The 226,985-nt window shown below is 69.6% G+C and carries 199 protein-coding genes, 8 tRNA genes and 3 pseudogenes (2 of these 210 only partly in view); 111 read left to right on the top strand and 99 right to left on the bottom strand.

Annotation, left to right across the window (positions count from 1 at the left end):
• Positions 1-399, top strand: partial view of a carboxymuconolactone decarboxylase family protein gene (locus E2169_RS09080; protein WP_132986296.1) — the 3' portion only. Its footprint begins 174 nt before the window's first position; the window shows 399 of its 573 coding nt (coding positions 175-573); its start codon lies off the left edge, out of view; it ends in the stop codon at positions 397-399.
• Between the two features lie 180 nt (positions 400-579).
• Here the strand turns inward: E2169_RS09080 and E2169_RS09070 are convergent, their stop codons facing one another.
• Complete coding sequence (locus E2169_RS09070; protein WP_132986295.1) at positions 580-1,134, bottom strand: DUF2058 domain-containing protein; 555 nt, start codon at positions 1,132-1,134, stop codon at positions 580-582.
• Positions 1,135-1,319: 185 nt separating this feature from the next.
• On the opposite strand from E2169_RS09070, the gene E2169_RS09065 reads away from it, so the two are divergent.
• Positions 1,320-1,850: an outer membrane beta-barrel protein gene (locus tag E2169_RS09065; protein ID WP_132986294.1), complete on the top strand. Its 531-nt coding sequence runs from the start codon at positions 1,320-1,322 to the stop codon at positions 1,848-1,850.
• Between the two features lie 115 nt (positions 1,851-1,965).
• Entirely contained in the window at positions 1,966-2,595 is a 630-nt protein-coding gene (locus E2169_RS09060) for a DNA-3-methyladenine glycosylase (protein WP_132986293.1), read from the top strand.
• On the opposite strand, the gene ligD is transcribed toward E2169_RS09060, so the two are convergent.
• Complete coding sequence (gene ligD, locus E2169_RS09055; protein ID WP_132986292.1) at positions 2,592-5,075, bottom strand: DNA ligase D; 2,484 nt, start codon at positions 5,073-5,075, stop codon at positions 2,592-2,594. The genes E2169_RS09060 and ligD overlap by 4 nt on opposite strands.
• An 87-nt stretch (positions 5,076-5,162) precedes the next feature.
• Here ligD and E2169_RS09050 point away from each other — a divergent pair, with 87 nt between their 5' ends.
• Positions 5,163-6,167, top strand: a complete 1,005-nt coding sequence (locus tag E2169_RS09050) for an NAD-dependent epimerase (RefSeq protein ID WP_132986291.1) — start codon at positions 5,163-5,165, stop codon at positions 6,165-6,167.
• 7 nt (positions 6,168-6,174) lie between these two features.
• On the opposite strand, the gene E2169_RS14265 is transcribed toward E2169_RS09050, so the two are convergent.
• On the bottom strand, positions 6,175-6,330 hold the full coding sequence (locus tag E2169_RS14265) for a hypothetical protein (RefSeq protein ID WP_165942380.1): 156 nt from the start codon (positions 6,328-6,330) through the stop codon (positions 6,175-6,177).
• Positions 6,331-6,677: 347 nt separating this feature from the next.
• Here E2169_RS14265 and E2169_RS09045 point away from each other — a divergent pair.
• From E2169_RS09045 to E2169_RS09035, 3 genes are all read left to right on the top strand, one after another.
• Positions 6,678-6,765, top strand: a tRNA-Leu gene (locus tag E2169_RS09045).
• A 103-nt stretch (positions 6,766-6,868) separates the two neighbouring features.
• Positions 6,869-6,956: transfer RNA gene (locus E2169_RS09040), tRNA-Leu, on the top strand.
• A gap of 136 nt (positions 6,957-7,092) precedes the next feature.
• Entirely contained in the window at positions 7,093-8,724 is a 1,632-nt protein-coding gene (locus E2169_RS09035) for an FMN-binding glutamate synthase family protein (protein ID WP_132986290.1), read from the top strand.
• 30 nt (positions 8,725-8,754) lie between these two features.
• Here the strand turns inward: E2169_RS09035 and E2169_RS09030 are convergent, their stop codons facing one another.
• The 4 genes from E2169_RS09030 to E2169_RS09015 are packed head-to-tail and all read right to left on the bottom strand — an operon-like array spanning position 8,755 to position 13,484.
• On the bottom strand, positions 8,755-10,032 hold the full coding sequence (locus tag E2169_RS09030; protein ID WP_229659137.1) for a dicarboxylate/amino acid:cation symporter: 1,278 nt from the start codon (positions 10,030-10,032) through the stop codon (positions 8,755-8,757).
• Positions 10,033-10,083: 51 nt separating this feature from the next.
• Complete coding sequence (locus E2169_RS09025; protein WP_132986289.1) at positions 10,084-10,923, bottom strand: MurR/RpiR family transcriptional regulator; 840 nt, start codon at positions 10,921-10,923, stop codon at positions 10,084-10,086.
• Between the two features lie 7 nt (positions 10,924-10,930).
• Complete coding sequence (locus E2169_RS09020) at positions 10,931-12,034, bottom strand: dipeptide epimerase (RefSeq protein ID WP_132986288.1); 1,104 nt, start codon at positions 12,032-12,034, stop codon at positions 10,931-10,933.
• 16 nt (positions 12,035-12,050) lie between these two features.
• Positions 12,051-13,484 (bottom strand): C40 family peptidase, encoded by a 1,434-nt coding sequence (locus E2169_RS09015; RefSeq protein WP_370465115.1) that lies wholly within the window; start codon positions 13,482-13,484, stop codon positions 12,051-12,053.
• 143 nt (positions 13,485-13,627) lie between these two features.
• Here E2169_RS09015 and E2169_RS09010 point away from each other — a divergent pair, with 143 nt between their 5' ends.
• The 5 genes from E2169_RS09010 (at position 13,628) to E2169_RS08990 (ending at position 21,720) form a co-directional block, all read left to right on the top strand.
• A complete protein-coding gene (locus E2169_RS09010) occupies positions 13,628-15,166 on the top strand; it encodes a transglutaminase-like domain-containing protein (protein WP_370465114.1) in 1,539 nt (512 codons plus the stop codon).
• Between the two features lie 39 nt (positions 15,167-15,205).
• Positions 15,206-18,247, top strand: a complete 3,042-nt coding sequence (locus E2169_RS09005; protein WP_132986286.1) for a TonB-dependent receptor — start codon at positions 15,206-15,208, stop codon at positions 18,245-18,247.
• 158 nt (positions 18,248-18,405) lie between these two features.
• Positions 18,406-19,962, top strand: coding sequence for a serine hydrolase (locus tag E2169_RS09000; protein WP_229659136.1), 1,557 nt, complete (start codon positions 18,406-18,408; stop codon positions 19,960-19,962).
• A 115-nt stretch (positions 19,963-20,077) separates the two neighbouring features.
• Positions 20,078-20,497 (top strand): Hpt domain-containing protein, encoded by a 420-nt coding sequence (locus E2169_RS08995; protein WP_132986284.1) that lies wholly within the window; start codon positions 20,078-20,080, stop codon positions 20,495-20,497.
• Positions 20,494-21,720 (top strand): EAL domain-containing response regulator, encoded by a 1,227-nt coding sequence (locus E2169_RS08990; protein WP_165942379.1) that lies wholly within the window; start codon positions 20,494-20,496, stop codon positions 21,718-21,720. The genes E2169_RS08995 and E2169_RS08990 overlap by 4 nt, the downstream gene beginning before the upstream one ends.
• Before the next feature lie 453 nt (positions 21,721-22,173).
• On the opposite strand, the gene E2169_RS08985 is transcribed toward E2169_RS08990, so the two are convergent.
• Positions 22,174-22,248: transfer RNA gene (locus E2169_RS08985), tRNA-Val, on the bottom strand.
• 144 nt (positions 22,249-22,392) lie between these two features.
• Here E2169_RS08985 and ku point away from each other — a divergent pair.
• From ku to E2169_RS08970, 3 genes and pseudogenes are all read left to right on the top strand, one after another.
• Positions 22,393-23,349, top strand: a complete 957-nt coding sequence (ku, locus tag E2169_RS08980; protein WP_132986282.1) for a non-homologous end joining protein Ku — start codon at positions 22,393-22,395, stop codon at positions 23,347-23,349.
• A 141-nt stretch (positions 23,350-23,490) separates the two neighbouring features.
• On the top strand, positions 23,491-24,486 hold the full coding sequence (locus E2169_RS08975) for an SDR family oxidoreductase (protein WP_132986281.1): 996 nt from the start codon (positions 23,491-23,493) through the stop codon (positions 24,484-24,486).
• A gap of 34 nt (positions 24,487-24,520) precedes the next feature.
• Positions 24,521-24,697 (top strand): annotated as a pseudogene (locus E2169_RS08970) (HupB); the annotation flags it as partial.
• Positions 24,698-24,743: 46 nt separating this feature from the next.
• Here the strand turns inward: E2169_RS08970 and E2169_RS08965 are convergent.
• Entirely contained in the window at positions 24,744-26,027 is a 1,284-nt protein-coding gene (locus E2169_RS08965; RefSeq protein ID WP_132986279.1) for a DUF445 domain-containing protein, read from the bottom strand.
• A gap of 89 nt (positions 26,028-26,116) precedes the next feature.
• Here E2169_RS08965 and E2169_RS08960 point away from each other — a divergent pair, with 89 nt between their 5' ends.
• Together E2169_RS08960 and E2169_RS08955 are read left to right on the top strand one after the other, a co-directional pair.
• Positions 26,117-26,299, top strand: coding sequence for a type II toxin-antitoxin system HicA family toxin (locus E2169_RS08960; protein ID WP_132986278.1), 183 nt, complete (start codon positions 26,117-26,119; stop codon positions 26,297-26,299).
• An 8-nt stretch (positions 26,300-26,307) separates the two neighbouring features.
• Complete coding sequence (locus tag E2169_RS08955; protein WP_132986277.1) at positions 26,308-26,694, top strand: type II toxin-antitoxin system HicB family antitoxin; 387 nt, start codon at positions 26,308-26,310, stop codon at positions 26,692-26,694.
• Between the two features lie 164 nt (positions 26,695-26,858).
• On the opposite strand, the gene E2169_RS08950 is transcribed toward E2169_RS08955, so the two are convergent.
• Positions 26,859-26,934 (bottom strand) — tRNA-Phe (locus E2169_RS08950).
• A 154-nt stretch (positions 26,935-27,088) separates the two neighbouring features.
• Here E2169_RS08950 and E2169_RS08945 point away from each other — a divergent pair.
• The gene (locus tag E2169_RS08945; RefSeq protein ID WP_132986276.1) at positions 27,089-27,541 is read left to right on the top strand and encodes a DUF6491 family protein; all 453 of its coding nucleotides are present in this window, start codon (positions 27,089-27,091) and stop codon (positions 27,539-27,541) included.
• On the opposite strand, the gene E2169_RS08940 is transcribed toward E2169_RS08945, so the two are convergent.
• From E2169_RS08940 to ftsY, 4 genes are read right to left on the bottom strand one after another with little or no spacing between them, the layout of a single operon-like run.
• A complete protein-coding gene (locus E2169_RS08940; RefSeq protein ID WP_132986275.1) occupies positions 27,517-27,792 on the bottom strand; it encodes an oxidative damage protection protein in 276 nt (91 codons plus the stop codon). The genes E2169_RS08945 and E2169_RS08940 overlap by 25 nt on opposite strands.
• Positions 27,789-28,868, bottom strand: coding sequence for an A/G-specific adenine glycosylase (gene mutY, locus E2169_RS08935; RefSeq protein ID WP_132986274.1), 1,080 nt, complete (start codon positions 28,866-28,868; stop codon positions 27,789-27,791). The genes E2169_RS08940 and mutY overlap by 4 nt, the downstream gene beginning before the upstream one ends.
• Positions 28,865-30,109, bottom strand: a complete 1,245-nt coding sequence (locus E2169_RS08930) for an AsmA family protein (RefSeq protein WP_132986273.1) — start codon at positions 30,107-30,109, stop codon at positions 28,865-28,867. Before E2169_RS08930 ends, mutY begins: the two co-directional genes overlap by 4 nt.
• Positions 30,106-31,299 carry a signal recognition particle-docking protein FtsY gene (gene ftsY, locus E2169_RS08925; protein WP_370465113.1) on the bottom strand — a complete coding sequence of 398 codons (1,194 nt, stop codon included), beginning with the start codon at positions 31,297-31,299 and terminating at the stop codon, positions 30,106-30,108. The genes E2169_RS08930 and ftsY overlap by 4 nt, the downstream gene beginning before the upstream one ends.
• A 65-nt stretch (positions 31,300-31,364) precedes the next feature.
• Here ftsY and rsmD point away from each other — a divergent pair, with 65 nt between their 5' ends.
• From rsmD to E2169_RS08895, 6 genes are all read left to right on the top strand, one after another.
• Positions 31,365-31,964 carry a 16S rRNA (guanine(966)-N(2))-methyltransferase RsmD gene (gene rsmD, locus E2169_RS08920; protein ID WP_132986272.1) on the top strand — a complete coding sequence of 200 codons (600 nt, stop codon included), beginning with the start codon at positions 31,365-31,367 and terminating at the stop codon, positions 31,962-31,964.
• 67 nt (positions 31,965-32,031) lie between these two features.
• A complete protein-coding gene (gene coaD, locus E2169_RS08915; protein WP_132986271.1) occupies positions 32,032-32,538 on the top strand; it encodes a pantetheine-phosphate adenylyltransferase in 507 nt (168 codons plus the stop codon).
• Between the two features lie 34 nt (positions 32,539-32,572).
• Entirely contained in the window at positions 32,573-33,070 is a 498-nt protein-coding gene (locus tag E2169_RS08910; RefSeq protein ID WP_132986270.1) for a hypothetical protein, read from the top strand.
• 75 nt (positions 33,071-33,145) lie between these two features.
• Positions 33,146-33,400 (top strand): YfhL family 4Fe-4S dicluster ferredoxin, encoded by a 255-nt coding sequence (locus E2169_RS08905; RefSeq protein WP_132986269.1) that lies wholly within the window; start codon positions 33,146-33,148, stop codon positions 33,398-33,400.
• Between the two features lie 2 nt (positions 33,401-33,402).
• Positions 33,403-35,187, top strand: coding sequence for a gamma-glutamyltransferase (gene ggt, locus E2169_RS08900; RefSeq protein WP_132986396.1), 1,785 nt, complete (start codon positions 33,403-33,405; stop codon positions 35,185-35,187).
• On the top strand, positions 35,184-36,074 hold the full coding sequence (locus E2169_RS08895; RefSeq protein WP_132986268.1) for an MBL fold metallo-hydrolase: 891 nt from the start codon (positions 35,184-35,186) through the stop codon (positions 36,072-36,074). Before ggt ends, E2169_RS08895 begins: the two co-directional genes overlap by 4 nt.
• Before the next feature lie 9 nt (positions 36,075-36,083).
• Here the strand turns inward: E2169_RS08895 and E2169_RS08890 are convergent, their stop codons facing one another.
• From E2169_RS08890 to E2169_RS08880, 3 genes are all read right to left on the bottom strand, one after another.
• Positions 36,084-36,707, bottom strand: coding sequence for a winged helix-turn-helix domain-containing protein (locus E2169_RS08890; protein ID WP_165942378.1), 624 nt, complete (start codon positions 36,705-36,707; stop codon positions 36,084-36,086).
• A gap of 49 nt (positions 36,708-36,756) precedes the next feature.
• Entirely contained in the window at positions 36,757-37,386 is a 630-nt protein-coding gene (upp, locus tag E2169_RS08885; RefSeq protein ID WP_132986266.1) for a uracil phosphoribosyltransferase, read from the bottom strand.
• Positions 37,387-37,815: 429 nt separating this feature from the next.
• On the bottom strand, positions 37,816-40,674 hold the full coding sequence (locus E2169_RS08880) for a TonB-dependent receptor (protein WP_165942377.1): 2,859 nt from the start codon (positions 40,672-40,674) through the stop codon (positions 37,816-37,818).
• A 269-nt stretch (positions 40,675-40,943) separates the two neighbouring features.
• Between E2169_RS08880 and E2169_RS08875 the strand changes: the two genes are divergently transcribed.
• Complete coding sequence (locus tag E2169_RS08875) at positions 40,944-42,347, top strand: purple acid phosphatase family protein (RefSeq protein WP_132986264.1); 1,404 nt, start codon at positions 40,944-40,946, stop codon at positions 42,345-42,347.
• Between the two features lie 256 nt (positions 42,348-42,603).
• Here the strand turns inward: E2169_RS08875 and E2169_RS08870 are convergent, their stop codons facing one another.
• Positions 42,604-44,097 (bottom strand): aminotransferase class III-fold pyridoxal phosphate-dependent enzyme, encoded by a 1,494-nt coding sequence (locus E2169_RS08870; protein ID WP_132986263.1) that lies wholly within the window; start codon positions 44,095-44,097, stop codon positions 42,604-42,606.
• Positions 44,098-44,207: 110 nt separating this feature from the next.
• Between E2169_RS08870 and E2169_RS08865 the strand changes: the two genes are divergently transcribed.
• From E2169_RS08865 to secF, 9 genes are all read left to right on the top strand, one after another.
• Entirely contained in the window at positions 44,208-44,639 is a 432-nt protein-coding gene (locus E2169_RS08865) for an Lrp/AsnC family transcriptional regulator (protein ID WP_132986262.1), read from the top strand.
• A gap of 9 nt (positions 44,640-44,648) precedes the next feature.
• Complete coding sequence (queA, locus tag E2169_RS08860) at positions 44,649-45,680, top strand: tRNA preQ1(34) S-adenosylmethionine ribosyltransferase-isomerase QueA (RefSeq protein ID WP_132986261.1); 1,032 nt, start codon at positions 44,649-44,651, stop codon at positions 45,678-45,680.
• A 73-nt stretch (positions 45,681-45,753) separates the two neighbouring features.
• A complete protein-coding gene (locus E2169_RS08855) occupies positions 45,754-46,842 on the top strand; it encodes a Fe(3+) ABC transporter substrate-binding protein (protein WP_207918379.1) in 1,089 nt (362 codons plus the stop codon).
• Between the two features lie 3 nt (positions 46,843-46,845).
• Positions 46,846-48,579: an ABC transporter permease gene (locus E2169_RS14540; protein ID WP_132986259.1), complete on the top strand. Its 1,734-nt coding sequence runs from the start codon at positions 46,846-46,848 to the stop codon at positions 48,577-48,579.
• Positions 48,576-49,583 (top strand): ABC transporter ATP-binding protein, encoded by a 1,008-nt coding sequence (locus tag E2169_RS08845; protein WP_132986258.1) that lies wholly within the window; start codon positions 48,576-48,578, stop codon positions 49,581-49,583. Before E2169_RS14540 ends, E2169_RS08845 begins: the two co-directional genes overlap by 4 nt.
• 268 nt (positions 49,584-49,851) lie before the next feature.
• Positions 49,852-50,976 carry a tRNA guanosine(34) transglycosylase Tgt gene (gene tgt, locus E2169_RS08840; RefSeq protein ID WP_132986257.1) on the top strand — a complete coding sequence of 375 codons (1,125 nt, stop codon included), beginning with the start codon at positions 49,852-49,854 and terminating at the stop codon, positions 50,974-50,976.
• Positions 50,977-51,105: 129 nt separating this feature from the next.
• Positions 51,106-51,441, top strand: a complete 336-nt coding sequence (gene yajC, locus E2169_RS08835) for a preprotein translocase subunit YajC (RefSeq protein ID WP_132986256.1) — start codon at positions 51,106-51,108, stop codon at positions 51,439-51,441.
• 106 nt (positions 51,442-51,547) lie between these two features.
• On the top strand, positions 51,548-53,413 hold the full coding sequence (gene secD / locus E2169_RS08830; RefSeq protein ID WP_132986255.1) for a protein translocase subunit SecD: 1,866 nt from the start codon (positions 51,548-51,550) through the stop codon (positions 53,411-53,413).
• Positions 53,414-53,429: 16 nt separating this feature from the next.
• Positions 53,430-54,395, top strand: a complete 966-nt coding sequence (gene secF, locus E2169_RS08825) for a protein translocase subunit SecF (protein ID WP_132986254.1) — start codon at positions 53,430-53,432, stop codon at positions 54,393-54,395.
• A 74-nt stretch (positions 54,396-54,469) separates the two neighbouring features.
• Here secF and E2169_RS08820 read toward each other — a convergent pair whose 3' ends face one another.
• Positions 54,470-55,294, bottom strand: coding sequence for an inositol monophosphatase family protein (locus tag E2169_RS08820; protein WP_132986253.1), 825 nt, complete (start codon positions 55,292-55,294; stop codon positions 54,470-54,472).
• Positions 55,295-55,379: 85 nt separating this feature from the next.
• Between E2169_RS08820 and E2169_RS08815 the strand changes: the two genes are divergently transcribed.
• The 3 genes from E2169_RS08815 (at position 55,380) to E2169_RS08805 (ending at position 59,271) form a co-directional block, all read left to right on the top strand.
• The gene (locus E2169_RS08815; protein ID WP_132986252.1) at positions 55,380-56,156 is read left to right on the top strand and encodes an RNA methyltransferase; all 777 of its coding nucleotides are present in this window, start codon (positions 55,380-55,382) and stop codon (positions 56,154-56,156) included.
• Between the two features lie 71 nt (positions 56,157-56,227).
• Positions 56,228-57,145, top strand: a complete 918-nt coding sequence (locus E2169_RS08810) for a phosphate/phosphite/phosphonate ABC transporter substrate-binding protein (protein ID WP_188726140.1) — start codon at positions 56,228-56,230, stop codon at positions 57,143-57,145.
• Positions 57,142-59,271: a putative bifunctional diguanylate cyclase/phosphodiesterase gene (locus tag E2169_RS08805; RefSeq protein ID WP_132986251.1), complete on the top strand. Its 2,130-nt coding sequence runs from the start codon at positions 57,142-57,144 to the stop codon at positions 59,269-59,271. Before E2169_RS08810 ends, E2169_RS08805 begins: the two co-directional genes overlap by 4 nt.
• A gap of 57 nt (positions 59,272-59,328) precedes the next feature.
• Here E2169_RS08805 and E2169_RS08800 read toward each other — a convergent pair whose 3' ends face one another.
• Both E2169_RS08800 and E2169_RS08795 read right to left on the bottom strand, forming a co-directional pair.
• Complete coding sequence (locus tag E2169_RS08800) at positions 59,329-59,961, bottom strand: exopolysaccharide biosynthesis protein (protein WP_132986250.1); 633 nt, start codon at positions 59,959-59,961, stop codon at positions 59,329-59,331.
• Positions 59,954-61,264: a hemolysin family protein gene (locus E2169_RS08795; RefSeq protein ID WP_132986249.1), complete on the bottom strand. Its 1,311-nt coding sequence runs from the start codon at positions 61,262-61,264 to the stop codon at positions 59,954-59,956. The genes E2169_RS08800 and E2169_RS08795 overlap by 8 nt, the downstream gene beginning before the upstream one ends.
• Positions 61,265-61,543: 279 nt before the next feature.
• Between E2169_RS08795 and E2169_RS08790 the strand changes: the two genes are divergently transcribed.
• The gene (locus tag E2169_RS08790; RefSeq protein ID WP_132986248.1) at positions 61,544-62,170 is read left to right on the top strand and encodes a DUF47 domain-containing protein; all 627 of its coding nucleotides are present in this window, start codon (positions 61,544-61,546) and stop codon (positions 62,168-62,170) included.
• Positions 62,171-62,180: 10 nt separating this feature from the next.
• A complete protein-coding gene (locus E2169_RS08785) occupies positions 62,181-63,308 on the top strand; it encodes an inorganic phosphate transporter (protein ID WP_132986247.1) in 1,128 nt (375 codons plus the stop codon).
• An 18-nt stretch (positions 63,309-63,326) separates the two neighbouring features.
• Here E2169_RS08785 and E2169_RS08780 read toward each other — a convergent pair whose 3' ends face one another.
• The gene (locus E2169_RS08780; RefSeq protein WP_132986246.1) at positions 63,327-63,737 is read right to left on the bottom strand and encodes a hypothetical protein; all 411 of its coding nucleotides are present in this window, start codon (positions 63,735-63,737) and stop codon (positions 63,327-63,329) included.
• A gap of 41 nt (positions 63,738-63,778) precedes the next feature.
• Between E2169_RS08780 and E2169_RS08775 the strand changes: the two genes are divergently transcribed.
• Positions 63,779-64,111 (top strand): MGMT family protein, encoded by a 333-nt coding sequence (locus E2169_RS08775; RefSeq protein WP_132986245.1) that lies wholly within the window; start codon positions 63,779-63,781, stop codon positions 64,109-64,111.
• Positions 64,112-64,178: 67 nt separating this feature from the next.
• Entirely contained in the window at positions 64,179-64,835 is a 657-nt protein-coding gene (locus E2169_RS08770; RefSeq protein WP_132986244.1) for a rhomboid family intramembrane serine protease, read from the top strand.
• Between the two features lie 57 nt (positions 64,836-64,892).
• On the opposite strand, the gene E2169_RS08765 is transcribed toward E2169_RS08770, so the two are convergent.
• From E2169_RS08765 to E2169_RS08755, 3 genes are all read right to left on the bottom strand, one after another.
• The gene (locus tag E2169_RS08765; protein WP_132986243.1) at positions 64,893-66,893 is read right to left on the bottom strand and encodes a M13 family metallopeptidase; all 2,001 of its coding nucleotides are present in this window, start codon (positions 66,891-66,893) and stop codon (positions 64,893-64,895) included.
• A 502-nt stretch (positions 66,894-67,395) separates the two neighbouring features.
• Positions 67,396-69,468, bottom strand: coding sequence for a M13 family metallopeptidase (locus tag E2169_RS08760; RefSeq protein ID WP_188726160.1), 2,073 nt, complete (start codon positions 69,466-69,468; stop codon positions 67,396-67,398).
• Positions 69,469-69,607: 139 nt separating this feature from the next.
• On the bottom strand, positions 69,608-71,452 hold the full coding sequence (locus E2169_RS08755; protein WP_132986241.1) for a monovalent cation:proton antiporter-2 (CPA2) family protein: 1,845 nt from the start codon (positions 71,450-71,452) through the stop codon (positions 69,608-69,610).
• 209 nt (positions 71,453-71,661) lie between these two features.
• On the opposite strand from E2169_RS08755, the gene E2169_RS08750 reads away from it, so the two are divergent.
• Positions 71,662-73,092, top strand: coding sequence for a DEAD/DEAH box helicase (locus tag E2169_RS08750; RefSeq protein WP_132986240.1), 1,431 nt, complete (start codon positions 71,662-71,664; stop codon positions 73,090-73,092).
• A gap of 6 nt (positions 73,093-73,098) precedes the next feature.
• On the opposite strand, the gene E2169_RS08745 is transcribed toward E2169_RS08750, so the two are convergent.
• Both E2169_RS08745 and trxA read right to left on the bottom strand, forming a co-directional pair.
• Positions 73,099-75,150, bottom strand: coding sequence for a bifunctional serine/threonine-protein kinase/formylglycine-generating enzyme family protein (locus E2169_RS08745; protein ID WP_132986239.1), 2,052 nt, complete (start codon positions 75,148-75,150; stop codon positions 73,099-73,101).
• Positions 75,151-75,292: 142 nt separating this feature from the next.
• On the bottom strand, positions 75,293-76,177 hold the full coding sequence (trxA, locus tag E2169_RS08740; RefSeq protein ID WP_132986238.1) for a thioredoxin: 885 nt from the start codon (positions 76,175-76,177) through the stop codon (positions 75,293-75,295).
• 135 nt (positions 76,178-76,312) lie between these two features.
• On the opposite strand from trxA, the gene E2169_RS08735 reads away from it, so the two are divergent.
• The 7 genes from E2169_RS08735 to rlmH all read left to right on the top strand — a co-directional run bounded on the left by E2169_RS08735 (position 76,313) and on the right by rlmH (position 82,988).
• Positions 76,313-76,888 (top strand): DUF998 domain-containing protein, encoded by a 576-nt coding sequence (locus tag E2169_RS08735; RefSeq protein WP_229659135.1) that lies wholly within the window; start codon positions 76,313-76,315, stop codon positions 76,886-76,888.
• 120 nt (positions 76,889-77,008) lie between these two features.
• Positions 77,009-79,750 (top strand): leucine--tRNA ligase, encoded by a 2,742-nt coding sequence (gene leuS, locus E2169_RS08730; RefSeq protein ID WP_370465145.1) that lies wholly within the window; start codon positions 77,009-77,011, stop codon positions 79,748-79,750.
• Between the two features lie 50 nt (positions 79,751-79,800).
• The gene (locus E2169_RS08725; protein WP_132986235.1) at positions 79,801-80,346 is read left to right on the top strand and encodes an LPS-assembly lipoprotein LptE; all 546 of its coding nucleotides are present in this window, start codon (positions 79,801-79,803) and stop codon (positions 80,344-80,346) included.
• The gene (holA, locus tag E2169_RS08720; protein ID WP_132986234.1) at positions 80,331-81,368 is read left to right on the top strand and encodes a DNA polymerase III subunit delta; all 1,038 of its coding nucleotides are present in this window, start codon (positions 80,331-80,333) and stop codon (positions 81,366-81,368) included. Before E2169_RS08725 ends, holA begins: the two co-directional genes overlap by 16 nt.
• Positions 81,365-82,042 (top strand): nicotinate-nucleotide adenylyltransferase, encoded by a 678-nt coding sequence (gene nadD / locus E2169_RS08715; protein ID WP_132986233.1) that lies wholly within the window; start codon positions 81,365-81,367, stop codon positions 82,040-82,042. The genes holA and nadD overlap by 4 nt, the downstream gene beginning before the upstream one ends.
• Before the next feature lie 30 nt (positions 82,043-82,072).
• A complete protein-coding gene (gene rsfS, locus E2169_RS08710) occupies positions 82,073-82,504 on the top strand; it encodes a ribosome silencing factor (RefSeq protein ID WP_132986232.1) in 432 nt (143 codons plus the stop codon).
• 13 nt (positions 82,505-82,517) lie between these two features.
• Positions 82,518-82,988 carry a 23S rRNA (pseudouridine(1915)-N(3))-methyltransferase RlmH gene (rlmH, locus tag E2169_RS08705; protein WP_132986231.1) on the top strand — a complete coding sequence of 157 codons (471 nt, stop codon included), beginning with the start codon at positions 82,518-82,520 and terminating at the stop codon, positions 82,986-82,988.
• A 9-nt stretch (positions 82,989-82,997) separates the two neighbouring features.
• Here the strand turns inward: rlmH and E2169_RS14445 are convergent, their stop codons facing one another.
• Entirely contained in the window at positions 82,998-83,708 is a 711-nt protein-coding gene (locus E2169_RS14445) for an energy transducer TonB (protein ID WP_229659134.1), read from the bottom strand.
• Positions 83,709-83,782: 74 nt separating this feature from the next.
• Positions 83,783-84,514, bottom strand: coding sequence for an SIMPL domain-containing protein (locus E2169_RS08695; RefSeq protein WP_132986230.1), 732 nt, complete (start codon positions 84,512-84,514; stop codon positions 83,783-83,785).
• 122 nt (positions 84,515-84,636) lie between these two features.
• Here E2169_RS08695 and E2169_RS08690 point away from each other — a divergent pair, with 122 nt between their 5' ends.
• The 4 genes from E2169_RS08690 to tldD are packed head-to-tail and all read left to right on the top strand — an operon-like array spanning position 84,637 to position 92,201.
• Complete coding sequence (locus tag E2169_RS08690) at positions 84,637-85,233, top strand: Maf family protein (protein ID WP_132986229.1); 597 nt, start codon at positions 84,637-84,639, stop codon at positions 85,231-85,233.
• A complete protein-coding gene (rng, locus tag E2169_RS08685; protein ID WP_132986228.1) occupies positions 85,230-86,729 on the top strand; it encodes a ribonuclease G in 1,500 nt (499 codons plus the stop codon). Before E2169_RS08690 ends, rng begins: the two co-directional genes overlap by 4 nt.
• A 27-nt stretch (positions 86,730-86,756) precedes the next feature.
• A complete protein-coding gene (locus E2169_RS08680) occupies positions 86,757-90,704 on the top strand; it encodes a YhdP family protein (RefSeq protein ID WP_132986227.1) in 3,948 nt (1,315 codons plus the stop codon).
• Positions 90,705-90,758: 54 nt separating this feature from the next.
• Positions 90,759-92,201, top strand: a complete 1,443-nt coding sequence (tldD, locus tag E2169_RS08675; RefSeq protein WP_132986226.1) for a metalloprotease TldD — start codon at positions 90,759-90,761, stop codon at positions 92,199-92,201.
• A gap of 61 nt (positions 92,202-92,262) precedes the next feature.
• Here tldD and yjgA read toward each other — a convergent pair whose 3' ends face one another.
• A complete protein-coding gene (yjgA, locus tag E2169_RS08670; RefSeq protein WP_132986225.1) occupies positions 92,263-92,853 on the bottom strand; it encodes a ribosome biogenesis factor YjgA in 591 nt (196 codons plus the stop codon).
• A 50-nt stretch (positions 92,854-92,903) separates the two neighbouring features.
• On the opposite strand from yjgA, the gene pmbA reads away from it, so the two are divergent.
• Both pmbA and E2169_RS08660 read left to right on the top strand, forming a co-directional pair.
• Positions 92,904-94,274, top strand: a complete 1,371-nt coding sequence (gene pmbA / locus E2169_RS08665; protein WP_132986224.1) for a metalloprotease PmbA — start codon at positions 92,904-92,906, stop codon at positions 94,272-94,274.
• Positions 94,275-94,401: 127 nt separating this feature from the next.
• Positions 94,402-94,749, top strand: coding sequence for a DUF4870 domain-containing protein (locus tag E2169_RS08660; protein ID WP_132986393.1), 348 nt, complete (start codon positions 94,402-94,404; stop codon positions 94,747-94,749).
• A 702-nt stretch (positions 94,750-95,451) separates the two neighbouring features.
• Here the strand turns inward: E2169_RS08660 and E2169_RS08650 are convergent.
• The 21 genes from E2169_RS08650 to rpsB form a co-directional block, all read right to left on the bottom strand.
• Positions 95,452-96,357 (bottom strand): farnesyl diphosphate synthase, encoded by a 906-nt coding sequence (locus E2169_RS08650; protein WP_132986222.1) that lies wholly within the window; start codon positions 96,355-96,357, stop codon positions 95,452-95,454.
• Complete coding sequence (locus E2169_RS08645) at positions 96,350-96,616, bottom strand: exodeoxyribonuclease VII small subunit (protein WP_132986221.1); 267 nt, start codon at positions 96,614-96,616, stop codon at positions 96,350-96,352. Before E2169_RS08645 ends, E2169_RS08650 begins: the two co-directional genes overlap by 8 nt.
• A gap of 10 nt (positions 96,617-96,626) precedes the next feature.
• Positions 96,627-97,976 (bottom strand): tRNA lysidine(34) synthetase TilS, encoded by a 1,350-nt coding sequence (tilS, locus tag E2169_RS08640; RefSeq protein ID WP_132986220.1) that lies wholly within the window; start codon positions 97,974-97,976, stop codon positions 96,627-96,629.
• A gap of 58 nt (positions 97,977-98,034) precedes the next feature.
• Complete coding sequence (locus E2169_RS08635) at positions 98,035-98,319, bottom strand: hypothetical protein (RefSeq protein ID WP_132986219.1); 285 nt, start codon at positions 98,317-98,319, stop codon at positions 98,035-98,037.
• A gap of 77 nt (positions 98,320-98,396) precedes the next feature.
• Positions 98,397-99,356, bottom strand: a complete 960-nt coding sequence (locus E2169_RS08630) for an acetyl-CoA carboxylase carboxyltransferase subunit alpha (protein ID WP_132986218.1) — start codon at positions 99,354-99,356, stop codon at positions 98,397-98,399.
• Between the two features lie 72 nt (positions 99,357-99,428).
• Positions 99,429-103,025, bottom strand: a complete 3,597-nt coding sequence (dnaE, locus tag E2169_RS08625) for a DNA polymerase III subunit alpha (RefSeq protein WP_132986217.1) — start codon at positions 103,023-103,025, stop codon at positions 99,429-99,431.
• A 28-nt stretch (positions 103,026-103,053) separates the two neighbouring features.
• Positions 103,054-103,653: a ribonuclease HII gene (locus E2169_RS08620; protein ID WP_229659133.1), complete on the bottom strand. Its 600-nt coding sequence runs from the start codon at positions 103,651-103,653 to the stop codon at positions 103,054-103,056.
• A 77-nt stretch (positions 103,654-103,730) separates the two neighbouring features.
• Positions 103,731-104,927 carry a lipid-A-disaccharide synthase gene (lpxB, locus tag E2169_RS08615; protein ID WP_165942376.1) on the bottom strand — a complete coding sequence of 399 codons (1,197 nt, stop codon included), beginning with the start codon at positions 104,925-104,927 and terminating at the stop codon, positions 103,731-103,733.
• Positions 104,924-105,718, bottom strand: coding sequence for an acyl-ACP--UDP-N-acetylglucosamine O-acyltransferase (lpxA, locus tag E2169_RS08610; RefSeq protein WP_132986215.1), 795 nt, complete (start codon positions 105,716-105,718; stop codon positions 104,924-104,926). Before lpxA ends, lpxB begins: the two co-directional genes overlap by 4 nt.
• Positions 105,711-106,175, bottom strand: coding sequence for a 3-hydroxyacyl-ACP dehydratase FabZ (fabZ, locus tag E2169_RS08605; protein WP_132986214.1), 465 nt, complete (start codon positions 106,173-106,175; stop codon positions 105,711-105,713). The genes lpxA and fabZ overlap by 8 nt, the downstream gene beginning before the upstream one ends.
• Positions 106,172-107,194, bottom strand: a complete 1,023-nt coding sequence (gene lpxD, locus E2169_RS08600; RefSeq protein WP_132986213.1) for a UDP-3-O-(3-hydroxymyristoyl)glucosamine N-acyltransferase — start codon at positions 107,192-107,194, stop codon at positions 106,172-106,174. The genes fabZ and lpxD overlap by 4 nt, the downstream gene beginning before the upstream one ends.
• An 18-nt stretch (positions 107,195-107,212) precedes the next feature.
• Entirely contained in the window at positions 107,213-109,699 is a 2,487-nt protein-coding gene (gene bamA / locus E2169_RS08595) for an outer membrane protein assembly factor BamA (protein ID WP_132986212.1), read from the bottom strand.
• 67 nt (positions 109,700-109,766) lie between these two features.
• Entirely contained in the window at positions 109,767-111,119 is a 1,353-nt protein-coding gene (rseP, locus tag E2169_RS08590; RefSeq protein ID WP_132986211.1) for an RIP metalloprotease RseP, read from the bottom strand.
• Between the two features lie 10 nt (positions 111,120-111,129).
• The gene (locus tag E2169_RS08585; protein ID WP_188726159.1) at positions 111,130-112,314 is read right to left on the bottom strand and encodes a 1-deoxy-D-xylulose-5-phosphate reductoisomerase; all 1,185 of its coding nucleotides are present in this window, start codon (positions 112,312-112,314) and stop codon (positions 111,130-111,132) included.
• On the bottom strand, positions 112,299-113,123 hold the full coding sequence (locus tag E2169_RS08580) for a phosphatidate cytidylyltransferase (protein ID WP_132986209.1): 825 nt from the start codon (positions 113,121-113,123) through the stop codon (positions 112,299-112,301). Before E2169_RS08580 ends, E2169_RS08585 begins: the two co-directional genes overlap by 16 nt.
• Complete coding sequence (gene uppS / locus E2169_RS08575) at positions 113,120-113,896, bottom strand: polyprenyl diphosphate synthase (protein ID WP_132986208.1); 777 nt, start codon at positions 113,894-113,896, stop codon at positions 113,120-113,122. The genes E2169_RS08580 and uppS overlap by 4 nt, the downstream gene beginning before the upstream one ends.
• 10 nt (positions 113,897-113,906) lie before the next feature.
• Complete coding sequence (frr, locus tag E2169_RS08570; protein ID WP_132986207.1) at positions 113,907-114,464, bottom strand: ribosome recycling factor; 558 nt, start codon at positions 114,462-114,464, stop codon at positions 113,907-113,909.
• 68 nt (positions 114,465-114,532) lie between these two features.
• The gene (locus tag E2169_RS08565) at positions 114,533-115,450 is read right to left on the bottom strand and encodes a cation diffusion facilitator family transporter (RefSeq protein ID WP_132986206.1); all 918 of its coding nucleotides are present in this window, start codon (positions 115,448-115,450) and stop codon (positions 114,533-114,535) included.
• Between the two features lie 109 nt (positions 115,451-115,559).
• Complete coding sequence (gene pyrH, locus E2169_RS08560) at positions 115,560-116,282, bottom strand: UMP kinase (protein ID WP_132986205.1); 723 nt, start codon at positions 116,280-116,282, stop codon at positions 115,560-115,562.
• 120 nt (positions 116,283-116,402) lie between these two features.
• Positions 116,403-117,272, bottom strand: a complete 870-nt coding sequence (gene tsf, locus E2169_RS08555) for a translation elongation factor Ts (protein WP_132986204.1) — start codon at positions 117,270-117,272, stop codon at positions 116,403-116,405.
• A 43-nt stretch (positions 117,273-117,315) separates the two neighbouring features.
• Complete coding sequence (rpsB, locus tag E2169_RS08550) at positions 117,316-118,203, bottom strand: 30S ribosomal protein S2 (RefSeq protein WP_132986203.1); 888 nt, start codon at positions 118,201-118,203, stop codon at positions 117,316-117,318.
• A 317-nt stretch (positions 118,204-118,520) separates the two neighbouring features.
• Here rpsB and map point away from each other — a divergent pair, with 317 nt between their 5' ends.
• Genes map through dapE form a run of 5 tightly spaced genes read left to right on the top strand, consistent with a single transcriptional unit; the run spans position 118,521 to position 124,526 of the window.
• Positions 118,521-119,297 (top strand): type I methionyl aminopeptidase, encoded by a 777-nt coding sequence (gene map, locus E2169_RS08545; protein WP_132986202.1) that lies wholly within the window; start codon positions 118,521-118,523, stop codon positions 119,295-119,297.
• On the top strand, positions 119,290-121,935 hold the full coding sequence (gene glnD / locus E2169_RS08540; protein WP_132986201.1) for a [protein-PII] uridylyltransferase: 2,646 nt from the start codon (positions 119,290-119,292) through the stop codon (positions 121,933-121,935). Before map ends, glnD begins: the two co-directional genes overlap by 8 nt.
• Positions 121,932-123,023 (top strand): 2,3,4,5-tetrahydropyridine-2,6-dicarboxylate N-succinyltransferase, encoded by a 1,092-nt coding sequence (dapD, locus tag E2169_RS08535; protein ID WP_132986200.1) that lies wholly within the window; start codon positions 121,932-121,934, stop codon positions 123,021-123,023. Before glnD ends, dapD begins: the two co-directional genes overlap by 4 nt.
• 16 nt (positions 123,024-123,039) lie before the next feature.
• The gene (locus tag E2169_RS08530; protein WP_132986199.1) at positions 123,040-123,399 is read left to right on the top strand and encodes a Spx/MgsR family RNA polymerase-binding regulatory protein; all 360 of its coding nucleotides are present in this window, start codon (positions 123,040-123,042) and stop codon (positions 123,397-123,399) included.
• Positions 123,396-124,526 (top strand): succinyl-diaminopimelate desuccinylase, encoded by a 1,131-nt coding sequence (dapE, locus tag E2169_RS08525; protein ID WP_132986198.1) that lies wholly within the window; start codon positions 123,396-123,398, stop codon positions 124,524-124,526. The genes E2169_RS08530 and dapE overlap by 4 nt, the downstream gene beginning before the upstream one ends.
• A 58-nt stretch (positions 124,527-124,584) precedes the next feature.
• Here the strand turns inward: dapE and E2169_RS08520 are convergent, their stop codons facing one another.
• The 6 genes and pseudogenes from E2169_RS08520 to E2169_RS08495 all read right to left on the bottom strand — a co-directional run.
• Entirely contained in the window at positions 124,585-125,223 is a 639-nt protein-coding gene (locus E2169_RS08520; protein ID WP_132986197.1) for a hypothetical protein, read from the bottom strand.
• Between the two features lie 30 nt (positions 125,224-125,253).
• Positions 125,254-127,722 (bottom strand): penicillin acylase family protein, encoded by a 2,469-nt coding sequence (locus tag E2169_RS08515; RefSeq protein WP_132986196.1) that lies wholly within the window; start codon positions 127,720-127,722, stop codon positions 125,254-125,256.
• Positions 127,723-127,808: 86 nt separating this feature from the next.
• Entirely contained in the window at positions 127,809-128,474 is a 666-nt protein-coding gene (locus tag E2169_RS08510; protein WP_132986195.1) for a thiopurine S-methyltransferase, read from the bottom strand.
• A 13-nt stretch (positions 128,475-128,487) separates the two neighbouring features.
• The gene (parC, locus tag E2169_RS08505) at positions 128,488-130,731 is read right to left on the bottom strand and encodes a DNA topoisomerase IV subunit A (RefSeq protein WP_132986194.1); all 2,244 of its coding nucleotides are present in this window, start codon (positions 130,729-130,731) and stop codon (positions 128,488-128,490) included.
• Between the two features lie 66 nt (positions 130,732-130,797).
• Positions 130,798-130,977: a hypothetical protein gene (locus E2169_RS08500; RefSeq protein ID WP_132986193.1), complete on the bottom strand. Its 180-nt coding sequence runs from the start codon at positions 130,975-130,977 to the stop codon at positions 130,798-130,800.
• A gap of 30 nt (positions 130,978-131,007) precedes the next feature.
• Positions 131,008-131,352 (bottom strand): annotated as a pseudogene (locus tag E2169_RS08495) (DNA topoisomerase IB); the annotation flags it as partial.
• Between the two features lie 212 nt (positions 131,353-131,564).
• Between E2169_RS08495 and E2169_RS08490 the strand changes: the two are divergent.
• Together E2169_RS08490 and E2169_RS08485 are read left to right on the top strand one after the other, a co-directional pair.
• Positions 131,565-131,750, top strand: coding sequence for a hypothetical protein (locus tag E2169_RS08490; RefSeq protein ID WP_132986191.1), 186 nt, complete (start codon positions 131,565-131,567; stop codon positions 131,748-131,750).
• On the top strand, positions 131,747-132,640 hold the full coding sequence (locus E2169_RS08485) for an NAD(P)/FAD-dependent oxidoreductase (RefSeq protein ID WP_132986190.1): 894 nt from the start codon (positions 131,747-131,749) through the stop codon (positions 132,638-132,640). Before E2169_RS08490 ends, E2169_RS08485 begins: the two co-directional genes overlap by 4 nt.
• Before the next feature lie 530 nt (positions 132,641-133,170).
• On the opposite strand, the gene E2169_RS08480 is transcribed toward E2169_RS08485, so the two are convergent.
• Complete coding sequence (locus E2169_RS08480; RefSeq protein ID WP_132986189.1) at positions 133,171-133,719, bottom strand: DUF4124 domain-containing protein; 549 nt, start codon at positions 133,717-133,719, stop codon at positions 133,171-133,173.
• A gap of 366 nt (positions 133,720-134,085) precedes the next feature.
• Between E2169_RS08480 and E2169_RS08475 the strand changes: the two genes are divergently transcribed.
• On the top strand, positions 134,086-135,801 hold the full coding sequence (locus tag E2169_RS08475; RefSeq protein ID WP_132986188.1) for a hypothetical protein: 1,716 nt from the start codon (positions 134,086-134,088) through the stop codon (positions 135,799-135,801).
• Positions 135,802-135,977: 176 nt separating this feature from the next.
• Here E2169_RS08475 and E2169_RS08470 read toward each other — a convergent pair whose 3' ends face one another.
• The 3 genes from E2169_RS08470 to E2169_RS08460 all read right to left on the bottom strand — a co-directional run bounded on the left by E2169_RS08470 (position 135,978) and on the right by E2169_RS08460 (position 138,685).
• Positions 135,978-136,694: a tyrosine-type recombinase/integrase gene (locus tag E2169_RS08470; protein WP_132986187.1), complete on the bottom strand. Its 717-nt coding sequence runs from the start codon at positions 136,692-136,694 to the stop codon at positions 135,978-135,980.
• A gap of 501 nt (positions 136,695-137,195) precedes the next feature.
• Positions 137,196-138,419: a tyrosine-type recombinase/integrase gene (locus E2169_RS08465; protein ID WP_132986186.1), complete on the bottom strand. Its 1,224-nt coding sequence runs from the start codon at positions 138,417-138,419 to the stop codon at positions 137,196-137,198.
• A 179-nt stretch (positions 138,420-138,598) separates the two neighbouring features.
• Positions 138,599-138,685 (bottom strand) — tRNA-Leu (locus E2169_RS08460).
• A gap of 88 nt (positions 138,686-138,773) precedes the next feature.
• Here E2169_RS08460 and rnr point away from each other — a divergent pair.
• Together rnr and rlmB are read left to right on the top strand one after the other, a co-directional pair.
• Entirely contained in the window at positions 138,774-141,344 is a 2,571-nt protein-coding gene (rnr, locus tag E2169_RS08455) for a ribonuclease R (RefSeq protein WP_132986185.1), read from the top strand.
• 13 nt (positions 141,345-141,357) lie between these two features.
• A complete protein-coding gene (gene rlmB / locus E2169_RS08450) occupies positions 141,358-142,119 on the top strand; it encodes a 23S rRNA (guanosine(2251)-2'-O)-methyltransferase RlmB (protein ID WP_132986184.1) in 762 nt (253 codons plus the stop codon).
• A gap of 12 nt (positions 142,120-142,131) precedes the next feature.
• Here rlmB and E2169_RS08445 read toward each other — a convergent pair whose 3' ends face one another.
• The 12 genes and pseudogenes from E2169_RS08445 to E2169_RS08390 form a co-directional block, all read right to left on the bottom strand.
• Complete coding sequence (locus E2169_RS08445; RefSeq protein WP_132986183.1) at positions 142,132-142,716, bottom strand: hypothetical protein; 585 nt, start codon at positions 142,714-142,716, stop codon at positions 142,132-142,134.
• A gap of 232 nt (positions 142,717-142,948) precedes the next feature.
• A pseudogene (gene rnt, locus E2169_RS08440) lies at positions 142,949-143,524 on the bottom strand (ribonuclease T); the annotation flags it as partial.
• Between the two features lie 87 nt (positions 143,525-143,611).
• The gene (locus E2169_RS08435; protein WP_165942367.1) at positions 143,612-144,463 is read right to left on the bottom strand and encodes an HvfC family RiPP maturation protein; all 852 of its coding nucleotides are present in this window, start codon (positions 144,461-144,463) and stop codon (positions 143,612-143,614) included.
• Positions 144,453-145,316, bottom strand: coding sequence for an HvfB family MNIO-type RiPP peptide maturase (locus E2169_RS08430; protein WP_132986181.1), 864 nt, complete (start codon positions 145,314-145,316; stop codon positions 144,453-144,455). The genes E2169_RS08435 and E2169_RS08430 overlap by 11 nt, the downstream gene beginning before the upstream one ends.
• A 45-nt stretch (positions 145,317-145,361) precedes the next feature.
• Complete coding sequence (locus tag E2169_RS08425) at positions 145,362-145,793, bottom strand: EF-hand domain-containing protein (protein ID WP_165942375.1); 432 nt, start codon at positions 145,791-145,793, stop codon at positions 145,362-145,364.
• Between the two features lie 99 nt (positions 145,794-145,892).
• Positions 145,893-146,597 carry a phosphate signaling complex protein PhoU gene (phoU, locus tag E2169_RS08420; RefSeq protein ID WP_132986179.1) on the bottom strand — a complete coding sequence of 235 codons (705 nt, stop codon included), beginning with the start codon at positions 146,595-146,597 and terminating at the stop codon, positions 145,893-145,895.
• A complete protein-coding gene (gene pstB / locus E2169_RS08415; RefSeq protein WP_165942374.1) occupies positions 146,594-147,466 on the bottom strand; it encodes a phosphate ABC transporter ATP-binding protein PstB in 873 nt (290 codons plus the stop codon). The genes phoU and pstB overlap by 4 nt, the downstream gene beginning before the upstream one ends.
• Positions 147,459-148,340, bottom strand: coding sequence for a phosphate ABC transporter permease PstA (gene pstA, locus E2169_RS08410; protein WP_132986177.1), 882 nt, complete (start codon positions 148,338-148,340; stop codon positions 147,459-147,461). Before pstA ends, pstB begins: the two co-directional genes overlap by 8 nt.
• Positions 148,340-149,308, bottom strand: coding sequence for a phosphate ABC transporter permease subunit PstC (gene pstC, locus E2169_RS08405; RefSeq protein ID WP_132986176.1), 969 nt, complete (start codon positions 149,306-149,308; stop codon positions 148,340-148,342). Before pstC ends, pstA begins: the two co-directional genes overlap by 1 nt.
• A gap of 54 nt (positions 149,309-149,362) precedes the next feature.
• Entirely contained in the window at positions 149,363-150,424 is a 1,062-nt protein-coding gene (pstS, locus tag E2169_RS08400) for a phosphate ABC transporter substrate-binding protein PstS (protein WP_132986175.1), read from the bottom strand.
• Between the two features lie 296 nt (positions 150,425-150,720).
• Positions 150,721-151,650, bottom strand: coding sequence for a restriction endonuclease (locus E2169_RS08395; RefSeq protein WP_165942373.1), 930 nt, complete (start codon positions 151,648-151,650; stop codon positions 150,721-150,723).
• A 72-nt stretch (positions 151,651-151,722) separates the two neighbouring features.
• Positions 151,723-151,998: a polyhydroxyalkanoic acid system family protein gene (locus E2169_RS08390; protein WP_132986173.1), complete on the bottom strand. Its 276-nt coding sequence runs from the start codon at positions 151,996-151,998 to the stop codon at positions 151,723-151,725.
• 84 nt (positions 151,999-152,082) lie between these two features.
• Here E2169_RS08390 and E2169_RS08385 point away from each other — a divergent pair, with 84 nt between their 5' ends.
• Positions 152,083-152,862 carry an FHA domain-containing protein gene (locus E2169_RS08385; protein WP_132986172.1) on the top strand — a complete coding sequence of 260 codons (780 nt, stop codon included), beginning with the start codon at positions 152,083-152,085 and terminating at the stop codon, positions 152,860-152,862.
• Here E2169_RS08385 and msrQ read toward each other — a convergent pair.
• Together msrQ and msrP are read right to left on the bottom strand one after the other, a co-directional pair.
• Complete coding sequence (gene msrQ / locus E2169_RS08380; protein ID WP_132986171.1) at positions 152,839-153,504, bottom strand: protein-methionine-sulfoxide reductase heme-binding subunit MsrQ; 666 nt, start codon at positions 153,502-153,504, stop codon at positions 152,839-152,841. The genes E2169_RS08385 and msrQ overlap by 24 nt on opposite strands.
• 15 nt (positions 153,505-153,519) lie before the next feature.
• Positions 153,520-154,497, bottom strand: coding sequence for a protein-methionine-sulfoxide reductase catalytic subunit MsrP (msrP, locus tag E2169_RS08375; RefSeq protein ID WP_132986170.1), 978 nt, complete (start codon positions 154,495-154,497; stop codon positions 153,520-153,522).
• A 112-nt stretch (positions 154,498-154,609) separates the two neighbouring features.
• Between msrP and serC the strand changes: the two genes are divergently transcribed.
• The 3 genes from serC to aroA are packed head-to-tail and all read left to right on the top strand — an operon-like array spanning position 154,610 to position 158,167.
• Positions 154,610-155,716, top strand: a complete 1,107-nt coding sequence (gene serC, locus E2169_RS08370) for a 3-phosphoserine/phosphohydroxythreonine transaminase (protein ID WP_132986169.1) — start codon at positions 154,610-154,612, stop codon at positions 155,714-155,716.
• Complete coding sequence (gene pheA, locus E2169_RS08365; protein WP_132986168.1) at positions 155,709-156,836, top strand: prephenate dehydratase; 1,128 nt, start codon at positions 155,709-155,711, stop codon at positions 156,834-156,836. Before serC ends, pheA begins: the two co-directional genes overlap by 8 nt.
• On the top strand, positions 156,833-158,167 hold the full coding sequence (aroA, locus tag E2169_RS08360; RefSeq protein ID WP_132986167.1) for a 3-phosphoshikimate 1-carboxyvinyltransferase: 1,335 nt from the start codon (positions 156,833-156,835) through the stop codon (positions 158,165-158,167). Before pheA ends, aroA begins: the two co-directional genes overlap by 4 nt.
• 9 nt (positions 158,168-158,176) lie before the next feature.
• Here the strand turns inward: aroA and E2169_RS08355 are convergent, their stop codons facing one another.
• Both E2169_RS08355 and E2169_RS08350 read right to left on the bottom strand, forming a co-directional pair.
• Positions 158,177-158,752, bottom strand: a complete 576-nt coding sequence (locus E2169_RS08355) for an energy transducer TonB (protein ID WP_132986166.1) — start codon at positions 158,750-158,752, stop codon at positions 158,177-158,179.
• A gap of 81 nt (positions 158,753-158,833) precedes the next feature.
• Complete coding sequence (locus E2169_RS08350) at positions 158,834-159,463, bottom strand: energy transducer TonB (protein ID WP_165942372.1); 630 nt, start codon at positions 159,461-159,463, stop codon at positions 158,834-158,836.
• Positions 159,464-159,567: 104 nt separating this feature from the next.
• Between E2169_RS08350 and serS the strand changes: the two genes are divergently transcribed.
• The 4 genes from serS (at position 159,568) to E2169_RS08330 (ending at position 163,043) form a co-directional block, all read left to right on the top strand.
• Complete coding sequence (gene serS, locus E2169_RS08345) at positions 159,568-160,905, top strand: serine--tRNA ligase (RefSeq protein WP_132986164.1); 1,338 nt, start codon at positions 159,568-159,570, stop codon at positions 160,903-160,905.
• 174 nt (positions 160,906-161,079) lie between these two features.
• A complete protein-coding gene (locus E2169_RS08340) occupies positions 161,080-162,048 on the top strand; it encodes a LysR family transcriptional regulator (protein WP_132986163.1) in 969 nt (322 codons plus the stop codon).
• Positions 162,049-162,153: 105 nt separating this feature from the next.
• Positions 162,154-162,241: transfer RNA gene (locus E2169_RS08335), tRNA-Ser, on the top strand.
• Positions 162,242-162,392: 151 nt separating this feature from the next.
• Complete coding sequence (locus E2169_RS08330) at positions 162,393-163,043, top strand: response regulator (protein ID WP_132986162.1); 651 nt, start codon at positions 162,393-162,395, stop codon at positions 163,041-163,043.
• Positions 163,044-163,070: 27 nt separating this feature from the next.
• Here E2169_RS08330 and E2169_RS08325 read toward each other — a convergent pair whose 3' ends face one another.
• Positions 163,071-166,241 carry an Rne/Rng family ribonuclease gene (locus E2169_RS08325; RefSeq protein ID WP_132986161.1) on the bottom strand — a complete coding sequence of 1,057 codons (3,171 nt, stop codon included), beginning with the start codon at positions 166,239-166,241 and terminating at the stop codon, positions 163,071-163,073.
• Positions 166,242-166,698: 457 nt separating this feature from the next.
• Here E2169_RS08325 and E2169_RS08320 point away from each other — a divergent pair, with 457 nt between their 5' ends.
• Positions 166,699-167,664, top strand: coding sequence for an RluA family pseudouridine synthase (locus E2169_RS08320; protein ID WP_132986160.1), 966 nt, complete (start codon positions 166,699-166,701; stop codon positions 167,662-167,664).
• A 1-nt stretch (position 167,665) separates the two neighbouring features.
• Here the strand turns inward: E2169_RS08320 and E2169_RS08315 are convergent, their stop codons facing one another.
• Positions 167,666-168,007 (bottom strand): 4a-hydroxytetrahydrobiopterin dehydratase, encoded by a 342-nt coding sequence (locus E2169_RS08315; protein ID WP_132986159.1) that lies wholly within the window; start codon positions 168,005-168,007, stop codon positions 167,666-167,668.
• Positions 168,008-168,106: 99 nt separating this feature from the next.
• On the opposite strand from E2169_RS08315, the gene E2169_RS08310 reads away from it, so the two are divergent.
• Together E2169_RS08310 and E2169_RS08305 are read left to right on the top strand one after the other, a co-directional pair.
• On the top strand, positions 168,107-168,700 hold the full coding sequence (locus tag E2169_RS08310) for an NfuA family Fe-S biogenesis protein (RefSeq protein ID WP_132986158.1): 594 nt from the start codon (positions 168,107-168,109) through the stop codon (positions 168,698-168,700).
• Positions 168,701-168,727: 27 nt separating this feature from the next.
• The gene (locus E2169_RS08305; RefSeq protein WP_132986157.1) at positions 168,728-170,485 is read left to right on the top strand and encodes a hypothetical protein; all 1,758 of its coding nucleotides are present in this window, start codon (positions 168,728-168,730) and stop codon (positions 170,483-170,485) included.
• 63 nt (positions 170,486-170,548) lie between these two features.
• Here the strand turns inward: E2169_RS08305 and E2169_RS08300 are convergent, their stop codons facing one another.
• Both E2169_RS08300 and E2169_RS08295 read right to left on the bottom strand, forming a co-directional pair.
• The gene (locus E2169_RS08300; protein WP_132986156.1) at positions 170,549-170,977 is read right to left on the bottom strand and encodes a c-type cytochrome; all 429 of its coding nucleotides are present in this window, start codon (positions 170,975-170,977) and stop codon (positions 170,549-170,551) included.
• An 8-nt stretch (positions 170,978-170,985) separates the two neighbouring features.
• Positions 170,986-171,321: a c-type cytochrome gene (locus E2169_RS08295; protein ID WP_132986390.1), complete on the bottom strand. Its 336-nt coding sequence runs from the start codon at positions 171,319-171,321 to the stop codon at positions 170,986-170,988.
• A 236-nt stretch (positions 171,322-171,557) separates the two neighbouring features.
• Between E2169_RS08295 and E2169_RS08290 the strand changes: the two genes are divergently transcribed.
• From E2169_RS08290 to E2169_RS08280, 3 genes are read left to right on the top strand one after another with little or no spacing between them, the layout of a single operon-like run.
• Positions 171,558-172,688, top strand: coding sequence for an efflux RND transporter periplasmic adaptor subunit (locus tag E2169_RS08290; RefSeq protein WP_132986155.1), 1,131 nt, complete (start codon positions 171,558-171,560; stop codon positions 172,686-172,688).
• Complete coding sequence (locus E2169_RS08285) at positions 172,688-176,164, top strand: efflux RND transporter permease subunit (RefSeq protein WP_132986154.1); 3,477 nt, start codon at positions 172,688-172,690, stop codon at positions 176,162-176,164. The genes E2169_RS08290 and E2169_RS08285 overlap by 1 nt, the downstream gene beginning before the upstream one ends.
• Positions 176,161-179,244: an efflux RND transporter permease subunit gene (locus E2169_RS08280; RefSeq protein ID WP_132986153.1), complete on the top strand. Its 3,084-nt coding sequence runs from the start codon at positions 176,161-176,163 to the stop codon at positions 179,242-179,244. The genes E2169_RS08285 and E2169_RS08280 overlap by 4 nt, the downstream gene beginning before the upstream one ends.
• A gap of 76 nt (positions 179,245-179,320) precedes the next feature.
• On the opposite strand, the gene E2169_RS08275 is transcribed toward E2169_RS08280, so the two are convergent.
• From E2169_RS08275 to ykgO, 5 genes are all read right to left on the bottom strand, one after another.
• Positions 179,321-180,577, bottom strand: a complete 1,257-nt coding sequence (locus tag E2169_RS08275; RefSeq protein ID WP_132986152.1) for a TraB/GumN family protein — start codon at positions 180,575-180,577, stop codon at positions 179,321-179,323.
• A gap of 30 nt (positions 180,578-180,607) precedes the next feature.
• Positions 180,608-181,492 carry a carbon-nitrogen hydrolase gene (locus E2169_RS08270; RefSeq protein ID WP_132986151.1) on the bottom strand — a complete coding sequence of 295 codons (885 nt, stop codon included), beginning with the start codon at positions 181,490-181,492 and terminating at the stop codon, positions 180,608-180,610.
• 61 nt (positions 181,493-181,553) lie between these two features.
• Positions 181,554-182,585 carry an agmatine deiminase family protein gene (locus E2169_RS08265; protein ID WP_132986150.1) on the bottom strand — a complete coding sequence of 344 codons (1,032 nt, stop codon included), beginning with the start codon at positions 182,583-182,585 and terminating at the stop codon, positions 181,554-181,556.
• 4 nt (positions 182,586-182,589) lie between these two features.
• Positions 182,590-182,916: a hypothetical protein gene (locus tag E2169_RS08260; RefSeq protein ID WP_132986149.1), complete on the bottom strand. Its 327-nt coding sequence runs from the start codon at positions 182,914-182,916 to the stop codon at positions 182,590-182,592.
• A 210-nt stretch (positions 182,917-183,126) separates the two neighbouring features.
• A complete protein-coding gene (gene ykgO, locus E2169_RS08255; protein WP_005409283.1) occupies positions 183,127-183,252 on the bottom strand; it encodes a type B 50S ribosomal protein L36 in 126 nt (41 codons plus the stop codon).
• Positions 183,253-183,383: 131 nt separating this feature from the next.
• Here ykgO and cmk point away from each other — a divergent pair, with 131 nt between their 5' ends.
• From cmk to galU, 8 genes are all read left to right on the top strand, one after another.
• Positions 183,384-184,067 carry a (d)CMP kinase gene (gene cmk, locus E2169_RS08250; RefSeq protein ID WP_132986148.1) on the top strand — a complete coding sequence of 228 codons (684 nt, stop codon included), beginning with the start codon at positions 183,384-183,386 and terminating at the stop codon, positions 184,065-184,067.
• Between the two features lie 162 nt (positions 184,068-184,229).
• Positions 184,230-185,918: a 30S ribosomal protein S1 gene (rpsA, locus tag E2169_RS08245; protein ID WP_132986147.1), complete on the top strand. Its 1,689-nt coding sequence runs from the start codon at positions 184,230-184,232 to the stop codon at positions 185,916-185,918.
• A 60-nt stretch (positions 185,919-185,978) separates the two neighbouring features.
• The gene (locus tag E2169_RS08240; protein WP_268236962.1) at positions 185,979-186,293 is read left to right on the top strand and encodes an integration host factor subunit beta; all 315 of its coding nucleotides are present in this window, start codon (positions 185,979-185,981) and stop codon (positions 186,291-186,293) included.
• Positions 186,294-186,339: 46 nt separating this feature from the next.
• Positions 186,340-186,594 carry a lipopolysaccharide assembly protein LapA domain-containing protein gene (locus E2169_RS08235; protein WP_132986145.1) on the top strand — a complete coding sequence of 85 codons (255 nt, stop codon included), beginning with the start codon at positions 186,340-186,342 and terminating at the stop codon, positions 186,592-186,594.
• A 1-nt stretch (position 186,595) separates the two neighbouring features.
• Positions 186,596-187,774 carry a lipopolysaccharide assembly protein LapB gene (gene lapB / locus E2169_RS08230; RefSeq protein WP_132986144.1) on the top strand — a complete coding sequence of 393 codons (1,179 nt, stop codon included), beginning with the start codon at positions 186,596-186,598 and terminating at the stop codon, positions 187,772-187,774.
• Between the two features lie 5 nt (positions 187,775-187,779).
• Positions 187,780-188,802 carry an MraY family glycosyltransferase gene (locus E2169_RS08225; protein ID WP_132986143.1) on the top strand — a complete coding sequence of 341 codons (1,023 nt, stop codon included), beginning with the start codon at positions 187,780-187,782 and terminating at the stop codon, positions 188,800-188,802.
• Positions 188,803-190,713, top strand: a complete 1,911-nt coding sequence (locus E2169_RS08220; protein WP_132986142.1) for a polysaccharide biosynthesis protein — start codon at positions 188,803-188,805, stop codon at positions 190,711-190,713. It abuts the gene before it with no gap.
• Positions 190,710-191,606, top strand: a complete 897-nt coding sequence (gene galU / locus E2169_RS08215; protein WP_132986141.1) for a UTP--glucose-1-phosphate uridylyltransferase GalU — start codon at positions 190,710-190,712, stop codon at positions 191,604-191,606. Before E2169_RS08220 ends, galU begins: the two co-directional genes overlap by 4 nt.
• Positions 191,607-191,685: 79 nt before the next feature.
• Here the strand turns inward: galU and E2169_RS08210 are convergent, their stop codons facing one another.
• Genes E2169_RS08210 through E2169_RS08200 form a run of 3 tightly spaced genes read right to left on the bottom strand, consistent with a single transcriptional unit; the run spans position 191,686 to position 195,932 of the window.
• Positions 191,686-192,891: an acetyl-CoA C-acyltransferase gene (locus E2169_RS08210; protein WP_132986140.1), complete on the bottom strand. Its 1,206-nt coding sequence runs from the start codon at positions 192,889-192,891 to the stop codon at positions 191,686-191,688.
• Positions 192,892-192,911: 20 nt separating this feature from the next.
• Positions 192,912-195,284 (bottom strand): 3-hydroxyacyl-CoA dehydrogenase/enoyl-CoA hydratase family protein, encoded by a 2,373-nt coding sequence (locus E2169_RS08205; protein WP_132986139.1) that lies wholly within the window; start codon positions 195,282-195,284, stop codon positions 192,912-192,914.
• Positions 195,285-195,314: 30 nt separating this feature from the next.
• On the bottom strand, positions 195,315-195,932 hold the full coding sequence (locus E2169_RS08200; RefSeq protein ID WP_132986138.1) for a TetR/AcrR family transcriptional regulator: 618 nt from the start codon (positions 195,930-195,932) through the stop codon (positions 195,315-195,317).
• Between the two features lie 221 nt (positions 195,933-196,153).
• Here E2169_RS08200 and ndk point away from each other — a divergent pair, with 221 nt between their 5' ends.
• The 14 genes from ndk (at position 196,154) to guaA (ending at position 210,195) form a co-directional block, all read left to right on the top strand.
• A complete protein-coding gene (gene ndk, locus E2169_RS08195; RefSeq protein ID WP_132986137.1) occupies positions 196,154-196,579 on the top strand; it encodes a nucleoside-diphosphate kinase in 426 nt (141 codons plus the stop codon).
• A 156-nt stretch (positions 196,580-196,735) separates the two neighbouring features.
• Positions 196,736-197,890 (top strand): dual-specificity RNA methyltransferase RlmN, encoded by a 1,155-nt coding sequence (gene rlmN, locus E2169_RS08190; protein WP_132986136.1) that lies wholly within the window; start codon positions 196,736-196,738, stop codon positions 197,888-197,890.
• Positions 197,877-198,701 (top strand): type IV pilus biogenesis/stability protein PilW, encoded by an 825-nt coding sequence (gene pilW, locus E2169_RS08185; protein ID WP_132986135.1) that lies wholly within the window; start codon positions 197,877-197,879, stop codon positions 198,699-198,701. The genes rlmN and pilW overlap by 14 nt, the downstream gene beginning before the upstream one ends.
• Positions 198,701-199,513, top strand: a complete 813-nt coding sequence (locus E2169_RS08180; RefSeq protein WP_229659131.1) for a helix-turn-helix domain-containing protein — start codon at positions 198,701-198,703, stop codon at positions 199,511-199,513. The genes pilW and E2169_RS08180 overlap by 1 nt, the downstream gene beginning before the upstream one ends.
• 130 nt (positions 199,514-199,643) lie before the next feature.
• Complete coding sequence (locus E2169_RS08175; RefSeq protein ID WP_132986133.1) at positions 199,644-200,288, top strand: YfgM family protein; 645 nt, start codon at positions 199,644-199,646, stop codon at positions 200,286-200,288.
• Positions 200,285-201,490 carry an outer membrane protein assembly factor BamB gene (gene bamB / locus E2169_RS08170; RefSeq protein WP_370465110.1) on the top strand — a complete coding sequence of 402 codons (1,206 nt, stop codon included), beginning with the start codon at positions 200,285-200,287 and terminating at the stop codon, positions 201,488-201,490. The genes E2169_RS08175 and bamB overlap by 4 nt, the downstream gene beginning before the upstream one ends.
• 13 nt (positions 201,491-201,503) lie before the next feature.
• Positions 201,504-202,919 carry a ribosome biogenesis GTPase Der gene (der, locus tag E2169_RS08165; protein ID WP_132986132.1) on the top strand — a complete coding sequence of 472 codons (1,416 nt, stop codon included), beginning with the start codon at positions 201,504-201,506 and terminating at the stop codon, positions 202,917-202,919.
• Positions 202,916-203,488 carry a molybdenum cofactor guanylyltransferase gene (gene mobA / locus E2169_RS08160; protein WP_132986131.1) on the top strand — a complete coding sequence of 191 codons (573 nt, stop codon included), beginning with the start codon at positions 202,916-202,918 and terminating at the stop codon, positions 203,486-203,488. Before der ends, mobA begins: the two co-directional genes overlap by 4 nt.
• 111 nt (positions 203,489-203,599) lie before the next feature.
• Entirely contained in the window at positions 203,600-204,742 is a 1,143-nt protein-coding gene (moeB, locus tag E2169_RS08155) for a molybdopterin-synthase adenylyltransferase MoeB (RefSeq protein WP_132986130.1), read from the top strand.
• A gap of 80 nt (positions 204,743-204,822) precedes the next feature.
• The gene (locus E2169_RS08150) at positions 204,823-205,872 is read left to right on the top strand and encodes a DUF2272 domain-containing protein (RefSeq protein WP_165942371.1); all 1,050 of its coding nucleotides are present in this window, start codon (positions 204,823-204,825) and stop codon (positions 205,870-205,872) included.
• A 79-nt stretch (positions 205,873-205,951) separates the two neighbouring features.
• Positions 205,952-206,842 carry a bifunctional methylenetetrahydrofolate dehydrogenase/methenyltetrahydrofolate cyclohydrolase FolD gene (folD, locus tag E2169_RS08145; RefSeq protein WP_132986128.1) on the top strand — a complete coding sequence of 297 codons (891 nt, stop codon included), beginning with the start codon at positions 205,952-205,954 and terminating at the stop codon, positions 206,840-206,842.
• An 85-nt stretch (positions 206,843-206,927) separates the two neighbouring features.
• A complete protein-coding gene (gene guaB / locus E2169_RS08140) occupies positions 206,928-208,385 on the top strand; it encodes an IMP dehydrogenase (protein ID WP_132986388.1) in 1,458 nt (485 codons plus the stop codon).
• The gene (locus tag E2169_RS08135; protein WP_132986127.1) at positions 208,385-208,615 is read left to right on the top strand and encodes a hypothetical protein; all 231 of its coding nucleotides are present in this window, start codon (positions 208,385-208,387) and stop codon (positions 208,613-208,615) included. Before guaB ends, E2169_RS08135 begins: the two co-directional genes overlap by 1 nt.
• Positions 208,612-210,195: a glutamine-hydrolyzing GMP synthase gene (gene guaA, locus E2169_RS08130; protein WP_132986126.1), complete on the top strand. Its 1,584-nt coding sequence runs from the start codon at positions 208,612-208,614 to the stop codon at positions 210,193-210,195. The genes E2169_RS08135 and guaA overlap by 4 nt, the downstream gene beginning before the upstream one ends.
• Before the next feature lie 7 nt (positions 210,196-210,202).
• On the opposite strand, the gene pdxK is transcribed toward guaA, so the two are convergent.
• Positions 210,203-211,042, bottom strand: a complete 840-nt coding sequence (gene pdxK, locus E2169_RS08125; protein ID WP_207918378.1) for a pyridoxine/pyridoxal/pyridoxamine kinase — start codon at positions 211,040-211,042, stop codon at positions 210,203-210,205.
• 91 nt (positions 211,043-211,133) lie between these two features.
• On the opposite strand from pdxK, the gene tadA reads away from it, so the two are divergent.
• Positions 211,134-211,643: a tRNA adenosine(34) deaminase TadA gene (gene tadA / locus E2169_RS08120; protein WP_132986125.1), complete on the top strand. Its 510-nt coding sequence runs from the start codon at positions 211,134-211,136 to the stop codon at positions 211,641-211,643.
• A gap of 24 nt (positions 211,644-211,667) precedes the next feature.
• Complete coding sequence (gene orn / locus E2169_RS08115) at positions 211,668-212,240, top strand: oligoribonuclease (protein WP_132986124.1); 573 nt, start codon at positions 211,668-211,670, stop codon at positions 212,238-212,240.
• Positions 212,241-212,510: 270 nt separating this feature from the next.
• On the opposite strand, the gene ppsA is transcribed toward orn, so the two are convergent.
• Positions 212,511-214,901 carry a phosphoenolpyruvate synthase gene (ppsA, locus tag E2169_RS08110; RefSeq protein WP_132986123.1) on the bottom strand — a complete coding sequence of 797 codons (2,391 nt, stop codon included), beginning with the start codon at positions 214,899-214,901 and terminating at the stop codon, positions 212,511-212,513.
• A 132-nt stretch (positions 214,902-215,033) separates the two neighbouring features.
• Here ppsA and ppsR point away from each other — a divergent pair, with 132 nt between their 5' ends.
• From ppsR to E2169_RS14260, 3 genes are all read left to right on the top strand, one after another.
• Positions 215,034-215,855, top strand: a complete 822-nt coding sequence (gene ppsR / locus E2169_RS08105) for a posphoenolpyruvate synthetase regulatory kinase/phosphorylase PpsR (RefSeq protein WP_132986122.1) — start codon at positions 215,034-215,036, stop codon at positions 215,853-215,855.
• Positions 215,856-215,938: 83 nt separating this feature from the next.
• A complete protein-coding gene (locus E2169_RS08100) occupies positions 215,939-216,466 on the top strand; it encodes a DUF1249 domain-containing protein (protein ID WP_132986121.1) in 528 nt (175 codons plus the stop codon).
• Between the two features lie 4 nt (positions 216,467-216,470).
• Entirely contained in the window at positions 216,471-216,635 is a 165-nt protein-coding gene (locus E2169_RS14260) for a hypothetical protein (RefSeq protein ID WP_165942370.1), read from the top strand.
• A gap of 71 nt (positions 216,636-216,706) precedes the next feature.
• Here E2169_RS14260 and E2169_RS08095 read toward each other — a convergent pair.
• Positions 216,707-216,782: transfer RNA gene (locus E2169_RS08095), tRNA-Glu, on the bottom strand.
• Between the two features lie 40 nt (positions 216,783-216,822).
• A tRNA-Ala gene (locus E2169_RS08090) sits at positions 216,823-216,898 on the bottom strand.
• Between the two features lie 123 nt (positions 216,899-217,021).
• On the opposite strand from E2169_RS08090, the gene phbB reads away from it, so the two are divergent.
• Complete coding sequence (gene phbB / locus E2169_RS08085) at positions 217,022-217,774, top strand: acetoacetyl-CoA reductase (protein WP_132986120.1); 753 nt, start codon at positions 217,022-217,024, stop codon at positions 217,772-217,774.
• Positions 217,775-217,787: 13 nt separating this feature from the next.
• On the opposite strand, the gene E2169_RS08080 is transcribed toward phbB, so the two are convergent.
• From E2169_RS08080 to E2169_RS08055, 6 genes are all read right to left on the bottom strand, one after another.
• Positions 217,788-218,306 (bottom strand): DUF411 domain-containing protein, encoded by a 519-nt coding sequence (locus tag E2169_RS08080; protein WP_188726139.1) that lies wholly within the window; start codon positions 218,304-218,306, stop codon positions 217,788-217,790.
• A gap of 34 nt (positions 218,307-218,340) precedes the next feature.
• Complete coding sequence (locus E2169_RS08075; RefSeq protein WP_132986119.1) at positions 218,341-219,180, bottom strand: copper resistance protein B; 840 nt, start codon at positions 219,178-219,180, stop codon at positions 218,341-218,343.
• Positions 219,177-220,985, bottom strand: coding sequence for a copper resistance system multicopper oxidase (locus E2169_RS08070; protein ID WP_132986118.1), 1,809 nt, complete (start codon positions 220,983-220,985; stop codon positions 219,177-219,179). Before E2169_RS08070 ends, E2169_RS08075 begins: the two co-directional genes overlap by 4 nt.
• 118 nt (positions 220,986-221,103) lie before the next feature.
• Entirely contained in the window at positions 221,104-221,514 is a 411-nt protein-coding gene (locus E2169_RS08065) for a CopL family metal-binding regulatory protein (RefSeq protein WP_132986117.1), read from the bottom strand.
• A 12-nt stretch (positions 221,515-221,526) separates the two neighbouring features.
• Positions 221,527-222,201 (bottom strand): trimeric intracellular cation channel family protein, encoded by a 675-nt coding sequence (locus tag E2169_RS08060; protein WP_132986116.1) that lies wholly within the window; start codon positions 222,199-222,201, stop codon positions 221,527-221,529.
• A gap of 40 nt (positions 222,202-222,241) precedes the next feature.
• Positions 222,242-223,141 carry an amidohydrolase family protein gene (locus E2169_RS08055; RefSeq protein WP_132986115.1) on the bottom strand — a complete coding sequence of 300 codons (900 nt, stop codon included), beginning with the start codon at positions 223,139-223,141 and terminating at the stop codon, positions 222,242-222,244.
• Between the two features lie 200 nt (positions 223,142-223,341).
• On the opposite strand from E2169_RS08055, the gene E2169_RS08050 reads away from it, so the two are divergent.
• The 4 genes from E2169_RS08050 to E2169_RS08035 all read left to right on the top strand — a co-directional run.
• Positions 223,342-224,988 (top strand): acetolactate synthase large subunit, encoded by a 1,647-nt coding sequence (locus E2169_RS08050; protein ID WP_132986385.1) that lies wholly within the window; start codon positions 223,342-223,344, stop codon positions 224,986-224,988.
• Between the two features lie 57 nt (positions 224,989-225,045).
• Positions 225,046-226,479, top strand: coding sequence for an aldehyde dehydrogenase family protein (locus E2169_RS08045; RefSeq protein ID WP_132986114.1), 1,434 nt, complete (start codon positions 225,046-225,048; stop codon positions 226,477-226,479).
• A gap of 34 nt (positions 226,480-226,513) precedes the next feature.
• Positions 226,514-226,741: a hypothetical protein gene (locus E2169_RS14560; RefSeq protein WP_341777417.1), complete on the top strand. Its 228-nt coding sequence runs from the start codon at positions 226,514-226,516 to the stop codon at positions 226,739-226,741.
• A 177-nt stretch (positions 226,742-226,918) separates the two neighbouring features.
• Positions 226,919-226,985: the start of an alpha/beta fold hydrolase gene (locus E2169_RS08035; RefSeq protein ID WP_132986113.1), read on the top strand. It continues 1,709 nt past the right edge of the window; the window shows 67 of its 1,776 coding nt (coding positions 1-67); it begins with the start codon at positions 226,919-226,921; the stop codon falls past the right edge of the window.

The following is a 226,985-nucleotide window of genomic DNA, read 5'->3' as shown; positions in this document are numbered from 1 at the left end:
ATCCCCGCAAAGCTCGGCGAGCAAATCGCCGTCGCCGTCGCCGATCGCAACGCCTGCAGCTATTGCCTCGCCGCGCACACCGCACTGGGCCGCAAGGCCGGCGCGAGCGGTGACGAAATGACCGAGGCACAGGCGGGCCGTTCGGGCGACCCCCGGACTGCCGCTGCACTCGTCTTCGCCCTCAAGGTGGTCGACGGCCGCGGCCAGGTTGGAGACAGCGATGTGCAGGCCCTGCGCGACGCCGGCTTCAGCGACGAGGAGCTCATGGAGATCCTGGCCCACGTGGCGCTCAACCTGTTCACCAACTACGTCAACGTGGCGTTCGCGGTGCCGCTGGACTTCCCGGCCGTGAAGTTCCAGCGGGGAGTGGAAAGGGCACAGAGCCTGCCGACCGGATGAGCAATGGCGAGGGCGACCATGAAGTCGATCTTGCTCCAGCCCGCCGGGCAGCGTGGCGGCGGGCGAAGTCGACCGCCAGTTCGGCCAGGGTGACCGACTCGAATCGCTGCATGAGCAGCGCCTCGGCGTCCGCGAAGCGTTCATGACGCGGTGTGGGGTCTACGATCTCCGCAGTCCCTGTTACCAGACGAGATCGTCGGGCACCTTGAACTGTGCGTAGTAGGCGTCGTCTTCCGAACTTGCGGCGGCGGGTTCGGTGCCCGCTTGCTGCCCGTGGTCGAGCACGATCATGTCGGCATCGCGCTCGCGTACCTTGTCGCCGGCGGCGCGCGGCAGCAGTTCGTAGCGGTCGCCCAGGCGGGCGACCACCAGCGCGCCGGAGGACAGCATCCTGCGCAGTTCGTCGTTGACCAGCAGGGTGCGGATGGCGCCGTCGGCGGTGAAGCGGTATTCGCTTTCGCCCGAGCGCGGCACTTTCTTGTCCTGGATGATCTGCCGGGCCTGGGCGCGGAGTTCGGCGGTGCGGGCCTGGGCCTTCTGCTTGGCGGCCAGCGCGCGGTCTCGCTCGGCCTTTTCGGCGCGTGCGCGCTCGGCTTCCAGGGCGGTTTCGCTCGGCGCCTTGGGCTTCTTGCCGTGCCGCGCCTTGGCCTGCTCGCGCGCGACCTCGGACAGCTTGGATTTCTTGACCAGGCCGGCCTTCAACAGTTGTTCCTGGAGCGGGTTTCCCTTGGCCATGTCACGGATTCGCAGTGGGGTCTGGCGCCATCATAGCGGCCGGGTCCGGTGGGGGTGGATGCTGTTCCGGTATCGAAACGATCTGTGCCCCTGCATGCCATTTGCTTCAAGGGCGTGACCCTCATGTTGTGGGTCAGTGACAGGCGACAAGACCTGTCCCGCACACAAAACAGGAGTCACACGCAATGAACAAGACCAACATCCTGACCAGCTCCGTCCTTGCGCTCGCCCTGGGCGCGTTCGCCTTCGGCGCGCAGGCCGCCGAGCCCATCGGGTTCTATGCCGGCGCCGGCGTGGGCCAGTCGATGGTCGACGAGGGTGCGCTGGACGACGAGGACACCGGCTACCAGGTGTTCGGCGGCTACCAGTTCCATCCGAACTGGGGCGTTGAAGTGGCCTACACCGACTTCGGCGAGGTCGATGCGGCGGGTGGCCTGGCGAGTCTGGAGGCCGATACCGTGTCCGCGGTGATGGTGGGCACGCTGCCCTTCACCGACAGGTTCTCGGGTTACGCCAAGGCCGGCTTCCACAGCTGGGACGCCGACGCCCGTGCCGGGGGCCTGCGCGCGAGCGACGACGGCACCGACCCGACCTACGGCCTGGGCCTGCAGTACCGCTTCACCGACAACGTGGCCCTGCGCGGCGAGTACAGCCGCTTCGAGATGGACGACGTCGACGTCGACCTGGCGCAGGTGCAGGTGCGCTTCGACTTCTGATCCCGAGGGATCGTTGCGATGGAACAGGCCGGGAGGTTCCCGGCCTGTTTTTTTTGTGCGCGCTGCCGGGCGCGCGGTGCTTGCGATGCATTGGCCATCGCGCTTGAATCACTCGATGAAGCTTGTGTTGCCGCCAGGCTGGACCCCTCTGCCGCGCGAGTTCTATCGCCGGCATCCGACGCAGGTCGCGCCTGAACTCTTGAACAGGATCCTGGTGCGCGCCGACGGCCGCGCCGGCCGCATCGTGGAGGTCGAGGCCTACGCCGGCAGCGAGGATCCAGCGGCGCATTCCTTCCGCGGCAAGACGGCGCGCAACGCGACGATGTTCGGCGAGCCGGGCCATCTGTACGTCTACTTCACCTACGGCATGCACTGGGGCAGCAATGCGGTCTGCGGCGAGGTGGGCGAGGGCACGGGCGTGCTGCTGCGCGCGATGGAGCCGCTGCGGGGGCTGGACGTGATGCGGCCGCTGCGGCCGGCCGCGCGGCGCGACCGCGACCTGGCCAACGGACCGGGAAAGCTGTCGCAGGCGATGGGCATCACCGGCGAGTTCGATGGCGCCGACCTGGTCACCGCCGACCGCGGCATCGCCATCGTGTCCGACGGCACGCCGCCACCTGGGGTACCTGTGGTGGGGCCGAGGATCGGCATCACGCGCGCGGTCGAGCTGCCCTGGCGCTGGCACGTGCCGGGGCATGTGCACGTGTCCGGGCCGCGCCGCCCGAAGCGGGGCGGCAGCAGCTAGGTTTCCGCCCAGCGCGCGAGGTTCTGCTTGATGCGGTCGATGCCGGCCCATGGATCCTTGCGCCGGCGCTTGAGCGTGGCGGGGACGTCGCGGATGGTGAAGGCGTCGGCGCGCTTGAGCTTGCCCAGGCTTTCCCAGGTGATGGGCATCGCCACCGGTGCGCGGTCGCGCGCGCGCAGCGAGTACGAGGCCACCGCGGTGGCGCCGCGGCCGTTGCGCAGGTAGTCGATGAAGATGCGCCTGTTGCGGCGGCTCTTGGTGGCGGTGGCCACGAAGCGGTCGGGCTCGGTGTTCGCGAGCGTGTCGGCGAAGCCGTGCGCGAAGCGCCTGGTCAGGTCCCAGTCGCAGCCCGGGTTGAGCGGCACCACGACGTGCAGGCCCTTGCCGCCGGTGACGCGCAGGAAGGACTGCAGCTCCATCTGCGTGAGCAGCTTGCGGATGTCGCGGGCGGCCTGCTTCACCTCGGCGAAGGGGACGTCGGGGCCGGGGTCGAGGTCGAACACGACGCGATCGGCGATGTCGGGCTTGGCGGCGTGCGAGCCCCAGGGGTGGAACTCGAGGCTGTTGAACTGCACGAGTTCGAGCAGGCTGGCTTCGTCTTCCACCACCAGGTACTCGCCGCTGCCGCCGCTTTCCTCCTTCAGCCGCACCGAGGACACGAGCTCCAGGCCGGCGGTGTGGTGCTTCTGGAAGAAGCAGGCCTTGGCCGTGCCCGAGGGGCAGCGGATGATCGAGAGCGGGCGGCCGATGATTTCCGGCAGCAGGTGGTCCATGACCGCGCTGCAGTAGTCGAAGACGTCCTGTTTGGTGGCGCGGATGTCGGGGAAGAGGATCTTGGTGGGGCTGGAGAGCCTGGGGGGTTCGCGCCTGCTGCGGGTGGTCTTCGCGGCGGTTTTCGCGGCGGGCTTGGGCTTCGACTTGGCAGGCATTTTGGCAGGACCGGTTGCGGGGGCGGCGTCGCTGTCGGCAAGGTCTGCAATGTCCTTGTCGCGGCGCACGCTTTTGAGGGAAGGCTGGCGCAGGAGCTGCTGCCGCCCGATGCCGCGGTAGAACACTTCCACCACGAAGCGCGGGGCGAACCAGGTGGCGCTGCGCAGGTCGGTATCCATCGCCGGTACGTGGACGGTGGGCGTCTTGCGTCCTTTCTTGCCGAGCATCGTCGTGACCTCGGCCATCAGTGCGTCGTTGAAGCCGCTGCCCACGCGCCCGGCGTAAAGCCAGCCGTGTTCGGGATCGGGCCTGGCCAGCAGCAGCGAGCCGAAGCCGGTGCGGCTGCCCTTGGGCGCGGTGTAGCCGACGACGGCGAATTCGTCGCTGGCCAGCAGCTTGGTCTTGCGCCAGTCGTCGCTGCGGCCGCCGTGGTAAGGGCGGTCCAGTCGCTTGGAGATGATGCCTTCGAAATGGGTGTCGCTGGCCAGCTTGAACGCGGCGTCTCCGTCGCTTTCGATATGGGAGCTGTAGGCGAGGTGGCCGGGCACGCCTTCCAGCAGCGCCTGCAGCAGCGCCTTGCGCTCGATCAGGGGCGCGGCGGCCACGTCGACGCCATCGATATGCAGCAGGTCGAACAGCGCCAGCGCCAGCGTGCCCTGGCGCTCGCCCGATAGCGTGGCCTGCAGCAGGTTGAAGTCCTCCTTGCTGCCGCGGCCGGCGATGAGTTCGCCGTCCAGGGCGCCTGACTCCAGGCGCAGGCCGGCGATCGCGTCGCGGATCTCGGGGATCCGGTCGGTCCACTCCAGCGCGTTGCGCGACCACAGCCGCACCCGGCCGTCGGCGATGGTGGCAAGGATCCGGTAGCCGTCCCACTTCAGTTCGTGCAGCCACTGCTCGCCCTTGGGCGGGGACTCGCCGAGTTTGGCCAGCTGCGCTTCGAAGGGGCCGGTCGGCGCCTTGCCGCGCTTCGCGCCGCTCAGGGCGAGTGCCTTCTTCGCCCAGTCCTTGCGGCGGCGCGTGGGCAGGGGCGCGGCGACGTCGGCCAGCAGGTCGTCGGCCTCGAGCGTGCCGGCGTAGGCGTCCCTGTCCTTGAACAGCAGCCACTGCGGCTGGCGCGCGGGCTTGCCGGAGCGCACCAGGTGCCAGCTGCCCCTGAGCCTGTCGCCGAAGAGTTCGAAGCGCAGGTGCCCCTTGGCCAGCTGCGCCTCGGCATCGCCATCGGTGGACCAGACGCCGTGGTCGAAGCGCGCGACGTGGCCGCCGCCGTATTCGCCCTTGGGGATCTCGCCCTCGAAGTCGGCGTAGTCGAGCGGATGGTCTTCGACTTCGATCGCCATCCGCTTCACCGAAGGGTCGTAGCTGGGGCCTTTGGGCACGGCCCAGCTCTTGAGGGCGTCGCCGATCTGGAGGCGGAAGTCGTAGTGGCGGCTGCTGGCGTGGTGCAGCTGCACCACGAAGATCGCGCGCCGGCCGCGCGGCAGCGACTTGCCGGGCTCCGGCTCGCGGGTGCGGTCGAAGCTGCGCTTGCGCCGGTAGTCGACCAGGCTCATGCGCGCCACCTTGTCGCGGCCGCCGTGGTGCGGCCGTGATCGAGGGGTACGCGCGGTATCATTTCGCTTTACCCCGGAGTCTTGCGCATGAAAGTCCTCGTCACCGGCACCGCTGGCTTCATCGGCAGCCATGTCGCACTCAAGCTGCTGGCGCGCGGGGACGAGGTGATCGGCTTCGACAGCCTCAACGACTACTACGACGTCAACCTGAAGAAGGCGCGGCTGGCGCGCTTCATGGACCATCCGCGCTACATGCACGTGCAGGGCGACCTGTCCGACCGCGCGGCGGTGGAAGAGGTCTTCGCGAAGCACCGGCCCGACCGGGTGGTGCACCTGGCGGCGCAGGCGGGCGTGCGCTACGCGGCGGAGAACCCGCACGTCTATGTGTCGAGCAACGTCACCGGCACGCTCCACATCCTGGAAGGTTGCCGCCACCACGGCGTGCAGCACCTGGTGTTCGCGTCGACGAGTTCGGTGTACGGGGCCAACCTGGCGATGCCGTTCAACGAGCACCAGGGCACCGAGCATCCGCTGACACTGTATGCGGCCACGAAAAAGGCCAACGAGATGATGGCGCACAGCTATGCGCACCTCTATGGCATCCCGTGCACGGGTCTGCGCTTCTTCACCGTGTACGGGCCCTGGGGCCGGCCGGACATGGCGCTGTTCCTGTTCACGAAGGCGATCCTGGCCGGCGAGCCGATCAAGGTCTTCAACCACGGCCACCACCGCCGCAGCTTCACCTATGTCGACGACATCGTTGAAGGCGTGGTGCGTGCGCTCGATCGCGTGCCGGCGGCGGATCCGGCGTGGAAGGGCGAGTCGCCCGATCCGGGCTTCAGCGGCGTGGCGCCGTACCGGATCTACAACATCGGCAACGAGCAGCCGGTGGAGCTGCTGCGCTACATCGAAGTGTTGGAGCAGTGCCTGGGCAAGAAGGCGGTGGTGGAGCTGCTGCCTTTGCAGGCTGGCGACGTGCCCGATACCGAGGCCGACGTGTCGGCGCTGGTGGCGGACGTGGGCTACCGGCCGACGGTGGGGGTGGAGGAGGGCGTGGCGAACTTCGTGCGCTGGTACCGGGAGTACCACTGAGCGGGGGCTACTGCTCGCTTTCGGCGGCGATGTTCTGCTTCGTGCGGTACAGGCGCAAGCTGTGCAGCAGCTCGCGTTGCTGTCGGCCAAGCTTGCGCGACTGACCTCCAGGGCCTCGATGGCGCGCTGGCTCGTTCATGCTGCGGTCGGGCATGGTGAACATGCCCTGCATCCCGGCCGCCACAAGCTTGTTGCGGTCGCCCTTGATGCGGGTATCGGTGGCAAGGGGTTATCACGAGCCTCTATGCTTGCTGCGGTGCAGCAGGTCTGTAAGAAGAGTATCTTGCCGTTGCCTTCACGCGTTCCTCTGAGTGCGGCGGATGGCATGATGGATTAGGTGCTGGAGATGGGACTGGGCCAGCGTTGCTTGCCGCGGGGGCGGCCTGGTAGCACCGTGGACAATGTTGCATCCTCTAAACCCCGCAGCGAGTCCCTGCGGACGCCGAAGAGCGCGCGCTTACGCGACGTCGCCTGAGTGTCCGAACAGGGCCTGCAGGCCCCGACACACATGCCCGGGTGGCGGAAACGGTAGACGCAGGGGACTTAAACTCCCTGGGCCATACGGCCACTGTGGGTTCGAATCCCACCCCGGGCACCACGTTTGCACCCCCGTTCGCAATCGCACTCAGCGCCGCGGCCGTTGCGGCCGGCTTCGTGCGTTTGACCGGAATGCGTGCCTGCGACCCAGGTCCGCACCACCGGCCCGGGTGGCGAAACCAGGTATACGCAGGAGACTTAAAATCTTCCGGCCGCGAGGTCATGTGGGTTCGATTCCCACCCCGGGCACCACAACGGGACAGTTGTCCGCTCTCATGCGAGAGGCGGTGCGCGCGGGCCATGGGTCGGGTGGGGCGGCCATTCCGCCGCGGCGTGTGTGTGATCATTGGCCAGGCGCCGCCGGGGCGCGCGACTTCCGCCGTGATCGATGACCTACCGCTATCTCGCCTGGTTTGCCTGCATCGTCGCCACCCTCGTCGGCATCGTGCTGGCGCTTGCGGCGTCGTCGAACTGGTGGTGGCTGGTGGCCGTCGCCGGGTCGCTGGCGCTGCTTGGGCTGGCGGACGTGATGCAGCGCAGGAGCACGCTGCGGCAGCTGTATCCGGTGCTGGCCCACTTCCGTTACGGGCTGGAGTCGGTGGGGCCGGAGATCCGCCAGTACTTCCTCGAGCGCGACACGGAGGAGGTGCCGTTCTCGCGCGAGCAGCGGGCGCTGGTCTACCAGCGGGCCAAGCGGGTGCAGGACACGGTGCCGTTCGGGACGATCCACGATGTCTACGGCAAGGACTACGAGTGGATCAACCATTCGCTGGTGCCCACGCACCTGGCCGACCATGACTTCCGGGTCCGCGTGGGCGAGGAGGGCAGTGCGCCCTACGAGGCCAGCGTGTTCAACATTTCGGCGATGAGCTTCGGGTCGCTGTCGGCCAACGCCGTCCGTGCGCTCAACCTGGGCGCGAAGCGCGGGGGTTTCTACCACGACACCGGGGAGGGTTCGATCTCCAGCTATCACCGTGAGCATGGTGGTGACCTGGTGTGGGAGATCGGTTCGGGCTACTTCGGTTGCCGGGACGCGGACGGGCGCTTCGATCCGGAGCGCTTCGCGGCCAATGCCGCCGATCCGCAGGTGAAGATGATCGAGATCAAGCTGTCGCAGGGCGCGAAGCCCGGCCACGGCGGGCTGCTGCCTGCGGCCAAGGTGACGCCGGAGATCGCGCTGGCGCGCGGGGTGCCGGTGGGCGTGGACTGCGTGTCGCCGGCGCAGCATTCGGCCTTCGGGTCGCCGATCGGGCTGCTGGAGTTCGTGGCCGGGCTGCGCGAGCTGGCCGGCGGCAAGCCGGTGGGCTTCAAGCTGGCGATCGGCCATCCGTGGGAATGGTTCGCGGTCGCCAAGGCCATGCGCGAGACCGGGATCCTGCCGGACTTCATCGTGGTCGACGGCGCCGAGGGCGGGACGGGCGCGTCGCCGATGGAGTTCATGAATCACATCGGCGTGCCGATGAACGAGGCGCTGATGCTGGTGCACAACACGCTGGTGGGCGTGGACCTGCGCGACCGCGTGCGCGTGGCCGCGGCGGGCAAGATCACCAGCGCGTTCGACATCGCGCGCACGCTGGCCATGGGCGCCGATTTCTGCAACGCCGGACGCGCCTTCATGTTCTCGCTGGGCTGCATCCAGGCGCGCAGCTGCCACAACGACCTGTGTCCGACCGGCATCGCTTCCCAGGATCCGCGGCGCTGGAAGCACCTGGACGTGGCGGACAAGGCCGACCGCGTCGCCTCCTACCACCGCAACACGATGTTGGCGCTGCGCGACCTGTTGTGCGCGGCGGGGCTGTCGTCACCGGCCGAGCTTGGCCCGGAGCACATCGTGCGCCGGGTGTCGGAAATGCACGTGTCGTCGCTGGCCAACGTCTATCAGTTCCTGCAGCCGGGCGAACTGCTGTCGAGCATCCCCGAGCGGCACGCGGTGTTCAAGAATTTCTGGGCGATCGCGCGGCCCGACACCTTCGCGCCGCCGGCGCGGGTGCTGGAAATGCGTACGTCGAAGTCGAACTGAGGCCGGTGCGGGCGCGGAGCCAGGCGCGCGTCACGTCTCCGGCACGCCGCCCACGTCAGGCACGCCGCCATCAAGCCGGTTGACGATCGCCGTCGCCGTCAGGTCCGCGCTGACATTGCCGACGGTCGAGAACATGTCGGGAATATTGTCCACCGCCAGCAGCAGCCCCAGCGGCTCCACCGGCAGCCCCATGGCCTGGGTCACCGGCAGGTTGTTGGTCATGAAGCTGACCTGGCCGGGCAGGCCCACCGAACCCATGCTGATCAGCGCCGAGAGCACGATGGCGGTCGCGATCAGCACGCCGCCGAGCTCGATGCCGTACATCCACGAGATGAAGCTGACCACGCCGATGTACTGCACGGGACTGGTGATGCGGAACAGCGACACCGCCATCGGCAGCACCAGCGCGGTGACGTGCAGCGGGTAGCCCAGGCGCGTGCGCGCGCAGTCGATCATCGCCGGCAGCGAGGCCAGCGACGACTGCGTGCTGCCGGCGATCACCTGCGCCGGGAAGATGCCGACCATGAAGCGGCGCACCGGTTCCCTCGCGGCCACGCGCGCGACGCCGTAGAGCATCACGGTCACCATGATGTAGAGCGTGCACAGCAGCAGCACGTACCAGCCCAGCGCGCCCAGCACGGCCAGGCCCACGCGCGCGCACACCGCCAGCACCAGGGCGAACACGCCCAGCGGCGCCGCCCACAGCACCCAGCGCACGACCTGGATCATGGTGTCGGCAATGGCCTGCACGAGCTCCAGCAGCCGTGCGCGACGTTCGGCATCGATGCGCGTGGCGGCGAAGCCGAAGAACAGCGAAAACACCACCAGCGGCAGCATGGCGTTCGCCGCGGCCGCGGCCAGGGCGTTGCTGGGGATGACGGTGGTGATCCATTCGCCGAACGAGGGCGCGCGGCCGATGACGGTGGCGTCGGCGCCGATGGCCAGGCGGAAGCCGTCGACCAGGGCCTGGTCGCGCGGCACCAGCGACAGCAGCCCGGGCGCCATGAAGGCAGTGAAGGTGCCCGAGGCGATCAGCAGCACGGCGAACACGGCCATCGCCCGGCGCGCGGTGCGGCCCGAGGCCGCGGCGTCGGTGGCGGCGTTGACGCCCAGCACCACCAGCGCCGCCACCAGCGGCACCACGGTCATCTGCAGGGCGTTGAGCCACAGGCGACCGATGGGCTGGACGAGGTCGGCGGTGCGGGCGCCGAGCGCCGGATCGTTGTAGGAGAGAGCGAGGCCGACGATGGCTCCGAGCGCGAGGGCGATCAGGACGCGCGCGGCGTTGGAGATGCGCGGCACCGTCATCGGCTCCGGCTTGCGCAGGCGTAACGTTGATGTCGGCTCATGCCGCCATCATCACTCGATCGGCGCTGCATTTTCCACCAGCATCCGCAGATGCGCCTCGTCTTCGCACAGCAGCAGGAACACCAGGTCGAGCAGGTGCTGCAGTGCGGCCTGGTAGAGCAACAGCTCCACCTGTGGCCGCGGGTCGTGGGCGCTCACCAGCAGGGCGATGTCGGCGTGCGCGCGCAGGGCGTTCGCGGTGTGCCGGGTGATGGTGACCACCTTGCCGCCACGCTGGCGGAACAGGCGCGCGGTGTGGCACAGGGCCGCGTCGTGGCCGTGTTCGCAGAGCACCAGCAGCACGTCGCCGGGCGCGGTGGACGAGGTGCCCACGGCCATCAGCGCCGGGTCGAAGAGGTGGATGGCGGTGCGCCCGATCAGCGCCAGCTTGATCGCGATTGCGCGCGCGTAGAGGCCGTCGTGGGCGACGCCGATGGCGTAGACCTTGCCCGCGACGCGGATCGCCTCGGCCACCGCGGCGACGTCGGCGTGTGCGTTGAGCGCGCGGGTGACGTTCACCGCTTCGCCCTTGGCCCGCCACAGCGACTCCGCGAGCAGCGCGCCCGGGTCGTCGCCGCCTTCGCCGTCCGCGGTCTCGTCGTCGTCGCCGTTGGCGGACTCGCGCCGCGCCAGCGATTCACCGATGGAGAACTTGAGGTCGGGATAGCCCTTGAAACCTAGCTTCTGGCTGAACTTGACCACGCTCGACTGGCTGATCCCGAGCGCGTTGGCCAGCTGCTGCGAAGAGTAGTCGCGCAGCAGGTGGGCGTTCTCGACCATGAAGTCGGCGATGCGGCGCTCGATCGCCGACATCCGGTCGCGCTCGCCGCGGATCTTCGCCAGCGGAGCCATGCCGCGGTCAGGCCCTTGCCAGCGGCTCGAGCCCGCGCACCGAGCGGATGCCCAGGCCCGGCGCATCGGTGATGGCGATCTCGGACTCGTTGAACTCCACGCCGCCATCCACGGGATCGAAGGTGCACAGCGAGGGACCGTCGAGGTCGACCTTGGTGATGATGCCGGCCTTGGCCACCGCCAGGTGCACGGCGGCTGCGACGCTGATCGCGGACTCGATCATGCAGCCGATCATGCAGTCCACGCCGTGCACGGCGGCGATGTCGGCGATGCGCACGGCGTTGGAGATGCCGCCGGTCTTCATCAGCTTGATGTTGATGATGTCGGCGGCCCGGCGCTGGATCAGGTCGATCACCTCGGCCGGGCCGAACACGCTTTCGTCCGCCATCACCGGCGTGTGCACGCGCTCGGTGACGTATTTGAGGCCGTCGATGTCGCGCGCGGGCACCGGCTGTTCCAGCAGTTCCAGGTGCACGCCGGCGTCTTCCAGCGCGTGGATGGCGGAGACGGCCTGCTTCGGCGTCCAGCCCTGGTTGGCGTCCAGGCGCAGCAGGGCGCGGCCGTCGACGGCCGCGTGGATCGCCTTGACGCGCTCGATGTCGAGGCCGATGTCCTTGCCGACCTTGATCTTCAGCGATTCGAAGCCGCGCTCCACCGCGGCCAGCGAGTCGGCCACCATCTTGTCGATGTAGTCGACGCTGATGGTGAGGTCGGTGGTGACCACCGGGTCGCCGCCGCCGCCGAGCATGCGGTAGAGCGGGGCGCCGTAGAGCTGCGCCCAGAGGTCGTACAGCGCGATCTCCACCGCGGCCTTGGCGCTGGTGTTGCGCTCCATGGCGGTCTGCACGAGCTGCACGTTGCGATTGAGGTCGGCGATGTCGCGGCCGATCAGGCGCGGGCCGATGACCTTGTTGATGGCCTCGATGATCGAACCGTGGGTGTCGCCGGTGATGACCGCGGTGGGCGCGGCCTCGCCGTAGCCGGTGCGGCCGTCGTCGGTGTCGATCATCACAACGATGTCCTCGACGGTGTCGACGGTGCGCAGCGCGGTCTTGAAGGGCGTCTTCAGCGGGACCCGCAGCATGCCCAGCCGGATGTCGGTGATTTTCATTGGCGTGTGGGCTCGCTCAGGGGCGGATGCGCTGGATGCTGGTGATGCGGTCGACCGTGGGCGTGGTCGCGTTCGACATCATCGGCAGGATCGGCGTCACCACCACGCCGTTGAGATGCAGGCGCACGAGCTCGTCGGCACCCTCGGGCTGCCAGCTCATGCCGCTGGTGTCGTGGATGGCGAAGATGTCGCCGTCGACGTGGCCGATCACCATCATCACGTGGCCGGGGATGTAGACCAGGTCGCCCGGGCGCGCCTCGCGCAGCGCTTCGACGCGGGCCGCGTGGCTGTCGTCGGCGCTGAAGGGCAGGCGGTTGAGCGCGGGGCTGATCGACTGCGCGCTGGTATTGCGCGGGATCAGCACGTTGAAGCTGCGGTAGATCTCGGAAGCGAAGCCGCTGCAGTCGCGGGCGTTGTACGAATGCCCCCAGCCGTAGCGTTCGCCGAGGAACTTGAAGGCCTGGCGGATGATGTTGGCTTCGGTCAGCGGCAGGTAGTCGCTGGCGACGTCGGCCGAGCGCGGCAGCAGGGCCGGCTCGAACGACAGCGTCCCGTCCTCGCCGCGCACCGGCAGCTCGATCACATGGGCCGCGGCCGGAAGCTGGCCGTTGACCTGGTCCATCGGCGGCCAGTCGGCCAGCACCGGCACGCGCACGCCCATTTCCAGCTGCACGTCGGAAACGCCGGGGTTTTCGGGCGTGTGCGCGGTGTGCGCGGTGGCACCCGTGACCACAAGGAACGGCGCGCGCCGGCCCCATTCGTGGATCGCGTCCCGGTCGCCCTCGGCGACGTACTGCTTCTCGATCCAAGCGGCATAGCGCTGGCTGACGACGAAGTACCACTGGCCGTCGCGGCTTTCGTGGACGACGACCACCGGATCGCCCGGGAACAGCGCGCTTTCCTGGAAGCGGTCGATGTCGGTGTCGCCGGCGGAGTGGAACACGCGCAGGCGGGTGGGGAAGGTGCGCAATGCGGCGCGGCGCACGACCATGCCGTGGCGCGCCGGTTGGCTGTCGGGGACGGCGTCCAGCGCCACGTTGGCCTGGATGCGCTGCAGGTCGCCCCGGGTGACCGGCTTGCCGTGCACGTCGAAGCGCTCGCGGTCGGGGAGTTCGGACAGTGCTTCGACCCAGCCGCGCACCAGGGCGCCATCGATCGTAGCCGGCAGCGCCGCGAGGTCGTGGATCGACGCGTCCCCGGTCCGCATGCGCGCGTTCTGCGTGGCGATCTGCGCGGGCGTGAGGACTACCCGGTCCGGCTCGGTGAGCGCGGCGATCCAGTGCCCGGGCGTGAGGTGGGCCTCCGCAAGGCCCGGTACGGCCAGCGGTGGTGAAGGCGGTGCTGGCTCGCGTGCGGCCACGAAGGCCGGCAGTGCAAGCAGCAGGCTGAAGAGCAGTGCTGCGAATCGCATGGGTCGTCCCCTTCCCGGCATTTTGGTGCGGGAGGCCATCATGGAATACATCATTCAAGAAAATCAATCAGAAAGAATAAATTATTGACGATCCGTGAACGCCATGTTACACAGCCTCAAGCAGTACCCCCGGGGGCCAGGAGAGAGGCTATCCAGTGACGGCTGCACCCTTTGACAATTCGATGCCACCGCGACCCTGTCTGCCGCATATGCGGCGGGCGCTGCCGGCCGCGCCGGTGTTGCTGGCGCTTGCGATGGCCTGGATGCCGACGGTGATGGCCGTGGAACCGGCAGCCATGGCCGGAGCTCCTGCCATCGACATCGGCGCGCGCCTGGCCGCGCCGGCGCCGATCGTGCAGTTGGTCGATGCCGGTGACTTCAAGGGCGCGGAGGCGGCGATCGCGGCGGCGCTGGGCGATGCATCGCTGACGCCGGACCAGCGCACGGCGCTGGAGTTCCAGCGCGAGCGCATGCGCCGCATCCTGATGGACTTCCGCCTCGACGCTGCCGGCGCCAGGGAGCGCCTGCGCCGCGACATCCCCGACATGAGCGACGCCGATTTCGCGCGCTGGGACGCGGCGGGCCTGGTCGAAGCGCGGGTGATCGACGGTGAGCGCCGCTGGTTCAGCCGCGGGCCGTCCAACCTGTACCGCCTGAGCGAAGAGGCACGCGAGCGCCGGACCACGCCGCTGAAGTTCTACGACAGCCCGCTGGAAGTGGCCGTGCATCCGCACCACGTCCAGGTGCGCGAAGCAGCACTGGCCAGCGGCGAGCGCGCGGTGGCGCCGCAGCGGGTGCGGGTCACGCAGTCGCTGACGGTGAAGCCCGATGCGGTACCGGCCGGCGAGACCGTGCGCGCCTGGCTGCCGTTCCCGCGCGCGATCCCCGGGCAGCAGGAGGACATCGGACTGCAGGCGACGGTGCCGGCGCGCCATGAGCTTGCGCCCGAGTCGGCGCTGCAGCGCACCGTCTACATGGAGGCGCCGGCGGTGGCCGGTCAACCCACGGAGTTTTCAGTCAGCTACGCGCTCACCGTCCACGCCCAGTACGTCGATATCGATGCGGAGCGTGTGGTGCCTGCGGAGATCACGCCGGAGCTGGCGCCGTACGTTGCCGAGCGCGCGCCGCACGTCATGTTCAGCGACGCGATGCGCCTGAAGTCCGCGCAGGTGGTCGGTGACGAGACCAATCCCTACCGCATCGCGCAGAAGCTGTTCGCGGCCGTGGATTCGATTCCCTGGGCCGGCGCCCGCGAATACTCGACCATCACCAACATCGGCGAGCACGCGCTCGAGCAGGGCCACGCCGACTGCGGCCAGCAGACCCTGCTGCTGATCACCCTGCTGCGCATGAACGGCATTCCCGCGCGCTGGCAGTCGGGCTGGATCTTCTCCGACGGCAGCTACAACAACATGCACGACTGGGGCTGGATGTACCTGGCTCCGTACGGCTGGGTGCCGATGGACGTCACCTTCGGCCGCCTGCCCGGTGCCGATGCCGGGATCGCAGGGTTCTACCTCGGCGGCCTGGACGCTTACCGCATCGCTTTCAACGACGACTATTCACGCGAGTTCGTGCCGGCCAAGCGGCACCCGCGCTCTGAAACCGTCGACCTCCAGCGCGGCGAGGCGGAGTGGGACGGGGGGAACCTGTATTTCGATCAATGGAGTTACGACTTCGAGTGGCAGCTGCTGCCACCGGTCACGGATGAGAACGCCTGAGCCAACCATGAGCCAACACCTGTTCCGGGGAGAATCACAATGAAGCGCAGCCATACCAAGTTCCGCCGAGCCGCACTCTGTATCGCATTGGGGGCGTGCCTGTCGGCGATGACGCCGGTGGTGATGGCGCAGAGCGCCACGGGTGCAGTGGCGGGTCGGGCCACCGCGGGCGACCAGGTCGTGGTGACCCGCGAAGCCACCGGTCTGACCCGGTCTGTCACCGTCAGCGGCGACGGCAGCTACCGCCTGGGCCAGCTTCCGGTGGGCGACTATTCCCTCGTCGTCACCCGTGACGGCCAGCCGCTGGGTGAGCCGGTGAGCCTCAACGTTGCACTGGGGGGCACCACCACGGTCAACCTCGGCAGTTCTGGCGGCATCGCCGACCTGGGTGCGGTGACTGTGCTGGGCAGCCGCATCATCAACCGCGTCGACGTGCACTCCACCGAATCGGCCACCAACATCACCCGGGAGGAATGGGCGCGCCTGCCCGTGGCGCAGAGCCTGACCTCGGTGGCGCTGCTGGCGCCGGGCGTGGTCGGTGGCAACTCGTCGTTCGGCGGTATTTCCTTCGGCGGCTCGTCGGTGGCCGAGAACTCGGTCTTCATCAACGGTCTGAACGTCACCGACTTCTATCGCCGCCAGAGCTTCTCGACCGCCCCGTTCGCGTTCTTCCGGGAGTTCCAGGTCAAGACCGGCGGTTATTCCGTCGAGTTCGGACGCGCCACCGGCGGCGTGATCAACGCTGTGTCGCGTTCGGGTGGCAACGAGCTCGAAGGCGGCATCGAGCTGACCTTCGAGCCCAGCGCATGGAAGGCGAGCGCGGACGACCACGAGTTCACGGGTCAGAACTCCAACGGCACGACGTCCACCGCCATCTACCGCGCCAGCCGCGACCGCAGCAGCTTCGGCAAGGCCAACGTCTGGGCGTCGGGTCCGCTGATCAAGGACCGCCTGTTCCTGTTCGCCATGTACGAGGCGCGCGACTTCAACTCGAAGTACAGCAGTACCGGTGGCGGCTCGTGGTTCCGGGGCGAGTCCGGCGACGGCTTCTGGGGCGCGAAGATGGACTGGCGCATCAGCGACAACCACCTGCTGGAACTGCTGGCCTTCTCGGATGATGCCGAGACCACGACCGGCACCTTCAACTATGACTGGGACACGGGTGAGGTTGGCGATGCGGTCGGCAGCAATACGGTGCAGGGCGGTGGCGAGAGCGGTTCGCTGACCTATACCGGCTACTTTGGCGAGAGCTTCGTCGCCAAGGCGATGTACGGCATCAATCAGAGCCAGTCCTTCTCGTTCTCGCCCGCCGACGGCCCCTGCGAGCAGATCTTCTTCGACGCCAGCTACCGTGACGTCTACGAATCCATGGGCGAGCCGCCCCTGGGTTGTCATCCGACGTCGGCCATGATCGTGGCGCACGAGGACGAGCGCGAAGTCGCCCGCCTGGACTTCGAGTGGACCCTGGGCAACCACCAGCTGCGCTTCGGCATCGACCACGAGCTGATGACGACCGACCGGACCAGCTTCTACCCCGGTCCGACCGGCATGCGCTACACCGCCTACAGCATGTCGCCGGGCTCGGTGCTCGACAACGGCTCGGTGGTTCCCCCCGGCGTGGACTCGATCCTGATGGGACGCCGCCGCGTGGACGGCGGCGTGTTCGAGACCGAGGCCAGCGCGTACTACATCGAAGACACCTGGAGCGTGACGCCCGACTTGCTGCTCAACATCGGCCTTCGCGTCGACAGCTTCGACAACAAGACCGCGGCCGGTGGCAGTTTCATCAAGATGGATGAGCTGGTGTCGCCGCGCCTGGGCTTCTCCTGGGACATGAAGAGCGACGGCACCAGCAAGCTGTTCGGCAACCTCGGCCGCTATTACCTGCCGGTCACCAACAACATCAACTACACCTTCGCCGGCGGCCTCACCGACGAGCGCACCTTCTATGAACTCGATGGCTGGAGGGAGGCCACCAACCCGGTGACGGGCGCCTCGTACATGGAGCCGATCATCGGGACCCAGATCGGTCCGGTCGACACCAACTACAACGTTTCGGTGGGCGACCTGCGGCAGAGCGTCGACCGCGACCTGGATGCGGTCTACCAGGACGAGGCGATCCTCGGCTACCAGGGCATGCTCAGCCAGACCTGGTCATGGGGCGTCAACGCGACCTACCGCCGCATGAAGAACGCGCTGGACGACGTGCGCATCAACCACACGCCATGCGGACCGGTGGGCTACAACCTGTGGCCGATCGCGAACCCCGGCAAGCCGCTGACCATCTGGGGTGACTCCAGCATCGGTTGCGACACCGAGGGCTGGATCACGATCGACACCTCGAAGGACGGCTACATCATGGGTGGCAGCGGCCAGGTGGTCGGCTATTCCGAGCCGGAGCGCACCTACAAGTCGATCGAACTGCAGATCGACCGCGCCTGGGACGAGAAGTGGGCGTTCAACGCTTCCTACATCTGGTCGAAGTCCGACGGCAACCACGAGGGCCCGGTCAACTCCGACACCAACTACGGTGACACCGGCATGGTCCAGTACTGGGACCACCCGTCCAACAACCAGGACTATGGTCCGCTGTTCAACGACCACCGCCACCAGGTCAAGCTGCGTGGCAGCTACGCGTTCAACGAACAGTGGTCGGTGGGCGGCATGATGACCGCGATGTCCGGAGCCCCGATCAACCAGTTCGGTGTGACCTGGCCCAACGACACCACGGGCGGCGCCAGCTTCGTGACCGAAGGCTCGGGCGGCGGTACGTTCTGGCACTGCGTGCAGAACTGCAGCGGCGGGTTGGCCGAGCGGGTGTACGAGTATGCCGGGCGTGGTTCGGGCGGCCGCCTGCCGTGGACCTACAACCTGGCCGCGAACGTGACCTGGACGCTGCCGGTCGACGGTATCGACCTCAAGGCCAGGCTGTCGGTGTTCAACCTGCTCAACGACCAGGAAGTGATCAACGTGCGCCAGCGCTACGAGCTTGGCCCCGGCGTGTCGCGCGGGCTGCACGGCACCGGCACGCGTTGGCAGTCGCCGCGCTACGCGCAGCTGGTGGTGACGTGGAACTTCTGATGCCTTCTTCCGGGCATCGATGATCGGGCGGGCTGTCGCCGGCGGGAGCCGGCGGCGGCCTGGCCGCTGCGATGGAGTGGTGGAAAGTGAATCCTAGGTCTGTCCCCTTCGCGGCCACGCTGTTGGCCGCTTTTTTTTTCCTGCAGCCGGCAGCGTCCGTGGCACGGCCTGCGTCCGCGGTCAGGGCGGCGGTGGATGATGCGGTCGAGCGTTACCGGTTGCCCGGCATCGCTGTGGGGGTCGTGGTTGACGGCCAGGTGCAGCAAGTGGAACTGCGTGGTGAAACCGCCTCCGGCAGCGGGGACGCAATAGCGCGCGACACGCTGTTCAAGATCGCCTCCAACACCAAGGCCATGACCGCCGCGCTGCTGGCGCGCCAGGTCGATGCCGGCCTGCTGGCCTGGGACGACCCGGTGGTGAAGCATCTGCCGGGCTTCCGCATGCACGAAGACTGGGTGACGCGCGAGATGCAGGTGCGCGACCTGCTGGTCCACAACAGCGGCCTGGGTCCGGGTGCCGGCGACCTGATGCTGTGGCCGGAGCCGAACGCGTTCACCCGCGACGAGGTGATCGCGGGGCTGGCGCACCTGAAGCCGCGGTGGAGTTTCCGTTCGCGCTACGCCTACGACAACACGCTGTACATCGTGGCCGGTGAGGTCGCCGCGGCCGCCGGCGGCGCGCCCTTCGACGTGCTGCTGCGGCGCGAGGTGTTCGAGCCGCTCGGGCTGGACAGCTGTCGCATCGGGGAGTGGCGCGTGGCGGAGGCCGGCAGCGTGGCCGCGCCGCACGCGCGCCGCGATGGCGGCTGGGTCGCGCGGCCCGACGGCGAGGTGGTGGCCGACATGCCGATGGCCGCGGCCGGTGGCGTGCGCTGTGGCCTGGACGACATGCTGCGCTGGGTGCAGGCCTGGCTGGATCCGGAGACGCCCGGTTCCGACGGTGCGCCGTGGCTGTCGCAGACGCAGCGCGAGGCTGCCTGGACGGCGCACATGCCGATGCCCCTTTCGCAGCGCATGCGCGACTGGAACCGGAGCCACTACTACGCCTATGGCCACGGCTGGCGGCTCACCGATGTCGACGGCACCGCCAAGGTTTCGCACACCGGCACGCTCTCGGGCATGTATTCGGCGGTGACGCTGCTGCCGGAACTCGGCGTGGGCTTCGTGATCCTCATCAACGGCAATGCCGGCGAGGCGCGCACGGTGCTGGAGCAGGCGCTGTCCAGGCACTTCACCGCCGGGGCCTCCGCAGGAGCCGGGGAGCAGGCGCCCGAAGCGCCACGGCCAAGCCTGGTGGATCACTACGCCGGTTTGCTCGCCATGGAAAGGTCCATGGCGGCTGCGGAGGCCACCACCTCCGATGCGTCCGCCGGCACGGATCCCGCCCGCCGCCCCGCGACGGCCGGCGGAATGGCCACCTGGCTGGGTCGCTACCGCGATCCCTGGTTCGGTGAGGTGACGGTCTGCGCCGTGGATGGCGGGGTGCGCTTTGCGTCTTTGAAGTCGCCGCGGCTGTCCGGCGCTGTCCTGCTTGAAGGCGAGCGCCTGCTGGTCGATTTCGACACGCTCGGTGCCGATGCAGATGCCTGGATGGAGTTCTCCCGCGGGGTGGAGGGCGGATCGGCGCGCCTGGTCATGGCCAAGGTCGATCCGGAGGCGGACTTCAGCTACGACTACGAAGACCTCGCATTCGAGCGCGTCGGCGACTGCAGCTGAGATCGCGCTCGCGGCCGCGCCCCGGTATGTGACAGGACGCACGGGGCGCCGCGCGGCGTCCCGTTACCATGCTGCGTGGCAGCATTCCCGGTTCCGCTGCTTCCACGGAGGGGGCATGACGGACATTGCGGGCACGAGCCAGCACATCGTGGTGGTCGAGAGCGCCTTCGATGTGCGCGTGCTCCGGGACATCGTCGGCGACGAACCCGCGCTGCTGCTGGAGATCGTTGCGTACTTCGACACGGTGGCCACCGGGATGCGCGCCGGGCTGCTTCGGGCAGCCGCGGACGCCGACGCGGGCGGAGCCGCCATGCTGGCGCACAGCCTGAAATCGTCCGCGCGCTCGGTCGGCGCACTGCCCCTGGGGGTGTTGTGCGCAGAGCTTGAGGAACACGGCGAAGCGGGGCGCAGCGACATGGTCGCGCCGCTGGTGGGGGACGTGGTGGACGCAATCGACGCGGCGCTGGCCGCAATGCGGTGCTGGCGCGGGGCGCAGGCTCCAGCGGCAGGGCAGATGACGGGGTACGGATCTTGAAGATACTGGTAGTCGACGACGACGATTTCACTACCCGGCTGCTGCACATCCAACTGCGGGCGATGGGCCTGCGGGACAGCGGCTATTCGACGATCGAGCTGTGTTCGCGCGGCGAGGATGCGCTCGGACGCCTGTCCGCCGACCCTGCCGGTTTCGGCCTGGTGTTCTGTGACCTGCGCATGCCGGGGATGGACGGCGTGGAGTTCGTGCGGCACCTCGCTGCGATGGGTTTCCGTGGCGCGTTGGCGCTGATCAGCGGCGCCGAGCCACGCGTGCTGCAGGCGGTCGAGCAGCTGGCGCGGGAGCAGGGGCTGGACGTGCTGGGCAGGCTGGCCAAACCCGTGCAGCCCGCCGAGCTGCGCGCGCTGTTGAAGGCGCGGGAGGCCGTTGTCGCCCCGGCGATGGAGGCAGGCGCGCCGGTGCCGCCGTTCTCCGCTCCCGACGCCGCGGCGCTCGGGTCGGCGATCACCGCCGGCGAGCTGTTCAACCTCTACCAGCCGAAGATCGACCTTCGCAGTGGCGAGGTGGTCGGCGTCGAGGCGCTTGCCCGCTGGCAGCACCGTACGCGCGGGATCGTCATGCCCGTGGAGTTCGTACCGCTGGCCGAGGGAGCCGGCCTGGTGAGCCCGCTCGCGCGCGTGGTACTGGCCAACGCGCTGCATGACGCGAGCCACTGGAGCGTGGCAGGCCGCTCCCTGGACGTCGCGGTGAACGTGTCCATGGCGAGCCTGGGCGCGCTGGACTTCCCGGACCGCGTGGCCAGGCTGGCGGGCGCGGCGGGCTTTCCGCTGGAACGGCTGGTCCTGGAGCTGGCGGAAACCCGGCTGCCGACCGAGGCGCACGCGCAGCTCGACATCATGAGCCGGCTGCGGCTCAAGGGCGTGCGCCTGGCGATCGACGAGTTCGGTACGGGCTTCTCCAACCTGGCACAGCTGCGCGACATGCCCTTCTCGGAGTTGAAGATCGATCGCGGCTTCGTCCGCGGGGCGGCGGGCGATCCTTCCCGGCGCGCCATCGTGCAGGCCGCGCTCGCGCTTGCGCGCGAGCTCGAAATGCAGGCGGTGGCGGAAGGCCTCGACACGCTCGGGGACCTCGCGTGCCTGCGCGCACTGGGCTGCCACCTGGGCCAGGGAGCGCTGGTGGCGGAGCCGATGCCGGCGTCGGACATTGCGGCGTGGCTCGCCGCCTGGCCCGCCAGGCGGGACGGGCTGCTCGCCGCCTAGCCACGAAAAAGGTTCTTCTCCCGACTGAGGGACTGGCGCGCCATTGATACAGCGCGGGCACCGGGTGCCAAGGCCCTTGAGTGCCCATGTCCCCCGGCGCTGGCCTGCGGCCGTCGCCTCCTCCTTGACTTCGCTCTCAAGGGCCTTGGCACCCGGTGCGCAGCAGTACGCGGTGGCCCGGGAGCAAAAGCCGGGCATCGCGCATCTGCAGCCGCAGCCGCGCCCCGGGGTGGGGGGGTGGGGTGGGGGGGTATGTCATGGAGGAGGCATCCGCCGCCTGGGGGAGGCGGGGGGACATGCGCCGCGACGCCCCCCCGGCCGCGGCGGGGCCCTCCAGGTCACGGCGGGGCGTAGCGAAAGAAGCAGACACCCGTTGTCGAAACCGTTCCCCCCGGAGTTGGGAGATGAACCACGAAAAAGGCCACCCGCGAAGGTGGCCTTTTTCGTTGGATCTGGTGGGCGGTGCAGGGATCGAACCTGCGACCCTTGCCGTGTGAAGGCAATGCTCTACCGCTGAGCTAACCGCCCGAATCGGCTGCGAAGTATACAGCAGCGGGTGCGGGTCCTTGCAAGTTCGGGATGTATCCCGAGGCCTGTCCGGCGCCCGTTTCACCCCCGGGTCACCGGCGCGGATTTAGCGTCCGGAGTCCATCCCTTCGACGCGAGGCCGCCATGGCGCGCCCCATTTGGACCGGCACCCTCAGCTTCGGGCTGCTCAACGTGCCTGTGTCGCTGATGCCCGGCGAACGCCGGGTGGACCTGAGCTTCCGCATGCTCGATTCACGCGACAACAAGCCCGTGCGCTACGAGCGGGTCAACGCCGAGACCGGCGAGGAAGTGCCCTGGAAGGACGTGGTCAAGGCCTTCGAGTACGACAAGGGCAGCTACGTGGTGCTCGAGCAGGACGACATCAAGTCCGCCGCGTCGGACAGCCGCGAGACGGTCGAGGTCGAGAGCTTCATAGACGCCGCGGCGATCCCGCCGCAGTACTACGAGAAACCCTACATCCTGGTGCCCGGCAAGAAGGCGGAGAAGGGGTATGTCCTGCTGCGCGAGACGCTGCGTGACATCGGGCGCGCGGGCATCGCGCGGGTGGTGGTGCGCACCCGCGAATACCTGTGCGCCGTGCTGCCGCAGGGCGATGCCCTGGTGCTGATGCTGCTGCGCTACCCGCAGGAACTGGTGGATCCCGCCGACTATCGGCTGCCCGAGGGCGACGCCGGCGATTACCGGATCAGCACCAAGGAGCGCGAGATGGCCAGGCAACTCATCGATTCGATGGCCAGTGACTGGGATCCGACGGGTTACAGGGACGAGTTTCGCGACCGTCTGGAAAAAGTCATCCGCGCGCGGATGAAGTCCCAGGGCGTGGTCGCCAAGCCCGACGACGACGACCATGACGCGCCGGCGGATGCCGCCACCAACGTGGTCGACTTCATGGCCCTGCTGCAGGAAAGCATCAGCAGCAAGCGCCGCACGCCGGCGAAGACGGGTGGCAAGGCGGCAGGGACGCCCGCGAAGAAGGCAGTGAAGAAGGTCGCGAAGAAAACGGCGAAGAAGACCGCCGCGAAGAGCGCGAAGAAGAAGACCGGAAAGGCGACGAAGGCCCCGTCTCGCAAGGCCGGCTGAGGCCGGCGGCGACCGTCGGCTGCGCCCTGGAGTGGCCCAGCCCGCGTCTGAGGTGTGATGCAGCCTGCACGCCGCGACGACGGTGCGCCAACGCCGTTCCGGGTAGCGTCCAAGCGGTGATCCATGCAGCGGAGGCGGCTGATGGCAACGAAGAAGGCGGGCAAGGGCGGCGGCGCGGGGAAGACCGCCGAGCGCCAGCAGGACATCCAGCGGAAGGCCGGCGCCGCCGCGAAGCGCGCGAAGAAGAAGGCTCCCGCGAAAAAGAAGCCTGCGCAGGCCGGAACCAGGCATCAGCCGACCATCATGCCTGCCCAGCACCTGGCCAAGCCGGGCAATGAACACGCGCTTGCATTGGAGCCGCGCTTCCAGGCACCCGATTACAGGGGCAGCGGCAAGCTGGAGGGCATGGCGGCGATCGTCACCGGCGGCGACTCGGGCATCGGCCGCGCCGTTGCCGTGCTGTTCGCCCGCGAAGGGGCGGACGTCGCTGTGCTGCACCTGGCGGAAGACGTCGACGCGGAGGAGACGCGCCGCCACGTCGAGGTCGAGGGCCGGCGCTGCCTGGTGATCGCGGGTGACGTGCGCGATCCGAAGTTCTGCAAGAAGGCGGTGGACAAGGTGGCGAAAGCCTTCGGGCGCCTGGACGTGCTGGTCAACAACGCCGCCTTCCAGCAGCACGTCGAGCGCCTGGAGGACCTCGACGACCGGCACCTGCAGGAGACGCTGCAAACCAATATCGCCGGCTGTTTCCACATGGCGCGCGCGGCGCTGGCGCACATGGAGGAGGGCGGCAGCATCATCAACACGGGGTCGGAGACCGGCATCTTCGGCAGCCCGAAGCTGCCCGACTATTCGGCGACCAAGGGTGCGATCCATGCGTTCACGAAGTCCTTGGCCAGCAACCTGCTGGGCCGCGGCATCCGCGTGAACTGCGTCGCGCCGGGCCCGGTCTGGACGCCGCTCAACCCGGCCGACAAGGCGGCACCCGACGTCGCGGAGTTCGGCAAGGACAGCGACATGGGCCGGCCGGCCCAGCCCGAGGAAATTTCACCGGCCTTCGTGTTCCTGGCGTCGCCGGTGATGTCCTCGTACGTGAACGGCGTGATCCTCCCCGTGATGGGCGGGCCGCGCGGGTAATCCAGGACATCAGGACTGACTGAAGGAGACAACCATGAGCCGCGGAGACAAATCGGCCTATACCGACAAGCAGAAGCGCCAGGCCGAACACATCGAGGAGAGCGAGCGCGAGCAGGGCCGCTCGAAGGACGACGCCGAGCGCATCGCCTGGGCGACGGTGAACAAGCAGGACGGCGGCGGGAAGAAGTCGGGATCCGGGCGCAAGTCGTCCTGAGGCGCCGGCGGCAAACCTGCCGTGGCGCCGGACGCCACGGCGCTCAGACCAGACGCTGGATCGCGTGCACCAGCCCGTACAGCACGCCGCCGATCAGCGCGCCCACCGCGGTGCCGTTGTAGCGGATGAACTGCAGGTCCGAGCCCACCGCCAGCTCCAGTTCGCGGGTGAGTTCGTCGGCGCTCCACTGGTGCACGCGTTCGACGATGAACTCGCGGATGCCCTCGCGGTAGCGCTCGACCTCGGGCAGCACCAGATCGATGATGCCGCCGTTGATCCACGCGCGGATGTCGTCGTCGGCCGCCAGCCGTGCGCCCAGTCCGGCGCCGACGCTCGAGATGCGCGCGGCGATGGCGGAGTCGTCGCGCTCGACGTCCTCGCGGATCCAGGTCGCCAGGTCGCGCCACAGGCTGCGCAGGTAGCGCGAGAGGTCCGAGTCCTCGATCAATTGGTCGCGGAAGGCGTTCACGCGCTCGCGCAGCGCCGGGTCGCCTTCGAAGCGCAGGATCAGCCGCTCGAACTCGTCGCCGATGCGCTGCCGCACCTCGTGGTCGCGGTCGGTGGCCATGTCCTTGACCATGCCGGTCATGCCCGCCACCAGCTTGTCCGCGACCCTGTCGGCGACCACGCCTTCGAGCTTCAGGTAGCGCAGCACTTTCCACAGCTCGCGCGAAGCCATCTCCGACACGCGCTCGTGGGTGCCGGGCGCGGCCAGCACCTCGCCGGCATAGGCCAGGCCGGCGTCGACCAGGGCCTGGTGGCGGCCTTCGTCGATGAGCTGGCGCAGCACCACCGCGACCGCGCCCGACAGGTCGACCTGGCGCAGGCGGGTATCGGCGAGGCGGTGCAGGAATCGATGCAGCTCCTCGCTGTCGAGCGCGTCGAGGATGCGGGGCAGGGCATTGGCCAGCGCGCGGCCCATGGTCTGCGAGAAGGCGGAGTCGGCGAGCTTGTCCGCGACCGAGCCTGCGATATCCATCGTGTGCAGCTTGTCCGCCACCTGGCGGGTGCCGAGGAAGTGGTCGCAGATGAAGTCCGCGAGGCTGGCGCCCAGCGCGTCCTTCTTCGAAGGGATGATCGCCGTATGCGGAATCCAGGCCATCCCCAGCGGGTGCCGGAACAGCGCGACCACCGCGAACCAGTCCGCCAGGCCGCCGACCAGGGCCGCCTCGAACACCGCGGCGAGGAAACCGAAGGCCCAGTGCGGATGGGTGGCCTCGAACACCGAGACCACCACCAGGCCGAGACCCGCGCCCCCCAGCAACCCGAGGGCGATCGCCTTGCGGCGGCGCAGCGCGGCTTCGCGGGGATCGGGAAAGGGCGGCATCGGCACAGGTTAACGCGGGCTGCGGCACGAGGATTGAGAATCGCGGGGCAGTTGCCGTGCCCGTCATCTGGTGTGTACCATACACACTGATGAAGAGCGCCGAACTCATCAAGGAGCTGGAAGCGAACGGCTGGACGCAGGACCGAGTCCGCGGCTCACATCATGTGTATGTCCACCCGAAGAACCCCAACATCATCTCTGTGCCACATCCCAGGAAAGATCTTGGGAAGCGGCTGGTGAGCAATCTCCGCAAGCTGGCGGGGCTGAAGTAGGAGCCAATATGCGTTATCCCATCATGATCGAAGCAGGTGACGAGAACACCGCCTGGGGCGTGGCTGTCCCCGATCTTCCCGGCTGTTTTTCTGCCGGCGACACGCTGGACGAAGCGATGATTGCCGTGGAAGAAGCGGCGGCTGCGTGGATGGATGCCGCCCTGGATGCCGGCCGCATCATTCCCCGTCCGTCCTCGATGCAGGACGCCATGGAGAAGGGCGACTTTCAGGGCTGGCTGGTTGGGACCATCACTGTAGACCCGGCCTTGCTGGATGACACCGTGGAGCGCGTGAACATCACGCTGCCGCGGCGTGTATTGAGGCGCCTGGACGCCAAGGCAAAGGAGCTTGGGGAGTCTCGGTCCAGCTACATCGCCCACATGGCTATAGGCTGATCGAAAGTCTACAAGACAAGTAAAGGAAGACCCCGCCGAGCGCGGGTTGTTCGTTTGGGGGGCAATGATGTCTGCCCTCGACATCAAGGCGGTCGCCAGTCGGACAACTGCCGGACAAAGAAAAAGGGCCCTCGGGCCCTTTTTTTGTAACCGCCTGATCTTTGTGGTGGCCGGGGAGGGAATCGAACCCCCGACACGGGGATTTTCAATCCCCTGCTCTACCAACTGAGCTACCCGGCCACTGGCGAGCACGGAATGATACGGGAGCGGCCGCGGGCGAGGCAAGGCCATATCCCGGCTGAACGCTGTCCGCGGCAAGGCCGCGGCTGGATGCAGCCTGCGCGATGATCCCCATTCGGGTATTCGATGCCGCCCTGCGCGGCGGGAGGACAGCATGAACGTCAGGATGGTCGCGGCTGCCGCCGCGCTGTGTGGGTTGCTGGTGCTGCCGGGCTGCGCAAGCACCGGGTCGATGAGCGAGGCCCAGAAGCTTGCCGTCTACGAAGACGCCGCTGGCGAGCCGGTGAGCAGCTTCAGCTACCTCGGCCGCATCAGCGGCTGGACGCCGATCGACGACACCAATATCGCCGTCTGGACCCGGCCCAGGGAGGCCTGGCTGCTCACCTTCGCCGGCCGCTGCCAGGACATCGACTTCACTCCGGTCATCAGCCTGACCAGCCAGGCCAGCCGCGTGTACGCGGGCTTCGACAAGGTGATGGTGCACAACCGCAGCTCGATCCAGATGCCGTGCAGGATCCGGGAGATCCGCGAGCTCGACACGGCCAGGATCAAGGCAGCGGAGAAGACCGCCCGCGACGAGGCTCAGGCTTCGCCGTCAGGCACGTAGCCGGCGGGCTTCTCGGCGCCGCCGCCGAACAGGAACTTCTCCATCTCGCGCTCCAGGAACGCGCGGTGCTCTGGGTCCATCGGCGACAGCCGGTTCTCGTTGATCAACATCGTCTGGTGCGCGAGCCACGCGCCCCAGGCGGTTTTTCCGATGCCGGCGAACACGCGCTTGCCGAGTTCGCCCGGCCAGGGCACGAAGTCGAGGCCTTCGGTCTCGCGCTTCTCGTATTCGCAGTGGATGATGCGGCTCACGGCTGGTTCTCCTGGGGTGGATCGAACTGCGCTTCGATGAGCGTCCGCACGGGCGCGGGGATGCCGAGGCCGGCAAGCGCGTCGCGCGGGACCCAGCGCAGGTCTTCATTGTCGCGCACCGTGGCCGCGGTAGCGACCGCCTGCCAGCGCCGCGGGTGCATGTTGAAGCGGTAGTGGCTGAAGGCGTGGGCGATGGTGTCCAGCGCTTCGCCGCGTGCGTAGTCGCCGTCGACGTGGGCCGTGAACCAGTCGCGCGCCGCTTCGCAGTCTTCGGCCTGGGGCAGCGACCAGAGCTGTGCCCATACGCCCACGGGTGGGCGACGCTGCATGAGGACGCGGCCTTCGGCGTCGCGCAGCAGCAGGAGCATCGCTTCACGGGTGGGCAGTGGCTTGCCGGGCTTCGGCGTGGGCAGTTCGTCCGTGCGTCCCTGCGCATATGCGGCGCACCCGTCCTGCAGCGGGCAGTCCGCGCAGGCCGGCGAGTGGCGCGTGCACAGGGTGGCGCCGAGGTCCATCTGCGCCTGGGTGTAATCGGCCAGGCGCGCCGGCGGCAGGTGTTCCTGTGCCCGCTGCCACAGCTGCTTCTCGACCGTCGACTGCCCGGGCCAGCCTTCGATCCCGTGGTAGCGGGCGAGCACCCGCTTGACGTTGCCGTCGAGGATCGCGAAGCGCTCGCCCCAGGCCTGGGCGAGGATGGCGCCGGCGGTGCTGCGGCCGATGCCGGGCAGGGCGAGCAGGGCCGCGAAGTCGCGCGGAAGCGCACCGCCGTGGAGTTCGACGCAGGCGCGGGCGGCAGCGTGCAGGTTGCGTGCGCGGGCGTAGTAGCCCAGCCCGGACCAGAGGCCGAGCACGTCGTCCAGCGGCGCCGCGCCGAGCGCCGCCACGTCGGGCAGGGCGGCGACGAAGCGTTCGAAGTAGGGCACGACCACGCGCACCTGGGTCTGCTGCAGCATGATTTCCGACAGCCAGACGCGGTACGGCGTGCGCGGGTGCAGCCAGGGCAGGTCGTGGCGGCCATGGACGTCGAACCAGGCCAGCAGTGGCGCCGTGAAGGCGTCGACGGTTGAAGGGTTCACGGTGCGCCGTCCGGTTCGATGCCGATCTCGACGCCTTCCAGCACGCCGCCGGGGATCTCGACGCGCGGCGCGCTGGCGCGGGCGCGCAGGGGCGGCAGCGGGGTGCCCGTGGCGGCCGCGTCCACCCAGTCGAAGAGTTCGGCAATGCGCGCCTGGGCCTCGGCGCGGGCGCTGTCGCGCTCCATGCGCAGGGTGACGGGATCGGACAGGTCGCGTGCGCCCGCGTAGGCGAGTTCGATGGCGACCGGCGAAGTGGACGCGCGCAGCGGCATCGGCAGCGCGGGCCAGCCATCCGGCCAGGCCGGCATCGCACCCGCAAGCTCCAGCAGCAGCGCGCCGCCCAGCGCTGCGCGGCCGTGCGCATCAAGTGCGGGCACGACGCCTTCGCCGCGCAGCGCCACGATTGCCGGTACCAGCGTCCAGGTGCCGTCGCGAAGCCGCAGCGGGCCGTGCGCGCCCAGGGTGAAGGGCAGGGGCTCGCCTTCGCCGCGGTATTCGGCGGACGCTCCGAAGCGCAGCGGGGCGATGCGCCAGCTGCCATCGCCCGAATGCAGCGGTCCCGAGGCGGTGACGAAAGCGGGAAGCTGCCAGCCTTCGTGTTCCACGCGCACCTGCCCGCGCGCACCGATGCCGGCGCCGTTGGCCGGGCGCGTCGCCGCGAGGTGCAGATCGAAGTGGACGAGGGTGGGCGGTGCCATCGCCAGGGTGCCGGCGACGGCGATGGCCAGCGGCGCATCGGCGGCGAAGCGGGGCAATCGCAGTTCAAGGCCGCGCAGCTCCCAGCCTTCGGCCAGCATGCGCCCGTCGCGCACCGTGATTCCTTCGGACAGGGTCGGAAGGCCTCCGGCGCCCGGCGGGCGGGAGGCCAACCAATCCTGCAGCCGCGGCAGGTCGAGCGCGGGGGAGTCGAGTTCGATGTGCTGCAGGACCAGTGGTGCGCTGCGGTCGCGCACGGTCGACCACGGCAGCGACACCAGGACGCGGGCGGCGCGGAGCAGGGGTTCATCGTCGCCCGGGCGGCGCGCCACGACATCGTGTACTTCAAGCATCGGCGTGCCGCGCAGCCGGTACCGCGCCTCGCCTTCGAAATCGATCTCCAGCCGCAGGCCGTCGCCCACGCTGCCCAGCACCAGGCGCGCGAGGCGCTGCGGCTGCATCAGCATCGCCGCCGCCAGCGCGGCCAGCAGCAGCACGATGGCGACGGCGCCCGCGGCGAGCACGAGCCCGCGGCGAAGGCTCACGCCCCTAGCGCCTCCGGCAGCAGGGCGTCGACGAAGGCCTCGGCATCGAACACGCGCAGGTCCTCGGGGCGCTCGCCGATGCCTGCGAAGCGGATCGGGATGCCGAACTCGCGTGCAAGCGCGAACACCACGCCGCCCTTGGCGGTGCCGTCGAGCTTGGTGACGACAAGGCCGGTGACGCCCGCGGCGGCATGGAAATGGCGCAGCTGGCTGAGCGCGTTCTGGCCGGTGGTGCCGTCGATCACCATCAGCACCTCGTGCGGGGCGCCGCCGTCGAGCTTGCCGAGCACGCGCTTGATCTTGGCGAGTTCGGCCATCAGGCCCTGCTGCGTATGCAGGCGCCCGGCGGTGTCGGCGATCAGCACGTCGATGCCGCGCGCACGCGCGGCCTGCAGGGCGTCGAACGCGACCGAGGCGGCATCGGCGTCCTGGCCCTGGGCGATGACGGCCACGCCATTGCGTTCGCCCCAGGCCTGGAGCTGGGCCACGGCGGCGGCGCGGAAGGTGTCGCCGGCGGCCAGCATCAGGGCGTGGCCTTCGTCCTTGTAGCGCTTGGCCAGTTTGCCGATGGTCGTGGTCTTGCCGACGCCGTTGACGCCGACGGTGAGGATCACGAAGGGCCTGGCGGCGGGATCGATCGCCAGCGGGCGCGCGACGGGTTCGAGCATCGCGACCAGGTCGGCGCGCAGTGCGTTGCGCAGCGCGGGGACGTCGGCGAACTCGCGCGCCTTCATGCGCCCGCGCAGCGATTCCACCAGCGCGGTGGTGGCGCTGATGCCGACGTCGGCGGTGAGCAGCGCGGTTTCGATCTCGTCGAGGAGGTCGTCGTCCAGCCGTGGGTTGCGGGAGAACAGGCCGCCGAGGCCACGGGCGATGCCGCTGCCCTTGAGCCGGTCGCGCCAGCCGGGCTTGCCGGGCGGAGCGGGGGGCTTTTCCTGCGTGGAAGCCGGGGCTTGTTCCGGCAGCGGGGTGGATGGAAGCGGCTCCGACATCGGGGGCGGCTTCGGCACGCCGGCATCTGCGACATCGGCGGTGCCCGGATCGTTGGCGACGGGAGCGGCCGCCTCGGCCGCGGCGCCGAGGGCCCTGGCGGCTTCGATGGCTTCGGCGGCCGAACTCGTCGTGGCGTCGTCGCTCCCTTGCCTGGCCGTGTCGGCGTCGGATTTCCAGCGGCGGAAGAAGCTCACCATCGCGAACGGACCAGGGGAAGGGGGAGGGATGCGCAGCGCTGCGCAAGCGCGGACAATGCGGCGCCATGGTACCACCGGCCCCGCGCGCTCCTTCCCGCTCCACGCTCCCCGGCAGCGTGCGCATCATCGGTGGGCGCTGGCGCGGTTCGAAGCTTCCGGTGGCCCGGGCGCCAGGCCTGCGGCCGACGTCCGACCGCGCCCGCGAGACGCTGTTCAACTGGCTGCAGCCGATGCTTGCCGGCGCGCGCGTTCTGGACCTGTTCGCAGGCAGCGGGGCGCTGGGACTGGAGGCGCTGTCGCGCGGTGCGCGCGAGGCGCTGCTGGTCGAACGCGACCCGGCGCTGGCGCAGTCGCTGCGCGCCAGCTGCGAGCGACTGGGTGCCGGCGACGTTGCCACGGTGCTGCGGGCCGACGTGCTCGAGCTGCTCCGGACCCCCTTGCACGGGCGCTTCGACCTGGTGTTCCTGGACCCGCCATTTATAGACGGGCTGTGGGACGAGGCGCTGGCGCGACTCGACCCGTGGTTGGCCGACGATGCCTGGCTCTATCTCGAATCCCCGCCCGACGGGCCGGCCGTGCCGCCCGGTCCGGGCTGGCGCCTGCACCGCGAATCCGGGACCCGCGACGCCCGTCACGTGCTGCTCCGGCGCGGGGGCGCGACTTGAAACGACGCCGCGTGTCGCTGCTACACTCGCGGCGGCTACAGCACCCAAACCACGGCGCAGCCAAGGCATGAACACAGTCCGGAACAGGGTCGCGGTGTATCCAGGCACCTTCGATCCGATCACCAACGGCCACGTCGACCTGGTCGACCGCGCCGCGCCGCTTTTCGAAAAGCTCATCGTCGGCGTCGCCGAAAGCCCGGCCAAGGGCCCGGCGCTCTCGCTCGATCTGCGGGTGGACCTGGCGCGCAAGGCGCTGGCCGCCTACGACAACGTCGAAGTCATGGGCTTCAATTCGCTGCTCGCGCACTTCGTGTCCGAGGTCGGCGGCAGGATCCTGCTGCGCGGCCTGCGCGCGGTTTCGGACTTCGAGTACGAATTCCAGCTGGCGAGCATGAACCGGCACCTCATACCCGAGGTGGAAACCCTGTTCCTGACGCCGGCGGAGCAGTACGGCTTCATTTCCTCGTCGCTGGTGCGCGAGATCTCCCGCCTCGGTGGCGATGTCTCGTCCTTCGTGCCGGACGCGGTTGATGATGCGCTGCAGGCCGAATGGCGGCGCGCGGCGATAGACTGAGCACCAACACCGAACAACCCTTGGGGAACCCGATATGAAGACCACCACCCGCCTGATCCTGATCGCATTCCTGGTGCTGCCGCTGCTGGCGGCCTGCAACAAGGAGGAGGCCGTCGTTGCCGCCGTTGCCGCGCCGCTGACCGCTCCCACCACAGCCGACGACGGCGCCTGGCGCAGCTACGTGTCCGACGTGGTGACCCGCAACATGGAAGGCATCGCCAACCAGCCCTACGTCTACTACCTGCCGGCAGCGACCGGCGACGAAGACGCGGATGCCGGTGCGTACGCGCGCCTGCAGGACAAGGCCAGGACCGACGTCGCGCGCGGCATCGTGCGCGGGAACATGCTGGCCTATGCCTCGTCGGATTCGACGAAGATGGCCGACATCGTGGTCGAGGCCTTCGCCGAGGTCGCTCCGGACACGATGAAGGACGTGCGGGTGCTGTTCATCGGCAGCGCCGCCGACCGCGACCGCGTCGCCGCGGCCGTTGCTCCGGCAGGCGTCAACTTCGTATTCGTCGACGCGGGCTGAGTCCCGGGTCCGCCCCGCCGCCGCCGGCCGCCAGGCCCGGCGGCGGGCCGCGCATGCAGGGTCTACAATGGCCCCATGGCACTGCGCATCAACGAGCTCTGCATCAACTGCGACGTTTGCGAGCCCGCCTGCCCGAACGACGCCATCTCGCAGGGCGAAGACATCTATGTGATCGACCCCGCGCGCTGTACCGAGTGCGTGGGGCATTTCGACGAGGCACAGTGCGTGGTGGTGTGCCCGGTCGAATGCATCGATCCGGATCCCGACATCCCTGAAACCCACGACCAGCTGCTGGCAAAGCTCCTGCGGCTGAAGGAGCAGGCTGCTTGAACATCCCGACCCTGTTGCGCCGCCTGGCGCTGCCGCTGCTGATCGCGTTCGTCCCTTCCGGCCTGCTCCTGGCCGCCGATGGCCAAGTGAGTGCGGCGCCTGCGCCGGTACAGCAGGCGGTGAAGCCGCCGGGCGCGGCGATCGCTTCCGCGCACGCGCTGGCGACGGACGCCGGGATGGAGGTGCTGGCCGATGGCGGCAACGCTTTCGACGCCGCGATCGCGGTCTCGGCGGTGCTGTCGGTGGTGGAGCCGGTCAGCTCCGGCCTCGGCGGCGGCGGCTTCTTCCTGCTGCATGACGCCGCCACCGGGCGCGACGTCTTCCTTGACGCCCGCGAGACTTCGCCGGCCGCGGCCACGCCCGAGCGCTACCTCGACGCCGAGGGCGGCTTCGACCGCGACCGCGCCACCAACGGCGCCTGGTCGGCGGGCATCCCCGGGCTGCCGGCCGCCTTCGTCCACATCCAGGAGAAGTACGGCAAGCTGCCGCTGTCGCGCACCCTGGCGCCGGCGATCCGCATCGCGCGCGAGGGCTTCCCGGTGTACGCACGCATGGCCCGCGGCTACGCGGCGCGCAGCGCGGTGATGGAGCGCTATCCCGGCACCCGCGAGGTCTATCTGGCCGCTGGCCGGCCGATCGAGGTCGGCGACCTGTTCCGCCAGCCCGATCTCGCCCGCACGATGGAGCTCCTGGCCGAGCAGGGCTTCGATGGCTTCTACCGTGGCGACATCGGGGCCAGGCTGGTCGCCGGCGTCAACGCCGAGGGCGGCGCCTGGACCGAAGACGAACTCGCCGCCTATCGCGTGCGCGAGCGCGAGCCGGTCCGCTTCGGATACCACGACTGGGAGATCGTGACCGCGCCGCCGCCGTCGTCTGGCGGCATCGCGCTGGCGCAGATGCTGCAGATCCTGGCGCCCTACGAATTCGACGCGCTGACCGAAGCGCAGCGCGCCCACCTCGTGGTGGAGTCGATGCGCCGCGCCTACCGCGACCGCACCTTCTACCTTGGCGACCCGGACTTCGTGCAGGTGCCGCAGCGCCTGCTGTCCAGCGCCGATTACGCCGCCGGCCTGCGCGCCACCATCCACCCGGACAGGGCCACGCCCAGCGACCTGCTCTCGGGTGCGCCGACGCCGCTGGAGGACGAAGAAACCACCCACTTTTCGATCATCGACGCCGAAGGCAACCGCGTCGGTGCCACGCAGACGGTGAACCTGCTGTATGGCTCCGGCCTGGTGGCGCCGGGCACCGGCGTGCTGCTCAACAACGAGATGGACGACTTCGCGCTCAAGCCCGGTACGCCCAATGCCTTCGGGGTGATGGGCTTCGCCGCCAACGCGCCGGAGCCGGGCAAGCGCATGCTGAGCTCGATGACGCCGACCTTCATGGTTTCGGGTGACAGAGTCGCCGTGCTCGGCACGCCGGGCGGCAGCCGCATCATCACCATGGTGCTGCTGGGCGTGCTCGGCTACGACGCCGGGCTGTCGGCGCCGGACGTTGCGGCGCTGCCGCGCTACCACCACCAGTGGATGCCGGACGTGCTCCAGGCCGAGACCGGGACTTTCGACGTGGCCACCGTGCAGGCGCTGCGCGCGATGGGGCACACGCTGCAGCTGCCCGAGGAAGAGGCCAGCCAGGGCCGCCGCTCCAGCGACGTCTGGGGCAACTTCCAGACCGTGGCCTGGGACATCGCCGGCAACAGGCTCGAGGCCGGCACCGATCCGCGCAATCCCGTGGGCAAGGGCGCCACGACCCATGGCGCGAAGGACCCGGAGCCGTCGCGGTGAAGCTCTGGTCGATCGAAGGCAATACCCAGCGGCTCGACGGCGGCTCGATGTTCGGCAATGCGCCGCGCGCGCTGTGGTCGCGCTGGATGGAGCCCGACGGACTCAACCGCATTCCGCTGGCGACGCGCGCGCTGCTGGCGACGCCGCTCAACGGCCGCACGGTGCTGTTCGAGACCGGCATCGGCGCCTTCTTCGAGCCCAAGCTGCGCGAGCGTTACGCCATCGGCGGCGACGGCCATGTGCTGCTGGACTCGCTGCGCGAGGCCGGCTTCGGGCACGAGGACATCGACGTGGTGGTGCTCAGCCACCTGCACTTCGACCACGCCGGCGGCCTGCTGACGGCCTGGGAGGAGGGCAAGGCGCCGGAGCTGCTGTTCCCGAACGCCACCTTCGTGATCGGCCGCGAGCAATGGGAGCGCGCGCAGGATCCGCATCCGCGCGACCGCGCCAGCTACATTCCGGAGCTGCCGGCGCTGCTCGAGGCCAGCGGCCGCCTGGAGCTGGTCGACGGCGACCGCACGCCGGCCCTGGGCGACGCGGTGCGCTTCCATTGGAGCCACGGCCACACGCCGGGAATGATGCTGGCCGAGGTGCTCGGCCCCGAGCTGCGCGATGACGGCCACCACGGCGGCGTGGTGTTCTGCGCCGACCTCGTGCCCGGCCTGCCCTGGGTGCACGTGCCGATCACCATGGGCTACGACCGCTGCGCCGAAACCCTGATCGACGAGAAGCAGGCTTTCCTCGACGACAAGCTGGCGCGCGGGGTGCACCTGTTCTTCACCCACGATCCCGGCTGCGCGCTGGCGCAGGTCGGGCGCGACGGGCGCGGCCGCTTCGAGGGCGTGCACCAGGTCCAGCGCCTGCAGGCCCGTGGCCTGGGCGCGTAAAGCCGTTTTTCAGGCGGTGCCCGCTGGGCGCAGCAGCAGGAGCCAGGCCAGGGCCGCGGCCGCCAGACTCGCCAGCGCCGCGATCACCCAGGGCAGCCACGACAGCCAGCCGCCGGGCGATGCCCGTGCGTACCGATGCGCTACGGCCGCGGGCGGTGCGTCGGACAGGGTCGTAACCGGCGCCGGATCCACCGGGGCCATCGCATGTGGCGACAGGCCGGCTCCGGCCCCGTTGTCGGGAGCGGGGGGCAGCAGCACCGCCGGCAGCGCCAGGCGGTAGCCCTCGCCGTACACGGTCTGCAGCAGCTGCCCCGAGTGGTCGCCAAGCGCGGTGCGCAGCCGGCGCATCACTTTCGATACCGCACTGTCGAACACCGTGTCGACGCCCGGCCAGGCCTCGGCGATCAGGGTCGCCCGCGGGACCACGTCCCCGGCGTGGTCGAGCAGGCAGAGCAGGACCGCGCAGGCGCGGGCATCGAGGTTGCGCGTCCGGTCGTCGGCATGCAGTCGTTGCTTTGCCGGCTCCAGCCGGTAGCGGCCGAACAGCCATTGCCCGTCCTGCGGCGATACGCGCGCGGACGTGCTGCGGCCGTTGGCGGCCGGCGGTGTCGGTGGGAGCGGAGCAGTGGCCACACAGTGGCCAACGGGGGTGGCGGCACCGGCAGGCCAGTCCCGCGCGGGCTCAGGCGCGGGTGCCGAAGATCTTGTCGCCCGCGTCGCCCAGCCCCGGCAGGATGTAGCCGAGCTCGTTGAGGCGTTCGTCGATGGAAGCGACGTAGACCTCGACATCGGGATGCCTGGCCTCGAGTGCGCGCAGGCCCTCGGGCGCGGCGACCAGGAACAGGCCCTTGATCCGGGTGCAGCCGGCCTTCTTCAGCATGTCGACGGTGGCGACGAGGGTGCCGCCGGTGGCCAGCATCGGGTCGAGGACCAGGGCGGTGCGGTCGGCCATGTCGCCGACCAGGTTCTCGTAGTAGGCCATGGCTTCGAGCGTGGTTTCGTCGCGCCGGATGCCCACCACGCCGACCTTGGCCGCGGGAATCAGCTCCAGCACCCCGGGGAGCATGCCCAGGCCGGCGCGCAGGATCGGCACCAGGGTGATCTTGCGGCCCTTGATCCGGCGCACGCGCACCGTTCCGGCCCAGCCCTCGACCTCCGCATCCTCGCACTCGAGATCGGCGGTGGCTTCGTAGGTCAGGAGCGCGGCGACCTCGCCGGCCAGTTCGCGAAAGGACTTGGTGCTGTTGTCGGCGCGGCGCATCAGGCCGAGCTTGTGCTGCACGAGCGGGTGGCGGACTTCGACGATCTTCATGGCGGAGGTGGCTGGAGTACGGATGCCAGTGTCGCGCAAAAGCCGGTCGGGATGGAGCCGTGCGCGGCCGATGTTTTCGCCTTGGCCGATTCCACAACAAGAAAGGTTCATCTCCCATCTCCTGGGAAGCGGTTTCGAGGAGGAGTGTCTGCTTCCTTCGCTATCCGTCGCCGTGACCTGGAGAGCCCCGCCGCGGCCGGGGGGGGGTTGCCACCGCTTTAACGGCCCCGGGCAGCCCTCCCGGCCACGACGGGGCTCGGCTTCGGCTGGAGTACGCGCGATGCCCGGCTTTTGCTCCCGGGCCACCGCGTACTGCTGCGCACCGGGTGCCCGCGCTGTATCAATGGCGCGCCAGTCCCTCAGTCGGGAGATGAACCACAAAAAAGGGCCGGATTCACCCGGCCCTTCCCGTCGTGCAGCCTGCTGCGGTCAGTAGTCGTAGCGCACGCCGACCAGCCAGGAGCGGCCGAAGCCTTCCATCTCGAGCACGCGGTTGCGCTGGCCCTGGTAACGGACCTGGCGGGTGTCGCTGATGTTGTTGACCTCGCCGAAGATGCTTACGCCGGTGTTGAAGCGGTAGCTGGTGGTGAAGTCCAGGCTCGAACGGCCGTCCCAGAAGACGTTGAGTTCCGGATTGGTGATGTTGAACTCCTGGATGAACTCGGAGCGGTGGTTGTAGGCCAGGCGTGCGTTGAAGCCCGACTTTTCGTAGGTCAGCGCCAGGTTGTAGTTGTGGCGCGAGGTGCCGGGCAGCTCGGTTTCGCCCAGGCCGAACGGCAGCTCCGCATTGGACTTGGCCCAGGTGTAGTTCGCGTAGACGCCCAGGCCGCTGAGTGCGCCGGGCAGCATGTCGAAGGTCTGCTGCCAGGCCAGCTCGAGGCCGTAGATGCTGCCCTTGTCGCCGTTCTCCGGGCGGGTGATCCGCTGGTTGACGATGTCGATCGAGCCGTCGTCGGGATTGACGACCTCCCAGGTCTCGAAGCTGTTGGCGATGAACAGCGGATCGTCGATGCGCTTGTAGAAGGCCGCCGCCGAAAGCAGGCCCAGCGGGCGCAGGTAGCGTTCGTACGACACGTCGAAGTTGTGTGCGTAGGCGGCCTCGACCTCGGGGTTGCCGACCGAGACGTTGTCCCATGCGTTCTCGCCGCGGATCCGATAGGGCGCGGTATGCATGAAGTCGGGGCGGTTGAGGCCGGTCGAGTACGAGGTGCGCAGGATCGTGTCCTGGTCGATCTCGTAGCGCAGGTGCAGGCCCGGCAGGAAGTCGCCGTAGCTACGGCTGGCGTGCTGGGGGATGGCCTCTTCGGTTTCTTCGTTGAACTCGGCGGCGCTGCCTTCCAGCCTGGTGCGCTCGTAGCGGGCGCCGGCGACCAGGGTCAGCTTGTCCCAGGTCGCGTCAATGCGGAAATAGGCGGAATGCACATCCTCGGAGGCGGTGTAGTCGGCGGTGATGGAGTCGGCCACCAGCCGGTTGTGGTTGCTGCTTCCGGTCAGCTGGCCGGCGTAGTTGCCGAAGATGTCGCGGGCGAAACGACGACCGGTCAGGAAGTGGCCGAAGTTGTTCGACCAGCTGTCAGGCAGCAGCATGTCCGAGTAGCTGATGCCCAGCGCGTCGAAGTCGTCGGACTCGCCGTTGCGATGGCGCTCCTCGTTGAACAGCTTGTCGCGCTGGCGCGAGCGCACGCCGAATTTGATGTCGCCGCTTTTGCCGAGGAAGTCCTGCGCGTGGGTCAGGTCGACCCGGAAGCTGTTTTCCTTCTCCTCGCTGTACTCGTAGCGATCGTTGAGACGACGGAATTCGTACCAGTCCTCGGGCAGGTTGACGCCGGTGGCCGGAGCGTCGTCCACGCCCAGGATCGTCCAGACCGGGAAGTCCGGGTTGCTGTAGTCGTAGGCCATCCGCGGACGCTCCTGCGAGCGGAAGACGTACTGCATGCGCGGGCTGGTGGTCTTGTCTGCCTTGCTTTGCGCAACTTGCCAGTCGAGCTTCCAGGCGTCGCCGAGCCAATGCTCGCCGCCGAGGTTGTAGGTGCGGATCGACTTGTCGTAGGTACGCTCGCGCAGTTCCTTGTCGAAGGTGGCACGGCCGGCGACGCCGGTGACGTCGTTCGAGCCGGCTTCGTGGCGCTCCAGCTCGATGGCCAGGGTGTCGCGGAACTCGCGGTCCTCGAAGTTCGAATCCGAAGCGATGAAGTAGACGAGGTTGTCCGGATCGATGCGGAAATCGAAGCGTCCGGTCAGGCCGGTGCGGGTACGGGTGCCCTCGTAATCCTTGATCTCGACCACTTCAGGCATGATCACGCCGTCGAAGTCGGCGAATGTCGCCTCGACGTTGTCGGTATAGCGTTCCTGCTTGCTGCGCGACGCGGAGATGATCACGCCGATGTTCTCGTCGGCACCGAAGCGGTTGCCGATGGTTGCGTTGTAGCGCTCGTTGTCGCCGTCGCCGAGCTCGAAGGCGCCCTGGGCCGCCGAAGCGCGCAGGGTCAGGCCATCGCGGTCGAGCGCGCTCTGGGTGCGGATGTTGATGTTGCCGGCGATGGCGTCGCCGTCCATGTCGGGCGTCAGCGCCTTGGTCACTTCAAGCGCGGCGATCACGTCCGCCGGGATGGTGTCCAGCTCGACGCCGCGGCTGAGGTTGTCTGGGTTGGCGAGCTGCACGCCGTCGATGGTGACGGTGGTGAATTCCTTGGGGGCTCCGCGCACGGTTACGTAGCGACCTTCGCCCTGGTCGCGCTCGATCGACACGCCGGGGATGCGCTGCGTGGACTCGGCGATGTTGTTGTCCGGAAACTGGCCGAGCAGGTCGGCCGAGACCACGTTGACGTAGTTGGTCGAGCTGCGCTGCTGGTTGAGGGCGAGCGCCTGCGCGTCGCGCGTGGCGCGCACTTCGACCGAGTCCAGGGTGGTGGCGTCGGCGGGGCCGACCGTGCTGTGCAGGCTCACTTCCACCTGCACGCCGGAATCGGCCGGCACCACGACCTCGGTGTCCACGCTGTGGTAGCCCAGGTAGTCCACGGTCATCTGGTAGCGACCCGGCGCAAGGCCTGTGATGCGGAATTCGCCGTTGCGCCGGGCGGTGGCAAGCTGACGGCCGTCGATCGAGATGATGGCGCCGTCGAGCGAGGCACCGACCGAGGACTCCTTCACCCGGCCGACGACGGTGCCGACGGACAGGGCCTCTCCGGCAATGGCCCCCGCCTGCGGTTCGGCACGGGCGTTTGGAGTGGCAGTCAAGGTGAGTGCGGTGGCGATGGCGGCGGCGATCAGCGAACGTTGGATGGTCATGGGATGGCCCTGGGATAAAAAAATGGCGGCCGTCTGCGGCCGCACAACGGGCACAAGCTTTATGCCGGTGAGTTGCAGCGACATGACGGAAAAGCTGCATTTGGCTTTCAGCGCGGTAATGGCGGGGCTGGCGCCGGTGCCGCTGTAACTCGGCGGACACATAGGGCCGCGACAATCGCCGGTCCATTCCCTATCCATGCCGGTCCGCCATGCTTGTTCGCGATTCCATCCGATCTGCTTCAGCGACGCCGCGCCGCGCCGCTGTCCGCATGCCCGCCGGTGCCGGCGGCAGCCTGCTGCTGGCTGCGGTGCTCGCCCTGCTGCTGACGGGCCCCGCTGGTGCACGCGACGCCTTTGGTCCCGGCATCCACGAACTCGAACCCAATACCCTGGTGCCCGCGGGCGACCCGCGCTACGCGCCGGCCGCGTATCCCGACCGCATCGTCGCCTCGCCGGCGGCGGATCCGGCGCGCGGTTTCCAGGTCTCCTGGCGCACTGCCGCGGGCGTCGAAGCGCCGATGCTGGAACTGGTGGTCGCCGGCGATTCGCCCGCCGTCGGCGAACCGCGCCGCGTGGCGGCGCGCAGCACCGCCTTCGCCACCGAGAATGGCGCGGGCAGCCAGCACCAGGTCGCGGTCGACGGACTGGAAGCCGACACGCTCTACGCTTTCCGCGTGCAAGGCGGCAAGGGCTGGTGGAGCCCGTGGCGGCAGCTGCGCACCGCGGCTGCGCAGGGCACTGCGCTGGAGTTCCTGTATTTCGGCGACACCCAGAACAAGAACGCCAGCCACGGCAGCCGCGTGCTGCTCGAGGCCCTGCGCCACGCGCCGGACGCGCGCCTGGCGCTGTTCGCCGGCGACCTGGTCAGCGGCGGCGACGGCGAGGACGACAACGAATGGGGCGAGTGGTCCGACATCGCCGCGCCGGTGGCCGCGACCATGCTGGTCGCACCGCTGACCGGCAACCACGAGTACTTCGAGGAGTTCGAGGACACGCCGCAGGAGCGCCGCGTGCTCGGCCCGCACTGGCCTCACATGTTCGCACTGCCGGGCAACGGCGCGCCGGGCGCGGAGGCCACCACCTACTGGTTCGACATGCACGACGCACGCTTCGTGGTGCTCGACGGCACCTCGGCGCTGGATCTCGGCACGGCCGCCGCGCAGGCGGAATGGCTGGACGGCGTGCTGCGCGACAGCCCGCGCGACTGGTCGATCGTCGCCATCCACCAGCCGATGTACTCGCCGCGCGAGGGCCGTGACAACCTCCTGCTGCGCGAGCACCTGATGCCGGTGCTGGCGCGCCATTCCGTGGACCTGGTGCTGCAGGGGCACGACCACACCTACGGCCGACGCGCGGGCGAGAATGGTGCGGCCACGCCCCAGTACGTCGTATCGGTGGCCGGCGCGAAGCAGTACCTGCTGTCAGAGGAGGCTCGCGACACCATGGCGCCGGTGGCCGAGGACACGCAGCTGTTCCAGGTGGTGCGCATCGATGGCGACACGCTGCGCTACGAGGCGCGCACCGTGACCGGCCGGCTGTATGACGCGTTCTCGCTGGTTGGCGATCGCGACGTGGGGCGCAGGATCATCGAGCACACCGATGGCCGCATCGAGCAGCGTGACTGTGGCCGCTCGGCGACCCTCAAGGGGCGTACGGACCGCTGTTGGGAGTAGGGCGCGGGGTGCGCAGCAGTGCGCGGTGGCCCGTGAGCACTCCCCGGATTTCGCGCATGGTTTGGGTACCTGCGGGCAACGCCGAGCCCCGTCGTGGCCGGGAGGCCTTCGCGGGGAAGTCAAGGAGGAGGCATCCGCCGCCAGGCGGATGCCGGGGGACATGAGCCGCGAAGGCCTCCCGGCCGCGACGGGGCCCTTCAGGTCACGGCATATCGGCGCCGCAGCGGACTGCTGCCGCGCACGATAGACCTGAGCTTCAGGCCGCCGCCTGCACCCGCGGCCCCTCGAGCAGCGCGCGCTTGACCATGGAAACCACCAGGTCGAGCTCGTCTTCCTCCATCTCGAAGCGCGGGGTGAAGCGCAGCGAGTTCTCGCCGCCGTGGATCACGCCCAGGCCCTGTTCGCGCAGCCACTCTTCGGTGGAGCCGGCGCCGTAGCCCTTGAAGCCCGGGGCGAGTTCGCAGGAGAACAGCAGGCCGGTGCCCTGGACCTTGGTGATCAACCCGCCCAGCTCGGCCTTCAGCGCCTCGAGCTTTTCGATGGCCTGCTCGCCGCGGGTGCGGATATTGGCGCGCACCTCCGGCGTGACCATGCCCAGCACCGCCACGCCGACGTCGGCCGCGCGCGGGTTGGCGGTCATGGTGTTGCCGTAGGTACCGCGCTTGTAGATGCCGGCGGCGCGCGCGTTCATCGCCAGCACCGAGAGCGGGTACTGGCCGGCGTTGAGCGCCTTGGAATAGGTCTCCATGTCGGGCGCTTCCTGGCCTTCGAAGCCGGGGTAGTCGACCACCGACAGGGTGCCGGTGGCGCGCAGGCCGGCCTGGATCGAGTCGACCAGCAGCAGCGATCCGTGCGCCTTCGTCAGTTCGCGGGCGGCGGCATAGTAGTCCACCGGCACGCTGCGGCCCGGGTCGCCTTCGCCCATCACCGGCTCGAGGAACATCGCTTCGATGAACCAGCCCTTGGCATCGGCGTCGGCGAAGACCTGCTGCAGCGCGTCGATGTCGTACGGGGCCACCACCAGCACGCTGTCTTCGTGGCGGTAGCTGGCCAGTGCGTTCTCGTAGGCCTTGCGGGTGGAGTTGGAGTACAGCGCAGGCGCCTCGGTGCGGCCGTGGAAGGCGCCCTTGACCACCAGGCGCTTGACGGTGCGGCCGGCGTGGCGGCCGCCGGCGTCGGTCATGGTCTTGGCATTGGTGTCGGCGATGCGTGCGGCCAGCGACACCGACTCGGAGCCGGAGTTGAGGCACATGAAGGCGGCGAACGGGCAGTCGCGGCCCTGGCCGATCTCGGCGCGCAGGGCGCGATCGAGGCGCAGCTGCGACAGGCTCGGGGTCATGATGTTGGCCATCGCCTGCGGCCTGGCCATCGCTTCGATGACCTTCGCCGGGGCGTGGCCGAAGCCGAGCATGCCGTAGCCGCCGGTGTCGTACAGCACGGCGCCCTTGAGGGTGACGATCCACGGGCCGCGGGCGGCGAGGGCGACATAGGGGTTCACGCCGTCCTGGGGATAGAAGTTGACGTAGCCGGCCTGCACGGCCTGGACCTGGGCATCTTCGTCGAGGTCGAGCAGGTCGGCGGCTTCGGCTTCGATGCTCGCGAACTCGTTCGCGGCGGCGTCGATGGCGTCGACCAGCTCCGGATGGCTGGCGGCGAAGCGCGCGATCGTGGCGTCGTCGAGGCCGGGGCTGCGGCGCTGTCCCTTGCGGGCGCGGAGCGGGGCGAGGCGTGCGGTCACGGTGGTGGTCATGGCGGTTCTCCGGGTGCGATACCCTATTATCGGCATGCGTTCGTCGCTTGGTAGGTGCGATTTGCGCTGAAATGCTGCAGTTTTCGGCGGATCGACGATAGAATTCACCAATGAAGCTGAGCCCTGCCGACGAAGCCCTGCTGTCGCTGCTGCGCGAGGACGCGCGCGCGCCGACCGCCGCCATCGCGCGCCGCCTGCAGCTGTCGCGCACGACGGTGCAAAGCCGGATCGAACGCCTGGAGCGGATGGGCGTGATTTCCGGTTACACGGTGCGCGTCAGCGACGACCACGAGCGCGAGCGCGTGCGCGCGCTGATCATGATCACGGTGTTCCCGAAACAGGCGCCGTCGGTGGTCGAGGCCTTGCGGCAGATGCCGGGCGTGCGCAGCCTGCATTCGGTCAACGGCGCCTGGGACCTGGTGGCGATGGTGGTGGTGCAGACCATCGGCGACATGGACGAGCTCACCGACCGCATCGGCGCCCTGGACGGCGTCGAACGCACCACGTCGACCCTGCTGCTGTCGACCAAGTTCCAACGCTGAGGCCCCCGCTTGAAGAAGTCCGATTTCCGCTTCGACCTGCCGCAGGAACTGATCGCGCAGGCGCCGCTGGCCGAGCGCTCGGCCAGCCGCATGCTGGTGGTGCCGCCGGGCGACGGCGGCTTCCAGGATCATCGCGTGCATGAGCTGCCGGGCTTCCTGCGTGCAGGCGACCTGCTGGTGTTCAACGACACCCGGGTGATTCCCGCGCGCCTGTTCGGCCGCAAGCAGGGCAGCGGCGGGCGCGTGGAGATCCTGATCGAGCGCCTGCTTCCCGGCGGTGAGGCGCGGGCCCAGGTCGGTGCCAGCAAGACGCCCAAGCCCGGCAACCTGATCGAACTCGACGCAGGCGGGGTGGCCGAGGTGATCTCGCGCGATGAAAGCTTCCATCGCCTGCGTTTCCACGTCGACGGCGAACTGGAGTCCTGGCTGGCGAAGGCGGGGCGCATGCCGCTGCCGCCCTATATCCAGCGCGAACCCGGGGTCGAGGACGCCGAGCGCTACCAGACCCTGTTCGCGCGCGCCTCGGGCGCGGTGGCGGCGCCGACCGCGGGCCTGCACTTCGACCAGCCGCTGCTCGATGCGCTGCGTGCGCGCGGCGTCGATTCCGCGCACGTCACCCTGCACGTCGGCGCCGGAACCTTCCAGCCGATGCGCGTGGACGACATCCGCGAGCACCGCATGCACAGCGAGTGGATCAACGTCGGCGCCGCCCTGGTCGCGCAGGTACGGCGCACGCGCGCGGCCGGTGGCCGGGTGGTGGCGGTGGGCACCACGGTGGTGCGGGCGATGGAGTCGGCGACGGTGGACGGCGAGCTGCATCCTTTCTCCGGCGAGACCTCCATCTTCATCGTGCCCGGCTACCGGATCACGTCGGCCGACGTGCTGCTGACCAACTTCCACCTGCCCGAGTCGACCCTGCTGATGCTGGTCTCGGCCTTTGCAGGGCGCGAACGGGTACTGGCGGCCTATGCGCACGCGGTGCGCGAGCGCTACCGGTTCTTCTCCTACGGGGACGCAATGTTGCTGTCCAGGAATGCCTGATCCGGACGTTGTCGAGTATCATTCTCATTTACGCCGGGACTTCCGGCGACGCCCCATGGACCAGGAGATGCCCGTGAACACCCGCTTCCGCGCCCCCCGCACCATCCTTGCCGCCGCCTGTGCGGCGCTGCTGCTTGCCGCCTGCGGCGGCGAGCGCGCCGAGACCGGCACCGCCGGCGCCGACGCCGAGGCCGCTCCGGCCGCCGCCGGCGAGGTCAACCTCTACACCACCCGCGAGCCCGGCCTGATCCAGCCGCTGCTCGATGCGTTCACCGCGCAGTCGGGCACCAGGGTCAACACCGTGCTGTTGAAGGACGGCCTGCTCGAGCGCCTGGGTGCCGAGGGCGCGCGTTCGACCGCCGACGTGTTGATGGTGGTGGACACCGGCAACATGCTCGACCTGGTCGAGGCCGGCCACACCCAGCCGCTGCAGTCCGAGGTGCTCGAGTCCGCGATCCCCGCCCACCTGCGCGGCGCTGACGACCAGTGGTTCGCGATGTCGCTGCGCGACCGCGTGCTGTACGCGCACAGGGACCTCGAGCTGGAGTCCTTCCACTACGAGGACCTCGCCGATCCGCAGTGGAAGGGCAAGGTCTGCATCCGCTCCGGCCAGCACCCGTACAACACCAGCCTGTTCGCGGCGATGATCGCGCACCACGGCGCCGAAGCCACCGAGCAGTGGCTGACCGGCGTCAAGGCCAACCTCGCACGCAAGGCCGCCGGCGGTGACCGCGATGTCGCCCGCGACATCCTTGCCGGCATCTGCGACATCGGCATCGCCAACGCCTACTACGTCGGCCGCATGAAGAACGCCGAGCCCGGCTCCGAGCAGCACCAGTGGGGTGAGGCGATCAAGGTGATCCGCCCGACCTTCGACGTCGAGGGCGGTGGCACCCACGTCAACATCAGCGGCGCTGCCCTGGCCCGCCACGCGCCCAACCGCGACAACGCGGTGGCGCTGATGGAATACCTGGTCTCAGACGAGGCGCAAAGCCTGTATGCGCGCGCCAACTACGAGTACCCGGTGAAGGCCGGCGTCGAGCTCGATCCGGTGGTCGCAAGCTTCGGCGAACTCACCGTCGACCCGCTGCCGCTCACCGAGGTGGTCGCGAACCGCCGCGAGGCCAGCGCGCTGGTCGACAAGGTCGGCTTCGACAACTGATCCATGACGGTGGTGGCGACTGGAACGACTGCGGCTGCGCTGCATCCGGCAGCCCGCGGCGTTCCGGGCCGCGGGCTGCGGCGACTGCTGCCCGAAGGCCCATGGCAGTGGGCCGCGGTGGCGATCGCGGCCGTGGTGGTGCTGCCGCTGGCTGCGCTCTTCTGGACCGCGCTGCAGGGCGGGCAGGAGGGGTTGTGGAGCCACGTCGCCCGCTACGTACTGCCCAACGCCGCGCGCAACACCCTGCTGCTGCTGCTCGGGGTGGGCACGCTGGTGGTGCTGATCGGCACCGGTGCGGCCTGGCTGGTCACCGCCTGGGAGTTCCCCGGCCGGCGCACCCTGGCCTGGGCGCTGCTGCTGCCGCTGGCGGTGCCGACCTACATCGTCGCCTTCGCCTACCTCGACCTGCTGCACCCGCTCGGGCCGGTGCAGGGCCTGGTGCGCGACCTGCTCGGCTACGACAGTCCGCGCGATTTCCGCCTGCCCGACATCCGCGGGCTGGCCGGCTGCATCGTGCTGCTGGGCTTCGTGCTCTATCCCTATGTCTACCTGACCACGCGCGCGATGTTCATGACCCAGGCGGCGGGGCTGGTGGAAGCGGCGCGCTCGCTTGGTGCCACGCCCGTGCAGGTGTTCCGGCGCGTGGCCCTGCCGCTGGCGCGGCCGGCGATCGCGATCGGCACGGCGCTGGCGCTGATGGAGGTGCTCAACGACATCGGCGCCTCGGAGTTCCTCGGCGTGCAGACGATGACGGTGGCCGTCTATACCACCTGGGTGACGCGTGCCGACCTGCCGGGCGCGGCGCAGATCGCGCTGGCCATGTTGGCGATCGTGGTCGCGCTGCTGGCGCTCGAGCGTTATGCGCGGCGGCGACAGCGTTATGCCGTGGGCGATCGTCCGCGGCCGATGCGCCCGCACCGGCTGCGCGGCGGCAAGGCCGCGTTGGCGCTGCTGCTGGGCCTGCTGCCGGTGGTGATCGGCTTTGTGCTCCCGGCCGGCTACCTGGCCTGGGAGGGCATCGCGCGCCTGGGCCACGACGGGGTGTCGCCGCAGCTGCTGGCGAGCGTCCGCAATACCGTGCTCATCGCCCTGGCCGCCACGGTGGTCACCCTGGCCGCGGGCCTGGTGCTGGGCTGGGCGCTGCGCCTGGCGCAGGGGCGGCGGCGGTCGGCGGGCGCGCTGTTCGCGCTGCGCAGCGGCAGCCTCGGCTATGCGGTGCCGGGCACGGTGCTGGCGATCGGCCTGCTGCTGCCGCTGGCCTGGTTCGACGACGGCGCCAACCTGGTGCTTGGCGCCTTCGGCATGGAACCGCGGATGGTGTTGATGGGCTCGGCGGCGGCGCTGGTGCTGGCCTACGTGGCGCGCTTCCTGGCGATCGCCTCGGGTGGCGTCGAGGCCGGGCTGGCGCGGATCCCGCCGAGCTTCGACCAGGCCGCGGCCAGCCTGGGCCACGCCCCGGGGGCTGCGCTGCGGCGCGTGCACCTGCCGCTGCTGCGGCCGGCGCTGGCGGCGGCCGCGCTGCTGGTGTTCGTCGATGCGATGAAGGAGCTGCCGGCCACGCTGCTGCTGCGGCCGCTGAATTTCGAGACCCTCGCGACCTGGCTGTATGCCGAGGCTTCGCGCGGAACCTATGAGGAAGGCGCCGTGGCGGCATTGCTGATCGTCGCCGTCGGCCTGCTGCCGGTGGTGCTGCTGGCACGCGCGGGCGTGCGCTATGGACGGGAGAGGATGTCGTGACGGATGCGCTGCTGGAGATCGCGGGCATCCGCGTGGGCTACCCGGTATCGGGCGGCGATACCCGGGTGGTGGTGGATGAGCTGTCGCTGTCGCTCGGCGCCGGCCACATCGGCTGCCTGCTGGGCGCCTCGGGCTGCGGCAAGACCACGGTGCTGCGCGCGGTGGCCGGCTTCGAGCCGGTGCTTGAGGGCAGCATCGACGTCAAGGGCCGCCGCGTGGCCGCGCCCGGGCTGACGCTGCCGCCGGAGCAGCGCAAGGTGGGCATGATGTTCCAGGACTACGCGCTGTTCCCGCACCTGGACGCGGCCACCAACGTCGCCTTCGGGTTGCGCGCGCTGTCGCGCGATGCGCGGCGCGCGCGGGTGGAGGAAATGCTCATGCTGGTCGGCCTGGCCGATCGCGGCGGGGCGTATCCGCACGAGCTGTCCGGTGGCCAGCAGCAGCGCGTGGCCCTGGCCCGCGCGCTCGCGCCCGATCCGGCCCTGCTGCTGCTCGACGAGCCGTTCTCCAACCTCGACACCGACACCCGTCAGCACCTGGCGGCGGAGCTGCGCGACCTGCTCAAGGCCTCCGGCGCGACCGTGCTGATGGTGACCCACGACCAGGCCGAGGCCTTCACCATGGCCGACCAGATCGGCGTCATGGATGGCGGCCGCATCCTGCAGTGGGACTCCGCCGAGGCGCTGTACCGGCGCCCGCTGGACCGCTTCGTGGCCGGCTTCATCGGTCGTGGCACCCTGGTGCCGGCGGCGGCGCTGGGGTTGGCCCGCGGCGGTGAGGTGCTGCTGCGTCCGCACGCGCTGCGGCCCGATCCGGACGGCGCGGTGCGGGCCGAACTGGTGGCGCTGGCCTTCCGCGGCCCGGGGCACGTGGCCAGCCTGCGCCTGTCCGGCGGCACGGTGGTCGAGGTCGACCTGGAGGATGTGTCGGGCATGTCGGGGCTGGTCGCGGGCGCTCCGGTGCGCCTGCGGCTGGCGGACGACGGGATGGTCGCCTTCGACTGAGGAGAGCAGGAGCTTTTTTTGCCACGGATTTGCGCGGATGAACGCGGATAGAGCAGAAGCGATGGAGGGCGGCTTCCTGCGAGCCGGCTGCCGTTCGCGTAGAAACACACCTCAAAGCATCTTCAAGTCTTGCCCCGGCCTGATCCGCGTTTATCCGCGCAAATCCGTGGCAAAAGCTTTTCCCGTCGCGACCCCGTCCGGTCCGCAGGCGCGCGGGCAGAGCGCGGTTCCGCGACAATGGGCGGCCCCGTTCGATGCCAGGATCACGATGTCCCGCATGAAGTTCGACCTGCTCGCCAGCGATGGCGCCGCCCGCCGCGGCCGGCTGGCGTTCCCCCGTGGCACGGTGGAAACCCCGGCCTTCATGCCGGTGGGCACCTACGGCACGGTCAAGGGCATGCTGCCCGGGCAGGTGCGCGATCTCGGCGCCGAGATCATCCTCGGCAACACCTTCCATCTTTACCTGCGGCCCGGGCTCGAGGTCATCGAGGCCCATGGCGGGCTGCATGGCTTCACCCGCTGGGACGGGCCGATCCTGACCGACTCCGGCGGCTTCCAGGTGTTCTCGCTGGCGCACCGCCGGAAGATCACCGAGGCGGGCGTCACCTTCGCCGCGCCGACCGACGGCTCGAAGGTGTTCCTCGGCCCCGAGGAGTCGATGCACATCCAGAAAGTGCTGGGCTCGGACATCGTGATGATCTTCGACGAGTGCCCGCCGGTGCAGGTGGACGGGAAGCCGGTGGACACGCGCGTGGTCGAGCGCTCGATGGAGCTCTCGCTGCGCTGGGCCGAGCGCTCGAAGCGTGCCCACGAGGGCAATGACGCGGCGCTGTTCGGCATCGTCCAGGGCGGGGTGCACCATGAGCTGCGCACGCGTTCGGCGGAGGGGCTGGCGGCGATCGGCTTCGACGGTTACGCCATCGGCGGCCTGGCCGTGGGCGAGACCGAGGCCGAACGCAACGCCATGCTCGAGCACACCTGCCCGCAGCTGCCCGTCGACCGCCCGCGCTACCTGATGGGCGTGGGCCGGCCGGAGGACCTGGTCGACGGCGTCGCCCGCGGCGTCGACATGTTCGACTGCGTGATGCCGACCCGGAACGCCCGCAACGGCCACTACTTCACCTCCACCGGCACGGTGCGCATCCGCAACGCGAAGTACGAACGCGACCTGCGGCCGATCGAGGAGGGTTGCGGTTGCGCGGCCTGCAGCGGCGGCTACAGCCGCGCCTACCTGCGCCACCTGGACCGTTGCAACGAGATGCTGGGGCCGATCCTGGGCACCCTGCACAACCTCTGGTACTACCAGAAGCTGATGGCGGACATGCGCGCCGCGATCGCCGCGGGAACCTTCGAGGCCTTCCGGCAGTCATTCCTTGCAGCGCGGATGCCCTGACGCGCCTGTGTCCACCGGTTCCACCGTTCCACCCGCGCCATATGCATCCGCGCCCATCCGGGTGCGGCGGGCTGGCCTGGCCCCCGCCGTGGCATACTATCCAGCTGATTTCCGCCTTGGACCGTCCTGATGAACCTGCTTGACTTCCTGATCGCCCCGGCATTCGCCCAGAACGCACCGTCCGCGCCCAACCCGTGGCAGTTCCCGATCATGATGGTCGTGCTGTTCGCGATCATGTATTTCCTGATGATCCGGCCGCAGATGAAGCGCCAGAAGGAACACCGCGCCATGGTCGAGAAGCTCGCCGTGGGTGACGAGGTGATCACCGCCAGCGGCATCGCCGGCGTGGTGCGCAAGCTCGGCGACAGTTTCATCACCGTCGAGATCGCCGACAACGTCGAGATCCGCGTGCAGAAGACCGCCGTGGGCAACGTGCTGCCCAAGGGCTCGCTGAAGTCCGCCTGACGCCCGCCGAAGGCATCGTCGCCGGCGCCTGCGCCGGCCGGCTGCCGGCGCCTGCTGCAAAACCCGTCACTCCCGCCCGCGGGACGACCTCGCGCAAGACCTGACCATGCTCGAATTTCCCCGCTGGAAGTACATCGTGATCCTGCTCGTGGTGTTGTTTGCAACGCTGTACGCGCTGCCCAACATCTATCCGCAGGATCCCTCGGTACAGATCACCTCCAACCGCGGTGCCGCCACCGGCGTCGAGCTCGATGCCCGCATCGAGGCTGCGTTGGCGGAGGCCGGCGTGACCGCGAAGTCCGTCGACACCGACGGCGAGGGCGAACGCATGGTCCGGCTTCACAGCCTGGACGACCAGACGCGCGCCGCCGACGCCCTGCGCCCGGCGCTGGGCGACGAGTACGTGGTCGCGCTCAACCTGGCATCCAACGTGCCCGACTGGTTGTCGTGGTTCGGCGCCAAGCCGATGCTGCTCGGCCTCGACCTGCAGGGCGGCGTGCACTTTGTGCTCCAGGTCGACCAGCAGGCGGCGCTGGACAAGCGCCTGGACGCCTACGCCGACGAAGTCCGCTCGGTGCTGCGCGACAACCGCATCCGCTACGACTCGGTGGAGCGCAACGCCGCGGGCACGACCGTCGCCCAGCTCGCCGATGCCGCCGATGCCGACCGCGCCATGAGCCTGCTTGCCGTCGCCCAGCCGACCCTGCTGCGCCAGGCCGTGGGCAGCCGCATCACCATCCGCGTGCCCGACACCGAGCTCAACCAGATCTCGGCCGACGCCATCGACCAGAACATCACCACGCTGCGCAACCGCGTCGATGAAGTCGGCGTCGGCGAGCCGGTCATCACCCGCCAGGGCAACGACCGCGTGGTCGTGCAGCTGCCGGGCGTGCAGGACACCGCCGAAGCCAAGCGCATGATCGGTGCCACCGCGACCCTGGAATACCGCGCGGTCATCGACGGCGATCCCTACGACGCCGTGGCCTCGGGCAACGTGCCGCCGGAGGCGCGGGTCTATTACGAGCGCCGCACCGGCATCGACGGCAGGCCGATCCCGGTGCTGCTGTCCAAGCGCGTGATCGCGTCCGGCGAGCAGATGGTCATGGCGCAGTCGACGCTCGACGAGAACGGCATGCCGGCGGTGAGCGTGACGCTCAACAACGTCGGCGGCCAGCGCATGTTCGATTTCACCTCGGTCAGCGTCGGCAAGCCGATGGCCGTGGTCTACATCGAGCGCGTGCCGCAGGTCACCACGAACGCGGCGGGCGAAGAGGTGCGCAGCTTCCGCGTCAGCGAAGAGGTGATCTCGGTTGCCAACATCAATGGCGTGTTCGGCAAGCAGTTCCAGACCACGGGCCTGGAGAAGGCCGAGGCCGACGGCCTCGCGCGCCTGCTGCGCTCGGGTTCGCTGGCGGCGCCGATGGACTTCATCGAGGAGCGCATCGTCGGCCCCAGCCTGGGCAAGGAGAACGTCGAGCGCGGTACCACGGCCGTGTTGTACGCGTTCGTGTTCACGCTGATGTTCTTCGGCATCTACTACCGCATGTTCGGCCTGTTCACCTGCGTCGCGCTGCTGCTCAACCTGCTGATGGTGGTGGCGATCATGAGCCTGTTCGGCGCGACCATGTCGCTGCCGGGCTTCGCCGGGCTGGCGCTCTCGATCGGCATGTCGGTGGACGCCAACGTACTGATCAACGAACGCATACGCGAGGAGCTCCGGGACGGCATGCCGGCACGGGGGGCGATCGCCAATGGCTACGACAAGGCCTCGGGCACGATCTTCGACTCCAACATGACCGCGCTGCTCGCCGGCGTCGCGCTGTTCGCCTTCGGCACCGGCCCGCTCAAGGGCTTCGCGGTGACGATGGTGATCGGCATCATGACCTCGGTGTTCACCGCGGTCACCGTCTCGCGCGGCGTCGCCACCCTGGTCTACGGCGGCAAGCGCAAGCTCAAGACCCTGGCCATCTGACGCGGGCATACGACACATGAATATCTTTCCCCTGCGCCTCATCCCGGCCACCCCGAACATCGACTTCATGCGCCTGCGCTGGGTGTCGGTGGCGGCGTTCGTGCTGCTCACCATCGCCTCCATCGCGGCGATCACCGGCAAGGGCTTCAACTACGCGCTCGATTTCACCGGTGGCACCGTGGTCGAACTGCGCTTCGAGTCGCCCGCCGACGTCGACGGCGTGCGCGAGCGCCTGGAGGATGCCGGCTACGGCAGCGCCCAGGTGCAGACCTTCGGCAGCGGCAGCGACCTGCTGGTGCGCCTGCAGCCGCGCGATGGCGAGACCAGCGTGGACGCGACCGCGCACACCGCCGATGAAGTACGCGAGGCGGCATCGATCGAGGGCAACCAGGCCCAGGTCATGGGCAGCGCCTTCGTCGGCCCGCAGGTCGGCCGCGACCTGGCCTGGAACGGCCTGTACGCGATCCTGTTCGTGGTCGTGGGCTTCCTGATCTACATCGGCTTCCGCTTCGAATGGAAGTTCGCGATTGCGGCCATCGTCACCACGCTCAACGACGTGCTGATCGTGGCCGGCTGGTTCGCGATCAGCGGCAAGGAGTTCGACCTCACCGTGCTGGCGGGCCTGCTGTCGGCGATGGGCTTCTCGATCAACGACACCATCGTGGTCTTCGACCGCGTGCGCGAGAACTTCCGCGCCATGCGCGCGCCGCCGAGGGAAGTGCTCAACGCCTCGATCAACCAGACCCTGTCGCGCACCATCATCACCTCGGTTGTGGCGTTCCTGACCGTGATGGCGCTGTTCCTGTACGGCGGCGGCTCGCTGGAAGGCATGTCGCTGGCGATGATGATAGGCATCGCGATCGGCACCCTGTCGTCGATCCTGGTGGCCTGCCCGCTGCTGACGATGGGCTTCCTCAAGGTCAGCAAGCAGGACCTGCTGCCGAAGTCGCGCGACGACGCGGAGCTTGCGCGGAGGCCCTGACGCCTCTCCGCAGGACAGCAAAAACCCCGCATCGCTGCGGGGTTTTTTTCTGTCGTGCCGGGTAGCCCCGGGTTTCAGAACGCGGCGGCGTAGCCGGAGGCGACGATGGTCTTCTGCAGCGCTTCGGCGACGCGGAGGTTGCCGGCCACGATCTGGCGGCTCTGCAGCGCAACGTGTACGGGGCCCATCGCGGCACCGCGATAATCGCAGACCTTGCCGCCGGCCTCGCGCACCAGCAGGATGCCGGCGGCGATGTCCCAGGCCTGCACGCCGGCCTCGAAATAGCCGTCGCTGCGGCCCGCGGCCACGTAGGCCAGGTCGAGCGCGGCCGAGCCGCTGCGGCGCACGTCTTCGGCCACCGACAGCACCTGGCGCAGGCAGTCGAACTGTGCGGCGGTGCGTGAGCGCTCGCGCGGGTGGAAGCCGGTGCTGATGCTGGCGCCGGCGAGGTCCTTGCGCTCGGCCACGCGGATGCGCTTGTCGTTGAGCTGGGCGCCGCCGCCGCGGGTGGCGGTGAACAGCTCGTTGCGCAGCGGGTCGAAGATGACGCCGTACAGCGGTTCGGGACCCTCGCACAGCGCGATCGAGACGCACCAGTGCGGGAAACCACGGAGGTAGTTGCTGGTGCCGTCGAGCGGGTCGATGACCCAGGTGTAGCGGCTGGCGCCCTTGCTGCCCTTCTGCTCGCCGCCTTCCTCGCCGAGCACGGCGTATTCCGGGTAGGCGCGGCGCAGCTCCTTGACCACCGCCACCTCGGCGAGCCGGTCGACTTCGCTGGCGTAGTCCATGCGGTCCTTCTCGACCACGTTGATCGCGTCGAGCTTGTTCATGTGCCGGAGCAGGATGTTGCCGCCGGCGCGGGCCGCCTTGACCATGATATTGACGGCAGGTTGTTGCATCGCAGGCGGACTCCAGCGTTGAGGGGGACGGCAGGGGGAAAGAGCAATCGGCTCGAGGCCGTCGCACAGTTTACCATTCGCGCCCATGAACACTGCGCAGCCAGCGGGCGAAGTCCGCATCGTCCTCGTCGGCACCCAGCATCCGGGCAACATCGGCTCGGCGGCCCGCGCCATCAAGACCATGGGCCTGGAGCGGCTGGTGCTGGTGGCCCCGGAGCGGTTCCCGCATGCCGACGCGGTGGCGATGGCGGCGGGCGCGGACGACGTCCTGGAGGCCGCCAGCATCGTCGGCACCCTGGCCGAGGCGGTGGCCGACTGCGCCCTGGTGCTGGGCTGCACCGCGCGCAGCCGGCGCATCGCCCTCGAGGAGCTGGCGCCGCGTGCGGGCGCGGCGCGACTGCTGGATGCCGCGGTGCCGGGGGCCTCGGTGGCGCTGGTGTTCGGCCGCGAGCGCACCGGCCTGGACAACGACGAGCTGCAGCTCTGCCACGCGGCCATCCACATCCCGGCCAATCCCGGCTACAGCTCGCTCAACCTCGCGTCCGCCGTGCAGGTGCTGGCCTACGAACTGCGGGTGGCGGTCCTCGAGCGCGCCAGCCTGCCCACCGGCGGGGGCGACGGCCATCGTGAACCGCCGGCCAGCCACGCCCAGCTCGAGGGCTTCTTCGCCCAGCTCGCCGAGACCCTGGACGCGATCGATTTCCACAAGGGCCGGGCGCCCGATTCGGCGCTGCGCAAGCTGCGCCGGATCTTCCTGCGCTGCGGCCTGGACGAGCGCGAGGTCCGCCTGCTGCGCGGCGTGCTGGCCGACGCCCAGCGCATGGCGCGACTGGCCGCGGGGCCGGGTGGAGAGCAAGCCTGACTGCGTGTCCGCCCCGGGGTTTTCAGCTACTCTGTGCCGTCATCCGCGCCCAGAGCCCAGATCGAAGCCCGATGTTCCGCCGCCTCCGCCAGCTGCTGGCCGCGATGGCCGCGTCGCTGCTCCTCTGTGGCCAGCTTGCCGCCAGCGAACCTGGCGTGCTGGTGCTCGGCCGGATCAGCGACGACCCCGCTGCGCATTACGACCAGCTCAAGTCGCTGCTGGACTACGTTGTTCCGCGGATGAGCGACGTCGGCATCCGCGAGGGCCGCGTGTTGATGGCGCGCGACGCCAAACAGATGGAAAGCTACCTGCGCCGGGGCCGCGTCGACTGGGTCACCGAGACCTCGGCCAGTGCGATGGCGCTGGAAGCCCGGGCGCGCGCGCGTCCGCTGCTGCTGACAGAACGCAGCGGGGTGGGCGCTTACCACACTGTGTTCATCGCCCGCCGTGACAGCGGCATCACCAGCCTGGCCGATCTGCGCGGGCGCAGCATCGCGTTCCAGAACCCGAGTTCCACCAGTGCGTACTTCGTGCCGGCGATGGAGCTGATCACGCTCGGCCTGCCGATGGAGATCCTGCTGTCGCCGTTCGACCGTCCGGTCGATGGCTCGGTGGGCTACCTGTTCGCGCGCTCGGAGTTCAACATCTCCACCTGGGTGCACAAGGGTCTGGTCGACGCCGGGGCCTTCAGCAACCTCGACTGGGAAAGCATGCAGCGCATGCCCGAGAGCTACCGCCGCGACCTGGTCGCCTTCCACGCCACCGACGAATACCCGCGGGCGCTGGAAATGGTGCGCGGCGATCTGTCGCCGGCGGTCGTCGAGCGCCTGCGCGAGGTCCTGGCTGGCGCCGCCAACGACCCGGCCGCCAGCGAGGCGCTGCAACGCTTCTTCGGCACCACGCGCTTCCTGCCGATCGAGGGCGATACGCGCAGGTCGCTGGACGTGCTCAGCTCGGGCGTGGCGCGGGTCGCTGCGGTGCTCGAATGAAGTCCGGCAGCGGACTGTACATCCGCTTCCTGGCGGCGCTGGCGGCGGCCGTGCTGGCGGTGCTGGCGGTGGTCGTGCTGGTGCTGCACCGGCAGGAGGTGATGCGCAACGAAGTGCTGGCCCTGGGCCAGGAGTCGATGCATGCGCTGGCCTTCGACCGCCTGGCCGAGCGCTCCGAGGCCGCCGGCATGGAGCTTGCCGCCAGCCTGGTCAATCCGCTGTACTACTTCGACCTCGAAGAGATCGGCGTGCTGCTGCGCGCGACGCTCAAGCAGCCCGACGTCGCCTACGCGGTGGTGTACGACAACGATGGCACCGTCATCCACGACGGCTCGCGCGACATCCGCAGCTATGGCCAGGTGATGGACGACGCCATGGCGTTCGAGGCGGTCACTGCGCGCGCACCGCACATCCAGGCCAGCGACGAGGCCCTTGACGTCGCCGTGCCGCTGTACATCGGCGAGGTCCGCCTGGGCGGGCTGCGGGTGGGCTATTCGCTGGCGTCGGTGATGGCCGACGAGCAGCGCGCCGCCAACAGCATGGGCCAGCGCCTGGCGATCATCGGCCAGCGCCATGCCGGCTGGATCGCGACCCTGATGGCCGGGCTGCTGCTGCTGGCGGTGGGCCTGGGCGTGCTGGTGCAGCGCACGCTGGTGCGCCCCGTGCGCCAGCTCGCCGATGCCGCGCGCGAGATCGAGGCCGGCAATTTCGTCGCCGAGCTTCCGGCCAGCGGGCGCACCGACGAAGTCGGCGACCTCATGCGCGCGTTCGGCCGCATGCGCGAGAGCATCGCCCGCCACGACCGCGACATGCGGCGGATGGCCTATACCGACGCGCTGACCGGGCTCGCCAACCGGCTCGCGTTCCGCGAGTCGCTCGACCGCAGGCTGATGGAGCTGCACGGCGCCGGCCGCCAGCTGGCGTTGCTGTTCGCCGACATCGACGATTTCAAGCGCGTCAACGACACCCTCGGCCACGATGCGGGCGACGAGGTGCTGGTGCAGTTCGCCAACCGCATCCGCGAAGCCGTGGACCGGCTGGGTGGCGCGGGTTCGGTGCTGGCGCGCTTCGGCGGCGACGAGTTCGTGATCCTGGTCGAGTCCGTCGGTAGCGACTCGGCCGACATGCGCGAACAGGCGAGCCACCTGGCAGAAACCCTGGTGGCGGAGCTGAGCAGGCCGATCGTGGTCGGCGGGCGGCAGGTGTTCCTGGGCACCTCGATCGGCGTCACCCTGTTCCCAGACGATGCCGCCGGCGCCACCATGCTGATGAAGAACGGCGACATCGCGATGTACCAGGCCAAGGTTGCGGGCAAGAACTGCCACCGCTTCTACAGCCGGGCCATGGACCAGGCCGTCGAACGCAGGGTGAGCATGGAGCAGGACCTGCGCGGGGCCTGGGAGCGCGGCGAGCTCAGCCTGGCCTACCAGCCGGTGTACCGCCTCGAGGACCGCAGCCTGGTCGGCGCCGAGGCGCTGCTGCGCTGGCACCACCCCGAGCACGGCATGATCGCGCCGTCGGTGTTCATCGACGTCGCCGAGCAGAGCGGCCTGATCGAGACCATCGGTCCGCAGGTGCTGCGTGCGGCCTGCGCGGACGCGGTGGCCTGGCGCCGCGACTTCCCCGCGAGCAACCTGTTCGTCTCGGTCAACGTCTCGCCGCGGCAGCTGCGCAACGGCGACCTGGCCGCGCTGGTCGACCACACGCTGGCGCAGACCGGCCTGCCGGCCGACGGTTTGCATATCGAGCTGACCGAGACCGCGGTGATCGGCGACGAGCTCCGGGTGAGCAGCCTGCTCGCGCGCCTGCGCGACGCCGGGGTCAAGGTCTGGCTGGACGACTTCGGCACCGGGTTCTCGGGCCTGAGCCACCTGCGCCGGGTACCGGTGGACGGGGTCAAGATCGACCGGAGCTTCGTCGCCGACGTGCTGCGCGATCCCGACGACCTGGCGCTGACCACGGCGATCATCGCCATGGCGCACTCGCTGGGCATCACCGTGGTTGCCGAAGGCGTGGAGAAGGAAGGCCAGTACGACGTGCTGCGCGAACGCGGCTGCGACCTCGCCCAGGGTTACTGGCTCGGCTATCCCATGAACGTGCACGACTTCCGCGGCCTGCTGGGCTGAGTGCGCCGAAGGGGCGTTGGCGCCGGCTTGCGCCGCGCGGCGCAGCGACTCAGCGACTCAGAACAGGCGGTCCATCCATTCCGCGGCCAGCGCGGCCAGCGTGCCGCCGGTGACCCCGAAGACCGCGATCGCGGCCAGGCCGGCACCCCAGGCAGCCAGCATCAGGGCCCCGTCGCGCTCCACCAGGGCCAGCGCGTAGGCCAGCAGCAGCAGGCCGAACACGTAGTTGGTGAACGGGATCGGCAGCGCCAGCAGGATGCCCAGGAGCACCAGCAGCAATCCGGTGACCACGGTCGCGGCGGGGTGGTCGATCAATGCCGGCAGGCGCGGGCGGACCACCCGCTCGAGCCGCTTCAGCCAGGGCGAGACGCGATGCTCGAAGCGCGCCAGCGTGCCGCGCCTGGGTCCACGGTCGGCGACCATCCGCGGCAACCACGGGCGGCGCATGCAGACCAGCAACTGCAGCCCGATCACGCTCACCAGGGGGCCGCTGAGCGCGCCCGCGACGCCCGGGATGGGCAGGAAGGCGGGCAGGGTGGCGATGAACAGCAGCATGCCGAACAGGCTGCCGCCCAGCCCTTCCATCACAGAGCGCAGGGTCACCACGTCGTCGGCCGGTCCGGCGGCGAGCGCGGCGAGCACCATCCGCGCGCTGGCCTGCGCGGGCCGGTCGTGCGTGCCTTCAGGCATCGCCCGGCAGGTTGCCGCCGACGCGCTGCAACAGCAGCTTGTCGATGCGCGGGCCGTCGAGGTCCACCACCTCGATGCGCCAGCCGACCCATTCGAAATGCTCGCCGACGCTGGGGATGCGCCCGAAGTGGGCGATGGTCATGCCGGCGGCGGTGTTGTAGTCGCGATCGTCGCCGTCGGGCAGGGGCTTGCCGTCGAGCAGTTCGCGCAGCGAGTCGGCGTCCAGGACGCCGTCGACCAGCAGCGAGCCGTCGTCGCGCGCCACCACCAGCGGGTGGGCGTCGGCACCCTCGCCGCTGGAGGTGCGGCCGATGACCGCCTCGAGCACGTCGTTGACGCTGATCAGGCCGGCGACGCCGCCGTACTCGTCGACCACCAGGGCCAGAGACTGCTGCTCCTCGCGCACGATCTCCAGCAGTTTCAGCGCCGGCGTCGACTCGGACACGAAGAGCGGTTCGCGCAGGTGCTCGAACAGGTCGAACTCGCCCGCCTGGAAGCGGTCGATCAGCGACTTGACCTCGAGGATGCCCACGACCTCGTCGTCGCTGCCGCGGTACACCGGATAGCGCGAGAACGGGGTTTCGCGCATGGTCGCCAGGTTCTCCTCGAAGCTCTCCGAGGCATCCAGCCACGCGATCCGTGTGCGCGGCGTCATCAGGCTCTCCGCGTCGCGGTCGCCCAGGGCCAGCACCCGGTTCATCATGTTGCGTTCGTCGGCGTCGATCACGCCCTGTTCGTGGCTCTCGCTGACCAGCAGGCGGATCTCCTCCTCGGTGACGTGCGCGGCCTGGGTATCGTTGAGCCGCAGCAGGCGCAGCATTCCGCGCACGGATGCGCTGAGCAGCCAGACCGCCGGGGTGGAGACTTTCGAGAGCCAGTGCATCGGCAGCGCCACCAGGGTCGCCAGGCGCTCCGGCGCCAGCAGTGCCAGTCGCTTGGGAAGCAGTTCGCCGAAGACGATGGTGAAGTAGGTGATCAGGCCGACCGCGATGACCTTGCCGACGGTGCCGGCGTGGCTGTCGAGGAAGGGCAGCCGCGAGGCGAGCCAGGACTCGATCATCGCGCCCAGGGCGTCGCCGCCGAACATGCCGGTGAGGATGCCGATCAGGGTGATGCCCACCTGCACGGTGGACAGGAAGCGCTCGGGGTGCTCCGCCAGCTCGAGCGCCTTCGCGGCGCTGAGCTGCTCGCCGGCCATCTGCCTCAGCTTCGGCTTGCGCGAGGTGACCACCGACATCTCGGACAGCGCGAAGAAGGCGTTGCAGGCGATCAGCGCGGCGACGATCAGGATGAGTTCGATCATTGCCGGGGCCTCCCGGCCGTGTCTTGGCGGGGGACGCGCGGGTCGGGATCGGGTTGGTCCCCGCGCGGGCGGGGGGGTGGTCTAGAGTCGTCGTCCATGGGGCAAAACGGCGCGTCGCAGGCGCGGCAAGCGATCATAGCAGGCGCCGATGCGTCCCGGAGCCGTTGCGTGGGCGCTCCCGGGTTCGGGCCGGCCGGCATGTACGGATGGCGACAACGGTCATGAAGCCGTCATAATTCGCGCCCTGGGCCGTCCATTTCGCGACGGCGGGGTCTCGCGATGTTCTCGTTGCAAACCATGTTCGGCCAGGGCAAGCAGTTCTACACCCTGTTGGAAGAAGCCGCCCAGGCCGCCCTGGACGCCGCCGTGGCGCTCCACCAGATGCTGCGCGAGGCCGACCGGCAGCCGGCGCTGGACGCCTTCAAGCTGGCGCGCCTGCGCGAGCGCGAGGCCTCCAACAAGATCAGCCAGGCCCTGGTCGACAGCTTCATCACCCCGATCGAACGCGAGGATATCGAGGCCCTGGGCTCGGCGCTGTACAAGATCCCCAAGCAGATCGAGAAGTTCGCCGACCGCTACGCGCTGGCCACCCGGCACCTGGAGCACATCGACTTCGCGCCGCGCGCCGCGATGCTGGAGCAGGCCGCGGGCGTGGTGCTGAAGATGGTCAAGCAACTGCGCCACCTGAAGCTGGAGCCGATGAAGGCGCTCAACGACGAGCTGCGCTCCATCGAGAACGAAGCCGACCGGCTGATGCTCGAACTCTATCGCGACATCTATTCGGGCCGCCTCGACGCCCAGCAGATGTTCCTCCTGAAGGAGTTCTTCGAGATCCTGGAGAAGGCCATCGACCGCTGCCGCGAGGCGGGCGTCGTGGCCTACGAAATCGTGCTGAAGAACAGCTGAGGCCGGCGCCATGCTCACCCTGGTGCTGGCGGTCATCCTGGTCGCGCTGACGTTCGAGTACATCAACGGCTTCCACGACACGGCGAACTCCATCGCGACCGTGGTCGCGACCAAGGTGCTGTCGCCTATGCAGGCGGTCGGCCTGGCGGCGAGCATGAACCTGATCGGCGCGCTGGCCGGCACGGCCGTGGCCAAGACGATCGCCTCGGGCCTGATCGACGCCGGCGTGGTCGAGGTCGGCTCGCAGCTGCTGCTGTGCGCGTTGATGGGCGGCATCACCTGGAACCTGATCACCTGGTGGTTCGGGCTGCCGTCGTCGTCGTCGCACGCCCTGATCGGCGGCCTGATCGGCGCCGCGCTCGCGGCCACCTCCAACAACTGGGATTCGATCATCTGGTCGGAGCCGGCGGAGCCGGTCTACAACAGCGCCGGCGTGCTGTGGAAGGTGATCGTGCCGATGGTGTCGTCGCCGGTGCTGGGCTTCGTCGCCGGCTTCCTGATGATGGGCGTTCTGTTCTTCGTGATCTCGATGATGGCGCGCGCCGGCGGCTGGCTGGCGCGCATCGCGCGGCCGCGCTGGGTCAACGGCTTCTTCGGCAAGGCGCAGATCGTCAGCGCGGCCGGCATGGGCTTCGCCCACGGCATGAACGATGCGCAGAAGACCATGGGCATCATCGCCCTGGCGCTGGTGAGCGCGCAGTCGGTCGGTACGCTGGACGCGCTGCCCGGCTGGCTGGCCTTCCTGCACCCCTCGGAAGGCGCGCTCGCCGACGGCGACATCGATCTCTGGATCAAGATCACCTGTGCCCTGGTGATGGCCGCCGGTACCGCCGCGGGCGGCTGGCGGATCATCAAGACCCTGGGCCACAAGCTGGTGAAGCTGCACCCGATCCACGGCTTTGCCGCGGAGACCAGCGCCGCCTCGGTGATCCTCGCGGCGTCGTCGCTGGGCATCCCGGTGTCGACCACGCACAATATCTCGTCGGCGATCATGGGCGTGGGCACGGCCAAGCGGCTCAATGCCATCAAGTGGACCGTGGTCGAGAAGATGATCGGCGCCTGGATCCTGACGATCCCGATGTCGGGCGCGATCGCCTACGGGCTGTTCTGGCTGCTGGGTTGGCTCGGCCTGCTGTGAGCAGCGGCCGTCTGGACGTCAGAGCAGGTCGCCCTCGGCGCTGAGCATGCGTTCCAGGCGGTCGCCCATGCCGCCGATCTCCAGCACCAGGCGACCGAGCTCGGCGGGATCCAGGCTGCCGTAGGGGCGGTTCTCGCACAGCTGCAGGTAGGGCACCTGGTCCAGTTCGCCGATGGCCAGGTAGCCGACGCGGCTGTCCCAGTTGTAGGCCAGGGCGCGGCGCGCATCGATGCCGGTGATCGGCGCCACCGCGGTGCTCACGCGCAGGTAGCAGCGGTGGTCGTCGTCCTGGAGTTCGGACAGGAAGATCGACTGGTGGCGGCGGCCCTCGTCGAGGCTGAGCTCGACGCCGATCACGAAGGCTTCGTTGACGATCGTCCTGAAGCCGTTGGTCGCCACGTGGCGGCGGACCTGTTCGAAGTTCTGCATGGCGCACCCGCTGGAGTGGACGGGGTGGCTATCCTAGCGCAATGGCGCTTACCGACCCGGCAGACCGCATCCTCGCCGCCGTGCGCGCGATCCCGCGCGGCGAGGTCGCCGGCTACGGCGAGGTGGCGCGCAGGGCGGGACTGCCGGGGCGTGCGCGCTGGGTGGCGAGGCTGCTGGCCGTCAGCGACGACCCCGGACTGCCCTGGCACCGGGTGCTGCGCAGCGACGGGCGGATCGCATTCCCGGCCGGCTCGGACGCCTGGGAGGAGCAGGCGCGGCGGCTGCGGGCCGATGGCGTGGAGGTGGTCGGGGGCCGGGTCCGCATTGCCCGCGCGGAGCGTTCGCTCGACGCCGAGGTCTGGGGTCCGGGCTGATGGCGGTGGGCGGCCGGCGAGGGCGATGTAAACGCTATCATTGGCGCCGACCGCGCAAGGACACGGAATGCTGAACAACCTGCCGCCCATCACCAAGGCCCTCTTGATCGCCAACGCCGTCGTGTTCCTGCTGCAGTGGCTGCTGGGCGGGACCACGCTGGATCCGCTGATGCTGTGGCCGATCGGCGTGGACGCGTTCACGGTGCTGGCTGGCGCGCAGCAGTTCGGACCCTGGCAACTGCTGACCTACGGCTTCCTGCACGGCGACCTGGCGCACCTGCTGTTCAACATGCTGGCGCTGGTGATGTTCGGCGCGCAGCTGGAATACACCTGGGGCCAGAAGCGCTTCCTGACGTATTTCCTGGTGTGCGTGGTGGGGGCGGGCCTGTGCCAGTTGGGGATCGGCAGCTGGGCGGTGGCGCAGGGAAGCCTGCCCTACGCGACCCTGGGCGCTTCGGGCGGCGTGTTCGGGCTGTTGCTGGCCTACGGCATGCTGTTCCCGCACCAGCGGGTGATGCTGCTGATCCCGCCGATCCCGATGAAGGCGCGCACGCTGGTCATCGTGTTTGGCGCGATCACGCTGTTCATGGGCCTCACCGGCACGCAGGCGGGCGTGGCCCACTTCGCGCACCTGGGCGGCATGCTGTTCGGCTGGCTGCTGATCCGCTACTGGCGCGGCCAGCCGCCGTTCCGCCGCGGCGGGCCGCGCGCAAGGCGCTTCTGAGCCACCGCGCCCGAAGCGGGCGCGGTGTGTCGTTTGGCAGGCGCTGTTCCCCGGGCGTCAGCGCCAGATGCCGACGCGTTCTTCATCCTTGCGGACCATCGGGTTGCCCGCCTTGCAGCCCCAGGTCTCGCTGAAGGCCGGCAGGTTGGACAGCGGGCCATTGCTGCGCCACGGCCCCGGTGCCTGCAGCGCGGTGCCGGCGCGCTGTTCGGCGACCGCCGGGGCCACCTGTTCGCGCCACAGGCCGGCCCAGGCGTTGAAGAACGATTCCTTCGCGTCCTTTTCGGCCCCGGGCAGGGCCTGGCTGAAGGCGTCCCAGGCGATCTCGACCGCGGCGAGGTCGGCCGCGTTCTCCTCGCGGGTCAGGCTGCCGTTGACCTTGCGGCCTGCGATGCCCGGGTAGTCGTAGTTGCCGTACTGGGCGGTGAGGGCGTTGAGGCGGTCGGTCCAGGCGGCGTCGGTGCCCGGCGTCCACCAGTCGCGGATCTCGCCACGGGCGTCGACGTGGCGGCCCTTGCCGTCGATGGCGTGGCTGAGCTCATGCGCGACCAGGGCGCCGAACGAACCGTAGTGCGCGGCGCCGTCGAGCGACATGTCCAGCACCGGTGCCTGCAACACCGCGGCCGAGACCAGCAGGCGGTTGTGGGCGGCGTCGTAGGCCAGCGCCGGCTCCTGCGGCTGCACCGGCCAGCGGCGCTGTGCGTTGCCGCGGCCGATGCGCTTCATTTCCTCGCGGTGGTGCCAGGTGGACGCGATCAGCATGTTGCCGCCGAAGCTGCCGCGACCCATCGGCTGCACGGTGTAGTCGACGTTGCGCACCGGTGCACCCACTTCGACCTTCAGCGCCGCGAGCTTGGCCACGGCCTCGGCGCGGGTGGCGTCGTCGAGCCAGGGTGCGCGCTCGACCGCGCTCCGCAGGGCGTCACGGACCTCGCCGGCGATGGTTTCGGCCCGGCTGCGGCTGGCCGGCGACAGGTAGCGGGCAACGTACTCGCGCGCGACCATCTGCCCGGCGGCGTGGTTGATGGCGTGAAGGACCAGGCGTTCGCGCGAGGGCTGTTCGACTTCGCCCCGCAGCACGCGGCCGCGGAAGTCGAAGGCGGCGTCGCGGAAGCTCTTCGAAAGATACGGCGCCATGGCGTCGCCGACGTGGAAGCGCAGGTAGGTCTTCCACTGGGCGGGCTTCAGGCTGCCGACCAGGCCGTCGAGGGCGGTGAAGAGTTCGGGATTCGCGATCGACACGCTGTCGTCGCTGATGTCCTGGGCCGCCAGGAACTCCGGCAGCTGCAGGCGCTTCCAGGTCTTGCCGAGGCCCTCGGTGGGGACCAGCGCGTAGTTCTGGCGCGGGTCGCGCAGCGAGGCCACCGGGTGCGATGCGCGCGCGATGCGCGTCTCCAGGTCGATGACCAGCTGCGACTCGGCCGCGAGGTCGGCCTCGGCGGTGCCGGTCAGCGCCAGGATCTGCTGGACGTAGCCGTTGTACAGGCCGAGCAGGGCGCGGGCCTCTTCGTCCTGGCGGGTGTAGTAGGCCGGGTCGGGCAGGCCGGTGCCGCCCTGGGCGAAATAGCCGATATGGCGGTCGAGGTCGGCGAGGTCGAGGTCGGCGCTGAAGTTGAACAGCACCGGGATGCCGACCTGGTGCAGGGCGGCGACGGCAGGCGGGATGTCCCGGGCGCGCTTGATGCCGTTGATGCGGTCGAGCAGGGGCGCGATCGGGTTGGCGCGGTCGGCCTCGACCGCGGCCTCGTCCAGGCCGCTGGCCCAGAAGTCGCCGAGCAGGGTCTGCACGTTGCCCTGCGGCGCGTTCATCGCCGTGGACAGCAGTTCACGCTGCTGTTCGAGCACGCGCGCCTGCAGTTCGCCCAGGGCGGAGGTCGATCCGGCCGCCGGGACAGGCGTCGCTGCCAGCCAGTCCTTGTTGGCAAAGGCGTGGAAGTCGCCGCAGGCGGTGGGGCCGGCCGGTGCCTTCGCGGCGGCGCGGCGCTGGGCCCCGGCGTCGGGAGCGGCAAGGGCGAGGACAAGGGTCAGCGCAAGCGCGAGGGGGATGGTCCTGGGCATTGATCGGGTCCAGCGAAAAGTCCGGCGAAGTCTAGCAAGCGCGCGGCTGTTGAAAGGTCGCGACCAGGAGGCGCAAGGCGAATCGGGATGGTGGTCGCGCAAGGGGAAGCGGTTTCGACGTGACCTGGAGGGCCCCGCCGTGGCCGGGAGACCTTCGCGGCTCATGTCCCCCGGCATCCGCCTGGCGGCGGATGCCTCCTCCTTGACTTCCCCGCGAAGGCCTCCCGGCCACGGCGGGGCTCGCTTCGGCTGCAGATGCGCGAGCCGGGCTTTGCTCCTGCGCCAGCGCGTACTGCTGCGCACCGGGTGCCAAGGCCCTTGAGAGCGAAGTCAAGGAGGAGGCGATGGCCGCAAGGCCAGCGCCGGGGGACATGAGCACTCAAGGGCCTTGGCACCCGGCGCCCGAGAGTTTTTTCAATGGCGCGCCATTCCCTCAGTCGGGAGAAGAACCAAAAAAAGGCCCGGCGTGGGCCGGGCCTCCTTCGTGGCGCTGGGGCAGGAACTACCAGATGACGACCTGCGTCTCGCCCTCGCGGACCATGGCGTCGCCCGGGGCGCACTGAAACGCGGCGGCGAAGGCCGGCAGGTTCGACGGCGCACCGATCGCGCGGAAGTTCGCCGGCGCGTGCGGATCGGTGGCGATGCGCACCTTCAGCTCCTCGTCGGTGAAGTTCCGGCGCCACACCGTGGCCCAGTTGGCGAAGAAGCGCTGGTCGCGGCTCAGGCCCTCGAGCATCGGGTCCTCGCTGCCCTCGGTGGCCTTCTTCATCGCGTCGTAGGCCGTGGCCAGGCCGCCCAGGTCGGCGATGTTCTCGCCGAGCGTCAGCTTGCCGTTGACCTGCAGGCCCGGCGCCGCCTCGTAGCCGTTGAACTGGGCGACGAGCTTGTCGGTGCGGCCCAGGAAGCCCGCGGCATCGGCCTCGGTCCACCAGTTCTGGAACTTGCCGCTGGCGTCGAAGCGGCTGCCCTGGTCGTCGTAGCCATGCGTCATCTCATGGCCGATCACCGCGCCGATGCCGCCGTAGTTCAGCGGGTCGTCGGCTTCGGCGTCGAAGAACGGCGGCTGCAGGATCGCCGCCGGGAACACGATCTCGTTCTGCAGCGGGTTGTAGTAGGCGTTGACCATCTGCGGCGGCATCGCCCATTCCGTCTTGTCGACCGGCTTGCCGACCTTGGCCAGGTTCCACTTGTAGTTGAACTCGTTGGCGGCCAGGACGTTGCCGATGTAGCTGTCACGCGAGGTCTCGAGGCCCGCCCAGTCGCGCCACTTGTCCGGATAGCCGATCTTCGGGGTGAAGCTGGCCCACTTCTCCATGGCACGGGCCTTGGTCTCGTCGGACATCCAGTCGAGGTCCTGGATGCGGACCTTCAGCGCCTCGCTGAGGTTGGCGACCAGGGTCTCCATGCGCTCCTTGGACTCGGGCGAGAACGCGACGTCGACGTACATCTGGCCCAGCGCCTCCCCGGTCTGGCTGCCGATGGTCTCGAGCACGCGCTTGCCGCGCTCCTTCATTTCCTTCTGGCCGCGCAGCTCGCGCGAGTAGAAGTTGAAGTGCTCTTCGGCGAAGGCGTCGGCGAGGTAGGGCGCGGCGCCATCGACCGCATGGAAGCGCAGGTAGGACTGCCAGTCCGCCGGAGCGACGTCGGCGACCATGGTGCTGACCTCGGCGTGGAAATCCGGGATCGCGAGCGAGAACTTCTCCGGCACTTCGAGGCCCTGGGACTCGAAGAATGCGGTCCAGGGGAAATTCGGCGCGAGCGCGTCGGCATCGGCCGGGCTGACCGGGTTGTAGAACAGGCCGACGTCGCGCGACATCTCCTCGCTGGACTTCGACACCTTCGCCAGGCGCGTCTCGAAGGCAAGCACGTCGGCGGCCTGCGCGGCGGCCTCCGCGGCCGGCACGCCCGACAGCTCGAGCACCTTCGCGACGTGGGCCTGGTAGGCCTCGAGCTTGTCCTTCTTGTCGGCGTCGAAGTAGTAGGTCCTGTCGGGCAGGCCCAGGCCGCCCTGGAAGGCGTAGGCGATGTTCATGGACGAATCCATGAAGTCGGCCTCGGGGCCGAAGCCGAACACCGTGAACTGGCCCTTGGCGGCGCTGGTGCGCAGGTAATCGGCGATCTTCTGCGGCGAGTCGAGCGCGGCGATCGCGGCAAGCTCGGACTCCAGCGGCGCGATGCCCTGGGCATTGATGGACTCGGCATCCAGGCCGGTGGCCCAGATGTCGCCGACGATCTTGTTGACGCCGGTGGCGCCTTCGACCGCCGCGGCCTGGTCGGCCAGCTGGCGCTGGATGGCCTGCGAGCGCTCGTCGAGCATCTCGAATGCGCCCCAGGAGGTGCGGTCGCCGGGGACCGGGTTGGCGGCCAGCCAGGTGCCGTTGACGTAGGCGCCGAAGTCGGTGCAGGCGTTGCCGTTGGCGTCGAAGTCGCTGGCCTTGAAGCTGTTGACGCCGGGCAGCGAGGACTCGTCGAGGGTGAAGGCCGGCGTGGCGGCGGGGGCCGCGGCATCGGTCGCGGGCGCGGCATCACGCTGGCAGCCTGCGACGGCGACGGTGATGGCCAGCGAAAGCAGCAGGAACTTGGGTGCGGACTTGGAAGTGTGGCTCACGGCGAACTCCGCCCGATGGGGCATGGTCGATGGGAAGGGGCCGGCCGCGGGGACGGGCCGAAGGTGGAATCTACGCCTGGGCGGTGGCCGCCGGGGGTGCAGAAGGTCATGTGCCGGGCGTCCCGGAGGCTGGATCGGTGTCGCCAGGCGCGGTGCCGTCGCCTGGTCCGAGCACGCGGGCCTGGCGTCGGGGCGGGGTCAGCGGCGTCGGCTTCGGGCCGGTGTTGGTCCGCATCATCTTCGCGCCGGCACCGATGCCTGCCGAGCGTTCCAGCTCGAAGCGCTCGGCCTCGAGCTTGCGCACCTCGGCGGTGATCCGTGCGGCTTCGTCGGGGTCGACGTCGAGCTGGCGCAGGGCGGCCTCGCCGAACTGCAGGGCCGAGCCGAAGGTCTCGCGGATGGCGACATCGACGCCGGCGGCGACCAGCCGCAGCTTGTGTGCGCGGTCGTAGGCGCGCACCAGCAGCCGCGCCTGCGGGAAGGCGGACCTGGCGAGTTCGACGATGCGGTCGGCGGCGGCGCTGTCGTCGACGCAGACGGCGATCGCGCGCGCGCTGCCGGCACCCGACGCGTGGAGCACGTCGAGGCGGGTGCCATCGCCGTAATACACCTTGAACCCGAAGCCCGCGGCGCTGCGGATCATGTCGACGTCGCTGTCGATGATGGTGACGTCGACATCGCGTGCCAGCAGCGATTGGCTCATCACCTGGCCGAAGCGGCCGAAGCCGATGATCAGCACGCTGCCGGACTGGCCCGAGGCCGGCTCGACGCCGTCGAGCGTGGCCGCAGCGCGGCGCGTGAAGCGCCTGGTCGCCAGCATGGCCAGGGGTGTCAGTGCCATCGACAGCACGACCACCGCGGTCATGGCGTTGTTGACGCTGCCGGAGATGACGCCTTCCGACTGCGCAGCGGAATAGAGCACGAAGGCGAACTCGCCGCCCTGGGCCATCAGCACCGCCCGGTCCAGGGCATCGACGTGGCTGGCGCGCAGCAGCCGCGCGATCGCGTAGATGCAGGTCGCCTTGGCGACCATCATCAGCGGCACCGCGAGCAGCACGAAACGCCAGTCGGCCGCGACCACGGCAAGGTCGAGCGACATGCCCACGGCGAGGAAGAACAGGCCGAGCAGGAGGCCGCGGAAGGGCTCGATGTCGGCCTCGATCTGGTGGCGGAAGGTGGACTCCGACAGCAGCACGCCGGCGATGAAGGCGCCCATCGCCATCGACAGCCCGCCCATTTCCATCAGCAACGCCGCGCCGAGCACCACCAGCAGGGCGGCCGCGGTCATCACCTCCCGTGCGCGCGCCGCGGCCAGCAGCCGGAACAGCGGGTTGAGCAGGAACAGGCCCGCGGCGACCAGCGCCGCCAGCGCCGCCGCCGCGGTGCCGATCGCCATCCAGCGCGAGCCGCCGTCGCCACTTTCGTGCGCCGGCGACATGAACGCCACCAGCGCCAGCAGCGGCACGATCAGCAGGTCTTCGAACAGCAGGATCGACACCATCCTCTGGCCGCGCGGCGTGGCGATGTCGCCGCGTTCGGCCAGCAGCTGCATCACGATCGCGGTGGAGGTGAGCACGAAGCCGAAGGCGGCGATGAAGGCCACCGGTGGCGCCAGGCCCAACAGCAGCGCGGTACCGGTGAGGACCAGGCCGCAGGTGCCGATCTGCAGCGGCCCGAGGCCGAAGATCTGCCGCCGCAGCGCCCACAGGTGCGAGGGACGCATCTCCATGCCGACCACGAACAGGAACAGCACCACGCCGAGTTCGGCGACGTGGAGGATCGCCTCCGGCTGCGCGAACAGGCCCAGGCCGAAGGGGCCGATGGCCACGCCGCCGGCGAGGTAGCCGAGCACCGAGCCCAGGCCCAGTCGCCTGAACAGCGGCACAGCGACCGCCGCGGCCGCCAGCAGCACGACGACATGGAACAGCTGAGAGGTATCGGCGGTGGCCATTTATCCGTATAGTGCACCGGTTGGCGCACGGCAGTCCGTTATCCGGTCATTGCCCAGCCGCGGCCCCGCAAGGCGTCCCGGCCCTTTAACTCCCGCACGTCTCTCGTCGCGCAGACACGGCCCGGACATCTCCGGTCGCCGTCTAATCCATTGCCCGCCGCGCGGATCACGGAAAGCGCCGGGCAAGCTGCGAACCAGGAGTTCCATCCATGTCCGATACCCGGACCTTCGAGGCCCTCGGGCTCTCGTCCGCGCTGCTGCGCACGCTCGAAACCAGCGGCTACACCGTACCCACCCCGATCCAGGAGCAGGCGATCCCGCTGATCCTGGCCGGCCATGACGTGCTCGGCGCCGCCCAGACCGGCACCGGCAAGACCGCCGCGTTCGGCCTGCCGCTGCTGCAGCGCCTGGCGAAGGAAACACCGCCCAAGGGCCCGCGCAAGCCGCGCGCACTGATCCTGGTGCCGACCCGCGAGCTCGCGGTGCAGGTCGCCGAGAGCATCAAGGACTACGGCCGCCACCTGCGTCTGAACGTCACCACCGTCTTCGGTGGCGCCGGCATGCAGCCGCAGATCGAGAACCTGCGCCGTGGCGTCGACGTGCTCGTCGCCTGCCCGGGGCGCCTGCTCGACCACATGGACAGCGGCCACGCCAAGCTCGACGCGGTCGAGGTGCTGGTGCTGGACGAGGCCGACCGCATGCTCGACATGGGCTTCATGCCGTCCATCAAGCGGATCCTGTCGCGGGTGCCCAAGGAGCGCCAGACGCTGCTGTTCTCGGCCACCTTCGAGGACCGCATCAAGGCGCTCGCGATCGAGCACATGCGCAAGCCGCGCCTGGTCGAGGTCGCTGCACAGAACACCATCGCCGAGACCATCGTGCACCGCGCGCACCCGGTGGATGCCGCGAGCAAGCGCGACCTGCTGGTGGACCTGCTGTCGAAGCGCCATACCGACCAGGTGCTGATCTTCGGCAAGACCAAGCACGGCTGCAATCGCCTGGCCGAGCAGCTCGAGACCTCGGGCCTGCCGGCGGTGGCGATCCACGGCAACAAGAGCCAGGCGCAACGGCAAAAGGCGCTGGACGCGTTCAAGGCCGGGCGCGCCCGGATCCTGGTCGCGACCGACGTTGCCGCGCGCGGCCTCGACATCCCGAACCTGCCGCTGGTGATCAACCACGACCTGCCGATGGTGGCCGAGGACTACATCCACCGCATCGGACGCACCGGCCGCGCCGGCGCGACCGGCGAGGCGCTGTCGCTGGTGTCGCCGGAAGAGGGCGGGCTGCTGCGACAGATCCAGAACATGCTCAAGGCCGAGATCCGCATGGACGTGGTGCCCGGCTACGAGCCGAGCCGCCCGATCCGGCTGGACACGCCGATCCCGCCGCAGGGCGGTCGTGGCCAGCGTCCGGCCGGTCAGCGGCCCGGCGGCCAGCGTGCGGGCGGCCAGCGCTCCGGTGGTCACACCGCCGGCGAGCAGCGTCCGTCGCGTGCCGCCGGCAAGCCCGGGCACCGCCAGGGCGGCCATGGCAAGGCGCAGCCGCCGGCCGCGCATGCGCATGCCGGGCCGAAGGCCCCGGGCTCGCGCGGTCGTGGCGGTCGTGGCCGCGGCGGCAGCCGGGGTGGTGCGAGCGCCTGAGGGCGCTCAGCTCCCGCTGTTGATGTCGCGGACCAGGCGGAAGCCGAGGTCGTCGAAGCCGCGGCTCGCGTCATGCGCGCCCGGCCCGGCGGCCTCGTCGCGCCAGCTGGCGCCGCTGGACACCCGCTGCGCGCAGCTTCCGCTGCAGTCGATGTTCCATTCCGAGAGGCGGCGCTCGCCGCCCGGCGCGGGCAGACGGACCCACTCCGAAGCCGTGGGCAGGCGATAGTCCAGGCCGTCGCGCGCGCCGCGCCAGCTTGCATAGGCATTGGCGTCGTTCCATGACGCGCACACCACCGGGTCCCCGCCGCGCTGTTCGAAGCCCGGCGAGCGCCAGTTGCGCGGTGCGATGACGCGCAGCAACGAGGCGCGCTCGCGGCAGCGCGCAGGTTCGCGGCCGGTGGCCTCGGCGAAGGCCGCGTACTCGTCGCGGCTGACCAGGCGGCGCATGGCTCCCAGGCGGACGCCGCCCTGCTGCACCAGGACCATGTCGACGCCCGGGCCGCCCAGGCGTTCGCCGGCGACGGGAATCGCGCGTGCGCGCTGCTCCAGTCGGGACAGCGTTGCGGTGTCCAGGGCCATGCGGCGCGCGGCGTCGACCGCCGCGAGGCCGGCCGCGCGGTCATAGCCCGTCGCCGCGCGCTCGACGCGGGAGCTCACCGCCTTGGTCATGCGTTGCTTGAGTGCATCCAGCGCGGCACCGTCCGCGCGTGACGTGCGCGAGGCCAGCTGGCTGGCCTGCATCACGCCCGTGCGCGCCGCGTCGTCCCTGCCCGAGGCGAAATCGCGCTCGGCCTTTTCGCCCAGGGTGGCGATCAGCGCGTCGATGGCAGGCGCCAGGCGCAGGTGGTTGCGGTCGGCCTGCCAGGCGTTGAGCAGGCTGGTATAGGCATTGTCGCCCGCGGGCGCGGTCAGCCTGCCGGCGCGCAGCTGGCGCTCGGCGGCCACCAGCCAGCGTTCGGCGTCCGACGCCGGCGCGGCGCGCAGCAGGGCGTCGTCAGGATTGCCGATCGTGGTCGCGGGGCGGGTGGCCAGGGTCGGCGTGGCGCCAGTCGCGGTGGCGTCGGATGCCGCGCGGTAGAAGTCCGGTGCATCGCTGCGTCCGTCGAAGTACAGGCCGCCCGCGATGGCGCCCACCGCCACAACGATCGCCGCCCCCCAGGCGAGCGCGGGCAGCGCGCGCAGCCGGTCGCCAAGATCACGGAGCAGGCCGCCGGCACCGCGGCGACCATCGTCCGGGATGCGCTCCAGGGCGGCGAGCATCTGCGCGGCGTCGGCAAAGCGGCGCCCGGCGGTCTTGGCCAGCGCGCGGTCGATGAAGGGCTGCCAGTGGCGAAGCCTGCTCGGCAGGCGCGGGATCGGGTCCTGGACGTGCATCACCGCCATCGACAGCGCGTCGGCGGCGTTGTAGGGCAGGGTGCCCACCAGCATTTCCCAGGCCAGCACGCCGACGCTGTAGAGGTCGGCGCGGGCGTCCACGCCCTCGCCGCGGGCCTGCTCGGGCGGCATGTAGGCGGTGCTGCCGACGGCGAGCCCGGCGGTGGTCACGCGCGAGCCGTAGCCGCGGCGGAGCGCGATGCCGAAATCGGCCAGCAGGGGGCGTCCGCTGTCGTCGAACAGCACGTTCTCGGCCTTCACGTCGCGGTGCACGATGCCGCGCGAATGCGCGTACTGCAGCGCCGACAGCAGCCTGCGCAGGATCTCGCGGGCCGCGGTCTCGTCGCCGCTCAGGTCGCGCTGCCCGAGGTGGCCGCGGGCCATGTAGGGCATCGAGTAATAGGGCAGGCCGTCGCGGGTGCGGCCGACGTCGTGGATGCCGACGATGTTGGGATGGTCCAGGCGGGCCACCGTGCGTGCTTCGTTCTCGAAGCGGCGGCGGCTGACCTCGTCGCCCAGGGCTTCGGGCAGCATGACCTTGATCGCCACCTCGCGACCGAGCGACAGCTGCTCGCCCAGGTAGATGGTGGACATGCCGCCGGTGCCCACGGCGCGCGTGAGCCGATAGCCGGGAATCTCCGGCAACGCATGGTCGGCGTCGTGTGAACTGTGTTGCGTCATCCCGGGCCCCCCTCAGGCGGGAACGAGGATAGCCCTACTGCGTTCGAATGGGATGAACGCGACCGCGACCAGCGTCACGCCGCGGCATTCCCGGCCTGGCGAAGCCCGGGTCGGACAGGGACCTGCTTGCGGCCGGCACGGGTCAGGACAGCAGCAGCGACGACATCTGCCGGCGGTAGCGCGACACGAGGTCGCCGTCGTCGATGACGCGGAAGGCTTCGATCAGCGCCTTGCGCGGGAGGCCGTTGTCGAAGCCGCGGTCGTGGCGCAGCATCTCCATGAATTCCTTCAGCGCGGCCTCGTGGCGCCCGGCGACCATGTGGTGTGCGCCGAGCAGGTGGCGGGCGCGCAGGTCACCGGGGTCGGAGGCGATCGCCGCTTCCAGCACTGGAGCCTGGGGGGCGTCGCGGAGCAGGGCGGCGAAACCCAGCGCGGCGTGCGCGCGCAGCGCGCGATCGTCGGTCGCGAGGTTGGCGGGGAGGGCGTCGAGCAGGCGGCCGGCCTCGTCGGTTACGCCGGTGGCGAGCAGGGCCACGGCGAGGTCGAGCTTCAGTCCATCGTCATCGGGAGCGGCCTCGCTCTCGCGGCGCAGGCGCTGCACTTCGGCGTGCGGGTCGGCGGGCGCGACGGGTTCGGCCTCGGCGTCGGCTTCGGCGTCGGCCGGTGCGTCCGCAGGCGCGATGCCGTGGCCGGCGAGGAACTCGCGCAGCTGGCCCTCGGGCACCACGCCGGGGAAGCCGTCCACCGGCTGCCCGTCCTTGACCAGGATGACCGTCGGGATCGAACGGATCTGGAACGCGCCGGCAAGCTGCTGTTCGCGGTCGACGTCGATCTTCGCCAGTACGAAGGCGCCGTTGTATTCGGCCGCCAGTTTTTCCAGGATCGGGCCGAGGGTCTTGCATGGCCCGCACCACTCGGCCCAGAAGTCGACCAGGACCGGCACTTGCAGCGATCGGTCGAGGACCTGCGCCTCGAAACTGTCGGCGGTGGCGTCGAAAACATGAGGCGTGGCGTGTTCGGGGGACATTGCTCGATCCGGTGTGCGATGGACCCGAGATTGTGCCAGCGCTTGCCGATTGCAAGCCCGCAGGGCGAGGATGCCGCGTTCCACGGGAGCAGCAGGCGCATGACGGAAGCAACGGGATATCCAAAGGCGTGGCCAGTGCGCGCGGCCGGCATCGCGGCGGGCGCCTGCTTCGCGCTGGCGCTGGCGGGCTTCGGCGCGGCGCTGGAAGGCTACGGACAGCGGCTGCATCCGGTGGCCCTGCTTGGCGCCACGGGGCTGCCGCGCGCGACGCCGTTCAACCTGCTTGCGTTCGTCGTGCCCGGCCTGCTGGCCGCGTTCGTGACCATGCGTCGCCGCGGCGCGCTGCCCGCGTCGTCGTTGCTGTCGGCGCGCCTGGGCTGGACGCTGGCCCTGCTGTCCGCGCTGGCCTTTGCGGCGCAGGGCCTGCTGCCGCTCGATCCCGTCGAACCCGATGCCGGCCGGGGCAGGCTGCACGGCGTTGCATGGGGGCTGTGGGCGATCGCATTCGCCGCCGCCGCGCTGGCGCTGTCGGTGGCGGGGCTCGCTGCACGGCGGCCGCGGGCGGCCGCCTGCCATTTCGCTGCCGGGGTGCTGGTGTTCGCGCTGGCCTGGCTGCTCGGTGACGCCGTGCCGGTGGCGCTGGCCCAGCGCGCGGCCTTCGCGTCCTGGTTCGCCTGGCTGGCCTGGGCCGGGTGGGGAATGAGCCGGTAGCCGCGCACAGCGGCCCCAGGGCCGCGTGGCGGCGGCGACGTCCACTACGGTAGGCTTGGCGGCCCCCTGTCTGCTGGCCAAACCGACGTGCCCGACCCTATTTCCTCAGCGTCCGATCCGATTTCCTACGGCCCCGCCAAGGTCGAACGCGCGGCCCAGGGTTACTGGGACCGGACCGGCGCCTGGGAGGTCACCGAGGACCCGTCACGGCCGAAGTACTACTGCCTGGCGATGCTGCCGTACCCGTCGGGTGCGCTGCACATGGGCCACGTGCGCAACTACACCATCGGCGACGTCATCAGCCGCCACAAGCGCATGACCGGCCACAACGTGCTGCAGCCCATGGGCTGGGACGCGTTCGGCCTGCCGGCCGAGAACGCGGCGATCAAGAACCGCACCGCGCCGGCGAAGTGGACGTACGCCAACATCGACCACATGCGCGGCCAGCTGAAGATGCTGGGCTACGGCATCGACTGGTCGCGCGAGTTCGCCACCTGCAGTCCGGACTATTACGTGCACGAACAGCGCATGTTCACCCGGCTGATGAAGAAGGGCCTGGCCTACCGCCGCAACGCGGTGGTGAACTGGGACCCGGTCGACCAGACCGTGCTCGCCAACGAACAGGTGATCGACGGCCGCGGCTGGCGCTCGGGCGCGCTGGTGGAAAAGCGCGAGATCCCGCAGTGGTTCCTGAAGATCACCGACTACGCGCAGGAGCTGCTTGACGGACTGGACACGCTTGACGGCTGGCCGGATCCGGTCAAGACCATGCAGCGCAACTGGATCGGGCGCAGCGAAGGCCTGGAGTTCGGCTTCAGGGTCGACGGCGAGGACGCGCCGCTGCGGGTGTACACCACCCGCCCGGACACGCTGATGGGCGTGACCTTCATTTCGATCGCCGCCGAGCACCCGCTGGCGGTCAAGGCCGCGCGCGACAACCCGCAGCTGGCCGCGTTCCTCGACGAACTCAGGCGCGGAGGCGTGTCCGAGGCCGAGCTGGAGGCGCAGGAAAAGCGCGGCATGGCGACCGGGCAATGGGCGATCCATCCGGTCACCGGCGAGGACGTGCCGATCTACGTCGCCAACTTCGTGTTGATGGGCTACGGCACCGGCGCGGTGATGGCGGTGCCCGCGCACGACCAGCGCGACTGGGAGTTCGCCAAGACCTATGGCCTGCCGGTGCGCCCGGTGGTCGTTCCGGCCGCGGTGCGCGACGCGCTGGACGAGCTGGTCCACGACGTGGAGGCGGATACCGATCCCTTCCAGGCCGCGCTGGCAGGCGGTTCGGTCGATGCCTACGACGCCTCGGCGGCGGTTGCCGTGGTGCGCCAGTACCTCGCGGGCGTCGAGCAGGAGGGCGCCTACGTCGAGCGCGGTTACCTGATCAATTCCGGCGAGTACAACGGCATGGACTTCGATGCCGCCTTTGCCGCGCTGGCTGCGCGCTTCGAGGCCGAAGGCGTCGGCCGCCGCCGCGTCAACTTCCGCCTGCGCGACTGGGGCGTGAGCCGCCAGCGCTACTGGGGCTGCCCGATCCCGGTGGTGTACTGCGACGCCTGCGGCGCGGTGCCGGTGCCCGAGGACCAGCTGCCGGTGGTGCTGCCCGAGGACGTGGCCGACGCATTCTCGGCCGGCGTGGTGCAGTCGCCGATCAAGGCCGATCCCGAGTGGCGGAAGACCACCTGTCCGTCGTGCGCCGGCCCCGCCGAGCGCGAAACCGACACCTTCGACACCTTCATGGAATCGAGCTGGTACTACGCGCGCTACACGTCGCCGGGGGCCACCGACATGGTCGACGGCCGCGCCAAGTACTGGACGCCGGTCGACCAGTACATCGGCGGCATCGAGCACGCGATCCTGCACCTGCTGTACTTCCGCTTCTACCACAAGCTCCTGCGCGACCAGGGTTTGGTGGACAGCGACGAACCGGTCGTGAACCTGCTCACCCAGGGCATGGTGGTGGCGGACACCTATTATCGCGAGGACGCCAACGGCGCCAGGGAATGGTTCAACCCGGCCGATGTCGACGTCGAGCGCGACGAGCGCGGCCGCGTCACCGGCGCCCACCTCGCATCCGACGGCCAGCCCGTGCAGGTGGGCGGCATCGAGAAGATGTCGAAGTCGAAGAACAACGGTGTCGACCCGCAGGCCATGGTCGACCGCTACGGCGCCGACACCGTGCGCCTGTTCTCGATGTTCGCCTCCCCGCCGACCCTCTCGCTGGAATGGAACGAAGCCGGCGTCGAGGGCATGTCGCGTTTCCTCCGCCGCATCTGGCGCCTGGTCCACGACCACGCCGCATCGCTGCCGCAGAACCACCCTTCCGCGAGCCCCGCGGGACACGCCGGCAGCACCCTCACCCCCACCCAGAACACCCTCCGCCGCCACCTCCACGAGACCATCCAGAAGGTCAACGACGACTACGCCCGCCGCCACAGCTTCAACACCGCCATTGCGGCGCTGATGGAGCTGCTGAACCACGTCGTGAAGTTCGACGATCACAGCGAAGCGGGCCGTGCCCTCCGCCACGAGGCGCTGGAGGCGATGGTGCTGATGCTCAACCCGGTCACGCCGCACGCCTGCCACGCGCTGTGGCAGATGCTGGGCCATGCCGAGCAGGTGGTCGACGACGTACCGTTCCCGGTGGCCGACGCCGGTGCCCTGGTGCGCGATGCGGTCACGCTGGCGGTGCAGGTGAACGGCAAGCTCCGCGGCACGATCGAGGTCGCCGCCGACGCCGCCCGCGATGCGATCGAGGCCCGGGCCCTGGCCGAACCGGGCGTGGCCCGGGTGCTGGACGGGCTGACGGTGCGCAAGGTGATCGTGGTGCCGGGCAAGATCGTGAACGTGGTGGCTGCGTGAAGACCGCGGCGCGCCTTGCCGCGGATTCCGGCCTCGTCCAGACTCCTCCAATGGACTGCCGCCCCTTCCGCCTTGCCTTGCCCGCGCTGCTTGCGCTGCTCCTGTCCGCCTGCGGTTTCCACCTCCGCGAGCCATTGCGGCTGCCTGCCGACCTTGCCGGTGTCCAGGTGGTCGCGCGCAACCCCTACAGCCCCCTGGCCCAGTCGCTCACGCGTTCGCTGGAACGCGCGGGCTTCGAAGTTCCCGACAGCCGGCGCGAGGGCACTGCGGTGCTCCGCGTGCTGTCCGAACGGTGGGACTCCCAGCCGATCAGCGTCGACCAGTTCGGTCGCGCACAGGAGTTCACCCTGCGCTATGCAGCGGTGTTCACGTTCGAGGGCGTCGACGGCGAGGAACTGGTCCCCGAGCAGGTGATCGAGCTTTCGCGCGACTATGTCTCCCTGCCCAACAACTCGACCGGCTCGGAAAGCGAGCGCGAGATGCTTTCGCGTGAACTGCAGCGCGACATGGCGGCAGCGGTGCTGCGCCGGATCGACACAGTGAACCGCGCCCGGGAGCAGGACGCGCCGGCCGCGTCGCAATGGCCCGTGAACTGAGTCCGGAACAGCTGGCCGGCGGCCTGTCCCGCGGCCCGCTGGCGCCGGTGTACCTGGTGGCCGGTGGCGAGCCGCTGCGCGTGCTCGAGTGCGCCGACGCGATCCGCGCCGCGGCCCGCGAGCAGGGATACGCCGAGCGCGAGGTGTTCGAGGTCGAGGGCCGGGACATCGACTGGGACGGGCTGGAAGCCAGCCTGCGTGCGCCCAGCCTGTTCGCGGCCAGGCGCCTGATCGAAGTGCGCCTGCCGACGTCGAAGCCGGGCAAGCAGGGCGGCGAAGTGATCGCCGGCTACTGCGCGCAGCCGCCTGCGGACGTCTGCCTGCTGGTGACCGGGGGCGAATGGAGCAAGCGGCACGGCGGCAAGTGGAGCGAGGCGATCGCGGCGACCGGGTCGATCGCCGTGGCCTGGCCGATCAAGCCGCACGAGCTTGAAGGGTGGCTGGAGGCGCGCCTGCGCAAACGTGGCGTGCGCGCCGACCGCGACGCGGTGCGCCTGCTGGTCGAGCGCGTGGAGGGCAACCTGCTCGCCGCCGCGCAGGAGATCGACAAGCTGGCCCTGCTCGCCGGCGACGACATCCTGGATGTGGCGCGGATGCAGGCCCTGGTGGCCGACGCCGCCCGCTACGACGTGTTCCGCCTGGTCGATTCGGCGCTCAACGGCCAGGGCACGCAGGCCGTGCGCATGCTCGCCGGCCTGCGGGCCGAGGGCCAGGCCGTGCCCGCGCTGATGGGCATGGTGGTGATGGAACTGCAGCGCACCGCGGCGTTGGCGCGGGTCAAGGCGCGCGGCGGCAACCTCGGGGCGGAGTTCAAGGCGCAGCGGATCTGGGACGCGAAGGAGGCCGCCTACCGGCGCGCGCTGGAGCGCCATCCGGTCGCACGCTGGGAGCGCTTCGTGGCGGTGGCGGGCGAGGTCGACCGCGTCGCCAAGGGCCGCGGCGCCGGCGACGAGTGGCTGTTGCTGGAACGCCTGCTGCTTGCGGTCGCGGACGTGCGTGCCGTGCCCCTGCTGGCGGCATGAGCCTGCTGGCCTGCTACGGCGGCAGCTTCGACCCCGTTCACCTTGGCCATCTTGCGATCGCCTGCGCCGTGCGTGGCGCCCTGGACGCGGAGGTCGCCCTGGTGCCCGCCGCCGACCCGCCGCACAAGGACGCGACCCACGCCGCGGCCGGTCTTCGCGCACGAATGCTCGAACTGGCGATCGTCGGCGAGCCCGGCCTGCGCGTGGATGGGCGCGAACTCGATCGCGAGGGTCCGTCCTACACCATCGATACCCTGCGCCTGGTGCGCGCCGAGCAGGGCCCGCACCGGCCCATCGCCTGGGTGGTGGGCGGCGACTCCCTGCTGCAGCTCGACCGCTGGCACCACTGGCGCGAACTCTTCGCCCACGGCCATGTGCTGGCGGTGGCGCGTCCCGGCTCGCCCTTGCACGACGACGCCATCGCGGAGCGCGCGCCAACCGTGCAGCGCCAGCTCGGCTTCCGTCGAAGGCCGGCACAGGCCCTGGGGGATACGCCGGCCGGAGGCTTCGCGGTGCTGGATCTGGCGCGGCTGCGCCCGGAATCCTCGACCGGAGTCCGCCGCCTGATCGCCGCCGGTGGCGACTGGGAGGCAATGGTCCCGCCGGCGGTGGCCGGATTCATCCGCGATCACCGCCTGTACGGATACGGGGCCGACACGCCCCCTTCGCTATAATCCCCGCCCACGCCCACGAGCCCGCACCCCTTGACCAGCCAAGCCCAAGTCATCAAGACCAGCCTCCCCAATCCGTCGCCGTCGGTCGACGTGCTGCTTTCCACGGTGCTGGAGGCCGTCGCCGAGCTCAAGGCGGTCGACGTCACCGAGATCGACGTCCGCGGCAAGACCAGCGTCTGCGATTACATGGTGGTCGCCTCGGGAACGTCCTCCCGGCACGTGAAATCCATCGCCGACGAGGTGGTGAAGTTCGCCAAGCGCCTGGACTACCAGCCGCTCGGGGTCGAGGGCGCGCGCGAGGCGGAATGGGTCCTGGTCGACCTGGGCGACGTCGTCGTCCACATCATGCTGCCCCGGGTGCGCGAGTTCTATGCGCTGGAGCGGCTGTGGACGGTAGGCGACGAGCCGCCGGGTGCCGACGACGCAGGCGGTTTCAACGACCCGACCCGCGACGCGGGCTGAGGCAGGGCCCGCGGTGAAGGCGCGCCTGGTCGCCGTGGGCGAGCGCCCGCCGGCCTGGGTTGCGGAAGGCTTCGCGGAATACCGCAAGCGGCTGTCGCACTGGCTGCCGCTGGAACTTGCCGAAATCACGCCCGGCCTGCGCGGCAAGGGCCGGGACGCAGTGCGTGCCACCCAGGACGAAGGCCAGCGCGTGCTGGCCGCGCTTCCGCGCGACGTGCACGTCGTGGCACTGGATGGCGGTGGCAAGGCCTGGGATTCCGAAGCGCTGTCCCGCCGCCTGGAACACTGGCGCGGGCAGGGCAGGGACCTGGCCTTCCTGGTCGGCGGGCCCGAAGGCCACGCCGACGACGTGCTGGCCCGCGCCGACGAAACCTGGTCGCTGGGCCCGCTCACCCTGCCGCACATGCTGGTGCGGCTGGTGCTGGCCGAGCAGCTCTACCGCGCCGCGGCGCTGCTCGCCAACCACCCCTACCACCGCGCCTGAGCGCGCCGCTCAGCCGCGGTCGAGGCTGAACTCGATCGGTACCAGGCCGATGGCCTGCACCGCGCGGCCATCGCGCATCGCCGGCTGGAAGGTCCAGTGCCGCAGGACATGACGGCGCGCGGCCTCGTCGAGCCGGCGATAGCCGCTGCCCGCTTCGACCTCGACCTGCAGCGGGCGGCCATCGACATCGACCAGCACGCGCAGGGTCACCGTGCCCTGGTGGCCGGCCCGCAGTTCGGCCCTCGGGTAGGGCGGAGCGGTCGCCCGGGCATAGGCAAGGCGCATGCCGACGGCCGGACCCGATGCGGCCGGGGCGATGTCGGCGCCGCCGCTTGTGGGTACAGGCGCCGGATCGGCGGCGAGGCTGCCGCCGTCCACCAGCGGCGGCGCGGCCACGGCAGGTTCGGGCGCGAGGCTGCGCTGCGCCGGTGCGGCGGGTGCGGCCGGGGTGACCGGGCGCTCCATCGGCACGATCTCCGGCGGTGGCGTCGGGGGCACGGGCCTGGGTTCGAACCAGTCCGCTTCGATGCCCTTTGGTGGCGCGGGTGCGGTGTCGGGACGGCTCAGCGGCACCAGTATCAACAGCAGCACCGCGCCGTGGAGCAGCAGGGCGCCGGCGATGCCGGCGATGCGCACCGGGTCGGGCCGGTCGGCGCCATGCGGCTCGCGGCGCGCATGCAGGGCGGGGGACGGACTGCGGACTTCGGGCTGCAGGACCATGGACCACCTCCTCGTTGTACCGGCGCGGTGCCGGGTGCATGGACGCCAACGCGCGACCGGCGGCCGCGGGGTTGTCAGCGTCCCAGTTCGAACACTACCTCGAGGTTCGCTTCAAGCGTGTTCTCGCCCGCGGCCACCGGGGTCGACTCCGAATCCATGGCCATCGCGCGCATGGCGAACATCGGCCGCGGCTGCTGCATGCCGCCGCCCTCGCTGATGCTTACGATGCGGCGCACCTGCAGGCCCAGGGCCTCGGCGTACATGTCGGCGCGTGCGCGGGCCTGGTCCAGCGCCTTGCGGCGGGCCTCGTCGTAGACGGCGTCGGGCTGGTCGATGCCGAAGCTCGGGCCGCTGACGTTGTTGGCGCCGCTGGCGACCAGCGCGTCGAGCACTTCACCCAGCTTGGCGATGTCGCGCACTTTCAGGCTGACCGTGTTGCTGGCGTTGTAGCCGGAGATCCGCGGTTCCTCGTTCTCGACGTGGCGATAGCTGGGATGGATGTTGATGCCGGTGGTCTGGATGTCCCTTTCGGCGACGCCGGCCGCGCGGATCGCGGTCATCACCCGCGTCATCTGCGCGGCGTTTTCGCGCATCGCGGCGTTGGCGTCGGCGGCCTGGGTCACCACGCCGGCCGATGCGGTCGCGATGTCGGGCGCGCGGCTGGCTTCGCCGCGGGCGGACACCGAGAGCAGGGTGCCGTCGCTGGCGACCTGGGTGGAGGCGGGGGTCTGCGCGGCGGCGCTCATGGCAAGGCTCCCGAGGGCGAGGGCGAAGGCGAAGGCAATGGACTTGGTGGTGTGGGACATGTTGGTCTCCGGAAAGGGACAGGGGCAAGGGTTGGTCCGGGGGAGTGAACGGGTCGTGAGCCGGAACGGGGTTGCGACCGGGCACGCGGATCGGGGCGCCGCCGGCACGGTATCCTTTCGCCATGCTCCACCTTGCCTCGAAATCGCCGCGCCGGCGCGAGCTGCTGGCACGCCTCGGACTCGACTTCGGCATTCTCGAAGTCGACGTCCCCGAACAGCGCGCGCCCGGAGAATCGCCGGAAGACTACGTTGCCCGGGTCGCCCGCGAGAAGGCCGGCGCCGGGCTGCTGCGCGTGGTCGCGGTGTCGGGCGCGGTGGTGCTGGGCTCCGATACCGAAGTGGTGCTCGATGACGAGGTCTTCGGCAAGCCGGCCGACGCCGCGGAGGCCGAGGCGATGCTGCGCCGGCTGTCCGGGCGCACGCACCGCGTGCTGACCGCGGTGTCGCTGGTGTCCGCGGGTCGCGAGGCGCGCGTGCTGGTCGCAAGCGAAGTCGCCTTCGCCGCGCTGTCCGACGCCGATATCGCCGACTACGCCGCCAGCGGAGAGCCGATGGGCCGCGCAGGCGCCTACGCCATCCAGGGCGGCGCCGAACGGTTCGTCACCCGCCTTGCGGGCAGCTATTCGGGCGTGATGGGCCTGCCCCTGCACGAGACCGCGTCGCTGCTGCGCGAGTTCGGGATCCATGCGCGCACGCCGCGTGCGGACGGCGGCGCATGAGCGAGGAGATCCTGGTCAACGTCACCCCGCGCGAGACCCGCGTGGCCGTGGTCGAGAACGGCATGCTCCAGGAGCTGCACATCGAGCGCGGCTGGCGCCGGGGCGTGGTCGGCAACATCTACAAGGGCCGCGTGCAGCGGGTGATGCCCGGCATGCAGGCGGCTTTCGTCGACATCGGCCTGGAGCGTGCGGCCTTCCTGCATGCCAACGACGTGCTGCGCCCCGGGCGTGCCGAGGACCTCACCGTCGAAGATCCGGGCACCGGACCCGCGCAGGGCGCGCCGCAGCCGACGCCGCCGATCAGCGAGCTCCTGCGCGACGGGCAGGAGGTCGTGGTGCAGGTGGTGAAGGATCCGATCGGCGGCAAGGGCGCGCGACTGACCACCCAGATCAGCATTCCTTCGCGCTACCTGGTGCTGCTGCCGCAGTCGCGGGTGATCGGAGTGTCGGCGCGGATCGAGGACGACGTCGAACGCGCGCGGCTGAAGTCACAGGTCGGCGCGCTCGCGCTGGCCGGCGGCCACGGCTACATCGTGCGCACAAACGCGGAAGGCCAGCCGGAAGAGGCGCTGGCCGAAGACGTCGCCTACCTGGCGCGCGCGTGGGCGCTGGTCGAGCGCAGCGTTGCCGATGCGCGCGTGGGCGCCTGCGTCTATGAAGACCTGACGCTGCCGATGCGCGCGGTGCGCGACCTGATGCGCCGCGACGTGGAGAAGGTCAAGGTCGATTCGCGCGAGACCTGCGATCGGCTGCGCGCCTTTGCCGCGCAGTACATGCCTGGCCTGGACGAGCGCATCGAGCACTACAGCGGCGCCCGCCCGGTGTTCGATCTCTACGGCGTCGAGGACGAGATCGGCCGCGCGCTGGACAAGGAAGTGCCGCTGAAGTCCGGCGGCTACCTGGTGATCGACCAGACCGAGGCGATGACCACGGTCGACGTCAACACCGGCTCCTTCCTCGGCCAGCGCAACCTCGAGGAGACGGTGTACCGCACGAACCTGGAAGCCGCGCAGGCGGTTGCGCGGCAGCTGCGCCTGCGCAACCTCGGCGGCATCATCATCATCGACTTCATCGACATGACCGACCCCGAGCACCGCCGCCAGGTGCTGCGGACGCTGGAGAAGTCGCTGCTGCGCGACCACGCCAAGACCACGGTCTACGACTTCTCGCCGCTGGGCCTGGTGGAGATGACGCGCAAGCGCACCGTCGAAAGCCTCGAGCGCCAGCTGAGCGAGACCTGCCACGAATGCGGTGGCCGCGGCATGCTCAAGACCACGGAGACCGTGACCTACGAGGTGTTCCGCGAGATCGTGCGCGCGGTGCGCCAGTTCGACGCCGAGCGCCTGCTGGTGATCGCCTCGCCCAAGGTGGTGGCGCGGATCACCGAGGAAGAGTCGGCGGCGGTGGCCGAGCTCGAGGAGTTCCTCGGCAAGAGCATCCGCTTCCAGGCCGACGAGCAATACCTGCAGGAGCAGTTCGATGTCGTCCTGCTCTGACCTCTGCGCACGGCGCGCGGGCCGCTGATGGCCGGTCCGCTGCGCCGCGGCCTGCGTCGCGCGCGGCGCGGCGCCTGGTACGCGATCGCCATCGGCCTGGTGGTGATGGCGCTGGGCGCGGGCATCACCAGCCAGCTGCTGCCACTGGCCGAGCGCCATCCCGACCGCATCGCCGAGTGGCTGGGCGCGCGCGCCGGGCGGCCGGTGTCGTTCGACAGGCTGGAGACCGAATGGACGCGGCGCGGGCCGCTGCTGCGCCTGGACGGCCTGCGCATCGGCGAGGGTGCCGATGTCATTCCCATCGGCGCGGCCGAGGTGCTGGTCGCGCAGTACGCGGGGCTGCTGCCGGGACGCTCGTTCACCGAGCTGCGCCTGCGCGGCCTCGAGCTGACGCTTGAACGCAGCGACGACGGCCGCTGGCAGGTGCGGGGGCTTCCGGGCGATACACAGGCCGACGGCGATCCCTTCGCCGCGCTCGAGGGCCTGGGCGAGCTGCAGGTGGTCGATGGCGTGCTGGTGGTGGATGCGCCGGGGCTCGGTATCGAGGTGCGGCTGGAGGAGGTTCACGTGCGCCTGCGCGTGGACGGCAACCAGGTGCGTGCCGCCGCGCGGGCCTGGATGGTGCCGGGTGCTTCACCGCTGGACATCACCGCCGAGCTGGATCGTGCCAGCGGCGACGCCCGTGCCTGGCTGGCGCTGCGCCGCGCCGATCTGTCGGCCTGGTCGGAGCTGCAGGCGGGCGGCATCGGTCCGGTGGCGGGATCGGGGAGGCTGCAGGCCTGGGCGGACCTGCGCGGCTACCGCATCGACTCGCTGGTCGTGCGCGGCGAGCTGGAGGGCCTGCGCCTGCGCAGCGATGGCGGCGAGGCGTCCGGCGCCCGCGACGTCGACATCGGCGAACTCGGCCTCGATGCGCGCTGGGCGGCGGTGGACGGCGGCTGGCGCTTCGACGCGCCACGCTTGCGCCTGGGCGCTGGAACGGCCGCGCAGTCGCTGGATGGCCTGCTCGTGGCGGGCGGCGCGCGCCGCGCACTGGTGGCCGAACGCATCGATGCCGGCGCGCTGCTGGCGCTGGCGTCGCTGGCGCCGGCCATGCCCGAGGGGCTTGCCGGCTGGCTGCGTGAAGCGCGTCCCGCGGGGGTGCTGCACGACGTGGAAATCGCGGGTGCCGCAGATGGCGCGCTGCGCGCGAGCGCCAGGGTGGAGGGCTTCGGGTTCGACGTGCAGGGCGGGGCGCCGGGACTGGCCGGACTCTCGGGCAGCATCCGTGGGGACGCGTCCGCGCTGGTGTTCACGCCCGATCCCGACGCGGTGGCCAGCATCGACTGGCCCATGGGCTTCGGCCCGCCGGCGCACGACCTGCGGCTGCGCGGCGAGCTGGTGGCCTGGCGCGACGGTGATGGCTGGCAGGTGCGCACGCCCGCCCTGCGCATCGACGGCCAGGGCTACGGCGCCGAGGTTCGCGGGGGCATGGTGTTCCCGGGCGATGGCACCCGGCCCGGGATCGACCTGGTGGCCGAGGTCGATGAAGCCCGCGTGCCGGTGGCCAGGCGCTTCTGGATCCGCCACATGATGCCCGATGCAGCGGTTGAGTGGCTGGATTCGGCGCTGGTCGATGGCCGCGTGCTGGAGGGCCGCGCGGTTGTTTCCGGGGACCTCGACGACTGGCCGTTCGCAGCCGTGGGCGACAGCGCGGGCGCCGGGCTGTTCCACGCCAGCGCCCGGCTCGAGGACGCCGTGGTGCGCTTCGATCCCGGATGGCCGGCGGCCGAAGGGATCGCCGGCCGCATCGATTTCATCGCCAACGGTTTCACCGTCGAAGGCACTGCGCGCCTGGGCGACGTGCCTGTGCGTTCGCTGCGCGCGGGGATCACCGACTTCGGCGACGCATGGCTGCGGGTCGACGCCGCGTTCGCGACCGACGCCGCGCCCGTCCTGGCCCTGCTGCGCGGCAGCCCGCTGCGCGAGGGGCGCGAGGACATGCTCGACGCGCTGTCGGCCTCGGGGCCGATGCGCGCCACCTTCGGGATGGTGCTGCCCCTGGGTGGTGACCGCGCCGCCGGGGGTGGCCTGCGCGTGGCCGGCGGGGTCGCGCTTGCGGGCGCGCGCCTGGAAGAGTCACGCTGGTCGCTTGCGTTCGACGATGTCCATGGCGAGGCCGGCTACGACCAGGGCGGTTTCAGCGCCGACGGCCTCCGCGTACGCCGGGACGGACAGCCTGGGCGCCTGTCGCTGCGCGCGGGCGATGGGCACGTGCAGGGCCGTGGCATGGCCTTTGAAGCCGATCTCGAGGCCAGCCTTGCGTCTTCGGAACTCGCCGCGCGCGCACCGGAGCTGGCCTGGCTGGGCACGCGCCTGCACGGCCGGTCGGCGTGGACCCTGGCGCTGGCCCTGCCCGAAGACGCGGGCAGCGACGGCGCCGGCGGACGCCTGCAGTTGCGCTCGGACCTGGTCGGCACCCGCTTGTCGCTGCCGGCGCCGCTGGGCAAGCCGGCCGCGGAGCCGCTGGCGGCGCGCATCGATCTCAAGCTGCCGATGGGCGAGGACGACATCGACGTGGTGCTCGGCGAGCGCGTTGCGCTGCGCGCCCGCAGCCGCGGCGGACGCACCGGCGTGCTCGCGGTGCTGGGCGGCGACCGCGTCGACGCGGCGCCTCCGGAGTCGGGCATCCGCATCACCGGCCGTACGCCGGAGCTCGACGCGATGGAATGGGCCGGGATGTTCGCCGGCGATGCGCAGGGCGATGCCGATGGCCTGGCGCTGCGCGGCATCGACCTCGTCGCGGGCCGGCTGCAACTGCTGGGCGCCGCGTTTCCCGAAACCCGCATCGTCGCCCTGCAGGAGCGCGGGGCGACCCATGTGCGGCTGGATGGCGAGGCCCTGGCCGGCAGCGTCGAGATCCCCCGCGGTGACGGTGCAATGCTTTCGGCGCAGCTGCAGCGCCTGTACTGGCGCAGCGCTCGCGCCCGGGCTGGCAGCGGCGCTGGCGGAGCTGCGGATGCGGCAAACGGCACCGCCGCCCTGCAGGCTCCCGAGGCGGCTGAAGCCGCCCCGGCCGATGCGGACATCGATCCTGCCGCCATCCCGCCACTGTCGATCGTGGTCGAGGACCTGCGCGTCGCCGAGGCGCCGCTGGGCCGGATGGAGCTGCGCACGCGGCCCACGGCCGAGGGCCTGCAGGTGGAATCGCTGCAACTGCGCTCGAAGGGACAGTCGATCGACGTCGACGGCGCCTGGAGCGGCCGCGGCGCGCAGGCGCGCACGCGGATGCAGGTCGCGGTGCAGAGCGAGGACTTCGGCGCGCTGCTGGCCGGGTTCGGGATGGCGGGCCGCATCGACGGCGGCGTGGGCACCGCGCGCTTCGAGGGCGCCTGGCCAGGCTCGCCCGCCGGCTTCGCGCTCGGCAGCCTGGAGGGCAGCCTGGCGCTGACGGTGAAGGATGGGCGCCTGGTCGAAGTGGAGCCCGGCGCGGGCCGCGTGCTCGGCCTGCTCAGCGTGGCCGAACTGCCGCGGCGGCTGATGCTGGACTTCCGCGACCTGTTCTCGCGCGGCTTCGTGTTCAACCGCATCGGCGGCACGGTGCGCTTTGCCGATGGCCTCGCGCACGGCGAGGACCTGGTGATCGACGGCGCAGCGGCCGAGATCCACATCCGCGGCAGCGCCGACATGCGCGCGCAGACCTACGACCAGGTGATCGAGGTATTCCCGCGCACCGGCGGCCTGCTCACCGCCGTCGGCGCGATCACCGCCGGGCCGGTCGGCGCGGCGGTCGGCGCGGTGGCCAATGCGGTGTTCGAGAAGCCCCTGGGCCGCATGGGCGCGCGCATCTATCACGTCACCGGGCCCTGGAAGGATCCCAAGGTGGCGGTGGAAGGGCGCGCGCTGCCCGCCACGCCCTCGAACGCGCCGGATCATCCGGTGCCGGAGCCTGCGCCCGGGCCGGCGATCGATGCCGATCCCGCGCCGCAGCCTTGATCGGCGCGTTCGCGCCCGCACCTTGAAAGCAACGACGTCCAGCCGGAACCATCCATGACTCAAGCCCTCGAGATCGCCGAATCACGCCTCCTGCTGCCTGCGGGCCTTGACGGCGCCGGCCTGGAGCGTGCCTTCGGGACCCTGCTCGGGCCCGGCATCGACTTCGGCGACATCTACTTCCAGCACGCGCGGCGCGAGAGCTGGACGGTGGAGGACGGGATCGTCAAGGACGGTGCGCATTCGATCGAGCAGGGCGTGGGCGTGCGCGCGATCAGCGGCGAGAAGACAGGCTTCGCTTATGCCGACGATATCGATGCCGAATCGCTGCTGGCCGCCGCCGGCTCCGCAAGGGCGATCGCGCGCAGCGGCGCCGAGCACCGCGTACAGGCGCTGGTGCCGGCCGGTGCACGCGCGCTGTACCCGGCCGAGGACCCGATCGACGGCATGGCCAACGACGCCAAGGTCGAGGCCTTGCGCCGCGTCGACCGCCTGCTGCGCGCCGCCGACCCGCGGGTGAAGCAGGTGATGGTGAGCCTGTCGGGCGGCGTCGACACCATCTTCGTGGCGCGCTCGGACGGCGTGGTCGCCGGCGACGTGCGCCCGCTGGTGCGGCTCAACGTGCAGGTGCTCGTGGAGCAGGGCGGGCGCCGCGAGAGCGGTTACGCCGGCTACGGCGGTCGCTATTCCTATGCCGAACTGCTCGGCGACGGTCGCCCCGAGCACTTCGCGCGCGAGGCACTGCGCCAGGCGCTGGTGAACCTGGAGGCGATCGACGCGCCGGCCGGCGTGATGCCGGTCGTGCTCGGCAGCGGCTGGCCCGGCGTGCTGCTTCACGAGGCCGTGGGCCACGGCCTGGAGGGCGACTTCAACCGCAAGGGCACCAGCACTTATGCCGGACGCATGGGCCAGCGCGTCGCCGCGCCCGGCGTCACCATCGTCGACGACGGCACGCTGGACAACCGCCGCGGCTCGCTCAACGTCGACGACGAGGGCACGCCGACGCAGTGCACCACGCTGATCGAGGACGGCGTGCTCACCGGTTACATGCAGGACACGCTCAACGCGCGGCTGATGGGCGTGGCGCCGACCGGCAACGGCCGCCGCGAATCCTTCGCGCACCTGGTGATGCCGCGCATGACCAACACCTACATGCGCGCCGGGCAGGATGATCCCGCCGACATGATCCGCTCGGTGAAGAAGGGGCTGTACGCGGTCAACTTCGGTGGTGGCCAGGTCGACATCACCAGCGGCAAGTACGTGTTCTCGGCCACCGAGGCCTACCTGATCGAGGACGGCAAGGTGACCGCGCCGGTGAAGGGCGCGACGCTGATCGGCAACGGCCCGGAGACGATGCAGAAGGTGCGCATGGTCGGCCACGACATGGCGCTCGACGATGGCGTCGGGATCTGCGGCAAGGATGGGCAGAGCGTGCCGGTGGGCGTCGGCCAGCCTTCGCTGCTGGTCGATGGGATCACCGTCGGCGGTACGCGCGCGTGAACCCGCGTGCTGTGGGAGCGGCTATGGCCGCGATCCCGGCGATGCGGCAATGCAATGGCAGCTATAGCCGCTCCTGCAGGAGGCCGTCTTCGCTTTCGTCGCCGGCGGGCTGGCCGCTTCCCCCGGCGCCATCCGCATCCAGCAGGGCGCGGACTTCGCGGTACAGCTCGCGGAAGGCGCGTGGGGGCTTGTTCGCCTTGCGCTCGGCCAATGTGTTCCGCGCCAGCTGGCGGATGCGCTGGCGGTCGGCGCCGGGGAATTCGTCGAGCAGCGCCGACAGCGCGGCATCGGCGTCCTCGCCCAGCAGGCGTTCGCGCCAGGCCTCGGCACGGTGCAGGCGCGCGGTGTCCAGGCGCGCGGCTTCGCCGTCCACGTCCAGCGCGTCGCGCAGGGCGTCGAGCGCGTCGTCGTCTTCGCGGCGCAGCTGCTTGGCCAGGAAGGCGATCTCGCGCTTGCGCGCGATGTTCGAGCTGATGCGTCGCGCCTGTGCGATGTGCGGCAGCAGGTGCTCGCCCAGCGGGAGCTTCGCCAGCCGGCCCGGGTCGAGCTCCACCAGCAGTTTCGCCAGCTCCAGCACGTCCAGCGCCTCGCGGCGCTGCGCGCTGCGGCTGGGACCGAGGAAGTCGCCGGTGTCTTCGTCCTTGCCGCGCATGTCGTTCCAGCCGCCCGTTGAACCCGTTCAAGAACCCGAAGGATAAGGCATTGACCACCGCCATCACCGACGCCAGCCCCATCCACGACGACAGCCGCGAGCGCCTGGCACGCCTGGAAGGCATCGCCGGCCAGCTGCTCGACCGCTGTCGCGACGCCGGCGCCAGCCAGGCCGAGGTGTCGTGCAGCGAGGACCACGGCCTTGAGGTGAACGTGCGCATGGGCGAGGTCGAGTCGGTCGAGTCCACCCGCGACCGCGGCATCGCCGTCACCGTCTACTTCGGCCAGCGCAAGGGCAGTGCCAGCACCGCCGACCTGCGCGAGGACAGCCTGGCCGCCACCGTGGAGCAGGCCTGCGCGATCGCCCGCCACACCGAGGACGATGCCGCCGCCGGCCTCGCCGACGCGGAGCTCATGGCGAGCGACCTGCGCGAGTTCGATGCCTGGCACCCGTGGGCGCTGGACGCGCAGGATGCGGTCTCGCTGGCGCTCGCCGCGGAGCAGGCCGGGCGCGACGCCGACGCCCGCATCACCAATTCCGACGGCGCCGGCGTCGGCACCGGCACGTCGCTTGGCGTGTACGCGAACTCGCACGGCTTCGTCGGCGCCGAGCGCGCCAGCCACCACAGCCTGTCCTGCGCGCTGATCGCCGGCCACGGCGAGGACATGCAGCGCGAGGGCTGGTACAGCTACGCGCTGGCGCCCGGCGATCTCGATCCCGCCGCCGACATCGGCCGCAGGGCGGCGCATCGGGCGGTGTCGCGCCTGGATCCGTCACCGGTCGCGACCGGACGCTATCCCCTGCTGTTCTCCGCGGAGGTCGCGCGTTCGCTGATCGGCCACCTGCTGGGCGCGGTGTCCGGCGGCGCGCTGTACCGCGGCGCCAGCTTCCTGGTCGATGCGGCCGGCGAGCAGCTGTTCCCGGACTGGTTCGCGATCCACGAGCGGCCCTTCCTGCCGCGCGGGCTGCGCTCGGCGTCCTTCGACGCCGAAGGCGTGGCCACCCGCGAGTCGCCGCTGGTCGATGGCGGCGTGCTGCAGCGCTACGTGCTGGGCAGCTACTCCGCGCGCCGGCTGGGCCTGGCGACCACGGGCAATGCCGGGGGCGTGCACAACCTCGAGGTCGCGGCGAACGCCGGCGGCTTCGACGAGCTGGTGCGCGGCATGGGCGACGGCCTGCTCATCACAAGCCTGATGGGGCAGGGCGTGAACACCGTCACCGGCGACTATTCGCGCGGTGCGGCCGGCTTCCGGGTCGAGGGTGGTGCCATCACCCACCCGGTCGACGGCATCACCGTGGCCGGGAACCTGCGCGACATGTTCAGGGCCGTCGAGGCCGTGGGCAGCGACGTCGACCCGCGTTCGCACATCCGGACGGGCTCGATCCTGGTCGGCGGGATGACGGTTGCCGGCGCGGATTGACGTGTTAACGTTTTGACCGGCATGTCTGCCGGGGAGAACTGCGATGTTCGACGAAGAAAACACGCACCACGCGGGAGAGCCGGTGTCCCCGGGGGGCGCCATCGATCCACAGCAGCGGCAGTGGGCGATGTTCGCGCACCTGTCCGCGCTGCTCGGCGGCCTGCTGACCACGGCCTGGGGCGGCAGCATCGGCTGCTTCATCGGCCCGCTGGTGATCTGGCTGGTCAAGAAGGACACCATGCCCTTCGTCGAGGACCAGGCCAAGGAAGCGCTGAACTTCAACATCACCGTGGCGATCATCTTCCTGGTGCTGTTCCTGATGACCATCTTCACCCTTGGCATCGGCATCATCATCACCGGGCCGCTGTTCGTGATCGTGGGCATCGCCTGGCTGGTACTGACCATCGTCGCGGCGATCAAGGCCAATGACGGCGTGGCCTACCGCTATCCGCTGACCCTGCGCCTGATCAAGTGATCCGCTCCCGCCCGCAGCTGCGGGCGGAAGGGTGGCGGCAGCCGGCGCAGCGTGTCCGGCCGCGTGGCGCTCAGCGCCCGCGGTCGCTGCGCGCCATCGCGTCATCCAGGCGGTCCATGCGCTCATCCAGCGGTGGGTGCGTGCGGTAAGCTGCGCCAGGCGCGCCGGTCGCGTGCCGAGCGACGCCATCTTCTGCAGCACCGAGTAGAACGCGAGCGGGTCGAAGCCGGCGCGCTGCAGGTAGATGCCTGCCGCGAGGTCGGCGCGATATTCGGCATCGCGGTCCAGGCTGGAAAGCAGGACCCCGGCGCCGTGCCGGTCGACGTAGTCCCTGGCATATGCGGCCGCTCCCGGTGCGGCCAGCTGCGACATGACCGCGTTCTTGCCGGCTTCCGGTCGAAGACCGCGTCCTCGGCGGCGTCGAGCGAGCGCCCGCCCTGCCAGTCCCAGGCCAGCCAGCCGAGCATGGCCAGCGCAAGCAGCGGGTAGAACGCGAAGCGTAGCCGCTGCGAGCACCACGACAGCGGCCGGCGGTAGCCGCGCTCGACCACGGCCCAGGCGTCCATGAAGCGGACGCTGGCGCCGGCCATGGCTGAATCCATCGCGCTGCGCACCCGGTAACCCAAACTGCCCGCCACGTTCGCCCCTGAGCTTCGCCCTTGTCCGGAGGTAAACGCTTATCCGGGGCGCAAAGCGCCAGGCTCAGTGCGAGCGGTGTATTGCCAGGCTGCCCAGCGTGGCCAGCTCTGCTGCGCGCGCGCCGAACGGCGCGAGTGATGCGTCCATTGCGGCGCCAAGGCCGGCCAGCCGCGCACGCGACGCGTCGATGCCGATCAGCGCCGGGAAGGTGGCCTTGTCCTGGGCGGCGTCCTTGCCTGCGGTCTTGCCGAGGGTGGCGCTTTCGCCCTCGACGTCGAGCAGGTCGTCGCGGATCTGGAACGCGAGGCCAAGGGCGTCGGCATAGGCGTCCAGGCGCACGCGGTCGTCGTCGGTGGCATCGGCTGCGATGGCACCCATGCGCACGGCGGCGCGGATCAGGGCGCCGGTCTTGAGCGCGTGCAGGCGTTCGAGCGCGTCGATGTCCGAGGATGCGCTGCGGCCGGTGGCGGCAAGGTCCAGGGCCTGGCCGCCGCACATGCCGTGCGCGCCGGCGGCGCTGGCGAGCTCGCGCAGCATGGCCACGCGCGCGCTGTCGCCGCAGGCCGCGTCGGCGAGGGTGGCGAAGGCCAGCGACTGCAGCGCATCGCCGGCCAGGATCGCGGTGGCTTCGTCGAAGGCGACGTGGACGGTCGGCTGGCCGCGGCGCAGGGCGTCGTCGTCCATCGCCGGCAGGTCGTCGTGGACCAGGGAATAGGCGTGGATCAGTTCGATCGCCGCGGCGGGCGCGTCCAGCGCGGATTCATCGGCGCCGAACGCGGTGCCGGCGGCGTAGACCAGCAGCGGACGCATGCGCTTGCCGCCGAGGAGGACGGCATGCCGCATGGCCTCGCCCAGCCGGCGTTCGGCGGCGGGATGGTCCGCGAGGGCGGTTTCGAGCACCTCGTCGATGCGGCGCCGCCAGGCCTCAAGGCGCGCCGCCGTATCGGCGCCGCCAACCGCCTCAGGCATCGTCGCCGGGAGCCGGGAACGGCGTGGCGGAGTCCGGCTGCTGCGGGTCGGTGAGCAGGCGAACGCGCAGTTCGGCCTCCTCGAGCGCCTGCTGGCAGCGGCGGTAGAGGCCGACGCCGCGTTCGTAGGCGGCGAGCGAGTCTTCCAGGCTCATGTCGCCGTGCTCCATCTTCTCGACCAGTTGCTCGAGCGAGTCGAGCGAGGCTTCGAAGTCGGCGACCGGGGACGTGCTGGTGTCGGATTCGGGCTTGCGTGGCATGGCCCCGAGTTTACGCCAAGTCCCGCCAGCGCAGGCGTGCGTCGCGGGTTTCGAGCCAGTCGTGCAGCGGCGCCGCGAGCAGGTTGTCGCCGGCCGCCAGGAGCCTGCCGTCGGCGTCGGACAGCAGCGGCATGCGGGCGCGCTGCCAGGGCGGAATGCCGGCGTCCTGGAGCAGGTGCTTGAGCGCGTGCGAGTGGTCGCGCCCGGGCAGCCGCATGCGTTCGCCGCCGCGGCGGGCGTGGGCGCGCAGCGGGTGATCGAAGGCATCCGCGCCCTCCAGCGACAGGCTGCCGCCGCCAGGCAGCGCGAGTGGCCGCCGGCCGTCCCATTCGACCGTCCAGTCCGCGGGCATCGACGGTGCAAGGGGGATGGCGTGCAGTTCGCCGCGCCATGCGCGGATCAGCGCGCCCGCCCAGCGGTATGCGGCATCGCCATCGCCGCGTGCATCCAGCAGCCGGTCGATGGCGTCGAATGCAGAGGCGGGCAGGGGCGGCAGGGAGTGGTTCGCGGTCCAGGCGCGCAGCGCGCGCGCGCGCTCGGCGGGCGCCAGCGCGCGCAGGGATTGAATCGGAAGCGGGTCCGTGGACGGGACCGGGGATTCAGCATCGTCCGGGCCATCGCTGGCGACGCCGTGGGAACGGAGTGCGTCGAGTACCTCGGTGTCGCGCACGGCAAGCAGGTCGGCGGCGTCGGCGCAGAGGGCGGCGCTGCGCGCGAACGCGGCATCCGCCGTCGGCCAGCGCGCGCGCAGCAGCGGCAGCACGCGCTGGCGCAGCAGGGTGCGGTCGTGCGCGGGGTCGGCGTTGGCGGGATCGTCGATCCATGACAGGCCGTTGGTCCGCGCCCAGGCATGGATCCGCGCGCGCGGCTGGTCGAGCAGCGGCCGCCACATCCAGCCCGCGGCGAAGCGCCGCCAGGGCCGCATCGCCGCCAGGCCCTCGGGTCCCGAGGCGCGCAGCGCGCGCAGCAGGAAGGTTTCCGCCTGGTCGTCCTGGTGGTGGGCAAGGGCCAGCACCTCGCCTTCGCCCAGCACCTCGGCGAACGCCGTGCGCCGCGCCGCCCGCGCCGCGGCTTCCAGGCCAAGGCCGCTGTCGCGGGCGACCGTGACCTCGCGCACCGCCAGCGGCACGTCGAGGCTCGCGCAGATCGTGGCGCAATGCGCGGCCCAGGCATCGGCTTCGGGTTGCAGGCCATGGTGGACGTGGAGCGCGCGCAGGCCGCGCCGGCGGATGGACGGCTGCGCCGCTAGCCGGTGCAGCAGCACGGTGGAGTCGAGTCCGCCGCTCAGCGCGACCGTGACCGCGGTGCCGGCGTCGCCGTCCGGGACGGTGAAAACAGCGTCGGGCAGATCCTGTCTCATGGCATTGGAGCGGTGCTGCGGCGCGCGGCGGTGCAAGGCCGCCGCGCGCCGCCGGGCCTTACTCGGTTTCGATGCGGATGCCGCCGATGAAGCCGGCCGCCAGGTTGTAGATGAACGCCTGGATCGCGCCACCGATGAAGCCGAAGATGCCGTACATGATCGGCAGGATGATGACTGCCATGAAACCTCCGAACATGGCGAATCCGCCGCCCTCGTTGCCCATGAGACTGCCCAGCACGCCCCCGAACAGGAACATCAGGATGCCCGCCAGCAGGCCGAAGGCCGCGGCGATGATGCCCGTGATCTTGGCAGCCGAGAGGATGTCGATACGCTTGATGATCATGCAGTGTTCTCCCCATGCCGGCGAATTGCCGGCGTGGCGAGTCTATTCGATCATCGGCGGCCGCGGCAGCCGCCGGCTCAGGCGGCTTCGTACGCGCCGTAGCCGCGCAGGCGCTGGTAGCGCTTCTCCAACAGCGTGTCCACCGGAAGGCCCGCGAGGTCGTCGATCTCGTTGACCAGCACCGCCTTCAGCCGGCGCGCCATCTGCTTCGGATTGCGGTGCGCGCCGCCGATGGGCTCGCGCACCAGCTTGTCGACCAGGCCCAGGCCAAGCAGGCGCTTGGCGGTCAGGCCGAGCTGCTCGGCGGCGTCCTTGGCCTTGCCGGCATCCTTCCACAGGATCGAGGCGCAGCCTTCGGGCGAGATCACCGAATAGGTGCTGTATTCCAGCATCACCGTGCGGTCACCGACGCCGATCGCCAGCGCGCCACCGGAGCCGCCTTCGCCGATCACCGTGCATACGATCGGTGTCTTCAGTTCGGCCATTTCCATCAGGTTGCGGGCGATGGCCTCGGACTGTCCGCGCTCCTCGGCACCGATGCCGGGATAGGCGCCGGGGGTGTCGATGAAGGTCAGCAGCGGCAGCTTGAAGCGCTCGGCCATCTTCATCAGCCGCAGCGCCTTGCGGTAGCCCTCGGGGCGCGGCATGCCGAAGTTGCGGCGCACCTTGGTCTTGGTGTCGCGGCCCTTCTGGTGGCCGATGATCATCACGCTGCGGCCGTTGATGCGGCCGATGCCGCCGACGATGGCGGCGTCGTCGGCGTAGGCGCGATCGCCGGCGAGTTCCTGGAACTCGTCGCAGATGGTGCGGATGTAGTCGTTGGTGTACGGCCGCGCCGGGTGGCGGGCGAGCTGGGACACCTGCCACGGGCTGAGGTCGCGGAAGATCTGCGCGGTGCGCAGGCGCAGCTTGTTCTGCAGGGTGCGCAGCTCGGCGTCGATGTTGACGGCGGGGCCGGAGCTGGCCTGGCGCAGGTCCTGGATCTTCGCCTCAAGGTCGGCGATCGGCTGTTCGAAATCGAGATAGTTGGGATTCATCGACGGCTGGGGTCGGGAAAAGAGGCCAGTCTAGCGGAGACGGTCGCCAGGGACCGTACGTCGAGGTTTGGCTCAGGTCGCCCAGGGGCGGGAACCCATGGCGACGTGGACGGCGCGAACGCCGGGTTCGACGCGCAGCTGGCCGAGGAGGTCGGGGTCGACGCGGACCGAATGGCTGCCGTCGAGGTCCAGGCTGCCGGCCGCGCCTGACGGCAGCAGCAGGTCCAGGCGGAGCGGCGTGGCGCCCGGGCGGTGCGTGGAGAGCAGCGCCTCGACGCGCTCGAGTACGGCGGCCTGCGCCAGGTCCAGTCGCAGCGAGAGGCGTCGCGCCGATTGGCTGCAGACCTCGTGGAAGTCCCAGGCGCGGCGCGCGCGCAGCGAGAAGCCGCCGCTGAACTCGTCCTCGCGCAATCCGCCCTCGACGATCACGATGCGGTTGCCGGCGAGCAGCGGCGCATGCTCCAGCCAGGCTTCGGAAAAGAACGCGCACTCGATGCGGCCGCGGCCGTCCTCGAGCACGACGAAGGCCTGGCTCTCGCCGCGCTTGCGCACGGCCCCGACCTGGCCGGCGACGATTGCGGTGACCTCCTGCCGCCAGCCGCCGCGCCCGCCTTCGCCGTTGCCGCCCTTGCGCGCCGAACTGCCGGACTCCCACAGGGTATCGAGCTGGCCGAGGTCGGTGCCGACGAGGGCCTTGAGCTCGTTGCGGTAGGGATCGAGCGGATGGCCGCTCAGATAGTGGCCCAGGGTGTCGCGTTCGCCGGCGAGCTTCTGCGCCAGCGGCCATTCCGGAACCTCGGGCAGGGTGATCTGCGCCGCCGCGGCCGCGGGCTCGGCGAAGCCGCCGAACAGCGATGTCTGCCCGGCCTCGCGCTCGCGCGCCAGCTGCTCGGTGGCCTTCAGCACTTCCGGCAGCTGCAGCATCAGCGAGGCGCGGTTCGGGCCGAGGGCGTCGAGGGCGCCGGCGTTGACCAGGGCCTCGAGGGTGCGCCGGTTCAGGCGCGCGGCCTCGTTGCGGCGGCAGAAATCGAGCAGGTCGACGTAGGGACCGTTGCGCCCGCGCTCGTCCGCGATCGCGTCGCAGGCGCCATGGCCCACGCCCTTCACCGCGCCCAGGCCGTAGCGCAGCGTGCGCGCGTCGATGGCCTCGAACATGTACGCCGAATGGTTCACGTCCGGCAGCAGCATCTCCAGTCCGAGCTCGCGCGCCTCGGCCAGGAAGCCGACCACCTTGTCGGTGCTGTCCATGTCGCTCGACAGCACCGCGGCCATGAACTCGGCCGGGTAATGCGCCTTCAGCCAGGCGGTCTGGTAGGACACCAGTGCATAGGCGGCCGCGTGCGACTTGTTGAAGCCGTAGCCGGCGAACTTTTCCAGCAGGTCGAAGATCGGGCCGGCGAGCTTCGGTTCGATGCCATGGGTCTCGAGCGCGCCGGCCTCGAACTTGGCGCGCTCGCGCGCCATCTCTTCGACCTTCTTCTTGCCCATCGCACGGCGCAGCAGGTCGGCGCCGCCGAGCGAGTAGCCCGCCAGGATCTGCGCGGTCTGCATGACCTGTTCCTGGTACACGACCACGCCGTAGGTGGGCGCCAGCACGGGCTCCAGGAGCTTGTGCGGGTACTCGACCTCGGCGCGTCCGTGCTTGCGCTCGATGAAGTCCGGGATCAGGTCCATCGGTCCCGGCCGGTACAGCGACACCAGCGCGATCAGGTCGTCGAACCGGTCCGGCTTCGCGCGCTTGAGCAGCTCGCGCATGCCGCGGGATTCGAACTGGAACACCGCGACGGTGCTGCCGCGCGCAAAGAGCTCGTAGGTGGCGACGTCGTCCAAGGGCAACTTGGAGATCTCGAGTCCGTGCGACCCTTCTTCTCCCGCTTTGCCGTGCAAGGGGGTGGCTTCGCCGGTGGAGCCTGCCAGGCGCTTGTTGATCGCCTTCACCGCCCAGTCGATGATCGTGAGCGTGCGCAGGCCGAGGAAGTCGAATTTCACCAGGCCGACCGCTTCGACGTCGTCCTTGTCGAACTGCGTCACCGGGTTGCGGCCGCCGCCTTCGCCGTCGTGTTCGGCGAACAGCGGGCAGAAATCGCTCAGCGGCGTGGGCGCGATCACCACGCCGCCGGCGTGCTTGCCGGCGTTGCGGGTGAGGTCCTCGAGCTGCAGGGCGAGGTCGATCAGGTCGCGGACGTCGTCCTCGTCGTGGTAGCGCGCGATCAGCTCGTCCGAGCGCCAGGCGTCGTCCTTGCGCGCCTTTTCGGTGCGCCCCAGCGCGTCTTCCAGCGACACGCCCAGGGTCATCGGCACCAGCTTGGCGATGCCGTCGACCAGGCCGAAGGGATAGCCCAGCGCGCGGCCGGCGTCGCGCAGCACGGCCTTCGCGGCCATGGTGCCGTAGGTGATGATCTGGCTGACGCGGTCGCGGCCGTACTTGGCGGCGACGTAGTCGATCACCTCGTCGCGGCGGTCCATGCAGAAGTCGATGTCGAAGTCGGGCATCGACACGCGTTCGGGGTTGAGGAAGCGCTCGAACAGCAGGTCGTAGGGCAGGGGATCGAGGTCGGTGATGCCCAGCGCCCAGGCCACCAGCGAACCCGCGCCGGAGCCGCGGCCCGGGCCGACCGGGATGCCATGGTCCTTCGCCCAGTTGATGAAGTCGGCCACGATCAGGAAGTAGCCGGGGAAGCCCATCCCGACGATGACGTCGAGCTCGGTGTCCAGGCGCGCGGCGTAGCTGGCACGGTCGTGGCCCTCGGCAAGCGGCGCGTGCTCGAGCCGGCGCGCGAGTCCGTCGCGGGCCTCGCTGCGGATCCACGAGTCCAGGGTGTGCTCGGACGGCACCGGGAAGGCCGGCAGGTGGTAGGTGCCCAGGCGCAGCTCGAGGTTGCAGCGCTGGGCGAGCGCGACGGCGTTGTCGAGCGCGTCGGGCACGTCGGCGAAGAGCTCCGCCATCTCCTGGCCGGACTTCAGGTATTGCTCGGCGGTGTAGTCGCGCGGGCGGCGGGGGTCGTCGAGCACGCGGCCCGAGGCGATGCAGGCCCGCGCCTCGTGCGCGTCGAAGCCGCCGCGGTCGATGAAGCGCACCTCGTTGCCGGCCACCACCGGCACCGAGCACAGCGAGGACGCCTGCAGCGCGAAGTCGTTGAACGCCACCTCGTCGGCGAAGCCGCAGCGCGCCAGGGCCAGGTGCAGGCCGTCGTCGAACACGCCGCGCCAGTCGCGCAGCCAGGCCTCGGCCTGGTCGTGGCGACCGGCCGCGACCAGCCGGCCGGCCGGTGACTGGCGTCCGGCGAGGGCGAACAGGCCGCCGTGGACTTCGCGCAGCCACTCCGGGCGTACCACCACGCCATCGTGCCGCTGGCCTTCCATCCAGGCGCGCGTCAACAGGCGCGACAGCGACAGGTAACCGGCATGGTCGCGGCAGAGCAGGGTGAGGGTGGCGGGCGGCTCGTTGCCTTCGGCCACGCTGATGTCAGCGCCGGCGATCGGCTTGATGCCGGCGCCTTCGGCGGCGCGGAAGAACTTCACCAGCGAAAACAGGTTGTTGCGGTCGGTCACCGCCACCGAGGGCTGGCCCAGGGCCACGCAGCGATTGACGAGGTCCGGGATGCGGATCGTCGAATCGGCGAGCGAGTACTCGCTGTGGAGGGTCAGGTGGACGAAGCGTCGGGACATCGCGGAACCGCAGGTGCAGCCATGCAGGTTAGGTCCCAGCCCCCGCGCGAACAAGGCTTGACAGTCCGGTCGGCGCGGCGTCGCGCACCGGCGCGAAGCTCCTGCGATGCTGCGGGCAGGGTCCGTGCGCGCGCAGTGCGGCGAGGTGCGCGGGCGTGCCGTAGCCCTTGTGCCCGCCGAAGCCGTAGCGCGGATACTCCGCATGCAGGGCGATCATCGCGCGATCGCGCGTGACCTTGGCGAGGATGGAGGCCGCCATGATGCTGCGGTCGCGGGCATCGCCACCCACCCACGCCTCGGCGGCGCAGGGCAGGTCGGCCGGGATGGCGTTGCCGTCGATGCGCGCGGTGCCGGCGACGTGCGCGACGGCTTCGATCACCTGGCGCATCCCGAGCATCGTGGCGTGGTAGATGTTGATGCGGTCGATCTCCTCGACCCCGATCACGGCCACGTGCCAGGCCAGCGCGCGCTCGACGATGCGCTCGTAGAGTCCGGCCCGCCGCGCCGCGGTGAGCGCCTTGGAGTCGTCGAGGCCGTTGATCCGGGGCCGGCACGGGTCGAACACCACGGCGGCCACCACCACGGGACCGGCCAGGGGGCCGCGGCCGGCCTCGTCGACGCCGGCCACGAAGCCCGGTCCGGTCGCGGAGGATGCCCCCGCGGGCGCGGTGCGAACCCGGACCCCCGGGGGCGGCGGCCGTTGCCTCACGGTGCAGCCTCCCCGTTCCGGGCAAGCGCGACGTGGCGGGGATCGAGCAGTTCGCCCACGGCCGCCGCGGCCTCGCGCGATGCGTCACGGCGCAGGAGCATGTGCAGTTCGCGGTAACGTGGCTCCAGCGCCTCCATCGCGACGGGGTCGGAGAACCAGGCCAGCACCGCCGCGGACAGCTTCATCGGCGTGCAGTCGTCCTGCATCAGCTCCGGCGCGATAGTGTCTCCGGCGAGCACGTTGGGCAGGGCGAAGCGCTCGACCTTGAGCATCCCCAGGCCCTTGACGATGGCATGGGTGGTCGGCGAGATCCGGTAGCCGACCACCATTGGGCGCTTGGCCAGCATCGCCTCGAGCGTCGCCGTGCCCGAAGCCAGCAGCACCACGTCCGACGCCACCATCGCCGCGCGCGCCGAGCCGTCGAGCAGCCGGACCTGAGGCGCGGCCGCGCCGGGCGCAGGCAGCATCGCGGCCAGCGCGTCGCGGCAGGCGGCATTGGCCGCGGGCACCAGCACCTGCAGGCCGGGGATGCGCTCGGCGACCAGCGCCGCGGCCTGCAGGAACGTCGGCCCCAGGCGCTCGATCTCGCCCAGGCGGGACCCCGGAAGCACCGCGAGCACCGGCGCATCCTGGTCGACGCCCAGCGTCGCACGGGCGCCACGGCGGTCCGGGTTGAGCGGCATGGCATCGGCCATGGGGTGGCCGACGAAGCGTGCGTCGACGCCGTGGCGGGCGTAGATCGGCGGCTCCATCGGGAACAGGCAGAGCACGCGGTCGGCGCTGCGCCCGATCTTCGCCGCGCGCCCCTGCCGCCAGGCCCAGACCGACGGGCTGACGTAGTGCACGGTGCACACGCGGCGGGCCTTGAGCTGGCGCTCCAGGCCGAGGTTGAAGTCGGGCGCGTCGATGCCGATGAAGACGTCGGGCTTCCAGTCCAATATGCGGCGACGCAGGCCACGGCGCAGGCGCAGCAGGCGCGGCAGGTGGGACAGCACTTCGGACAGGCCCATCACCGCAAGCTCGCCGGCGTCGTGCCAGGTCTCCATGCCGGCAGCGCGCATCGCGTCGCCGCCGACGCCTGCGAATTCCGCGTCGGGGAAGCGTTCGCGCAGGCGTTCGACGAGGTCGGCGCCCAACAGGTCGCCGGAGGCCTCGCCGGCGACCAGCGCGAAGCGCGGTCCGGCGGCGTTCACCGCAGCAGCGGCCGGTCGCCGCCCTCGATGAAGTCGAGCATCCGCCGCACGTCCTCGCTGCCCGACGCCAGGTCCGCCAGTTTCGTGCGCGCGTCTTCCAGCGTCTCGCCGGACATGTATACCGTGCGGTAGGCGCGGCGGATCGCGGCGATCCGGTCGGGCTCGAAGCCCCGGCGCTTCAGGCCTTCGGCGTTGATGCCGCGCGGCCGGCCGTAGCCGTCCTGCGCCACCATCAGGAACGGCGGCACGTCGCCGTTGACGAACGCGCCCATGCCGATGAAGGCGTGGTCGCCGACGCGGCAGAACTGGTGGATCCCGGCGAAGCCGCTCAGGATCACGTGGTCCCCCACCACGACGTGGCCCGCAAGCGTCGCGTTGTTGGAAAAGATGCAGTGGTCGCCAACGATGCAATCGTGGGCCACGTGGGTGTAGGCCAGCATCCAGTTGTCGTTGCCGATGCGGGTCACGCCACCGCCGTCGCCGGTACCGCGGTTGATGGTGGTGAACTCGCGGATGACGTTGCGGTCGCCGATCTCCAGGCGCACCGCTTCGCCGCGGAACTTCTTGTCCTGCGGCTCGCCGCCGATCGCGGCGTGGCCATGGACGTGGTTGTCGCGGCCGATGCGGGTCGGGCCCAGGACGCTGCAGTGCGGGCCGATGCGCGTGCCGGCGCCGATCTCGACCCCGGCGCCGATGACGGTGAACGCTCCGATGCTGGCGCCGTCGCCGATGGTCGCCGTCGGGTCGACGGCCGCGGTGGCGTGGATCGCCGCGGCGCCCACGTCAGGCATCGACCTCGGCGCAGAGGATGTCGGCGCTGGCCACCTGGGCGCCGTCGACGCTGGCGAGGCCGCAGTACAGGGTCATGTTGCGGATCAGGCGCTTGATCGTGACCTCGATGTCGAGGCGGTCGCCCGGTACCACCATGTTCGCGAAGCGCGCGTTGTCGACCTTGACCAGGTAGGACAGGCGGGTGCCGGGCGTGGCGCCGCCACGCGAAAGCTGGGTCAGCACGCCGCCGGCCTGGGCCATGGCTTCGATCACCAGCACGCCCGGCATCACCGGGCGGTCGGGGAAGTGGCCCTGGAAATAGGCCTCGTTGGCGGTCACGTTCTTGTACGCGAGCACGCGCTTGCCGTCGCCGTCGTACTCGACCACGCGGTCGAGCAGCAGGAACGGGTAGCGGTGCGGCAGCATCCTGCGGATGCCCTCGACGCTGATGGGGAACGTGAACTTGCCGGCGGTCATGTCTTCTCCTTGTCGAGCGCCTGCACCTGGCGGGCGAGCGCATCGAGTTGCCTGAACCGGGCCGCGCTCCTGCGCCAGCTCCGGGCATCCATCAACGGCGTGCCCGAAGAGTACTCCCCGGGGACATCGATCGAACTGGTGACCAGCGACATCGCCTGGATGACGACGCGATCGCAGATCGTGATATGGCCGACGATGCCCGCGGCGCCGCCGATCAGGCAATAGCGGCCGATCACGGCGCTGCCGGCGACGGCGACGCAGCCGGCCATCGCGGTGTGCGCGCCGATGCGGACGTTGTGGCCGACCTGGATCTGGTTGTCCAGGCGCACGTCCTCTTCGAGCACGGTGTCCTCGATGGCGCCGCGGTCGATGGTGGTGTTGGCGCCGATCTCGCAGTCGTCGCCTATTGCGACACCGCCTTGCTGCGGAACCTTGATCCAGCGCCCGGCATCCATCGCCAGGCCGAAGCCGTCGGCGCCGAGCACCGCGCCGGGGTGGATCAGAACGCGATCGCCCAGGCGCACGCGGCGCACCAGGGTGACGCGCGCGACCAGGCGGCTGCCAGCACCCACCACGCAGTCCTCGCCGATGACGCAACCCGGCCCCACGATTGCGCCCGCAGCGATGCGCGAGCGCGCGCCGATCACCGCCAGCGGGCCGACTTCGGCCCTTGCATCGACCTCGGCGCCGGCGTCGACCACGGCCGAGGGATGCACGCCGGGGTTGGCCACCGGTGGCGGATCGAACAGCGCCGCGATCTGCGCGAACGCGACGTAGGGATCGCGCGCCACCAGCAGGGTGCGGTCGAGCCCTGCGGCATCGTCTTCCCGCACCACAACGATGCCGGCCGCCGAACCGGCCAGCTGGCCGCGGTAGCGCGGGTTGGACAGGAACGAAAGCTGCCGCGGACCGGCGCCGGCGAGCGTGGCGACGGCGTCGATTTCGGCTGCGCCGTCACCGCGCAGCACAAGGCCGAAGCGTTCGGCCAGGGCCGCCGCCGTATGCGTGCTGGACTCCATCGCTCCTCCCCGCGGCGGCTAGAACGCGCCGCCGAAGGTGAACTGCAGGCGTTCGAGCTCGTCGCCTTCCTCGTCGCGCAGCGGCATGGCGTAGCTGATCGAGATCGGGCCGACCGGCGCCCGCCACATCAAGGCCACGCCGGCTGATGCGCGGAGTTCGCCGGCATCGAATGCGTCGACGTCCTTGAACACGTTGCCGAAATCGACGAAGGCCGAGACGCGCGCGGCCGGCGAGTCGAACAGGGTGGGGAAGAACATCTCCAGCGAACCGACGGTCTTGACCGCGCCGCCGATGACCTGCATGTAAGGACTGTTCCAGGCCGACTCGCGCGGGCCCAGGGTGTTGTCGCGGAAGCCGCGCACCGAGCGCGCGCCGCCGGCGTAGAAGTTCTCGAAGAACGGCAGGCCGTCGGCGACGGCTTCGCGTGGCACCGGATCGCCTGTCGGTGGCGCGTCCTCGTCCGCGGGGATGTAGGGGTCGTAGACGGTGCCGTAGCGCGCGTCGCCGTAGCTGTCGCCATAGCCGAGCTCGAGCCGGGTGTTGAGCACCAGGGCGCGGGAGATCGGCCAGTACTTCGAGAACTCGTAGTTGAGCTTGTAGTACTCGGCGGTGGAGCCGGGCAGGGAGACTTCGGCCGTGACCCGCTGCAGGGTTCCGCGGGTCGGCTGCAGGAAGTCGTTGCGGGTGTCGCGCGCCCAGCCCACCTCGGCGCGCCAGGCGTGGAAGGTGCGCTGGCCGATGACGTCGATGTAGTCGACGATCGACTGCGGCGAGCTGCCGCGCCAGGCGAAGATCTGGTTGCTGTCGATGCCGACCATGGCCGAGACCGTGTCGTGCTCGGTGATCGGGATGCCCAGCACCATCTGCGCGGCGCGGCTGGTCGAGGAGTACTGGGCGGTGTTGAACTCGGAGTTGTCGAATTCGCGCCACCACAGGTTGTAGCCCAGCGACAGGCCGTTGTCGCTGAAATACGGGTTCATGTACGAGAACGAGTAGCGCTGCAGGTAGACGTTGCGCTGGGCCTCGACGGAGACGCGGTTGCCGCTGCCGAGGAAGTTGTTCTGCGACAGCTGCACCGAGGTGGTCATGCCGCTCAGCTGCGAGTAGCCGACGCCGAACATGAAGCTGCCCGACGTGGTCTCGGTGACGCTGAACTCGACGTCGACCAGGTCGTTGCTGCCGGGTACCGGCCTGCTCTCGACGTTGACGCTGCCGGACTCGAAGAAGCCCAGGCGCTGCAGGCGCACCTTGGAGCGGTCGATCGCCGCCTGCGAGTACCAGGCGCCTTCGAACTGGCGCATCTCGCGGCGCAGGACCTCGTCGGCGGTGCGGGCATTGCCCTTGAACACGACGCGGCGCACGGTGACGCGCGGGCCCGGATCGACCTGCAGGTTGATCGCAACCGTGCGGTTCTCGCGGTCGACCTCGGGGATCACGTTGACCTGGGCGAAGGCGTAGCCGATGTTGCTCAGGGTGGCCGCGATCTGGTCTGAACTGAACTCCAGCAGCGCGCGCGAGAAGGTCATCTCGGGCTTGAGGAACACCAGGCGCTCGATGTCCTCCTTGGGCAGCACCGTGTCGCCGGTGACCTCGACGCTGGACACGGTGTACACCTCGCCCTCGATGAGGCCGGCGGTGATGTACATGTCGCGCTTGTCGGGGCTGATCGCGACCTGGATGTTGTCCTCGGTGAAGTCGATGTAGCCGCGGTCGAGGTAGAAGTTGCGCAGCTTCTCGCGATCGCCCTCGAGCTTCTCGCGCGAATACTGGTCGTCGCGGCGGTACCAGCTCAGCCAGTTGCTCTCGCCGGACTCCCAGGAATCGGTCAGGGTCTCGTCGTCGAAGGCATCGTTGCCGATCAGGTTGATGTGGCGGATGCGCGCCGCCTTGCCCTCGTCGACCTTGATCGTGACGTCCACGCGGTTGCGGTCGAGCGGCGACACCGTGGGCTCGATGACGACGTTGTACTTGCCGCGGTTGTTGTACTGCCGGGTGAGTTCCTGGGTGACGCGGTCCAATGCCAGGCGGTCGAAGGTCTCGCCTTCGGCCAGCCCGATGTCGCGCAGCCCCTTCAGCAGGTCCTCGGTCTTGATGTCCTTGTTGCCGGTCAGCGTGAGCTTGTTGATCGCCGGGCGTTCGGTGACTTCGACCACCAGGATGTCGCCCTGGCGGCCGATACGGACGTCTTCGAAGAAGCCGGTGTCGTACAGGGCGCGGATGGCGTCGCCCACGCGCCCGGAGTCGACGGTGTCGCCGCGCTCGATCGGCAGGTAGGTGAATACGGTGCCGGCGCCGATGCGCTGCAGGCCGTCCACGCGGATGTCGGAGACCGTGAAGGCACTGGGTGCGGGCACCGGTGCCGTTGCCGGTGCCGGCGTGTCGGCTGGCGGGGCCGGGAAGCCGAAGGCGGCCTGGGGGTCGACCGGCTGCTGGGCCCAGGCCGGCGCGGCAAGCGTCGAGGCAAGGGCGATGGCAAGCAGGCGGCGGTTGGGGAATCGCGTCATCAATGGCGTCCGGGTCTGGCGTTGCGTGGGGTTGGGGCGATGGGCTCGGCGGTCGTGCATGCGGGCATCAGCGCACCAGTTGCAGGATGTCGTTGTAGAACGCCAGGCCCATCAGGCCCGCAAGCATGGCCAGGCCGACATATTGCCCGGCCACCATCGCCTGCTCGCTCAAGGGGCTGCCCTTGACCAACTCGATAAGGTAATACAACAGGTGACCGCCGTCCAAGATCGGGATCGGCAGCAGGTTGATGATCGCCAGGCTCAGGGACAGCAGGGCGAGGAAGCTGAGGAACCAGGCGGGCCCCATGCCGGCCGAGGCATTGGCGTAGCGGGCGATGGTGATCGGTCCGGAAACGTGTTCCATCGACGCGCGGCCGCTGACCATGCGCCAGACCATGCCCACGGTATCGCGGGCAAGTCGCCAGGTTTCCGCGCCCGCGGCGGGGATCGCCGCCAGCGGGCCGTGGCGAAGCGTGGCGTCGTGCACGGCGGCCTGCGACGCGTCGGGTTCGATGCCCAGGGCCCAGAACGGCTCGCGGCCGGCGTCCTCGGTCATCCGCGGCGTGATTTCCAGGGCCAGGCGCGAGCTGTCGCGCTCCACCTCGATCATGCCGCCGCCCTGCGCGCCCAGCTCCTGCACCAACGGCCCGATGTCGGCGAACACATGCACCCGGGTGCCGTCAATGGCGGTGATGCGGTCGCCTTCGGCCAGTACGCCCCAGGCGGCGCTGTCTTCACGCACGGCGCCGACCTCGGGGGGCAGCACGAAGGCCCTGGGAATCATGCCGATGGCGGAAATCAGGCGCCGCTGGTCGACGTCGACCGGCAGCGTGGACAGGCGCAGCGTCCGCGAGGCTTCGTTGCCCTGGGCGGTGCGCAGGCGCACGTCCACGTCGCCACGGTCCAGGGCCGCGGTGGTCAGGGCCATGGCGGCCTCGCTCCAGGTCGGCGTGGGGCGGTCGCCGATCGCCAGCAGGGTGTCGCCGCGGGACAGGCCGGACTCCGCCGCGATGCCCTGCACCTGCCCCAGCACCGGCTGGTAGTCGGGCCGGCCGATCACGAACATCGCCCACAGCAGGACCAGGCACAGCAGCAGGTTGGCGATCGGGCCGGCGGCCACGATCGCGATGCGCTGCCACACCGACTTGCGATTGAAGGCGGAATCGCGATCGGCCTCCGCCACGTCGCCCTCGCGTTCGTCGAGCATGCGCACGTAGCCGCCCAGGGGCAGCGCGGCGATCACGTACTCGGTCCCGTCGCGGCCCATGCGCGTCCACAGCGGCTTGCCGAAGCCGATCGAGAATCGCAGCACCTTGACGCCGTTGCGGCGCGCCACCCAGTAATGACCAAACTCGTGGAAGGTCACCAGCACGCCGAGGCTGACGATCATCCACCACACTGAACCGAGGAATGTGGTCACTGCATGCTCCTCAGTGGGCGTGGCGGGCGAGGGCGCGGCGGGTGGCGTCGCGGGCGAGCGCGTCTGCTTCCCGCAGCGTATCGAGGGACGCGGCGGGTTGCGCCGGCAGGGCTGCCAGCGCCTCTTCGACCAGCGCGGGAATGGACAGGAAGCCGATCCGGCCCTGAAGGAAGGCTGAAACCGCTTCCTCGTTGGCGGCGTTGAGCACCGCCGGCGCGGTGCCGCCGGCGTCCAGTGCGCCGAAGGCCAGCGCCAGGCAGGGGAAGGCATCGGTGTCAGGCGGTTCGAAATCCAGCCGCCCCTGGGCAAGCAGGTCCAGCCCGCCGACGCCGGATTCGATGCGCCGCGGCCAGCCCAGCCCGACGGCCAGCGCCGTGCGCATGTCCGGCAGGCCCAGCTGCGCCAGGGTGGAGCCGTCGATGAATTCGACCAGCGAATGCACCAGGCTCTGCGGATGCACCAGCACATCGATGCGGCTCGAGGGCAGGCCGAACAGGTGGTGCGCCTCGATCACTTCCAGGCCCTTGTTCATCAGGGTGGCGGAATCGACGGAGATCTTCGGGCCCATCGACCATTTGGGGTGCGCGATCGCCTGGGCGGGCGTCACCGCGGCCAGCGAGTCGCGGGCGCGGCCGCGGAAAGGGCCGCCGGAGGCGGTCAGCACCAGCCGTCGCACGTCGCCGCAGCCGCCGTCGGCCGGCAGGCACTGGAAGATCGCGTTGTGCTCGCTGTCGATCGGGATGATCCGGGCGCCGTGGTCGCGCGCGGCCGCCATCACCAGTTCGCCGGCAAGCACCAGCGATTCCTTGTTGGCCAGCAGCAGGCGTTTGCCGGCGCGCGCGGCGGCAAGCGTCGAGTCCAGGCCCGCGGCGCCGACGATGGCCGCGACCACGGTGTCGGTGCCGGCGTCGCCGGCAAGCGCGGTGATGGCGTCCATTCCGGCGTGCGCGCGCGTTGCCAGGCCGGCTTCGCGCAGGCCGTCGCGGAGCCGGGGCAGGGCGGCCTCGTCGGCGATCGCGGCGTCGTCGGGGCGGTGGCGGCGGCAGGCCTCGAGCAGGGCCTCGACATTGCTGCCGGCGGCAAGCACCGCGGCGCGCATCTCGCCCGGGTGGCGGGCGATGACGTCGAGCGCCGAGATGCCGATCGAGCCGGTGGCGCCGAGGACGGCGACGCGGCGCATCAGAAGCCCAGCCAGATCTTGCCCAGCGCGAACACGGGCAGGGCGGCGAGCACGCTGTCGGCGCGATCCATGATGCCGCCGTGGCCCGGGATGAGATTGCCGGAATCCTTCACGCCGACATGGCGCTTGAGCAGGCTTTCGAACAGGTCGCCGACCACGGAGAACAGCACCGCGAGCAGCGCGACCAGGGCGACAAGCGGCAGCTGCGGCGCGGTGGCGCCCAGGATCCAGGCGCCCACGATGGCCACCAGCACGCCGAGAACTGCCCCGCCCACGACGCCCGCCACGGTCTTGTTGGGACTGATCCGCGGCGCCAGCTTGCGCTTGCCGAAGGCGCGACCGGCGAAGTAGGCACCGGTGTCCGTGGCCCAGACGATCATCAGCGCCAGCAGCAGCCAGCCGGGGCCATCGTTGTGCAGCAGCGCCAGTGCGCACCAGGCCGGGACCACGGCGAAGGTGCCCGCCGCCAGCTTGAACACGCGCGCGTTGGTGTCGTGGTCGGAGGCGAAGTCGTAGTGGACCAGCCACAGCATGGCCAGCAGCCACCAGACCACGCCCAGCACCACTGCGAGCTTGAACAGCACCAGCGTCGCCGCCGTGCCGCCGGTGCCCCAGACCAGGGCCACCATCAGCATCAGGTTCAGCACCAGCAGCGCGCTGCGCGCCAGCGAGTCCTCGATCTCCGCCAGCGCGAACCATTCCCACAGCGCGCCGAGGAACAGGATCGCCACCAGCAGCATCAGCCAGGGCGTGGGCAGCAGCAGGACGGCGGCAATGGCCGTGGGGGCCATCGCGAGGGCGGCAAGGATGCGGATGCGGGTCATGGGGCCATGGTATCCGTGGCCGGCGTCGGGGCCACCTGTTCGCCGGTGAGGCCGAAGCGACGCTCGCGGGCGGCGAAGTCGTCCAGCGCCTGCTGCAGCGTGGCGGCGTCGAGGTCCGGCCAGAGGCGGTCGGTGAACCAGAGTTCGGTGTAGGCGAGCTGCCAGAGCAGGAAGTTGCTGATCCGGAGGTCACCCCCGGTGCGAATGAACAGGTCCGGCGGCGGCAGGTCTGCCAGCGTGACGTGCCGTGCGATCGCGGCTTCGTCGATGTCGGCGGGACTCAGGCGGCCCTCGGCGACTTCCACGGCCAATGCGCGCGCCGCGGCGGCGATGTCCTGGCGGCCGCCGTAGCTGGCGGCGATGGACAGTGCCAGGCGGGCATTGCCCGCGGTGAGGCTTTCGGCGGCGTCCATGCGCGCGGTGATCGCGGCGTCGAAGCGGCTGCGGTCCCCGATGAAGCGCACGCGCGCGCCGCGGCGGTGCAGTTCGTCGACCTCGCGGTCGAGCGCGTTCAGGAACAGCTTCATCAGCGCGCCCACCTCGTCGGCGGGGCGCCCCCAGTTCTCGCTGGAGAACGCGAACAGGGTCAGCGCCTCGACGCCGCGTTCAAGGCAGAAATCGATGCACAGGTTCACCGCGCGCGCGCCGGCGCGGTGGCCGATCACGCGCGGCCGGCGACGGCGCGCGGCCCAGCGGCCATTGCCATCCATGATGATGGCGATGTGGCGGGGGATGCCCGGGGTGGCGGACGTGGTGGCGGACGGGACGCTCATGCCGACGCCATCAGACCGCCATCAGCTCCTGCTCCTTGGCCTTCACCACCTCGTCGACGCCCTTGATGGCGTCGTCGGTGAGCTTCTGCACCTCGCCTTCGAAGCGGCGCTCGTCGTCCTCGCTGATCGCCTTGTCCTTCAGCAGATCCTTGGCCTGCTGGTTGGCGTCGCGACGGATGTTGCGGATCGCGACCTTGGCCGACTCGCCTTCGGAATGGACCACCTTGCTCAGCTCGCGGCGGCGCTCCTCGGTGAGGGCCGGCAGGTTGATGCGGATGGTGGTGCCGGCGGTGTTGGGGGTCAGGCCCAGGTCGGAGGCCAGGATCGCCTTCTCCACGGCCTGCACCATCGGCTTTTCCCAGGGCGTGATCGTGAGCGTGCGCGCATCGCTGACCGCCACCGAGGCCACCTGGGTGAGGGGCATGTCGGAGCCGTAGTAGTTCACCTTCAGGTGGTCCACCAGCGCGGTGGACGCGCGGCCGGTGCGGACCTTGGTCAGGTCGTGGCGCAGCGACTCCACGCTCTTGGTCATGCGCGCCTGCGTGTCCTTCTTGATCTCGTTGAGCATCGGCTGCCGGTTCCTGTTCGCAATCGCGGGATTATAGGCGAAGCGGGCCATCGGCGAGGCGCCGGAGGCTAGCCGTGCGCGTGGCAATGGCAGGCGCCGCCGCCGCGCTCCACCTGCAGGGTGGCGTGGTTGATGCCGAAGCGCGCCTGCAGGGCTTCGCCGATGGCATGCATGAAGTCATCGTCGTCGTCGCCCTGCGGCCGCACCAGGTGGGCCGTCATCGCCACGCCCCCGGCGCCCAGCGACCAGATATGCAGGTGGTGCACCGAGGCCACGCCCGGCTGCCCGGCGATGAAGTCGCGCACCTCGGCCGTATCGATGCCTGGTGGCACGGCATCCATCGCGGCATTGAAGCTGTCGCGCAGCAGGCCGATGGCGCCCACCGCCACCACCACGCCGACCAGCAGGGCGGTCGCCGGATCCAGCCAGGCCCAGCCCCAGGCCAGCATGCCGGCGCCTGCGACCACGGTGGCCAGGGAAATCGCGGCATCGGCCATCAGGTGCAGGTAGGCGCCGCGGCGGTTGAGGTCGTGGCCATGGCCGCCGCGCACCATCAACGCCGTGCCAAGGTTGACGGCGATGCCGATCGAGGCGACCACGATGATGGTCATGCCGGGGACCTCGGGGGGCGCTCCCATCCGGCGCAGGGCCTCCCACGCCAGGGCGCCCGAAAGCCCGACCAGCAGCACCGCATTGGCCAGCGGCGAGAGCAGGGTGGCGCGGCGCCAACCGTAGGTGTGGCGCTCGGTGGCCGGCCACTGCGCGATCACGGCGGCGCCCCAGGCCATGGCCAGGCCCAGCACGTCGCCGAGGTTGTGCAGGGCGTCGGACAGCAGGGCCAGCGAGTTGACCATGAAACCGTAGGCCGCCTCGAGCACCGTGTAGGCGAGGTTGACCAGGGTGATGATGGCGAAGGTGCGCGTGGCCGAACCCGGCGCTGGCGCGTGATGGTGCCTGTGTCCGTGGTCGCCGTGGTGCCCGTGCATATGCAGAGGCTGCCACGGCCATCGACCGGACACTATTCCAGCACCCGCCCGGCCACGAAGGCCCTGTGGGAACCGCTATAGGGGCTCCCGCAAGAGCCGCGTTACAGGTTCAGCCGCGGCCCTGGACCAGGGTGCCGATCGGCTCGCCTTCGAGGATGCGCAGCAGCTGGCCGGGCTGGTCCATGTCGAAGATGCGCAGCGGCATGTCGCTGTCGCGGCACAGGGCGAAGGCCGCGGTGTCCATCACCTGCAGGTTGCGGCCGATGACTTCGTCGTAGGTCAGTCGATCGAAGCGGGTGGCGTCGGGGTTCTTCTTCGGATCCGAGTCGTAGACGCCGTCGACCTTGGTGGCCTTGAGCAGCAAATCGGCGCCGATCTCGATCGAGCGCAGCGCAGCGCCGGAGTCGGTGGTGAAGAAGGGGTTGCCGGTGCCGGCGGCGAAGATGGTGATGCGGCCCTTCTCGAGGTGCCGGATCGCGCGCCGGCGGATGTAGTCCTCGCAGACGTCGTTGATCTTGATCGCGCTCATCACGCGGACCTTGGCGCCAAGCTTTTCCAGCGCGTCCTGCATCGCGAGCGCATTGATCACCGTGGCCAGCATGCCCATCTGGTCGCCGGTGACCCGGTCCATGCCGCCCGCGGCCAGCCCGGCACCGCGGAAGATGTTGCCGCCGCCGATCACCAGCGCGATCTCGGCGCCCGCGGCCTGTGCCTCGATGATTTCCTCGGCGAGGCGGTGGATCACTTTGGGATCGATGCCGTAGTCCTCGTCGCCCATCAGTGCTTCGCCGGACAGCTTGAGCAGGATGCGGCGATAGGCGAGTTGCGACATGGCGGGTACTCCGGTGGAAACGCGTGGAATTCTAGCGGAAAGAGAAGGGCCGCGGATTGCTCCGCGGCCCTTTCGTGACTGTGTCGCGGGGTTGCCCCCATCCGCCCTTCGGGCTTTGGATCAGGCCAGGCCGGCCTGCTTCATCACTTCGGCGGCGTAGTCTTCCACCACCTTCTCGATGCCCTCGCCGACGGCCAGGCGCTCGAAGCGAAGGACCTCGGCGCCGGCGGCCTTCAGTACCTGCTCGACGTTCTTGTCGGTGTCGAGCACGTAGGGCTGGCCGTACAGGGTGACCTCGTTGACGATCTTGGCGATCTTGCCGCCGATGATCTTCTCGAGGATGTCGGCCGGCTTGGCCTTGTCCTTCTCGGACATCTTCGCGAGCTCGATTTCCTTTTCCTTCGCGACGAAGTCGGCCGGGACGTCGGCGGCCTTGTTGTAGGGCGGGTTCATCGCCGCGACGTGCATGGCCAGGCCGCGGGCGAGGTCGGCATCGCCACCCTTCAGTTCGACCAGCACGCCGATGCGCGCGCCGTGGACGTAGCCGGCGACGGTGTTGCCGCTCTCCATCGAGATCATGCGGCGGACCTGCACGTTCTCGCCGACCTTGGCGATCAGCGCAGCGCGTGCTTCTTCGACCGTCTGGCCACCGACGGTCGCGGCCTTGAGGGCCTCGACGTCGTCAACGGCAACGGCGGCATTGGCCACGGCCTCGCAGAAGGCCACGAAGTTCTCGTCCTTGGCGACGAAGTCGGTCTCGGAGTTGATCTCGACGATGGCGGCGCGGTTGCCCTGCTGGGCGAAGGCGACGCGGCCCTCGGCGGTAACGCGGTCGGCCTTCTTGTCGGCCTTGGCCAGGCCCGACTTGCGCAGCGCCTCGGCGGCGGCGTCGATGTTGCCGCCGGCCTCGGTGAGCGCCTTCTTGCACTCCATCATGCCGGCGCCGGTGCGCTCGCGCAGTTCCTTGACCATGGAAGCGGTGATTTCCATTGCTACCTCTAGAAAAAATGTGGGGGATGCGTGTGGCCGGGGATTACTCGGCGGCTTCGGGCTTGGCGTCGACGGCCTCGGCCTTCGCTTCGACGGGCTTGGCGTCGGCGGGCTTCTTGTCCCCGGCGGCCTCGGGCTTGGCTTCCGCGGGCTTGGCGTCGGCCTTCTTGCGGGCCGGCGCACGGCGCGGCTTGTCGCCCTCGGCGCTCTCGCTGAACTCCTCTTCGCGCACGGTCGCGGCGCTCGGCGCGGCGGCCTTGCCCTCGAGCACGGCGTCGGCGGCGGCACGGGCGTACAGCTGCACGGCGCGGATGGCGTCGTCGTTGCCGGGGATGGCGTAGTCGACCAGGTTGGGGTCGTAGTTGGTGTCGACCACGGCGATCACCGGGATGCCGAGCTTCTTGGCTTCCTTGATGGCGATGTCCTCATGGCCGATGTCGATCACGAACAGCGCGTCGGGCAGGCGGTTCATTTCCTTGATGCCGCCCAGCGAGGCCAGCAGCTTGTCGCGCTCGCGGCGCAGCCCCAGCACTTCGTGCTTGACAAGCTTCTCGAAGCTGCCGTCGGTTTCGCCGGCTTCGAGCGTCTTCAGGCGAGACACCGAGCCCTTCACCGTGCGGAAGTTGGTCAGCGTGCCGCCCAGCCAGCGCTGGGTCATGTACGGCATGCCGCAGCGCTCGGCCTCTTCCTTGATCGGCTCGCGCGCGCTGCGCTTGGTGCCGACGAACAGGATCATGCCGCGCTTCTGGGCGATGCCGGAGATGAAGTTCATCGCGTCCGAGAACAGCGGGACGGTCTTCTCGAGGTTGATGATGTGGATCTTGCCGCGGGCGCCGAAGATGTACGGCGCCATCTTGGGGTTCCAGTAGCGGGTCTGGTGGCCGAAATGGACGCCGGCTTCCAGCATCTGGCGCATGGTGACCTGGGACATTGATGTGACTCCTGGTGTGGAACCCGGCCGCCGGGCAAAGGGTAGGGGCGGCTTGCCGGCACAGGGGCCGACGATGGATTCCGGGGTTGGGCCTCCCTGTCGCTTCCATCTCCGAATCCGGCGCGGCGGGGCCTTTCGGCCCCTGCCTTGCTGGACACCCCGGGACGGGCTGTTGCGGCAGGTGTGTATTCGACGGTGACGCCCGTCGTGGGCGGCTCCGGCCGGGATCCGGCGGCGGAACCGGTGAATTCTAGCCCGCCGGCCCTCCTGGGGCAAGGAGGAGACTCGGGGCGACCAGGATCGGCGATAATGTCTGAATGACCATCACACCGAAAACCCCAGACCAGATCGAGAAGATGCGCATCGCCGGCCACCTGGCCGCCGAGGTGCTGCAGATGATCGCCCCGCACGTGAAGCCGGGCGTGAGCACCGAGGAGCTCGACCGCATCTGCCACGAGCACATCGTCAACGTGCAGCAGGCCACGCCGGCCAACGTCGGCTACAGGGGCTATCCCAAGGCCACCTGTATCTCGGTCAACAACGTCATCTGCCACGGCATCCCGAACGAGGCCAAGGTCCTCAAGGATGGCGACATCATCAATATCGACGTCACCGTCATCAAGGACGGCTGGCATGGCGACACCAGCCGCATGTACTGCGCCGGCACCCCGTCGGTGATGGCGCAGCGTCTGATGGACGTCACGCGTGAGGCGATGTTCCGCGGCATCCGCGCGGTGAAGCCGGGCGCGACCCTGGGCGACGTCGGCCACGCCATCCAGAGCTATGCCGAGGGCGAGCGCTTCAGCGTGGTGCGCGAGTACTGCGGCCACGGCATCGGCCGCGTGTACCACGAAGAGCCGCAGGTGCTGCACTACGGGCGTGCCGGCGAAGGCCTGGTGCTGGAGGAAGGCATGACCTTCACCATCGAGCCGATGATCAACGAAGGCGCGCGCCACACCCGGCTGCTGCCCGATGGCTGGACCGTGGTCACCAAGGACCGCAAGCTGTCGGCGCAGTGGGAGCACACGGTCGCGGTGACTGCGGACGGCGTCGACATCCTCACGCGCCTGCCCGGCGACGACAACGATTTCTGACGTGGACGCGGCCGCGCCTTCCGACACGCCCGGCCGCCGGGACGATTCCGGAGACGCGGCCTGGGCACAGGCCAGCCGCGATGCGCTGGCGGCGACGGACGCTGCGCTTGCCGGACGCTTCGACGCCGGCGCCGACGCCATCCGGCTGGCCGCCGAGCGTGCGGCTGCGATCGATGCGGTGGTCGCCGAAGCGTGGGCGCGCTGTATCCCCCATGCCGCGGGTCTGGCGCTGTTCGCGGTCGGCGGCTATGGCCGCGGCGAACTCTTCCCACAGTCCGACATCGACCTGCTGGTGCTGGCCGATGGCGAGCCCGACGCCGCCGCCGGGGCCGCGCTGGCGAGGCTGTTCGCGCTGCTCTGGGACTGCGGCCTGCCGGCCAGCCACTCGGTGCGCAGCGCGGAACAGTGCACGGAGGCCGCCGCGGGGGACCTGACGATCATGACCGCGTTGCTCGACGCGCGGCCGATCGCGGCCGGCAAGCGCGCGTGTGCGGCGCTGGCCCGGGCGATCGCGCCCGATCGCGCCTGGCCGGCGCGGGACTTCTTCGTGGCCAAGGCCGAAGAACAGGAGCGCCGCCACGCCCGCTTCGGTGACACCTCCGACAACCTGGAGCCGAACCTGAAGGATGGTCCGGGCGGGCTGCGCGACCTGCAGACCCTGGGCTGGATGGCACGCCGCGCGTTCGGCACCCATGAAATGGAGCCGCTGGTGGCGCTCGGCCATGTCGGTGCCGACGAGGCCGCCGCGCTCGACCGCGAACGCCGCGCGCTGGGCCGGTTGCGCTACGGCCTGCACCTGGTGGCCGGGCGCGCCGAGGAACGCCTGCGCTTCGACCACCAGAAGACGCTCGCCGCGCGCCTGGGCTTTGCCGACGACGCACGCAACCTCGGTGTCGAGCAGATGATGCAGGGCTTCTACCGCAGCGCCGCGGTGGTGCGCCGGATCGGCGATCGCCTGCAACAGCGCTTCGAGGAGCACTTCGATGGCGCGGCGGTGCCCGAGCCGTTGGACGAATGCTTCGAGCTGCGCCGCGGCTACCTGGCCGCGCGCGACCACGGCTGGCCGCACGGCGACGTCGGCGAGGTGTTCGCGCTGTTCGCGGCCTGGGCACGGCTGGGCGAGCTGCGCGGCCTGCACACGCACACCGCGCGCGCGCTGGCCGAAGCCCTGGACGAACTGCCTTCGTACACCGCGGCCACGGACGTCCAGCGGACCGCCTTCCTCGGGCTGCTGCGCGGACCATCGCCGGTGCGCGGGCTGGAGCGCATGGCGCGGCTGGGCGTGCTCGGGCGCTGGATCCCGGCGTTCGCACAGGTCTCGGGGCGGATGCAGTTCGACCTGTTCCACGTCTACACCGTCGACCAGCACACGCTGGCGGTACTGCGCAACCTGGCCTCGTTCGCCACCGGCGAGTCCGACGAGCGCTTCTCGCGGGCGCACGGGGTGTACGAGGACCTGCGCAAGCCCGAGTTGCTGCTGCTGGCCGGCCTGTTCCACGACATCGCCAAGGGGCGCGGCGGCGACCATTCCGTACTCGGCGCAGTGGATGCCCGCGCGTTCTGCGAGGCCCATCGGCTTGGTGAGGCCGACACCGCGCTGGTGGAGTGGCTGGTGCTGCGCCACCTCTTGATGTCGGTGACCGCGCAGAAGCAGGACATCGCCGACCCGGCGGTGATCCACCGCTTCGCTGGCGAAGTCGCCGATCGCGAACGCCTGGACTATCTCTACCTGCTGACCTGCGCCGACATCGCCGGCACATCGCCGAAGCTGTGGAACGCGTGGAAGGACCGGCTGCTGACCGACCTGCGCAACGCCACCCGGCTGGCGCTGCGCCGCGGCCTGGAGCATCCCGTGGCCGCCGCGGAGCGCATCGCCGAGACCCGCGACGCGGCGGCGCTGCTGCTTGCAGGCCAGGGCATCGATGCCGCCACCGCGAGGTCGCTGCTCGACCGGTTTCCCGCGCACAGCTTCCTGCGCGCGCGCGCCGAACAGATCGCCTGGCAGGCATCGGCCCTGCACGAGGCCGAGGACGCCGAGCCGGCGCGCGCGGTCGTCAAGGCGCGACTGGTGGCCGCCGGCAGCCCGGCGATGGAGGTGTTCGTGCACGGCGCCGACCGCGACGGCCTGTTCGCGGCGATCGTGGTCACCCTGGACCGCCTGGGCCTGGCGATCCAGCAGGCGCGGGCGCTGGACGGCCCCGGAGGCCGGGTGTTCGACAGCTTCCAGGTGCTGCCCGACGACATTCGCGCCGACTGCGACCCGAACGCGGTGGCGCGCAAGCTCGCCGCCGTGCTGGCCGGCCCGCTCGACCGGGTCCGCCCGGCGCAGCGTACGCAGCCGCGGCACCTGCGCCATTTCCGCATCGTCCCCGAGGTGGAATTCACGGCCACCGGCGACGGCGCGGCGACGATACTGAGCCTGGTGAGCACCGACCGGCCGGGGCTGCTGGCCGACGTCGCGCACGTGCTGCGCAGCCAGGGTCTGCGCGTGCACGACGCACGCATCGCAACCTTCGGCGCGCGCGCCGAAGACGTGTTCCGGGTGACCGGAGATGACAAACAACCGCTCGGCGAGGCGGCGTGCGCACGGTTGCGCGACGCCTTGCTGGCACGGATCGATGGAGAAGCAGGCAGATGAGTACCCGCAAGAAGCCCGCCGTGAAAAAGGTGGCGAAGAAGGTGGCGGCCGCGAAGGGCGTTCCGGCCAAACCTGTCACGAAGAAGGCCGGTGGCAGGAAGGCCGTGGTTAAGAAGGTCGTCGCGAAGAAGCCGGCCGCGAAGAAGGCCGCGCTTGCACAGGCCGCAGCCGGAACGGTCGAAGCCGGCCAGCGGGTGGCGAAGGGCCCGCTGCAGCCCGCGGCGAAGAAGGCAGCGCCCCCTGCGACGGGCGGCCCCGACCAGGAACTCGCCTTCATGATCGACAGCGCCTGGGAGCGCCGCTCGACGCTGACGCCCGAGGAGATCGAAGGGTCGACGCGGATGCTCGTCGAGCAGGCGATCGAAGGACTCGAGGCCGGCCGCCTGCGCGTGGCCGAGCCCGACGGCGCGGGCGGCTGGATGGTCAACGAGTGGTTGAAGAAGGCCGTGCTGCTGTATTTCCGCGTGCAGGAGATGGAGGCGGGCGAACAGTACCCGGCCCCGTACTGGGACAAGATCCCGATGCGCTTCGCCGACTTCGACGAGGCCGCCTTCCGCAAGCTGGGCGCACGCGTGCTGCCCGGCGCGATCGCCCGCCGTGGCGCCTACGTCGGGCGTGACGTGGTGCTGATGCCATCGTTCGTGAACATCGGCGCGTACATCGGCGCCGGCACCATGGTCGATACCTGGGCCACGGTCGGGTCCTGCGCGCAGGTGGGCAAGCACTGCCACATCTCCGGCGGCGCCGGCATCGGTGGCGTGCTCGAGCCGCTGCAGGCCGCGCCGACGATCATCGAGGACCACTGCTTCATCGGCGCGCGCTCGGAGGTGGTGGAAGGCGTCATCGTCGGCCATCACAGCGTGATCGGCATGGGTGTGTTCCTGGGCCAGTCCACGCGCATCTACAACCGCATGACCGGCGAAACCGGCTATGGCGTGGTGCCGCCCGGCAGCGTGGTGGTGGCGGGTTCGCTGCCAGCCGCGGACGGCTCGCATTCGCTGTACTGCGCGGTGATCGTCAAGCAGGTCGATGCGAGGACGCGCGCCAAGACGTCGGTCAACGAACTGCTGCGCGGCCACGCGCTCTGAGCCACGGAGGCACGCAATGACCACGCTGTATGGACTCGACAACTGCGACACCTGCCGCAAGGCACGGAAGTGGCTGGATCGCTTCGGCGTCGCGCACGACTTCGTCGACTACCGCAAGGACAAGCCGGAGCCGGAGATCTTTGCTGAGTGGGCGCGGCAGGCCGGGGGCTTCGAGGCGCTCATCAACAAGTCCTCCACCACGTGGCGCCAGCTGCCCGACAACCGCAAGGCCGCGGGCTCGAACGCCGAGTGGACGCTGCTGCTGCGCGAGTACCCGCAGCTGGTCCGTCGTCCGGTGGTGGTGACGGGTGACGGTGTCATGAGCCAGGGCTTCAGCGACAACGGTTTCAAGAAGCGCTTCGGGATCGGCGGGTGAGCGAGGTGCTTGCGCTGGCCCGCGAGCTGATCGCGCGGCCATCGGTCACGCCCGACGACGCCGGTTGCCAGGCACTGCTGGCCGAGCGCCTGCAGGGTGCCGGCTTCGCCTGCGAGCACATGCGCTTCGGCGCAGTCGACAACCTGTGGGCGACGCACGGTGACGGCGGGCCGGTACTGGTCCTGCTCGGCCACACCGACGTCGTGCCGCCCGGGCCGCGGGAAGCCTGGGCCAGCGAGCCCTTCGTCCCGGAGGTCCGCGATGGCGTGCTCTACGGGCGCGGCGCGGCCGACATGAAGGGCAGCGTGGCCGCCTTCGTGGTCGCGCTGGAGCAGTTCGTGGCAGCGCACCCGGACCATCCCGGCACCGTGGCGCTGCTGCTGACCTCGGACGAGGAGGGCGATGCGATCGACGGCGTGCGCCGCGTGGCCGATGAGTTCCGCCGCCGTGGCCAGCGCATCGACTGGTGCATCACCGGTGAGCCCTCGTCGACGCAGCGCCTGGGCGACCTGCTCCGCGTCGGTCGCCGCGGCTCGCTGTCGGCCGCGCTGAGCGTGCGTGGCGTGCAGGGCCATGTCGCGTATCCGGAAAAGGCACGCAATCCCGTGCACCAGGCACTGCCTGCCTTGGCCGAGCTCGCGACGCGACCTTGGGACGAGGGCTATGAAACCTTCCCGCCGACCAGCCTGCAGGTGAGCGATATTGCCGCCGGCACCGGTGCCAGCAACGTCATCCCGGGCGAGCTGCGGGTGGACTTCAACCTGCGCTACAACCCGAACTGGGACGCGCCGCGCCTGGAAGCCGAGATCGAAGCCATGCTCGCGCGCCACGGCCTGGACTTCGAGCTGCGCTGGCATCGCAGCGGCGAGCCCTTCTTCACCCCGGAAGGTCCGCTGCGCGCCGCGGCGCGCGAGGTGCTGGCCGAAGTCGCCGGCGTGGCCCCGGAGGAAAGTACCGGCGGCGGCACATCCGATGCCCGTTTCATCGCGCCGCTGGGCGCGCAGTGCATCGAGGTCGGCCCGGTCAACGCGAGCATCCACAAGGTGGACGAGCATGTGTCCGTGGCGGACCTTGAGGCCCTGCCGGGGCTTTACCTGGCATTGATGCGGCGATTGCTTGTCGGTTGAGCGGGGCGGCGGCGGGCGTGCAGAGCGCCACGATCCAGCGCAGCGATCGCCCTCGGGGCTAGTTGCCGCGGGCGTTGTTGCCTCGGCCCTTGCCCTTGTCGCCCCGGTTGCCCTTGTTGCCCCGGTTTCCGTTGTTGCCGCGATTGTCGTCATTGCCGCCGTTGCCCCGGCTGTTGCCGGGGCGATCGCCGTGGCCCCGGTTCCCGTTCCCGGGGCGCGACCAGTCGACGCGCACTGCGCGGTCGATGACGACCGGATGACCCCAGCGCTCATAGGTGCCGACCGTTCCGCGCTTCAGCGCGTGGAAGGCGTCGGAGCCCGGCTTGATGCCCATGCGCTTGGCGACGGCACCCCAGCCCTGGCCGGGATTGCGGTCGTATTCGCGCACGACGTCCAGGCAGGGAATGCCCAGCGCGTGCGCGATGGCGCAGGCGTAATAGACATCTGCCGGCGCCCAGTGGCGCCGGTCGAGCAGCTCGACCAGCAGCGAACGGGGCGCGCCGTAGTGGCCGCTGATCTCGCCGATGAAGGGATCGCGGTAGCGCCTCCCGTAGTCGTTGATCTCGCCCAGGCGGGCATCGACCCAGACGTCGCCGGTGCGCACGTTGTAGCCGATGGTCTGCGCCATGGCCGCGCCGGAGGCCAGCCCGAGTCCCAGTGCAAGGACGAGGGCGCCGAGGTGCTGTTTCCTGATCATGTCCGTTCTCCTGCTGTTCGAGGATGCCGCCTAGTGTCCGGTGCCCGGATGAACTCCGGGTGAGGTTTCGCCGCCGGTCCCGACCGGTTCCAGCATCAGCGCATGCCTGGCCTCGCCGGGCAGGAACGGCGTCGGCCGGCCGTGCACCCAGTCATCGTGGCCGGCGCCCCAGAACGGCGACAGCGGGTGGCCGCTCTGGCCTCCGGGCATGTGCACGATGCCGTCGGCCTCGTGCCCGGGCGACACCACCATGCGCTGCGAAGCGCCGAAGTCCGGCCCCTGCACCAGCGGCATCGCGGTGTCGCCGGGCAGTTCGTCCGGCGGCATGCACAGCAGGCGCTTGCCGAGCAGCGGGATGGCCCCGGCCAGGGGGTGGCAGATCGCGGCCGTGTTGCGCTCGCCCCAGGTGCGCTGCGCCAGCGGCCCCTTGGCCTCGAGCTGGTCGCGGACATCATGCGCGGCGTCCTCGAACAGCGCCTGCCAGCTGTCGTAGCGGCGTGGCAGCAGGTGCGGCGGCTGTTCCGACACCAGGGGCCAGGCGGTCCCTTCCAACTGCGGCAGCGCCGGCATCAGGAAGCCATCGCCGAGCGCCGCGCGCGCCGGTGCCACCAGGCCATCGGCGATGCGGTCGTTGACCTCGTTGCGCCAGGCGCGCACCAGGCGGTAGCTGACCGAATCCGGCCCGGCGCGGCCTTCCCAGTGGCTGGCCGCGGTTGCCAGCGACTGCAGCGCCGGCGTGTGCGCGCTGGCGGCGCTGGCCTGCAGCAGCTCCCACCAGCGCTGCAGGAACAGCGCGCGGTCGTCGAGCTGGATCGCGAGCAGGGCGCGCTCGTCGAAGCGCTCGCTGGCGAACAGGGCATCGCGGATCTGCTTCGTGCGCGCGCCCAGCACATAGCCGCCGTCGCCGATGCCATCGATCCAGGGCGTGCCCACGACGCGGCTGTTCGCGGTCCACACCCGGTCGACGGTCGGCGTGGCGACCGCGGGGTTGGCATTGCCGCCGATCTCCCAGGGGGCACAGCGTGCTTCGTTCCCGGTGTCGGTATCGGCGCGCGCCGGCGCAGTGGCATCACCGGTCGCGGCATCGTTCTCGACCAGGTTCGCCGCCGCGCAGGCGCCGCTGCGCCGCGGCAGCGGCCCGAGCATGCGCCAGGCGACCCGGCCCGTGTGGTCGCCGATCACAAGGTTCTGCGCCGGCAATGCGATGCCGCGCGCCAGCAGCAGGGCGCGGTCGAGGTCGCCTGCACTGGCCAGTGCGGTCAGTCCGAGGTTGAGTGCGCCGGGCTGGTGCGCCACCCAGCGCAGCGCCAGTGCATCACCGTTGTCGAGGCTATGGATCAGCGGGCCCCACGCGACCTGCTCGACTTCGAACCCCACAGGTTCGCCGCCGGCGACTTCGATGCGTTCGCTGAAGCGTTCGACGTGCACGCAGCCGTTGTCTCCATCCGCGACGCCTTCGCCGCAGGGCGTCACGCGCGACCAGTCCAGGGTGTCGGCATAGCTGTTGGTGAAGCCCCAGGCGACGTGGCCGTTGCTGCCGACCACCACCGCCGGCAGGCCGGGCAGGGTGAAGCCGGACACATCGACGCGCCCCCCGGGCGCATCGGCGTCGGGCCAGCGCAGCCGCGCGCGGAACCAGATGTTGGGCGCACGCAGGGCCAGGTGCATGTCGTCGGCGACGATCGCGCGGCCGTCGGCGGTGAGCCGGCCGGAGACCGCGAAGTTGTTGCTGCCCGGCGCCGGCGGACGCGGCGTGGTGACCGGTTCGGCACCCTCGGGCGTGGGCAGCTGGCGCAGGTCGACAGCGTCGGCCGCGGGCAGCACTGCGTCGCCGGTGGCCTTGCCCAGCAGCGGCGCGTCCCAGCTGGAGCCGCCGTGCGTGAGCAGCGCGTACAGCGGTGGCGGCAGGTGCGGCCGCAGCGTCCACAGCGCGAATTCGCGCGCGTTGGCGGCGTCCTGCAGGTCGAAGTACATCGCGTAGCCGACCAGCGCGGTGTCGGCAGCGGTCCAGGGCGCGGGCTGCTGGCGCAACAGCAGGTAGGGCCAGGGCCGCGCGCGCAGGTCGGCGAGCCCGGCGTTGGCGCCTTCGGCATAGGCGTCCAGCAGCGGGCGGCGGCTGCCTGCGATCGCGTCAAGGCTGGCATCGACGCGCGCGCGCATGCGGTGGACGCGCTGCCTGCGGTCGACATCGAGCGCGCCGGGACCGAACAGCGCCGACAGCTCGCCGGCGGCGGTGCGCCGCATCAGATCCATCTCGAAGTAGCGCTCCTGCGCGTGCAGGTAGCCGAGCGCGCGCATGGCGTCGGTTTCGTTTGCGGCATCGATGGTGGCGACGCCGATGGCATCGCGGCCGATCGTCACCGGTGCCGACAGGCCCCGCAGGGCGGCGTTGCCATCCAGCAGCGGCAGGCTGGCGCGCAACGCCCACCACGCGGCCAGCGCCGCGAGTGCGGCCAGCAGCGCCAGCAGCAGCGCGATGCGCAAGGTCCAGCGAAGCATGGCGATTCCCCCTGAAGCCTGCCGCATTGTAGGGGCCGCGCATGTCGCGGCAAGCCTGGGGCTGCGATCCCGCGCGCCCCTGGGCGCTAGACGGAGGCCTGGCGCTGCAGCCGCCAGGCTGCGGTGGCAAGCGAACCGACTCCGGCGGCGGCGAAGCGGGGCTCTTGGGCAAGGATGTCGCTGCGCTCGACCAGGGTGGGCGACCACGCCGCAGCGAACAGGGCCTGTACCTCCGCAGCCTCGACCGAGAACGGCGGGCCGGCCATCTCCGCCTGCGGGTACTCCAGCGTCACCAGCAGCCCGCGGCAGTCGTCCGGCAGGCTGGCCCAGGTCGTTTCGACATAGCGGCGGCGCAGGTTGGGCGGCAGCGCGATCAGCGCGGCACGGTCGAAGACGCCGGCGCAGCCCGCCAGCACCGCGTGGTCGAGCGCGAAGGCATCACCCACGATGATCTCGAACGGGCCGGCTGCATGGTGCACGCCGTACCCTGTTTCGCGCTGCGCGGGCACAAGCCCCTGTTCTTCGAAGAACCCGCGCACGGCGGTTTCCGACAGCTCGACGCCGAGCACCCGGTGGCCGCGCGTGGCCAGCCACGGCATGTCCAGGCTCTTGCCGCACAGCGGCACGAACACGGTGCTGCCGGCGGGCAGCGCCAGCGTGTCCCAATGGCGTTCGAGCTGCGGCGTGACCACCGGCTGGTGGAAGCCGATCCGGCCGTCGCGCCAGCGCTCGTGCCAGAACGCGGGCTCCATCACGCGTGCGCCATCAGTCGACCGCCAGCCCGTCGACCTTCTGCCAGCCGCGCGGCAGCAGGCCGCCGCGGCTGCCGCGGGTGCCGAGGTAGGGCTCGAGGTCGCGGAACGACAGCGACATCGTGCGCGCGCCGGACTTGACCGACAGGGTGCCGCCCGGGGGCACCGACGCGATCGCCACCACGCGCTCGGTGCCGCGCTTGGCCTTCGGGATATCGATGATCTTGTTGCCCTTGCCGCGGTCGAACTCGGGCAGCTCGGAGACCGGGAACGCGAGCAGGTGTCCGGCGCTGGTCACGGCCACGATGCGGTCGCTGTCCATGCCGGTCACCGCCGCGGGCTGCAGCACGCGCGCGCCTTCGGGCAGCGTGAGCATGGCCTTGCCCGCCTTCTGCCGCCCGGTCAGGTTCTCGAAGCGGGTCGCGAAGCCGTAGCCGGCCGAGCTTGCCAGCGCGAAGCGCGTATCGGCGTCGCCGCTGGCCATGGCCACGAAGGCCACGCCGGGCGCGGGCGAAAAGCGTGCAGTGAGCGGTTCGCCATTGCCGCGCGCCGAGGGCAGGCCGTGCGCGAGCGTGGAATAGGCGCGGCCGGCGGAATCGAGGAAGGCCACCTGCTGCGTGCTGCGCCCGCGCACCGAAGCCAGCAGGCCGTCGCCGTCGCGATAGGACAGCGCGGACGCATCGACCTCATGGCCCTTGGCCGCGCGCACCCAGCCCTTCTGGCTGAGCACGATGGTGACCGGCTCGGCCGCGACGAGGTCGGTCTCGGCCAGCGCCTGGGCGGCGCCGCGGGCGACCAGCGGCGAGCGGCGGGCGTCGCCGAACTTCTTCGCGTCCGCCAGCAGTTCGTCCTTGATCAGCTTGCGCAGCTTCGCCTTGCTGCCGAGCGTGGCCATCAGGCGGTCGCGCTCGCTGTCGAGCTCGTCCTGCTCGCCGCGGATCTTCATTTCCTCGAGCCGCGCAAGCTGGCGCAGGCGGGTCTCGAGGATGTAGTCGACCTGGTCGTCGCTGAGCTCGAAGCGCGCCTGCAGCACCGCCCGCGGTTCGTCCTCGGTGCGGATGATGCGGATCACCTCGTCCAGGTTGAGGAAAGCGACCAGCAGGCCTTCGAGCAGGTGCAGGCGGCGCTCGACCTTGTCCAGCCGGTGCTGCAGGCGGCGGGTGACGGTGTCGGAGCGGAAGCTGAGCCATTCCAGCAGCAGCGTGCGCAGGTTCTTGACCTGCGGACGGCCGTCGAGCCCGATGATGTTGAGGTTGACCCGGTAGCTCTTCTCGAGGTCCGTGGTCGCGAACAGGTGGCCCATCAGCTGGTCCACGTCGATGCGGTTGGACCGCGGGATCAGGACCACGCGCACCGGGTTGGCGTGGTCGGACTCGTCGCGGATGTCCTCCAGCCAGGGCAGCTTCTTGGCGCGCATCTGCGCGGCGATCTGCTCGATCACCTTCGACGGCGACACCTGGTAGGGCAGGGCGGTGACGACGATGTTCTGGCCTTCCTTCTGGAAGGTCGCGCGCGCACGCACGCTGCCGTGCCCGGTCTCGTAGATCGCAAGCAGGTCGGCGGCGGGCGTGATGATTTCGGCCGCGGTCGGGTAGTCGGGCCCGCGCACGTGTTCGCAGAGGTCCGTGACCGTGGCCTCGGGGTCGTCGAGCAGGCGCACGCAGGCGCTGACGATCTCGTTGAGATTGTGCGGCGGCACGTCGGTGGCCATGCCCACGGCGATGCCGGTGGTGCCGTTGAGCAGCAGGTGCGGCAGGCGTGCGGGAAGCCACGTGGGCTCTTCCAGCGTGCCGTCGAAGTTGGGCGTCCAGTCCACCGTGCCGTGCGCGAGTTCGCCCAGCAGCACCTCGGCGATGGGCGTCAGCTTCGACTCGGTGTAGCGCATGGCCGCGAACGACTTGGGATCGTCGGGCGAGCCGAAGTTGCCCTGGCCCTCGATCAGCGGGTAGCGGTAGCTGAAGGACTGGGCCATCAGCACCAGCGCCTCGTAGCAGGCGCTGTCGCCGTGCGGATGGAACTTGCCGATCACGTCGCCAACCGTGCGCGCCGACTTCTTGGGCTTGGCCGAGGCCTGGAGCCCCAGCTCGCTCATGGCATAGATGATTCGCCGCTGCACCGGCTTCAGCCCGTCGCCGATGAAGGGCAGGGCGCGGTCGAGCACCACGTACATCGAGTAGTCGAGGTAGGCGCGTTCGGCGTACTCGCGCAGCGGGATCTGTTCGAAACCGTGGAAGACGGGGCGGATCGGGTCGTTCATTGGGACTGCTGTGGCATGGGAACCGGTGATTCTACCGGGGCCGGGCGGCTGCCGGCCCGGCCGTGCTCAGTCGCGGACCTTGGCGGGGATGAAGGGAGAGGTGGGATCGCTGGCGGGGAAGGTTTCCTCCAGGGCCTCGTCCTGGTTCTCGCTCTCCTTGTCCTTGCGGCGCGCGCGGTCGCCGGGGCTTTCCGGGGGCGCATGCGGATCGTGTTCCTGGGGCAGGTCTTTGCGGTCGCGGCTCATGGCGGTCTCGTGCTGGAGGGTGATGGCTTATTAGCCCTGCCTGCGTTGTCGCGGCGTGACCGGGCGCCGGCGCGGGGCGGCGGCGCGACCCGCCCGGGCGAGGAAGCGCCGCGCCGCGGATTCCCACTGCCGCGGACCGCGGGCGCGTGCCGCGGCGCGTTCCAGGCTGCCGTCCTGCCAGCCTTCGAACACGCAAGGGTCGATGTATGACTTGCGGCAGACCGACACGGTGTTGCCGAGCATCGTCGCCACCTCGGCAACTACCTGCTGCTGCACTCCGGTCAGCGCCCGCTCGCTCGCCCCGGCCGGCGGCTGACTCGCGGCCAGCAGGCGAAAGGCCGCCAGGGTCGCGCCCCAGGTGCGGAAATCCTTGGCGGTGAAGGCCTCCGCAGGCTGCGCCTCACTTGCCTGCTGGCGCTCTTTGCTGCGTGCGTTGCCATACTGGAAACCTACGCACGGACGGTGATCGCGCGATGAACCTGCGGCCGATGCCGGGGTTCCGGAATCCGGGGTCCGGCGATCACGTTGCCTTGCGCCTCAGGGATGCACGTTGGCCACTTCGAAGTGGACCCAGCAGGGAGTCCCCCATGCCGCACCGCAAGCAACCCGACAGCGACACGCCCGCCAGTGACAAGCCCGACCGCGAGGAGCGGTCCTATCCGCACAGCAGCGGCGACCGCAACGCCTGGTCGCCGACCCGTAAGGACCCCATGCCCAAGCATGAGGGGGGCACGCAGAGGAAGGCGCCGCCGGGGCCCGACGAGCGCGGATGATCGACGTCATCATCGTCGGCGGCGGGCCGGCGGGCCTCACGGCCGCGTCCTACCTGCGCCGCTTTCACCGGTCCTGTGTCGTGCTCGACGCGGGGCACAGCAGGGCGCGCTGGATACCGGAAAGCAACAACTGTCCGGGTTTTCCGCAGGGCGTGTCCGGCGAAGCGCTGCTGCGGCGCCTGCGCGATCAGGCCGCCGCCGTCGATGTCGCCATTGAACAGGCGACGGTGGACCGGATCGTGCACGGCGGGGATGGTTTCGAGGTCCTTGCGGGTGAGCGCCGCTGGCAGGCACGCAGGCTGATCCTCGCCACCGGCGTCACCGATCGCCTCCCGGACGACGCGTGGGTGGAGCCCGCGGTCGCAAGCGGCGCGCTCAGGCTGTGCTCGATCTGCGACGCCTACGAAGCCAGCGACCTGGCCATCGGCGTGTACGGCCCGAGCGCCGCGATCGGCGCCCATGCCCTGTTCCTTCGTGCCTATTCCTCGGCCGTGCATGCCCTGCCGACCGACGACGGTGATGGTGGCGCGGCCGGGGAGGAGGCGCGGACGGTCGGAGTCGAGTGGCTGCCTGGCGGAGGACGCCTGGCGTTCGACGGTCGCCGATGCACCTATTCGCCTCCAGGGCAGGCTGCGGTCGGCTTCGACACCGTCTATGCCTATCTCGGCTGTGATACGAGCGCGGCGATCGCGGCGGCCGCGGGCGTGGAGCTGACGGAGGATGGCGAGATCATCGTCGACGCCGACCAGCAGACGCGGCTGCCCGGCCTGTATGCCATCGGCGACATCGTCAGCGGGCTCAACCAGATCTCGGTGGCCGTGGGATATGCAGCGATCGCGGCCACGCATGCGCACAACGCGCTCCCGTTCGTCGCACGCGCGCCGGTTTAAGCGGCGCGGCGCGGGAAACAAAAAACCCCGCTTGCGCGGGGTTTCGTGTCATCGGTGGGTCCCAGTGATACCTGCTGAAACCTAATGATGGTGCCAGAAGAGGAACCGACCAGGCGTCCGCAGGCCTTGGTATATCTGGGTTTCGACCTGATGAATGATGCTCCTACGCACGAATCTACTTACAGACTGCCGGTCGCCGGGCGGGTGCATCTCGGAGCGGTACGGTGATGGCCAGACTGCCGACGGCGGCAAGAGCAGGGCGGCCAGGTTGATCCCGGCCCACGAATACCCCGTCATTTCGATGAATTCTCTGATTCTCTCAAGCGCTCCGCCTGGAGCCGCACCACCATGTTCGCCGCCGACCGCTTGGCCCCTGCTCGGAGTTCGGCGATTTCTTCGGGCGTGAGCGGCCCGGGTTTGGCCGGCCTGGGCGCCGCCGGCGTGGTGGTTTTCGGGTCCTGAGCCATGTCAGGGGTCTCGCAATGGCTTCGTTCCGACCTTAGCAAACCTCACCCTGTGCGCGGCGGTGCCTAGGGCGTGGTCCAGTAGTACTTCCCGGTCTTGGGATCCCAGATGCGGTTCGGCGCCACCTTGATCGCCCCGTCCACGGGCATGCTGGTACGGGGGTCGATTACGCGCGTGGGAAGTCCGATGCCGGCGGCTGGATCCGGCACCGCGGCGCGCGGCGAGGGCTGGCCCGTCATCTGCCGCAGCAGCGCGCGACCTTCGCGCGTGCCCGCGAGGTTCTCCATTCGCCGCATCATCTCCGCGTCGGCGCTCATCGGATTGATGTCAGGCCGCCGCGGTGCCTGCTGTCTTGCCGAACTGCGGTCGCGGTCCTGGTCGCCCTGGAACTGGAAGGCTTGCGCCGGATGGGGCTGGTCGTAGCGCTGGGGCGTGTCCGGCTCCGGCTTGAACGAGCGTACCGACTCGGTGCGCGCGGCCTCATCGCAGGGGGTTTGCTGGAACGCGGTGCCCCCCTTGCCGTCGGTGCACTTGAAGATGGTCTGGGCGTGCGTGACACCAGGCGCCAGCACCCCGATGACCGCGGCCAAGATCATGATCGCCCGAACGTCCATTGCCCCCTCCCGCCCTAGCACTAGATTGCTAGCCAATCCCGAGCCTACACCCCGGCCTGCAGGCCTGCCACGCCATGCGGCCGGGGTTCGAATCCCCGTGGGGACGCCACTTTACAATACGGATCAATAGCTTACGCAGGATTGACCGATCTGCCCACCTAACGACCCACCTACGGACGTTGGATGGGATGGGACGAAAAAGCCGCCCTCTTGGGCAGCTTTTTCGTTGGATCAGGTCACGTGTTCAATTCCTATTTCCGGCACCACGCTGTAGCAGAAGGATCGCCCCGAAAGGGCGGCCTTTTTGCTTTGCTTGCGTGGTGCGATGATCGACGCGCGCAGCATGAGTTATGACAGGGGGCGTGAGTGGGCGTTGAACAGTGCTATTGGGGATTGTGCTTTGTGCCGCTTGATGCGGATGGCTCAAAGTTCTTTGGATTTTCGGAGTTCCTTGCTGCGCTCGCACTGATGGTGCTTGCGTGGACGATAGCGGACGTGCGCTATCGCTTCCGCTTGAGAACCGCTCCGCTCCCCCTCCAAGGGCTCACCTTCATCGTCATTGGCGCAGTGGGCTGCTTGGCCTTGCTGACGGACTGGTGGCGGGCAGAGCAGTGGCCCGTTCCCAAAGGGAACTTGGTCACTTCGGCGGGATGGCAGGCGTTCCTTGGAGGCTTGTTCCTGCTGACCTTCATGACTTGGGTCTGGTTCGCCTTCATTCGCCCAGCGGTCTTCAGTCGGTGGAACTCTCGACGCTTCGTACAGCAGGTGTATCGAGCGATTCTTAGAGGTTCACCCGCGGAGCTACCGGAAATAGCTGATGAGTTGTCACGTTCCGCTAAAACCCTAATTGAATATTCGTGGCAAAGCAGAGAGCTGAAGGCGTACCACGAACAACGTAAACCCGGGAAAGAGACGGCTCATGAGCGGTTGTTGAGGGTGCGCCGTTACGCTTACGATGCATTATTGATAATTGCGGATCGAAAGTTCTGCCGGCACGTAGTGCAGGCTTCGCCTATCACAGCCCTTGCGCTTTTCGAGGAGACTGCGGCCCAGCAGAAATTTAACGTGCCGCTCGACACTTTCGCCAAGAATATTACGTCGGAAGCTATCGCGAATCGGGACTCTTTCGCATATCACGAGGTGGAGGGCTACTACACCGGATATGTAGGCTTCCATAAGCCGCTGACAAAGGCGCTATATGGAAACTATGCGCTGGTTGACTCGCTTGGCCAGGTTTTCGATGTCGATTACAGAGAAAGGCAGCGGTGGGATGCCGAGCAGTGGGAGACGTTTTGCCGCTTGGTGCTCGTAACCTTTAGGAGCTACATCGAAAGCGGTGCTGGCAATCAACACTCATCCGTTCTGTTTCGCGTGGTCCACGACATTCAGGGCTCTATCAGTGGCCTGTACAAGATCAACGGATCAACCTCGGAGTGGTGGGCTGACGATAGCCTAAAGCGGCTGCGGGTCGTGGTGGATTTTGCGATTGACGCGATCAAGATTCTCGATGCTAGGAAGGATGATTTTTACACGACCTTGAGGCGCAGAGACGGTGACCACCATAGAGACGTTTACGACCTAATCGCAGAACTGATGTTCGAGATTGTCTTTGAAGCGGCCTCAGTCAAGGCGCCAAAAGAGCTGTGTTGGGCTGTGCAACACAACGACGTATGGGGAAAGTTCTTTGGTTCCTTCGCGCCCGAAGGATCAGCGGCCAGAATCATCAAATACAAACTGCGTCGATTGATCTATGACGAAATCTCACGAATGGGCGAATGGCCCAACTTCAAGGGGTCCCGCGTGCTTGGCATGGCTATGAATGTGTTGGGTCTCAAGGATCACGGCACCGATTACGAAAAGCCAACGAGAGCCTTGCGAAAAGCGGTTTTGAGCTGGACCAAGGAACATTACGCTCGAATCGCCGCGGAGAGTCCACGAGTCGCGGCGGATTGTCTTGTGGACGGCATGGTCTATGAGGCAGAGGGGCCGCGCCTTGTGAAAATCGGAATGCAGATTCTCGACCGCCCACCCTCACGTACTGTCTTGGAGCTTGATCCGGCTGCTACGGAAAAATCCACATAGGCGCTCGCCCGAGAAGGGACCGCGGCGCGAGTCGCCAGCCCCGTGAGGTCTGGATGCGCCCAGACACGAGACTGTCCAAAGAATCGGGCCGCACGCCCTCCTCCTCCCGCATTTCGAGCTTGGTCCGGGAGACGATGCGCCCGGACGCGACGTGCTGCCAGCGGTAGGTTCGTTCGTCACGGTGGAAGCCTCGGGCGCGCTCCCGATAGGCCGGGTCCGCCCATCGGGCTTTCATCTGCGCGGATAGCTGGTCGCATCAAGGAAGTGGTCGTTTGCCTTGGTAATCCCCTTCGTGTCCACGTCATCGGGAATCCGCGGATCGCGCGGCAGGCTCGGGACCGTCGCCAGCCATAGGCGGCAGCAAACTCCACGATCGACCCCAAGTGCCCGCGCGCCTTCTGCGCCAAGGCGGGCACCCGCGCCGCAATGGCCCCAATGGCTCGCCGAGCCTCGGGCGTTCCCAGGGTGGCGATGTCGGCGCCTTTCAGGTGTTCCGCCAGGTACTGGTCGACGATGTACGCGGCCTTGCGGTAAGTCTCGGGCGCCCATCCGGGCTTCTGGTGAGCTAGCCAGTCGGCGGCCACTTTGGTGAACTCGCGATCGGCAACCGTCAGTAGCGCCGCCTTTGCTTCGCGGCGGTCCTGCGACGGGTCGATGCCCGATCGCAGCAGCGCCCTGACCGTCGTCAGGCTGTCGCGCGCTTCGCGTAGCGAGACCTCGGGGTACACGCCTAAGCTCAAACGCTTTGCTTTGCCTGCGAAGCGATATCGGAATCGCCAGTACGCGCCGCCGTTCGGCCAGACCTCGATCGAGAGGCCGGCTCCATCGGCGACGTTGTAGATGCGATCTTCCGGCTTCAACGCGCGCAGCGCTTTTTCAGTCAGCTTGCCCATTTCTGCGATCCTCGGTGCGCGTGTACAAGTCTTGGCCCCGCGGGGCGGTTCACCGGTCCCGCCTACGTCCTCTGTGCCCTATCATTGAAAAGTCGCTGAGTTGCGCCGCTTGTCGGTCGCCAGTGTCTATGAAGTCGTCTATCTGCTAGGGGGGGGGAATATGCGCGTTACGTTGTTTTGTGCGGCCATGCTTGCGGGCTGCTCAGTGTCTGCCGCCGAGCCTGAGCGGACGCATCACGCAGGCGACGTGTGGGCGGGCTGCGTGAGGATCGCTATTGAGGGCTATGCCCGGCAGGCTGGAAGCGCGCAGGAGGCTATTGATGCTGCGAAGGGGTCTTGCGAGTCCTGGCGCAAGGCGATAACGGAAAGCATGCTATCGAAGGGGGCACCGCCTAGCCTGCCCGGCTATTCCTTTAGCAGATGGGACGACGAATACGGCCCCAAGTGGACCAAAGCTTATCTAGACGCTCGGAAAGAGCCGCCCGTGACTCAGGGGGATCGCTAGGCGGCCTTGTGCTTGAAGGGCACCACGTTGGCCCCGGTGCCTTCCCGCAGTTGGTCTAGGTAGTCCGCCCACTTCTGCATCGCCTCGCGGCGTGCGTCGAGAAACTGCGTCCGGTCGTATGCCTTCTGCACATCGCCGCGCTTGGCGTGGGCGAGCTGCGCTTCAAGCACGTCCGAATCAATCCCCAGCCGCTCGCGTCCGACTGTGCGGAACATGGCCCGGAAACCATGCGTGGCGTGTCGCCCGCCGAAGCCCAGGTCACGCAGTGCCTTACTAAGTGAGTCGCGATGTAGGTGCGGGGACTTCTGCCGGGCCAGTGCCGGGAATACATGCTTCTGTCCTGCGGAGTAGGCGAGCATCCCCCGCAGTATCTCCACGGCCTGCGAGGGCAGGGCGACCACATGGGCATGGCGCTGCTTCATCTTCGCGGCGGGGATGTGCCACTCGGCGGCGTCTAGGTCCACTTCGGTCCACTCGGCGGCCACGATGGTGCCCGGCCGTTGTGCGGTCAGCATGGTGAGCTGTAGGGCGGCGCGTGTGACAGGCGATTCATAGGCCGCGATGGCGCGGACAAGGCCTTGTGCTTCTGTCGGAGTAGTCGCGGCGGCGATATGTCCCTTGTCATGCCGGGGCAGCGCACCGCGCAGGTTAAGTAGCCGACCGTCATCCCGCAGGCCGTTGCGGATGGCATACGCGACCATCTGTCCAAGGTACTGGCGCGCCTTAGCAGCCAGCGACGGCGCAGCCTCGGCAATCGACACAAGGGCGCGCACGGCCGCTTGCGTGGTCATCGTGGCGAAGGACTCCCGCCGCAGCTTGGGCACTAGGTAGGTGTCCACCACATAGGCGGCCTTCCGGTATGTCTCCGGTGCCCATGTGGGCTTGGCTTCGGCCAGCCAGTCGGCGGCGACCTTGGGGAACGCGGCATCCCCTGTCCGCTTGGCGGTGTCCCGCTGTCCTGCCTTGTGGGCGCTGGGGTCGGTGCCTTCGCGTAGAAGGGCGCGCGCTGCGGTCCTCTTCTGCCGTGCCTCGGCCAAGGTGACCTCGGGGAACACGCCGAACGCCAACAGCTTTTCCCGGCCACCGTGGCGGTACTTCATACGCCATGCGCGTGTGCCGCTGTCCATGACGTGCAGGAACATTCCGCCGCCGTCCGCGTGCTTGCCTCGTGGCAGGTTCTTGATTGCCACTGCTGCGAGCTTGCCCGATTCCTTCGCCATGTCTGATACCCCCTATATTGGGGACAGACTAGCACGCCGCGGCCGATACCCCCAGTGATACCCCCACGTGGTGCGGGATGGTGGGCGACCTTATGAAACAGTCAGGCACAAAAAAGCCCGCGTTTGCGGGCCTTTCTGTCCACTTGCGGTCGCTTGGGCTACGCCCTGAAACCTCGATGTGGTGCCCAGAAGAGGACTCGAACCTCCACGGAGTTGCCCCCGCTAGCACCTGAAGCTAGTGCGTCTACCAATTCCGCCACCTGGGCAGGTGGGCGCGTATGGTGCAATGCGGCGGCAGCGCTGTCAACGGTTGACACCCACGGAGCATCGACGGCGCGCGCGTACAATCGCTGGATGACAAAAACCACCGACAAGCGCGGCGCAGGCCGCGGCAAGACCCCTGCAAAGCCAGGGACGGACAAGGGTGCATCCGGCAAGGGTGCGAAGGGCGACACCGCACCGGCGAAAGCCGCGGCCAAGCGCACGCCCGCGGCGGGCAAGGCCAAGGCCGGCGCGCTGCCTGCATGGATGCCCGATCCCGGCCTGCTGCGGGCGATGAAGCCGCGCGGTCCGGAGGCAACCTCCGCAGGCGGGGCGGCTCCTGCGACACCTGCCGGCGAGAAGACGACGCCGGCGCGCCCCGGCACTGCCAAGCGCAAGCGCGGCGGCGCCGGCGTGGAGGATCCGCAGGCCGCGCGCGAGGCCGGCCGCTACGAGAATCCCATTCCCAGCCGCGAAGCCATCCTGCAGGTGCTCACCGACGCCGATGGTCCGCTGGACGCCGAAGCCCTGCAGCAGGTCCTCGGCCTGGCCGAGCCCGAGCGCGCGATTGCGCTGGACAAGCGCCTGGCGGCGATGGTCCGCGACGGCCAGATCCTGAAGAACCGCCGCAGCGGCTTCGTTCCCGCTGCGAAGGCCGACCTGATTCCCGGCACGGTGATCGCCAACCCCGAGGGCTTCGGCTTCCTGCGCCCGGAGAACGGCGTCGGCGACGACCTGTTCCTGCCGCCCTTCGAGATGCGCAAGGTCATGCACGGCGACCGCGTGCTCGGCAGCGTGACCGGCGTCGATCGCCGCGGCCGCCGCGAAGGCGTGATCGTGGAGGTGCTCGAACGCCGCGTCAGCCGCCTGATCGGACGCTTCGCGATCGAGTCCGGGATCAGCTTCGTGGTTCCCGACGACCGCCGCATCCAGCGCAACGTGCAGATCCCGACCGATGCGCGCCAGGACGCACGCGATGGCCAACTGGTGGTGTGCGAGATCGTCGCGCCGCCGGACAACCACCGGCCGCCGATCGGGCGCGTGCTGGCGGTGCTGGGCGACAGGCTGACCGCTTCGATCGCGGTCGAGGCCGCGATCCACGGCCACGACATCCCGCATGAGTTTCCCGCAGAAGTGCTGGACGCCGCCTCCGCGGTTCCGGTCGACGTCGAGGCCCGCGAGGTGCAGGGTCGGCTGGACCTGCGCAAGCTCGCCCTGGTCACCATCGACGGCGAGGATGCCAAGGACTTCGACGACGCGGTGTACTGCGAGCCCAACCGCGACGGCTTCCGTTTGATCGTGGCGATCGCCGACGTCGCGCATTACGTCCGCCCGGACGAGCCGCTGGACGTGGAAGCGCAGAAGCGCGCGACCTCGGTGTACTTCCCGGGCTACGTCGTGCCGATGCTGCCGGAGACGCTGTCCAACGGCATCTGCTCGCTGAAGCCGAAGGTCGATCGCCTGTGCTTCGCCTGCGACATGCAGGTTGATCGCCGCGGCAACGTGGTCTCGTACTCCTTCCACGAGGCGGTGATGCATTCGCATGCGCGGCTGACCTACAACCAGGTCTGGAACGCCGTGGGCGATGGCGTCCCCGATGCCGACCGCGACGCCGCGCAGGCCTTCATCGGCGCGCAGATGCCGCAGGTCCTGCAGTTGCACCAGCTGTTCAAGGTGCTCGAGAAGGCGCGCCAGCAGCGCGGCGCGATCGACTTCGAGACTTCCGAGGTGCGCTTCGTGCTCGGCCCGCAGGGCGAGGTCACGCAGGCCGGCATGATCCAGCGCAACGATGCCCACAAGCTGATCGAGGAGTGCATGATCTCGGCCAACGTCGCCGCCGCGCACGCACTGCTCGCGTCCGCGATCCCGGCGCCGTTCCGCGACCATGACCGCCCGCCGGAGGGCAAGTACGCCGACCTGCTGGAGTTCCTGAAGGAGTTCCAGCTGCGCCTGCCGACCTGGGCGAAGGTGCGCCCGCGCGATTTCCGCAAGCTGCTCGAGACCGTGCGCGAGCGCCCGGACGCGGCGCTGCTGGAGTCGGTGCTGCTGCGCAGCCAGTCGCTGGCGGTGTACTCGCCCGACAACATCGGCCACTTCGGCCTGGCGCTGGAGGCCTACGCCCACTTCACCTCGCCGATCCGCCGCTATGCCGACCTGCTGGTGCACCGCGCGATCAAGCACGCGCTCATCGGTGGCAGCGCGGCGCAGTACAAGTACACGGCGCACCAGATGGCGACGCTGTCGCTGCAGTGTTCGGAGCGCTCGCGCCGTGCAGACGAGGCCCAGCGCGAGGTCGACGAGCGCTACCGCGCGGCGTGGATGGAAGAGCACGTGGGCCGCGAGTTCGACGGCGTGGTCAGCGGGGTGACCAGCTTCGGCCTGTTCATCGAGCTCGACGAGTCCAAGGTCAACGGCCTGGTGCACGTGACCCAGCTGCCCAACGATTTCTACCACTTCGACCCGATCCGCAAGACCCTCACCGGCCAGCGCTCGGAGCGCGAATACCGGCTCGGCGACCGCGTGCGCATCGTGGTGCTCAAGGCGAGCGTGGAAGACCTGAAGATCGACTTCCGCCTCGTCGAGGAAGGCCAGCGGCAGAAGGGGGAGCCGAATCCCCCTGCGCCGCGCGGACAGCCGGCGAAGCGCTCCAAGAAGAAGTACTGAGGACCAGGGCCAGATGGGCAACAAGCAGAACCAGTGGATCGTCGGCATCAACGCCGTCGCCTCGGCCGTGGAACACGACGCCGACAACGTGCGCGAAGTGCTGCTGGAGGCGGGCGCGAAGAACCCGCGCATCGGCACGATCGAGGAGGAGGCGCGGCGCCGCGGCATCGACGTGCGTCGGGTCGCGCAGCAGGCGCTGGACGGCGTCGCCGGTGGCCTGCGCCACCAGGGCGCGGTCGCCCGCTACGCGGCGGTGAAGACCCACGACGAGGACGACCTGCCGGGCCTGGTCGAGGCTGCGGAAGGCCGCGCCCTGCTGCTGGTGCTCGACGGCGTGCAGGACCCGCACAACCTGGGCGCCTGCCTGCGCAGCGCGGCCGCCGCGGGCGTGACCGCGGTGGTGATCCCCAAGGACAAGGCGGTGCAGGTCAACGCCACGGTGCGCAAGACCTCGGCGGGTGCCGCGGACGCGATTCCCGTGGTGCGGGTGACCAATCTTTCGCGCAGCCTGCGCGAGCTGCAGAAGCAGGGCGTGTGGATCTACGGCCTGGACGGAGAGTCGGACGCGTCGCTGTACGGCGTCGACCTGCGCGGCAACGTCGCCCTGGTATTGGGCGGCGAGGGCGAGGGCCTGCGCCGGCTCACGCGCGAGCACTGCGACCAGCTGGTCGCGCTGCCGATGCCGGGTGCCGGCGAATCCGGCGTCGAGAGCCTGAACGTGTCGGTGGCCGCGGGCGTGTGCCTGTTCGAGGTTGTGCGGCAGCGGCTCGGTTGATACGGCACGAAATCACCGCCAGGGACGGCGGCCTTCGCTCCACGATTCGTCACGGGACGGGGCCATGTTCCACCGGCCGCCGATGATGCCGTGGACCCCATGCGGGCCGGGGCCGTAGTAGCCACGGCCGTAGCCGCTGCCGGGACCATGGAAATAGCCGGGGCCGTCGTACTGTCCGACATGGATGCGCATGTTCATCGTATTCACGTTGCCGGCGTTGCTGACGTATTCCTTGCACAGGTTGATGTCCGCCGCGTTCCAGTGGCTGTTGCCGCCGCGCGAGGAGTGGCCGATGCCGGTAGTGAAGCTGCCGGTGACGCCGCGTTCGCTGCCGTCCGCCGCCGGGGGGCAACTCGACGCCGCCGCGACGTCACCGCGGCGCGCCAGTTCGCGCTCGCGCAGGACCCGCTCGTAATCGGTGTCGGGCACTCCCGGCGCATCGAACGGCGCGGCACTGGTGAACAATGGCGACCGGGGAAGGTCGAGGTCGAGCGCCGTCGCGTCTCCGGACGCCGACGCGATGGCGGGCGAGAGCAGCAGCGGCAGCAGCATGATCGAAGCCGCAGTGAAGCGGCCACAGCGAGTGCGTATGTTCATCATCCGAAGATAACAGGCATGGCTTGAACGCAAGCTGCGCCTGATCCCGCGGCCACAGTCCTGCGGGCGTGTGCCTGTCCGAAGCCCTGCGCCAGCGCTGTAGACCCTGGGCCGCCTGCTAGGCCGGGAGCGTGCCCCGAGGGCCATCGTCGGCCGCGCCGGGCGCGGCGTTGTCATCCGATCCATGCCCGGTGGTGGCCGCTGCGCCGGGTGCCGATGCCGCATGCCGCCCCCAGCCGTTGGCGATCGTGCAGAACAGCTGCGCCGTGCGCTCGGTGTCGTAGACCGCGGAATGCGCTTCGTCGCTGTTCCATTCCATGCCCGCCGCCTGCACCGCGCGTGCAAGCACCGTCTGCCCGTAGGCCAGGCCGGCCATGGTCACCGTGTCGAACACGCTGAAGGGATGGAAGGGGTTGCGCTTGTGCTGCGTGCGCGCGACCGCGGCGTTGACGAAGTTGAGGTCGAAATGGGCGTTGTGCCCGACCAGGATCGCGCGCTGGCACCCGTGCTTGCGAACGGCGGTGCGTACCGCCGCGAACACATGGTCCAGCGCGTCGCGTTCGGGCTTGGCGAAGCGGAACGGGTGATCGAGGTCGATGCCCGTGATCTGCAGCGACTTCGGATCGATCTCGGTGCCCGGGGCCGGGATCAGGTGTGCGCTGGCGCCTTCGCCCGGGATGTAGCGCCCGGCGTCGTCCAGATCGATCGGCAGGACCGCGATCTCGAGCAGGGCGTGGCGGTTCCAGTCGAAGCCTCCGGTCTCCACGTCGACCACCACCGGCAGGTAGCCGCGGAAGCGGGTGGACATGGGGGCGAAGGCGGGAGCGGCCGCGGTGGCCTGGGGCGGGGTCGGGGTAGTCACCGGCGCTAGTCTAGCCGAGCGCGGCGCGTGGCCTCAGCGGCGCACGCCGGGAACGATGCCTTCGCCGTGCCAGCGCAGCAGCATGGCCACCCCCTGCTTCACGAAGTCCGCGTCTGCGGCAGCCCCCGCCTCGGCCGCAAGCGCCTCGAGCTGCGCCTGGCCGCTGAGCTCAGGCGCCTCGTCGAGGCGCTGCAGCAGGCGCCAGGCCAGGGGGCTGGGCGCGAGGAAGCGCACGCGGCCATCGTCCCCGCGATGCAGGAGGAGCAGCGTGGGCGAGGGCGGCAGCGCGTCGGGCAGGCAGTCCGGGCCGATGCGGTGCACCGGCCAGGCATAGGCCAGGGGCCAGGCCAGCGGCGAGAGCAGGGGGCGGCCGGCGAGGAGCGAGGCCGCGACATCGGTGGCCGTGGCGTCCAGCGGATCGTGCGCGACGTCGTCCACGCGCGCTTCGCTGACCTGCAGCGCCAGCTCGATCCATTCATAGTGCGCCAGCTCCGGAAGCCAGGGCTCGCGACCGCCGCTGTCCTCCAGCCAGCGCAGGAATTCGCGCGGCAGCTCCGGAAACAGCGGCGTGCGGCAGCCGTGGTCGCGGTAGAAGTCACGCACCAGCGCCGGCCAGGCTTCGCCGCGGATGCGCCGGATCACCGGGAAATTGCCGGCCAGCAGGCGCGAGACGTTGTTGAAGAACAACTCGCGGTAGACCTGCATCCGGCGCGGGTCGACGCCCGGCGGCGGCGGATGGCGCGCCGGATCGCGGATGTGGGCGGTGAAAGCGTCCTGCTGGGCGCGCAGCGCTTCACCGGCCGCGAGTCCGCCAGGCGCGAATGTGGGCGCGGGTGCCGGGCCGCCCACGCCCGGGTCCGGCGATCCGGGCAATTCAGGCGGCACGGCTGCGTGCCGGTGCTTCGGCAAGGTGGTCGCGGACCACCTCGAGCTCGCCCAGCAGCTCCTCGAACGGTGGGAAGTCGAAGTCGCGTTCAAGCAGCGTCGGTCGCGGGCCGAACAGCGCATAGGCCTCGGCAAGCAGCGCCCAGACCGGATCGGCCACTGCGGCGCCGTGGGTGTCGATCTTCAGGCCCGGTGCCTCGTCGCGATGGCCGGCGACGTGGATGTAGGCGATGCGCGCGCCCGGCAGTCCCTGCAGGAAGTCCTGGGCGTCATAGCCGTGGTTGGTCGCGTTGACCACGATGTTGTTCACGTCGAGCAGCAGGTCGCAGTCGGCTTCCTCGAGCACCGCGTTGACGAACTGGAGCTCGGTCAGCGGCCGCGTTCCCGGAGCGGGCGGGATGGATGCGTAGTAGGAGATGTTCTCCACCGCGATGCGCCGGCCCAGGATGTCCTGGGCGTGGCTGATACGCGCGGACACGTGCCGCACCGCCTCATCGCTGAACGGCAGTGGCAGCAGGTCGTAGAGGTGCCCCAGGCTGTCGCCGCAGGCGCTCAGGTGCTCGCTGTAGACCGGTGCGCGGTGGGCGTCGAGGAAGCGGCGGAGCTTGTGCAGGAAGGTGTCGTCCAGCGGCGCGGGGCCGCCGAGCGACAGCGACAGGCCGTGGCAGGCCAGGGGATGGCGCGCGGCGAGCTCGGCGAAGGCCTCGCCCGGCGCGCCACCCACGCCGATCCAGTTCTCCGGCGCGGCTTCGAGGAAATCGAAGCTCCCCGGGGGCGCCGCGCGCAGCTCCGCCAGCAGGGCGCGGCGCAGCCCGAGGCCGGCCGCGCGTGGATGAAGCGTGGTGCCGGTCATGTCGAAGCGCTGCGCGGCCGGCCGCGCAGCCGGTTCAAGCTGCGATCAGGCAATGCCGCCGCAGGCGCCCGAGCCGCCGCACTTGCCTTCACCGCACTTGCCCTCCTGCGCCGCCTTGTCGGCGTCCTTGTCTTCGGACGTGGCCTTCTTCGTCGCGTGGTGGGCGTCGTGTTCGTCCTTGTCGACGAAGCCGTCGCCGTTGCTGTCCATGGCCGCGAAGTAGGAAGGATCCTTCTCCGGATGGGCGGCGCTGAACTCGTCCGCCGATATGCGGCCATCGCCGTCGGTGTCGACGCGGGACATGCCGCAGCGGCCCTCGGCATCCTTGGTGGCCGCGGCGGGGTCACCGGCTTCCTGGGCAGACACCATGTAGCCGCTGGCGAGGGGTGCCATCGCGAAGGCAGCGCCCGAAAGCGCGATACCGCCCAGGGCGGTGGCCACGGCGAGGGCGACGGGCTTGGCATGGGACTTGGACATGCTGGCGTTCCTCATCTGCGGCGGGAGGCCGCGGGGGCGCCAGTATGCCGCAGCCCCGTTCACGCCGTGTCGACGGGGCGGGCGGGGCGGGCGGGGGCCTCAGACCGTGGTGTTGGTGTCGTCGGCCTTTTCGCGTGGAGGCAGGTTGTCCTCGCCGCGCACCGTGAACCAGATGTTCTCGGCGATGTTGGTGGCGTGGTCGCCGATGCGTTCCAGGTTCTTGGCCATGAACAGCAGGTGGGTGCAGCCGGTGATCGCGCGCGCATCCTCCATCATGTAGGTCAGGAGTTCGCGGAACAGGCGGGTGTACTCGGCGTCGAGCGCAGCGTCGCGGTCGCGCACGGCCTGGGCGGCTTCCGCGTCGTGGTTGCGGTAGGCCACCAGCACGTCCCGGACCTGGCGCACGGCCAATGCCCCGACATGGGCGAGGCCACCGGCCACCGGCAGTGCCGGCGCCTTGTTGAGCGCGATCGAGCGCTTGGCGATGTTGGCCGCGTAGTCGCCGATGCGTTCGATGTCGGACACGATGCGCAGGGCGGCCAGGATCTCGCGGAGGTCCCGGGCCATCGGGCCGCGCAGCGAAAGCTTCATGACGTCGTGGCTGACCTCGCGCTCCAGCGTGTCGATCGCCTCGTCGTTGGCGACGATGTGCCCGGCCGCGCGGTCGTCGCGGCGTTCGACCACGTCGAGCGCGGCCTCGAGCTGGGCGACGGAGAGTTCGCCCATGCGCAGGATCTCGTCGATCAGGCGCTCGCGCTCCTCGTCGTGGCTGCGGACAATGTGGTCATGGGGCTGGTTGTTCATCCGAACCGTCCGGTGATGTAGTCCTCGGTCTGGCGCTTCGAGGGATTGGAGAAGATGGTCTCGGTCGTATCGTGCTCGATCAGGTCGCCGAGGTACATGAAGGCGGTGTAGTCGGAGACGCGCGCCGCCTGCTGCATGTTGTGGGTGACGATGACGATGGTGTAGTCGAGCTTGAGCTCCTCGATCAGCTGCTCGATGCGGCTGGTCGAGATCGGGTCCAGCGCCGAAGTCGGCTCGTCGAGCAGCAGCACCTCGGGCTTGAGCGCCACCGCACGTGCGATGCACAGGCGCTGCTGCTGGCCGCCGGACAGGCCGAGTGCGGTCTGTCCGAGCTTGTCCTTGACCTCGTCCCAGAGCGCGCCCTGGCGCAGCGCCGACTCCACGCGCGCGTCCATCTCCGCCTTCGACAGCTTCTCGTGGTGGCGGATGGCGTAGGCGATGTTCTCGTAGATCGTCATCGGGAACGGCACCGGCTTCTGGAACACCATGCCGACCTTGCTGCGCAGGCGGTTCATCGGGTACTTCGGCGACAGGATGTCCTCGCCGTCGAGCAGGATGCTGCCGCTGGCCACCTGGCCGGGATACAGGGCGTAGATGCGGTTGAACACGCGCAGCAGGGTGGACTTGCCGCAGCCCGAGGGCCCGATCAGCGCGGTCACGCGCTTCTCCGGGACCTCCATCGCCACGCCCTTGATGGCGTGGAAGCTGCCGTAGTGGAAGTCGAGGCCGCGCACCGACACCTTTACCGGCGCCGGCTCCGCGGCGGCGCGGCGTGGCGTGGCGGTGGACAGGGTGGCGCGTCCGCGGTCCGTGGAGGCAGGGGCATCGTTCATCGGCGGGGTCCGGAGGAGGATGGTCGAGTCAGTCATGGCTGATGCGGTTGCGCAGCAGGAGCGCACGCGCGCCAAGGCTGATCAGGAGGACGAAGGTGGTCAGCACCAGGGCACCGGCCCAGGCCAGATCCTGCCAACTTGCGTAGGGGCTGCCGGCGAACTGGTACATCACCACCGGTACGCTGGCCATCGGCTGCATGACGTTGCTGTTCCAGTACAGGTTGCCGAACGCGGTGAACAGCAGCGGCGCGGTCTCGCCGCTGATGCGCGCCAGCGACAGCAGGATGCCGGTGACGATACCCGCCGATGCGCTGCGGTAAAGCACCTGGATGATCACTTTCCACTGCGGCACGCCGAGCGACAGCGCGGCTTCGCGCATCTGCGTCGGCACCAGGCGCAGCATTTCGTCGGTGGTGCGCAGCACCACGGGAAGCACGATGAAGGCCAGCGCCACCGCGCCCGCGAACGCCGAGAAGTTGCCGCCGGCATGCATGACGAACAGGGTATAGACGAACAGGCCGAGCACGATCGACGGCGCCGACAGCAGGATGTCGTTGACGAAGCGCACCACGGTCGCGGTCCGGCTTGCGGCACCGTATTCGGCCAGCCAGGTGCCGGCGGCGACGCCGAGCGGGGCGCCGATCAGGATCGCCAGCCCGCACATCACCGCGGAGCCGAACAGCGCGTTGCGAAGCCCGCCCTCGGCCATCGGCGGCGGCGTGTCCTTGGTGAACAGGTCCCAGTTGATGCCGCCGATGCCCTTGGATACCAGGGTCCACAGGATCCAGGCCAGGAACACCAGCCCGATCACCGCGGCCACGCAGGACAGCGACAGCGCGATGGCATTGGTGATCCGGCGGCGGGCATACAGGTGGCTGCCCGTGCCGGAGACGGCGCTGGAGGTCGACATCAGTTGCCCTCCTTGCGCGCCAGCCGCGCGAGCATCAGCCGCGCCAGCGCCAGCACCACGAAGGTGACGATGAACAGCACGAAGCCCAGCAGCAGCAGCGCGGAGCGATAGGTATCGGTCGCCTCGCCGAAGTCGTTGGCGATCAGCGCGGCGATCGTCGTGCCGGGCTCAAGGAGCGACGGCGTCAGCCGCACGCTGTTGCCGACCACGAAGGCGACCGCCATGGTCTCGCCCAGCGCGCGGCCGAGGCCGAGGAAGATGCCGCCGATCACCGCCGAGCGGGTGTAGGGCAGGACGACGTCCCAGCACACCTCCCAGCGGGTGGCACCCAGCGCATAGGCCGACTCCTTCAGCCGCGTGGGCACGGTGAGGAAGACCTCGCGCATCACCGAGGAAATGAACGGCACCACCATGATCGCCAGCACCAGGCCCGCCGTGAGCAGGCCGATCCCCAGCGGAGGCCCCCGAAACAGGATGCCCAGGCCGGGCACGCTGCCCAGGTGCGCGTTGAGCCACGGCGTGACGTGCGTGGTCATCACCGGCACCAGCACGAACAGGCCCCACATGCCGTAGATGATCGAGGGAATGCCGGCAAGCAGCTCGATCGCCGCGCTCACCGGGCCGCGCAGCCAGCGCGGCGAGACCTCGGTCAGGAACACGGCGATGCCGAAGCTCACCGGTACCGCCAGCACCATGGCGATGATGGCGGTGACCACCGTGCCGTAGATCGGCACGAGCGCACCGTAGCGGTTCTCGACCGGGTTCCACTCGGCCGACAGGAAGAACGAGAGCCCCTGCGACTGCAGGGCTTCGCGCCCGCCCCAGAGCATCGACAGCGCGGCGCTGGCAAGTGCCAGCATCACGAAGACGACGGTGCCCATGAGGGCGTAGCGGAACCAGCGGTCGGCGCGGCCGTCGCGAAGGTCGCGGCGGCTGGGGGCTGTGGCGGGCAGGGCGGTGGCGTTCATCGGTGTCCCGGGGCTCCTGGGCGGCCCGCCGCGCGTGCGGCGGGCATGCGCGCCTTACTTGAACTCGGCAGCCCAGTAGGCCTCGATCTGCGCCACCAGTTCCTCGGGCAGCGGCACGTAGTGGAGTTCGCTGGCCTGCGCCTGGCCGCTCTCGAAAGCCCACTTGAAGAAGTCCAGGGTGGCCCTGCTGCGCGCCGGGTCCTTGGGCTGCTTGGGCATCAGCATGAAGTTGGTGGCGGTGATCGGCCACGAGTCGGCGCCCGGGGCGTCGGTGATCACCAGGTTGAAGTCGGTGGCCGAGGCCCAGTCCGCGGTACGTGCGGCGGCCGCGAAGCTCTCGGCGCTGGGTTCGACGAAGTTGCCCGCGGCGTTCTGCATCGATGCGTAGGGCATGGTGTTCTGCAGCGCATAGGCGAGCTCGACGTAGCCGATCGCGCCCTTGATCTGCTGCACGTACGAAGCTACACCCTCGTTGCCCTTGCCGCCGACGCCCAGCGGCCAGGAGACCGAGGTGCCTTCGCCGACCTGGTCCTTCCACGCCGGGCTGGTCTTGGACAGGTAGTTGGTGAAGTTGAAGCTGGTGCCCGAGCCGTCGGAGCGGTGGACGATGTTGATCTTGCCGTCGGGCAGGGCGAGGCCGGGGTTGAGCGCGGTGATGGCCGGCGCGTTCCAGGTTTCGATCTTGCCGAGGAAGATGTCGGCCAGCACCGGACCGGTCAGCTTCAGCGCGCCCGGCGCCAGGCCTTCGATGTTGACCACCGGCACCACGCCGCCGATCGCCGACGGGAACTGGCCCAGGTTGGCCTCGGCCAGTTCTTCGCTCGACAGCGGCATGTCGCTGGAGCCGAAGTCGACGGTGCCCTGCTTGACCTGGGCGATGCCGCCGCCCGAGCCGATGGACTGGTAGTTCACCTGGCGGCCGGTCGCGGCGTTGTAGTCGGCCGACCACTTCGACACCAGCGGATAGATGAAGGAGGCGCCGGCACCGGACACCTGGTTGGCGATGGCCTCGCCGCTGGCGTCAGTGGTCGGGGCGTTGCCGGAGGGCTGGCAGGCGACGGCGAACAGCGCCGACGCGAGCGCGAGCGAGACGAGGCGCAGCTTGGGGAGGGTCATGGCGGGGTTCCGTTGTGGCGGGTGCCGCGATGCGGCGTAGGCCCATTGGATGATGTTTTTGTGACAGCTTCATGACGATCGCCGCTCCGCACCGCCAGCGGGCGCCGGAAACCGGAAAAAATCGGGCCCGCGAGGGCCCGGAAATGAAGCTTCAGTGTCAGGAGAGGAGGGGTGTCGTGGCTGGAGCACCGCTGCGTGGATCCAGGCGGTGGCGAGCCTCGACGTCATTCAACCCCTTGCCGGTGACCCGAGGATGTCGGATTGGTGACGTTCCGGTGACAGCTGTCCGGGCGCCTTCAGTAGCTGCGGCACTGCCGGAAGCGGACCTGCCTGCCGCTGTCGGCCGGCGGAGTCAGCTGGATGCGCGACGAGGCCAAGGCCGGATAGCGCAGCACCAGGGGGCAGATCGCAGCGAAGGGGTCGGCATCGGTATCAAGCACGAACACCTGCAGTGTCGATGCGCTGGTCCAGAGGGCGCGCGTCACTTCGGGCAGGGTCGCCACGGTGCTGGCCAGCTCGCGGCGCTGTGCGTCCAGCGTGGCGGCGTCGGGTTCGGCCACCGGTCCGGCCGGCTCGACGGCGGCCGCACGGCCCGGATCCGCGCTCGCAGCCGGGCTGGAGGCCGCGGCTGCGAGGGACGGGCGCGGCGCAGGCACTATCGCGAACACGGCCGCGCCGGCGATCAGCGCAAGCAGCCAGCCCGTCAGGCTGCGCGCGCGCGCGCGTTTCACGGCGGCGGCCCGGATCGGGTCCACGGCGGCGGCCGGCAGCAATGGCCGCAGCTCCGGCCACAGCGAGGCGCCATCCATGAGTTCGACCGGCTGCCCGCGCGCGGCCCTGCGAGCCTCGTCGTCGATCCGTCCCTGGGTGACCAGGAGCCCGCCGGCGGCGCCGGCGACCCCCATCTCGGCGGTCAGCCCGTTCACTGCGGCGCGACCGAGGACGAAGGCGCTGCCGTGTTTGGTCGACAGCAGCCAGTGGTCGCCGTTGCGGACCAGGGTGTAGTCGCTGTCGCCGGCGGCGGACTCGTGGTCGACCAGGCGGTGGTAGCCGCGCCGCGACAGGGCTTCGAGCACCACCCGGATGAACTCGCGCCACGACATCGCCGACAGCGCCGCGATGCCGGCGGCGGTCTCGTCGCGCCGCCGCAGCGGTCCGCGGGCGAGCCAGGTCGCAGCGCCGCCGATGGCGAGCGCGACCACGATTGCAAGCAGCCACTGCAGCATGGGTATCCCGACGTCCGTTCCCCGAACGGCCAAGCATAGACGCATGCCGGCGCCCTGGCACGGGGACGCCGGTCAGGCGAAACGTTCGTCCAGCACGCGCCGGATCCCGGACTCGATCGGGCCCTGCATCGCGGCGAGCAGGAAGCCCAGCTCGGCGGTGACGTGCACCTCGCCGGGCAGCAGCGCGATGCGGCCATCGACGCCGGGGCGGTTGAACTCGAGCACGTCGCCCTGCCAGCGGCAGTCGACGCCGAACTTGTCGACGAGCTTGTCGGCGACCTGTTGCACGGCTTCGCGCGCGCGCTCGGGCGACAGCTGGTGCGGGTGGTGGATGTCGATGCCTGCCATGGCCTGTTCCGCGTGGTGGGGGCGCTATTCTGGCTGCGCGGCGCGCACGATCCAAGCGCTGCTGCATGCTAGATTCCTTCGCCAATGGACAGCCTCAGACTCCGCTTCGATCCCGGCGACGACGACCATCCCCTGGCCGTGGGCGTGCATGGCGTGGGCCGCACCGCCGACGGCGGCGGGCTCGGACTGGTCGAATCGTCGCCGATCGTGAACTTCTGCGTCGACCGCCGCGGCGTCTGGCTCACCGTGCCCGAAGGCACGCGCGGCGTGCACGTCAACGGCCGTCCGGTGCTGCGCATGGCCATGCTGCGCCTGGGCGATGCGGTATTCGTGGACGGCAGCGGCATCCGCCTGGTGTCGGCGCAGCCGCCGCGCCAGCCCGAGGCCGGCTTCGGCGACAGCACCGGCGAGGCCGGCGACGTGCGCGTGGTGCTGCGCGGCGTCGGTGGCCACTATCACGGCCGCAGCTTCACCCTGGAGCGCCCGCGGCTGGTCGGCCGCGCACCCGAAGCGGACATCCGCATCGACGAGGCTGCCTTCGCCGAGCGCCACGCGCGGCTGGAGGTGCTGCGCGGTGACGTCGTGCTGCGCGACCTCGGCTCCGCCGAAGGCAGCCAGGTCAACGGCGAGGCCGTGCGTGACGCGGTGCTGCAGCCCGGGGACCAGGTCGTGTTCGATGCCCATCACCGCTTCGTGCTCGAGGCCCCGTCCGGCGCGCGGGCATCCGTCGCCGCTGCCGCGGTCGTCCCGGACGCCGCCGCGCCGAAGGCCGGTGGTGGCGCCATGCGCCTGCCGTGGCTGCTGGTCGCGGCGGTGCTGCTGGCCGGATTGCTGGCGCTGCTACTGCTGTTCGGCGCGGGTTGAGGCAGGAGCAGAAGCAGGGGCACGCTGCGCGACCAGCCTGCGTCGCCGCCAGGCCAGGCGCCAGCCCAGCAGGGCCGCCAGGATGGCCGCGTACAGCAGCGGCTCGCGGACGTCGGACTTCACCACCCACCAGAAATGCAGCACCGCCAGCGCTGCGATGGCGTAGACCAGGCGGTGCAGCCGGCCCCAGTTGCGGCCCAGCCGCCGCATCCAGCCGCGGGTGGATGTCACGGCCAGCGGCAGCAGCAACAGCCAGGCGGCGAAGCCCACGGTGATGTAGGGCCGCTCCACGATCTCGACCAGCACCTGCGCCCACCAGCCGCGCAGGTCGAGCACGAGGTATGCCGTGAAGTGCAGGCTGGCGTAGGCGAACGCCCACAGCCCGAGCATGCGCCGGAAGCGCAGCAGCAGCGGCTGTTTCAGCACCTGGCGCAGCGGCGTCACCGCCAGCGTGACCAGCAGCAGGCGCAGCGCCCAGAGCCCGAGTTCGTGTTCGATGGCAGCCACCGGCTCGGCGCCCAGCGCGTCGATGTCGGCACCGCTGCCGACCTGCCAGGCCTGCCAGCCCAGCAGGGCGAGCGGCGTCAGTGCCAGCGCGTGGACGGCGGCCTTGGCCGCCACGACGGCGCGCTCAGCACGCATGCTCAGTACGCATGTTCAGTACCAGCGGGCAAGGTCCATGCCTTCGTACAGCCCGGCGACCTGCTCGGCATAGCCGTTGAAGGGCTGCGTCCGGATGCGGTCGGCGAACAGCCGGTTGCCCCCGCCGGCGATGCGGCGTTCGCTCGCCTGGCTCCAGCGCGGATGGTCGACGGCCGGGTTCACGTTGGCGAAGAAGCCGTACTCGCGCGGCTGCATGTCGTTCCAGGCCGTGCGTGGCGCCTTGCTGGTGAACTCGATCGCCACGATCGACTTGATGCCCTTGAAGCCATATTTCCACGGCACCACCAGCCGCAGCGGCGCGCCGTTCTGCTGCGGCAGCGGCTTGCCGTACATGCCGGTCACCAGCAGGGTGAGCGGATGCATGGCCTCGTCGATGCGCAGGCCCTCGCGGTAGGGCCAGTCGAGGATCGGCGCGCGTACGCCCGGCATCTGGCGCGGATCGGCGAGGCTGGTGAAGGCGACGAATTTCGCATCCGAGGTCGGCTGGAAGCGTTTGAGCACCTCGCCCAGCGGAACGCCCAGCCAGGGGATGACCATGGACCAGCCTTCGACGCAGCGCATGCGGTAGACGCGCTCCTCCGCCACCAGGCCTTTCAGCAGGGTTTCCAGCGGGACGGTGCCCGGCTTCGCGCACGCGCCGGAGACCTGCACCGACCAGGGGGAGGTCACCAGCGTCTTCGCTGCGCGCGAGGGGTCGGCCTTTCCGCTGCCGAACTCGTAGAAGTTGTTGTAGGAGGTCGCGTCTTCGTAACGCGTCTGCGGCTCGTCGGTCATGAAGCCGGTGGCGCTGCCGGTGCGGGCCGCGCCGGCGCGGGGCGCGTCGACCGGTGGGGGCGGTTCGGCGCCGCGGCAGCCGGCCACGGCCAGGGCCGGCAGGGCCGCGAGCGTCCCGAGCAGGCGCCGGCGCCCGCGGTAGACGGTCTCGTCGGTGATGGACGAGCCGGGAAGGGAGGGAAGGCGGCCGGGGGGCATGCGCGGCTTCCTCGCTGCTGTCTGGGCATTCCATCCTACGCCGTGGCGCGACCTGCGTCGGTGCTGCATTGCGGCATACTGGCTCGCCATCCTGTCGAACGAGGTGTACACGATGTCGCGCGCATACAACTTCAGCCCGGGGCCGTCCACGCTTCCGGAGTCCGTGCTGCACCAGGTGCGCGACACCCTGCTCGAGTACGGCAACGCCGGCGCCTCCATCGTCGAGATCAGCCACCGCGGCCCGGAGTTCCTGGACATCGCGGCCCGCGCCGAGGCCGACCTGCGCGCACTGCTGTCCATCCCCGATGACTACGCCGTGCTGTTCCTGCCCGGCGGCGCGACCACGCAGCAGGCACTGCTGCCGCTGAACTTCGCTGCGCCAGGTCAGCGCGCCGACTACGTGCTGACCGGCCACTGGGGCCAGGTGGCGACGAAGCAGGCGCGGCCCTACGTCGACCTGAACATCGCCGCCAGCAGCGAAGCCGGTGGTTACCGCAGCATTCCGCCCGCGTCGGAGTGGCGCCTGTCGGCCGATGCCGCCTATGTCCACGTCACCGCCAGCGAGACCATCCACGGGGTCGAGTTCCGCCCCGCCGCGCCCGGCGGCCACCCGTTCCCGGACACCGGCGATGTGCCGTTGTTCGCCGATTTCAGTTCGAGCATCGCGTCCGAGCCGATCGACGTGTCGCGCTTCGGTGCCATCTACGCCGGCGCGCAGAAGAACCTCGGCCCGGTGGGCATCGGCGTGGTCATCGTGCGCCGTGAGCTGCTGGAACGGGCCGGCCAGCCGCGCGCCGACATCTTCGACTACCGCCTGCAGCTGGCGGCGGAGTCGATGCTCAACACGCCGCCGACCTGGAACTGGTACGTGGCCGGCCTGACGTTCCGCTGGATGCTCGACGAGGGCGGGGTGGAGGTATTCGCGCGTCGCAACGAGGCCAAGGCCAAAGCGCTGTACGCGGCCGTCGATGCGTCCGGCGGCTTCTACCGCAACGACGTCGATCCCGCGGTGCGCTCGCGCATGAACGTGCCCTTCCTGCTGTCCGATCCTGCGCTGGACGACGCGTTCCTGGCCCGGGCCCACGACGCGGGCCTGATCGGCCTCAAGGGCCATCGCGTGGTTGGCGGCATGCGCGCTTCGATCTACAACGCCATGCCGCTGCAAGGCGTCGAGGCACTGGTCGCCTTCATGCACGATTTCCAGCGCCGCCATGGTTGAAGACGACGGCGAAGGACAGGCCGGCAGCAGCGCACGGCCGCTGAAGACCGACCTTGCGGCGGTGCGCGCACAGATCGACGGCATCGACCGCGAGATCCAGGCGCTGATCGCCGAGCGCGCGCTGTTCGCGCGCCAGGTCGGGCACGCCAAGGGCAAGCTTGCCGCGGCGGTGGAGTATTACCGGCCCGAACGCGAGGCGCAGGTGCTGCGGCGGGTGGTCGACCGCAACCAGGGGCCGCTGTCGGACGCGGTGCTGGTGCGCCTGTTCCGCGAGATCATGTCGGCCTGCCTGGCGCAGCAGGAGCCGCTGAAGGTCGGCTACCTCGGGCCCGAGGGCACGTTCTCGCAGCAGGCGGTGCAGAAGCACTTCGGTCACTCCGCGCTCGGGCTGCCGCTGGCCAGCGTCGAGGAGGTATTCGACGAGGTCGCGTCGGGCGCCGCCGATTTCGGCGTGGTGCCGGTGGAGAACTCGGGGCAGGGCACGATCCAGTCCACGCTCGACATGTTCCTGACCTCGCCCCTGATGATCTGTGGCGAGGTCGAGCTGCGGGTGCACCAGTACCTGATGTCGCGGACGGGACGCATCGAGGACATCGAGCGCATCTATTCCCACGGCCTGTCGCTGGCCCAGTGCAAGAACTGGCTGCGGCAGCACCTGCCGCTGGCGGAGAAGCTGGCGGTGTCCAGCAACGCCGAGGGCGCACGTCGCGCGCGCAATGCCGACGACGCCGCGGCCATCGCCGGTGAGAGCGCGGGCCAGGTCTATGGCCTCAAGGTGGTTGCCGGGCCGATCGAGGACCGCAGCGACAACACCACCCGCTTCCTGGTGCTCGGGCGCGCCGCGTTCCCGCCGTCCGGGCACGACCGCAGCTCGTTGATGGTGTCGATCCGCGACCAGCCCGGTGCGCTGTACCGGATCCTCGAGCCGCTGGCGCGGCATGGGATCAGCATGAACCGCATCGAGTCGCGGCCGGCGCACGGTGCGCTGTGGGAGTACGCCTTCTTCATCGACGTCGGCGGCCACGTCGACGAGTCGCCGCTGAAGGACGCGCTGGCCGAGATCGATGTCTTCGCCGGCGACGTGCGCGTGCTGGGCTCGTATCCGGTGGCGGTGCCATGAGAAACGGCGGCACGGCGGTCGCCGGGGATCGTCCGGGCTGGGTGGCGTCGCGCGGCGGCGCGCTGTCCGGCGAATTCGCCGTGCCCGGAGACAAGTCGATTTCGCACCGGGCCGTGATGCTCGCCGCGCTGGCCGATGGCGACTCCCGGATCGACGGCTTCCTGGAGGGCGAGGACACGCGCGCCACCGCTGCGATCTTCGCGGCCATGGGCGTCGGCATCGAAGCCCCGTCGCCGTCGTGCCGCATCGTGCACGGTGTCGGCATCGATGGCCTGCGGCCGCCGGCTGGTCCGCTCGACTGCGGCAACTCCGGCACCGCGATGCGCCTGCTCGCAGGGCTGCTTGCCGGACAGCGCTTCGACAGCGAACTCGTGGGCGATGCCTCGCTGTCGCAGCGGCCGATGCAGCGCGTGGCGGCACCGCTGCGCGCGATGGGCGCGGCGATCGACTCCGACGACGGCGGCCGCCCGCCCTTGCGCATCACCGGCGGGCGCTTGCTGCGCGGCCTGGATCACGAGACGCCGGTGGCGAGCGCGCAGGTCAAGTCCGCGATGCTGCTGGCCGGCCTGTACGCCGGGGGCGTGACCGGGGTGCGCGAGCCGAGGCCCACGCGCGACTACACCGAACGCATGCTGGCGGCCTTCGGCTGGCCGGTGGACTTCGCGCCGGGCAGGGCGCGCCTCGACGGCGGACACCGCCTGCAGGCCCGGGACATCGCAGTGCCCGGCGACTTCTCGTCGGCAGCGTTCTTCATCGTGGCCGCGACCCTGGTGCCGGGCTCGTCCCTGGTGCTGCGCTCGGTCGGCGTGGATCCGCGGCGCACCGGACTGATCGATGCGCTGCGCACGATGGGCGCCGACATCCGCGAGCTCGACCGCCGCGAAGGCCTCTGCGGGCCGGTGGCCGACATCGCGGTGCGCCACGCGCCGCTGCGCGGCATCGAGCTCCCGGTGGCGCTGGTGGCCGACATGATCGACGAGTTCCCCGTCTTCGCCGTGGCCGCGGCCTGCGCCAGCGGCAGCACCCGCATCAGCGGCGCCGCGGAACTCAGGGTGAAGGAATCCGACCGCATCCGCGCCATGGCCACGGGCCTGCAGGCGCTGGGCGTGGACGTGCGCGAGTCGCCGGGCGGCATGCGCGTGGAGGGCGGGCGACTGCGCAGCGGTGCCGTCGACAGCCTGGGCGACCACCGCATCGCCATGGCGTTCGCGGTGGCGGCACAGCTTGCGGACGGCGAGGTCGCGATCGACGACGTGGCCAACGTCGCGACCTCGTTCCCCGGCTTCGAGACGCTGGCGCAGGCCGCCGGATTCGGCCTGCGCCGCGCCTGAGCCTTCGCGCTACTGGGCGTCGAGGCGGAAGGTCACCGGGACCTCCACCCGGGCTTCGACCTTCCTGCCGCCGCGCACGGCCGGCTCGAAGGTCCACTGGCGCACCGCGTCGAGGGCTGCGCGGTCGAGGTCGCGGTTGCCGCTGCGGCGCACGACATCCACTTCGCTCGGCCGGCCGTTGGCATCGACCAGGATGCCGACCAGCACCGTGCCTTCCGCACGGTCGCGGTACGCAGCCACCGGGTACTCGGGCTGGATGCGATTGGTCAGCTCGGGCTCGCTGTCCGGTCCGGTCGAGGATGCCGGCTCCGGAGCCCGCACGCGCGCCTCGCGGCGCACATCATCGGCGGCACGCTCGCGCTCCGCCGCCGCGTCCCGGGCATCACCGACGTCGACCGCGGGCGGCGGCAGCGGTTCCGGTGCGGTGGAAACGCCGGCGCGCTGGTTGTAGATGAACCAGCCGAACGCGAGCAGCGCCAACAGCAGCACGATCCAGAGCAGGGGTGTAGCGGACTTGCGGTCGGATTCCGGCGGTGGCGGTTGCTCACGGGGCGGATCGGGGATGTTCGGGTTCGGATCGGACATCGTCGGCTCCTTGGTCTGCACGTGCAGTAGGGGGAGCCTTCCACACGTGAGGTTGAGGCCGCGTATGCACGCGCCCCCTGTTCAGCCGCCGCTGTCGAAGTTGATGGGCACCGTCACCACGCCGGCGACCGGAGTGCCGTCACGCATGGCCGGGCGGAAGCGCCAGCGCTGGACCGCGCGCTGGGCGGCGCGGTCGAGGTCGCGGGAGCCGCTGCTGGCGGCGACCTCGACCCGATCCGGGACCCCGCGGGCGTCCACGTGGATCCGCAGCAGGACCTCGCCGGACTCGCCGCGGCGCAGGGCGCGCGCGGGATAGCTCGGGCCGGGCGATCTGATCGGAACCGGCGAGCTGGCGGAAAGCTCGACCGGGGGCGCGGCCGCGGCGGGACCGTCCCGGGGGATGGCCTGGGCCGCGGGAGCGCCGGGAGCTGCCGGCTCCCACGGCTCCTCGAGGCGGGCGCCGGACGCGGGTCCCGCGGGAATGGCCTCATCGCTGGACGCTCCCGACGCGGGCGGCGCGGGCAGCGGCTTGAAGGCCGGGCCAGAGGCCGCCGGTGGCTGCTGGTCGGGGCGGTAGAGGTCCCCGTTGTCGCGTTGGGCCAGCCAAAGCATGACGAAGACGGCCAATCCGAGCACGAGGCCGGCGGCGACGATCCACCAGCCGCGGCCGCTGGGAAGGGGGAGGGTATTGCGTCTGGACTCTGCGCTCATGCTCGCCGGTTCTCGTCGCGTGGCCCCGATTCTGCCACGGGCCATCCGGCAAACGCGTTCGCGACACGCGATAATCCACGATCCGACACTCGACGAAGCGACCAATGCTCGATCCCAACCTCCTGCGCCACGATCCCGCCGCGCTTGCCCTGCGCCTGCGCCAGACCCGCGGCTTCGAGCTCGATGCCGCCGCGCTCGAGCACCTGGAGTCCGAGCGCAAGGCGCTGCAGGTGCGCACCCAGGAACTGCAGAACCTGCGCAACACGCGCAGCAAGGAGATCGGCATGCTCATGGGGTCGATTGCCCGCCTCAGGGCGACCGAAGAACACGATCAAGCCGATTCCAATCTCGCGAAGGCGGAAGAAATCAAAGCCGAGGTGTCCGGTTTCGGCAACGAACTGAAGGCCTCGGAGGTCGAGCTGGAGCGCATCCGCGTCGACCTGGACGCGATTGCCCTCGGCATCCCCAACCTGCCCGACGATTCGGTGCCGGCAGGCGCGGACGAATCGGGCAACGTCGAACAGCACCGCTGGGGTACGCCGCGCAGCTTCGACTTCGAAGTCCGCGACCACGTCGACCTTGGCGCCCGCAACGGCTGGCTCGACGGCGAGGCCGCCGCGCGCCTGTCCGGCGCGCGTTTCACCGTGCTGCGCGGCCAGCTCGCGCGGCTGCACCGCGCGCTTGCCCAGTTCATGCTCGACCTGCATGTCAACGAACACGGCTACGAGGAAACCAGCGTGCCGGTGCTGGTGAACGCCGACGCCATGCGTGGCACCGGCCAACTGCCGAAGTTCGAGGACGACCTGTTCGCGACCACCGTGGGCGAGGGCGAGGCGGCGTCGAAGCGCTACCTGATCCCGACCGCCGAGGTGCCGCTGACCAATCTTGTCGCCGACGCCATCGTCGAGGCCGATCGCCTGCCATTGCGCATGGCGGCGCATTCGATGTGCTTCCGCGCCGAAGCCGGCGCCTATGGCCGCGACACCCGCGGCATGATCCGGCAGCACCAGTTCGAGAAGGTCGAACTGGTGTCGGTCACCCGGTCCGACGCCAGCGACGACGAACACGAGCGCATGACCCGCTGCGCCGAAGTGGTGCTCGAGCGCCTCGGCCTGCCGTACCGGCGCATGCTGCTGTGCTCGGGTGACATGGGCTTCGCTGCGCGCAAGACCTACGACCTGGAGGTCTGGCTGCCTTCGCAGCAGACCTGGCGCGAGATCTCCTCGTGCTCGAACTGCGGCGATTTCCAGGCCCGACGGATGCTGGCGCGCTGGCGCGGCGAGGGCGGCAAGCCCGAACCCGTGCACACCCTCAACGGCTCCGGCGTGGCCGTCGGCCGCGCCCTGGTGGCGGTGATGGAGAACGGGCAGCAGGCCGACGGGTCGATCACCGTGCCCGAGGCGTTGCGGCCGTACATGGGTGGCCTCGAAGCGATTTCCTGAGGTCGCCATCCCGGGAAGCCTGCGGGTAGGGCGGCTCGTTGCCAGGAGTTCTGCCCTTCAATGGGATGACGCCGACTACCGCTGTGGCGTCGCGCTGTTCCGCGGGTCTATCGTTGCATTTTTAGCAGTTTCCTGATCAAATATTGCCCCATTGTTCCAGTGGAGCCGTATGACATGCAGGATCTGAACGATCTTTACTACTTCGCGATGGTCGTCGACCACGGTGGCTTCGCGGCCGCCGAGCGCGCTCTGGGGATCCCCAAATCGCGGCTGTCGCGGCGCATCAGCCAGCTCGAGACCGAACTCGGCGTCCGGCTGCTGCAGCGCTCCACCCGCCGCTTCGCGGTGACCGATGTCGGCCAGAGCGTGTATCGCCATACGCAATCGATGCTCGCCGAGGCCACGGCCGCCCGCGAGGTGGTCGACCGCCTCAGCGCCGAGCCCCGCGGCGTGGTTCGTGCCAGCGTGCCGGTGGGCCTGGCGCAGCAGCAGATGCCGCAGCTGCTGCCTGAATTCCTCGCCCGCTACCCGCAGGTCCGCGTGCAGATGCACGTGAACAACCGTCGCGTCGACGTCATCAACGAGGGTTTCGACGTCGCCATCCGCGTGCGCAACAAGCTCGACGACGACGGCAGCCTGGTGATGCGCAGCTTCGGCCAGATCCAGGAGCTGCTGGTCGCCAGCCCGACCTACCTCGACCGCGCCGGCCGCCCCGCCACGCCCGAGGAGCTCAACGACCACACCACCATGACCATGAACGAGGACGAGGTCCGGCAGCGCTGGGACCTGCAGGGTGCCGATGGCGAAATACGCCGCATCGATCTCAAGCCACGCGTGGCCGGCGGCGACTTCCCGATGCTGATGGCGCTCGCACGCCAGGGCCTGGGCATCACCATGCTCCCGGAAACGCTGTGCGCCGAGGCCGTGCGCAACGGCGAACTGGAAGTCGTGCTGCCGCAGTGGCGCCTGCCGCAGGGCATCGCACACCTGGTGTTCGCTTCGCGACGCGGCCTGCTGCCGGCGGTGCGCGTGTTCATCGACTTCCTGGCCGAGAAGCTGCCGCCGCTGATCGAAGCTTCGCGGCTGGACTGCGAGAACTGCGGCCGCGATGCACATGAGGCCAAGCCGGCCGTGGCTGCCTGAACCGGCGCGCCGCGGTGTCGCGTCGTGCGACAATCGCCGCCGCGGCAGCTGCAGGCGTCGGATACGTCGCCTGCGTGCTGTAGGACGATGCCGTGCAAAGTCCCCGGAAGAGTGGCCGAGCGGTTGAAGGCACCGGTCTTGAAAACCGGCAACGGGAAACCGTTCGTGGGTTCGAATCCCACCTCTTCCGCCAAGGATCCTGCTGATTTCGTGGTTTTTGATCACAGGTTGTACGCATGGTCACATTGCATCCGGGACTGTGTCGCCACTTCGCTTGCGGCACCCCTGCGGCACGGCGTAGCCTCCTTGCCAGGGGTTAACGAACGCGTCATGAGGGGACAAGGATGACCATCAGGGTCTACGTGGTGGATGACCACGCACTGGTACGCGCCGGGATGCGCATGATCCTGTCGGCAGAGGCCGACATCGAAGTGGTGGGCGAAGCCGAGTGCGGCGAAGACGCCCTGCCGGAGATCCGTGCGCTCAAGCCCGACATCGTGCTTTGCGACCTGCACCTGCCCGGCGTCAGCGGGCTGGAGGTGACCGAGCGCATCGTGCGCGGCGAGTACGGGCCGAAGGTGATCGTGGTGTCGGTGCTCGAGGACGGGCCGATGCCCAAGCGCATGATCGCCGCCGGCGCCGCCGGCTACGTCGGCAAGGGCGGTGACGCAAGCGAGCTGTTGCGCGCAGTGCGCGAGGTGTCTTCGGGGCGCCGGTTCCTGGCGAGCAAGGTCGCGCAGTCATTGGCACTGTCGGGGCTGGATGCGACGGAGTCGCCGTTCGACGCGCTGTCGCCGCGCGAAACCGAGGTTGCGATGCTGCTGATCCAGGGCATGCGGCAGGAAGAGATCGCGCGCCGCCTCAGCCTCAGCGCCAAGACCATCAACACGCACAAGACGCGGCTGTTCGACAAGCTGCAGGTGCACGACAGCATCGCGCTCGCGCGCCTGGCCAGCCAGTACGGCATGGCCGACCCCGCGCACGCCATCATCTAGCGCGCGCGGGGGGGGGGTGGCCTGCGATCAGGCGCCCTTGGGCGCCTGGTCGTCCTGCTTCGCTTCTTCTTCGGCCGCTGCTTCAGCCGCGGCATCGGCCGCATCGGCAATATCGGTAGCGGGCACGTCAGCGACGGCTGCGGTGTCGTGCGCGGGCGCGTCGATCGCCGCTTCCGGCAGGACCGGCTCGACCGGATCGATGGCGTCGAACAGGCCGCGTGGTGCCTTGGATGCAGGCGTGGGCACGGTCGCCGGAGTCGAATCCACTGCCTCCGCGGCCGTCGCTTGCACCTCGTTCGCAACGTCGGTGGAGGCCGACGCCGGTTCGGACCTGACAGCTTCCGCCGGCTGGACCGCCACGGGTGCGTCCACCACGGGCTCAGCGTGCGGGACGGAATCCGCATCCACTGCGGCCCCCATCTTCGGAGTGGTTTCCGCCACTGCTGCAGGCATCGTCGCGGCGGCGGCTACCTCGGCCGGGCCAGAATCGACCTGGGCGATGTCCATCGATCCGGCTTGGGCCTGCCTTGTTTCGACCTGGCCGGAATCGCCGTGCTCTGTCGGAGCGTTGTCCGGTCGCGTGGACGGCTCCCGTGCCGGCGGCGACGAAGTCTCCGCGGATACGGCTGCAGGTGCAGCTGCAACTCCAGCCGTGGTTGCGGCAATCGCGGCGGCAGCGGGGGTAGCGGGGGCAGGGCGCGCAGGCGCTGCCTCGTCGGTGAAGTCGAACTCGGGCTGCGAGCTGCGTGCGACCGGCAGTTCGGCGGCATCTTCGGCCGTCTCGCCGTCCACCGACGACGTGCTTTCGGCGGCGCTGCCTTCACCGTTGCCACGGCGACGGCGACGGCCGCCGCGACGACCGCGACGGCGCTTCTGCGTGCCGTCGCCGGCATCCTCGTCCGCGTTGGCGGCGAAGCCGCCGGCCCCGGTGGTCGCAGGCCCGGTCTGGTCCGTCCCGTCGGCCGCAGTCGCCCCGGGGTCGAGCTGGCGGGCGTCATCGGCCTGCACCGTCCTGTCGGATCCGGCGTCCTGCGTGGCGACTGTGGTCATAGCGGCCGCAGTGGTGGCGGTGGCGGCGATGGCTGCCTCAGCGGTCTTCTTCTCGGCCACGTCCTGGGTGCCGGTTTGGCCGTTGCCTGCGGACGCCTGTGACTGCTCGCCGCGGCGCTGGCGGCCCTGCGGGCTGCGCTCACCCTCGGCCCGTTCGGCGCGCTTTTCACGCACGGGCTTCTCGCGCGGCGCCTTCTGCGCCACGGCCTCGCCGTTCTGGCCGGTGGGCTTGGCTTGCCTGCCGGCGCCCTGACCCTGGCCTTGCTCGCCGCCGCCGCCGCCGCGACGACCGTCGCGACGACCGCCGTTCCTGCCGCCGCGGCCGTCGCGCTCCTGACGCGGGCCACGCTCACTGCGCTCGCCACGGCGCTGGCTGCCGGAGGACGTCTCCGCGGCCGGCTTCTTCGGGGTGCTCGCGTCCGGCTGGCCCGCGAACAGACCCTTCAGCCAGCCGACGATGCCGCCGCTGGCCGCGACCGGCACAGCGACGGGTGCCGGAGCAGGCGCAGCTGCCGGCGCCGGCTCGGGGCGCGGCTCACGCATGGGCGCCGGGCGCGCGTGCTGGACCTTGGTGACCGCGGCTGCGGGCACGTTGAGGTTGGCCTTGGTCAGCGCGATGGTCGCCACCTTGCGCGGGGTGCCGCGGCGGTAGCTCGGCTTCGAAGACTCCTCGTCGAGCTCGTTCGTGCGCAGGCGGGTGACCTCGTAATGCGGCGTGTGCAACTGCTCGTCGGAGACGATCACGATCGGTGCGTCGTGGCGCGCCTCGATCTCGGCCAGCGCGCGGCGCTTCTCGTTGAGCAGGTAGTTGGCGATCTCCACCGGGGCCTGCACCAGCACCTGTCCGGTGCTGTCCTTCATCGCGTGCTCTTCGGCCAGCCGGATGATGGCCAGCGCCAGGGACTCGACGCTGCGCATGCGGCCGTGGCCCTCGCAGCGCGGGCAGACGATCTGCGTGGACTCGCCGAGGCTGGCGCGCAGCCGCTGGCGGCTCATCTCCAGCAGGCCGAAACGCGAGATGCGGCCCAGCTGCACGCGCGCGCGGTCGTACTTGAGCGCGCCCTGCAGGCGGTTTTCCACTTCGCGCTGGTGCTTGTTGGACGACATGTCGATGAAGTCGATCACCACCAGGCCGCCGAGGTCGCGCAGGCGCAGCTGGCGGGCCACTTCATCGGCCGCCTCGAGGTTGGTGTGGAACGCGGTCTCCTCGATGTCGCCGCCCTTGGTGGCGCGCGCCGAGTTGACGTCGACCGCGGTCAGGGCCTCGGTCTGGTCGATCACCAGCGCGCCGCCCGAAGGCAGGCGGATGGTGCGCTCGTAGGCGTTCTCGATCTGCGACTCGATCTGGAAGCGGTTGAACAGCGGGACGTCGTCGGTGTAGTGCTTGAGCTTGCGCAGGTTGTGCGGCATCACCTGCTCGACGAACTCCTTGGCCTCCTCGTACATCTCCGGGGTGTCGACAAGGATCTCGCCGACGTCGGCGCGCATGTAGTCGCGCAGGGCGCGGATGATCAGCCGCGACTCCTGGTAGATCAGGAACGGCGCGGGCTTGCTCAGCGCGGCGCTGGCGACCGCCTTCCAGATCGACAGCAGGTAGTCCAGGTCCCACTGCAGCTCTTCGGCGTCGCGGCCGACGCCCGCGGTGCGGATGATCACGCCCATGTCGTCCGGGATCGCGAGCGCGTCCATGGCCTTCTTGAGCTCGGCGCGGTCGTCGCCCTCGATCCGGCGCGAGACGCCGCCCGCGGTCGGCGAGTTCGGCATCAGCACCATGTAGCGGCCGGCCAGTGAGATGAACGTGGTCAGGGCGGCGCCCTTGTTGCCGCGCTCGTCCTTGTCGACCTGGACCACCACTTCCTGGCCTTCGCGCAGGAGCTCCTTGATGCCGGCCTTGTTGTGGTCGACGCCGGAGGCGAAGTAGTCGCGTGAGATTTCCTTCAGCGGCAGGAAGCCGTGGCGCTCACCGCCGTACTCGACAAAGGCGGCCTCGAGCGAGGGCTCGATGCGGATGATCCGGCCCTTGTAGATGTTGGACTTCTTCTGCTCTTTCGAGGGTTGCTCGATGTCGATGTCGTACAGGTTCTGGCCATCGACGATTGCGACGCGCAGTTCTTCTGCCTGCGTCGCGTTGATCAGCATGCGCTTCATTGTTGCGTTCCTCGCGCGCTCTCGCACGCGGAACGCCGGGGCGTTTCGCCTGGATGTGGCCTGCCGCCGGCGCGCGAGCGCCTGGCGACCCTGGTTGCTTCCAGCGCTGCACACCACGGCGGGCCGCGGGAGCGCTTGTTTCCATATCGCACAGTTTCGGGCCGGCGGCCGCGCAGGAATCCTTGGGGGAAGGCCTGCGCGCCGCACGGGACATGTTCAGCGCCGGTGCCGTGGCACCGGGCGATCACAGGACCTGCCGCCCAACCGCTAACATGTCTACCCCGAGGGCAGTGGCCGCGCGCTGGAGGGACTCGCGGAAGACCGGCTTTTGGCCGGGGAACTTCCAGCGAAATCAGGGCCTTATCTCGCTCGGCGAGTGTAGCAGAAAAGAATTCAGCCAGGACGCTCCAAAACGGCGTCCGTCCACAGCCCCCAGACAGCCCCCAGGAAGCACCCGATGACCGATCCAGGCAGGACCCCAGCGACCGGCGGCGTACGCCTTGTCCGCATTTCCGACGACCGCGACGGGCAGCGCCTGGACAACTTCCTGCTGGGCTACCTGAAGGGGGCGCCGCGCTCGCTGGTCTACAAGATCGTGCGCAGCGGACAGGTCCGCGTGAACGGGGGCCGGGTCCGCGCCGACCGTCGTCTGGAAGGGGGCGACGAGGTCCGGATCCCGCCGGTGCGGACCGAGGATCCGGCGGAAAAGGGCAGCCCCGCGCCCGGTCTGCTCGAGGCGATGGCCGCGAGCATCGTGTTCGAGGACGCCCGCCTGCTCGCGATCAACAAGCCTTCGGGCGTCGCCAGCCACGGCGGCAGCGGGATCAGCTTCGGCGTCATCGAGACCCTGCGCGCCCTGCGTCCGAACCAGGAGCTGGAGCTTGTCCACAGGCTCGACCGGGACACCTCGGGCCTGATGGTGGTGGCCAAGAAGCGCTCGGCCCTGACCGAGCTCCAGGCGCTGATGCGCGAGGACGCGGGCGCCGGACTGCGCAAGCGCTACCTCGCGCTGCTGCTGGGCCGGATGCCCGACGGCGTCATGAGCGTCGATGCGCCGCTGCACGTGGGCCTGCGCCAGGGCGGCGAGCGCCACGTGCAGGTGGATCCCGCGGGCAAGCCCTCGCTCAGCCATTTCCGCGTGCTCGAGCGCCGCGGTGGGCAGTCGTACTGCGAGATCAGGATCGAGACCGGGCGGACCCACCAGATCCGCGTCCACGCCCGGCACATCGGCCACGCCGTGGCCGGCGACGACAAGTACGGCGACGCGGAGGCCAACCGCCGGCTGCGCGACAAGATCGGGCTGCGCCGGCTGTTCCTGCACGCGACATCGCTGGAATTCGCGCTCGATGCCGGGCGCGCGCCCTACGTACTCAACGCGCCGCTGGCGCCGGAGCTGGCCGAGGCCCTGGACCGGCTGGCCTGACTCAGGCCGCCAGTTCGTCCGTGCGCGCGGCGCAGATGAAGTCGTTTTCGCTCAGGCCGCCGACGTCATGGGTGGACCAGCGCACTTCGCAGCGGTCGTAGTGCACGCCGAGGTCGGGGTGGTGGTCCTCCCGGTTGGCCATGTGCGCCAGCGCGTTCACGAAGGACATCGTGTGGCGGTAGTCGGGGAAGCGGAAGGTGCGTACCAGCGCCTTGCCTTCCTCGGCCAGGGTCCATTCGGGCACGTCGGGCAGGAGTTCGCGGACGCGGGCGTCGGCCAGGCGGTGCTCGGAACCGCGGCGCGGCAGGCAGTGGGCGCGGGCGAGGGGGATGAGGTCGGACATGGTCGGCTCCTGCTGGATCGGCCCGGCTGCTGAACGCTGCGCGGCGCACGGCCGGCGACCGTTGCCGGCAAACCCGGGCGGGGCGGCTAGAATACCCCCATGATCCAGATCTCAGATTCCGCCCAGACCCATTTCCGCAAACTGGTCGAGCGCGAGGCCGTGCCCGGCATGGGCGTGCGCCTGGCCGCGATGCGACCCGGCACGCCGCAGGCCGACGTGCGCCTGGAGTTCGCTGCGCCCGATGAACTGCGCGGTGACGAATGGGCGCTCGACTGCGAGGGCTTCACGCTCTGGCTCGACGCCGAGAGCGTGCCCTTCCTGGAGGGCGCGGAGATCGACTACACCGCGCTCGCCACCGGCGGCCAGCTGCAGATCCGCGCGCCGCGGATCAAGGGCGTGCAGCCCGGCGACGAGGCCTCGCTGGTGGAGCGCGTGCGCTGGACGATCGAGCACGTGGTCAATCCGCAGCTCGCATCGCACGGCGGCCACGTGACAGTGAAGGAAGTGAGCGCCGAGGGCGTGGTGGTGCTGAGTTTCGGCGGCGGCTGCCACGGCTGCGGCATGGCCGACGTGACCCTGAAGCAGGGCATCGAGAAGACCCTGCTCGAACAGGTCCCCGGCGTGACCGCGGTGCGCGATGCCACCGATCACGACAGCGGCGCGGCGCCGTACATCCCGCGCGCGTCGGCCTGATCCCACGACGCGCTTCGACTGCGACGGATGTTCACCTCCGCCGAACTGATCGAAGCGCTGCGCCGCCGCATGCGGCGTTCACTGCGCCCACCGCCGCCGCCGGGTGAGTTCCCGCCGGGCTGGCGCGACTGGTTCGCGGCCATGGCCGCGCAGCCCGGGCGCGTGGCGGGGGCCGCCGCGGGCGATATCGTCGCGGTCGTCGCCGCGCGCGGGCCCGCGGTATCGTCGGATGTGGTCCAGGCATTGGGCCGCTGGCGCGCCTTCACTTCCCTGTGGCGCCAGGACTGGCAGCCCGCCAGCCGCGACGAGCGCTGGACGCGCATCGCGTCGATGTCGGCGACCTTGCTCCTGCACCTGCTGTTCGCGGTCATGCTGGCGTGGCTGATGTTCACCCGTTTCCATTTTCCCGGCGCCGTGGAGGATGCCCGCGACGGCGAGGAGCACGTGCTGCAGGTCGAATACATCGGCGAAGGCACGCCTGCCGATACCGGCGGTGGTGCGCCCGAGGCGCCGGTGGAGTCCCCGGACGCGCCGGCTCCCGCCGCTGCGCCGGCATCGACGGCCAGCGTCGCGCCGTCCGTGCCCGCGCCCGAAGCGGCGCAGGTGCCGGTAGATGCCCCGCCGGAAGCGGCGCCCGACGTTCTCCCACCGCCCCTGCCCGAGCGCGAGCTCACCATCGAGCTGCCGGAGCTCGCGCCGCCATCGGTGCCCGCGCGTCAGGAGCTCCAGGTCACCGAGGTGGACATTCCAGACAGCCGCTTCGTGGTGCCGCCGCCGCGTGACCTGGCGGTCGAAGTGCCGGAGGCCGTGGCACAGGACGTGAGCGTGCGTCGCCGCGACATCGACGTCGAGGCGACGACGCGGGTGCCGGTGCCGACCGTGCGCGTGCCGCGCGAAGTGGAGGCCTCGGTGCGCGACGCTGCGCCGCAGGGCGTGGCAGTGGTGGAACGTCGGATCGAACTTGCCGAGGTCGCCGACGTGGCGATCGAGCCTTCCCGCAGCCTGCCCGCCGCCGCGATCCGCCAGGTGCCGGTGGAGGCGCCCGCGGTGCGCACGCGCGAGGTGCCCATGCCTTCCGCACGGCCGGCGCCTGCGACAGCGGGGGCCGGGGACACGGCGCGCGGGCAGGCATCGTCAACCGACACGCGCACGGTCGCTGGCGAGGGCAGTGCGGCCGCCCCCGCCGCGACGCCCCCCGGCGGCCGCCCGGATGCCGGCAGTGGAACGCGCAGCACGGGCATCGCGCCCGGCGCGGGCCAACAGCCCGGCCAGCCGCCGGGTGCCATGCCCACCACGCGTGCCAGCGACGACTGGGGCGATTCCACGCGCCACGTGCCGGGGCGCCAGGCGGGCACGCCGGGTGCATCGGGCCTGTTCAACGCCGACGGCAGCCCTCGGCTGGCGGACAGCGGGCGTGTCGGCGGCGGGTTGCCGCCGGGCACCATCACCGAGGACTTCGAGAACATCGATCGCCACGGCACCTGGCTGAAGCGCCCGCCTTACGACTACGAGCCGACCGCGTTCGACCAGTTCTGGCTGCCCGGCGAAGACCTGCTCGAGGAATGGGTCAGGCGCAGCGTCACCGAGGTGCTGATCCCGATCCCGGGAACCACCAAGACGATCCGCTGCGTCACGGTGCTGCTCGCGCTCGGCGGCGGCTGCGGCATCGTCGATCCCAATCTGCAGGAACAGCCCGCGGGCGCGCGCAAGCCGCCGGACGTGCCGTTCAAGCGCGAACTGCAGGAAGACCAGGAGAGCCTGGGTCCGCCGCCGCCGGAATCCTGAGCCTGGACGTCACGAAGCCCGCGCAGGGCGGGCTTCGTGGACGGCTGCTGCCTGGCGTGGGCCTCAGTTGATGCTGTGCACGCCGTGCAGGTCGCGGATCTGCGCCGGCTGCGACGCGAAATACGCGGCAAGGTCGGCGATCTGCTGGTCGTCGAGGTCGCGGGCCTGGCTGGACATCAGCGCGTGGTCGCGCTCGCCGCTGCGGTAGGCCTGCAGCGATTGCGCGAGGTAGTCGCGGTACTGGCCGCCGAGCTTCGGATAGGTCGGGTCGAGCGGGCTGTTGCCGTCGGCGCCGTGGCAGTCGATGCAGGACTGCCCGGTGGCGGCGCCCTTTTCGTTGGCCTTGAGCTCGCCGTCGGCGATGCGGCCTGTGGGCAGGGCGTTGGCGGTCTGGGCAAGCGCCGTGCCGGGTTCGGCGGGCGCGCCGCCGCAGGCCACCAGCAGGAGGCTGGCGCCGAGCGCTGCGGCGAGGCCGAGTGCGGAAGTCTTCATGGAGCGGCTCACTGCGTCAGGCCCGAGAGAAAGGCGGCGATGTCGGCGATGTCCTGGTCGGAGAAACCCTGTGCCTGGACTTCCATCGTGGGGTGCTTGCGCGTGCCCCGGCGGTACTCGGTGAGTGCATTGACCAGGTACTCGGTGGACTGCCCGCCGATCTTCGGCACGTGGTAGTGCGGATAGGCGTTCTTGTAACCCTCGATGCCATGACAGCCAACGCAGGTGTAGGTCAGCCCGCGGCCGCTGTCGGCATCGCCGACAGCGGTCTGCTGCGCGAGGGCGGCGGGTGCGTGCACGGCGAAGGCAAGGGCAAGGCAGGCGGCGATCGGCAACGGTCGCATCATGTCGGGTTCCGCGTCCTGTATCAGTGGGTAGGGATAGGCTGGTGCCGGCGACATCCCCCGTCGCAGGCCATCGCTGCAGTATAGCGACGCAGCGGAGTCCTGTTAAAGGTCGCGCGCCCGGCGCCAGCTGCCCGCAGGCGATTCCCCCTGCCGTTGGCAAGCATGACCTTCGGCGGATTCGACGCGGGTGCTGGTGATGTACCTTCCTACAACACCATTCTGGCTCCGCTCCCATGCATCCGATTCCCGCCGCTTCCCGACGTTCCTTCGCCGGTCCCGCCATCGCGGTCCTGGCCACCCTGGTCCTGCTTGCGGGATGCGGGAGCCGCGCCCAGGACGATGCCGGGAAGGAGGACGAGGCGCCGCCCGCGGTGACCGTCGAAGCCGTGGCCGCCGAGCCGCGCGCGATGGCTGCAAGCTACAGCGGCAGCGCTTCGCTGGAGGCGCGCGCCGAGGCACAGGTGGTTGCCAAGACCTCGGGCGTCGCGCTTGAAGTGCTGGTGGAGGAGGGCGACGTGGTGCGCGCCGGGCAGGCGCTGGTGCGCATCGATGCCGACCGCGCGCGGCTCAGTCTTGCCCAGGTCGATGCCCAGGTGAAGAAGCTCGAGGCCAACTTCCGCCGCGCCAGCGAACTGGTGAAGCAGCAGATGGTCAGCGTCGGCGACCACGACCAGCTGCGCTACGACCTCGAGAACGCCCGCGCCACCTGGCGCCTGGCGCAGCTGGAGCTGTCCTATGCCAACGTGACCGCGCCGATCTCCGGCGTCGTCGCGTCGCGTTCGATCAAGCCCGGCAACTTCGTGCAGATCAACACGCCGATCATCCGCATCGTGGACAACTCGCGGCTGGAGGCCACGCTCAACGTGCCCGAGCGCGACCTCACCACGCTGCGCGAGGGTCTGCCGGTCCGCATGCAGGTCGATGCGCTGTCGGGACGCCAGTTCGTGGGCGTGGTCGACCGCATCGCGCCGGTGGTCGATGCCGGCAGCGGCACCTTCCGCGTGGTCTGCGCCTTCGATCCGCACGACGGCGCGCTGCAGCCGGGCATGTTCGCGCGCATCGGCATCGACTACGACAACCGCGCCGCGGCATTGGCGATCCCGCGCGGCGCGCTGCTCGAGGATGATGGCGAGCCGGCGGTGTTCGTGGTCCGCGACGGCAAGGCCGTGCGCACCACGATCGCCACCGGCTACGTCGACGGCGGCTTCATCGAGGTCCGCGACGGGCTGGTGGAAGGCGACCGCGTGGTGACCGCGGGCAAGATCGCGCTGCGCGACGGCAGCACGGTGCAGGTGATCGGCGACGAACCCGTCGAGGTCGCCGACGCCGCGGCGGGCGACGACAAGACCGACGGGAAGCAGTAATGAGCGACCAGGGGAGGGAACACGACGGCGTGGACGGCACGCTGCGCGCCGATGGGCTGGTCGGGTTTTCCGTGCGCCGCCGGGTGACGGTGGCGATGGTGACGGTGAGCCTGCTGCTGTTCGGCCTGATCGCGCTGGGCAACCTCAAGGTCAACCTGCTGCCCGACATCAGCTATCCGACGCTGACGGTGCGCACCGAGTACACCGGCGCCGCGCCGCAGGAAATCGAGACCCTGGTCAGCGAACCCGTCGAGGAGGCCCTCGGCGTGGTCAAGGGCGTGCGCAAGCTGCGCTCGGTCTCGCGCACGGGCCAGAGCGACGTGGTGCTCGAGTTCGCCTGGGGCACGGACATGGACCAGGCCAGCCTGGAGGTGCGCGACAAGCTCGACACCCTGGCGCTGCCGCTGGAAGTCGAGCCGCCGGTGCTGCTGCGCTTCAATCCGTCCACCGAGCCGATCCTGCGCCTGGCGCTGAGCGCCGACGACGGCGAGGGCGACGCCATCCGCCAGCTCACCCTGCTGCGTCGCTACGCCGACGACGATCTGAAGAAGAAGATCGAGCCGGTCTCGGGCGTGGCCGCGGTCAAGGTCGGTGGCGGCCTCGAGGACGAGATCCAGGTCGAACTCGACCTGCAGGCGCTGGCGCGCATCGGCCTGTCGGTCGACGCGGTGGTGCAGCGCCTGCGCGAGGAAAACATCAACCTGTCGGGCGGGCGACTGGAACAGGGCACGCAGCGCTACCTGGTGCGCACCGTCAACCAGTTCGCGAGCGTCGACGAGATCCGCGGCATGCTGGTGGCGACGCAGTCGGCCGGTTCCGGCGGCGGTGGCGCCGACGAGGTCGCGCGCATCGCGGCCGCGTCCGGTGACGCCTCGGTGCTGGCCGCGGCGATGTCGGCGCAGAGCTCCGCGGCGGCCTCCAACCGCGCGGTGGCCGACGGGCGCGCCGTGCGCCTGGGCGACGTGGCCGAGGTCCGCCAGGGCTACAAGGAGCGCGAGGCGATCATCCGTCTCGACGGCCGCGAGGCCGTGGAACTTGCAATCTACAAGGAGGGCGATGCCAATACCGTCGCCACGGCCGCGGCGGTCGAGGAGCGGCTGCAGCGCATCCGCAAGGAACTGCCGGAGGCCGTGCGCCTCGACGTGGTCGACGACCAGGCGCGCTTCATCCGCGCGGCGATCTCGGGCGTGCGCAACGACGCCATCCTCGGCGGCACGCTCGCGATCCTCATCATCTTCCTGTTCCTGCGCAACGGCTGGAGCACCTTCGTGATCGGCGTTTCGCTGCCGGTCTCGATCATCACCACCTTCTTCTTCATGGGCCAGATGGGGCTCGGCCTCAACGTCATGTCGCTGGGCGGCCTGGCGCTGGCCACCGGGCTGGTGGTGGACGATTCCATCGTGGTGCTGGAGAGCATCGCCAAGGCGCGCGAGCGCGGGCTGGGCATCCTCGACGCGGCGATCGCGGGCACGCGCGAAGTGAGCATGGCGGTGGTCGCCTCCACGCTGACGATCATCGCGGTGTTCCTGCCGCTGGTGTTCGTGGAAGGTATTGCCGGGCAGCTGTTCCGCGACCAGGCGCTGACCATCGCGCTCGCGGTGGGCATCTCGCTGGCGGTGGCCTTGACCCTGATCCCGATGCTGAGCGCGCTGAAGTCGCAGGCGCCGATGGCGTTCCCCGAAGAAGCGCCGCATCCGGAATGGCGCCCGACCTCGCGTTGGCAGCGTCCGTTCGCGTTCGTGGCCCGCTGGGTGGGCAAGGCCTTCCGCGCCGTGGTCTTCTCCGTCGCATGGGTGGCCATCCGCGCGGGACGCTTGCTCACGGCGGTCGTGGGGCGTCCCATGGGTGCGGCGAGCCGCCTGGCCATGGCGCCCTACGACCGTGCCGAGCGCGGCTATATGCGCCTGCTGCCGGGCGCGCTGGCGCGACCGGGCCTGGTGCTGGGCGTCGCCGCGGTCGCCTTCGCGGCGAGCATGGCCATCGTGCCGACGCTGGGTACCGACCTGATCCCGCAGCTCGCGCAGGACCGCTTCGAGATGACGATGCGGCTGCCACCCGGCACGCCACTGCGCGAGACCGATGCGCTGATGCGCCGCGTGCAGCAGGCGCATGCGGCCGACGAAGGTACCTCGGTGCTGTTCGGCGTCAGCGGCACCGGCACCCGCCTGGACGCCAATCCCACCGACAGCGGCGAGAACATCGGCCGCCTGTCGATCGTGATGGAGGGCGGTGGCAGCGCCGAGGTCGAGGCACGGCTGACCGAAGGGCTGCGCGACACCATGCAGGGCGAGCCGGGCGTGCAGGTCGACTTCAGCCGTCCGGCGCTCTTCAGTTTCTCCAGCCCGCTGGAGATCGAACTCCGTGGCCATGACCTGGACCAGCTCGCGAATGCCGGCAACCGCCTGGCCGCGCTGCTGCGCGACAGCCTGCACTACGCCGACGTGAAATCGACGGTGGAGCAGGGTGCGCCCGAGATCCGCATCGTCTTCGACCAGGAGCGCGCCGGAGCCATGGGCCTGACCACGCGCGAGGTGGCCGATGCGGTGGTCAACTCGGTGCGTGGCGAAGTGGCCACGCGCTACGACTTCCGCGACCGCAAGATCGATGTGCTGGTGCGCGCCCGTGAGTCCGAGCGTGACTCGGTGCGTGCGATCCGCGACCTGATCGTGAACCCGGGCTCGGCGCGGCCGGTGCGCCTGTCCGCGGTCGCCGAGGTGGTCGCCACCACCGGCCCGAGCGAGATCCATCGCGCGGACCTGGGGCGGGTGGCGGTGGTGTCGGCGAACCTGCGCGACATCGATCTGGGTACCGCGGTGGAAGAGGTGCGTGCGCTGGTGGCCACCAACTCCCTGGGTGCCGGCATCGGCATGCACATCGGCGGCCAGGGCGAGGAGCTGGCGGAGTCGCTGTCATCGCTGCTGTTCGCCTTTGCACTGGCGATCTTCATGGTCTACCTGGTGATGGCCTCGCAGTTCGAGTCGCTGCTGCATCCCTTCGTGATCCTGTTCACCATCCCGCTGGCGATGGTGGGCGCGGTGCTGGCGCTGCTCGCGACCGGCAACACGATCTCGGTGGTGGTGTTCATCGGCCTGATCCTGATGGTCGGGCTGGTGGTGAAGAACGCGATCATCCTGATCGACAAGATCAACCAGCTGCGCGAGGCCGGCCTGGCCAAGCGCGAGGCGCTGGTCGAAGGCGCGCGTTCGCGCCTGCGGCCGATCGTGATGACCACGCTGTCGACGCTGTTCGGCTTCATGCCGCTGGCGCTGGCCTTCGGCGAGGGCGCCGAGGTGCGGTCGCCGATGGCGATCACGGTGATCGGCGGCCTGCTGGTGTCGACCCTGCTCACCCTGCTGGTGATTCCGGTGGTCTACGACCTGCTCGACCGCCGCGGTGACGCGTACTACCTGGAGCGCGGGCGTCGCGCGCGCATCGCCGCGGGCGAAGACGACGAGGCCGAGGGCCTGCCGGCATGAGCGTCGCCGAGTTCAGCCTGCGGCGGCCGGTCACCACGGTGATGCTGTTCATATCGCTGGTGGTGATCGGGCTGATCGCGGCCTTCCGACTTCCGTTGGAGGCGCTGCCCGACGTTTCGGCGCCGTTCCTGTTCGTGCAGCTGCCGTACGAGGGTTCGAGCCCCGAGGAAGTCGAGCGGAACCTGCTGCGTCCGGCCGAGGAGGCGCTGGCCACGATGACCGGCATCAAGCGCATGCGCGGCAACGCGAGCGCGAACGGCGCCGGCGTGTTCCTCGAGTTCCGCGACTGGGAGCGCGACATCGCGATCACCGCCTCGGAGGCGCGGGAGCGCCTGGATGCGATCCGCGACGAGCTGCCCGACGACTTCCGCCGCTACTTCGTCTTCAAATGGTCCAGCGGCGACCAGGCGATCCTGCGCGTGCGCCTGGCCGGCGACGTCGACCTGTCCTCGTCCTACGACATGCTCGACCGCCTGCTCAAGCGCAGGCTCGAACGGATCCCGGGCGTGGCCCGGGTGGAGATCAACGGCGCGCCGGCCAGCGAGGTCGAGATCGCGATCGACCCCGATCGGCTCAACGCCCACGGCGTCGCCCTGAACACGCTGGCCGAGCGCCTGCGCACCGTGAACTTCTCGGTGTCGGCGGGGATGATCGAGGATGGCGGCATGCGCCTGCGCGTGCAGCCGCAGGGCGAGATCAGCACGCTCGACCAGCTGCGCGAGCTCGTCATCGACCCCAGCGGACTGCGCCTGGGGGACATCGCCGAGGTGCACCTGAAGCCCGAGCGCATGGACTACGCGCGCCGCCTGGACGGCCGCAAGGCGGTGGGCCTGGAGGTCTTCAAGGAGCGCGATGCGAACCTGGTCGAGGTCTCGCGTTCGGCGCTGGCGGAAATGCGCGCCGCCTCCAGCGAACCAGGCCTGGAGGGCATCGATTTCAAGGTCATGCAGGACATGGGCGAGCAGGTGACCAGCTCGCTGCTCGAACTGGCCGAAGCCGGCGGCATCGGCCTGCTGCTCTCGATCGCGGTGCTGTTCTTCTTCCTGCGGCACTGGCCGTCGACGCTGATGGTGACGCTGGCGATCCCGATCTGCTTCGTGATGACGCTGGGTTTCATGTACTTCTTCGGCGTCACCCTGAACGTGCTGAGCCTGATGGGCCTGCTGCTGGCGGTCGGCATGCTGGTGGACAACGCCGTGGTGGTGGTGGAGAGCATCTACCAGGAGCGCGAGCGCGACCCGGGCAATCCGGTGCGGGCCTCGCTTACCGGCACGCGCCACGTCGCCATCGCGCTGTCCGCGGGCACGCTGTGCCACTGCATCGTGTTCCTGCCCAACCTGTTGGGCGAGGTCAACGACATCAGCATCTTCATGGCCCAGATCGCGATCACGATCTCGGTCTCGCTGCTGGCCTCGTGGCTGGTGGCGGTGAGCCTGATCCCGATGCTGTCGGCGCGCATGCGCACGCCGCCGGCCGTGGCCGAGAGGGGCGGCATGATCCGGCGCATGCAGGAACGCTATGCCCGCCTGCTGCGCTGGAGCCTGGCGCACCGCGGCTGGAGCGTGTTCGGGATCGCCTTGGTGGTGCTGGTGAGCATGGTGCCGGCGACGCAGACCACCTTCGATATGTTCGGCGGCGGCGAGCAGGGCGAAATCCAGCTGTACTACAAATGGAATGGCGGCTACACGCTGCCGCAGATGTCCGACGAAGTGCGGCGCGTGGAGGCGTTCCTGGAGGAGAACCGGAAGGAGTTCCGCATCACGCAGATCTATTCGTACTTCAGCGAAGGCAACAACGCCGGAACGATGATCACTTTCGAAGACGGGATTGCCGACGTCAAGCCGCTCTCGGAGGCGATCAGCAAGGCGCTTCCGAAGTCGGCGCGCGCCGAGATTGGCGTGTCCTCCGCTGGCGGGCAGGGTGGCGGTGGCGGCGGCCTGGGCCAGAACGTCAGCGTGCAGCTGGTGGGCGACAGCGCCGCGGTGCTGCGCGAACTGGCCGAGGACGTGGTGCCGATGCTGGAGGCGCGGCCGGAACTCCGTGACGTCCGCGTGGACGACGGCAACCGCACCGACGAGCTCGCCGTGCGGGTCGACCGGGAACGCGCGGCGGCGTTCGGCTTCAGCGCGGAGCAGGTGTCGTCGTTCGTGTCGATGGCGTTGCGCGGCACCCAGCTGCGCGAATACCGCCGCGGCGACAGCGAAGTTCCGGTCTGGGTCCGCTTCAGCGGTGCCCAGCAGTACGGCCCCGCCGACATCGCCGGCTTCATGGTCCGCTCGCCGGACGGACGCCAGGTGCCGCTGTCGGCCATGGTGGAGATGGGAGTGTCGCCGTCGGCGACCGAGATCTCGCGCCACGACCGCCAGACCGCGCTCGGCATCCAGGCCAACCTCGAGGGCGAGGCGACCATGGAAGCGGCGCGCAAGGCGATGGAAGAGGTGCTGGGTGCGGTGTCGCTGCCGGCCGGCTACGGCCACAGCTTCTCCGGCAGCGGCTTCGAGGAAGGCCAGCAGGCGATGAAGCAGATGCTGTTCAACTTCGTGCTGGCGCTGGTGATGATCTACGTGGTGATGGCGGCGGTGTTCGAGTCGCTGCTGTTCCCCTCGGCGATCATGAGCTGCGTGCTGTTCTCGATCCTGGGCGTGTTCTGGCTGTTCTGGCTCACCGGCACCTCGTTCACGATCATGGCCTTCATCGGCATCCTGGTGCTGATGGGCGTGGTGGTGAACAACGGCATCGTGATGATCGAGCACATCAACAACCTGCGCCGGCGCGGGCTGTCGCGCACCGATGCGCTGGTCGAGGGCAGCCGCGAACGCTTGCGCCCGATCCTGATGACGATGGGCACGGCGATCCTGGCGATGGTGCCGATCTCGCTCAGCGAAACGGTGGTCCTGGGCGGCCTGGCGTACTCGCCGATGGCGCGCGCGGTGGCCGGTGGCCTGGCGTTCTCGACGGTGGTCAGCCTGCTGTTCCTGCCGACGATCTACGCGATCCTGGACGATCTCGCCGGCGGCACGTCGCGGCTGCTGCGCAGGGCGCGGAGGCGGCGGGACGAGGTGGTGGCCGCGGCGGCGTGACCGCGGTGATTGCCGTGCGTAGTGGTGTCCCCGCAGGTTCATTCACAGCTACAGCTGCGACCCGCCCCTGCGCAGCTCAGCCGAACAGCTTGCCCAGCATCCTGAGCCCACCCGTCCAGACGCCGATGGCGGTCCCCAGGCTGGTGAGGAAGAAGTTCAGCAGCACCCGCGCCACGCGGTTGCGCCACCAGCCGCGCGCGGTGTTGACGTCCTCGCGCAGGGCCATGAAGTCGTCGTAGGTCGGCTTGCGCAGCGCGGCCTCGACCACGGCGCTCACCGTGCCCGAGGCCAGTGCCGGGTGCAGCGGCGTGAACGGCGAGGCGACGAAGGCGGACAGGATGCTCAGCGGATGGCCGCCGGCGATCGCGCAGCCCAGCGCGCCGAGGCCGCCGGTGACCAGCACCCACTGCAGCATCAGGTCGGCACCGACGTCGAAGCCGCCGCGCCAGAAGCCCCATGCGAAGCCGCCGACCACCACCGTGCCGATGATGATCTCCATCCACGGTACGCGCGATTTCGGCTTCACGCGCTCCAGTGACTCGCGCACCTCGGCCGGCGGCGCATTGTCATCGCGCAGGTGCGCGGCCAGGCCCTTGAGGTGGCCGGCGCCGACCACCGCCAGCACGCTGCGCGCACCCGCCGGCGTTTCGCGCAGGCGGGCGGCCATGTAACGGTCGCGCTCGGTGATGATCGCCTCGTAGAGTTCCGGCGTCTGGCCGGCGAACTCGGTGAAACTCGATTCCAGCACGTCGCCCTGCTTGAGCCGCTCGATCTCGTCCTCGCCGACCTCGTCGCTCGACAGCAGGCCCATCAGCAGGCTGGCGCTGATCCTGGCGCGGCCCCACCAGCCCAGTCGCTGCATGGCGCGTTTGAAGGTGAGGCCGACGTCGCGGTCGATGAGCTGCAGCGACAGGCCCTGCGCGGTGGCATCGGCGGCCGCGGCCTTCAGCTCCGCGCCGGGCTCGACGCCCATCTGCTCGGCCAGACGGCGCTGGTAGGCGGCGAGCGCCAGGTTGGCGGCGAACAGCGGCGTCTTTCCTTCGCGCAGCACCTTGACCAGGTCCAGGCGGCCAAGCGCCGCGGGGTCGGTCATCGCTGACAGGCGCTGCTCGTCGAGTTCGACCGCGATGGTGTCGTAGTCGCCGGTGGCGATCGCCGCGCGCACCGCGTCCACGCTGGCGCGCGAGACGTGGGCGGTGCCGAGGAGTGTGTAGCGCACGCCATCGCGTTCGACGATGGCGTGCGGCTGGGTGCCGAGGTCGAAGCCGGCAGCCGCCGGTCCGGCGAGGTCGGGCCCTGCGGCAGGTGGGGCGTGAATCTCAATCTCGGTCATGGACATCCAGGGTCGGGCGCGACAGCGCGCTCAGTCGCGGTAGCGGCGCAGCAGGTCGCCATAGGCGTCGATGCGGCGGTCGCGGAGGAAAGGCCAGATGCGGCGCACGTGCTCGCTGCGGCCGAGGTCGACTTCGCAGGTGAGGATCGTGGCGTCGCCGCCGGCTTCGGCGATGAACTCGCCCTGCGGCCCCAGCACGTGGCTGTTGCCCCAGAAGTCGATGCCCGAGGCGCCGACCGGCGAGGCTTCGTGGCCGACGCGGTTGCAGGACAGCACCGGCAGCCCGTTGGCCACGGCGTGGCCGCGGTGGCTCAGGATCCAGGCGTCGCGCTGGCGCTGCTTCTCGTCCAGGTCGTCGTCGGGATCCCAACCGATGGCGGTCGGGTAGAGCAGCAGTTCGGCGCCGGCGAGCGCCATCAGGCGCGCGGCCTCCGGGTACCACTGGTCCCAGCACACCAGCACGCCAAGGCGGCCGACCGAGGTGTCGATCGGCTCGAAGCCGAGGTCGCCGGGGGTGAAGTAGAACTTCTCGTAGAAGCCCGGGTCGTCCGGGATGTGCATCTTGCGGTACCTGCCGGCGGTGGAGCCGTCGGCATCGAAGACCACCGCGGTGTTGTGGTACAGGCCGGTGGCGCGCTTCTCGAACAGCGAGCTGACCAGCACCACGCCATGCTGCTTCGCCAGCGCCGACAGGCGCTCGGTGCTCGGACCGGGGATGGTTTCGGCGAGGTCGAACTCGTCGACGCTTTCGTGCTGGCAGAAATAGGGCCCGTTGTGCAGCTCCTGCAGCAGCACCAGCTTCGCGCCCTGGCGCGCGGCCTCGGCGACGCGGCGCTCGATGAGCTCGAGGTTTTCAGCGGCGCCGCCGTGGTTGCGCTCCTGGATGAGCGCGACGGGAAGCGTGTTGGTGTTCATGGCAGGACCCTGTGGCAGTGATGCACGCGAGCCGGACATTGTAGGCCGGCCGTGCTGTCCCTCAGATGAGTCCTGCCGGCAGCTGCATCGAGATGCAATGCAGGCTGCCGTTCTGCCAGATCAACGACCGGCACGGCACCTGCACCACCTCGCGGCCGGGGTGGGCCTCGGCCAGCACGTCGGCGGCGGCGTCATCGGCCGGGTCGTCGTAGGCGGGCATCAGCACGGCGCCGTTGATCACCAGATAGTTGGCATAGCTCGCGGCGAGCCGGCGGCCCCCGTCGAGCACGGGCTTCGGCCACGGCAGCGGGAACAGCCGGTAGGGATGGCCGTCGGGCGTGCACAGGGCGGTGATCTCGTCGGCCATCGCGCCGAGCTCGGCGTGGTGTGGATCGGCCGGGTCGTCGCAGGCCTGGAAGACGATGGCATCGCCCGGGGCGAAGCGGGCGAGGGTGTCGACATGGGCATCCGTGTCATCGCCCTGCAGGTAGCCGTGGTCGAGCCAGAGCACGCGGTCCTGGCGCAGCCAGTCACGCAGGCGCTGATCGAGCTCCTCGCGACTGGCCTGCGGGTGGCGCTCGTGCAGGCAGCGCCAGGTGGTCAGCAGGCTGCCCTGGCCATCGGTCTCGATGGCACCACCTTCCAAAGCAAAATCAATGGATTGCAGCACACTCTTCGAGAAGATTCCTGCTTCCTGCAGGCGTTGCACCAGGCGGTCGTCCTCGCCGGCCTCGAACTTGCCGCCCCAGCCGGTGAACCGGAAATCGAGCAGCTCGAAGCCGTCGTCACCCACCAGCGTGATCGGCCCGGTGTCGCGCAGCCAGGTGTCGTTGTAGGGCAGGGTGATGAAGCCCACCCGCGCCATGTCGATGCGGTTGGAGGCCAGGCGCGCCCGTGCGTAGGCCTCGACGTCGTCGTCGGCCACGCAGATGAGCACGCGCTGGAAGCGCACGATCGCCGCCACATGGGCGATGTAGGTGTCCTCGACTTCGCCCAGGCGTTCGGCCCAGTCGGTGTCGGCATGCGGCCACGCCAGCAGGATCGCGGACTGGGGCTCCCACTCCGCGGGGAAACGCAGGGTCTTTTCGGTCATCGTCTCAGCGGATCGGAGGCTTGGGCCCGGTCTCGCCCGGCGTGGCCTGGTTGGCGACGGCGTCGATCACGCGGCTCTTCTCGAAGTACACGGTGAAGCCGGGGTACACCCAGCGGTTGATGGTCGGCCACTGGCTCTTCTGGCCGCCGCGCGGATCCAGGCGTTGGCTCGGGGCACCGAAACGGGCCTCGACGTCGGACATGCTCATGCCGCGGGTCGGCATCGGCGCGGCGGCCTGCTGCTGCACGCGGTCGATGAGCAGGGTGTCGGCGGACGCGCTGCTGGCGGTGGCGAGCAGGGCGGCGGTGGTCAGTGCAAGGAACAGGCGCATGGTCGATCTCCCCGTGGACGCTGCATCGGCTGCAGCCGCAGCGTTTTTAACAGATCGCGCGGGGTCGCAGCGCGGACGGAGCAGCGAACCGGGCGCGTCGTCACGCCGTGGCCGCTGCCCGAAACGCGGAAGGCCGCATCGCTGCGGCCTTCCGGACGTCCCTTGGCCGCCGCCGCGTGCATGGCACGCGGGACCGCCGCGGTGCGCGACTCAGCGCTGGCGCGCCTTGAAACGCGGGTTGGACTTGCAGATCACGAAGATCTTGCCACGGCGACGAACGACCTTGCAGTCGCGGTGACGGGCCTTCGCCGACTTCAGGGAGGACAGGACCTTCATGACGAACCTCGAAAAATGGTTGGGGCAAACAAGCCGGCAATTCTAGCGGGCCCGGGCGCCCCGGATCAAGTACTTGCAGGGCAATCGTCCGTCGGCCGGTCTAGAATGCCTGTCCCTCCCCGGAGTCCGCCATGACCGAAGCCGCCATTCCCGTCCTCACCATCGACGGCCCCTCGGGCTCGGGCAAGGGCACGATCAGCCGCGTGGTGGCCGGGCGCCTGGGCTGGCACTACCTCGACTCCGGTGCCCTGTATCGCGCGGTGGGGGTGGCCGCGGGCTGGGCCGACCTCGACCTCGACGACGCCGGTGCCCTGGTCCGCTGCGCCTTCGACACCGGGATCGGCTTTCGCGACGATGCCGCGGGTGAGCTGCGGGTGCTGGTCAACGGCCACGACGCCACCGACGAGCTGCGCACCGAGACCGCCGGCGCGGCGGCGTCCGCGATCGCCGCCATTCCCGAGGTGCGCTCCGCGCTCAAGGAGCGCCAGAGGGCCTTCCGCAAAGCCCCCGGCCTGGTCGCGGACGGCCGCGACATGGGCACGGTGATCTTCCCCGATGCCGCCTTCAAGGTCTTCCTCACCGCCAGCGCCGAGGAGCGCGCCGAAAGGCGCTATAAACAGTTGAAGGACAAGGGGGTTTCCGTTACATTGGATGGTCTGCTACGGGAGATTCTGGCCCGCGACGCGCGCGATGCCAGCCGCGCGGTGGCACCGCTGCGACCGGCCGAAGACGCCGTCCGCATCGACACCACCGGCCAGGGCATCGATAGCGTGGTCGAACGCGTCCTGGCCCTGGTGCCCGGCCGCACGGCCTGAAGCCCGCGGCAGATCGCCCCGCGCGACATCCGTCGTGCGGATTTTTCCTGTCCAACCAGCACTCACGGCAAGGCGCAATCCCGCGCACGCCGACAACGGGTGGACCGGCGACATGCGCTCCTCGGCGCTGCCCGGTCTGTTTCATCAACAGAGTAATTTCCAATGACCGAATCATTCGCAGAACTGTTCGAAGCCAGCCAGGCCAACCTGGCCAAGCTGAAGCCCGGCTCCATCGTCACCGGCACCGTGATCCAGGTGCGCACCGACGTGGTCGTCATCAACGCCGGCCTGAAGTCCGAAGGCATCGTGCCGATCGAACAGTTCCGTAACGACGACGGCGAGATCGACGTCGCCGAGGGCGACATCGTCAAGGTCGCGCTCGACTCCCTCGAGAACGGCTTCGGCGAGACCGTGCTGTCGCGCGAGAAGGCCAAGCGCGCCATGGTGTGGGACGAGCTCGAGGAAGCCCTCGAGAAGAACGAGACCGTCACCGGCAAGATCAGCGGCAAGGTCAAGGGCGGTTTCACCGTCGACATCAAGGACGTCCGCGCGTTCCTGCCCGGTTCGCTGGTCGATGTGCGCCCCGTGCGCGACCCGGTGTACCTGGAAGGCAAGGAACTCGAGTTCAAGCTCATCAAGCTCGACCGCAAGCGCAACAACGTGGTCGTCTCCCGCCGTGCGGTGGTCGAGAGCGAGCATTCGGAAGAGCGCGAGCAGCTGATGGAGAAGCTGGTCGAGGGCGCCGTGCTGAAGGGCGTGGTCAAGAACCTGACAGACTACGGCGCGTTCGTCGACCTCGGCGGCATCGACGGCCTGCTGCACATCACCGACATGGCCTGGAAGCGCGTGCGCCATCCGTCCGAAGTCGTTGAGGTGGGCGCAGAGCTGGATGTGCGCGTGCTCAAGTACGACAAGGAGCGCAACCGCGTCAGCCTGGGCCTGAAGCAGCTGGGCGAGGATCCGTGGGACAACATCGCCCGCCGTTACCCGTCCAACACCCGCGTGTTCGGCAAGGTCTCCAACGTCACCGATTACGGCGCGTTCGTCGAGATCGAGCCGGGCGTCGAGGGCCTGGTGCACGTGTCCGAGATGGACTGGACCAACAAGAACGTCAACCCGCAGAAGGTCGTGCAGGTCGGTGACGACATCGAGGTCATGGTGCTCGACGTCGACGAAGAGCGTCGCCGCATCTCGCTGGGCATCAAGCAGGTCACGTCCAACCCGTGGGAGACCTTCGCGGCCATCCACAAGAAGGGCGACAAGGTCGACGGCCAGATCAAGTCGATCACCGACTTCGGCATCTTCATCGGCCTGGACGGCGGCATCGACGGCCTGATCCACCTGTCCGACATGAGCTGGAACACCAGCGGCGAAGACGTGGCCCGCGAGCTGAAGAAGGGCGACACCCTCGAGGCCGTGGTGCTGGCGGTGGACCCGGAGCGCGAGCGCATCAGCCTGGGCGTCAAGCAGCTCGAGCAGGATCCGTTCGGCCAGTTCATGGCGGCGCACCCGCGCGGCACCAAGGTCACCGGCACCGTCAAGGAAGTCGATGCCAAGGGCGCGGTCGTCGAGATCGCCGACGGCGTGGAAGGCTACGTGGCCGCGCGCGACATCTCCGACGAGCGCATCGACGACGCCAGCCAGCACCTGAAGGTGGGCGACACGATCGAAGCCAAGTTCACGGGCATGGACCGCAAGGGCCGCACCCTGCAGCTGTCGATCCGCGCCAAGGACGAGGCCGAGGTGGCCGATACCCTGGCCGAGTACAACCGCGCGGCGGCCGAGGCCTCCAGCGGCACCACCAAGCTGGGCGCGCTGCTGCGCGAGCAGCTGGGCGGCAAGTCCGAGTAAGGACTCGCGGCATCCGGTGGCGGCCTGGCGCAAGCCAGGCCGCTCCGACTGTCCGGGACCATCAAGGGCACCATGACCAAGTCCGAGCTCATCGAAATCCTCGCCCAGCGCCAGGGGCACCTGAAGGCCGACGACGTCGACCTCGCGGTGAAAACGCTGCTGGAGATGATGGGTGGCGCGCTCGCCGATGGCGATCGCATCGAAGTCCGCGGTTTCGGCAGCTTTTCGCTGCACTACCGTCCACCCCGCACCGGGCGCAACCCGAAGACCGGCGAGGCGGTTGCCCTGCCGGGCAAGCACGTTCCCCATTTCAAGCCGGGCAAGGAACTGCGCGAACGCGTCAGCGACGTCATGCCGCTGCCCGTCGACGACTGAACGCTTCAGCTGACTGCGGGGCCCGGGCCGGCTAAGCTAGCCGCCCATGCGCCCCATCCGCATTCTCATCGCCATGCTGTGCCTCGTTGCCGGGGTCGCGGTGGGTGCACTCAATCCCCAGGTGGTCGAAGTCGATCTCGGCCTGGCCATCCTGCGGCCGACGCTTGGCCTCGCGTTGCTGGCGAGCCTCCTGCTCGGCGCCATCGCCGGCGGACTGGCGATCATGGCCTCGGTCCTGCTGCCGCTGCGCCAGCGCCGGCGCCTCGATGCCGCCCGCCCACGCGCCACGGACGCGAACTGACATGGCCTTCATCACCGAGTGGTTCTGGTTCTTCCTGCTGCTGCCGATCGCGGCGCTCAGCGGCTGGGTCATCGGTCGCCGCGGTGGCGAGCGCCACAGCGACAGCCAGGTCAGCAAGCTCTCGACCACTTACTTCCGTGGCCTGAACTACCTGCTCAACGAGCAGCCCGACAAGGCCATCGAACTGTTCCTGCACATCGCGGAACTCGACAAGGAAACCTTCGAGACCCAGGTCGCCCTCGGCCACCTGTTCCGGCGCCGCGGCGAGGTCGACCGCGCGATCCGCCTGCACCAGGGCCTGGTGCAGCGTCCCGACCTCAGCGACCAGCAGAAAGTGCAGGCGCTGCTGGCGCTGGGCGAGGACTACATGCGCTCGGGCCTGCTCGACCGTGCCGAAACCGTGTTCACCGAGCTGGCCGCCATCGACCAGCGCGCGCCGCAGGCGCTCAAGCACCTGATCGGCATCTACCAGGCCGAGCGCGACTGGCCCAAGGCGATCGAGAACGCCACCCGCTATGAGCAAGTGACCGGCGAGCCGATGGGCAAGCTGGTGGGCCAGTTCGAGTGCGAGCTGGCCGAACGCCTGCGCGCGGCCGGCGACCGAGAGGGCGCGCGCGCCGCGGTGGTGCGCGCCTATGCCGCAGACTCCGGCTCGGTGCGCGCCGGCATGCTCGAGGGCAGGCTTGAGCTGGACGCCGGCAACGATGCCGCAGCGATCCGTGCCTACGAACGCGCGGCGCGCCATGACCCCGACTTTCTTCCGGAGATCCTGCCGTCGCTGCGTTCGGCCTACGACCGCGTCGGCGACTCCCCAGGCGCGCGCGCCTTCCTGACCGAGATGAGCGAGCACTACCGCGGTGTCGCACCGGTGCTGGCGTTGACGCGCCTGGTCGAAGCGGAGGAGGGCGTGTCGGCGGCCCGGCGCTTCCTGGCACAGCAGCTCAAGGACCGTCCCTCGGTGCGCGGTGAGGCAGCGCTCATCGACCTCACCCTCGCCGAAGGCGGGAACGAGGCCGCGACCCTGCACGAACTGCGACACATCACCGACCAGCTGCTGGTGCGCAATCCCGCCTACCGCTGCAACCGCTGCGGCTTCGGCGCGCGCAGCCATCACTGGCAGTGCCCATCCTGCAAGGAGTGGGGCAGTATCAAACCGCTGCTGAACTACGCCGTGGTTTGAGTCTCGTGGCCGCCATCGACTGGATACGCGTGCTGCCCTGGCTGGCGGTGGTGGCGGCCATGGCGGCGACCGGGGCCTGGCTCGCCCGGCGGCACGCGCTTCGCCACGGGCTGCTCGACCAGCCGGGCGAGCGCCGCAGCCACGCGGTGCCAACGCCGCGCGGTGGCGGGATCGGGATCGCCGTGGCCTGGGCCATGGCCTGCATCGCCTCCGGCCTCGCTGGAGTCCTGCCGGGCCCCCTCGCACTGGCAGCGGTGTGTGGTGTCGTGCTGGTCGGGAGCGCGGGCTATGTCGACGATCACCGTCCGCTGTCGCCCTGGTGGCGCCTGGCCGCCCACGTGGCCGCCGGCGCCGCGCTGGCCGCGGGGTTGGTGGCTGCAGGTGCCGCGCCCTGGTTGGCCCCGTTGGCGTTGGTCGGCGCGCCCGTCATGGTCAATGTCTGGAACTTCATGGACGGGATCGACGGTCTGGCCACCACCCAGGCGGCGTTGGCCGCGCTGGCTTTCGCCCTGTTGGCGGCTTCGCCCCTGGCGGCACTGCCGGCCCTGGCGCTGGCGGCCGCGTGCCTGGGCTTCCTGCCGTTCAATTTCCCGCGCGCGCGGATCTTTCTTGGCGACGTGGGCAGCGGCGTGCTGGGCTTCGCGTTGACGGTGCTTGCCGCCCTGCTGGTGCTCGAGGGTGGGGCACTCGGCGGGCCGGGCCTGCTTCCGGTGCTCTTCCTTCCGGTCTCGGCCTTCCTCATTGACGCGGCCTTGACGCTGGGTGGGCGCATCGTCCGCCGCGAGCGCTGGTGGACGGCCCACGTCGGGCACGCTTACCAACGGCTGGCCGCCGGGATCGGGTCGCATGTGCCGGTGACGGCTGCCTATGGAGTCTGGACCCTGGCAGCCATCGCCTTGGCCTGTGCTGCCAATGGGCAGGGCCTAACGGCTAGAATGGCCGCCGCCGGAAGCTGCGGCGCCGTTGGAGCCTTGGCCTGGCGCATCATCACGAGCCACTGGCCCCTCCCAGACAGGAAGTGCCCGTAGATGATCAGCCTGAGTGACCGGATCCGGAACGGCCTGCCGCGCGCGGCCGTGATCGTGCACGATCTGTTCATGGTGTGGGCGGCGTGGGCCGGGCTCAACTATTTCCGGCACTCGCCCATGGAACCCGCAGTGGCCTCGGCGCCCCTGTCGCCGGAAATGCTGCTGATCCTGATCGTGCAGGGCCTGATTTTCTGGCAGGTCGGGCTGTATCGGGGCGTCTGGCGATTCGCCAGCATCCCCGACCTCGTCAATATCGTGAAGGCCAGCCTGTTCGGGCTGCTGGCCATCCTGCCGCTGCTGTTCTTCGTCTTCGACCGCGCCGGCCAGGTGCCGCGCACGGTGATGCTGGCCTATCCGGTCGTCCTGTCCGCGCTGCTGGGCATGCCGCGCCTGCTGTACCGCGCTTGGAAGGACCACGGCAACGAGCGTACCGACACGGCGGCGCTGCGCGTGCTGATCCTCGGCGCCGGGCAGGCGGGCGAAGCCCTGGTCCGCGACCTGCGTCGCGTCGGCGCCTACCAGCCGGTGGGCTTCCTGGACGATGCGGCGAAGCTGCGCGGCAGCTATCTCCAGGGCCTTCCGGTGCTTGGCCGTATCGAGGATGTCGGCACCATCGCACCGGAAACGGCGGCCAAGCTGCTGGTGATCGCCATGCCATCGCTGGATGCGACCGCGATGCGTCGCGTCGTGGCCGCCTGCGAGCGCACCGGCCTGCAGTTCCGCACGGTGCCCCGGATCAACGACCTGCTTGAAGGCCGGTCCTTGCCCGGCGAGCTGAAAGAGGTCGCGATCGAGGACCTGCTCGGTCGCAAGCCGGTCACGCCGGACTGGAAGGCCATCCGCGGTTGGCTCGGCGGGCGCAGCGTGCTGGTCACCGGCGCCGGCGGTTCGATCGGTGCCGAGCTCTGCCGCCAGTGCGCGCGGCATGGTGCACTCCAGATCACCCTGATCGAGGTCGACGAACTTGCCCTGGCGACGACCCAGAGCGAGTTGCGCCGCGATTTCCCGCAGATCGAGTGCCTGCCCGTCCTCGGCGACTGCGGCGACCCGGCGGTGATCCGCCATGCGTTGTCGCTGAGCCAGCCTGAGGCGGTGTTCCATGCCGCCGCTTACAAGCAGGTGCCCGTGCTCGAATCCCAGCTGCGCGAGGCGGTGCGCAACAACGTGCTTGCCACGGCCACCGTGGCCCGCGAGACGCAGGCCGCCGGCGTTGGCACCTTCGTGCTGATTTCCACCGACAAGGCCGTGGATCCCGTGAACGTGCTGGGCGCAACCAAGCGCCTTGCAGAGATGGTCTGCCAGGCGATGAGCGGAGTCGAGGGCACGCGCTTCGTCACCGTGCGCTTCGGCAACGTGCTCGACTCTGCGGGCAGCGTGGTGCCGCTGTTCCGTGCCCAGATCCGCCACGGTGGGCCGGTCACGGTCACCGATCCCGACGTCACCCGCTACTTCATGACGATCCCCGAGGCCTGCCAGCTGATCCTGCAGGCGGTCGCGATCGGTTCGCTGCAGGCGGTATATACCCTGGACATGGGCGATCCGGTGTTGATCCGGGTGCTAGCCGAGCAGATGATCACCCTGGCGGGCAAGCAGCCTGGCCGCGACATTGCCATCGTCTACACGGGTCTGCGCCCGGGTGAAAAGCTGCACGAAACCCTGTTCCATGCCGATGAGCGTTACAGGCCCACGGCGCATCCCAAGATCCTGCAGGCCGAGGCGCGCCGCGTGTCTGCGGAACGGATCGAATCAGCGATTGCCCGAATGCGTGTCGCGGTGACGGATTACGATCTCGAAACCTTGGGTCAAGTGCTGCGGGAATCGGTGCCGGAATTTGCACCTCTTGTCTTGGACGAGAACCCCGAGGCGGCCACAGTGGTCGCCTTCCCCGCGAGGAACGCACGCAGCACATGACCCGACGTATTCGCAAAGCGGTATTCCCCGTGGCGGGGCTCGGTACCCGCTTCCTTCCGGTCACCAAGACCGTGCCCAAGGAAATGCTGCCGATCGTTGATCGGCCGCTTATCCAGTACGCGGTCGATGAAGCCATCGAGGCCGGCTGTGACACCCTTGTGTTTGTCACCAACCGTTACAAGCACGCGGTGGCCGACTATTTTGACAAGGCCTACGAGCTGGAACACAAGCTCGAAGGCGCGGGCAAAGAAGCGCAGCTTGCACTGGTGCGCAATGTGTTGCCCAAAGGGGTGCGCGCGGTGTTCGTCACCCAGGCGGAAGCGCTGGGTCTTGGACATGCCGTGTTGTGCGCGAAGCCGGTGATTGGAGACGAGCCATTTGCGGTCATCCTGCCCGACGACCTGATCTGGAACCGGGGACCCGGTGCCCTGCGTCAGATGGCCGACGTTGCCGAAATGAGTGGTGCCAGCGTCATCGCCACCCAGGCGGTGCCGGCGGAACAGGTGTCCAGCTATGGAATCGTTGCCACCGAAGAATTTGCTGACCGCCGAGGCAGGATCACGGCCATCATCGAGAAGCCTCCGCTTGCTGAAGCCCCCAGCAATCTTGGTGTGGTCGGTCGCTACGTGCTGACGCCCAGAATTTTCGAGCTGCTTGAATCCACCCGACCCGGCGCCGGGGGGGAGATCCAGCTCACCGACGCCATCTCCGCGCTTCTGGCCGAGGAAAATGTGCTGGCCTACAACTTCCAGGGGACGCGATTCGATTGTGGAACTCACATCGGCCTGATCGAAGCTACCATCCGACATGCACTCGACCATGAGAAGCTGAGCGAAGCAGCCCAGAACTTCATGCGCAGCGCACTAACCGAACTTGGGGTAGTGGAGTCCTGAAGTACGCGCGAGCGTGTTGGCCGCGACTGCATCGAATTGAAAGAAGGAAACGGGGGCGCCAGGGCGCCCCCTCTTTTCGCTAAAGCGCCTCGAAAATGCCGGCCGCACCCATGCCGGTGCCGATGCACATGGTCACCATGCCGTATTTCTGCTTGCGCCGGCGCATGCCGTGGACGATCGTGGCCGTACGCACGGCGCCGGTCGCGCCCAGGGGGTGCCCCAGTGCGATCGCACCGCCCAGCGGGTTGACCTTGTCGGGATCGAGCCCGGAATCACGAATGACGGCCAGCGCCTGTGCGGCGAAGGCTTCGTTGAGTTCGATCCAGTCGAGCTGGTCCTTCGTCAGGCCGGCTTGCTTCAGCGCCTTCGGAATCGCCGCGATCGGGCCGATGCCCATCACCTCGGGACGCACGCCGGCGACCGAGAACGACACGAAGCGCGCCAACGGCGTCAGGCCGTAATCCTTGATCGCCTGCGCGGAGGCCACCAGCACGGCACCCGCGCCGTCGCTCATCTGCGAGGAGTTGCCGGCGGTGACCGAGCCGCCGAACTGGCCATTGCGGAACACCGGGCGCAGCTTCGCCAGGCCCTCGATCGAGGTGTCGGGACGCGGGCCCTCGTCCTGCTCGACCAGCAGCTTCTTCAGGCGCACGGCATTGCCGCCCAGGTCCGGCTGGCGGGAGACGACTTCCAGCGCCGAGATCTCGTCGCGGAACTCGCCGGCCTTCTGCGCGGCCAGGGCCTTCTGGTGCGAGGCGAGCGCGAAGGCGTCCTGGTCCTCGCGCGAGACGTTCCACTCCTCGGCCACTTTCTCGGCGGTGATGCCCATGCCGTAGGCGATGGCGACGTGGTCGTCGCGGAACACGGCCGGCGACAGCGCGACCTTGTTGCCCATCATCGGCACCATGCTCATGCTCTCGGTGCCGCCGGCGAGCACCAGGTCGGCATTGCCCAGGCGGATCTGGTCGGCGGCCAGCGCCACCGCCTGCAGGCCCGAGGAGCAGAAGCGGTTGATGGTCTGCGCGGCCACGGTGTCGGGCAGGCCGGCCAGCAGCACGCCGATGCGCGCCACGTTCATGCCTTGCTCGCCCTCGGGCATGGCGCAGCCGATGATGGCATCGTCGATGCGGTTGAGGTCGATGCCCGGCGCCTGCGCAACCACGGCCTTGAGCACGTGGGCGAGCATGTCGTCGGGACGGGTGTTGCGGAACACGCCCTTGGGCGCCTTGCCCACCGGTGTCCGGGTGGCGGCGACGATATAGGCGTCCTGTACCTGCTTGCTCATGATCTTTGGTTCCTTGGCGGTCAGTTGCGCAGCGGCTTGCCGGTCTTGAGCATGTGCGCGATGCGGGCCTGGGTCTTTTCCTGCTGCGCGAGCTCGACGAAGTGCTGGCGCTCCAGCCGCAGCAGCCAGTCCTCGTCGACCACGGCGTTGCGGTCGACATCGCCGCCGCTCACCACGGTGGCGATGCGGGTGGCGATCTCGTAGTCGTACTCGCTGATGAAGCGGCCCTCGAGCATGTTTTCCAGCAGCATGCGGAAGGTGGCGATGCCCACGTCGCCGACCACGCGCACGCGGCGGGCCGGCATCGGCGGACGGTAACCGGCGTCAGCCAGTGCCCGCGCCTGGCCGCGGGCCACGTGCAGCAGCTCGTGGGCGTTGAAGACGACCTGGTCGCCGGCGCGCAGCAGGCCGAGTTCCTTCGCCTCGACCGCGGAGGCCGAGACCTTGGCCATCGCCACCGTCTCGAACACGCCCTTCAGCTCGGCGAACACGTCACCGTTCGCGCCAGCGGCCTCGGAGGCCCGCACGGCCAGCTCCTTCAGGCCACCGCCTGCCGGCAGCAGGCCGACACCGGCTTCGACCAGCCCGATGTAGCTTTCCAGGTGCGCGACCGTGCGTGCCGAGTGCATCTGGAACTCGCAGCCGCCGCCCAGCGCCAGGCCGCGCACCGCGGCCACCACCGGCACCAGCGAGTACTTGATGCTCTGGCTGGTGGCCTGGAAATTGGCGACCATCGCCTCGAACGCGTCCACCTTTCCGGCCTGCAGCAGGCCCAGGGCACCAGCAAGGTCCGCGCCGGCGGAGAAGGGCTCCCTGGGCTGCCAGACCACCAGCCCTGCGAAGTCGCGCTCGGCGCGCGCCACGGCTTCCTGCAGGCCGTCCAGGACATTGTCGGAGACGGTATGCATCTTGGTCTTGAACGAGGCCACGGCGATGTCGTCGCCGTCGGTCCACATGCGGATGCCGTCGTTCTCGAACACCGTCTCGCCCTTGGCGAAGGACTCGCCCAGCAGCGGATCGGGGAAGCGCTGGCGCTTGTAGACGGGCAGGGCGGAGCGGGGCAGGCGGGCATTCTTGCCGGGGCTGTAGCTGCCTTCGGCCGAGTGCACGCCGTCGCGCCCGTCGAACACCCAGTCCGGCAGCGGCGCGTCGCTCATCGCCTTGCCGGCGACGATGTCGTCGGCGATCCACTGCGCCACCTGCTTCCAGCCTGCGGCCTGCCAGGTCTCGAACGGACCCAGCGACCAGCCGTAGCCCCAGCGGATGGCCAGGTCGACGTCGCGCGCGGTCTCGGCGATGTCGGCCAGGTGGTAGGCGGAGTAGTGGAACAGGTCGCGGAACACCGCCCAAAGGAACTTCGCCTGCGGATGGCTGCTCGCGCGCAGGGCGGCGAACTTCTCCACCGGGTCCTTCGTCTTCAGGATGGCGACCAGCTCGTCGGCGGCCTTGCGGTCGGCGGGGCGGTAGTCCTGCTTTTCCAGGTCCAGGACCATGATGTCCTTGCCGACCTTGCGGAAGATGCCGGCGCCAGCCTTCTGGCCCAGCGCGCCCTTTTCGACCAGGCCCGCGAGCCACTTCGGCGACTTGAAGTATCTGTGCCAGGGGTCGTCGGGAAGGGTGTCGGCCATGGTCTTGATGACGTGGGCCATGGTGTCCAGGCCGACCACGTCGGATGTGCGGTAGGTCGCCGACTTCGGCCGTCCCGCGAGGGGGCCGGTCAGCGCATCGACCTCGTCGAAGCCCAGGCCGGTTTCGGCGGTGTGGTGGATGGTGGCCAGGATCGAGAACACGCCGATGCGGTTGCCGATGAAGTTCGGCGTGTCGCGGGCGTAGACCACGCCCTTGCCAAGCGTCGTGGTGAGGAAGGTCTCGAGCCCCTGCAGCACCGCCTTGTCGGTGGTGCGCGCCGGGATCAGCTCGGCCAGGTGCATGTAGCGCGGCGGGTTGAAGAAGTGCACGCCGCAGAAGCGGGAGCGCAGCTTTTCCGGCAGTACCTCGGCCAGCTTGTTGATGCCCAGGCCCGACGTATTGCTGGCGAGCACCGCGTGGTCGGCCACGAAGGGGGCGATCTTCTCGTAGAGCTCCTGCTTCCAGTCCATGCGCTCGGCGATGGCCTCGATCACCAGGTCGCAGTCCTTGAGCCGCTTCAGCCCCAGCTCGTAGTTGGCGGGCCTGATGGCCGCAGCCAGCGATTTCGAGGCCAGCGGCGCGGGACTGAGCTTGCCGAGGCTGGCAATGGCGCGATTGACGACGCCGTTGGGCTCGCCCTCCTTGGCCGGGAGATCGAACAGCACGGTGTCGACGCCGGCATTGGTGAGGTGGGCGGCAATCTGCGCCCCCATCACACCGGCGCCGAGGACTGCGGCCCGACGCACAAGCAGTTTCTCAGACATGTTATACAACTCCTTGATACATAAGTTTGTTCAGCTCTTGATGCCAGCGGCCGTGAAGCGGATCAGCTCCTCTGCCGCGCGCTTGCGGTGGGCGATCTCGCTGACCCCGGCGGGTCGCTTGATCAGCCCGAAATCGGACATGGCATAGGTCAGGGCTCCGGACAGGAAGTCCAACCGCCAGTACAGCTGCTCCTTGTCGAGGTGCGGCACGCACTCGGCGATCGCGCGCGCGAACTCGCGCGGCACGTGGCCGTACTGCTCCGACAGGAATTTGCGCAGGCCGTCGTTCTTTTCGGCGTAGGCGCGGGCGATGACCCGGATGAAGGCGACGCCGCCCTGGCGGTCGCGAGCCAGCGCCAGCGCCGGCTCGACGAAGGCGGACAGCACCGGTTCCAGGTCGCCCGGATGGTCACGGCGCGCCTGCTCCAGCATCGCCAGCCGCTGCCCGCTCATTTCGTCCATGCGCCGGCGGAAGACCTCGTTGATGAGGTTTTCCTTGCTGCCGAAGTGGTAGTTGACCGCGGCGATGTTGACGTCCGCCCGGCCGGTCACCTGGCGCAGCGAGGTGCCGCCGAAGCCGTGCTGGGCGAACAGTTCCTCGGCGGCGCCGAGGATCCGGTCCTTGGTCGAAAATTGTCTACTTGCCATGGGGCGGTGCAGGCCTGCCTGAATCAAACGCTTGTTTGGATACTAGGGGCAGTCGCGGCGACAGGTCAACGTCGGGGCATTGCGAAAATCCGTGCAGGCATCGTGTTCGATCCGTTAGAATTACTGCAGCCTTGTCGGCTAAACCCGCGCCCCGGCGTGGGTTTTTCTGTTACCTTGGACGCCGTGCCCTGGATGGCCGGCCCCGCAATCCGGAGAATCCCATGGCGCTGGAGCGCACCCTGTCCATCATCAAGCCCGATGCCGTCGCCAAGAACGTCATCGGCGAAATCTACTCCCGTTTTGAAAAGGCCGGCCTGAAGGTCGCCGCCGCCAAGATGAAGCAGCTGTCGCGCGCCGAGGCCGAAGGCTTCTATGCCGTGCACCGCGAGCGTCCGTTCTTCAAGGCCCTGGTCGACTTCATGATCAGCGGCCCGGTGATGATCCAGGTCCTCGAGGGCGAGGGTGCTGTCCTCAAGCACCGCGACCTGATGGGCGCCACCAACCCGAAGGAAGCCGCCGCCGGCACCATCCGCGCCGACTTCGCCGATTCCATCGATGCCAACGCCGTGCACGGCTCCGACGCCGCCGAAACCGCCGCCGTCGAGATCGCGTACTTCTTCCCGTCAACCGACGTTTACGTTCGTTGATTTTTTTGCCACGGATCTACGCGGATGACGCGGATCAAGCAACAGCAAGATCAGAGGTGAAAAGCCTTTTCGGCCCACCTGCTTTTCGCTCTATCCGCGTGGATGTGCTCTTGATCCGCGTAATCCGTGGCAAATGCTCTTGACCTTTGAAGGCCCGTGACCGAAACAGCTCCCAAGCAGAACCTCCTGGACCTCGACCGAGCGGGGCTGGAGCGCTTTTTCGCCGATGAACTCGGCGAGCAGCGCTTCCGTGCGCACCAGGTGATGAAGTGGATCCACCACCGCCACGTCACCGACTTCGATGAAATGACCGACCTGGGCAAGGCGCTGCGCGCCAAGCTGCAGGAGCGCGCGGAAGTCATCGTGCCTCAGGTGCATTTCGACAAGGCCTCGACCGACGGGACCCACAAGTGGCTGCTGGGCATGGATGGCAAGAACGCCATCGAGGCCGTCTACATCCCCGACAAGGGGCGCGGCACGCTGTGTGTGTCCTCGCAGGTGGGCTGCGCGCTCAACTGCACATTTTGTTCAACCGCCACGCAGGGCTTCAACCGCAACCTGTCGACCGCCGAGATCATCGGTCAGGTCTGGGTGGCGGCGAAGCACCTGGGCAACATCCCGCACAAGCAGCGCCGCCTGACCAACGTGGTCATGATGGGCATGGGCGAGCCGCTGGCGAATTTCGACAACGTCGTGCGCGCCATGAGCGTGATGCGCGACGACCTCGGCTACGGCCTGGCCAACAAGCGCGTAACCCTGTCGACGGCGGGCATGGTGCCGATGATCGACCGCCTGGCCGAAGAGAGCGACGTCTCGCTTGCGGTGTCGCTGCATGCGCCCACCGACGCGCTGCGCACGACCCTGGTGCCGCTCAACAAGAAGTATCCGATCGCCGAGCTCATGGCCGCCTGCGTGCGCTACGCGCTGCGCAAGAAGGGCGAGTCGGTGACCTTCGAGTACACGCTGATGAAGGGCGTCAACGACCAGCCGGAGCATGCGCGCGAGCTGGTCCAGCTGCTGCGCGCGTTCGATCGCGCGGTGCAGATGAAGGACGCCGCCAAGATCAACCTGATCCCGTTCAACCCGTTCCCGGGCACGCGCTACGAGCGCCCCGACGAGTCGGTGATCCGGGCGTTCCAGAAGCAGCTCAACATCGCCGGCATGATCGCGCCGGTACGCCGCACCCGCGGCGACGACATCGATGCCGCCTGCGGCCAGTTGAAGGGCCAGGTCGCCGACCGCACCCGGCGGCAGGCCGAGTTCCGCCGGACGCTCGAGGCGGACGGGGAGGGGAGCCATGCGCGGCCGTGATCTTGTCGTCGCGTCGCTGCTGGTGGCCGTGGCCTTCGCCACGGGCTGCTCGCGGCTGAGCTTCATCAAGCCGAGTGCGGCGCGCGGTGATTCCGAACAGGTAGCGCGAACCTACGACTTCAGCGGCGGTGATCGCGATGGACGCAACGCGGGCAGCGTGCGCGCGCACCTGCTGCGCGGCGAGCAGGCCCTGCACCAGGGCCGGGCGGCGGACGCCGAGGCCGAGGCGCGCAAGGCGCTGAAGATCGACGACCGCAACGGACTTGCCCACACCCTGATGGCGCTTGCGCTGGAGCAGCAGGGCCGTGCCGATGCCGCGGGCGTGCATTACCGCAAGGCTGCCGAACTGGCGCCGGATTCGGGTCCCGCGCTCAACAACTACGGCGGCTGGCTGTGCCTCAACGGCCATGCGGCCGAATCGCTGGCCTGGTTCGATCGGGCGCTCGCCGACCGCAGCTACGCAAGCCCCGCGTCGGCGCTGGCCAATGCCGGCGCCTGCGCCGTGGACGGCGGGCAGCCCGGTCGGGCCGAGCGTGACCTGCGCGCCGCTCTGCGCCTGGATCCGCTGAATGCTGTTGCGCTCGAGGCCCTGGCACGGCATCTTTACGGCCAAGGGGACTATTTCGAGGCGCGGGCGTTTTCGCAGCGGCGGCTCGATGCGGGACGGGCAACGCCCGCCACGTTACTACTTGCGTCACAAATCGAGGAAATGCTCGGCGACAAGGCTGCCGCCGCTCGTTATGTTCAGCGTCTGCGGACGGAATTTCCGCAAGCGCAGGCAGTGCTGCACGGGGACAGCCGCTCACGATGATGCCGCCAGATCAAAATACGACCGACGCCAACCAGGGCTGCGGCCAACGCCTCCGCATTGCGCGTGAGGCCGCGGGCCTGACCGTGCCCGATGTCGCCACCCGCCTGCGGATGCCGGTGCGGGTTGTGGAATCGCTCGAAGCCGAGGACTGGAGCCGCCTTGGCGCTCCGGTCTTCATCCGCGGGCAATTGCGCAGCTACGGGCGCCTGCTGGGCCTGGGCACCGAAGCCGTGCACATCGCCTCGGGGGTCGACCCGATCCGCCCCGTCGAACTCACGCCGCGCACCTACGTGCCACGGATGCGCATCATTGCCGAACAGTCGGCGCGCCGACTGGTCTACGTGGTGATCACCGCCGCCATCGCCCTGCCGGTGTGGCTGGCGACGCAGCCGCACCTGGTGTCGCAGGACACGGTGTCGGGCTCGCTTGATGTGCCCGTGGAGATTCCCGGCGCGTCCGTGTCGCAGGGCAGCCGGGGGCCCACGCCGCTGGTGGCGTCGATGGCCCCGGTCGCGCAGAGGCCGGTCCTGCTCGTTCCGCCAGCGGCTAACGGCCTGGAGCTGCGGCTGGCGGAGGACAGCTGGGTCGAAATCACCGCCCCGGACGGCAGCGTGGTCGAACAGGTCCTGCTGCACGCCGGCGCAGTGCGCGCCTTCGATGCGGGCGAGGTGGGCGGCGTGGTACTGGGCAACGCCAGCGCCGTGGACGTGCGCCGCAACGGCGTCGAGCAGGACATTTCCCCATACCTGCGGGCGAACGTCGCCCGCTTTACGGTATCCTCTGACGGTTCGCTGGCGCCCCCAGGGCCCTGAGCCCGGCGCAGCGGCTGCGGCGGCCCGGAACGGACCCGGCGCATGAAACCGGCGGCCCGTTCGCGGGCCGTTCCCAATCCGGTGTCCGCCCGCCCCACGGCGGCGCGGCGCCCAGCATGATCGGAAGAACATGGCAGTAGACGAGTTGCTCGATGAGCACGAACAGGGCGAACGCGTACGCGAGTGGATCCGCCAGAACGCCTTCGGGGTCATCGCAGGTATTGCCGTCGCGCTGGCCCTGGTCTATGGATACGGAAAGTGGCAGGACCACCTGCAGGCCAAGCGCATCGCGACCGGCGAGGCCTACGCCGCGATCAACGACAGCATCGCCGCCGGCGACCTCGAGAAGGCGCGCACGCTGGCCGCAAGCTTCGGGCTCGACGACGGGATCTACGGCACCCTGGTCGCACTCGACCTCGCCTCCGCCCAGGTCGGAGCCGGCGACACCGACGCCGCGATCGCCACCCTGTCGGCCATCGACGATGGCGAGCCGACGCTGTCGGCCGTGGTTGCGCGCCGGCTTGCCGTGCTGCTGGTCGATGCCGGCAGGACCGACGAGGCACTGGCTGCGCTTGGCGATGCCGACGACGCAGGCAGCCTCGAGGTCCGTGGTGACGCGGAGTACGCTGCCGGGCGCCCGGAGCAGGCGCGCGACGCCTACGCCGCGGCCCTCGCCGTGCTCGACGAAGCTGCCGTGACCCAGCGCCACCTGCTCGAGATCAAGCTCATCGACGCCGGCGGTACTCCCGACCGCAGCGAGGAACAGGCCCCATGACCGTCGTACCGCCCATCCGCCAGCACCGCCACGCACGAATTGCCGCGAGGACCATGCTGGTGCTCGCCTGCATCGCCATGGCCACCGGCTGCAGCACCATGCGTGGCTGGTTCAGCAGCAACGACGACAAGGCGGACACGGAGCCGGCCAAACTTGTCGACTTCCAGTCTTCGGCCACGCCCTCCCGCATCTGGACGGCGAGCGCCGGCAAGGGTGACGGCCGCACTGGCGTCGCCCAGGCGCCCACCATTGCCGATGGCAACGTCTATGCGGCCTCGGTGAAGGGCGGCGTCCGCGCCTTCGACCTGCAGAGCGGCCGCAGCCTCTGGCACCACGACTCCGATCTGCGCCTGTCGGGTGGTCCCGGCGCCGGCGACGGACTCGTGGTCGCCGGTTCGCTCGACGGCGAGGTGGTGGCGCTGGATGCCGCCACCGGCGCGTTGCGCTGGACGGCCACGGTGCCCAACGAGGTGATCACCCGGCCGGCCGTGGGCCAGGGCCTGGTGGTCGTGCGTTCCAACGACGGCCGGGTCACGGCCCTGGATGCCGCCAGCGGCGAGCGTCGCTGGTTCTGGGTCCAGGATCTCCCGCCGCTGACCGTGCGTGGCAACGCTCCGGTGACCCTGGCGCCGGGCTTCGCATTCATCGGCACCGACGAGGGCAGCCTGCTGGCGCTGGCCTTGAGTGACGGACGGGTGGCGTGGGAGCAGCCGGTCGGCATAGCTGACGGCCGCACCGAACTCGAGCGCATGGCCGACGTCGACGGCGCGCCGGTGGTGGATGGCGCTGTCGTGATCGCCAGCAGCTACAAGAACAGCACGGTGGCCTTCGAAGGGCCGTCCGGGCGACCGCTGTGGGCGGCCGAGAGCGGCGGCGCCGGCGGCGTCGGCGTGGCCAGCGACCGGTTGGTGGTGAGCGATTCCGCGGGCAGGGTCTGGGGCATCGACAAGTACGTGGGCACGTCCTATTGGCAGCAACCGGCGCTGGTGCGCCGCAACCTGGCCCCGGCCGCGGTCCACGGCGACTATGCGGTGGTCGGCGACCTTGAAGGCTACCTGCACTGGATGCGGCTGTCCGACGGCGAGTTCGCCGCCCGCACCCGCGCCAGCCGTTCGGCAATCGCAGGGCGCCCGGCGGTGGCCGACGGCATCCTCGTGGTCCAGGACGTCGACGGTGACCTGAGCGCCTGGCGCATCGACTGACCTGGCGCATCGCATGCTTCCCCTGGTCGCCCTCGTCGGCCGCCCCAATGTCGGCAAGTCGACGCTCTTCAATGCGCTGACGCGCACGCGCGACGCCCTGGTGCACGACCAGCCCGGCGTCACCCGTGACCGTCACTACGGCGTCTGCCGCGTCGACGACGGGCGTCCGTTTGCGCTGGTGGACACCGGCGGCATCGCCGACGGCGGCGCGCACCTGGTCACCGGCGACCTGGCCGGCGCCACCGCGCGCCAGGCCCGTGCCGGCGCCGACGAGGCCGACCTGGTGCTGTTCGTGGTCGATGGCCGCGAAGGGCCGTCGGCGGTCGACGACGAGATCCTGGCCTGGCTGCGCAAGGCGGCCAGGCCGACCTTCCTCGTGGTCAACAAGACCGACGGGATCGATGCGCGCGAGGCGCTCGCCGAGTTCGCGCGCTATGGCCTCAAGAACGTGCTGGCAGTGTCCTCGGCGCACCGGCACGGCATCGACGACCTGGTCGACGAGATCCGGGCGCAGCTGCCGGAGGAGGGCGCCACCGAGGCGCTCGACAACGATCCGGACCGCATCCGCGTGGCCTTCGTCGGCCGGCCCAACGTCGGCAAGTCGACGCTGGTCAACCGCATCCTGGGCGAAGAGCGGATGATCGCATCCGAAGTCGCGGGTACCACCCGCGACTCGATCTCCGCCGACCTCGAGCGCGACGGCCGCCTGTACCGGCTGGTGGATACCGCCGGCATCCGTCGCAAGTCGCGGGTGGACGAGGCGGTGGAGACGTTCTCGATCATCAAGACCCTGCAGTCGATCGAGCAGTGCCAGGTCGCGGTGGTGATGATCGACGCGCAGGAGGGGGTGACCGACCAGGACGCGAGCGTGCTCGGCGCGGTGCTCGACGCCGGCCGCGCGCTGGTGATCTCGGTCAACAAGTGGGACGGCCTGGACACCTACCAGCGCGAGCAGGTGGAAGCGCTGCTGTCGCGCAAGCTGGCCTTCGTGCCCTGGGCCGAGGCCGTGCGCATCAGCGCGCTGCACGGCTCGGGCCTGCGCGAGCTGTTCCGTGCGATCCATCGCGCCCACGCGTCGGCCACCAGGACCTTCAGCACGGCCGAGGTCACCCGCGCGATCGAGATCGCGGTGGAAACCAACCCGCCGCCGGTGGTGCGCGGCCACGCCGCCAAGCTGCGCTTCGCGCATCCGGGTGGGGAAAGCCCGCCCACGATCATCGTCCACGGCACGCGCCTGCGCACGCTGTCCGACAGCTACCGGCGCTACCTGGAGAACTTCTTCCGCAAGCGCTTCAAGCTGGTCGGCACGCCCGTGCGCTTCGTGTTCAAGGAAGGCGAGAATCCGTACAAGGACCGCAAGAACGTGCTCAGCGAGCGCCAGGTGGCAAAGAAGAAGCGCCTGATCCGGCACGCCAAGCGCGGCAAGTGAACGCCGGGGCGACCACCCTCGGCTTGCTGGCCGGAGGCCGCGCCACCCGCCTTGGCGGTGCCGACAAGGCCTGGCTGGAGAAGGGCGGCGAGCCGCAGGTGCTGCGACTGGCCAAGCGCGTGCGCGGCGAGGTCGATGCCGTGCTGGTATCGGCCAATCGCGACCTTGAACGCTACGCCGCCCACGGCATGGCGGCAGTCTCGGATCGTCGTCCGGACCTCGGTCCGCTCGGCGGCCTCGACGCATTGGCGTGGGCCTGCGCGACGCCGTGGCTGCTGACGCTGCCGGTCGACCTGGTCTCGGTCAACGACTGCCTGCTGCGCAGCCTGCAGGCGGCCGGCGGCGACGGCGCCTGGGCCGAGGACGACGACGGCCGGCAGCCGCTGGTGGCGCTGTGGCGGACCGCAGCGCTGCGCGCGGCCCTGCCGGCGGCGCTGGATTCGGGCGACTTGTCCGCGCGGGCGTTGCAGACGCGGCTGGACATGGTCGGAGTCCGCTTCGCGGGCCTGCGCTTCGGCAACCTCAATACGCCGGCCGATCTCGCCGCCGCGGGGCTCGACGCGGGCTGAACGCGGCGTTCCCGCGGGCAGCCACCGCGCGCGCTTGCCATGGCGTAACGTAGACCGCACCTCGGGTGGGCCGCAGTCGGCAGGAGTCTTGCGGTGCAGGATAATCGTGGCATGACGATCATCGAAATCACTCCGCGCGAAGCACAGCGGCGCATGGAAACCTCGGGCGCCGTGCTGGTTGACGTGCGCGAGGAGCATGAGCGCGAACTCGGCATGGCCGAAGGCGCACGCGGCATCGCCCGCGACGAGCTGGAGCAGGAGACCGGGTTCCACTTCCACGACCGGGACACCGAGCTGGTGCTCATCTGCCAGAGCGGTGGGCGCTCGATGCTGGCCGCCGAAGCGCTGCAGCGGCAGGGCTACCGCAACGTGTGTTCGATCCGCGGCGGCACCCTGCGCTGGATCGCGGAAGGATTGCCGATGGGGCGACCGGAACCGCCTGCGCAGCCGCGCGACCTGGATTTCCACGAACGCTACTCGCGCCACCTGCTGCTGCCCGAAATCGGCATGCGCGGGCAGAAGCGCCTGGCCATGGCGCGGGTGCTGATGCTCGGCGCCGGCGGCCTGGGCTCGCCGGCCGCGTTCTACCTTGCCGCGGCCGGCATTGGCGAACTGCGCCTCGTCGACGACGACGTGGTCGAGCGCAGCAACCTGCACCGGCAGATCCTGCACACCGATGCCGACATCGGCATGCCCAAGGTCGACTCCGCCGAGGTGCGGCTGTCGGCGCTCAATCCGCGGATGAAGGTCGACGCGGTCGCGGAACGCGTGACCTCGGCCAACATCGAGCGCCTGCTGGAAGGCGTCGACGTGGTGGTGGACGGCGCCGACAACTTCCCCGTGCGCTACCTGCTCAACGATGCCTGCGTGCATCTCGGCGTGCCGCTGGTCTACGGCGCGGTGCACCGCTTCGACGGCCAGGTCAGCGTGTTCGACGCCGGCCGCCACCGCGGCGAGGCGCCGTGCTACCGCTGCCTGTTCCCGGAGCCGCCGCCGGCAGACGCAGCCCCCAACTGCAGCGAGGCCGGCGTGCTGGGCGTGCTGCCGGGCGTGGTCGGCATGCTGCAGGCCACCGAGGCGCTGAAGCTGCTGCTGCACGTGGGCGAGCCGCTGCGCGGCCGGCTGCTGCACTACGACGCGCTGGGCATGCGCTTCCGCGAGACGCAGCTGACGCCGGACCCGGATTGCCCGGTATGCGCGGCGGGGACCGAGTTCCCGGGCTATATCGACTACGAGGCGTTCTGCGCCGGCTGATCGCAGGCTCCGGCGGCAGGCGTGATCGTCGCCTGCACGGGGCTGCGATACGCTCCACGGCAACACCGGGGAGCGATGCGATGGCGAATGCACTGCGCATGCAGGCGTGTCTTGCGGCCTTTCTGCTGGGCCTCTGGCTCGCGCCAGGACTGCCCGCACTGGCTGCGGATCCCTGTCCGCTGCTGCGTGCGCAGCAGTCGGCGCCGGATGCGGCCACCCGCATTGCCGCCGTGGCCTGCGAGGAGCACCAGACCTGGTACCGCCCCTTCATCGGCGGCGACGGTGGCCTCGCGGGTTCGGTCGTGCGCGAGGCCGAAGCGGCACGCCTGGCCAACGGGCAGCCGGCCTGGCTGCGGGTCACCGACTACTGGCGCGGCAGCGGACTGCTGTGGCAGGTGATGCAGCGATCGGGCGCGACCGACTGCGTGCACGCCAGCGAGCAGTCGGGAGCGCCGGCCTGCCGCAGCTTCGTGATCGATACGCCATGGTCGGCGGCCTTCGTGTCCTGGGTGATGCGCCGCGCAGCGCTTCCGGGCTTCCGCGCCTCGGCCAGCCACGTCGACTACGTGCGCGACGCATACCGCAACCCCGAAGGCAGCGCCTACCGCATTGCCGATCCGCGCGCGGCACGACCGTCCCGCGGCGACCTGCTTTGCTACGTGCGGGTGCCCGGGCGCAGCTACGGCTTCGGCGGCCTGGCGACCCTGCTCAGCGCGGATGGCGGCGGGCTGGGAATGCACTGCGACATCGTGGTCTCGGCCGGGGAGGGCAGTGAGCGCACGGCACGGCTGGTGGGTGGCAACGTGCTTGACGGCGTCACCATGCGGATGCTGCCGCTGACCGCCGGCGGCCACTTCGAAGACCTGCCGCTGCGCCAGGACGCCGGCCCCGCATGCAGTCCGGACGCGCCGGCGGCCTGCAATGCCAACCGGCAGGACTGGGCCGCGCTGCTGCAGCTGCGGCCGCAGGCGGAACTGGCGCGCCTGGCGCCGCCGCCGCCGATGCAGGGCCCTTCGATGACGCCGGTGGCGCCAAGGTGCTGCGTCTACTGCGTGGTCGGCGGGGGGATTCCGCGCTGCCCGGCGGACGCACCGCAGCCGCCTGCGGACGGGTTGCAGCCGGTGCGCTGAAGCGCGGCGGCCGCGACGCCCGCTCGCGCCGGCGGGGCGCGATCGGCGACAATATGTGCTTTCCGCGCACGATACCGGCATGCCCGAAACACTTCCCATGGCCCGCATCCTCGATGGCAGGCGCATCGCGGACGAACTCCTGGACTCGCTCAGGCTGCGTGTCGATGTGCGCACGGCCGCCGGGCACGAACCGCCCGGCCTGGCGGTGGTCCTGGTCGGCGACGACCCCGCGTCGCGCTCCTACGTGCGCAACAAGCGCCGGGCCGCCGGCATCGTCGGCATCCGCGCCCTCGACTTCGACCTGCCCAAGGGCACGACGGAGAACGAGCTGCTGGCGCTGATCGACCGCCTCAACGCCGATCCCACGGTGCACGGCATCCTGGTGCAGCTGCCGCTGCCGGGCATCCCCGACGCCACTCGCCTGATCCACCGCATCGACCCGCGCAAGGACGTCGACGGCTTCCATCCGGAAAACGTCGGCCACCTGGCGCTGCGCCAGTTCGGCCTGCGCCCCTGCACGCCGCGCGGCATCACCACGCTGCTGGCCTGGACCGATCGCCCGGTGCGCGGGCAAAGCGCGACGATCGTTGGGGTCAGCAACCACGTCGGCCGGCCGATGGCGCTTGAACTGATGATCGCCGGCTGCACGGTGACCAGCTGCCACAAGTTCACGCCGCCCGAAGTCGTGCGGCGGCACGTGGGCGAGGCCGACATCCTGGTGGTCGCGGTCGGCAAGCCGGGCCTGATTCCCGGCGAATGGGTGAAGCCGGGGGCGGTGGTGATCGACGTCGGCATCAACCGGCTCGACGATGGCCGCCTGGTCGGTGACGTCGGCTTCGCCGCGGCCGCCGAGCGCGCCAGCTGGATCACGCCGGTGCCCGGCGGCGTCGGGCCCATGACCGTGGCCACCCTCATGCAGAACACCCTGGAAGCCGCCGAGGCTCTCGAGGCCGCCGACGCAGCGGGCTGAGCGGGACGCCGCGTCCCGCCATTGGCGCGCGCTGCCGCGGCCCCGGCGGGGTACAATGCCGTGCTTCACCACCACCGGCACGCCCATGCTGCGCATCCAGGCTGAAGCGCTCACCTACGACGACGTCTCGCTCGTCCCGGCGCATTCCACCGTCCTTCCCAAGGACGTTTCGCTCGCCACCCGCTTCACGCGCGACCTGCGCCTGAACCTGCCGATCGTGTCCGCCGCCATGGACACCGTCACCGAAGCGCGCCTGGCCATCGCCATGGCCCAGCTCGGCGGCATCGGCATCGTGCACAAGAACATGAGCCCGGAGCGCCAGGCCGCGCACGTGTTGCAGGTCAAGAACTTCGAGGCCGGAGTGATCCGTGAACCCTTCACGGTCGGCCCGCAGACCTCCATCGGCGAAGTGCTGCGCCTCACCCGCGCGCGCAACATCTCCGGCGTGCCGGTGGTCGACGGCGACCAGCTGGTCGGCATCGTCACCGGGCGCGACATGCGCTTCGAGAAGAAACTCGACGACCCGGTGCGCAACATCATGACCCGCAAGGAGCGGCTGGTCACGGTGAAGGAAGGCGCCAGCGATGAAGAGGTGATCGGACTGCTGCACAGGCACCGCATCGAGAAGGTGCTGGTGGTCAACGACGACTTCCAACTGCGCGGTTTGATCACGGTGAAGGACATCCAGAAGGCGCAGGACAATCCGGATTCGGCGAAGGATGCCTCCGAGAGCCTGCTGGTCGGCGCCGCGGTCGGCGTCGGCGGCGACACCGAAGAGCGCATCGAGCGCCTCGCGGCCGCGGGCGTGGACGTCATCATCGTCGACACCGCGCACGGCCATTCGCAGGGCGTGCTCGACCGCGTGGCCTGGGCCAAGAAGAGCTACCCGAAGCTGCAGGTGGTCGGCGGCAACATCGTCACCGGCGACGCCGCGCTGGCGCTGATGGACGCCGGCGCCGACGCGGTCAAGGTCGGCGTGGGCCCGGGCTCGATCTGCACCACGCGCGTGGTCGCGGGCGTGGGCGTGCCGCAGATCACCGCGATCGACATGGTCGCCTCCGCGCTGCAGGACCGCATCCCGCTGATCGCCGACGGTGGCATCCGCTACTCCGGCGACATCGGCAAGGCGCTCGCCGCCGGCGCGTCCACGGTGATGATCGGCGGCCTGTTCGCCGGCACCGAGGAAACCCCCGGCGAGACCGAGCTCTACCAGGGCCGCAGCTACAAGAGCTACCGCGGCATGGGCAGCCTGGCGGCGATGGAGAAGGGTTCCAGCGACCGCTACTTCCAGGAGGCCGCCACGGCCGACAAGCTCGTGCCCGAGGGCATCGAGGGCCGGGTGCCGTACCGCGGCCCGCTGAGCGGCGTGATCCACCAGCTGATCGGCGGCCTGCGCGCGACCATGGGCTACGTCGGCTGCGGCACGGTCGAAGAGATGCGCAGCAAGCCGGACTTCGTGAAGATCACCGGCGCCGGCCAGCGCGAAAGCCACGTCCACGACGTGCAGATCACCAAGGAACCGCCGAACTACAGGGCCGGCTGATGCGCCGCTCGCGATCGTCCCGCACGCATTCGCCGGCCCGCCGCATCCTGCTGCGCGGCCTCGCGCTGGCGGCGGTGGTCGCGGTGGCGCTCTACGGCTATGGCTTCTACCGCGACTGGCAGCTGCGCGATTCCTGCACCGGCAACGGCGGCGAGTGGAACGCGGAGCTCGAGCAGTGCACCTTCCGCCTCACGCTCCCCGAGCAGACGCCCCCCGACACCACGCCATGACCGACCTGCACCGCGACAAGATCCTGATCCTCGACTTCGGCGCGCAGTACACGCAGCTGATAGCGCGCCGCGTGCGCGAGCTGGGCGTGTACTGCGAGATCTGGGCCTGGGACCACGATCCCTCGGAGATCGCCGCCTTCGGCGCCCGCGGCATCATCCTGTCCGGCGGGCCGGAGTCGACCACCGTCGACGGGGCGCCGCGCGCGCCGCAGGAAGCCTTCGACAGCGGCCTGCCGCTGCTGGGCATCTGCTACGGCATGCAGACCATGGCCAAGCAGCTGGGCGGTGAGACCGAGTCCGCCGACGCGCGCGAATACGGCCACGCCGAGGTGACCCTGGTTGCGCCCGACACGTTGTTCGGCGACCTCAACGACCACGGCAGCCGGCCGCCGCGCCTGGACGTGTGGATGAGCCACGGCGACCACGTGGCCAAGGCACCGCCGGGCTTCACCGTCACCGCCACCACCGCGCGCGTGCCGGTGGCCGCGTTCGCCAACGAAGGCAAGCGCTGGTACGGCGTGCAGTTCCATCCTGAAGTCACGCACACGCAGTCCGGGCAAGCGCTGCTGCGGCGCTTCGTGGTCGAGGTCTGCGGCTGCGAGACGCTGTGGACGGCCGAGCACATCATCGAGGACCAGGTGGCGCGCGTGCGCGACACCGTCGGTTCGGACGAGGTGATCCTGGGTCTGTCCGGCGGCGTCGACTCCTCCGTGGTCGCGGCGCTGCTGCACCGCGCGATCGGCGACCAGCTGACCTGTGTCTTCGTCGACACCGGCCTGCTGCGCTGGCAGGAAGGCGACCAGGTGATGGCGACCTTCGCCGACGCTTCCGACGCCCACGGCCTGGGCATCCGCGTGATCCGGGTCGATGCGCGCGAGCGCTACTTCGGCGCGCTGGCCGGGGTCACCGATCCGGAAGCCAAGCGCAAGATCATCGGCAACCTGTTCGTCGAGATCTTCGACGAGCAGGCCGGCAAGCTCGCCAACGCCAAATGGCTCGCGCAGGGCACGATCTACCCCGACGTGATCGAATCCGCCGGCAGCAAGACCGGCAAGGCGCACGTCATCAAGAGCCACCACAACGTCGGCGGCCTGCCCGAGCACATGAAGCTCGGCCTGGTGGAGCCGCTGCGCGAGCTGTTCAAGGACGAGGTGCGGCGCATCGGCGTGGCGCTCGGCCTGCCGCACGAAATGGTCCACCGCCACCCGTTCCCGGGCCCGGGCCTGGGCGTGCGCATCCTCGGCGAGGTCAAGGCGGAGTACGCCGACATCCTGGCGCGGGCGGATGCGGTCTTCATCGAGGAGCTGCGCAAGGCCGGGCTGTACGACAAGACCAGCCAGGCCTTCGCGGTGTTCCTGCCGGTGAAGTCGGTCGGCGTGGTCGGCGACGCGCGCGCCTACGAGTGGGTGATCGCGCTGCGCGCGGTGGAGACGGTCGACTTCATGACCGCGCACTGGGCGCACCTGCCTTACGACTTCCTCGGCCGCGTTTCCAACAGGATTATCAATGAGGTACGCGGTGTTTCTCGCGTTGTTTATGACGTGAGCGGCAAGCCGCCGGCGACGATCGAGTGGGAGTAGGGCCCGCTCAGGAGTCCGGGAAGACGAGCATCTCCGCGCAGCCCGCCGCGCGCGTGGCGACCAGGACTTCCAGGACCCGGTCGCAGGCCAGCCTGGCGGCTTCGGCGACTCCGGCGCCAGCCAGCTGACGGCCGGCCAGGGTCGCGCTGAAGAGGTCGCCGGTGCCCTTGGGCGTGGTCTCCAGGCGACGGTGCTCGATGACTTCGACCGCGTCGCGCGTGACCACGGCGACCCGCATCTCGTCTCCCTGCCAGGTGCCGGGCGCGGCGCTTGTCGCCACCACCCAGCGCGTCCGGCCGACCAGCAGCGCGCGTGCGGCCGCCGCCACCTGGTCGATGTCGGCCACCGGGCGTCCGCTCAACAACCCGAGTTCGAAGCCGTTGGGCACCAGTCCGTCGGCCAGCGGCAACAGGTGGCTGCGATAGGCCTCCACCATGCCGGGATCGACGTAGACGCCGACGTCTTCGTCGCCGATCACCGGGTCGATGAACACCTGGATGTCCGGGCGATCGCGCAGCAGGGCCTCGATCCAGCGCGCCAGCGCCCCGGCCTGGGCCGGGCCGCCAAGGTAGCCGACGATCACCGCACGCAGCTTGCGCAGCGCATCGCGCGCCAGCAGGTCGTCCAGGTAGCCCTGGAACCAGTCCAGCGGGATGGCGCCACCGTGCATCGTGGGGTGGTGCGGCGTATTGCTCAGCACCACCGTCGGCACCGCGGCCACCCGCAGGCCCAGGGCCTGCAGCGTCGGCACCGCGATGTTGTTGCCGACCTGGCCGTAGACGACCTGCGACTGCACCGAGACGACCTCGATCTGCATCGGCTGGAAGGGACTGGAACCGGATCCCACGTTGGACGACCTCGCTGCGTGGCGACGACGGACCTTGCGCGTTTGCCGGCCGTCGCTCCCCGCGCATTTTACGCCGCGGCCAGCCACTAGAATGGCGGCCATGCCGGAACACATTCCGCCCACCGCCGGAGACGATCGCGACGCGGCATGGATGCGCCACGCGCTCGCGCTGGCCGACCGTGCCGTGCACGAGTTCGACGAAATCCCGGTCGGCGCGGTGCTGGTCGATGCCGCGGGCCAGATGCTGGGCGAAGGCTGGAACCGCAACATCGGCGACCACGACCCCAGCGCGCATGCGGAGATCGTGGCGATGCGCGGAGCGGGCAGGGCGCTCGGCAACCATCGGCTCATCGGCTGCACGCTGTACGTGACGCTCGAACCCTGCGCGATGTGCGCCATGGCGATGATCCATGCCCGCATCGCGCGGGTGGTCTACGGCGCATCGGATCCCAAGACCGGGGCCGCCGGCAGCGTCTTCGACCTGCTCGCCGATCCGCGCCACAACCACCGCGTGGAGGTCGCGGGCGGGGTGCTGGGTGACGAGGCCGGGCGCCGCCTGCGCAACTATTTCCGCGCCAAGCGGGGCCTGGCACCCGACTGAGGCGCGGTATCATGCGCGCCTGACATGCAACGAGGAGCGAGGGTGGGCAACGACGAACGGCTGGTGTGGATCGACCTTGAAATGACCGGGCTCGACACTGACCACGACACCATCCTCGAGATCGCGACCGTGGTCACCGACGCCGACCTCAACGTGCTCGCCGAGGGACCGGAGCTGGCCATCGCCCAGCCGCTGGCCATCCTCGAGGCGATGGACGAATGGAACCGCAACCAGCACGGCGGCTCGGGCCTGTGGCGTCGCGTGCTGGAAGAGGGCGTGCCGATGGCCGAAGCCGAAGCGCGTACCCTGGAGTTCCTGGAACAGTGGCTGCCCGCGGGCAAGTCGCCCATATGCGGCAACTCGATCTGCCAGGACCGCCGCTTCCTGCACCGCCGCATGCCCGCGCTCGAACGCTGGTTCCACTACCGCAACCTCGACGTCAGCACCCTCAAGGAGCTGGCCCGCCGCTGGGCGCCCCAGGTCCACGCCGGCATCCGCAAGCAGGCCGCCCACACCGCGCTGAGCGACGTCCACGACTCCATCGCCGAACTCCGCCACTACCGCAACGCCATGGGTGCCTTCGCTCCGCACGACTGACGCGAGCCTTGCAAGCAGGAGCGCGCTGTGGAAGAGCGGAGTTTTTGCCACGGATTTACGCGGATCAGAGCGGATCTTCGCGGATAAAGCAGATTTGAAAAGCTGTTCGGCAGCTGTCGCACACGGCCCCGCTCGAAGCGACGCGGCTGCCGTGCCTCTGCAAAGAAAGGATCCGCGCAAATCCGCGCTGATCCGCGTCATCCGTGGTTAAAAACAAGAAGGCCGGGCTACGAAGCCCGGCCTTCCATGTCTGCGTCAGACGGACCCGCCTCAGCCAGCAGCCTTCGACTTCGCCAGCTTCAGCCAGGTATCGACCACGGTGTCGGGGTTGAGCGACACCGACTCGATCCCCTCCTGCATCAGCCACTCGGCAAGGTCCGGGTGGTCGCTCGGACCCTGGCCGCAGATGCCGATGTACTTGCCCTTGGCCTTCGCCGTCTGGATCGCCATCGACAGCAGCTTTTTCACCGCCGGGTCGCGCTCGTCGAACAGGTGCGCGACCACGGCCGAGTCACGATCCAGGCCGAGCGTGAGCTGGGTCAGGTCGTTGGAGCCGATCGAGAAGCCGTCGAACATCTCCAGGAACTCGTCGGCCATCAGCGCGTTCGACGGCACCTCGCACATCATGATGACCTTGAGCCCGTTGACGCCGCGGCGCAGGCCGTTGGCAGCCAGCACCTCCAGCACCCGGCGCCCTTCGTCGAGCGTGCGTACGAACGGGATCATCACCCAGAGGTTGTCCAGGCCCATGGTCTCGCGGACCTTGAGCACGGCGCGGCACTCCAGCGCGAACGCTTCCGCGAAGGCCTTGTCGACGTAGCGGCTGGCGCCGCGGAAGCCGATCATCGGGTTCTCTTCTTCGGGCTCGTAGCGACTACCGCCGATCAGGTTGGCGTACTCGTTGGACTTGAAGTCCGACATGCGCACGATCACCGGGTTCGGCGCCACCGACGCCGTCAGGGTGGCGATGCCCTCGGCCAGGCGGTCGACGTAGAACGACACCGGGTCGGCATAGCCGGCCGCGCGGGCGTCGATCTTCTTCTTCGTTTCCGCATCCTGCTTGTCGTATTCCAACAGCGCGTTGGGATGCACGCCGATGTGCGCGGCGATGATCATCTCCAGCCGCGCCAGGCCGATGCCGGCGTTGGGCAGCTGGCCGAAGTCGAACGCGCGCTCGGGGTTGGCGACGTTCATCATGATCTTCAGCGGCGCCTCGGGCATCGAGCTGAGGTCGGTGGTGATGCGCTCGTAGGGCAGGGTGCCGGCGTAGATGAAGCCGGTGTCGCCTTCGGCGCAGCTCACCGTGACGTCCTTGCCGTCCTCGATCATGTCGAGCGCGTTGCCGGTGCCGACCACCGCCGGGACGCCCAGCTCGCGCGCGATGATCGCTGCGTGGCAGGTGCGGCCGCCGCGGTTGGTGACGATGGCGGCGGCGCGCTTCATCACCGGCTCCCAGTCGGGGTCGGTCATGTCGGCGACCAGCACGTCGCCGGGCTGCACGCGGGCCATGTCGTCGAGCGAACGCACCACGCGCGCGACGCCGGAACCGATCTTCTGCCCGATGGCCCGGCCTTCGCAGACCACGTCGCCGCGCGCGCCGAGCATGAAGCGCTCGATCTGCGTGGCCTTGCCGCGCGACTTCACCGTTTCCGGGCGCGCCTGGACGATGAACAGCTTGCCGGTATTGCCGTCCTTCGCCCACTCGATGTCCATCGGCCGGCCGTAGTGCTCTTCGATCGTCAGCGCCTGGCGCGCGAGCTCGTGCACGTCCTCGTCGTTGATCGAGAAGCTGTTGCGCAGAGCCTCGGGCGTGTCCTCGTTGCGCACGCGCTCGCCGGGCTGGTCGGAATAGACCATGCGGATCTGCTTGGCGCCGAGCGAGCGGCGCAGGATGGCCGGCCGGTCCTTGCGCAGCGTGGGCTTGTAGACATAGAACTCGTCGGGGTTGACCGCGCCCTGCACGACGTTCTCGCCCAGGCCGTAGCTGGAGGTGATGAACACCACGTCGCGGAAGCCGGACTCGGTGTCGAGCGTGAACAGCACGCCCGAAGCGCCGATGTCGGCGCGCACCATCAGCTGCACGCCCGCGGACAGGAACACGTCCTCGTGCTTGAAACCATGGTGCACGCGGTAGGCGATGGCGCGGTCGTTGTAGAGGCTGGCGAAGACTTCCTTCACCTTCACCACCACGTCGTCGGCGCCGGTGACGTTGAGATAGGTTTCCTGCTGGCCGGCGAAGCTGGCATCGGGCAGGTCCTCGGCGGTGGCCGAGGAGCGCACCGCGACCGCCACATCCTGGATAGAAGCCGCGCCGCCGCCGTTGTCCGCGCAGAGCTTGGCGTAGGCGGTGCGGATGTCGGCCTCCAGCGCGGCCGGCAGCGGCGCCTCGATCACCCAGCCGCGGATCTCGCCGCCGGCGCGGGTGAGCGCGGCCACGTCCTCGACGTCGAGCGTGGCCAGCCTGTCGAAGATCCGCTGCTCCAGCGTGTTGTGGGCGATGAAGTCCTTGAAGGCATCAGCGGTGGTGGCGAAGCCGCCGGGCACGGAGACACCGAGCCGGGCCAGGTTGCCGATCATCTCGCCAAGCGAGGAATTCTTGCCGCCGACCTGGGCCAGGTCGGTCAGGCGAAGGTCGTCAAGCCACAGGATGTTGGCGCTCAAAGCGGACTCCGGAGGGATTTGCGGTGGAACGGTGGGGAAGGCTGCACGGGCCAGGGAGCGCCGCGCGTCGAGTTTGGCTATTTTAGCAAGCCAATCCCCCGCGGCGCCCGCGGCACACTAAGGAAAACACGCATGTCGAGCCCGCGTCCGGTCTTCTACGTCTCCGACGGCACCGGAATCACCGCCGAAACCGTCGGCCACAGCCTCCTGACCCAGTTCCGGGACTCCGCCTTCGCCACCGAGCGCATCCCCTTCGTCGACAGCGTCGAGCGCGCACACGAGATCGCCGGGCGGATCCGTGAGGCGGGGGCGGCCAGCGGGACACGTCCGATCGTGGTCAATTCCTGCGTCAACGGCGACTTCACCACGGCCATCGAGGGCAGCGGGGCGCTGGTGCTGGACGTGTTCGAGCCCTTCATGAGCCTGCTGGAAGCCGAACTGGGCGAAACCCGGCAGCCGCGCGTGGGCCAGGCCCACGGCATGGTCGATTTCGACGCCTACCACAAGCGCATCAACGCCATGAACTACGCGCTGACCCACGACGACGGCATGTCGATCAACTACGACGCCGCCGATGTGATCCTGGTGGCGGTGTCCCGGGCGGGGAAGACGCCGACCTGCGTCTACCTGGCGCTGCACCACGGGATCGCAGCGGCCAATTACCCGCTGACCGAGGAAGACCTTGAGCACGATCGCCTGCCGCCCCGGCTGCGCGCCCACCGGGCCAAGCTGTTCGGACTGACGATCGATCCCGTGCGCCTGCGGCAGATCCGCCAGGAGCGCCGGCCGAACTCGCGCTATGCCGAGCTCGAGACCTGCAAGCGGGAAGTGGCGGCGGCCGAGGCGCTGTTCCGCGCCGAGCGCATCCCCGTGCTCAGCACCACCCACACCTCGATCGAGGAAATCTCGAGCAAGGTGATGAGCACCCTGGGCATCCGGCGCGGCATGTTCTAGCCAGCGGCAGACTTCACAGACTGGGCCGCGCACATGAACGCGTCAAGCTGCCCGGTTGCGCGTGCGGCGTGTAGCATCGGGGCATGTCGCAACTCGTCGCACGCCGCCTGAAAGTCCCCAGCCTGAGCCGTTTCGGCTGGCTGATGGCGCTGTACGCGGAGAACCATTCGCGCCTGCTGCGCCTGTTCGAACCCGGCGACCTGGCCGTGGGTGCCTACGTCTCCCGCGTCGACGACGCACTCGACCTGCGCCTGGACGTGATCGAGCGCCATGCCTATACCAGCGAGCTGCGCATGGCCTATGTCGGGCTGCCCGATCCGGTGACCGGCGAGCCCGATCCCTCCGCCTACCTGCGCCTCTACCGCGACGCACGGCAGGTGGAGGCCACCCACTGCTATGTCGGCCGCCGCTGGCAGGACGCGATCGGCATGTTCCCGCCGCCAGCCGAAGTGCTGGGCCACCGGATGCGGATGAACACCTTCCTGGGCAAATGGCTGCAGTACCTGGCCGAACGCGGGCACGGCGTGGCCACGCTGCGGCCGCTGCCATCATGCCCTCCACGGCCGCCGGTGCTATCTTCGGCGGGCAGTTCCCCCGACAGCACAAGGTGAACCCATGACGACGAAGCTCGACAAGCCACTGAAGCGCGAAGTGCAGATCGGCGACAAGGCCTACACCCTCACCATCGACCCGGCCGGCCTGAAACTGGTGGAGAAAGGACATCGCAAGGGCGTCGAGGTCGACTGGACCGAGATCGCCGCGCGCGAAAGCAGCGGCTGAGGCGTTCCGGCCTCCGGCCCGCGGCAAGCGCAAAGAAAAAGCCCGCCATCAAGGCGGGCTTTTTCTTCGTGTGGCGTCCCCACGGGGATTCGAACCCCGGTGTCCACCGTGAAAGGGTGGTGTCCTAGGCCTCTAGACGATGGGGACTTGAAACTGTCCATCACTCACGACCGGCCTGATCGATGAGTGGTGGAGCCAGGCGGGATCGAACCGCCGACCTCCTGCATGCCATGCAGGCGCTCTCCCAGCTGAGCTATGGCCCCACGTTGGTGAGCGCGGAATTGTAGGGGTGGGCGCAGGACTCGTCAACACGCGGATGCTGAATCGACCGCATGGCCCGTCGCAGCGGCGATACTTGGCGGCTGTCTTTCCACCAGGAGTACTGCATGTCCCATCGCGCAAACCCGCGTACCGCGCTGGTCACCGGCGGCACCAGCGGCATCGGCGAGGCCATCGCCCTTGCGCTGCACGAGGCCGGTCACCGCGTGGTCGTGACCTGCTTCGCCGGGGTCGAAGACCCGTCCACCTGGCGCGATGCGCAGGCCGCCGCGGGCCGCGGGTTCCAGGTGGAGCCGGTGGACGTGGCCGATTACGACAGCTGCCAGGCGCTGGCCGCGCGGCTGCAGGACAGCGGGATCGCCATCGACATCCTGGTCAACGACGCCGGCATCACCCGCGACTCGAGCTTCCGCAAGATGGACAAGGCGAAGTGGGACGCGGTGCTGCGCACCGACCTTGATTCGATGTTCAACGTCAGCAAGCCCTTCGTCGACGGCATGGCCGAACGCGGCTGGGGCCGCATCGTCAACATCTCCTCGGTCAACGGCACCAAGGGCCAGTTCGGCCAGACCAACTATTCCGCGGCCAAGGCCGGCGTGCAGGGCTTCACCAAGGCGCTTGCGCAAGAACTCGCGCGCAAGGGCGTGACCGTCAACAGCGTGTCGCCGGGATATGTCGGCACGGCGCTGGTGACGGCGATGAAGCCGGAGATCGTCGAGTCCATCGTCGCCCAGGTGCCGATGGGGCGCCTGGGCAAGCCGGAGGAGATCGCCGCCGTGGTGGCCTTCCTGTGCAGCGAGGGCGCGGCCTACGTGACCGGCGCCAACATCGCCGTCAATGGCGGCCAGCACATGTGCTGAGCCGGGCGCGCGCTTACTCGCCGTGGCGCGCGTACACCGCGGTGCTGCCGTCGTGGCCGACAAGCTCGACCGCGTAGGGATGGACGGTGCCGTCGGGCACCTCCATCCCGGGCGAGCCGGCGGGCATGCCGGGCACGGTCAGGCCGCGGGCGTCGGGACGCTCGGCGAGCAGCCGCTTCACGTCCGTGGCGGGCACATGGCCTTCCACGAAGTAGCCGTCGATTTCCGCGGTGTGGCAGGACCCCTTGGCATAGGGCACGCCTGCGCGCTGCTTGATCGGGCCCATGTCCTCGTGGTCGTGCACCTGCACCGCGAAACCGGCCTCGCGCATGTGATCGATCCAGGCCACGCAGCAGCCGCAGCTGGGGTGCTTGTGGACGACCAGCAGCGAGGCTTCGTCATCGGTCGCGGGCACCGGGCTGTGGGCCGGAGCCTGGGCCACGGAGGCCGCGGCCGGAGCGCCGTTGCCGGCCGAGCAGGCGGCCACGGCGGCGAGACAGCCGAGGAGGAGCAGGGCAGGTTTGTTATTCATGAAATTTATCATGTTTCTCCAATAAAATATTGATTCAAAACCAGATTCTCGCGCCGATGACCACGTGCGTGTCGCGTTGCGGCGCCCCTGACGCCCGCTGCAGCGCAGCGGTGTCACCGAAGGCGCGCTCGTGCACCACGCCCAGGTAGGGCGCGAAGCGTCGACTGGCTTCGTAGCGCAGGCGCAGGCCGGCTTCGACCGTGGACAGACCGGAACCGATGCCCCGGGCCGTGTCGTGCTTGCCGTGGAGGGTGGCTTCGATCATGGGCTGGAGTACGAGTCGGTTGGTCAGCAGCAGTTCGCGCTCGACCTCGATGCCCAGCATCGTCCGGCCCGACTCGCCGATGTAGCCGGTCACCGCCACTTCGAACATCCGCGGCGCCAGGCCCTGCACGCCGATCGCGGCCCAGTCCCGCGAGCGGCCGGGCGCGAAGTCGTGCCGGAGGCCGGCGACGACGTCCCACCAGGGCGATACGGCGCGGCCGTACAGCAGTTCCAGGTTGGCTGCGTCGGTGCTGCCGGCGGCGCGCTCGCCTTCGGAGCGCAGCCACAGGCGGTGGATGTCGCCGCCGATCCATCCCTCCGCCTCCCAGGCCTGGCCGCTGCCGTGGTCGGCATCCCAGGCTTCAAGCCGGTTGAAGAGCAGATAGGCGTTGAGTTCCCGCGCATGCTCCATGTTGCGATGGAGTCCGGGAAACGCTGCGGCCCGATCGGCGTCGGTGACCTCGGGGATCGGGGTCACAAGGCGCATGGGAGCGGCGTGCTCGGCATGCACGGCGTGGTCGCCATGCCCGCTGTGATCCTGCGCCACGGCCGGGGTGACCACTGCCGCCGCGATCGCAAGCGCCAGCAGTCCGTGCTGCCAGGCGCTCATGCCCCTTCCTCCACGCGCACTTCGCGCATCATTCCCGCTTCCATGTGGTAGAGCAGGTGGCAGTGGAAGGCCCAGCGTCCCAGCGCGTCCGCGCGCACGCGGAAGCTGCGCTTCGTGCCCGGCGGCATGTCGACGGTGTGCTTGCGCAGCTGGAAGGCACCGGCTTCGTCCTCGACGTCGCTCCACATCCCGTGCAGGTGGATGGGGTGGGACATCATGGTGTCGTTGACCAGCACGATGCGCAGGCGTTCGCCGTAGGACATGCGCAATGGCTCGGCGTCCATGAACTTGAGGCCGTCGAAGGACCAGGCGAACTTCTCCATGTGGCCGGTGAGGTGCAGCTCCACCTCGCGTCCCGGTTCGCGGCCGTCGGGGTCGTCGAACAGGCTGTGCATCGCGCCATAGGTCAGCACCGTGCGGCCGTTGCCACGCAGGCCGACGCCCGGGTCGTCGAGCTTCGGCGCCAGCGACATCGCCTGCATGTCGACCAGCGGGTTGCCGGTTTCGCTCGCCGGATGCTGCTGCATGCCGGCACTGCCGTGCTCCATCGAAGCCATCGCGTGCTGCCCGTGCGCGGAATGGTCCATGCCCGCGTGTCCCATCGCGGCGTGGTCCATCGTGCCGCGATGGCTTCCGCCATGGTCCATTGCCCCATGGTCCATCCCGCCGTGGCCCATGTCGTCCATCGTCAGCAGCGGTCGCGGGTCCAGCGCCGGCACCGGCGGAGCCAGTCCATGCCGCACCGCAAGCGTGCCGCGCGCGTAGCCGGTGCGGCCCATGTCCTGGGCGAAAATGGCGAAGGCGTCCGCGCCGGCCGGTTCCACCAGCACGTCGAAGGTCTCCGCCACCGCGATCCGGAACTCGTCCACGGTCACCGGATGGATGTACTGGCCGTCGGCGGCAACCACGGTCATCTTCAGTCCCGGGATGCGCACGTCGAAGTAGGTCATCGCCGAGCCGTTGATGAAGCGCAGCAGCACCTTCTCGCCGGGGCGGAACAGGCCGGTCCAGTTTCCGGCCGGCGCCGAACCGTTCATCAGGTAGGTATAGGTGTGGCCGTTGATGTCGGAGATGTCGGTGGGTGTCATCCGCATCCGGTTCCACATCGCACGGTCGCGCACCGTGGCCCCGAGGCCATCGGCGCGCGCGTCGCGGACGAAGTCGCCGACGGTGCGCTGGTAGTAGTTGTCGTAGGCCGAGTCCTTCTTCATCCGGCGGAACAGCGCGGCCGGATCCATGTCGGTCCAGTCCGACAGCAACAGCACGTGCTCGCGGTCGTGGTGGTAGGGCGGGGGCTCGGCGGGATCGATGATGAGCGCGCCGTAGAGACCGGCCTGCTCCTGGAACATGGAGTGGCTGTGGTACCAGTAGGTTCCCGACTGCCGGGCCTGGAAGCGGTACAGGTAGGACTCGCCCGGCGCGATGCCGTCGAAGCTCAGGCCGGGCACGCCATCCATGTTCGCCGGCAGCAGCAGGCCGTGCCAGTGGATCGACGACCACGCATCGCGCAGACGGTTGGTGACGCGCAGGGTGACGGTATCGCCTTCACGGAAGCGCAGGATCGGGCCGGGCAGGCTGCCGTTGACCGTGGTCGCCATGCGCGGCTGGCCGGTGAAGTCGACCGCCGAGCGGCCGATGGACAGGTCGAAATGGCTGCCGGTGAGGACCGGCACCGGCGACGCAGGCGCAGCCTGGCCCGTCCGGGGGCCGAGGCCCAATGCGGCGACGGCGCCGCCGGCGGCCAGGCCCTGCACGAAACGGCGTCGGGGAATGCTCGCGCCAGGGCGCGGGGGAGGGTAATGCATGGAATCTCCGGATTACGCAGCGATGCCGGCGGGCCTTGCCGCGACATCGGGGTTCAATGGGATCGTCGCCCTTGAATCGGGCGATCGCCGGGAAGGGCGGCGCGCGAGGGCGCCGTGATCAGGCGATGGGAGGCCTGATCGCACTCGGCAGCATCGGCGCCGGATGGCCGGCGTCCAGGCGATGCAGGACCGCATCCACGCGCGGCTCGATGACGCCGACGGTCAGGAGCGGCGGCACTGCCACCGAAGCGTGCATGCAGGCCTGGCGGCACTGCGGACTGTCGCTGCAATCGGAGTCCCCGCAGGAATGGCAGTCCGATGCGGGTTCTTGCTGGTCCATCGCGGCGACACCATGCCCCTGATCGGCGCAATCGCCGTGCTGCGCGGGCGCGACCTGGGCGCCGACAAACACCGCCTCCTGCGCGTGCGCGGGCAGCGCGACGAGCGCACTGGCCATCGCACCGCCGATCCCGTTCAGGATCAGGGCGAGGACCAGCAGGATCTGCAGGGGCAGGGCATGTGCGCGCACGGTGTCGGCAGTCTAGCGCTTCCCGCCGCCGTCCGGCGGCTGCGGGCCACGCGCCATGGGCAGCTGCCAGCCCCAGCGCAGGGCTGACATCCGCAGGCCGAAGCAGACCAGCCCGCCGATGCCGGCGGATACCAGCACCGGCGCCTCCAGCATGTTGCCCGTCACCACGATGACCGCGCCCGCGAGCGCGGCGACCGCGTAGAGATCGGCACGCAGCACCGCTGGAACCTGTGCCAGCAGGATGTCCCGCGCCATGCCGCCACCGATGCCCGTGAGCATGCCCATCAGCGCGGCCATCACCGGACTGAGCCCGAACACCAGCGCTTTCTGCGTGCCGGCGACGGCGAAGAAGGCGAGACCGACCGCATCCAGCATCCGCACGGGATTGCGCAACCGTTCGACCAGGGTCGACCAGTAGAAGGCGATCATGCCCGCCGCCATGGCGACCGCGAGGTAACGCCAGTCCTGGAAGGCTGCCGGCGGCGTCGCGCCGATCAGCACGTCGCGGCTGATGCCGCCGAAGGTCGAGGCCGCGAAGGACAGCACAAGCACGCCGAACAGGTCCAGACGCTGGCGCACGCCGGCCGTGGCGCCGCTGACCGCGAACGCGAAGGTGCCGCACAGGTCCAGGACGAGGACCAGGGTGCGATTGAACTCCAGCGTGCCTTGTAGCTCGAGCGCGATCATGCCGGGAGTATGCACCGGGCCGAAGCGCCGTGGCCTGGGATCAGTCCGCAGGCGGCAGCTTCAGGAACCGCGCAGCGTTGTCATGGAAGATCGCCCGCTTCTGCGCGGGCGTCAGGAAGCCCGCGCTATCCACGCCCTCCACCGCCAGGCCGATCGCCTCCGGCCACACCATCTGGTCGGATCCGAACATCAGGCGGTCGCCCAGGCCGGCGGTCATCAATGCCTGCAGATAGTCGTGGAATTCCTGCCGCGGGATGATCCAGTTGATCACCGACACATCTGCATGCAGATGCGGGTAGACGTACATCAGCGCCTTGGTTTCCTGCAGGTAGGGCCAGCCGGCGTGCATCAGCCACACGCGCAACTTCGGATGGCGCTTCAGCATCGGCTCCAGCAGCTTCGGATTGCCGAGCTCCACGCTGAAGTCCGGGCAGCAGCCGTGCGGCGTGCCGGGTGGGCCCAGGCCTGTGTGGATGCCGACGGGAATATCGAATTCCTCGGCCAGCGCGAGATAGGGTTCGAACCACGGGTCGCTCGGGTCGAGCCCGTGATACTGCGCGCCGATCTCGCCGAGTACCTTCAGATCGCCGCTGGCGAAGGCCGCCCGCACGACCTCCGGCGGGGGCAGGGGAGTGCGACCGTCATCGAGGAAGGCGCCGGCCCAGATCGCATCGCCGCCGGCCTGGCGGAGGCTGGCCATGTAGGGATCCGGACCGCTGGCGAGGCCGAGCACGATGCCGTGCTGGCGCATGGCATCGAGGGTCAGGCGTTGCCGATTGGCATCGGTGCCGGCGGCCGTCGGCTTGCCGGTGGCTGGGTTGGGCGCACCGGGCGCGGCCGGACCGGCGTGCAGGTGCACGTCGATGATCGGCCCCTGGTAAGACTGGGCCAGCACGGGTGACGCCAGCAACAAGGTGAGCAGAAAGAATGAAAAGCGCATGGCATCGTCTCCGGCAGTCTTCCGTGTAGACGCGGGCGAATGGCGCAAGCGGCCAGACCGAAGTGTAACTTCGCGGCCGGCTGCAGCGCGTGGTAGCACTGTTTCGCGTCAAGCCGTGTCGCGGACGCAGGAACGTGACGCAGACATACGGTGTGCCAGACTTTGTCCCGACAAGCAGCCTTCTCCGGGGGGATTCCAGCATGACAAAAGCATCCGATCTGTTCATCCAGTGCCTGGAAGAAGAGGATGTTGAGTACATTTTCGGGGTTCCCGGCGAGGAGAATCTCGACATGCTCGACAGCCTCAGCCGCTCGACCACGATCCGGCTGATCCTTACCCGGCACGAACAGGCCGCTGGCTTCATGGCCGCGACCTATGGCCGGCATACCGGCAAGACCGGGGTATGCATGGCGACACTGGGGCCGGGCGCGACCAATCTGGTCACCGCCGCCGCCTATGCGCAGCTTGGCGGCATGCCGATCCTGATGGTCACAGGGCAGAAGCCGATCAAGAAGTCGAAACAGGGCCGCTTCCAGATCCTCGACGTGGTCGGCATGATGAAGCCGCTGACCAAGTTCACCCATCAGCTCGCCAGCGCCGACAACATTCCCAGCCGGGTGCGCGAGGCGTTCCGGCTCGCCGAAGAGGAGAAGCCCGGGGCGACGCATATCGAGTTTCCCGAGGACGTCGCCGGCGAGAAGACCGCATCGGTGCCGCTCAAACGCAGCCACACGCGGCGCCCCAATGCCGATGTGAAGTCGATCCGCGCTGCGGTGCATGCGCTTGAAAACGCCAGGTCGCCGATCCTGGTGATCGGCGCAGGCGCCAACCGCACCATGACCTGCCGGATGCTGCTCCAGTTCATCGAGAAGACCGGCATTCCGTTCCTGACCACCCAGCTCGGCAAGGGCGTGGTCGACGAGCGTCATCCCGGGTTTGTCGGCTGCGCGGCCCTGTCGGCAGGCGACTTTGTACACCGTGCGGTCGAGGCCGCGGACCTGATCGTCAATATCGGCCATGACGTGATCGAGAAGCCGCCGTTCTTCATGCGGGCGGGCGGCGCGCAGGTGATCCATATCTCGTCCAGGACCGCCGAGGTCGATCCGGTCTATTTCCCGCAGATCGAGGTGATCGGCGACATCGCCAACGCGATCTGGCAGATCAAGCAGGACATCGTTCCCAATGGCGGCTGGACGTTCGACGCGATGCTGGCGGTGCGCAAGGCCGAGGTCGCGCACACCGCGTCGATCTCGGGCGATGCACGCTTCCCCATCTTCCCGCCCTTTCTGGTCGAACAGGTCCGCGCGGCGATGCCCGAAGACGGCATCATTTGTCTCGACAATGGGATCTACAAGATCTGGTTCGCGCGCGGCTATACGGCGTATCGCCCCAATACCGTGCTGCTAGACAATGCGCTCGCCACGATGGGCGCGGGCCTGCCCTCGGCCATGGCCTCGGCGATGGTCTATCCCGATCGCAAGGTGATGGCGATCTGCGGCGATGGCGGCTTCATGATGAACAGCCAGGAGATGGAAACCGCCGTTCGCCTGAAGCTCAACCTCACCGTGCTGATCGTCAATGACGACAGCTACGGCATGATTCGCTGGAAGCAGGCGGACATGGGCTTCAAGGACTGGGGCTTGACCTATGGCAACCCCGATTTCGTCAAGTACGCGGAAAGCTATGGCGCGTTCGGCCATCGCGCCGAAAGCGCCGAGCATCTCAAGCAGCTGCTCGCGCATACCCGCGACACGCCTGGCGTCCATCTGATCGAGTGCCCGGTCGACTACTCGGAAAACGACCAGATCCTCAACATCGACATCAAGAAGCTGTCGAAAGAACTGTAATCGCTGTCCCTTTCCCCGGCTTTCGCCGGAAAGCGGGATGCGCCCCGGGAGTTTCGAATGACCAGGCTCAAGTCCGTCTATCCGCTCTATCTCAACAATGTGGCGCAGCAGCCGAACACCGATCTCGCAGTGACCGACAAGTTCACCGGCGAGATCGCATTCCGCGTCGCGCGGGCCGATGTCGCCACGATCGATACGGCGATCGCGGGCGCGGTCGAAGCGGCGGAACCGATGGCGCGGATGGCGAGCTACGAGCGCCAGGCGGTGCTCACCCATTGCGTCACCCGCTTCACCGAGCGGTACGACGAGCTCGCCTACGCGCTGTGCGTCGAGGCGGGCAAGCCGATCAAGGACAGCGAGGGCGAGGTCGGCCGACTGATCGACACCTTCCGCATCGCTGCCGAGGAGTCGGTGCGGATGAACGGCGAGGTCCAGACGCTCGACATCTCGGCGCGCGCCAAGGGCTACCAGGGCATGTGGAAGCGCGTGCCCATCGGGCCGTGTTCCTTCATATCGCCGTTCAACTTCCCGCTCAACCTGGCCGCGCACAAGATCGCCCCGGCGCTCGCGGTGGGCTGTCCGTTCGTGATGAAGCCGGCGAGCCGGACCCCACTGGGCGCGATCATCATCGGCGAAGTGCTTGCCGAAACCGACCTGCCCAAGGGCGCATTCTCGATCCTGCCCACCAGCCGCGACGGTGCCGACCTGTTCACCACCGACGACCGGCTCAAGCTGCTCTCGTTCACCGGATCGCCCGATGTCGGCTGGGATCTCAAGACGCGCAGCGGCAAGAAAAAGGTGGTGCTCGAACTCGGCGGGAATGCCGCGGTGATCGTCGATGCCGATGCCGATCTCGACGATGCGCTCGAGCGCGTCATTTTCGGCGCCTTCTACCAGTCGGGGCAGAGCTGTATCGGGGTGCAGCGCATCATCATCCATGCCGATGTCTACGACCGCTTCCGCGACATGCTGGTCGCCAGGACGAAGACGCTGGTGGCGGGCGATCCCAAGCAGCGCGACACGTTCATCGGCCCGATGATCGATGTCAAGGAGGCGACACGGCTCGAAACCTGGATCAATGAGGCGGTCGCCGCCGGCGGCACTCTGCTCTGCGGCGGCAGCCGCGACGGCGCGATGCTCGGCGCGACCCTGCTCGAAGCCGTGCCTGCCCACACCAGGATCGTCACCGAAGAGGCGTTCGGCCCTGTCGCGGTGCTGTCAAGCTTCACCGATTTCAATGCCGCACTCGCCGAAGGCAACGCCTCGAAGTTCGGATTGCAGGCGGGCGTCTTCACGCGCGACCTGTTCAAGATGTTCGACGCCTGGGATCATCTCGATGTCGGCGGGGTGGTGATCAACGACGTGCCCAGCTACCGCGTCGACAACATGCCCTATGGCGGAGTCAAGGATTCGGGCCTGGGCCGCGAAGGCGTGCGTTTCGCGATGGAAGACATGACCGAAATCCGCAACCTGGTGATTCGCCGACCGTAAGGCGCGCCTGCGGGGCGAGGTTCAAGGCAGCGGCATGAAGAATCCAGGCCCACATCCGCTTGACACGATCCGCACCGTTCTCACGCGGCCGTATCGTTTCGTGCCGTCCGTCATCGCAGGCCTCACGAAATGGTGGGCGCGGGACGCGCGGGATCCATCCGCTGGCGGCGACGGCTCGCGCCAGCCGAGCGGGAACGAACTCGAAGGCGCCCGCTTCCAGGGTCGCCTGGTGGCCGAGGTCGCCACCAGGCTCGCGGGCTGATCCAGGCTGCCGGACGCACGATGCAGGACCCTGGTGGTCCTGCGTTGGCGAAGGGCAGGGCACATCAGGAGCACCCGCGCACGCCTTCACGAAGGCACTGGAGCCGCTACCATGGCCCGGCACCGCGGCGGCTCCGGAGGAAGGTTGAGCAGGGCAATTCGATTCTGGAAGGCCTGGATGCCCGCCCTGGCCGCGTGCCTGCTGGTCGCGGGTTGCCAGACCCTCGGCCTCGACCGCGACGACC

The sequence above is a fragment of the Luteimonas terricola genome, from assembly GCF_004352845.1.
GTDB lineage: Bacteria > Pseudomonadota > Gammaproteobacteria > Xanthomonadales > Xanthomonadaceae > Luteimonas > Luteimonas terricola.
The sequence above is the reverse complement of the archived record's forward strand: the minus strand, read 5'-3'. Positions and strand labels throughout refer to the sequence as shown.

Excerpts from the sequence above, each read along its gene's own strand:
- E2169_RS09070 (WP_132986295.1), bottom strand. The coding sequence starts at position 1,134 with ATGGCCAAGGGAAACCCGCTCCAGGAACAACTGTTGAAGGCCGGCCTG.
- E2169_RS09065 (WP_132986294.1), top strand. The coding sequence starts at position 1,320 with ATGAACAAGACCAACATCCTGACCAGCTCCGTCCTTGCGCTCGCCCTG.
- E2169_RS09060 (WP_132986293.1), top strand. The coding sequence starts at position 1,966 with ATGAAGCTTGTGTTGCCGCCAGGCTGGACCCCTCTGCCGCGCGAGTTC.
- ligD (WP_132986292.1), bottom strand. The coding sequence starts at position 5,075 with ATGAGCCTGGTCGACTACCGGCGCAAGCGCAGCTTCGACCGCACCCGC.
- E2169_RS09050 (WP_132986291.1), top strand. The coding sequence starts at position 5,163 with ATGAAAGTCCTCGTCACCGGCACCGCTGGCTTCATCGGCAGCCATGTC.
- E2169_RS14265 (WP_165942380.1), bottom strand. The coding sequence starts at position 6,330 with ATGTTCACCATGCCCGACCGCAGCATGAACGAGCCAGCGCGCCATCGA.
- E2169_RS09035 (WP_132986290.1), top strand. The coding sequence starts at position 7,093 with ATGACCTACCGCTATCTCGCCTGGTTTGCCTGCATCGTCGCCACCCTC.
- E2169_RS09030 (WP_229659137.1), bottom strand. The coding sequence starts at position 10,032 with ATGACGGTGCCGCGCATCTCCAACGCCGCGCGCGTCCTGATCGCCCTC.
- E2169_RS09025 (WP_132986289.1), bottom strand. The coding sequence starts at position 10,923 with ATGGCTCCGCTGGCGAAGATCCGCGGCGAGCGCGACCGGATGTCGGCG.
- E2169_RS09020 (WP_132986288.1), bottom strand. The coding sequence starts at position 12,034 with ATGAAAATCACCGACATCCGGCTGGGCATGCTGCGGGTCCCGCTGAAG.
- E2169_RS09015 (WP_370465115.1), bottom strand. The coding sequence starts at position 13,484 with ATGGCCTCCCGCACCAAAATGCCGGGAAGGGGACGACCCATGCGATTC.
- E2169_RS09010 (WP_370465114.1), top strand. The coding sequence starts at position 13,628 with ATGCCACCGCGACCCTGTCTGCCGCATATGCGGCGGGCGCTGCCGGCC.
- E2169_RS09005 (WP_132986286.1), top strand. The coding sequence starts at position 15,206 with ATGAAGCGCAGCCATACCAAGTTCCGCCGAGCCGCACTCTGTATCGCA.
- E2169_RS08995 (WP_132986284.1), top strand. The coding sequence starts at position 20,078 with ATGACGGACATTGCGGGCACGAGCCAGCACATCGTGGTGGTCGAGAGC.
- ku (WP_132986282.1), top strand. The coding sequence starts at position 22,393 with ATGGCGCGCCCCATTTGGACCGGCACCCTCAGCTTCGGGCTGCTCAAC.
- E2169_RS08975 (WP_132986281.1), top strand. The coding sequence starts at position 23,491 with ATGGCAACGAAGAAGGCGGGCAAGGGCGGCGGCGCGGGGAAGACCGCC.
- E2169_RS08965 (WP_132986279.1), bottom strand. The coding sequence starts at position 26,027 with ATGCCGCCCTTTCCCGATCCCCGCGAAGCCGCGCTGCGCCGCCGCAAG.
- E2169_RS08960 (WP_132986278.1), top strand. The coding sequence starts at position 26,117 with ATGAAGAGCGCCGAACTCATCAAGGAGCTGGAAGCGAACGGCTGGACG.
- E2169_RS08955 (WP_132986277.1), top strand. The coding sequence starts at position 26,308 with ATGCGTTATCCCATCATGATCGAAGCAGGTGACGAGAACACCGCCTGG.
- E2169_RS08945 (WP_132986276.1), top strand. The coding sequence starts at position 27,089 with ATGAACGTCAGGATGGTCGCGGCTGCCGCCGCGCTGTGTGGGTTGCTG.
- ftsY (WP_370465113.1), bottom strand. The coding sequence starts at position 31,299 with ATGGTGAGCTTCTTCCGCCGCTGGAAATCCGACGCCGACACGGCCAGG.
- rsmD (WP_132986272.1), top strand. The coding sequence starts at position 31,365 with ATGGTACCACCGGCCCCGCGCGCTCCTTCCCGCTCCACGCTCCCCGGC.
- coaD (WP_132986271.1), top strand. The coding sequence starts at position 32,032 with ATGAACACAGTCCGGAACAGGGTCGCGGTGTATCCAGGCACCTTCGAT.
- E2169_RS08910 (WP_132986270.1), top strand. The coding sequence starts at position 32,573 with ATGAAGACCACCACCCGCCTGATCCTGATCGCATTCCTGGTGCTGCCG.
- E2169_RS08905 (WP_132986269.1), top strand. The coding sequence starts at position 33,146 with ATGGCACTGCGCATCAACGAGCTCTGCATCAACTGCGACGTTTGCGAG.
- upp (WP_132986266.1), bottom strand. The coding sequence starts at position 37,386 with ATGAAGATCGTCGAAGTCCGCCACCCGCTCGTGCAGCACAAGCTCGGC.
- E2169_RS08880 (WP_165942377.1), bottom strand. The coding sequence starts at position 40,674 with ATGACCATCCAACGTTCGCTGATCGCCGCCGCCATCGCCACCGCACTC.
- E2169_RS08875 (WP_132986264.1), top strand. The coding sequence starts at position 40,944 with ATGCCCGCCGGTGCCGGCGGCAGCCTGCTGCTGGCTGCGGTGCTCGCC.
- E2169_RS08870 (WP_132986263.1), bottom strand. The coding sequence starts at position 44,097 with ATGACCACCACCGTGACCGCACGCCTCGCCCCGCTCCGCGCCCGCAAG.
- E2169_RS08865 (WP_132986262.1), top strand. The coding sequence starts at position 44,208 with ATGAAGCTGAGCCCTGCCGACGAAGCCCTGCTGTCGCTGCTGCGCGAG.
- E2169_RS14540 (WP_132986259.1), top strand. The coding sequence starts at position 46,846 with ATGACGGTGGTGGCGACTGGAACGACTGCGGCTGCGCTGCATCCGGCA.
- tgt (WP_132986257.1), top strand. The coding sequence starts at position 49,852 with ATGTCCCGCATGAAGTTCGACCTGCTCGCCAGCGATGGCGCCGCCCGC.
- yajC (WP_132986256.1), top strand. The coding sequence starts at position 51,106 with ATGAACCTGCTTGACTTCCTGATCGCCCCGGCATTCGCCCAGAACGCA.
- secD (WP_132986255.1), top strand. The coding sequence starts at position 51,548 with ATGCTCGAATTTCCCCGCTGGAAGTACATCGTGATCCTGCTCGTGGTG.
- secF (WP_132986254.1), top strand. The coding sequence starts at position 53,430 with ATGAATATCTTTCCCCTGCGCCTCATCCCGGCCACCCCGAACATCGAC.
- E2169_RS08820 (WP_132986253.1), bottom strand. The coding sequence starts at position 55,294 with ATGCAACAACCTGCCGTCAATATCATGGTCAAGGCGGCCCGCGCCGGC.
- E2169_RS08815 (WP_132986252.1), top strand. The coding sequence starts at position 55,380 with ATGAACACTGCGCAGCCAGCGGGCGAAGTCCGCATCGTCCTCGTCGGC.
- E2169_RS08810 (WP_188726140.1), top strand. The coding sequence starts at position 56,228 with ATGTTCCGCCGCCTCCGCCAGCTGCTGGCCGCGATGGCCGCGTCGCTG.
- E2169_RS08805 (WP_132986251.1), top strand. The coding sequence starts at position 57,142 with ATGAAGTCCGGCAGCGGACTGTACATCCGCTTCCTGGCGGCGCTGGCG.
- E2169_RS08800 (WP_132986250.1), bottom strand. The coding sequence starts at position 59,961 with ATGCCTGAAGGCACGCACGACCGGCCCGCGCAGGCCAGCGCGCGGATG.
- E2169_RS08795 (WP_132986249.1), bottom strand. The coding sequence starts at position 61,264 with ATGATCGAACTCATCCTGATCGTCGCCGCGCTGATCGCCTGCAACGCC.
- E2169_RS08790 (WP_132986248.1), top strand. The coding sequence starts at position 61,544 with ATGTTCTCGTTGCAAACCATGTTCGGCCAGGGCAAGCAGTTCTACACC.
- E2169_RS08785 (WP_132986247.1), top strand. The coding sequence starts at position 62,181 with ATGCTCACCCTGGTGCTGGCGGTCATCCTGGTCGCGCTGACGTTCGAG.
- E2169_RS08780 (WP_132986246.1), bottom strand. The coding sequence starts at position 63,737 with ATGCAGAACTTCGAACAGGTCCGCCGCCACGTGGCGACCAACGGCTTC.
- E2169_RS08775 (WP_132986245.1), top strand. The coding sequence starts at position 63,779 with ATGGCGCTTACCGACCCGGCAGACCGCATCCTCGCCGCCGTGCGCGCG.
- E2169_RS08770 (WP_132986244.1), top strand. The coding sequence starts at position 64,179 with ATGCTGAACAACCTGCCGCCCATCACCAAGGCCCTCTTGATCGCCAAC.
- E2169_RS08765 (WP_132986243.1), bottom strand. The coding sequence starts at position 66,893 with ATGCCCAGGACCATCCCCCTCGCGCTTGCGCTGACCCTTGTCCTCGCC.
- E2169_RS08755 (WP_132986241.1), bottom strand. The coding sequence starts at position 71,452 with ATGGCCACCGCCGATACCTCTCAGCTGTTCCATGTCGTCGTGCTGCTG.
- E2169_RS08750 (WP_132986240.1), top strand. The coding sequence starts at position 71,662 with ATGTCCGATACCCGGACCTTCGAGGCCCTCGGGCTCTCGTCCGCGCTG.
- E2169_RS08745 (WP_132986239.1), bottom strand. The coding sequence starts at position 75,150 with ATGACGCAACACAGTTCACACGACGCCGACCATGCGTTGCCGGAGATT.
- trxA (WP_132986238.1), bottom strand. The coding sequence starts at position 76,177 with ATGTCCCCCGAACACGCCACGCCTCATGTTTTCGACGCCACCGCCGAC.
- E2169_RS08725 (WP_132986235.1), top strand. The coding sequence starts at position 79,801 with ATGGACTGCCGCCCCTTCCGCCTTGCCTTGCCCGCGCTGCTTGCGCTG.
- holA (WP_132986234.1), top strand. The coding sequence starts at position 80,331 with ATGGCCCGTGAACTGAGTCCGGAACAGCTGGCCGGCGGCCTGTCCCGC.
- nadD (WP_132986233.1), top strand. The coding sequence starts at position 81,365 with ATGAGCCTGCTGGCCTGCTACGGCGGCAGCTTCGACCCCGTTCACCTT.
- E2169_RS14445 (WP_229659134.1), bottom strand. The coding sequence starts at position 83,708 with ATGGTCCTGCAGCCCGAAGTCCGCAGTCCGTCCCCCGCCCTGCATGCG.
- E2169_RS08695 (WP_132986230.1), bottom strand. The coding sequence starts at position 84,514 with ATGTCCCACACCACCAAGTCCATTGCCTTCGCCTTCGCCCTCGCCCTC.
- E2169_RS08690 (WP_132986229.1), top strand. The coding sequence starts at position 84,637 with ATGCTCCACCTTGCCTCGAAATCGCCGCGCCGGCGCGAGCTGCTGGCA.
- rng (WP_132986228.1), top strand. The coding sequence starts at position 85,230 with ATGAGCGAGGAGATCCTGGTCAACGTCACCCCGCGCGAGACCCGCGTG.
- E2169_RS08680 (WP_132986227.1), top strand. The coding sequence starts at position 86,757 with ATGGCCGGTCCGCTGCGCCGCGGCCTGCGTCGCGCGCGGCGCGGCGCC.
- tldD (WP_132986226.1), top strand. The coding sequence starts at position 90,759 with ATGACTCAAGCCCTCGAGATCGCCGAATCACGCCTCCTGCTGCCTGCG.
- yjgA (WP_132986225.1), bottom strand. The coding sequence starts at position 92,853 with ATGCGCGGCAAGGACGAAGACACCGGCGACTTCCTCGGTCCCAGCCGC.
- E2169_RS08660 (WP_132986393.1), top strand. The coding sequence starts at position 94,402 with ATGTTCGCGCACCTGTCCGCGCTGCTCGGCGGCCTGCTGACCACGGCC.
- E2169_RS08650 (WP_132986222.1), bottom strand. The coding sequence starts at position 96,357 with ATGCCTGAGGCGGTTGGCGGCGCCGATACGGCGGCGCGCCTTGAGGCC.
- E2169_RS08645 (WP_132986221.1), bottom strand. The coding sequence starts at position 96,616 with ATGCCACGCAAGCCCGAATCCGACACCAGCACGTCCCCGGTCGCCGAC.
- tilS (WP_132986220.1), bottom strand. The coding sequence starts at position 97,976 with ATGAGACAGGATCTGCCCGACGCTGTTTTCACCGTCCCGGACGGCGAC.
- E2169_RS08635 (WP_132986219.1), bottom strand. The coding sequence starts at position 98,319 with ATGATCATCAAGCGTATCGACATCCTCTCGGCTGCCAAGATCACGGGC.
- E2169_RS08630 (WP_132986218.1), bottom strand. The coding sequence starts at position 99,356 with ATGAATCCCAACTATCTCGATTTCGAACAGCCGATCGCCGACCTTGAG.
- dnaE (WP_132986217.1), bottom strand. The coding sequence starts at position 103,025 with ATGTCCCGACGCTTCGTCCACCTGACCCTCCACAGCGAGTACTCGCTC.
- lpxA (WP_132986215.1), bottom strand. The coding sequence starts at position 105,718 with ATGCCTGACGTGGGCGCCGCGGCGATCCACGCCACCGCGGCCGTCGAC.
- fabZ (WP_132986214.1), bottom strand. The coding sequence starts at position 106,175 with ATGACCGCCGGCAAGTTCACGTTCCCCATCAGCGTCGAGGGCATCCGC.
- lpxD (WP_132986213.1), bottom strand. The coding sequence starts at position 107,194 with ATGGAGTCCAGCACGCATACGGCGGCGGCCCTGGCCGAACGCTTCGGC.
- bamA (WP_132986212.1), bottom strand. The coding sequence starts at position 109,699 with ATGACGCGATTCCCCAACCGCCGCCTGCTTGCCATCGCCCTTGCCTCG.
- E2169_RS08580 (WP_132986209.1), bottom strand. The coding sequence starts at position 113,123 with ATGACCCGCATCCGCATCCTTGCCGCCCTCGCGATGGCCCCCACGGCC.
- uppS (WP_132986208.1), bottom strand. The coding sequence starts at position 113,896 with ATGAGCGTCCCGTCCGCCACCACGTCCGCCACCCCGGGCATCCCCCGC.
- frr (WP_132986207.1), bottom strand. The coding sequence starts at position 114,464 with ATGCTCAACGAGATCAAGAAGGACACGCAGGCGCGCATGACCAAGAGC.
- E2169_RS08565 (WP_132986206.1), bottom strand. The coding sequence starts at position 115,450 with ATGCACGGGCACCACGGCGACCACGGACACAGGCACCATCACGCGCCA.
- pyrH (WP_132986205.1), bottom strand. The coding sequence starts at position 116,282 with ATGTCGCAACTCGCCTATCGCCGCATCCTGCTCAAGCTGTCCGGCGAA.
- tsf (WP_132986204.1), bottom strand. The coding sequence starts at position 117,272 with ATGGAAATCACCGCTTCCATGGTCAAGGAACTGCGCGAGCGCACCGGC.
- rpsB (WP_132986203.1), bottom strand. The coding sequence starts at position 118,203 with ATGTCCCAGGTCACCATGCGCCAGATGCTGGAAGCCGGCGTCCATTTC.
- map (WP_132986202.1), top strand. The coding sequence starts at position 118,521 with ATGACCATCACACCGAAAACCCCAGACCAGATCGAGAAGATGCGCATC.
- dapD (WP_132986200.1), top strand. The coding sequence starts at position 121,932 with ATGAGTACCCGCAAGAAGCCCGCCGTGAAAAAGGTGGCGAAGAAGGTG.
- E2169_RS08530 (WP_132986199.1), top strand. The coding sequence starts at position 123,040 with ATGACCACGCTGTATGGACTCGACAACTGCGACACCTGCCGCAAGGCA.
- E2169_RS08520 (WP_132986197.1), bottom strand. The coding sequence starts at position 125,223 with ATGATCAGGAAACAGCACCTCGGCGCCCTCGTCCTTGCACTGGGACTC.
- E2169_RS08515 (WP_132986196.1), bottom strand. The coding sequence starts at position 127,722 with ATGCTTCGCTGGACCTTGCGCATCGCGCTGCTGCTGGCGCTGCTGGCC.
- E2169_RS08510 (WP_132986195.1), bottom strand. The coding sequence starts at position 128,474 with ATGGAGCCCGCGTTCTGGCACGAGCGCTGGCGCGACGGCCGGATCGGC.
- parC (WP_132986194.1), bottom strand. The coding sequence starts at position 130,731 with ATGAACGACCCGATCCGCCCCGTCTTCCACGGTTTCGAACAGATCCCG.
- E2169_RS08500 (WP_132986193.1), bottom strand. The coding sequence starts at position 130,977 with ATGAGCCGCGACCGCAAAGACCTGCCCCAGGAACACGATCCGCATGCG.
- E2169_RS08490 (WP_132986191.1), top strand. The coding sequence starts at position 131,565 with ATGCCGCACCGCAAGCAACCCGACAGCGACACGCCCGCCAGTGACAAG.
- E2169_RS08485 (WP_132986190.1), top strand. The coding sequence starts at position 131,747 with ATGATCGACGTCATCATCGTCGGCGGCGGGCCGGCGGGCCTCACGGCC.
- E2169_RS08480 (WP_132986189.1), bottom strand. The coding sequence starts at position 133,719 with ATGGACGTTCGGGCGATCATGATCTTGGCCGCGGTCATCGGGGTGCTG.
- E2169_RS08470 (WP_132986187.1), bottom strand. The coding sequence starts at position 136,694 with ATGGGCAAGCTGACTGAAAAAGCGCTGCGCGCGTTGAAGCCGGAAGAT.
- E2169_RS08465 (WP_132986186.1), bottom strand. The coding sequence starts at position 138,419 with ATGGCGAAGGAATCGGGCAAGCTCGCAGCAGTGGCAATCAAGAACCTG.
- rnr (WP_132986185.1), top strand. The coding sequence starts at position 138,774 with ATGACAAAAACCACCGACAAGCGCGGCGCAGGCCGCGGCAAGACCCCT.
- rlmB (WP_132986184.1), top strand. The coding sequence starts at position 141,358 with ATGGGCAACAAGCAGAACCAGTGGATCGTCGGCATCAACGCCGTCGCC.
- E2169_RS08445 (WP_132986183.1), bottom strand. The coding sequence starts at position 142,716 with ATGAACATACGCACTCGCTGTGGCCGCTTCACTGCGGCTTCGATCATG.
- E2169_RS08430 (WP_132986181.1), bottom strand. The coding sequence starts at position 145,316 with ATGACCGGCACCACGCTTCATCCACGCGCGGCCGGCCTCGGGCTGCGC.
- E2169_RS08425 (WP_165942375.1), bottom strand. The coding sequence starts at position 145,793 with ATGTCCAAGTCCCATGCCAAGCCCGTCGCCCTCGCCGTGGCCACCGCC.
- phoU (WP_132986179.1), bottom strand. The coding sequence starts at position 146,597 with ATGAACAACCAGCCCCATGACCACATTGTCCGCAGCCACGACGAGGAG.
- pstB (WP_165942374.1), bottom strand. The coding sequence starts at position 147,466 with ATGACTGACTCGACCATCCTCCTCCGGACCCCGCCGATGAACGATGCC.
- pstA (WP_132986177.1), bottom strand. The coding sequence starts at position 148,340 with ATGTCGACCTCCAGCGCCGTCTCCGGCACGGGCAGCCACCTGTATGCC.
- pstC (WP_132986176.1), bottom strand. The coding sequence starts at position 149,308 with ATGAACGCCACCGCCCTGCCCGCCACAGCCCCCAGCCGCCGCGACCTT.
- pstS (WP_132986175.1), bottom strand. The coding sequence starts at position 150,424 with ATGACCCTCCCCAAGCTGCGCCTCGTCTCGCTCGCGCTCGCGTCGGCG.
- E2169_RS08395 (WP_165942373.1), bottom strand. The coding sequence starts at position 151,650 with ATGCTGCAGTGGCTGCTTGCAATCGTGGTCGCGCTCGCCATCGGCGGC.
- E2169_RS08390 (WP_132986173.1), bottom strand. The coding sequence starts at position 151,998 with ATGGCAGGCATCGACATCCACCACCCGCACCAGCTGTCGCCCGAGCGC.
- E2169_RS08385 (WP_132986172.1), top strand. The coding sequence starts at position 152,083 with ATGGACAGCCTCAGACTCCGCTTCGATCCCGGCGACGACGACCATCCC.
- msrQ (WP_132986171.1), bottom strand. The coding sequence starts at position 153,504 with ATGCGTGCTGAGCGCGCCGTCGTGGCGGCCAAGGCCGCCGTCCACGCG.
- msrP (WP_132986170.1), bottom strand. The coding sequence starts at position 154,497 with ATGCCCCCCGGCCGCCTTCCCTCCCTTCCCGGCTCGTCCATCACCGAC.
- serC (WP_132986169.1), top strand. The coding sequence starts at position 154,610 with ATGTCGCGCGCATACAACTTCAGCCCGGGGCCGTCCACGCTTCCGGAG.
- pheA (WP_132986168.1), top strand. The coding sequence starts at position 155,709 with ATGGTTGAAGACGACGGCGAAGGACAGGCCGGCAGCAGCGCACGGCCG.
- aroA (WP_132986167.1), top strand. The coding sequence starts at position 156,833 with ATGAGAAACGGCGGCACGGCGGTCGCCGGGGATCGTCCGGGCTGGGTG.
- E2169_RS08355 (WP_132986166.1), bottom strand. The coding sequence starts at position 158,752 with ATGTCCGATCCGAACCCGAACATCCCCGATCCGCCCCGTGAGCAACCG.
- E2169_RS08350 (WP_165942372.1), bottom strand. The coding sequence starts at position 159,463 with ATGAGCGCAGAGTCCAGACGCAATACCCTCCCCCTTCCCAGCGGCCGC.
- serS (WP_132986164.1), top strand. The coding sequence starts at position 159,568 with ATGCTCGATCCCAACCTCCTGCGCCACGATCCCGCCGCGCTTGCCCTG.
- E2169_RS08340 (WP_132986163.1), top strand. The coding sequence starts at position 161,080 with ATGCAGGATCTGAACGATCTTTACTACTTCGCGATGGTCGTCGACCAC.
- E2169_RS08330 (WP_132986162.1), top strand. The coding sequence starts at position 162,393 with ATGACCATCAGGGTCTACGTGGTGGATGACCACGCACTGGTACGCGCC.
- E2169_RS08325 (WP_132986161.1), bottom strand. The coding sequence starts at position 166,241 with ATGAAGCGCATGCTGATCAACGCGACGCAGGCAGAAGAACTGCGCGTC.
- E2169_RS08320 (WP_132986160.1), top strand. The coding sequence starts at position 166,699 with ATGACCGATCCAGGCAGGACCCCAGCGACCGGCGGCGTACGCCTTGTC.
- E2169_RS08315 (WP_132986159.1), bottom strand. The coding sequence starts at position 168,007 with ATGTCCGACCTCATCCCCCTCGCCCGCGCCCACTGCCTGCCGCGCCGC.
- E2169_RS08310 (WP_132986158.1), top strand. The coding sequence starts at position 168,107 with ATGATCCAGATCTCAGATTCCGCCCAGACCCATTTCCGCAAACTGGTC.
- E2169_RS08305 (WP_132986157.1), top strand. The coding sequence starts at position 168,728 with ATGTTCACCTCCGCCGAACTGATCGAAGCGCTGCGCCGCCGCATGCGG.
- E2169_RS08300 (WP_132986156.1), bottom strand. The coding sequence starts at position 170,977 with ATGAAGACTTCCGCACTCGGCCTCGCCGCAGCGCTCGGCGCCAGCCTC.
- E2169_RS08295 (WP_132986390.1), bottom strand. The coding sequence starts at position 171,321 with ATGCGACCGTTGCCGATCGCCGCCTGCCTTGCCCTTGCCTTCGCCGTG.
- E2169_RS08290 (WP_132986155.1), top strand. The coding sequence starts at position 171,558 with ATGCATCCGATTCCCGCCGCTTCCCGACGTTCCTTCGCCGGTCCCGCC.
- E2169_RS08285 (WP_132986154.1), top strand. The coding sequence starts at position 172,688 with ATGAGCGACCAGGGGAGGGAACACGACGGCGTGGACGGCACGCTGCGC.
- E2169_RS08280 (WP_132986153.1), top strand. The coding sequence starts at position 176,161 with ATGAGCGTCGCCGAGTTCAGCCTGCGGCGGCCGGTCACCACGGTGATG.
- E2169_RS08275 (WP_132986152.1), bottom strand. The coding sequence starts at position 180,577 with ATGACCGAGATTGAGATTCACGCCCCACCTGCCGCAGGGCCCGACCTC.
- E2169_RS08270 (WP_132986151.1), bottom strand. The coding sequence starts at position 181,492 with ATGAACACCAACACGCTTCCCGTCGCGCTCATCCAGGAGCGCAACCAC.
- E2169_RS08265 (WP_132986150.1), bottom strand. The coding sequence starts at position 182,585 with ATGACCGAAAAGACCCTGCGTTTCCCCGCGGAGTGGGAGCCCCAGTCC.
- E2169_RS08260 (WP_132986149.1), bottom strand. The coding sequence starts at position 182,916 with ATGCGCCTGTTCCTTGCACTGACCACCGCCGCCCTGCTCGCCACCGCC.
- ykgO (WP_005409283.1), bottom strand. The coding sequence starts at position 183,252 with ATGAAGGTCCTGTCCTCCCTGAAGTCGGCGAAGGCCCGTCACCGCGAC.
- cmk (WP_132986148.1), top strand. The coding sequence starts at position 183,384 with ATGACCGAAGCCGCCATTCCCGTCCTCACCATCGACGGCCCCTCGGGC.
- rpsA (WP_132986147.1), top strand. The coding sequence starts at position 184,230 with ATGACCGAATCATTCGCAGAACTGTTCGAAGCCAGCCAGGCCAACCTG.
- E2169_RS08235 (WP_132986145.1), top strand. The coding sequence starts at position 186,340 with ATGCGCCCCATCCGCATTCTCATCGCCATGCTGTGCCTCGTTGCCGGG.
- lapB (WP_132986144.1), top strand. The coding sequence starts at position 186,596 with ATGGCCTTCATCACCGAGTGGTTCTGGTTCTTCCTGCTGCTGCCGATC.
- E2169_RS08220 (WP_132986142.1), top strand. The coding sequence starts at position 188,803 with ATGATCAGCCTGAGTGACCGGATCCGGAACGGCCTGCCGCGCGCGGCC.
- galU (WP_132986141.1), top strand. The coding sequence starts at position 190,710 with ATGACCCGACGTATTCGCAAAGCGGTATTCCCCGTGGCGGGGCTCGGT.
- E2169_RS08210 (WP_132986140.1), bottom strand. The coding sequence starts at position 192,891 with ATGAGCAAGCAGGTACAGGACGCCTATATCGTCGCCGCCACCCGGACA.
- E2169_RS08205 (WP_132986139.1), bottom strand. The coding sequence starts at position 195,284 with ATGTCTGAGAAACTGCTTGTGCGTCGGGCCGCAGTCCTCGGCGCCGGT.
- E2169_RS08200 (WP_132986138.1), bottom strand. The coding sequence starts at position 195,932 with ATGGCAAGTAGACAATTTTCGACCAAGGACCGGATCCTCGGCGCCGCC.
- ndk (WP_132986137.1), top strand. The coding sequence starts at position 196,154 with ATGGCGCTGGAGCGCACCCTGTCCATCATCAAGCCCGATGCCGTCGCC.
- pilW (WP_132986135.1), top strand. The coding sequence starts at position 197,877 with ATGCGCGGCCGTGATCTTGTCGTCGCGTCGCTGCTGGTGGCCGTGGCC.
- E2169_RS08180 (WP_229659131.1), top strand. The coding sequence starts at position 198,701 with ATGCCGCCAGATCAAAATACGACCGACGCCAACCAGGGCTGCGGCCAA.
- E2169_RS08175 (WP_132986133.1), top strand. The coding sequence starts at position 199,644 with ATGGCAGTAGACGAGTTGCTCGATGAGCACGAACAGGGCGAACGCGTA.
- bamB (WP_370465110.1), top strand. The coding sequence starts at position 200,285 with ATGACCGTCGTACCGCCCATCCGCCAGCACCGCCACGCACGAATTGCC.
- der (WP_132986132.1), top strand. The coding sequence starts at position 201,504 with ATGCTTCCCCTGGTCGCCCTCGTCGGCCGCCCCAATGTCGGCAAGTCG.
- moeB (WP_132986130.1), top strand. The coding sequence starts at position 203,600 with ATGACGATCATCGAAATCACTCCGCGCGAAGCACAGCGGCGCATGGAA.
- E2169_RS08150 (WP_165942371.1), top strand. The coding sequence starts at position 204,823 with ATGGCGAATGCACTGCGCATGCAGGCGTGTCTTGCGGCCTTTCTGCTG.
- folD (WP_132986128.1), top strand. The coding sequence starts at position 205,952 with ATGCCCGAAACACTTCCCATGGCCCGCATCCTCGATGGCAGGCGCATC.
- guaB (WP_132986388.1), top strand. The coding sequence starts at position 206,928 with ATGCTGCGCATCCAGGCTGAAGCGCTCACCTACGACGACGTCTCGCTC.
- E2169_RS08135 (WP_132986127.1), top strand. The coding sequence starts at position 208,385 with ATGCGCCGCTCGCGATCGTCCCGCACGCATTCGCCGGCCCGCCGCATC.
- guaA (WP_132986126.1), top strand. The coding sequence starts at position 208,612 with ATGACCGACCTGCACCGCGACAAGATCCTGATCCTCGACTTCGGCGCG.
- tadA (WP_132986125.1), top strand. The coding sequence starts at position 211,134 with ATGGCGGCCATGCCGGAACACATTCCGCCCACCGCCGGAGACGATCGC.
- orn (WP_132986124.1), top strand. The coding sequence starts at position 211,668 with ATGCAACGAGGAGCGAGGGTGGGCAACGACGAACGGCTGGTGTGGATC.
- ppsR (WP_132986122.1), top strand. The coding sequence starts at position 215,034 with ATGTCGAGCCCGCGTCCGGTCTTCTACGTCTCCGACGGCACCGGAATC.
- E2169_RS08100 (WP_132986121.1), top strand. The coding sequence starts at position 215,939 with ATGTCGCAACTCGTCGCACGCCGCCTGAAAGTCCCCAGCCTGAGCCGT.
- E2169_RS14260 (WP_165942370.1), top strand. The coding sequence starts at position 216,471 with ATGACGACGAAGCTCGACAAGCCACTGAAGCGCGAAGTGCAGATCGGC.
- phbB (WP_132986120.1), top strand. The coding sequence starts at position 217,022 with ATGTCCCATCGCGCAAACCCGCGTACCGCGCTGGTCACCGGCGGCACC.
- E2169_RS08080 (WP_188726139.1), bottom strand. The coding sequence starts at position 218,306 with ATGAATAACAAACCTGCCCTGCTCCTCCTCGGCTGTCTCGCCGCCGTG.
- E2169_RS08075 (WP_132986119.1), bottom strand. The coding sequence starts at position 219,180 with ATGAGCGCCTGGCAGCACGGACTGCTGGCGCTTGCGATCGCGGCGGCA.
- E2169_RS08070 (WP_132986118.1), bottom strand. The coding sequence starts at position 220,985 with ATGCATTACCCTCCCCCGCGCCCTGGCGCGAGCATTCCCCGACGCCGT.
- E2169_RS08060 (WP_132986116.1), bottom strand. The coding sequence starts at position 222,201 with ATGATCGCGCTCGAGCTACAAGGCACGCTGGAGTTCAATCGCACCCTG.
- E2169_RS08055 (WP_132986115.1), bottom strand. The coding sequence starts at position 223,141 with ATGCGCTTTTCATTCTTTCTGCTCACCTTGTTGCTGGCGTCACCCGTG.
- E2169_RS08050 (WP_132986385.1), top strand. The coding sequence starts at position 223,342 with ATGACAAAAGCATCCGATCTGTTCATCCAGTGCCTGGAAGAAGAGGAT.
- E2169_RS08045 (WP_132986114.1), top strand. The coding sequence starts at position 225,046 with ATGACCAGGCTCAAGTCCGTCTATCCGCTCTATCTCAACAATGTGGCG.
- E2169_RS14560 (WP_341777417.1), top strand. The coding sequence starts at position 226,514 with ATGAAGAATCCAGGCCCACATCCGCTTGACACGATCCGCACCGTTCTC.